Origin of the sequence: Natrinema salinisoli, assembly GCF_020405205.1 — an archaeon.
In the GTDB taxonomy this organism is placed as follows: Archaea; Halobacteriota; Halobacteria; order Halobacteriales; family Natrialbaceae; genus Natrinema; species Natrinema salinisoli.
This window is the reverse complement of record NZ_CP084469.1, coordinates 2,649,524-2,875,432: the sequence shown is the minus strand read 5'-3', so window position 1 is coordinate 2,875,432 and position 225,909 is coordinate 2,649,524. Positions and strand designations below refer to the sequence as shown.

Annotated in this window: 215 protein-coding genes, 3 tRNA genes, 3 rRNA genes and 1 pseudogene (2 of these 222 only partly in view); 97 read left to right on the top strand and 125 right to left on the bottom strand. The window is 64.4% G+C overall.

Annotation, left to right across the window (positions count from 1 at the left end; genetic code table 11):
* The 7 genes from rio1 to LDB05_RS14215 all read left to right on the top strand — a co-directional run.
* Nucleotides 1–707, top strand: partial view of a serine/threonine-protein kinase Rio1 gene (gene rio1 / locus LDB05_RS14245; protein ID WP_226004653.1) — the 3' portion only. 169 nt of this gene lie to the left of the window's left edge; the window shows 707 of its 876 coding nt (coding positions 170–876); the start codon falls outside the window, past its left edge; the stop codon is at nt 705–707.
* 229 nt (nt 708–936) lie between these two features.
* Nucleotides 937–2,154 carry a tryptophan--tRNA ligase gene (locus LDB05_RS14240; protein WP_226004652.1) on the top strand — a complete coding sequence of 406 codons (1,218 nt, stop codon included), beginning with the start codon at nt 937–939 and terminating at the stop codon, nt 2,152–2,154.
* Between the two features lie 70 nt (nt 2,155–2,224).
* On the top strand, nt 2,225–2,725 hold the full coding sequence (locus LDB05_RS14235; RefSeq protein WP_226004651.1) for a metallophosphoesterase: 501 nt from the start codon (nt 2,225–2,227) through the stop codon (nt 2,723–2,725).
* 103 nt (nt 2,726–2,828) lie between these two features.
* On the top strand, nt 2,829–3,377 hold the full coding sequence (locus tag LDB05_RS14230; protein ID WP_226004650.1) for a KH domain-containing protein: 549 nt from the start codon (nt 2,829–2,831) through the stop codon (nt 3,375–3,377).
* Between the two features lie 268 nt (nt 3,378–3,645).
* Nucleotides 3,646–5,307 carry a thermosome subunit alpha gene (gene thsA / locus LDB05_RS14225; RefSeq protein WP_226007915.1) on the top strand — a complete coding sequence of 554 codons (1,662 nt, stop codon included), beginning with the start codon at nt 3,646–3,648 and terminating at the stop codon, nt 5,305–5,307.
* Nucleotides 5,308–5,726: 419 nt separating this feature from the next.
* Nucleotides 5,727–6,500, top strand: coding sequence for a class I SAM-dependent methyltransferase (locus LDB05_RS14220; RefSeq protein WP_226004649.1), 774 nt, complete (start codon nt 5,727–5,729; stop codon nt 6,498–6,500).
* A 68-nt stretch (nt 6,501–6,568) separates the two neighbouring features.
* Complete coding sequence (locus LDB05_RS14215) at nt 6,569–7,561, top strand: ornithine cyclodeaminase family protein (RefSeq protein ID WP_226004648.1); 993 nt, start codon at nt 6,569–6,571, stop codon at nt 7,559–7,561.
* A 59-nt stretch (nt 7,562–7,620) separates the two neighbouring features.
* Here LDB05_RS14215 and LDB05_RS14210 read toward each other — a convergent pair whose 3' ends face one another.
* From LDB05_RS14210 to leuS, 4 genes are all read right to left on the bottom strand, one after another.
* Nucleotides 7,621–8,388, bottom strand: coding sequence for a YqjF family protein (locus LDB05_RS14210; protein ID WP_226004647.1), 768 nt, complete (start codon nt 8,386–8,388; stop codon nt 7,621–7,623).
* Between the two features lie 142 nt (nt 8,389–8,530).
* Nucleotides 8,531–9,292, bottom strand: a complete 762-nt coding sequence (locus tag LDB05_RS14205; RefSeq protein WP_226004646.1) for a bacteriorhodopsin — start codon at nt 9,290–9,292, stop codon at nt 8,531–8,533.
* Nucleotides 9,289–11,595 (bottom strand): methyl-accepting chemotaxis protein, encoded by a 2,307-nt coding sequence (locus LDB05_RS14200; RefSeq protein WP_226004645.1) that lies wholly within the window; start codon nt 11,593–11,595, stop codon nt 9,289–9,291. Before LDB05_RS14200 ends, LDB05_RS14205 begins: the two co-directional genes overlap by 4 nt.
* Nucleotides 11,596–11,849: 254 nt before the next feature.
* The gene (leuS, locus tag LDB05_RS14195; RefSeq protein ID WP_226004644.1) at nt 11,850–14,498 is read right to left on the bottom strand and encodes a leucine--tRNA ligase; all 2,649 of its coding nucleotides are present in this window, start codon (nt 14,496–14,498) and stop codon (nt 11,850–11,852) included.
* 285 nt (nt 14,499–14,783) lie between these two features.
* Here leuS and LDB05_RS14190 point away from each other — a divergent pair, with 285 nt between their 5' ends.
* On the top strand, nt 14,784–15,554 hold the full coding sequence (locus LDB05_RS14190) for an SDR family NAD(P)-dependent oxidoreductase (protein WP_226004643.1): 771 nt from the start codon (nt 14,784–14,786) through the stop codon (nt 15,552–15,554).
* A gap of 124 nt (nt 15,555–15,678) precedes the next feature.
* On the opposite strand, the gene LDB05_RS14185 is transcribed toward LDB05_RS14190, so the two are convergent.
* From LDB05_RS14185 to LDB05_RS14160, 6 genes are all read right to left on the bottom strand, one after another.
* Nucleotides 15,679–16,131 carry a hypothetical protein gene (locus tag LDB05_RS14185; protein WP_226004642.1) on the bottom strand — a complete coding sequence of 151 codons (453 nt, stop codon included), beginning with the start codon at nt 16,129–16,131 and terminating at the stop codon, nt 15,679–15,681.
* A 69-nt stretch (nt 16,132–16,200) separates the two neighbouring features.
* A complete protein-coding gene (locus LDB05_RS14180; RefSeq protein WP_226004641.1) occupies nt 16,201–16,650 on the bottom strand; it encodes a hypothetical protein in 450 nt (149 codons plus the stop codon).
* 124 nt (nt 16,651–16,774) lie between these two features.
* Nucleotides 16,775–17,803, bottom strand: coding sequence for a hypothetical protein (locus LDB05_RS14175; RefSeq protein ID WP_226004640.1), 1,029 nt, complete (start codon nt 17,801–17,803; stop codon nt 16,775–16,777).
* Nucleotides 17,804–18,110: 307 nt separating this feature from the next.
* Nucleotides 18,111–18,911, bottom strand: coding sequence for a hypothetical protein (locus tag LDB05_RS14170; protein WP_226004639.1), 801 nt, complete (start codon nt 18,909–18,911; stop codon nt 18,111–18,113).
* A gap of 222 nt (nt 18,912–19,133) precedes the next feature.
* Entirely contained in the window at nt 19,134–19,553 is a 420-nt protein-coding gene (locus LDB05_RS14165; protein ID WP_226004638.1) for an Hsp20/alpha crystallin family protein, read from the bottom strand.
* Between the two features lie 63 nt (nt 19,554–19,616).
* On the bottom strand, nt 19,617–20,075 hold the full coding sequence (locus LDB05_RS14160) for a peroxiredoxin (protein ID WP_226004637.1): 459 nt from the start codon (nt 20,073–20,075) through the stop codon (nt 19,617–19,619).
* A 365-nt stretch (nt 20,076–20,440) separates the two neighbouring features.
* Here LDB05_RS14160 and LDB05_RS14155 point away from each other — a divergent pair, with 365 nt between their 5' ends.
* On the top strand, nt 20,441–20,599 hold the full coding sequence (locus tag LDB05_RS14155; protein ID WP_226004636.1) for a hypothetical protein: 159 nt from the start codon (nt 20,441–20,443) through the stop codon (nt 20,597–20,599).
* A gap of 93 nt (nt 20,600–20,692) precedes the next feature.
* Here the strand turns inward: LDB05_RS14155 and pheA are convergent, their stop codons facing one another.
* From pheA to LDB05_RS14140, 3 genes are all read right to left on the bottom strand, one after another.
* On the bottom strand, nt 20,693–21,505 hold the full coding sequence (gene pheA / locus LDB05_RS14150) for a prephenate dehydratase (RefSeq protein ID WP_226004635.1): 813 nt from the start codon (nt 21,503–21,505) through the stop codon (nt 20,693–20,695).
* A 108-nt stretch (nt 21,506–21,613) separates the two neighbouring features.
* The gene (locus tag LDB05_RS14145; protein ID WP_425498606.1) at nt 21,614–22,918 is read right to left on the bottom strand and encodes an MFS transporter; all 1,305 of its coding nucleotides are present in this window, start codon (nt 22,916–22,918) and stop codon (nt 21,614–21,616) included.
* Nucleotides 22,919–23,418: 500 nt separating this feature from the next.
* Entirely contained in the window at nt 23,419–23,727 is a 309-nt protein-coding gene (locus LDB05_RS14140; RefSeq protein WP_226004633.1) for a non-histone chromosomal MC1 family protein, read from the bottom strand.
* Nucleotides 23,728–23,965: 238 nt separating this feature from the next.
* Here LDB05_RS14140 and LDB05_RS14135 point away from each other — a divergent pair, with 238 nt between their 5' ends.
* Both LDB05_RS14135 and LDB05_RS14130 read left to right on the top strand, forming a co-directional pair.
* Nucleotides 23,966–24,163: a SymE family type I addiction module toxin gene (locus tag LDB05_RS14135; protein WP_006431836.1), complete on the top strand. Its 198-nt coding sequence runs from the start codon at nt 23,966–23,968 to the stop codon at nt 24,161–24,163.
* Between the two features lie 415 nt (nt 24,164–24,578).
* Nucleotides 24,579–27,467 carry a M14 family metallopeptidase gene (locus tag LDB05_RS14130; RefSeq protein ID WP_226004632.1) on the top strand — a complete coding sequence of 963 codons (2,889 nt, stop codon included), beginning with the start codon at nt 24,579–24,581 and terminating at the stop codon, nt 27,465–27,467.
* Between the two features lie 234 nt (nt 27,468–27,701).
* On the opposite strand, the gene pheT is transcribed toward LDB05_RS14130, so the two are convergent.
* The gene (pheT, locus tag LDB05_RS14125; protein WP_226004631.1) at nt 27,702–29,414 is read right to left on the bottom strand and encodes a phenylalanine--tRNA ligase subunit beta; all 1,713 of its coding nucleotides are present in this window, start codon (nt 29,412–29,414) and stop codon (nt 27,702–27,704) included.
* Nucleotides 29,414–30,940 (bottom strand): phenylalanine--tRNA ligase subunit alpha, encoded by a 1,527-nt coding sequence (gene pheS / locus LDB05_RS14120; RefSeq protein ID WP_226004630.1) that lies wholly within the window; start codon nt 30,938–30,940, stop codon nt 29,414–29,416. Before pheS ends, pheT begins: the two co-directional genes overlap by 1 nt.
* 519 nt (nt 30,941–31,459) lie before the next feature.
* Between pheS and LDB05_RS14115 the strand changes: the two genes are divergently transcribed.
* Both LDB05_RS14115 and LDB05_RS14110 read left to right on the top strand, forming a co-directional pair.
* Nucleotides 31,460–32,401: a UbiA family prenyltransferase gene (locus LDB05_RS14115; protein ID WP_226004629.1), complete on the top strand. Its 942-nt coding sequence runs from the start codon at nt 31,460–31,462 to the stop codon at nt 32,399–32,401.
* An 84-nt stretch (nt 32,402–32,485) separates the two neighbouring features.
* The gene (locus LDB05_RS14110; RefSeq protein WP_226004628.1) at nt 32,486–34,201 is read left to right on the top strand and encodes a sensor histidine kinase; all 1,716 of its coding nucleotides are present in this window, start codon (nt 32,486–32,488) and stop codon (nt 34,199–34,201) included.
* 2 nt (nt 34,202–34,203) lie between these two features.
* Here the strand turns inward: LDB05_RS14110 and LDB05_RS14105 are convergent, their stop codons facing one another.
* The 3 genes from LDB05_RS14105 to LDB05_RS14095 form a co-directional block, all read right to left on the bottom strand.
* On the bottom strand, nt 34,204–35,451 hold the full coding sequence (locus LDB05_RS14105) for a hypothetical protein (protein WP_226004627.1): 1,248 nt from the start codon (nt 35,449–35,451) through the stop codon (nt 34,204–34,206).
* 132 nt (nt 35,452–35,583) lie between these two features.
* Nucleotides 35,584–37,179 carry a tryptophan--tRNA ligase gene (locus tag LDB05_RS14100; RefSeq protein ID WP_226004626.1) on the bottom strand — a complete coding sequence of 532 codons (1,596 nt, stop codon included), beginning with the start codon at nt 37,177–37,179 and terminating at the stop codon, nt 35,584–35,586.
* A 79-nt stretch (nt 37,180–37,258) separates the two neighbouring features.
* Complete coding sequence (locus tag LDB05_RS14095) at nt 37,259–37,696, bottom strand: helix-turn-helix domain-containing protein (RefSeq protein ID WP_226004625.1); 438 nt, start codon at nt 37,694–37,696, stop codon at nt 37,259–37,261.
* A 127-nt stretch (nt 37,697–37,823) separates the two neighbouring features.
* Between LDB05_RS14095 and LDB05_RS14090 the strand changes: the two genes are divergently transcribed.
* Both LDB05_RS14090 and LDB05_RS14085 read left to right on the top strand, forming a co-directional pair.
* Nucleotides 37,824–38,429 (top strand): DUF8170 family protein, encoded by a 606-nt coding sequence (locus tag LDB05_RS14090; RefSeq protein WP_226004624.1) that lies wholly within the window; start codon nt 37,824–37,826, stop codon nt 38,427–38,429.
* Between the two features lie 66 nt (nt 38,430–38,495).
* On the top strand, nt 38,496–39,428 hold the full coding sequence (locus LDB05_RS14085) for an ornithine cyclodeaminase family protein (protein WP_226004623.1): 933 nt from the start codon (nt 38,496–38,498) through the stop codon (nt 39,426–39,428).
* 12 nt (nt 39,429–39,440) lie between these two features.
* On the opposite strand, the gene LDB05_RS14080 is transcribed toward LDB05_RS14085, so the two are convergent.
* From LDB05_RS14080 to LDB05_RS14015, 14 genes are all read right to left on the bottom strand, one after another.
* The gene (locus LDB05_RS14080) at nt 39,441–40,601 is read right to left on the bottom strand and encodes an FtsZ/tubulin family protein (protein ID WP_226004622.1); all 1,161 of its coding nucleotides are present in this window, start codon (nt 40,599–40,601) and stop codon (nt 39,441–39,443) included.
* Between the two features lie 91 nt (nt 40,602–40,692).
* Nucleotides 40,693–41,769: a tRNA-intron lyase gene (gene endA, locus LDB05_RS14075; protein ID WP_226004621.1), complete on the bottom strand. Its 1,077-nt coding sequence runs from the start codon at nt 41,767–41,769 to the stop codon at nt 40,693–40,695.
* Between the two features lie 334 nt (nt 41,770–42,103).
* Entirely contained in the window at nt 42,104–42,880 is a 777-nt protein-coding gene (locus LDB05_RS14070; RefSeq protein WP_226004620.1) for a DUF91 domain-containing protein, read from the bottom strand.
* A gap of 165 nt (nt 42,881–43,045) precedes the next feature.
* Nucleotides 43,046–43,243 carry a hypothetical protein gene (locus LDB05_RS14065; RefSeq protein WP_226004619.1) on the bottom strand — a complete coding sequence of 66 codons (198 nt, stop codon included), beginning with the start codon at nt 43,241–43,243 and terminating at the stop codon, nt 43,046–43,048.
* Entirely contained in the window at nt 43,233–43,925 is a 693-nt protein-coding gene (locus LDB05_RS14060; protein ID WP_226004618.1) for a DUF4382 domain-containing protein, read from the bottom strand. The genes LDB05_RS14065 and LDB05_RS14060 overlap by 11 nt, the downstream gene beginning before the upstream one ends.
* Before the next feature lie 63 nt (nt 43,926–43,988).
* Nucleotides 43,989–44,396, bottom strand: a complete 408-nt coding sequence (locus LDB05_RS14055; protein WP_226004617.1) for a hypothetical protein — start codon at nt 44,394–44,396, stop codon at nt 43,989–43,991.
* A 499-nt stretch (nt 44,397–44,895) separates the two neighbouring features.
* Nucleotides 44,896–45,126 carry an Lrp/AsnC family transcriptional regulator gene (locus tag LDB05_RS14050; RefSeq protein WP_226004616.1) on the bottom strand — a complete coding sequence of 77 codons (231 nt, stop codon included), beginning with the start codon at nt 45,124–45,126 and terminating at the stop codon, nt 44,896–44,898.
* Nucleotides 45,127–45,249: 123 nt separating this feature from the next.
* A complete protein-coding gene (locus LDB05_RS14045; protein ID WP_226004615.1) occupies nt 45,250–45,915 on the bottom strand; it encodes a hypothetical protein in 666 nt (221 codons plus the stop codon).
* 167 nt (nt 45,916–46,082) lie between these two features.
* Nucleotides 46,083–47,207 (bottom strand): DUF7345 domain-containing protein, encoded by a 1,125-nt coding sequence (locus LDB05_RS14040; RefSeq protein WP_226004614.1) that lies wholly within the window; start codon nt 47,205–47,207, stop codon nt 46,083–46,085.
* A gap of 111 nt (nt 47,208–47,318) precedes the next feature.
* A complete protein-coding gene (locus tag LDB05_RS14035; RefSeq protein ID WP_226004613.1) occupies nt 47,319–47,567 on the bottom strand; it encodes a hypothetical protein in 249 nt (82 codons plus the stop codon).
* Nucleotides 47,568–47,672: 105 nt separating this feature from the next.
* Entirely contained in the window at nt 47,673–48,023 is a 351-nt protein-coding gene (locus tag LDB05_RS14030) for a hypothetical protein (protein WP_226004612.1), read from the bottom strand.
* Nucleotides 48,024–48,117: 94 nt separating this feature from the next.
* Nucleotides 48,118–48,864, bottom strand: coding sequence for a DUF4382 domain-containing protein (locus LDB05_RS14025; RefSeq protein ID WP_226004611.1), 747 nt, complete (start codon nt 48,862–48,864; stop codon nt 48,118–48,120).
* A gap of 319 nt (nt 48,865–49,183) precedes the next feature.
* Nucleotides 49,184–49,558 carry a hypothetical protein gene (locus tag LDB05_RS14020; protein ID WP_226004610.1) on the bottom strand — a complete coding sequence of 125 codons (375 nt, stop codon included), beginning with the start codon at nt 49,556–49,558 and terminating at the stop codon, nt 49,184–49,186.
* Between the two features lie 9 nt (nt 49,559–49,567).
* Nucleotides 49,568–50,128 (bottom strand): hypothetical protein, encoded by a 561-nt coding sequence (locus LDB05_RS14015; protein WP_226004609.1) that lies wholly within the window; start codon nt 50,126–50,128, stop codon nt 49,568–49,570.
* Between the two features lie 285 nt (nt 50,129–50,413).
* Between LDB05_RS14015 and LDB05_RS14010 the strand changes: the two genes are divergently transcribed.
* Together LDB05_RS14010 and LDB05_RS14005 are read left to right on the top strand one after the other, a co-directional pair.
* On the top strand, nt 50,414–51,010 hold the full coding sequence (locus LDB05_RS14010; protein WP_226004608.1) for a DJ-1/PfpI family protein: 597 nt from the start codon (nt 50,414–50,416) through the stop codon (nt 51,008–51,010).
* 62 nt (nt 51,011–51,072) lie between these two features.
* Nucleotides 51,073–51,735, top strand: a complete 663-nt coding sequence (locus LDB05_RS14005; protein ID WP_226004607.1) for an HAD family hydrolase — start codon at nt 51,073–51,075, stop codon at nt 51,733–51,735.
* Between the two features lie 90 nt (nt 51,736–51,825).
* On the opposite strand, the gene LDB05_RS14000 is transcribed toward LDB05_RS14005, so the two are convergent.
* The 3 genes from LDB05_RS14000 to LDB05_RS13990 all read right to left on the bottom strand — a co-directional run bounded on the left by LDB05_RS14000 (nt 51,826) and on the right by LDB05_RS13990 (nt 55,508).
* On the bottom strand, nt 51,826–54,207 hold the full coding sequence (locus tag LDB05_RS14000; protein WP_226004606.1) for a DEAD/DEAH box helicase: 2,382 nt from the start codon (nt 54,205–54,207) through the stop codon (nt 51,826–51,828).
* A gap of 53 nt (nt 54,208–54,260) precedes the next feature.
* Nucleotides 54,261–54,863, bottom strand: a complete 603-nt coding sequence (locus LDB05_RS13995; protein ID WP_226004605.1) for a DUF7978 family protein — start codon at nt 54,861–54,863, stop codon at nt 54,261–54,263.
* A gap of 129 nt (nt 54,864–54,992) precedes the next feature.
* Nucleotides 54,993–55,508, bottom strand: a complete 516-nt coding sequence (locus tag LDB05_RS13990; protein WP_226004604.1) for a PH domain-containing protein — start codon at nt 55,506–55,508, stop codon at nt 54,993–54,995.
* Nucleotides 55,509–55,674: 166 nt separating this feature from the next.
* Here LDB05_RS13990 and lipA point away from each other — a divergent pair, with 166 nt between their 5' ends.
* Entirely contained in the window at nt 55,675–56,640 is a 966-nt protein-coding gene (lipA, locus tag LDB05_RS13985; protein WP_226004603.1) for a lipoyl synthase, read from the top strand.
* Nucleotides 56,641–57,501: 861 nt separating this feature from the next.
* Here lipA and LDB05_RS13980 read toward each other — a convergent pair.
* Nucleotides 57,502–58,251 (bottom strand): hypothetical protein, encoded by a 750-nt coding sequence (locus LDB05_RS13980; protein WP_226004602.1) that lies wholly within the window; start codon nt 58,249–58,251, stop codon nt 57,502–57,504.
* 357 nt (nt 58,252–58,608) lie between these two features.
* On the opposite strand from LDB05_RS13980, the gene LDB05_RS13975 reads away from it, so the two are divergent.
* The gene (locus LDB05_RS13975) at nt 58,609–58,989 is read left to right on the top strand and encodes a hypothetical protein (RefSeq protein ID WP_226004601.1); all 381 of its coding nucleotides are present in this window, start codon (nt 58,609–58,611) and stop codon (nt 58,987–58,989) included.
* Between the two features lie 227 nt (nt 58,990–59,216).
* On the opposite strand, the gene LDB05_RS13970 is transcribed toward LDB05_RS13975, so the two are convergent.
* A complete protein-coding gene (locus tag LDB05_RS13970) occupies nt 59,217–59,714 on the bottom strand; it encodes a hypothetical protein (protein ID WP_226004600.1) in 498 nt (165 codons plus the stop codon).
* Between the two features lie 406 nt (nt 59,715–60,120).
* Here LDB05_RS13970 and LDB05_RS13965 point away from each other — a divergent pair, with 406 nt between their 5' ends.
* The 5 genes from LDB05_RS13965 to lpdA all read left to right on the top strand — a co-directional run bounded on the left by LDB05_RS13965 (nt 60,121) and on the right by lpdA (nt 66,113).
* Nucleotides 60,121–60,444: a hypothetical protein gene (locus LDB05_RS13965; RefSeq protein WP_226004599.1), complete on the top strand. Its 324-nt coding sequence runs from the start codon at nt 60,121–60,123 to the stop codon at nt 60,442–60,444.
* Nucleotides 60,445–60,820: 376 nt separating this feature from the next.
* A complete protein-coding gene (gene pdhA, locus LDB05_RS13960) occupies nt 60,821–61,930 on the top strand; it encodes a pyruvate dehydrogenase (acetyl-transferring) E1 component subunit alpha (protein WP_226004598.1) in 1,110 nt (369 codons plus the stop codon).
* Nucleotide 61,931: 1 nt separating this feature from the next.
* A complete protein-coding gene (locus tag LDB05_RS13955; RefSeq protein WP_226004597.1) occupies nt 61,932–62,924 on the top strand; it encodes an alpha-ketoacid dehydrogenase subunit beta in 993 nt (330 codons plus the stop codon).
* Nucleotide 62,925: 1 nt separating this feature from the next.
* On the top strand, nt 62,926–64,584 hold the full coding sequence (locus LDB05_RS13950) for a 2-oxo acid dehydrogenase subunit E2 (protein WP_226004596.1): 1,659 nt from the start codon (nt 62,926–62,928) through the stop codon (nt 64,582–64,584).
* Between the two features lie 62 nt (nt 64,585–64,646).
* Nucleotides 64,647–66,113, top strand: coding sequence for a dihydrolipoyl dehydrogenase (gene lpdA, locus LDB05_RS13945; RefSeq protein WP_226004595.1), 1,467 nt, complete (start codon nt 64,647–64,649; stop codon nt 66,111–66,113).
* Nucleotides 66,114–66,127: 14 nt separating this feature from the next.
* On the opposite strand, the gene LDB05_RS13940 is transcribed toward lpdA, so the two are convergent.
* Nucleotides 66,128–66,424, bottom strand: coding sequence for a DUF7521 family protein (locus tag LDB05_RS13940; RefSeq protein WP_226004594.1), 297 nt, complete (start codon nt 66,422–66,424; stop codon nt 66,128–66,130).
* Entirely contained in the window at nt 66,421–66,798 is a 378-nt protein-coding gene (locus LDB05_RS13935) for an ArsR/SmtB family transcription factor (RefSeq protein WP_226004593.1), read from the bottom strand. Before LDB05_RS13935 ends, LDB05_RS13940 begins: the two co-directional genes overlap by 4 nt.
* Before the next feature lie 899 nt (nt 66,799–67,697).
* Here LDB05_RS13935 and LDB05_RS13930 point away from each other — a divergent pair.
* From LDB05_RS13930 to LDB05_RS13910, 5 genes are all read left to right on the top strand, one after another.
* Nucleotides 67,698–69,171: ribosomal RNA gene (locus LDB05_RS13930) — 16S ribosomal RNA — on the top strand.
* A gap of 156 nt (nt 69,172–69,327) precedes the next feature.
* Nucleotides 69,328–69,399 (top strand) — tRNA-Ala (locus LDB05_RS13925).
* Nucleotides 69,400–69,625: 226 nt separating this feature from the next.
* Nucleotides 69,626–72,546 (top strand): 23S ribosomal RNA (locus LDB05_RS13920).
* 129 nt (nt 72,547–72,675) lie between these two features.
* Nucleotides 72,676–72,797 (top strand): 5S ribosomal RNA (rrf, locus tag LDB05_RS13915).
* The 16S, 23S and 5S rRNA genes sit together here with 2 tRNA genes alongside, the layout of an rRNA operon.
* Before the next feature lie 140 nt (nt 72,798–72,937).
* Nucleotides 72,938–73,013 (top strand) — tRNA-Cys (locus LDB05_RS13910).
* A gap of 343 nt (nt 73,014–73,356) precedes the next feature.
* Here the strand turns inward: LDB05_RS13910 and LDB05_RS13905 are convergent.
* The 3 genes from LDB05_RS13905 to LDB05_RS13895 all read right to left on the bottom strand — a co-directional run bounded on the left by LDB05_RS13905 (nt 73,357) and on the right by LDB05_RS13895 (nt 74,407).
* A tRNA-Lys gene (locus LDB05_RS13905) sits at nt 73,357–73,430 on the bottom strand.
* Nucleotides 73,431–73,513: 83 nt separating this feature from the next.
* Complete coding sequence (locus tag LDB05_RS13900; protein ID WP_226004592.1) at nt 73,514–74,209, bottom strand: DUF7119 family protein; 696 nt, start codon at nt 74,207–74,209, stop codon at nt 73,514–73,516.
* 57 nt (nt 74,210–74,266) lie between these two features.
* The gene (locus LDB05_RS13895; protein ID WP_226004591.1) at nt 74,267–74,407 is read right to left on the bottom strand and encodes a hypothetical protein; all 141 of its coding nucleotides are present in this window, start codon (nt 74,405–74,407) and stop codon (nt 74,267–74,269) included.
* An 840-nt stretch (nt 74,408–75,247) separates the two neighbouring features.
* On the opposite strand from LDB05_RS13895, the gene LDB05_RS13890 reads away from it, so the two are divergent.
* From LDB05_RS13890 to LDB05_RS13860, 7 genes are all read left to right on the top strand, one after another.
* Nucleotides 75,248–75,544: a DUF6360 family protein gene (locus tag LDB05_RS13890; protein WP_226004590.1), complete on the top strand. Its 297-nt coding sequence runs from the start codon at nt 75,248–75,250 to the stop codon at nt 75,542–75,544.
* Between the two features lie 130 nt (nt 75,545–75,674).
* Nucleotides 75,675–77,138, top strand: coding sequence for a sodium-dependent transporter (locus tag LDB05_RS13885; RefSeq protein WP_226004589.1), 1,464 nt, complete (start codon nt 75,675–75,677; stop codon nt 77,136–77,138).
* On the top strand, nt 77,138–77,458 hold the full coding sequence (locus LDB05_RS13880) for a DUF8026 family protein (protein WP_226004588.1): 321 nt from the start codon (nt 77,138–77,140) through the stop codon (nt 77,456–77,458). Before LDB05_RS13885 ends, LDB05_RS13880 begins: the two co-directional genes overlap by 1 nt.
* A gap of 94 nt (nt 77,459–77,552) precedes the next feature.
* On the top strand, nt 77,553–78,026 hold the full coding sequence (rimI, locus tag LDB05_RS13875) for a ribosomal protein S18-alanine N-acetyltransferase (RefSeq protein ID WP_226004587.1): 474 nt from the start codon (nt 77,553–77,555) through the stop codon (nt 78,024–78,026).
* A 45-nt stretch (nt 78,027–78,071) separates the two neighbouring features.
* Nucleotides 78,072–78,521, top strand: coding sequence for a DUF5810 domain-containing protein (locus tag LDB05_RS13870; RefSeq protein WP_226004586.1), 450 nt, complete (start codon nt 78,072–78,074; stop codon nt 78,519–78,521).
* Nucleotides 78,522–78,546: 25 nt separating this feature from the next.
* The gene (locus LDB05_RS13865; RefSeq protein ID WP_226004585.1) at nt 78,547–78,957 is read left to right on the top strand and encodes a DUF5809 family protein; all 411 of its coding nucleotides are present in this window, start codon (nt 78,547–78,549) and stop codon (nt 78,955–78,957) included.
* Nucleotides 78,958–79,044: 87 nt separating this feature from the next.
* Nucleotides 79,045–79,638, top strand: a complete 594-nt coding sequence (locus LDB05_RS13860; RefSeq protein WP_226004584.1) for an NUDIX hydrolase — start codon at nt 79,045–79,047, stop codon at nt 79,636–79,638.
* Between the two features lie 12 nt (nt 79,639–79,650).
* Here the strand turns inward: LDB05_RS13860 and LDB05_RS13855 are convergent, their stop codons facing one another.
* The gene (locus LDB05_RS13855; RefSeq protein WP_226004583.1) at nt 79,651–79,896 is read right to left on the bottom strand and encodes a PLDc N-terminal domain-containing protein; all 246 of its coding nucleotides are present in this window, start codon (nt 79,894–79,896) and stop codon (nt 79,651–79,653) included.
* A gap of 146 nt (nt 79,897–80,042) precedes the next feature.
* Between LDB05_RS13855 and LDB05_RS13850 the strand changes: the two genes are divergently transcribed.
* The gene (locus LDB05_RS13850) at nt 80,043–80,405 is read left to right on the top strand and encodes a rhodanese-like domain-containing protein (RefSeq protein ID WP_226004582.1); all 363 of its coding nucleotides are present in this window, start codon (nt 80,043–80,045) and stop codon (nt 80,403–80,405) included.
* Nucleotides 80,406–80,572: 167 nt separating this feature from the next.
* On the opposite strand, the gene yciH is transcribed toward LDB05_RS13850, so the two are convergent.
* The 6 genes from yciH to LDB05_RS13820 all read right to left on the bottom strand — a co-directional run bounded on the left by yciH (nt 80,573) and on the right by LDB05_RS13820 (nt 86,235).
* On the bottom strand, nt 80,573–80,866 hold the full coding sequence (gene yciH, locus LDB05_RS13845; protein WP_006183677.1) for a stress response translation initiation inhibitor YciH: 294 nt from the start codon (nt 80,864–80,866) through the stop codon (nt 80,573–80,575).
* 161 nt (nt 80,867–81,027) lie between these two features.
* Nucleotides 81,028–83,322 (bottom strand): transglutaminase TgpA family protein, encoded by a 2,295-nt coding sequence (locus LDB05_RS13840; protein WP_226004581.1) that lies wholly within the window; start codon nt 83,320–83,322, stop codon nt 81,028–81,030.
* A complete protein-coding gene (locus LDB05_RS13835) occupies nt 83,319–84,395 on the bottom strand; it encodes a DUF58 domain-containing protein (RefSeq protein WP_226004580.1) in 1,077 nt (358 codons plus the stop codon). The genes LDB05_RS13840 and LDB05_RS13835 overlap by 4 nt, the downstream gene beginning before the upstream one ends.
* Nucleotides 84,392–85,369: an AAA family ATPase gene (locus LDB05_RS13830; RefSeq protein ID WP_226004579.1), complete on the bottom strand. Its 978-nt coding sequence runs from the start codon at nt 85,367–85,369 to the stop codon at nt 84,392–84,394. Before LDB05_RS13830 ends, LDB05_RS13835 begins: the two co-directional genes overlap by 4 nt.
* 252 nt (nt 85,370–85,621) lie before the next feature.
* Entirely contained in the window at nt 85,622–85,816 is a 195-nt protein-coding gene (locus LDB05_RS13825) for a cold-shock protein (RefSeq protein WP_226004578.1), read from the bottom strand.
* 98 nt (nt 85,817–85,914) lie between these two features.
* The gene (locus LDB05_RS13820) at nt 85,915–86,235 is read right to left on the bottom strand and encodes a DUF7573 domain-containing protein (RefSeq protein WP_226004577.1); all 321 of its coding nucleotides are present in this window, start codon (nt 86,233–86,235) and stop codon (nt 85,915–85,917) included.
* A gap of 84 nt (nt 86,236–86,319) precedes the next feature.
* Between LDB05_RS13820 and LDB05_RS13815 the strand changes: the two genes are divergently transcribed.
* Nucleotides 86,320–86,514, top strand: a complete 195-nt coding sequence (locus LDB05_RS13815) for a DUF8024 family protein (protein ID WP_226004576.1) — start codon at nt 86,320–86,322, stop codon at nt 86,512–86,514.
* Between the two features lie 18 nt (nt 86,515–86,532).
* On the opposite strand, the gene LDB05_RS13810 is transcribed toward LDB05_RS13815, so the two are convergent.
* The 5 genes from LDB05_RS13810 to LDB05_RS13790 form a co-directional block, all read right to left on the bottom strand.
* Nucleotides 86,533–87,555, bottom strand: coding sequence for a 5,10-methylenetetrahydromethanopterin reductase (locus LDB05_RS13810; protein WP_226004575.1), 1,023 nt, complete (start codon nt 87,553–87,555; stop codon nt 86,533–86,535).
* Complete coding sequence (locus LDB05_RS13805) at nt 87,552–88,322, bottom strand: coenzyme F420-0:L-glutamate ligase (RefSeq protein ID WP_226004574.1); 771 nt, start codon at nt 88,320–88,322, stop codon at nt 87,552–87,554. The genes LDB05_RS13810 and LDB05_RS13805 overlap by 4 nt, the downstream gene beginning before the upstream one ends.
* Nucleotides 88,323–88,457: 135 nt before the next feature.
* On the bottom strand, nt 88,458–90,116 hold the full coding sequence (locus LDB05_RS13800) for a hydantoinase B/oxoprolinase family protein (protein ID WP_226004573.1): 1,659 nt from the start codon (nt 90,114–90,116) through the stop codon (nt 88,458–88,460).
* Nucleotides 90,113–92,155: a hydantoinase/oxoprolinase family protein gene (locus LDB05_RS13795; RefSeq protein WP_226004572.1), complete on the bottom strand. Its 2,043-nt coding sequence runs from the start codon at nt 92,153–92,155 to the stop codon at nt 90,113–90,115. Before LDB05_RS13795 ends, LDB05_RS13800 begins: the two co-directional genes overlap by 4 nt.
* A gap of 86 nt (nt 92,156–92,241) precedes the next feature.
* Entirely contained in the window at nt 92,242–92,796 is a 555-nt protein-coding gene (locus LDB05_RS13790; RefSeq protein WP_226004571.1) for a metallophosphoesterase family protein, read from the bottom strand.
* 173 nt (nt 92,797–92,969) lie between these two features.
* Here LDB05_RS13790 and LDB05_RS13785 point away from each other — a divergent pair, with 173 nt between their 5' ends.
* Both LDB05_RS13785 and ddh read left to right on the top strand, forming a co-directional pair.
* Nucleotides 92,970–94,349, top strand: a complete 1,380-nt coding sequence (locus LDB05_RS13785; RefSeq protein ID WP_226004570.1) for an eIF2B alpha/beta/delta subunit family protein — start codon at nt 92,970–92,972, stop codon at nt 94,347–94,349.
* A 316-nt stretch (nt 94,350–94,665) separates the two neighbouring features.
* A complete protein-coding gene (gene ddh, locus LDB05_RS13780; RefSeq protein WP_226004569.1) occupies nt 94,666–95,595 on the top strand; it encodes a D-2-hydroxyacid dehydrogenase in 930 nt (309 codons plus the stop codon).
* Between the two features lie 331 nt (nt 95,596–95,926).
* Here the strand turns inward: ddh and engB are convergent, their stop codons facing one another.
* From engB to LDB05_RS13765, 3 genes are all read right to left on the bottom strand, one after another.
* Nucleotides 95,927–96,550 carry a GTP-binding protein EngB gene (engB, locus tag LDB05_RS13775; protein ID WP_226004568.1) on the bottom strand — a complete coding sequence of 208 codons (624 nt, stop codon included), beginning with the start codon at nt 96,548–96,550 and terminating at the stop codon, nt 95,927–95,929.
* Nucleotides 96,551–96,656: 106 nt separating this feature from the next.
* Nucleotides 96,657–97,130 carry a DUF7994 family protein gene (locus LDB05_RS13770; protein ID WP_226004567.1) on the bottom strand — a complete coding sequence of 158 codons (474 nt, stop codon included), beginning with the start codon at nt 97,128–97,130 and terminating at the stop codon, nt 96,657–96,659.
* A gap of 66 nt (nt 97,131–97,196) precedes the next feature.
* Complete coding sequence (locus LDB05_RS13765; protein WP_226004566.1) at nt 97,197–97,685, bottom strand: DUF7994 family protein; 489 nt, start codon at nt 97,683–97,685, stop codon at nt 97,197–97,199.
* A 127-nt stretch (nt 97,686–97,812) separates the two neighbouring features.
* Between LDB05_RS13765 and LDB05_RS13760 the strand changes: the two genes are divergently transcribed.
* Together LDB05_RS13760 and arlG are read left to right on the top strand one after the other, a co-directional pair.
* Nucleotides 97,813–99,105 carry a TIGR00341 family protein gene (locus LDB05_RS13760; RefSeq protein WP_226004565.1) on the top strand — a complete coding sequence of 431 codons (1,293 nt, stop codon included), beginning with the start codon at nt 97,813–97,815 and terminating at the stop codon, nt 99,103–99,105.
* Between the two features lie 91 nt (nt 99,106–99,196).
* Nucleotides 99,197–100,720, top strand: coding sequence for an archaellum stator protein ArlG (gene arlG / locus LDB05_RS13755; RefSeq protein WP_226004564.1), 1,524 nt, complete (start codon nt 99,197–99,199; stop codon nt 100,718–100,720).
* 49 nt (nt 100,721–100,769) lie between these two features.
* Here the strand turns inward: arlG and LDB05_RS13750 are convergent, their stop codons facing one another.
* Nucleotides 100,770–101,129, bottom strand: a complete 360-nt coding sequence (locus tag LDB05_RS13750) for a hypothetical protein (protein ID WP_226004563.1) — start codon at nt 101,127–101,129, stop codon at nt 100,770–100,772.
* 40 nt (nt 101,130–101,169) lie between these two features.
* The gene (locus LDB05_RS13745; protein ID WP_226004562.1) at nt 101,170–102,159 is read right to left on the bottom strand and encodes an NOG1 family protein; all 990 of its coding nucleotides are present in this window, start codon (nt 102,157–102,159) and stop codon (nt 101,170–101,172) included.
* A 168-nt stretch (nt 102,160–102,327) separates the two neighbouring features.
* Here LDB05_RS13745 and LDB05_RS13740 point away from each other — a divergent pair, with 168 nt between their 5' ends.
* From LDB05_RS13740 to LDB05_RS13730, 3 genes are all read left to right on the top strand, one after another.
* The gene (locus LDB05_RS13740) at nt 102,328–102,699 is read left to right on the top strand and encodes a DUF5518 domain-containing protein (RefSeq protein ID WP_226004561.1); all 372 of its coding nucleotides are present in this window, start codon (nt 102,328–102,330) and stop codon (nt 102,697–102,699) included.
* 57 nt (nt 102,700–102,756) lie between these two features.
* A complete protein-coding gene (locus LDB05_RS13735; protein WP_226004560.1) occupies nt 102,757–104,208 on the top strand; it encodes a citrate/2-methylcitrate synthase in 1,452 nt (483 codons plus the stop codon).
* 202 nt (nt 104,209–104,410) lie between these two features.
* Nucleotides 104,411–105,544 carry a citrate synthase/methylcitrate synthase gene (locus LDB05_RS13730; RefSeq protein WP_226004559.1) on the top strand — a complete coding sequence of 378 codons (1,134 nt, stop codon included), beginning with the start codon at nt 104,411–104,413 and terminating at the stop codon, nt 105,542–105,544.
* A 63-nt stretch (nt 105,545–105,607) separates the two neighbouring features.
* Here the strand turns inward: LDB05_RS13730 and LDB05_RS13725 are convergent, their stop codons facing one another.
* The 6 genes from LDB05_RS13725 to LDB05_RS13700 form a co-directional block, all read right to left on the bottom strand.
* Nucleotides 105,608–105,955 carry a four-helix bundle copper-binding protein gene (locus LDB05_RS13725; RefSeq protein ID WP_226004558.1) on the bottom strand — a complete coding sequence of 116 codons (348 nt, stop codon included), beginning with the start codon at nt 105,953–105,955 and terminating at the stop codon, nt 105,608–105,610.
* Between the two features lie 102 nt (nt 105,956–106,057).
* Nucleotides 106,058–107,308 (bottom strand): AAA family ATPase, encoded by a 1,251-nt coding sequence (locus LDB05_RS13720; protein WP_226004557.1) that lies wholly within the window; start codon nt 107,306–107,308, stop codon nt 106,058–106,060.
* 78 nt (nt 107,309–107,386) lie between these two features.
* The gene (locus LDB05_RS13715; RefSeq protein ID WP_226004556.1) at nt 107,387–108,835 is read right to left on the bottom strand and encodes a DUF7519 family protein; all 1,449 of its coding nucleotides are present in this window, start codon (nt 108,833–108,835) and stop codon (nt 107,387–107,389) included.
* Nucleotides 108,836–110,389, bottom strand: a complete 1,554-nt coding sequence (locus tag LDB05_RS13710; RefSeq protein WP_226004555.1) for a DUF58 domain-containing protein — start codon at nt 110,387–110,389, stop codon at nt 108,836–108,838. It abuts the gene before it with no gap.
* Nucleotides 110,386–111,249: a DUF7269 family protein gene (locus LDB05_RS13705; protein ID WP_226004554.1), complete on the bottom strand. Its 864-nt coding sequence runs from the start codon at nt 111,247–111,249 to the stop codon at nt 110,386–110,388. The genes LDB05_RS13710 and LDB05_RS13705 overlap by 4 nt, the downstream gene beginning before the upstream one ends.
* On the bottom strand, nt 111,246–113,471 hold the full coding sequence (locus tag LDB05_RS13700; protein WP_226004553.1) for a DUF4129 domain-containing protein: 2,226 nt from the start codon (nt 113,469–113,471) through the stop codon (nt 111,246–111,248). The genes LDB05_RS13705 and LDB05_RS13700 overlap by 4 nt, the downstream gene beginning before the upstream one ends.
* Before the next feature lie 232 nt (nt 113,472–113,703).
* On the opposite strand from LDB05_RS13700, the gene LDB05_RS13695 reads away from it, so the two are divergent.
* Nucleotides 113,704–114,789, top strand: coding sequence for a molybdopterin-dependent oxidoreductase (locus LDB05_RS13695; RefSeq protein ID WP_425498605.1), 1,086 nt, complete (start codon nt 113,704–113,706; stop codon nt 114,787–114,789).
* A gap of 18 nt (nt 114,790–114,807) precedes the next feature.
* Here LDB05_RS13695 and hisE read toward each other — a convergent pair whose 3' ends face one another.
* Together hisE and LDB05_RS13685 are read right to left on the bottom strand one after the other, a co-directional pair.
* Nucleotides 114,808–115,092 (bottom strand): phosphoribosyl-ATP diphosphatase, encoded by a 285-nt coding sequence (gene hisE / locus LDB05_RS13690; RefSeq protein WP_226004551.1) that lies wholly within the window; start codon nt 115,090–115,092, stop codon nt 114,808–114,810.
* Nucleotides 115,093–115,560, bottom strand: coding sequence for a bifunctional nuclease family protein (locus LDB05_RS13685; protein WP_226004550.1), 468 nt, complete (start codon nt 115,558–115,560; stop codon nt 115,093–115,095).
* Nucleotides 115,561–115,942: 382 nt separating this feature from the next.
* Between LDB05_RS13685 and LDB05_RS13680 the strand changes: the two genes are divergently transcribed.
* Nucleotides 115,943–116,110 carry a hypothetical protein gene (locus LDB05_RS13680; RefSeq protein ID WP_226004549.1) on the top strand — a complete coding sequence of 56 codons (168 nt, stop codon included), beginning with the start codon at nt 115,943–115,945 and terminating at the stop codon, nt 116,108–116,110.
* Between the two features lie 138 nt (nt 116,111–116,248).
* Here the strand turns inward: LDB05_RS13680 and LDB05_RS13675 are convergent, their stop codons facing one another.
* The 5 genes from LDB05_RS13675 to LDB05_RS13655 all read right to left on the bottom strand — a co-directional run bounded on the left by LDB05_RS13675 (nt 116,249) and on the right by LDB05_RS13655 (nt 121,974).
* Nucleotides 116,249–116,578, bottom strand: a complete 330-nt coding sequence (locus LDB05_RS13675; protein ID WP_226004548.1) for a HalOD1 output domain-containing protein — start codon at nt 116,576–116,578, stop codon at nt 116,249–116,251.
* Nucleotides 116,579–116,621: 43 nt separating this feature from the next.
* The gene (locus tag LDB05_RS13670) at nt 116,622–117,767 is read right to left on the bottom strand and encodes a bacterio-opsin activator domain-containing protein (protein WP_226004547.1); all 1,146 of its coding nucleotides are present in this window, start codon (nt 117,765–117,767) and stop codon (nt 116,622–116,624) included.
* Between the two features lie 148 nt (nt 117,768–117,915).
* Nucleotides 117,916–118,905: an acetamidase/formamidase family protein gene (locus LDB05_RS13665; RefSeq protein WP_226004546.1), complete on the bottom strand. Its 990-nt coding sequence runs from the start codon at nt 118,903–118,905 to the stop codon at nt 117,916–117,918.
* A gap of 96 nt (nt 118,906–119,001) precedes the next feature.
* On the bottom strand, nt 119,002–119,625 hold the full coding sequence (pdxT, locus tag LDB05_RS13660) for a pyridoxal 5'-phosphate synthase glutaminase subunit PdxT (RefSeq protein WP_226004545.1): 624 nt from the start codon (nt 119,623–119,625) through the stop codon (nt 119,002–119,004).
* A 45-nt stretch (nt 119,626–119,670) separates the two neighbouring features.
* Entirely contained in the window at nt 119,671–121,974 is a 2,304-nt protein-coding gene (locus LDB05_RS13655) for a PAS domain S-box protein (protein ID WP_226004544.1), read from the bottom strand.
* A gap of 287 nt (nt 121,975–122,261) precedes the next feature.
* Here LDB05_RS13655 and LDB05_RS13650 point away from each other — a divergent pair, with 287 nt between their 5' ends.
* Nucleotides 122,262–122,648: a pyridoxamine 5'-phosphate oxidase family protein gene (locus LDB05_RS13650; RefSeq protein ID WP_226007914.1), complete on the top strand. Its 387-nt coding sequence runs from the start codon at nt 122,262–122,264 to the stop codon at nt 122,646–122,648.
* A gap of 31 nt (nt 122,649–122,679) precedes the next feature.
* On the opposite strand, the gene LDB05_RS13645 is transcribed toward LDB05_RS13650, so the two are convergent.
* Nucleotides 122,680–123,276, bottom strand: a complete 597-nt coding sequence (locus LDB05_RS13645; RefSeq protein WP_226004543.1) for an HAD family hydrolase — start codon at nt 123,274–123,276, stop codon at nt 122,680–122,682.
* A 528-nt stretch (nt 123,277–123,804) separates the two neighbouring features.
* Complete coding sequence (locus LDB05_RS13640) at nt 123,805–124,035, bottom strand: hypothetical protein (RefSeq protein WP_226004542.1); 231 nt, start codon at nt 124,033–124,035, stop codon at nt 123,805–123,807.
* An 833-nt stretch (nt 124,036–124,868) separates the two neighbouring features.
* Between LDB05_RS13640 and LDB05_RS13635 the strand changes: the two genes are divergently transcribed.
* A complete protein-coding gene (locus LDB05_RS13635; protein ID WP_226004541.1) occupies nt 124,869–126,053 on the top strand; it encodes a trans-sulfuration enzyme family protein in 1,185 nt (394 codons plus the stop codon).
* Nucleotides 126,054–126,088: 35 nt separating this feature from the next.
* On the opposite strand, the gene LDB05_RS13630 is transcribed toward LDB05_RS13635, so the two are convergent.
* The 5 genes from LDB05_RS13630 to LDB05_RS13610 form a co-directional block, all read right to left on the bottom strand.
* A complete protein-coding gene (locus tag LDB05_RS13630; RefSeq protein WP_226004540.1) occupies nt 126,089–126,580 on the bottom strand; it encodes an MOSC domain-containing protein in 492 nt (163 codons plus the stop codon).
* A 245-nt stretch (nt 126,581–126,825) separates the two neighbouring features.
* Nucleotides 126,826–127,887, bottom strand: coding sequence for a deoxyhypusine synthase (locus LDB05_RS13625; RefSeq protein WP_226004539.1), 1,062 nt, complete (start codon nt 127,885–127,887; stop codon nt 126,826–126,828).
* A gap of 80 nt (nt 127,888–127,967) precedes the next feature.
* Nucleotides 127,968–128,735 carry a Nif3-like dinuclear metal center hexameric protein gene (locus LDB05_RS13620; protein WP_226004538.1) on the bottom strand — a complete coding sequence of 256 codons (768 nt, stop codon included), beginning with the start codon at nt 128,733–128,735 and terminating at the stop codon, nt 127,968–127,970.
* A gap of 109 nt (nt 128,736–128,844) precedes the next feature.
* The gene (locus LDB05_RS13615) at nt 128,845–131,310 is read right to left on the bottom strand and encodes a cbb3-type cytochrome c oxidase subunit I (protein WP_226004537.1); all 2,466 of its coding nucleotides are present in this window, start codon (nt 131,308–131,310) and stop codon (nt 128,845–128,847) included.
* Between the two features lie 354 nt (nt 131,311–131,664).
* Nucleotides 131,665–132,477 (bottom strand): glycerophosphodiester phosphodiesterase, encoded by an 813-nt coding sequence (locus LDB05_RS13610; protein ID WP_226004536.1) that lies wholly within the window; start codon nt 132,475–132,477, stop codon nt 131,665–131,667.
* Between the two features lie 108 nt (nt 132,478–132,585).
* Here LDB05_RS13610 and LDB05_RS13605 point away from each other — a divergent pair, with 108 nt between their 5' ends.
* Nucleotides 132,586–132,843: a hypothetical protein gene (locus LDB05_RS13605; RefSeq protein ID WP_226004535.1), complete on the top strand. Its 258-nt coding sequence runs from the start codon at nt 132,586–132,588 to the stop codon at nt 132,841–132,843.
* 147 nt (nt 132,844–132,990) lie between these two features.
* Nucleotides 132,991–133,659 (top strand): NADPH-dependent F420 reductase, encoded by a 669-nt coding sequence (gene npdG, locus LDB05_RS13600; protein ID WP_226004534.1) that lies wholly within the window; start codon nt 132,991–132,993, stop codon nt 133,657–133,659.
* A 141-nt stretch (nt 133,660–133,800) separates the two neighbouring features.
* On the opposite strand, the gene LDB05_RS13595 is transcribed toward npdG, so the two are convergent.
* On the bottom strand, nt 133,801–134,070 hold the full coding sequence (locus tag LDB05_RS13595; protein WP_007110841.1) for a thioredoxin family protein: 270 nt from the start codon (nt 134,068–134,070) through the stop codon (nt 133,801–133,803).
* Between the two features lie 118 nt (nt 134,071–134,188).
* Here LDB05_RS13595 and LDB05_RS13590 point away from each other — a divergent pair, with 118 nt between their 5' ends.
* Entirely contained in the window at nt 134,189–134,350 is a 162-nt protein-coding gene (locus LDB05_RS13590) for a preprotein translocase subunit Sec61beta (RefSeq protein ID WP_226004533.1), read from the top strand.
* A 71-nt stretch (nt 134,351–134,421) separates the two neighbouring features.
* Here the strand turns inward: LDB05_RS13590 and LDB05_RS13585 are convergent, their stop codons facing one another.
* Entirely contained in the window at nt 134,422–135,111 is a 690-nt protein-coding gene (locus LDB05_RS13585; protein WP_226004532.1) for a glycosyltransferase, read from the bottom strand.
* A gap of 360 nt (nt 135,112–135,471) precedes the next feature.
* Between LDB05_RS13585 and LDB05_RS13580 the strand changes: the two genes are divergently transcribed.
* Both LDB05_RS13580 and LDB05_RS13575 read left to right on the top strand, forming a co-directional pair.
* Nucleotides 135,472–135,696 (top strand): hypothetical protein, encoded by a 225-nt coding sequence (locus LDB05_RS13580; RefSeq protein ID WP_226004531.1) that lies wholly within the window; start codon nt 135,472–135,474, stop codon nt 135,694–135,696.
* A 267-nt stretch (nt 135,697–135,963) separates the two neighbouring features.
* A pseudogene (locus LDB05_RS13575) lies at nt 135,964–136,214 on the top strand (hypothetical protein).
* A gap of 46 nt (nt 136,215–136,260) precedes the next feature.
* On the opposite strand, the gene LDB05_RS13570 reads toward LDB05_RS13575, so the two are convergent.
* On the bottom strand, nt 136,261–136,431 hold the full coding sequence (locus tag LDB05_RS13570; RefSeq protein ID WP_226004529.1) for a hypothetical protein: 171 nt from the start codon (nt 136,429–136,431) through the stop codon (nt 136,261–136,263).
* 245 nt (nt 136,432–136,676) lie between these two features.
* On the opposite strand from LDB05_RS13570, the gene LDB05_RS13565 reads away from it, so the two are divergent.
* Nucleotides 136,677–138,113 carry a DUF389 domain-containing protein gene (locus LDB05_RS13565; RefSeq protein ID WP_226004528.1) on the top strand — a complete coding sequence of 479 codons (1,437 nt, stop codon included), beginning with the start codon at nt 136,677–136,679 and terminating at the stop codon, nt 138,111–138,113.
* On the opposite strand, the gene LDB05_RS13560 is transcribed toward LDB05_RS13565, so the two are convergent.
* The gene (locus LDB05_RS13560; RefSeq protein ID WP_226004527.1) at nt 138,039–138,434 is read right to left on the bottom strand and encodes a hypothetical protein; all 396 of its coding nucleotides are present in this window, start codon (nt 138,432–138,434) and stop codon (nt 138,039–138,041) included. The two genes, LDB05_RS13565 and LDB05_RS13560, sit on opposite strands and share 75 nt — an antisense overlap.
* A gap of 169 nt (nt 138,435–138,603) precedes the next feature.
* Between LDB05_RS13560 and LDB05_RS13555 the strand changes: the two genes are divergently transcribed.
* A complete protein-coding gene (locus tag LDB05_RS13555; RefSeq protein WP_226004526.1) occupies nt 138,604–140,157 on the top strand; it encodes an RICIN domain-containing protein in 1,554 nt (517 codons plus the stop codon).
* A 191-nt stretch (nt 140,158–140,348) separates the two neighbouring features.
* The gene (locus LDB05_RS13550) at nt 140,349–140,957 is read left to right on the top strand and encodes a hypothetical protein (RefSeq protein WP_226004525.1); all 609 of its coding nucleotides are present in this window, start codon (nt 140,349–140,351) and stop codon (nt 140,955–140,957) included.
* 143 nt (nt 140,958–141,100) lie between these two features.
* Here LDB05_RS13550 and LDB05_RS13545 read toward each other — a convergent pair whose 3' ends face one another.
* Nucleotides 141,101–141,736 carry a class I SAM-dependent methyltransferase gene (locus tag LDB05_RS13545; protein WP_226004524.1) on the bottom strand — a complete coding sequence of 212 codons (636 nt, stop codon included), beginning with the start codon at nt 141,734–141,736 and terminating at the stop codon, nt 141,101–141,103.
* 391 nt (nt 141,737–142,127) lie between these two features.
* Between LDB05_RS13545 and LDB05_RS13540 the strand changes: the two genes are divergently transcribed.
* The 4 genes from LDB05_RS13540 (at nt 142,128) to LDB05_RS13525 (ending at nt 147,060) form a co-directional block, all read left to right on the top strand.
* Nucleotides 142,128–144,161, top strand: a complete 2,034-nt coding sequence (locus LDB05_RS13540) for a PA domain-containing protein (RefSeq protein WP_226004523.1) — start codon at nt 142,128–142,130, stop codon at nt 144,159–144,161.
* 51 nt (nt 144,162–144,212) lie between these two features.
* Nucleotides 144,213–144,356 (top strand): hypothetical protein, encoded by a 144-nt coding sequence (locus tag LDB05_RS13535; protein WP_226004522.1) that lies wholly within the window; start codon nt 144,213–144,215, stop codon nt 144,354–144,356.
* A 67-nt stretch (nt 144,357–144,423) separates the two neighbouring features.
* Complete coding sequence (locus LDB05_RS13530; RefSeq protein WP_226004521.1) at nt 144,424–145,260, top strand: ion transporter; 837 nt, start codon at nt 144,424–144,426, stop codon at nt 145,258–145,260.
* Between the two features lie 417 nt (nt 145,261–145,677).
* Nucleotides 145,678–147,060: an FAD-dependent oxidoreductase gene (locus tag LDB05_RS13525; RefSeq protein WP_226004520.1), complete on the top strand. Its 1,383-nt coding sequence runs from the start codon at nt 145,678–145,680 to the stop codon at nt 147,058–147,060.
* Nucleotides 147,061–147,091: 31 nt separating this feature from the next.
* Here LDB05_RS13525 and LDB05_RS13520 read toward each other — a convergent pair whose 3' ends face one another.
* Together LDB05_RS13520 and LDB05_RS13515 are read right to left on the bottom strand one after the other, a co-directional pair.
* Entirely contained in the window at nt 147,092–147,553 is a 462-nt protein-coding gene (locus tag LDB05_RS13520; protein ID WP_226004519.1) for a pyridoxamine 5'-phosphate oxidase family protein, read from the bottom strand.
* Nucleotides 147,550–148,638: an LEA/WHy family protein gene (locus LDB05_RS13515; RefSeq protein WP_226004518.1), complete on the bottom strand. Its 1,089-nt coding sequence runs from the start codon at nt 148,636–148,638 to the stop codon at nt 147,550–147,552. The genes LDB05_RS13520 and LDB05_RS13515 overlap by 4 nt, the downstream gene beginning before the upstream one ends.
* A 180-nt stretch (nt 148,639–148,818) precedes the next feature.
* On the opposite strand from LDB05_RS13515, the gene LDB05_RS13510 reads away from it, so the two are divergent.
* Together LDB05_RS13510 and LDB05_RS13505 are read left to right on the top strand one after the other, a co-directional pair.
* Nucleotides 148,819–149,418, top strand: a complete 600-nt coding sequence (locus LDB05_RS13510; protein ID WP_226004517.1) for a LemA family protein — start codon at nt 148,819–148,821, stop codon at nt 149,416–149,418.
* Nucleotides 149,415–150,200, top strand: a complete 786-nt coding sequence (locus LDB05_RS13505) for a hypothetical protein (RefSeq protein WP_226004516.1) — start codon at nt 149,415–149,417, stop codon at nt 150,198–150,200. Before LDB05_RS13510 ends, LDB05_RS13505 begins: the two co-directional genes overlap by 4 nt.
* Before the next feature lies 1 nt (nt 150,201).
* Here LDB05_RS13505 and LDB05_RS13500 read toward each other — a convergent pair whose 3' ends face one another.
* Complete coding sequence (locus tag LDB05_RS13500) at nt 150,202–151,227, bottom strand: zinc metalloprotease (protein ID WP_226004515.1); 1,026 nt, start codon at nt 151,225–151,227, stop codon at nt 150,202–150,204.
* Between the two features lie 235 nt (nt 151,228–151,462).
* Here LDB05_RS13500 and LDB05_RS13495 point away from each other — a divergent pair, with 235 nt between their 5' ends.
* From LDB05_RS13495 to LDB05_RS13475, 5 genes are all read left to right on the top strand, one after another.
* Nucleotides 151,463–153,058, top strand: coding sequence for a GMC family oxidoreductase (locus LDB05_RS13495; RefSeq protein WP_226004514.1), 1,596 nt, complete (start codon nt 151,463–151,465; stop codon nt 153,056–153,058).
* 96 nt (nt 153,059–153,154) lie between these two features.
* The gene (locus LDB05_RS13490; protein ID WP_226004513.1) at nt 153,155–153,820 is read left to right on the top strand and encodes an AIM24 family protein; all 666 of its coding nucleotides are present in this window, start codon (nt 153,155–153,157) and stop codon (nt 153,818–153,820) included.
* Nucleotides 153,821–153,877: 57 nt separating this feature from the next.
* Nucleotides 153,878–155,263, top strand: coding sequence for a sodium:calcium antiporter (locus LDB05_RS13485; RefSeq protein ID WP_226004512.1), 1,386 nt, complete (start codon nt 153,878–153,880; stop codon nt 155,261–155,263).
* A gap of 51 nt (nt 155,264–155,314) precedes the next feature.
* Nucleotides 155,315–156,055 (top strand): hypothetical protein, encoded by a 741-nt coding sequence (locus LDB05_RS13480; protein ID WP_226004511.1) that lies wholly within the window; start codon nt 155,315–155,317, stop codon nt 156,053–156,055.
* 50 nt (nt 156,056–156,105) lie between these two features.
* Nucleotides 156,106–156,612: a DUF2391 family protein gene (locus tag LDB05_RS13475; RefSeq protein WP_226004510.1), complete on the top strand. Its 507-nt coding sequence runs from the start codon at nt 156,106–156,108 to the stop codon at nt 156,610–156,612.
* 69 nt (nt 156,613–156,681) lie between these two features.
* Here the strand turns inward: LDB05_RS13475 and LDB05_RS13470 are convergent, their stop codons facing one another.
* The 4 genes from LDB05_RS13470 to LDB05_RS13455 form a co-directional block, all read right to left on the bottom strand.
* Nucleotides 156,682–157,518 (bottom strand): GNAT family N-acetyltransferase, encoded by an 837-nt coding sequence (locus LDB05_RS13470; RefSeq protein ID WP_226004509.1) that lies wholly within the window; start codon nt 157,516–157,518, stop codon nt 156,682–156,684.
* A 126-nt stretch (nt 157,519–157,644) separates the two neighbouring features.
* Nucleotides 157,645–158,067, bottom strand: a complete 423-nt coding sequence (locus tag LDB05_RS13465) for a universal stress protein (RefSeq protein WP_226004508.1) — start codon at nt 158,065–158,067, stop codon at nt 157,645–157,647.
* 89 nt (nt 158,068–158,156) lie between these two features.
* A complete protein-coding gene (locus LDB05_RS13460) occupies nt 158,157–159,866 on the bottom strand; it encodes an acetate--CoA ligase (RefSeq protein ID WP_226004507.1) in 1,710 nt (569 codons plus the stop codon).
* Nucleotides 159,867–159,956: 90 nt separating this feature from the next.
* Entirely contained in the window at nt 159,957–160,181 is a 225-nt protein-coding gene (locus LDB05_RS13455) for a hypothetical protein (RefSeq protein WP_226004506.1), read from the bottom strand.
* Nucleotides 160,182–160,307: 126 nt separating this feature from the next.
* Between LDB05_RS13455 and LDB05_RS13450 the strand changes: the two genes are divergently transcribed.
* Together LDB05_RS13450 and LDB05_RS13445 are read left to right on the top strand one after the other, a co-directional pair.
* Nucleotides 160,308–160,871 carry a Rieske (2Fe-2S) protein gene (locus LDB05_RS13450; RefSeq protein ID WP_226004505.1) on the top strand — a complete coding sequence of 188 codons (564 nt, stop codon included), beginning with the start codon at nt 160,308–160,310 and terminating at the stop codon, nt 160,869–160,871.
* Nucleotides 160,872–161,018: 147 nt separating this feature from the next.
* Nucleotides 161,019–161,468, top strand: coding sequence for a response regulator (locus tag LDB05_RS13445; RefSeq protein ID WP_226004504.1), 450 nt, complete (start codon nt 161,019–161,021; stop codon nt 161,466–161,468).
* Between the two features lie 33 nt (nt 161,469–161,501).
* Here LDB05_RS13445 and LDB05_RS13440 read toward each other — a convergent pair whose 3' ends face one another.
* The 3 genes from LDB05_RS13440 to LDB05_RS13430 all read right to left on the bottom strand — a co-directional run bounded on the left by LDB05_RS13440 (nt 161,502) and on the right by LDB05_RS13430 (nt 163,575).
* Nucleotides 161,502–162,383: a TIGR01548 family HAD-type hydrolase gene (locus tag LDB05_RS13440; protein ID WP_226004503.1), complete on the bottom strand. Its 882-nt coding sequence runs from the start codon at nt 162,381–162,383 to the stop codon at nt 161,502–161,504.
* 104 nt (nt 162,384–162,487) lie between these two features.
* Complete coding sequence (locus LDB05_RS13435) at nt 162,488–163,117, bottom strand: metalloprotease family protein (RefSeq protein ID WP_226004502.1); 630 nt, start codon at nt 163,115–163,117, stop codon at nt 162,488–162,490.
* Nucleotides 163,118–163,170: 53 nt separating this feature from the next.
* Nucleotides 163,171–163,575, bottom strand: coding sequence for a UPF0146 family protein (locus LDB05_RS13430; protein WP_250160926.1), 405 nt, complete (start codon nt 163,573–163,575; stop codon nt 163,171–163,173).
* A 39-nt stretch (nt 163,576–163,614) separates the two neighbouring features.
* Here LDB05_RS13430 and LDB05_RS13425 point away from each other — a divergent pair, with 39 nt between their 5' ends.
* On the top strand, nt 163,615–164,136 hold the full coding sequence (locus tag LDB05_RS13425; protein ID WP_226004501.1) for an archaemetzincin family Zn-dependent metalloprotease: 522 nt from the start codon (nt 163,615–163,617) through the stop codon (nt 164,134–164,136).
* 54 nt (nt 164,137–164,190) lie between these two features.
* Here the strand turns inward: LDB05_RS13425 and LDB05_RS13420 are convergent, their stop codons facing one another.
* The 7 genes from LDB05_RS13420 to LDB05_RS13390 form a co-directional block, all read right to left on the bottom strand.
* A complete protein-coding gene (locus tag LDB05_RS13420) occupies nt 164,191–166,005 on the bottom strand; it encodes a ribosome biogenesis/translation initiation ATPase RLI (protein WP_226004500.1) in 1,815 nt (604 codons plus the stop codon).
* Between the two features lie 2 nt (nt 166,006–166,007).
* Nucleotides 166,008–166,325, bottom strand: a complete 318-nt coding sequence (locus LDB05_RS13415; RefSeq protein ID WP_226004499.1) for an EMC6-like membrane protein — start codon at nt 166,323–166,325, stop codon at nt 166,008–166,010.
* Between the two features lie 226 nt (nt 166,326–166,551).
* Entirely contained in the window at nt 166,552–167,886 is a 1,335-nt protein-coding gene (locus LDB05_RS13410; protein ID WP_226004498.1) for a bactofilin family protein, read from the bottom strand.
* A 2-nt stretch (nt 167,887–167,888) separates the two neighbouring features.
* Nucleotides 167,889–168,461, bottom strand: a complete 573-nt coding sequence (locus LDB05_RS13405; RefSeq protein ID WP_226004497.1) for a DUF7344 domain-containing protein — start codon at nt 168,459–168,461, stop codon at nt 167,889–167,891.
* A 212-nt stretch (nt 168,462–168,673) separates the two neighbouring features.
* The gene (locus LDB05_RS13400; protein ID WP_226004496.1) at nt 168,674–172,675 is read right to left on the bottom strand and encodes a type IV pilin N-terminal domain-containing protein; all 4,002 of its coding nucleotides are present in this window, start codon (nt 172,673–172,675) and stop codon (nt 168,674–168,676) included.
* A gap of 261 nt (nt 172,676–172,936) precedes the next feature.
* Nucleotides 172,937–173,446, bottom strand: a complete 510-nt coding sequence (locus LDB05_RS13395) for a hypothetical protein (protein WP_226004495.1) — start codon at nt 173,444–173,446, stop codon at nt 172,937–172,939.
* Between the two features lie 105 nt (nt 173,447–173,551).
* Nucleotides 173,552–176,590 carry a DUF7289 family protein gene (locus tag LDB05_RS13390; RefSeq protein WP_226004494.1) on the bottom strand — a complete coding sequence of 1,013 codons (3,039 nt, stop codon included), beginning with the start codon at nt 176,588–176,590 and terminating at the stop codon, nt 173,552–173,554.
* 487 nt (nt 176,591–177,077) lie between these two features.
* On the opposite strand from LDB05_RS13390, the gene tafA reads away from it, so the two are divergent.
* The 9 genes from tafA (at nt 177,078) to LDB05_RS13345 (ending at nt 186,229) form a co-directional block, all read left to right on the top strand.
* On the top strand, nt 177,078–177,674 hold the full coding sequence (tafA, locus tag LDB05_RS13385; protein WP_226004493.1) for a fimbrial protein TafA: 597 nt from the start codon (nt 177,078–177,080) through the stop codon (nt 177,672–177,674).
* 82 nt (nt 177,675–177,756) lie between these two features.
* Nucleotides 177,757–178,626, top strand: coding sequence for a hypothetical protein (locus LDB05_RS13380; RefSeq protein ID WP_226004492.1), 870 nt, complete (start codon nt 177,757–177,759; stop codon nt 178,624–178,626).
* Nucleotides 178,627–179,011: 385 nt separating this feature from the next.
* Nucleotides 179,012–179,494 carry a hypothetical protein gene (locus LDB05_RS13375; RefSeq protein WP_226004491.1) on the top strand — a complete coding sequence of 161 codons (483 nt, stop codon included), beginning with the start codon at nt 179,012–179,014 and terminating at the stop codon, nt 179,492–179,494.
* Between the two features lie 61 nt (nt 179,495–179,555).
* Nucleotides 179,556–180,782 carry a CARDB domain-containing protein gene (locus LDB05_RS13370; protein ID WP_226004490.1) on the top strand — a complete coding sequence of 409 codons (1,227 nt, stop codon included), beginning with the start codon at nt 179,556–179,558 and terminating at the stop codon, nt 180,780–180,782.
* A gap of 133 nt (nt 180,783–180,915) precedes the next feature.
* On the top strand, nt 180,916–182,097 hold the full coding sequence (locus LDB05_RS13365) for a signal peptidase I (protein ID WP_226004489.1): 1,182 nt from the start codon (nt 180,916–180,918) through the stop codon (nt 182,095–182,097).
* A 134-nt stretch (nt 182,098–182,231) separates the two neighbouring features.
* On the top strand, nt 182,232–183,416 hold the full coding sequence (locus tag LDB05_RS13360) for a DUF5305 domain-containing protein (RefSeq protein ID WP_226004488.1): 1,185 nt from the start codon (nt 182,232–182,234) through the stop codon (nt 183,414–183,416).
* A 214-nt stretch (nt 183,417–183,630) separates the two neighbouring features.
* A complete protein-coding gene (locus LDB05_RS13355; RefSeq protein WP_226004487.1) occupies nt 183,631–185,241 on the top strand; it encodes a long-chain-fatty-acid--CoA ligase in 1,611 nt (536 codons plus the stop codon).
* A gap of 238 nt (nt 185,242–185,479) precedes the next feature.
* A complete protein-coding gene (locus LDB05_RS13350; protein WP_006180348.1) occupies nt 185,480–185,773 on the top strand; it encodes a MarR family transcriptional regulator in 294 nt (97 codons plus the stop codon).
* A 45-nt stretch (nt 185,774–185,818) separates the two neighbouring features.
* Nucleotides 185,819–186,229: a hypothetical protein gene (locus LDB05_RS13345; protein ID WP_226004486.1), complete on the top strand. Its 411-nt coding sequence runs from the start codon at nt 185,819–185,821 to the stop codon at nt 186,227–186,229.
* Between the two features lie 103 nt (nt 186,230–186,332).
* Here the strand turns inward: LDB05_RS13345 and LDB05_RS13340 are convergent, their stop codons facing one another.
* Nucleotides 186,333–187,250: an NAD+ synthase gene (locus LDB05_RS13340; RefSeq protein ID WP_226004485.1), complete on the bottom strand. Its 918-nt coding sequence runs from the start codon at nt 187,248–187,250 to the stop codon at nt 186,333–186,335.
* Nucleotides 187,251–187,748: 498 nt separating this feature from the next.
* Complete coding sequence (locus LDB05_RS13335; RefSeq protein ID WP_226004484.1) at nt 187,749–189,626, bottom strand: PINc/VapC family ATPase; 1,878 nt, start codon at nt 189,624–189,626, stop codon at nt 187,749–187,751.
* A 147-nt stretch (nt 189,627–189,773) separates the two neighbouring features.
* On the opposite strand from LDB05_RS13335, the gene LDB05_RS13330 reads away from it, so the two are divergent.
* Nucleotides 189,774–190,871: a M20 family metallopeptidase gene (locus LDB05_RS13330; protein WP_226004483.1), complete on the top strand. Its 1,098-nt coding sequence runs from the start codon at nt 189,774–189,776 to the stop codon at nt 190,869–190,871.
* Nucleotides 190,872–190,908: 37 nt separating this feature from the next.
* Here LDB05_RS13330 and LDB05_RS13325 read toward each other — a convergent pair whose 3' ends face one another.
* Nucleotides 190,909–191,277: a hypothetical protein gene (locus LDB05_RS13325; protein WP_226004482.1), complete on the bottom strand. Its 369-nt coding sequence runs from the start codon at nt 191,275–191,277 to the stop codon at nt 190,909–190,911.
* Nucleotides 191,278–191,516: 239 nt separating this feature from the next.
* Between LDB05_RS13325 and LDB05_RS13320 the strand changes: the two genes are divergently transcribed.
* A complete protein-coding gene (locus LDB05_RS13320) occupies nt 191,517–193,049 on the top strand; it encodes a carboxypeptidase M32 (RefSeq protein WP_226004481.1) in 1,533 nt (510 codons plus the stop codon).
* A gap of 77 nt (nt 193,050–193,126) precedes the next feature.
* On the opposite strand, the gene LDB05_RS13315 is transcribed toward LDB05_RS13320, so the two are convergent.
* The gene (locus LDB05_RS13315; RefSeq protein WP_226004480.1) at nt 193,127–193,741 is read right to left on the bottom strand and encodes a hypothetical protein; all 615 of its coding nucleotides are present in this window, start codon (nt 193,739–193,741) and stop codon (nt 193,127–193,129) included.
* Nucleotides 193,742–193,999: 258 nt separating this feature from the next.
* Between LDB05_RS13315 and LDB05_RS13310 the strand changes: the two genes are divergently transcribed.
* From LDB05_RS13310 to LDB05_RS13285, 6 genes are all read left to right on the top strand, one after another.
* Complete coding sequence (locus LDB05_RS13310; protein ID WP_226004479.1) at nt 194,000–194,743, top strand: SDR family oxidoreductase; 744 nt, start codon at nt 194,000–194,002, stop codon at nt 194,741–194,743.
* 86 nt (nt 194,744–194,829) lie between these two features.
* A complete protein-coding gene (locus LDB05_RS13305; protein ID WP_226004478.1) occupies nt 194,830–195,354 on the top strand; it encodes a hypothetical protein in 525 nt (174 codons plus the stop codon).
* A 325-nt stretch (nt 195,355–195,679) separates the two neighbouring features.
* On the top strand, nt 195,680–197,371 hold the full coding sequence (locus LDB05_RS13300; RefSeq protein ID WP_226007912.1) for a Na+/H+ antiporter NhaC family protein: 1,692 nt from the start codon (nt 195,680–195,682) through the stop codon (nt 197,369–197,371).
* Between the two features lie 3 nt (nt 197,372–197,374).
* Entirely contained in the window at nt 197,375–197,869 is a 495-nt protein-coding gene (locus LDB05_RS13295) for an asparaginase domain-containing protein (protein WP_226004477.1), read from the top strand.
* Between the two features lie 494 nt (nt 197,870–198,363).
* Nucleotides 198,364–198,504, top strand: a complete 141-nt coding sequence (locus LDB05_RS13290; protein WP_226004476.1) for a hypothetical protein — start codon at nt 198,364–198,366, stop codon at nt 198,502–198,504.
* A 69-nt stretch (nt 198,505–198,573) separates the two neighbouring features.
* Nucleotides 198,574–198,927: a DUF7344 domain-containing protein gene (locus LDB05_RS13285; protein WP_425498569.1), complete on the top strand. Its 354-nt coding sequence runs from the start codon at nt 198,574–198,576 to the stop codon at nt 198,925–198,927.
* A 285-nt stretch (nt 198,928–199,212) separates the two neighbouring features.
* Here the strand turns inward: LDB05_RS13285 and LDB05_RS23605 are convergent, their stop codons facing one another.
* The 3 genes from LDB05_RS23605 to LDB05_RS13275 all read right to left on the bottom strand — a co-directional run bounded on the left by LDB05_RS23605 (nt 199,213) and on the right by LDB05_RS13275 (nt 200,670).
* On the bottom strand, nt 199,213–199,434 hold the full coding sequence (locus LDB05_RS23605; protein WP_425498568.1) for a hypothetical protein: 222 nt from the start codon (nt 199,432–199,434) through the stop codon (nt 199,213–199,215).
* A 205-nt stretch (nt 199,435–199,639) separates the two neighbouring features.
* Nucleotides 199,640–200,296, bottom strand: coding sequence for a trimeric intracellular cation channel family protein (locus LDB05_RS13280; RefSeq protein ID WP_226004474.1), 657 nt, complete (start codon nt 200,294–200,296; stop codon nt 199,640–199,642).
* 53 nt (nt 200,297–200,349) lie between these two features.
* On the bottom strand, nt 200,350–200,670 hold the full coding sequence (locus LDB05_RS13275) for a hypothetical protein (RefSeq protein WP_226004473.1): 321 nt from the start codon (nt 200,668–200,670) through the stop codon (nt 200,350–200,352).
* A gap of 179 nt (nt 200,671–200,849) precedes the next feature.
* Here LDB05_RS13275 and truA point away from each other — a divergent pair, with 179 nt between their 5' ends.
* Nucleotides 200,850–201,686: a tRNA pseudouridine(38-40) synthase TruA gene (gene truA / locus LDB05_RS13270; protein ID WP_226004472.1), complete on the top strand. Its 837-nt coding sequence runs from the start codon at nt 200,850–200,852 to the stop codon at nt 201,684–201,686.
* A gap of 55 nt (nt 201,687–201,741) precedes the next feature.
* A complete protein-coding gene (locus LDB05_RS13265) occupies nt 201,742–201,987 on the top strand; it encodes a hypothetical protein (protein WP_226004471.1) in 246 nt (81 codons plus the stop codon).
* Nucleotides 201,988–202,056: 69 nt separating this feature from the next.
* Here LDB05_RS13265 and LDB05_RS13260 read toward each other — a convergent pair whose 3' ends face one another.
* Together LDB05_RS13260 and LDB05_RS13255 are read right to left on the bottom strand one after the other, a co-directional pair.
* The gene (locus LDB05_RS13260; RefSeq protein ID WP_226004470.1) at nt 202,057–203,418 is read right to left on the bottom strand and encodes a M28 family peptidase; all 1,362 of its coding nucleotides are present in this window, start codon (nt 203,416–203,418) and stop codon (nt 202,057–202,059) included.
* Between the two features lie 73 nt (nt 203,419–203,491).
* The gene (locus LDB05_RS13255; RefSeq protein WP_226004469.1) at nt 203,492–204,601 is read right to left on the bottom strand and encodes an NADH:flavin oxidoreductase; all 1,110 of its coding nucleotides are present in this window, start codon (nt 204,599–204,601) and stop codon (nt 203,492–203,494) included.
* Nucleotides 204,602–204,772: 171 nt separating this feature from the next.
* Here LDB05_RS13255 and pepF point away from each other — a divergent pair, with 171 nt between their 5' ends.
* The 4 genes from pepF to LDB05_RS13235 all read left to right on the top strand — a co-directional run bounded on the left by pepF (nt 204,773) and on the right by LDB05_RS13235 (nt 209,181).
* On the top strand, nt 204,773–206,566 hold the full coding sequence (gene pepF / locus LDB05_RS13250) for an oligoendopeptidase F (protein WP_226004468.1): 1,794 nt from the start codon (nt 204,773–204,775) through the stop codon (nt 206,564–206,566).
* A gap of 163 nt (nt 206,567–206,729) precedes the next feature.
* A complete protein-coding gene (gene pan2 / locus LDB05_RS13245; RefSeq protein ID WP_226004467.1) occupies nt 206,730–207,962 on the top strand; it encodes a proteasome-activating nucleotidase Pan2 in 1,233 nt (410 codons plus the stop codon).
* Between the two features lie 280 nt (nt 207,963–208,242).
* On the top strand, nt 208,243–208,728 hold the full coding sequence (locus tag LDB05_RS13240) for a pyruvoyl-dependent arginine decarboxylase (protein ID WP_226004466.1): 486 nt from the start codon (nt 208,243–208,245) through the stop codon (nt 208,726–208,728).
* A 54-nt stretch (nt 208,729–208,782) separates the two neighbouring features.
* Nucleotides 208,783–209,181 carry a DUF5811 family protein gene (locus tag LDB05_RS13235; RefSeq protein ID WP_226004465.1) on the top strand — a complete coding sequence of 133 codons (399 nt, stop codon included), beginning with the start codon at nt 208,783–208,785 and terminating at the stop codon, nt 209,179–209,181.
* A 129-nt stretch (nt 209,182–209,310) separates the two neighbouring features.
* Here LDB05_RS13235 and LDB05_RS13230 read toward each other — a convergent pair whose 3' ends face one another.
* The 3 genes from LDB05_RS13230 to LDB05_RS13220 form a co-directional block, all read right to left on the bottom strand.
* Complete coding sequence (locus LDB05_RS13230; protein WP_226004464.1) at nt 209,311–209,706, bottom strand: DUF6276 family protein; 396 nt, start codon at nt 209,704–209,706, stop codon at nt 209,311–209,313.
* Between the two features lie 59 nt (nt 209,707–209,765).
* Nucleotides 209,766–210,512 carry a V-type ATP synthase subunit D gene (locus tag LDB05_RS13225; RefSeq protein WP_226004463.1) on the bottom strand — a complete coding sequence of 249 codons (747 nt, stop codon included), beginning with the start codon at nt 210,510–210,512 and terminating at the stop codon, nt 209,766–209,768.
* Nucleotides 210,513–210,616: 104 nt separating this feature from the next.
* Nucleotides 210,617–210,820: a zinc ribbon domain-containing protein gene (locus LDB05_RS13220; protein ID WP_226004462.1), complete on the bottom strand. Its 204-nt coding sequence runs from the start codon at nt 210,818–210,820 to the stop codon at nt 210,617–210,619.
* 64 nt (nt 210,821–210,884) lie between these two features.
* On the opposite strand from LDB05_RS13220, the gene LDB05_RS13215 reads away from it, so the two are divergent.
* Complete coding sequence (locus LDB05_RS13215) at nt 210,885–211,193, top strand: DUF8143 family protein (RefSeq protein ID WP_226004461.1); 309 nt, start codon at nt 210,885–210,887, stop codon at nt 211,191–211,193.
* A gap of 27 nt (nt 211,194–211,220) precedes the next feature.
* Here LDB05_RS13215 and LDB05_RS13210 read toward each other — a convergent pair whose 3' ends face one another.
* The 9 genes from LDB05_RS13210 to ahaH all read right to left on the bottom strand — a co-directional run bounded on the left by LDB05_RS13210 (nt 211,221) and on the right by ahaH (nt 221,008).
* On the bottom strand, nt 211,221–212,834 hold the full coding sequence (locus LDB05_RS13210; protein WP_226004460.1) for a long-chain-fatty-acid--CoA ligase: 1,614 nt from the start codon (nt 212,832–212,834) through the stop codon (nt 211,221–211,223).
* A 172-nt stretch (nt 212,835–213,006) separates the two neighbouring features.
* Nucleotides 213,007–214,422, bottom strand: coding sequence for an ATP synthase subunit B (locus LDB05_RS13205; protein ID WP_226004459.1), 1,416 nt, complete (start codon nt 214,420–214,422; stop codon nt 213,007–213,009).
* Between the two features lie 2 nt (nt 214,423–214,424).
* Complete coding sequence (locus tag LDB05_RS13200; protein WP_226004458.1) at nt 214,425–216,188, bottom strand: ATP synthase subunit A; 1,764 nt, start codon at nt 216,186–216,188, stop codon at nt 214,425–214,427.
* Between the two features lie 3 nt (nt 216,189–216,191).
* Entirely contained in the window at nt 216,192–216,524 is a 333-nt protein-coding gene (locus tag LDB05_RS13195) for a V-type ATP synthase subunit F (RefSeq protein ID WP_226004457.1), read from the bottom strand.
* The gene (locus tag LDB05_RS13190; protein WP_226004456.1) at nt 216,521–217,573 is read right to left on the bottom strand and encodes a V-type ATP synthase subunit C; all 1,053 of its coding nucleotides are present in this window, start codon (nt 217,571–217,573) and stop codon (nt 216,521–216,523) included. Before LDB05_RS13190 ends, LDB05_RS13195 begins: the two co-directional genes overlap by 4 nt.
* Nucleotides 217,570–218,151 carry a V-type ATP synthase subunit E gene (locus LDB05_RS13185; RefSeq protein WP_226004455.1) on the bottom strand — a complete coding sequence of 194 codons (582 nt, stop codon included), beginning with the start codon at nt 218,149–218,151 and terminating at the stop codon, nt 217,570–217,572. The genes LDB05_RS13190 and LDB05_RS13185 overlap by 4 nt, the downstream gene beginning before the upstream one ends.
* A gap of 22 nt (nt 218,152–218,173) precedes the next feature.
* Nucleotides 218,174–218,431, bottom strand: a complete 258-nt coding sequence (locus tag LDB05_RS13180) for a hypothetical protein (protein WP_226004454.1) — start codon at nt 218,429–218,431, stop codon at nt 218,174–218,176.
* Between the two features lie 2 nt (nt 218,432–218,433).
* Nucleotides 218,434–220,689: a V-type ATP synthase subunit I gene (locus LDB05_RS13175; RefSeq protein WP_226004453.1), complete on the bottom strand. Its 2,256-nt coding sequence runs from the start codon at nt 220,687–220,689 to the stop codon at nt 218,434–218,436.
* Complete coding sequence (gene ahaH / locus LDB05_RS13170) at nt 220,676–221,008, bottom strand: ATP synthase archaeal subunit H (RefSeq protein WP_226004452.1); 333 nt, start codon at nt 221,006–221,008, stop codon at nt 220,676–220,678. Before ahaH ends, LDB05_RS13175 begins: the two co-directional genes overlap by 14 nt.
* A 165-nt stretch (nt 221,009–221,173) precedes the next feature.
* On the opposite strand from ahaH, the gene LDB05_RS13165 reads away from it, so the two are divergent.
* Nucleotides 221,174–221,797 carry a methyltransferase domain-containing protein gene (locus LDB05_RS13165; RefSeq protein ID WP_226004451.1) on the top strand — a complete coding sequence of 208 codons (624 nt, stop codon included), beginning with the start codon at nt 221,174–221,176 and terminating at the stop codon, nt 221,795–221,797.
* Nucleotides 221,798–221,801: 4 nt separating this feature from the next.
* Here the strand turns inward: LDB05_RS13165 and LDB05_RS13160 are convergent, their stop codons facing one another.
* On the bottom strand, nt 221,802–222,269 hold the full coding sequence (locus LDB05_RS13160; protein WP_226004450.1) for a type IV pilin N-terminal domain-containing protein: 468 nt from the start codon (nt 222,267–222,269) through the stop codon (nt 221,802–221,804).
* Between the two features lie 152 nt (nt 222,270–222,421).
* Nucleotides 222,422–223,642 (bottom strand): DUF7096 domain-containing protein, encoded by a 1,221-nt coding sequence (locus LDB05_RS13155; RefSeq protein WP_226004449.1) that lies wholly within the window; start codon nt 223,640–223,642, stop codon nt 222,422–222,424.
* Nucleotides 223,643–223,811: 169 nt separating this feature from the next.
* Between LDB05_RS13155 and LDB05_RS13150 the strand changes: the two genes are divergently transcribed.
* On the top strand, nt 223,812–225,116 hold the full coding sequence (locus LDB05_RS13150) for a helix-turn-helix transcriptional regulator (protein WP_226004448.1): 1,305 nt from the start codon (nt 223,812–223,814) through the stop codon (nt 225,114–225,116).
* Nucleotides 225,117–225,532: 416 nt separating this feature from the next.
* On the opposite strand, the gene LDB05_RS13145 is transcribed toward LDB05_RS13150, so the two are convergent.
* On the bottom strand, nt 225,533–225,909 hold the 3' portion of the coding sequence (locus tag LDB05_RS13145) for a radical SAM protein (RefSeq protein ID WP_226004447.1). Its footprint extends 619 nt past the window's final position; 377 of the gene's 996 nt are visible here — the last part of the coding sequence; the start codon falls outside the window, past its right edge — the gene reads right to left on this strand; it ends in the stop codon at nt 225,533–225,535.

Sequence of the window (225,909 nt, the reverse complement as noted above, 5' to 3'; positions counted from 1 at the left end):
AGGTCGAGCAGTCGGTGTTCGACGACGCAACCTTTGCGGCGCTGTACAAGCTCGTCCAGGACGGGTACGTCGAGGCCTTCGGCGGGCCGCTCTCGACGGGCAAGGAGGCCAACGTCTACCACGCGCTGGGCGACGACCGCGAGGTCGCTGTCAAGATCTACCGGATCAACGCCTCGAACTTCAATCAGATGCGCGACTACCTCGAGGGCGACCCCCGATTCGAGGGCCTGGGCGGCAAGAAGAAAGACGTCGTCCTCGCGTGGACGAAAAAGGAGCTGGCGAACCTCCGGCGGGCGAAAGCCGCCGGCGTGCGAGTTCCGGAACCGATCGCGACCGAGCGCAACGTGCTGGTCATGGAGTATATCGGGAACGAGGACGGCCGCGCGAAGCGCCTCGGCGAGGTCCAGATCGAGAACCCGGAGACGGCCTACGAGGTCATGCGCGAGTACATGCGCCGGCTCTACTCGGCGGGGCTCATTCACGGCGACCTGAGCGAGTACAACGTGGTCTTCGACGAGAACGAGGGCCAGCTCGTGCTCATCGACCTCGGCCAGGCCGTGACGGTCCACCACCCGAACAGCCGCGACTTCCTCGAGCGGGACTGTCGGAACGTCGCGGGGTTCTTTTCGCGGCAGGGGCTCGAAGTGACGGCGGACGACCTCCTCGAGTTCGTCACGAGTCCGGAGCCGGATCCGTCGCGGGACTGATTCGGACACTCTCCGATTCTCCGAAATACTCTTTACTGTCGCCTGAAAAGAACGTGATAGTGACGTCCGCTCTCGATTGGCAGTGGCGCTGGTACGCCCTTTCGAGAGCGGACAGTGTCGTCGCGGCGGGCGACGCGGCCTAACCCGGCGGCTGCGGCGGCGATCGCTCCCTCCGCTCGTTTTTCAGCCGAATCGTCTTCCAGTTGCTACAGCCGACTCCACGACACGAATGACAGAACCGACCGACACCGCTGATAGCACCGCACGTACCGATTCAAATCCGACTGCCGACCGGTTCACCGTCACTCCGTACGCCGTCGAGGGCGAGATCGACTACGAGAAACTCCTCGAGCGATTCGGGGCCGATCAGCTCACCGACGAGCAGCTCGGTCGCTTCCCCGACCACCCGCTGCTCCGTCGCCGGACGTTCTACGCGGGACGAGACGTCGACAGTTACCTCGAAGCCGTCGAAGCGGGCGATATTCACGCGATCGTTACCGGACGGGGACCGTCGGGACCGATGCACCTCGGCCACGTCTTGCCGCTCTATCTCGCGAAACGCTTTCAGGAAGTGACCGGAGCGACGGTCTATATCCCGCTCTCGGACGACGAGAAGTTCCTCGCGAAATCGCAATCGTTCGACGCTATCGGCGAGCATACCCGCGACAATGTACGCGATATCCTCGCCGTCGGCTTCGACCCCGACAAAACCCGGATCGTCGTCGACACTGCCGATGCAGACGTGATCTACCCGATCGCCGTTCGACTCGCGACCCACCTCACGCCGGCGACGGTCGAGGCCGTCTACGGCGAGCAGGATACCGTCGGCCTCGAGTTCTACCCCGCCGTACAGGCGACCCACCTCCTGCTTCCGCAACTCGTCAGCGGCCGGCAGCCGACTCTCGTTCCCATCGCCGTCGATCAGGACCCCCACGTTCGGGTCTGTCGCGATATCGCCGCGAAAGAAGCGCTTCCAGTGGCGAAGCCTGGTGCCCTGCTCGGGCGCTTCCTCCCGAGTCTCGAGGGACCGGGGAAGATGAGCTCTTCCGACGATGCGCCGTCGATCGAGCTCACTGCCGATCCGGACACGGTCGCCGAGGCGATCCGGACGCACGCGTATACCGGCGGTCGGGCGACCCTCGAGGAACACCGCGAACACGGCGGCGATCCGACCGTCGACGTTCCATTCCAGTACCTGCGATTCTTCTTCGAATCCGACGACGCAGAACTCGAGCGAATCGCGGCCGAGTACCGATCTGGCGACCTGCTTAGCGGCGAGTTGAAGGAGATCGCGATCGATCGAATTACCGAATTCCTCGATGCACACCAGCGTCGACGTGCTGCTCTCGGTGACGTCGCGACGGAAATCCGGCCCTATCGGCTCACAGACGAGGAACGGCAGCAGGCACTCGAGCGAGCGGGCGTGCCGTCGTCTCTCGAACGGTAATCGTTCGCCCGCATCGACTACGCTCGTCGTTCCCCGAACGCCTTAGTGGATCGCCATCGCGGGAACGCGTATGAACATCGGCATTATTTCCGACACGCACGACAACGTCGCGGCGATCGAGCGCGCGACCGAGATCTTCGCCGAGGAAGGCGTCGAGCTCGTCGTCCACTGCGGCGACTTCGTCGCCCCGCTGATGATCGACTACTTCGACGAGTTCGAACTCCACGGCGTCCTCGGGAACAACGACGGCGACGTCGCGAATCTCCAGGCCGCGTTCGACTCGCTCGGCGGTGAGGGCGAACTCCACGGCCGGTTCGCCAGCCTCGAGTTCGACGGCCTCTCGTTCGCGGTGCTCCACGGCGAGCATCTCGAGGAGGTCGAGGCGATCGCGGCCGGCGAGACCTACGATTTCGTCTGTTATGGCCACCACCACGAGCGCGAATTGTCGGAGGAGGGCCGAACGACGGTTCTCAACCCCGGTGCGCACGTGCTGGCGGCCGACGAGGACCGCACGATCGCCGTCGTCGACACGCGCTCGGAGTCGGTGCGGTTCCGATCGGTGCTCGAGTAGCGACGGCGTCGACCGGCGGAGAACGACCGCGTGCGTGGGTGCCACGACCCACCCGGTACTCGCGGACCAAGCGCTTAACCTCGCCCAGCCAGTACCTGACTGTATGCAGCACGTGAAGATTCCGCAGGACCGCATCGGCGTTCTCATCGGCGAAGGAGGCGAGACGATGCGCGAGATCGAGGCGGAAGCCGAGGTACGACTCGACATCGACTCGGAGAACGGCTCCGTTGCCGTCGAAACCGTCGGCGATCCCGTACTCGGGCTCAAAGGCCCCGAGATCGTTCGCGCCATCGGCCGCGGGTTCGCGCCCGAGGACGCCCTGCGGCTGCTCGAGGACGACATGATGTTGTTCGACGTCGTCGACATCGACGCCGCCGCGCGGAACAAAACCGACATGAAACGCAAGAAGGGGCGGCTCATCGGCGAAGGTGGCCGGACCCGCGAACTGATGGAGGAACTGACCGGTGCCGACGTCGTCATCTACGGCTCGACGCTCGGCATCATCGGTGCGCCACAGGAGGTCGACGCCGTCCGCAGCGCCGCCGAAATGCTCCTCGACGGCGCGCCCCACGGCGCGGTCTACTCCTTCCTCGAGGAGAAACACAACGAGATGAAGCACAAGGGGATGGAGTACCACCGGTTCTCCGGCTGATCGCAACTCCCCCGACATCGGTTGCTGTCCACGACGTTTACGAACGGTTACCTATTCTCGATCGGCGTTCCGATTTACACTTCGCCCGTGAGATCGCGAAGTCCACTGTTGGAGTGGCTCTACGGCCGACGGCGGTTACAGCAGGGCCTGATTCGCGGCCGACGGTATGTGAAAAACCCCCGTACGGAGCGGGGATCGAGTGGACAATAAGCGAAACGCTTATATAGAATAACAATCAATCGTTCTCTTGACTATGGCTCAACAGCAGATGGGCAACCAGCCCCTTATCGTACTCTCGGAGGACAGCCAGCGCACCTCCGGGGAGGACGCGCAGTCGATGAACGTACAGGCCGGGAAGGCCGTCGCCGAGTCGGTTCGGACGACGCTCGGCCCGAAGGGGATGGACAAGATGCTCGTCGACTCGTCGGGCAACGTCATCGTCACGAACGACGGTGTCACCCTGCTCTCGGAGATGGAGATCGATCATCCCGCGGCCGACATGATCGTCGAAGTCGCCGAGACACAGGAAGAGGAAGTCGGTGACGGCACCACGAGCGCCGTCGTCGTCGCCGGCGAGCTCCTCAGCCAGGCCGAGGACCTCCTCGACCAGGACATCCACGCGACCACCCTCGCACAGGGGTACCGAGAGGCCGCCGAAGAAGCCACCGAGGCCCTCGAGGAGATCGCCATCGACGTCGACGAGGACGACACGGAGATCCTCGAGCAGATCGCCGCGACGGCGATGACCGGCAAGGGCGCGGAGAACGCCAAGGACCTGCTCTCCGAGCTCATCGTCGAGGCCGTTCGCGCGGTCGCCGACGACGACGGCGTCGACACGGACAACATCAAAGTCGAGAAGGTCGTCGGCGGCTCCGTCGAGAACTCCGAGCTCGTCGAAGGCGTCATCGTCGACAAGGAGCGCGTCTCCGAGAACATGCCGTACTTCGCCGAGGACGCCAACGTCGCGATCGTCAACGGCGACCTCGAGATCAAGGAAACCGAGATCGACGCCGAAGTCAACGTCACCGACCCCGACCAGCTCGAGCAGTTCCTCGAGCAGGAAGAGGCCCAGCTCCGCGAGATGGCCGAGCAAGTCGCGGACGTCGGCGCTGACGTCGTCTTCGTCGACGGCGGCATCGACGACATGGCCCAGCACTACCTCGCACAGGAGGACATCATCGCCGTCCGTCGCGTCAAGTCCAGCGACCAGGCCCAGCTCGCTCGCGCGACCGGTGCGACGCCCGTCTCGAGCGTCGACGACCTGACCGAGGACGACCTCGGTGCCGCAGGCAGCGTCGCGCAGAAGGAGATCGCCGGCGACCAGCGCATCTTCGTCGAGGACGTCGACGACGCGCGCGCCGTCACCCTGATCCTCCGCGGTGGCACCGAGCACGTCATCGACGAGATCGACCGCGCCGTCGAGGACTCGCTGGGCGTCGTCCGCACGACCATCGAGGACGGCAAGGTGCTCGCCGGCGGCGGCGCACCCGAAGTCGAACTCTCGCTCGCCCTGCGCGACTACGCCGACTCCGTCGGAGGCCGCGAACAGCTGGCCGTCGAGGCCTTCGCCGACGCGCTCGAGGTTATCCCGCGCACTCTGGCCGAAAACGCGGGACTCGATCCCATCGACTCGCTGGTCGAACTCCGCAGCGCCCACGACGGCGGCAACACGGCCGCCGGACTGGACGCCTACACCGGCGACACTATCGACATGGCCGAGGAGGGCGTCTACGAGCCGCTCCGCGTGAAGACCCAGGCCATCGAGTCCGCCACCGAGGCGGCCGTCATGCTGCTTCGCATCGACGACGTCATCGCCGCGGGCGACCTCGCCGTCTCCCACGACGACGACGACGAAGAGATGCCGCCGGGCGGCGGTGGCATGGGCGGCGGCATGGGCGGTATGGGCGGCGGCATGGGCGGCATGATGTGAGACTAAATTTTGCTCTGTCGTTCGAGAGAGCGAAGCTCTCTCGTGATGACGAAAGGCGCGAAGCGCCTTTCGAACCACGGGCGCGGCTTCGCCGCGCCCTCGGCAAAATTTAGTCTAAAAGCACTCCTCCCTCCGTTCCGAGCGCTTCGCGCTCTCGGCTCACGGCGTTGCCGTTCGCCTATTCGCGGCGCTACGCGCCGCGCTCTCCACATCGGTCGTCGGCCCGCTCGGGCCTTGCGGCCCTCGCGGTGCTAAACGGAGGAGACTACCGCTCGAGCCACCCAATCAAGTCGGCCCATCGTATCTGCTGTTTCGTCGTTATTTTCGTATCCTTGTAATCCGTCTTCGACACGCCTAGTCGGTTGCTCGTGATCTGTACTCACGCAACGCTCATGTCCGTTTAATCACAATAGGGTGTCGTGACGGACGACGCCAATACAAAGCGAGACGTCGCGACCGCCTTCGGGGGTGCTGCGGACGGCTATCTCGAGGGGAACGTACTCAAGCAAGGCACGGACCTCGAGCAGCTCGTCGACTGGTGTCGGGACGCGACGTGTGCGCTCGACGTGGCGACCGGCGCGGGACACGTCGCCGGTGCGCTCGCCGAGACGGGCGTTTCGAGGGTCGTCGCGGCGGATCTCTCCCCGGAGATGGTCGCGACGGCGACGACGGCGTACGGCGGGCTCGAAGGGGTCGTGTTCGACGCCGAACGGCTCCCATTCGCGACGGACCGCTTCGACGCGGTCACCTGTCGGTTCGCGGCCCACCACTTTCCGGACCCCGAGGCGTTCCTCGCGGAGGTCGAGCGCGTGCTCGCACCGGGTGGCGTCCTCGCGTTCGAAGATCTCTGCGTGCCGGACGATCCCGAGTTGGGAGTGTACGTGAACCGGATCGAACGACTTCGGGATTCGAGTCACGTCGAGAGCTACTCCCGACGGCAGTGGCTCGACTGGCTCGGGGAGACGGGGCTGACCGTCGAGGACGTCCGCGAGACGAGCCGGCAACTCGAGGTCGACGCCTGGCTCGATCGGATGGACGTACCGGACGACGACCGCCAGCGGATCAGAGCGTTGCTGGCGGACGCACCGGCGGAACTCGAGGCGGCGTTCGAGTTCCAGTACGAATCCGGGAGAGAGGGGCCGCGACTGGCGTCCTACCGGACGGGCGTCGTACTGGTTCGGGCGACCGCCTGATGACAGGTGCTCTCACTGGCGGCATCGAATGCTGACGAATTAAGTAGGTTCCCGCAATATTCGCGGCTATGAACACGCTTCTATTGGACAGCGACGACGTCGACGAGCACGCCGCCCTCGCCGACGTCATCGATGCCGTCGAGCAGGCCTTCGCGGCCTTCGAGCGCGGAACCACGCAGATGCCCGCCAAATCGTACATCGACCTTCCCCAGTACAACGGTGACTTCCGGTCGATGCCCGCGTATCTCGACACGGGCGAGTGGGACGCGGCCGGCCTGAAGTGGGTCAACGTCCACCCGGACAACCCCGCGGACCACGACCTGCCGACGGTGCTGGGGACGATGATCTACTCCGACCCCGAGACCGCGTTCCCGCTGGCGATCATGGACGGGACGACGCTCACCATGAAGCGGACGGGGGCCGCCGCGGCCGTCGCGACGGACTACCTCGCCATCGACGACGCCACCTCGCTCGGCATCGTCGGCGCCGGCGTCCAGTCGTACACCCAGCTCGAGGCGATCAGCGAGGTTCGTCCGATCGAGGAGGTCGTCGTCTCGGATCCCGACGAGGAGCGCGTCCAGCGGTTCGTCGACACCTACGCGGATCGGTTCGACGTCCGCGCCGGGTCTCTTTCGGAGGCCGGTCACTGCGACGTCCTGTCGACGGTAACGCCGATCGAAGACCCGATCGTGGGGCTCGAGGACGTCGGCGAGCATACGCACATCAACGCGATCGGGGCCGACGCCGAGGGGAAACACGAACTGCGCGACGAATTGCTCGCGGCGGCGACGATCGTCATCGACGACCACGAGCAGTGTACCCACTCGGGAGAGATCAACGTCCCCTACGGCGAGGGCGTTCTGACCGACGCGGACATTCACGGGGAGATCGGCGAACTCGTCGTGGGTTCGAAGAAAAGCCGGACCGACGAGACCGGTATCACGGTCTTCGATTCGACCGGACTCGCGATCCAAGACGTCGCGGCCGCTCGAGTCGTCTACGAGCGGGCGTCGGAGACGGGCGACGGGCTCGGGTTCGATATGGTCGGCGTCGGGAAGTAGACCTGGTCGGCGTTTCCGCTCGACCGTAGCGCAGACGGCCTCGAGCGACGGGCGAGCGTTCAGCCTCTGTGCAACCGCCGCGGAATCGACCCCGTCATGGAGAGGTCGTCTGCGTAGTGAACGATCGGATCGTCGGTCGGCGTCGGCAGCCCGTTCGCGTCGAACATCGTGTTCTCGTAGATCGTCACCTCGGCCGGCTGGAGCGGCCACGGCTCGTGTCTGATCTCGCCGGTCAGGATACCGCCAGCTTCGGGCGCGTAGAAGCGGCGACGCGCCGTCAGCCAATACTCGAGGGTACCGGGCTCGGCAGTCCGCACCTCGCCGACCGGCCGATAGGTCGCGCCGAATCGAGCAGGGGTATCGGCCGCTGGCACGGGCTTTCGGCGCTGGCTCTCGAAGGCGACGTGGGTGTCTTCCGTGGCCCCGACCCGCATCCTCGCGGGGTAGACGGGCAATCGAGTGGTCCGGCCGACGGTCGCGGTGACGAGGGCATTATCGACGTCGATACTGAAGAAAAACAGGCCCGGATCGCCCCGATACCGGACGTAGGTCCGGACGGTGAGTTGGGGGAAAGCCAATCGCGCGATCGACGGCGTCCCGCGGAGTCCGACGTTCGTCAGCACGAACGGGAGCACGCTCAGCCAGGCCTGGCCGTCTCGAGTCTCGAGGGTCAACTGGTCGGGAACGTGCGGGCGGACGCCGTCGGGGTCGACTGGCCAGTGGGCCAACAGTCCGTCACGCCAGGTCATCGAGGCGACGTGCGGTGCGGTCAGCGACGGTTCGTCCGCGAACGGCCATCGGAGCAGATCCGTATATTGGGTGTTCATCCTCGAAGGTAACGAGCGCTGTAGCGACTCGTAGGACGAACCAGCGTATAAAAACATGAGTCAGCTGTCAGGTCCAGTGGTGTTCGGCGATTCGTCACTGCAATCGCTGCGAGAGACTCTCGAAAAGAGACGACGGCCGCCGTCAGTCGGCCGGGTCGACCGCGGACTCGTCCGACTTCTCGAGGGTAACGCCGTCCGACCCGTCGTCTGCACCGCTCGATTCGATGCCCTCGATGATCTGGTCGGTGGCGTCGGTCGCCCGGAGAACCAGCGTACAGAACCCGATCCGCGTGAGGGCGTCGAGATAACTCCCGACGAAGATCCCGCTGAAGGCGTCGAGCAGCCCGAACCCCTGTCGCGACAGGAGGCCCACGACCAGGTAGGCGCTGAAGAGTATCAACAGCAAGTTCCGCAGTTTGCCGTAGAGCAGGACGCGCTCCCCGCCCTGCTCGCCGGAGCTGCGCGTGATCGGCCAGACAAGTACGTAGGCGAGGACCCCGAACAGACCGAAATTGGCGATCACGGCCAGGAGTGTAAACGGTGGCTGGAGGAAGTAGGTGGCGAGCGTGGCACTGGTCCAGCCGACCATGACGACGTTGAGTCCGACCAGCTGTCGGCGCGATGCACCGGCGACGATGCCCGCGATGGTCACCATCATCGGTCCCGAAATGAAGTAGTCGAGGTATCGACTCGTCTGAACTGGTTGCCCCGTCGGGGTCATCAACTGGTAGTCCCCTGTCGACATGCCGAAGTAGGCCAGCGCCAGGATTCCACAGATGATCGGTAGCGGCAGATAGTACCGTCGCTTCCCCTTTGGAAACCGGGCGACCCACGCAAGGAAGCCCACCGTCGCCGCCGCCATCACGTAAAACGTGATCCGATACATCTGCAGTTCGGGTATCATCGGGACCCACCTCCGTTACCCGCGGCGGTGGCAGTCGGGTCGTCCGCCCTCGAGACGGTGAACTCGTTGACCGCGTCCGCGAGTTCCGCCGCCCGCTCGTCGAGTCGCGTCGCCTCGGCGGAGACGTCCGTAATCGTCGCGGTCGTCTCCTCGGCGGCCGCCGCGGCCTGCTGGGCCTGCGACGTCGTCTCGTTGGCGACGCTCGCGACGTCCTGAACGATCGTCGCCAGCTCCTCGGCGGAACTGGCCTGTTCGTCGGTCGCCTGATCGATCTCCTGGACGCCCGCGGTCACCTGTTCGATCTCCGCCGCGATCCGATCGAGTCTGTCCGAGAGGGAGTCGACCCGCCCGGTCGCCGAGCCGATCGTCGATTCGGCGTTCTCGATCTGGGTTGCACTCTCGTTCGCGCGCTCTTGTATCGATTCGATCATGATTTCGACGTCTTCGACTGCCTCCTGGGTCTGTTCCGCGAGCTCCTTGACCTCGTCTGCGACGGCCTGGAAGCCGCCGCTCTCGCTCGAGGCGCTTTCGGATCGAGCGGATTCGATGGCCGCGTTCAACGCGAGCATGTTGGTCTGGCCGGCGATCTCGTCGATCAGCTCGACGATCTCCTGAATCTGTTCGGCCTCCTCGTCCAGCGATCGGATCGTTTCCGCGACGGCTTCCGTCTGGTCGGTGGCGTCGTGCATCTCCGCCGTCGTCTCCTCGGCCGCCCGCTGGCCCTCCGCCGCCAGCGCGTCGACCTGACTGGTCTGCTCGGCGATGTTACTCGTCGCGGCGGCCACTTCTTCGACGGTCGCGGACATCTCCTTGACTTCCGTCGTCGCGACCGACAGGTCCTCGGCCTGCTTGGAGGATCCGTCCGAAATCTCCTGGACCGACGTGCTGACCTCTTCGCTCGCGCGTCGAATCTCGCTGGAACTGGTCTGCACTTCGGTACTCGTCCGGGCAACGTCCGCCGCGATGGTCTTGACCTGTGTGACCGCGTCTTCCAGATCGTCGATCATCTCGTTGAACGCCTCGGCGATCGACACCATCGCCTCGTGGTCCGTCTCGGGCTCGAGGCGCTGTTCGAGGTCGCCGTCGGCACACGCCGACATCACGTCGCTGTACCGTTTGGCTTCGGCCTCGAGTTCCTGATTGCGCTCTTCGGTCCGCTGCTGGGCCTCGCGGGCGCGTTCGCGTTGGTCCTCGAGGTCGGCCAGCGTCTCCCGGAGGGAATCCCGCATCGACGCGAACGAGTTGTAGAGGATGCCGACCTCGTCGACCCGATTGGTCTCGAGATCGACGTCGAGATCGCCCTCACCCATCCGCTCGGCTTTGCTTCCGAGTCGACGGAGGTACAGTGAGGTGTTCCCGCCGAGGACGACACCGACGAGTCCGATGTGGAGGACGACGACGAACAGGAACGCGACCAGTGACGAGGTCGCGGCCCGCTGTGGTCCGTAGACGGTCGCTGCGGTATCGTAGGTCGTGACCGTCAGGGCGTCGTCGCCGACGTCGATCGTCGCCGCCGTGGCGGCGAACTCGGTGTCGGTGCCGTCGGGGGTGCCGGTGACGACGTCGTCTTCAGTCGGCGAAACCGCGGCGAGAACGGCGTCGTCGCCGACCGTTACGTCCTCGCTGACCTCGCCCACTGTGGCGACCGTCTCGCCCTCAGCGTTCGTGACGACGGTTCGCCCGTCCGTCTCGAGCGTGGCTGCGAACGCATCGGTGGGGGCAGAGACGGCGACGTATCGCTCGTTTTCGCCCTCTACGGCCGTAACGAACGACAGTACCGAGTCGTCGCTCGTTACTGCCTCGTGACTGGCGCTGGGTCCGTCAGTAGCGCCGTCGACGCCGGCCTCGTCGAAGAAGTTCTGACCGACCGCGCCGTCCGCACTGCTTGCCAGTACCTCGCCGTCCCCGTCGAGGTAGTGAATTTCGGTAACTCGATCGCCGCGGGCGGACTGTGTCGTCGCGAGTCGCTGGCTGATCTCGTCGTCCGTTCCCGACTGGACGGTCGCGTCCGCGGCGAGACCGTTCGCCGTTTCGACGTTGGTCTCGAGCCAACTCGCCGCGACGTCGCTACGGTCGTCCGTCCGGTCGCTGAAGTGGTCTTCCACCGCCGGACCGACTGCCCCCGATGCGTATCCGAAAAAGAGCGCGGAGACGATGACTGTCACGGCGACGACCAATACGAAAATCAGCCCGATCTTTACACTGTACGTTTCTCTGAACCGATCAGGAAGTATATCCTCGAGTGCCATATTGTCACACGATCGCTCGAGCAGCGCGACGCTACCCGACGTCTTCTCTGTCACTGCTCACCCTTCCCCATTGAATGTATCGGTTGAAATGACTGTCTCGGCGGGGGGTCAGTTACTCTCTCGTGCAGACACTATCTATCGGCGACGGGAGTGGTATTTCTCCTCCTGTCAACATATACTACATAAGTGTAACTCGACGTCAATTTCGATACTACCGGGACAACCGCTGGATCCCCCCCTCCGGCTCGAAGCGGTCGATCGGTGGACCGTGGCGTCGGCTCTTCGTGCAACTCCCTCTCGCGTGCCGATCAGTCGTCGATTTCGATCGCCGGCCGTCCGGGCTCGGCGTTTCCGAGCACGTCGTCGTCGGCCTCGTCGGCACGGACGACGCGAACCGGCGCGTCGAACTCGCGTTCGATCAGCCAGGCGGCCGACTCCAGCGCCGCGTGCTCGTCGTTCGGACCGAGCGTCATCGAGAGCGCCTCTCGCTCCGCCTGCAGGTCCTGCCCGTAATCGGCGGCGGCGTCGCCCTGCTCGCGGATGTGCGACTCCTGCATGAGCTCGCCGATCAGGTTGTCGGCGTCGCTTTCGATCGCGATCTCGAGGGCGTCGTACTTCCACTCGGGCGCGACGACGACGTCGATCCCGGTCGGATCCTCGATGCCGGCGACCTCGACGATGTCGCGGATGTCCTCGCGGGTGTTCTCGACCAGTCGGCGTCGCTTCGCGACGTAATCGCGGTCCACGTCGGCGCTCGGCCACTCGGCGTTCGCAGCGAAGCCCTCCCCACTCAGGTCGTCGTGCAACTCCTCCGCGATGTGAGGTGCGACGGGCGCGAGCAGTCGGACGACGGCAGAGAGTCCGCGCTCGTACGTTTCGGCGTGGGGGTCAGTGTAGTCGGCGTATTGCCGGAGCGTCCGAACCAGATCCTGCGTCTCGCGCAGCGCCTTGTTGAACGTCAGGTCGTCGTACTCCTCGCTGGCGATCGCGACCGTCGCGTCGATCTCCGCGTCGACGTAGCTCGCGATCGCGTCGTCCTCGCCATCGGGTTCGTCGGCGACGTACTCCTCGACCATCCCCTGCAGGCGCTCGAGGAAGGCGTAGGTCGACTGTACCCCCTCCTCGCTCCAGTCGAAGTCGCGCTCGGGCTGGGCGGCCTGCATCATGAACAGGCGCGCGGTGTCGGCCCCGTACTCCTCGACGATCCGCTGGGGCGAGACGACGTTGCCCTTCGATTTAGACATCTTCTCGCCCTCGAGCTGGACCATCCCCTGGGCGAGCAGGTTCGTGAAGGGCTCGCGGTGCTCGAGGCCCTCGTGGTCGGCCAGCACCTTCGTGAAGAATCGCGAGTACAGCAGGTGCATCACGGCGTGTTCGATGCCCCCCACGTACTGATCGACGGGCATCCAGTCGTTCGCCTGCTCGCGGTCGAAGGGCGCGTCCTCGAGGCCGGGCGAGACGTACCGCAGGAAGTACCACGAGGAGTCGACGAAGGTGTCCATCGTGTCCGTCTCGCGAGTCGCGTCGGCCCCACAGTCCGGACAGCTCGTCTGCTTCCACTCCTCGGCGGCGTCCAGCGGGTTTCCGGTCGTGTTGATGAACTCCGGGAGCTCGACCGGCAGGTCGTCGTCGGGAACCATCACGGGGCCGCAGTCGTCGCAGTGGACGACGGGGATCGGCGTGCCCCAGTAGCGCTGGCGGGAGATCCCCCAGTCGCGGAGCTGGTACTGTTCGGTCCACTCGGCTCCCTCGATATCCTCGGTGAGCCGCTCGCGGGCCGTCTCGCTGTCGAGCCCGTCGTACTCCCCGGAGTTGATCAGGACGCCGTCCTCGGTGTAGGCCTCCTCCTCGACGTCGGGTGCCGTCGGCTCCTCGTCCCTCTCCGGTTCGGGAGCGATGACCGGCCGAATCTCGATCCCCATCTTCTCGGCGAAGGCGTGGTCGCGCTCGTCGTGGGCCGGCACGGCCATCAGCGCGCCAGTCCCGACGTCCGAGAGGACGAAGTCGGCGACGTAGACCGGGATCTCCTCACCCGTCACGGGATTGGTCGCGGTCAGGTCCGTCTCGACCCCGTTCGGTTCGTCGCCCTCCGGATCCGCCTCGTGGTGGACGAACTCGTGAATCTCGTCGTCCTCCTCGGCTAACTCCTCGCTGATCGGGTGATCCGGTGCGAGCGCGAAGAACGTCGCGCCGTGAATCGTGTCGACGCGGGTCGTAAAGGCCTCGACCGGCCCGTACCCCTCGATATCGAAATCCAGTTCGGTCCCGTACTGGCGGCCGATCCAGTTGCGCTGCATCTGCCGGACCGAGTTGGGCCACCCCTCGAGGTCGTCGATCGCCTCGAGCAACTCGTCGGCGTACTCGGTGATCCGCAGGAACCACTGCTCGAGCTCGCGCTGTTCGACCGGCGTGTCACACCGCCAGCAGAGTTCGGCCTCGCCCTCGACCTGTTCGTCGGCGAGGACGGTCTCGCAGTGGGGACACCAGTTGACTTCGGCGTCGCGGCGTTCGACCAGTCCTTCCTCGTGGAACCGGGAGAAGAGCCACTGGTTCCACTGGTAGTAATCGGGCGTGCAGGTGGTGATCTCCCGATCCCAGTCGTAGCCAAAGCCCATCGCCTCCATCTGGCCGGTCATCGTCTCGATGCAGTCGAACGTCCAGTCGCGCGGGTTCGTGTCGCGCTCTTTGGCCGCGTTCTCCGCGGGGAGGCCGAAGGCGTCCCACCCCATCGGGTGGAGGACGTCGTCGCCGCGCATCCGACGGTAGCGAGCGTACGCGTCCGTGATCGTGTAGTTGCGAACGTGCCCCATGTGGAGCTTGCCCGAGGGGTACGGATACATTCCCAGGACGTACGTCGGATCCTCGACGTCGTCGGGCGTCCGGTAGACGTCCGCGTCGTCCCACGCCTCTTGCCAGCGCCGTTCGACCGTCGCGTGGTCGTATCCCGCGTCGCTCATTTGCTTATATACGTATAGAACGGGACGCCGCCCTATACCTTTCCATACACTAGCCCGCCCGATCGATGACCGGTCCCACCGATCACCGCTCGAGCGCAACGGGTCCGACGACCGAACCGCTCGAGTTCGCGGGGAGAATCGCACGCGAAACGCAAACCCCGAGCGTCTCCGCAATGTGCTCGCCGGTCGTCCGCCAGCCTCGAGTGGCAGTCGAGAGGCGACGGCTCCGGTCCGACGGTGCCGCGAAGCGAGGAGTTTTATTCTCGGCTCGTCCCATCTGGTGTCATGGTAGCAGATACCACTGTTTTTGTCACGGGAGCGAGCCAGGGCCTCGGCCGCGAAATCGCGATCGCGTTCGCGGACGCGGGTGCGAACGTCGCGCTCGCGGCCCGGGGCGACGGGATCTACGAGACTGAAGAACTGATCGACGCACCCGACCGAACGCTGGCGGTCGAGACCGACGTGACCGATTCGGACTCGGTGGCCGACGCGATCGACGAAACGGTCGCGACCTTCGGCGGCCTGGACTGTCTCGTGAACAACGCCGGCATCGCCGGCCCCACCGCGCCGATCGAGGACACCGAGGACGGCGAGTGGCTCGAGACCCTGGACGTCAACGTCGTCGGCATCGCTCGAGCCACGAGGGAAGCGGCCCCACACCTTCGCGACGGGGACGACGGGAGCGTCATCAACATCTCGTCGATCGGCGGCAAGCGACCCTACGCCAACCGGACGCCGTACGCGGCCTCGAAGATGGGTGTAATCGGGCTCACTCGCGCGCTGGCGGCCGAGTTCGGCGACGACGGCGTGACGGTCAACGCGATCTGTCCCGGCCCGGTCGAGGGCGATCGAATCCGGGGTGTCTTCGAGCGACAGGCCGAGGAGGCCGGCGTCCCGGCCGAGGCGGTCGAAGAGGAGGTTCTCGAGACGCTCATGATCGACGAGCTGGTCCCGCCCGAAGAGGTGGCCGAGCTGGCCGTCCACCTCGCGAGCGGCGACTCGCGTCACGTCACCGGTCAGGACATCAACGTTTCGTCGGGCGGGGCGTGGTACTGAGCGGTCAATTCGAACCCTCTTCGGAAGGCGACTGACGACCGCGTCTGGACGACGGAATTCCGCTGGATTTCAAGAAAGCAGCCGGATGCCCTGATTCGTGTCCGTTAGATCGCTGACGGGCACACTACTCGTTACTGCAGTCGACGCTCATGGTGCCTTGCTCGATGGTTTTGCCGTCTCGGATGACAGATATCGTGTACTCACCAGTGTCTCCCCGCGACAGTTCCGCTAGCTCGAGGTACACCTCGTTCTGATCCTCGACCACGGTGCTGGCGACGACCTCGTCGTCGCCGTTCTTGGCCACGACGCGGTCGATGCGGTCAGGCTGGATCCCTTCGAGCGAAACCTCGACACACACCGTCGCGGTCGCTCGCCGACAGCTTCCGTTTTCTCGCTGGTTATTGCTCGTGAGGCCGAACTGCCACGCGTCGATTGCGCCGGTCTTGTTTTCCGGTGGATTGGGGTCGAATGGACACTGGGGTCCGTTATCGACGTAGCCGAGGCATCCCGGTCCTATCACTCCGACCGTCGAACCGAGCAGCGCACGCCGAGACGGGGCCGTCGAGTTTCCTCTCATGAATTAGTTTTCATTTCCGAACGTTTCGTTTAATATGGTCGTGTCCAGTCAGGATCGCCAGTGTGCACGCTACTCGTTACTGCAGTCGATTTTCACGGTGCCTTGCTCGACGATTTCACCGTCTCGCATAACGGACACGGTATACTTACCAGTGTCACCTCGCGATAGCTCCGCTAGCTCGAGGTACACCTCGTTCTGATCTTCGACCGCGGTGCTGGCGACGACTTCCCCGTCGGCGTTCTTAGCTACAATGCGGTCGATGCGGTCGGGTTGAATGATCTCGAGCTCGGCCTCGACACACACCGTCGCGGTCGATCGCCGGCAGCTCCCGTCTTGTCGTTGGTTGTTGCCCGTGTGGCCGAGATTCCAGTTGCCGATAGCGTCGGAGTCGTTCGACGGCCATTCGTACTCCATTGGACACTGAGGTCCGTTGTCGACGTAGCCGAGACATCCCGACCCTATCACTCCGACCGTCGTCCCGAGGATGGTTCTCCGGGACGGCAACGACGGATCACTCATACGCCGGAATCACCGTATATCGATCATAACTGTGTTCGATCCGTTCGGATTCGATACCGTTCCCCCATCCGCACGCTGTCGTCCGGAAACCGGTGGACGAACGATACGAGAGCGCAGTACCCGATCACGAGTAGACGACGCCGGCGTCGTGGCCGAGCAGGTACGTCGTCACCGCCCACGAGTACACGACGGTACTAGGACCGATGACCGTTCCGACGCCCTTGGTGATCATGTTGACGATCTCGTTCATATCCAGGTCGATGTCTCGGGGAACGGCGCCGTTCAGTGCTCCGGTCGTCGTCGACCAATCAATGATGCGATCGGTCGACTCCTTGTCCACCTCGAGGTGCTGTACGGAGAAGGCGGTGTCGGGGATCGCCGGGAAATTCGGACACGTGTAGAACGTCGCTGCCTCGTACGAGGCGTCGTTGTCTTCGACATCGTCGGATCTGACGTACCAGTTCGTGTTGAACGCGTCGGGGACCTTGCAGGTCAGGCCCGGTATCGGATCGAGGACGTCGCAGAACGCCGAGAACTTCTCGTCCCACTCTTCACCGTCGCAGGCGTCGCCGCTCACCATTTCGCGATAGGAGAAGCAATGGGGGCTCCCTCTCCAGCCGTGGACGTTCGTCCGCGCGAGCGGCCCACACTCCTGGGATTTGGTGTTGACGTACGCCACCCAGTCGGCGAACGGATCGGGCTCGTCCGGGATCCCGCTGTCCATCGTTCGGACACCCTCCGAACTGACTGTCGTCTCCTGCTTATTCAGTTCCGCGGTTAGAGGTGCTTCTTCCGGTTTGTTTGCCTCGATCGAAGTCGAACTCGCCTGGACGGTACTCGGTGAGAGGTTCAGCGAGTAGTTTGCAGCCTTTGGATTACTCCGGTCGTAAGTACCGGGGCCGTTCTGCTCTTTCGGCTGACGGATCCGCATCCGCTTGGTCACGGTCGCGTCCTCGTTGATCCGAATCAGTGCCTCCTCTACGTTCGGCATATCGCTGGTGTCGGGACGGAACTCCTGGGGTTCGACGGCAGGATCGGACTCCGACCGGTTCGCGGCCGCAGGCTGGGCGAGTCCACCGAGGACGACACCTGAACTGACGCCCGCGTACTTGAGCAGCGATCGCCTATCGACGTTCATCTGATCTTCTGACATTCAATTTATCGCTACAGAAATAAATAAATAAATCTTATTGTCAATAAAATTTGAACAGGGGTTCTTCTATAGTGATTGCCTCTGCGGTGGGAAAAACTAGCGTTCATATCTGGCAATCGCGAGCGTAACTCGATAACGAGGTGTTTCAGACGTTGATGCTCCTGCAGGGAGACGGCTCTCGATCGATGGAACGATGGGGGGGAATTTCGACGCTCGCGTTCGCTGCCAGTCACGCCTCGGGACACGATATCACCGTCTCGTCGGGCGTTGGCTACTATCGCGCCGCCGACGGGGCCGAGTCGCGAACTCAGAGGACGGCGATGACCGCGACCAACAGGCCGAGACCCACGAGCATCCCGCCGGCCGCCTGTCGGAGCCGGACCTCCGAGCGGACCTGTTCCCGCTGTTCCTCGAGAGACCCCGTTGCGACGACGAGCGGCGTCTCTTCGGTCCCTCGCAGGACGTATCCGTCGCCCGTCTCTGTCAGTTCGCCCCGGACGACCAGTTCGTCGCCGTCCCGGACGACGGTGGCCTGATACTTGTCCGGCATGGTGGTCTTCCCGCCGACGCTCACGGTGAACTCCAGGTCGCTGACGACGCCGTCCTCGCTCGCCAACCCCGTCTGCTCGAGGAAGCGATTGACCGGACCGAGGTCGCCGAGATAGGACTCGATGTCGGGGTCGCCGAGAAACAACCCCGACGAGTCGAAGGGATCGTCGTCCGCGTCGGTCGCCAGCGTCGTCGCGTCCACGCGGACGCGGTCCCAACTGTGATCGACGGCGAACTCGCCGACCGCGAGTTCGGACTCGGCGGTTCGCCATCGGCTGCCGTTCCCCGTACTCTCCTTCTGACGGACTCGCCACGCCCAGAGGGCCGCCGAATCTCCCCCGTTCGGATCGGGGCCGGTCCGCGTCGGCGACGCCGGCTCGAGGACGTGTACCGGGCCGCTGATCGTCGCCTCGCCGCCCGATTCGATCCGTTCGTCGCCCGCCGAGGCGAGTTCATCGATCGTCTCGCGTCGACCGCCGAGATCGCTCGCTCGAGACAGAACCATCCCTCCGAATACGAAAAAGGCCCCTGCAAAGACGAGGGCGACCACTTGGACCATGGCCGAGTAGTTATCATCGAAATATAATAAATGTCCGGAACAGTCCAGTCACGGTGACGGTTCGGAAGGTAACTGAGTGGACGCTGCCGGCGCTTTCGCGACACCGCTTCGCTCGGCGGTGCTGATCCCGCCCGTCCGGTTCGATGGCTATCGTTGGAACCGAAAACGCAACCTGAAACTACCACCGCTCGGGATTATTCCGCGTTCACGCGGAGGAGAATGTCAATCGATATCGATCTGCTTCGAGTCCTCGCCTTCGGATTCCTTCGGCAGCCGTACCGTCAACACGCCGTTCTCGAAGCCGGCTGCGACGGACTCCTCATCGACCGGCTCCGGGAGGCGGATTCGCCGGCTCGCCGACGTCTTGGTCCGCTCGCGCCGGAGATATCGGCCCTCGGCGTAGCCGCCCTCGTCGGTCCGGTTGGCCTCGAGGCGCAGCGTCCCGTCCGAGAGCGTCAGCTCGATGTCGTCGGTTTCGTAGCCGGGCAGGTCGGCGGTGACGACGTACTCCTCGTCGGTGTCGGCCACGTCGACCGGCACCGAGCCGGGGACCTGCAGCCCGCCGGCGGTCATTCCCTCTTCTACCTGGCGGCTTACGCGGTCGAGCATCTCCTCGATATTGTCGATCGGATTGCGTCGCATACCCCCTCGTAGGTCCCCAATGGGGATAAATTCTGCCCGCAAAACGACGACAGAAGACGCCGCCTATTCGGGAAGCGTCACGAGTCCGTCCTCGAGCGCGTCCATGAGGACGTCTCGCGCGTGCCCGTCGGGATCGACGCCCTCGTAGACGGCCTGAATCTCGCCGTCCGCAAGCAGGAACGTCGTCCGCGTCGTCACGCCGCTGTCCCGCAGTTCGACCGCGAACGCGTCGGCGATCTCCCCGTCCGGATCCGCGAGCAGGTCGAACTCGAGGCCCTCCGACTTGCAGAACGATCGGTGGGAGTCGACGTCGTCGATCGAGACGCCGTAGACGTCGACGCCGGCGTCTCGATAGGTTTCGAGTTCGCGCTGGAACTGATTGGCCTCGATCGTACAACCGGGGGTGTCGTCTTTCGGATAAAAATAGACGACCGTCGGCTCCTCGAACGTGAGGTTCACGTCGTCGCCGTCCTGGTTCGGCGCGGTCACGGCCGGCGCGTCGTCGCCTGGTGCGAGTGGCATATTCGTGGTACCGCGAGACATGGACAAACAGTTTGTGATCCGGTGAGGTGGGGTCTGGGGTAGACCCGGCGGGTCCCTGTCGAGCCGTCTCGACCCACAAGTATTCTCCCCTGATTTACAGCTAGTGCGGAGTCTCAGCACGTACTATAGGATCGCAGTGATGGTATCGAGCACGGTGTACTCGTGTCCGGGTTGGGGTAGTGGTCATCCTTCAGCCTGTGTCGGCTGAGACGCGCAGTTCGATTCTCGCACCCGGACCTTTCGAGGACGACTGGCGGTCCGATCGTCGAAACGACGGTTCGATCGTCCCGGTCAGTTCTGCCAACAGCAATCGTATTATCCCCGCTCTGCGAATACGAGCGCGTATGGAAAACATCGCACTTCACACTGGTACAACGCATCCGGACCTCCTGTGGATCCTCGTCCCGGCGTTTCTCTCGTTCGTCGCGGGACTCGGCGTCGCCGCCTACGCCGACCGTCTCCGGGCGTGGTTCCGGCCAGCAAACGCGACGACGAGCGACTGACCGGCCGTTTCGGTTCGCAAACCAGAATCACCTCTCCGTAGCCTCTGCTTTCGCCCTCCGAGCAGTTCCCCGCTCACCGAGCTACCGGGTCCGCTACTCGACGACGTGTTCGGTATCGTACGAGCCGAGCCGCCGAACCCAGCCGTTCTCCGCTATCTCCTCGAGGTCCCCGATCGCTTCGCTCGTTCGCGACTCGTAGAGCCCCGCTTCGAAGTCGATGTGGAACACGTAGTCCCCCAACCGCTGACCGCTCGGCCGCGACTCGACGCGAGTCAGGTTGATATCGCGATCCGCGAAGGGCTCGAGCAGCTCGAGCAACAGGCCGGGGTAGTTCGCGTTCGGATAGACCACGACCGAGGTCTTGCCGCCGCCCTTCGAGCGCTCCTCGGCGGGCGCGAGCGCGAAGAAGCGCGTCGCGTTCGAGTCCTGATCCTGAATGTCTTCGGCCAGGACCTCGATACCGTTACCCGCGTTCGCCGGATGGCCAATTCCTGCGACCGAGGGGTCGTCTCGTGCGAGCTCGACGCCCTTGGCGGTGCTCGCGACGGCCTCGAGGGTGGCGTCGGGGTACTCGCGGTCGAGGTAGGAGCGACACTGGGCCAGCGCCTGCGAGTGACTGGCGATGGTGTCGAACTCCGATCCCTGGGCGAGCAAGGCGTGTCTGATCGGCGTGACGATTTCCCGGACGACGGCGACGTCGTAGTCGGCGACCGCGTCGAGACTCTCGGTGACGCTGCCCTCGATACTGTTCTCGATCGGGATGACGCCCCGGTCGTACTCGCCGCCGGCGACGGCGTCGACGATCGCCGTGACCGACTGTCGGAAGTCGATCTCGTCGTCGCCGGCGACCGCACTCGCCGCTCTGTGAGAGTAGGTCCCTTCGGGTCCGAGCGTAACTGCAGCCATTACCCCTCGGTAACAGGGAACGGGTCAAAAGACCGTCGGGTCCCGCGAGGAGTGAGTCAAGTCGCAGTCGGCGCCGGGTCGGTTAGCCGTCGACCGGCACCGGGGCGATCAGTCGTCGGCCGGCGCTCCGGCCGCGTCCTCGCTCGAGACGACGAAGCCGTCGTCGGTCGCTCGAGCCGCGACGTGGGGCTGGAAGACCCACGCACACAGCAAGACGATCGGGATCATCGTCGCAGCGACCACGGAGTAGCCGGTGTGGAGGCTCGGCATCACCGGCACGGCGTAGACGAGCGGGTAGACGATTCCGCCGACCGTGCCGACGCCGCCGACGACGCCGGCGACGCTTCCCGAACTGTCGGGAAACATGGCCGGGACCTGCGCGAAGATGGCGCCCTCGGCGAACGCACAGCCCATCCCGACGACGAAGCCGGCCGCGACGGCTAGCAGAACTTCGCCGGTCAGTCCCGCCAGGCTCATCCCGATCATCGCGAGTACGATGAAACACAGCGTCACGAAGGTCCACTGCTCGCGGTACCGACCTGTGAAGACCGGCAGGATGTTCTTTTCTTTGCGGGCCAGCAGGTCACTGACGTAGCCGCCAATCGGCCGCAGGAGACCGGCCGCAACCGAGAACGTCGCCGCGAACGTGCTCGCGAGGACGAGGTTGTTCGTGTTGAATCCCTCGCGGTAGTAGGTGGCGAGCCAGCCGTTCATCGAGAGCTCGAGGCCGAAGCTCATCACGTACGCCAGCGCGAGTACGACCGTCCCGTATCGCGTGGCGGTGTGGAGCCACTGTTTGAGCGTCGCGCTCTCGGCGGTCGCTCGTCGGCGCTCCTCGGACTTCGCAGCCTCGCCGATCGTGTAGTAGACGATCGCCAACAGGATCGAGACGATTCCGGTGTAGAAGAAGGCGGCTCGCCAGCTCGTCTCGAAGATCGGGCCGCTCCAGTTCTCGGTGAACACGCGCGGCAGGACGAGCGCGCCGCCGGCGGCACCGGCGTTGCCGACGCCGGCGTAGATGCCTTCGGCCGTACCCAGTTGTTCCTCGTCGAACCACTCCGAGACGTGCTGAATGCCGATGACGAAGGTAATCCCCGCCGTCGCGACGATCAGCCGCGTGACGAAGAAGACGGTGTACGACTGAGCGAAGGCGCTCGCGATGGAGAACACGCCCACGTACGCCAGGACGATGGCGAACACCGCCGGCGCGCCCCAGCGATCGGAGAGCCAGCCGGTCAGGATCCGACCGAACGGTGCGAGCCAGATCGCCGCGCTCGCGAGGATCCCGATCTCCGCCAGCGAGAGCCCGAACTCCTCGGCCATCGGCCCCGTGAACGGGGCGAAGGAGAACCAGATCAGGAACGAGAAGTTGAACCCGATCGTCGCCAGCACCAGCGTCCGCCACTTGGTCATTTTTATCACGACTGTTCACCTCCGACCGCGCCACAACTAATTTCTTTTACCTTTAAAACCTCGAGCGAAAAGATCGAGTTGAACGTTCTCTTTTCTCGAGAAACACAGCTGTTCTTGACCAGTATTATGGGACTTGCTTCGACGTTCTTCCACATGTCTCACACGGATGGTCCGGCGACTACTGTATAACTCTACTTCTTAGCATCTTCTAACTCTGTGGGAGAATACTCCCAAATACATCCAGTACTATCGCATATTATGTTTGTATATGTGGGCAGATATCGCATAAAAATATTGCTTATTGAAAATAGGGTCCGTGTCTGCAAACGATCGATCGGATAGACTCCGTCTCACCTGTTCGATACCATCTCTCTGCTCGAGGTCGCGTTCTCTGACTGCTACCGACTCGAGGCCCTCCAGCCGTACCAACGCCTCGAGGGCGATAGAACGACATCGCTCGCGATCGAACCTGCTCCGGAGAAAGCTACCGATCGGACGACTTACTCTTCGAGGTGGTCGATTCCTTTTTTCGAGACGTTCGCCTCCGTGATCTCGTTTGGCATCCAGTCGGGCTTGTCGTCGGGAGCCGTCTCCTCCCACGCCCAGCCGTCGTAGATGTGCACCTTATCCGTCCCCTTCTCTCGGAGCTTCAGTTCGACTCGTTCGGCTTCCTCTTCGCTCGAGCCCGGCTCGAGCCGGCGGGCGGCCTTGAGTGCGGCCTGCCGGGGCGTGTTGCCCGAGAAGACACTCGACTCGTCACCGCCCGATTCGCGCAGTGCAAAGTTCCGTTTACCGTCTTCGCGTACCATGATTGTCGCCTCCGTGTCAGCCCAGCACACGATCCGACATAAAGATATCCCCGGAAATCGACCGACTGCGCCGGTATCTTTAAGTAACGGGCGAACACCATATCACCGCAATATCTGCAGTTACCGCTCGTCGCCGTCGCGTGATTGTCGGGCCGGTGTGTGCGTACCGAAGTCACCATTTGGGGCGTCGAAAACACTTAAGTATATCCTACGGCGAAGTTCGCAATAGAATCCCGCGATGGTACGGAAAAAGAAGCTGAGTCCAAGCGGTGCGAAAGACGACGACGGTAACTACCACAACGTCCACCTCAACCTCCACGAGGACGAACTCGAGGTCGCGGGTATGGATATCGGCGACGAAGTCTTCGTCCGAGTCCGGGACGGCAAAATAATCATCCAGAAAGCCGACGACGACGACGTGGAACACGAGTTCTAACGAAATTTTGCTCTGCGGGCCGCCTTCGGCGACCCTCGGCAAAATTTCGATCAAAAGCACTCCTCCTTCCTCTCCGCTCACTTCGTTCGCTCCGAGTCAGTCGTCGGCCCGCTCGCTCGTTTCACTCGCTCGCGGTAGCACACGCTGAACCACAGCCGCGGACCAGTACCCCTCAAGAAACCCCACGGAGTCGGTTGAGTTCGGGAACCGCGGTGACGGGACCGTCCCACTTGGTCGAGACTGATTCCGTAGACAGTGGTCACGTTACGGTTCGGATCTCCGACCTCGAGCGATATCTCGCGCAAATTCAGTTCGCTCGAGTACCGATACCCGTTCCAGATACATCATCTTCTTTCCCATCTTATTTATACGAAAACATGATTGTCCACTGGCGTGGGTAGTGCCACGATAACTAATGCCTATTGAAAATAACCATTCAGGACAGTCTCGGTCTGATGATCGTCGCAGCGGAACTGTAGATCCTACCGAGGACCCTTCGGACGATAGGTTCGCAGACTGCGCCGTCGATCGACGGACGTTCCTGACCCTCTCGGCGGCGACGGGAGCCGCGCTCGCTCTCCCCGGGTCCGCCACCGCGGACGTCAGCGGCGAGGCGATGACCGACGAACTCGCGTTCGTCGTCAACCACACGCCTGAGGAGTACGAGGCGGCGACCGTCGTCGAGTTCGCGACCCAGGGCGCGCTCGAGTCCTTCGCGGACGCGTACCCGACGGACCCCGACCCCGATCTTCGCCGGCCGCCGAAGGCGGTCGTCCGCGAGTCGCCCGCGCCCGCGGCGCACGCTCATCTCACTGCGGACGAGGTGGCCGACGTCCTCGAGCGAGACGGGATCGAGCGGCTGGACTTCTCCCCCGGGGCGAACCCGTGGTGGAAACTCGAGTCGCCCTACGACGACGGCGTCTTCCCGCCGGTCGAGGAGGCGCGGAACTACGTCTCGCACGGGGAACTCGGTCGGGGGCTCGAGCACCTCGAAACGGAACATCCCGACCGCGTCCGCGTCCGGGAGATCGGCGAGTCGCCGGGCTGGTCCAATCGATTCACCGGCGAGGATCCGGATCCGCAACCAATCCATCTCGCAGAAGTGACCGCGAACGTCCGTGACGAGGAATCGTTCGCGTCGAAGGAGAAAGTCGTTTACTCCCTCTCGATTCACGGGGACGAACGCGCCGGGGCCGAGAGCGGGTGCCGACTGCTCGAGGACGTCGCAGCGGGTCGAGCGGACGACTTCGAGCCGCTGCTCGAGGATCTCGTCCTCGTGTTTCTGTTCACCAACCCCGACGGCTGGGTTTCGCGGAAGCCCCAGACCGAAATTCCGTGGGTCGAGGCCCACGATACCAACTTCCAGCGCGGCAACGCGAGCGTTTTCGAGGAACAGCCGATCGATACCAACCGTCAGTATCCGACGATCGGCTGGACGAATCCGAATTTCCGGCCGGCCGAACCCGACGGTGCACCCGACGACTACTCCGATCTCGTACCGGACGCGCTCGCCATCGTCGACCACCTGCGCGATTACGACGACGTAGCGTTCTTCTGTGACTACCACGGGATGTACACCGCGGATCACGCGGTCTTCAACCTCGAGACGAACGCGCCGCTCGATCACGGGGGGACACACCACCTCGACGGGATCAACGTCGGAATCGGCGAGGCGATGCAGGCCCAGTGGGGCGGCATCGACGCGATCGAAGACGACGTCGCGACCGCCATCGAAGAGATGTACGAGTGGGTAGAGGACGGCAGCGAGGCCGTCCCGGACGGCGATAGCTACGACGGTCTCTTCGACTGGGGAACGACGTACGATTCGATCAACTACCAGGTGACCGGCGGCTTCGCGGACTGGGCGGGCCAACCCGAAGCGTTCGGCGGGCTCGGGGCGACCGCGGTATCGCCCGAGGTAATTCTCTCGAACCACCTGGTCGCCGCCCAGAAGGAGTGGAAACCGTACTCCTCGCGCCACTACGTCACGGCCTACCGGATCTCGATGCGAACCTGCGCGGAACTGACCGCACGCGAGACGAGCGCGACCGTCGCGACCGGCGGGCAAGACACCGCGTACGTCGCCAGCGACGAACTCACGCGCTCGTCGGCTGATCTTCCCCACACCGACGACGAGTCCGGACAGGGGGGCTACGGGCAGGAACGCGCGACCGAAGTGCGACGGAGTCACGCAGTGATGGGCACCGGTCCGTCAGCTCAGTCGAGTGCAACGGTGGAGGCGTTCGACTCTTCGCACTCTCTCTTTGTCCAGTTCGACGGCGTCCGGCACGCCACCGAGGGCTCCATACGTCTCAGGAATCCAAACGAAACCGTCGTTCGGGAGATCGATCTCACCGCGAAGGCGGATCCGACGGATTCGGCGGCACGAACTCACGACTACGAGGAAGCCTTCGTCCGCCGCCCGCAATCCGGCCGGTGGCAGATCGAGGTCGAATCGGACGCCGAGATTCGTGTCGCCACGACGATGATCGACGCCGACGGCGACGTTCCCGACCCCGAGGAAGTGCTCGGATACGAACAGCGCGAGTACAGCGTCGACCCGATGCGGTTCTTCGACGACCTCGAGCCGTTCCTCGAGGACGGCGAGATCGAGGCGATGACCGTCCTGGACGTCGCCATCGGTCGCCTGTTCTGGGACGACTTCTCGAAGTGTCGGTACGACACACTCGTCGTCTCCCACGACGACGGCATCGAACACCCGCTGTACATGCGCGCGATCGAGACCTTCGTCGAACTCGGTGGCGACCTCGTGCTCACGGACGCCGGTGTGAACCTGCTCGGCGAACTCGAGGTAGGCGACGCCGCCTCGATCGCGCCCGAGGACGTCAGTGACGGCGACATGCAGTTCGCGACCCTCGAGGACCGGGATTTCGACCATCCCCTGCTCGCGGGAATCAGACCCCGGCAGCGAGAGATCTGGAAGGGGTCACAGCTCGGCTACACGACGGCAATCGACCAGCCGGCGACGACCGTCGATCCCGACGCGTTCCGGGAGGCCGGCGGCTCCGTCGCCGGCACCCACCCGCGATGGGAGGTCGACGACGGCGAGCCCGTTCCGGCCGACTACGGCGTCGGTGCCGGCACGCTCTCGGCGGGCGACGCGGAGATCACCGTCCTCGGATCGGTGCTGCCGCCCGCCCGACAGACCGAACTCCACCCCTTCGGAATGGCGGACTACGCCGTCTCGTTCATGGGTCATACGCTGCTGTGTAACGCGCTCGGATTCCAGCAGCGCCGCTACGAGGATGGCGAGCTCGTGAAGACTATCGGCGAGATTCGGTAGAAGCAAACGACGCGTTCGCTGTCCGATCGGGAGCTATCGGGCCCTACCGAAGCGCCTCGAGGTCGAACTCGAACGCCGCGCACCCACCTTTTTCCGTTCGGGTGGCTCGCGATGCTCGCCACCACTCTCTGCTCACGGACGCTTCGCGTCCGTTCGCACGGCTCGCGGGACCGAAGGTCCCGCGCTGACGCAAAAATCTGGACCAAAAAAGACCCGCTCGCTACGCTCGCGGTACTACTGCAGCGCCGCGAGGTCGAACTCGAACGCCGACACCGGCACCTCGAGGTCGTGTTCGACGAGCACCTTCGGGTGAACCTCGCCGATGACGCCGACTTCCTCGCCGTCGATGACGACCGCCGCGGTTCGACCCGAAATGAAGGTCGGGTGGTCGGTGGGAGGCGTCTCGAGGTCGACGTCGAAGTTGCGGGCCAGCGCCTGCAGCCGGGCCTTGGCGTCCTCGTAGCCGGCCTCGTGGTGTGCGAGGACGGCCCCGACGCGGCGGCTCTCGGCGACGCCGGTGTTTTCGCTCTCGTCGACCTCGGCGGCGAAGCCGATCTCGGCGAGGTTCTGCGGGTACGAGCGGTGCGTGTTCCGCTCGAGGACCATCAACAGCGAGGGCATGACCCACGTCCGAAGCATGGTGAAGTCCTCGCTGTAGGGCTCTTTGATCGTCGCGGCCTCGCCGGCGCCGTAGACGTCACCGCCGGGCGAAACGTCGAGGCGGTCGTAGTTCTCCTCCTCGCTGATCATGTGGAAGTTCAGCATGTCCTCGAACCCGTGCCCGACGAGTTGTTCGCGAACCGAGCGCTCGAGCCGGGAGCGCTCGTGGCGGCCGCCGACGGTCCCCACGTCGGGGTAGCGGGGCTGGAGTTCGTTGAAGCCGTAGGCCCGCCCGAGGTCGTCGATGACGTCCAGCGGGTGGAGCACGTCGACGCGGTAGGGCGGGATCGTCACTTCGTAGACGAGATTTCCGTCCTCGCTCTCTTCTTTTTCAGCCTCGAGCCCAGATCGCTCGGCGAGGTCGATCACTTCGTCGGGATCGAGCCCGATGCCGAGGATGGTCTCGATGCGGTCGTGGGCGACCGTCTTCGTCTTCATCGAGAGGTCGGGGCGGACGAGCTCGTGATCGGGGTACTCGACTTTGACTTCCTCGAGCGTGGCCCCTCGAGCCGACAGTGCGTAGCAGACGATGTTCAGCATCTTGTCGATCGTCCACTGGTCGGTGCCCGTCATCTCGACGAACAGGTCTCTCGAGTCCGTCGACACCTCGGTGCGCCGGCCGTTGATCACCGGCGGGAACGAGAACAGCCCGATGCTGTCGTATATCGCCGGATACCGCTCGTACTCGCTGACGAGATCGGCGTAGGTCTGGCCCGTCTGGTGGTCCTCGAGCACGTCGGCCGGCGTCATCTCCTGATCGGAGTCGAGGGGGACGAACCGGTCCTCGTCGGGTTCGACGCCGACGTACTGAATTGTCGGGTTGCCTTCGGTGGCGGCGGTCCCCTTCAGCATCGTCAGGTCGTGAATCCCGATCGCGCCCTTCGCGCGCTTGCGCCCCATCGTCGCGTGGAGCTTCTCCTGCAGCTGGATCAGGGACTCGAGGGCCTCCTCGTCCAGATTGACGTCGCGGACGACCGCGCCGGTGACGTACGGACGCTCGTCGGGGACCGACTCCGCGACTTCGATCGTCCACTCCGGCGAGTTCGGCGAGGGGACGTGAACCCCGCGCGCGTCGCCGTACTGGTAGCGCATCGAGCGGGCGACGCCCTCGACGGAGAGCCGATCGAGCCGGTCGGGCGCGAACTCGAGTTCGAACTCGCCCTCCTCCGTTCGACCCTCGAACTCGAGGCCGAGCCCGAACAGGTCGTCGATCAGTTCGTCGTCGCTCTTCTCGTCGTGACCGGTCAGGTCACGCAGTTCGTCGGGGTCGATATCGACCGTGGGCATCAGTAGGTCACCTCCGTGTCGCGCAGCAGTTCCAGGTCACACAGCGTCCCGTGGATGTCCCGGATGTCCTCGAAGCCGTACATCAGCATGAGCAGTCGCTCGAGGGCCAGTCCCCAGGCCATCACGTCACACTCGACGCCGAGGGGCTCGAGCATCTCCTCGCGGAAGATGCCGGAGTTGCCGATTTCGACGAGTTCGCCGGTCGTCGGGTGAGTGCCGAACAGCTCGAAGCTCGGCTCGGTGTAGGGGTTGTAGTGGGGCTTGAACTGGATGTCCGTGATCCCGAACTGGGAGTAGAACTCCTCGAAAGTTCCCATGAGGTCGCGAACGGAGAGGTCTTCGGCCATCACCCAGCCCTCGATCTGGAAGAACTCGAGCAGGTGCGTCGGATCGAGCGTGTCGTTTCGATAGACCTTCTCGACGCTGAAGTACCGCTGTGGCGGCTCGAGGTCGCCGATCTCCTCGCCCGAGAGGTACCGGGTCGACAGCGAGGTGGTGTGTCCCCGAAGCGCGAGCGCGCGGGCGAAGTCCTCGTCCCACGGCGAGTGGTAGCCCTCGCCGTCCTCGCCGACGCCCTCCCTGTGGGCGCGCTCGACGCGCTCGACGAGGTCAGCGGGGAGCTCGTCGATGTGGGTCGGCTGCTCGAGGGCGAACCGGTCCCAATGCGTGCGCGCGGGATGATCCTGCGGCATGAACAGGCAGTCGTTGATCCAGAAGTCCGCGTCCACGTGGGGGCCGTCCATCTCCTGGAACCCCATCCCGACGAGGGTGTCTTTGACCCGCTCGGCGGTCTGTCGCAGGATGTGGACCTTGCCGCCGTCGAACCGCTCGGCGTCGGCCTCGACGTTGTACTCGGCGAACTCGACGTCCTCCCACTCTCCGCTGGTAAGCAGTTCGGGGGTCACCTGTCCGACCGTCTCGGCCGTCTCGATCCCCGCCATCAGCTCCGTAACCGCGCGCTCGGTCAAGGTAACCTCCCGAACTGTCGACTCGTGTCGATCGAGCAGCCCGCGCCGCTCGAGCGACTCGAGCGTCTCCGAATCCGCGTTGACGCTGTCGATGGGTGCGTCGTCGACGTCTGCGAGCGCCTCGAGCGCGTTCGCCTCCGCATCGGCGTCCGGATCCGCGTCGGAATCGGCGGTGATCTCGCCGCTGTCGATGGAACCGTACCCCTTGCGCGCGTAGTTCGAGAGCGCGATGTCGACCGCGCCGCCCTCGAGTCCCGACGCGCCGATGACCTGCCCCATCGAGACGGGGTCGTCGTCGGCGCCGGCCTCGAGCGCGGCCTCGTAGAGCCGAACTTCGGGGAGCCCGTCGGTGACGTACTCGCGCCCTTCGTCGGTCAGTGCGACCGTTTCGTCGGTCCGCTCGCTGACGGCGACCAGTCCCTCGTCCTCGAGTTCGAAGACAGCCCCGGTGACGGTTTCCGGGGGGAGATCGGTCGCCGCGGCGAGGGCGTCGACGGACAGTGCCTCGTCCGCGTTCGCGGCCTCGAGGACCGCGACCTGTTGTGCTGGAAGTTGCATTCGCTTGTTCGTATGCCTGCGTGTCGGTCAGTTAGCGGTTCCGATACTGCGCGGGACCGAGTCCCGCCGTGACCTCGAACGGTCGGTTTCGCCGCGAGCGCCCGGTGTGAGCGCTCGCGGATCCACCGGCCCGGGTTACCGGGCGAAGAAGAAGCCGAATCCCGACCGCGTTCGCTGTCTTTGGATGTCGACACCGACTCCGTGGGATCCGGGTGTCATACGTCTCGCGTCTCGACGATAGCGCAAAAACCTTATGTTCGAGACGGCTCCCGTGCGCGAACCGTCGGTATCGGTTGCGACCCGTTACTGCGCTCTCTCAGCCCGATTGCGTCGTGCGACGTGCTCGAACTGGGGTCTCTCGACATCGACGAGTCCGTTCCGAATCGTTCCCGACCGGTGGTCCGAACGCTCACGACTGGTTATGTAGCGACGCTGTAGCCCGCACTTACATCGGTCAGTACTGCAGAACATTCGGCGCGGAGTGGCCGGTAGACGGTCACTTCAAAATATTAATGAAAAATGAGTAGAAAAAATTACACGCTCGCAGACGAGGGTAGCACGACGGCCGCGCTCCTCGGCGCGGTACTCGCTCGGCTTCCCTCGAGTTCGAAACGCGCGTGGAACGCGCTGGTGTACAGTTCGGCGTATCTGTCGCTGATCGCGATGGCCGAGGTGGTCGTCGTTTCGGTACTCCTCTCGCTGCCGCCGAGTCCCGCGGCGCTCGTCGTCGGACTGATCGTCTTCGCCGTCTATACCAACGACAGGCTCGCGGACGCCGATACCGACGCGGTGTCGAATCCGGAACAGGCAGCGTTCGTCGACAGTCATCGGGACGTGCTCTACGTGTCGGCGTCGGTCGCGTACGGACTCGCCGTCGCGCTCTCCGTGCTCGGTGGGCCCGTCGCACTCGCGATAACCCTGTTTCCGGCCGCACTCTGGGTGTGCTATGCCACGGACTGGATTCCCGGAACCGGTGCGCGCGTCCGGCGGTTGAAAGACGTCTTTCTCGTCAACACGATCGTCGTCGCGCTCGCGTGGGCGGTGACGCTGACCTTCCTTCCCCTCGCGTTCGCCGACGGCGTCGTGACGACTCGGACGCTGATCGTCTTCGCGTACTTCTTCCTCCGGGTGTTCACGAACACGGAAATCCCGAACGTCCGCGACGTCGAGGGCGACCGGGCGATCGGCGTACTGACGATTCCGGTCGTCGTCGGTGTGGATCGAACGCGGTGGATCCTCTTCGGGATCGATTGCAGTACGGCCGTACTCGTGATGCTCGCAGTCCATTTCGGACACGTTCCCGCCCAACTAGGGATCGCACTGCTCGCCGGAATCGCCTACTCGATCGGCGTCACGTCGCTGCTCGACCGGTCGGAAAACGCGCGACTACTGGCGAAGGCAGCCGAGTGCGAGTATCTCGTCGTCTTCGTGGTCGTTACGGTCGTCGTACTGTCCCCCTGACATATATCGGATATCGAACATATTTCGAGGTGAAGCGGCTTCCCCGTACGCTTAATATCTATCAGCGATATCTACCGTATATCGGTGGCATTCGTTCCTATTCTGTCTGGTGTCTTACTTGTAACAATTGCGATCGGAACGGCAGCGGCACTCATCGCCTGGCGGGAACGACCCGAACCGGGGGCAGTGCCGCTCGTCGTACTGCTCGCCGGTCAATGCTGGTGGTCGGCCTTCCTGATCTTCGACCTCGAGGCGTCGACGCTCGGCGCGAAAGTCTTCTGGGCGAACCTCCGGTGGATCGGCGTCGTGACCATTCCGGTCGGCTGGGTGCTTTTTTCCCTGGAGTACACCGGTCGCGATCGGTACGTCCGGCCGCGCTACGTGGCGCTCCTCTCGCTCGTGCCGCTGCTCACCGTCGTCTTCGCACTCACCGATAATCCACTGCTCTATACCGACTCGAGGCTGGTCACCGAGGGCGGGCTGTCGTTGCTCGATCGGAGCCCCGGTCCCTGGTTCTGGGTCATCACCGCCTACACGTACCTGCTCGGACTGCTCGGGTCCGTTCCGCTCCTCGGGTTGATCTGGAACGATTCCCTGCCGTTCCGGGGCCAGAGCGCGGCGCTCCTCGTCGGCATCCTGGCACCGTGGGTGAGCAACGTCCTCTTTCTGATGGACGCCGTTCCGCTTCCGGGGCTCGATCCCACGCCGGTCGCGTTCTCGATCTCCGGCGTCGCCTATCTCGGGGCTCTCACTCGGTTCCGACTCTTCGGAATGAGTCCGTCGCCGAACCCGCGGGCGCGCCGACTGCTCTTCGAGCGGATGCCCGACGGTGCCATCGTCACGGACGGACACGATCATATCGTCGATAGCAACGAAACCGGTGCAGCGCTTCTCGGAACGGAGCCCCGGTGCGCGCTCGGTCGGCCGCTTCGGGAGGTCGTCCCGGATGAGTCGCTCGTCCCGACGGACGGATCGGTTTCGGAACAACGCCTCTTCCGGAGTCCGCACGACGACCGGCTGTACGACGTGACGGCGACTCGTATTACCGACGTTCACGATCGAACGATCGGTCACGTCATCACGTTTCACGACGTCAGCGAACACGTCCGACAGCAACAGCGCCACGAAGTCCTGAACCGCGTCTTCAGGCACAACATCCGGACCGAAACGAACGTCATCAGCAGCTACGCCGAACTCCTCGCGGACGAGGAGAGTCGGGGCGTGGCCGACGAAATCACGGCCAGTGCGAGTCGGATCGACGAACTGGCGACGAAAGCCCGCGAAACCATCGAACTCTTCGAACGCGGACGGGAACCGGCCGATCCCGTCCCGCTCGCATCGCTTCTCGACGATGGCATCGCGACCGTCCGCGAGCAGTATCCGGCTGCCCGCATCGACCGGGAGCGGGATCTGGACGAGATTTACGTTACTACCGTCCTCGAGCCCGTCTTCGAGAATCTCATCGAAAACGGCGTCGAACACAACTCCGGCTCGGCACCCTCCGTTCGGATCGAGGCCGAGCGGGACGGCGACTGGGTCCGAGTCCGGATCGCGGACGACGGCCCCGGTATCGACGACTACGAACGGTCGCCGCTCGAACGCGGGACCGAGACGCCGCTGGAACACGGGAGCGGGCTCGGCCTCTGGCTGGCCAAGTGGGGTGCCGAACTCGCCGGCGGTTCCGTGACGTTCGCAGCGAACGAACCGAGCGGTTCGGTCGTCACTGTCGAGGTACCGGTGTTGACCCCGTCCGACGCGTCAGGAAGCCGATCGACCGAGACTCCCCCGGACGGCCAGTAACACTACCCGTTCGAGACCCGCGTCCGCTCGACCGACCCGGTGTCGACCCACTCGAACCCGGACTCCTCGGCGGTTGCGGCCGCCTCGGAAACGGCCTCGGGATCGAACTCGTCTTCGAACTCGATGCGGGTCTCCTCGGGCTCGACGGCGGGCAATTCGGGGAGGAACTCGTCGTCCTCGAGCAGCCCGCGCACGGAGACCCTGCCGCCCGCGCCGAGCGCTGCGCCGAGCGCCTGATAGCGGTCGTCTTCGGACTGCCAGTCGACGTCGGTCCCGAACGAGTCGTTCGTGACGCGGGCGGTCGTACTGGTCCCCGAGAGGGATCCGAACTCGTCCGCGGTCGATGTTCGGTCGTCAGTCTCCGTCCTGACGTCGCTCTCGTCCTCGCCCTCGTCGTCGCTCCGCGACACCGAGGGAGAACCTCGAAGTTCGAAGCCGTCGTGGGCGCTCGAGCCGTCGCTCGTCGACCCTATACTTCGCACTGTCGGCGCTCGTCTTCCCGATTCGTCGCTGACTGATTCATCGTTCCCGGTCGCGTCCGCCGATCGAGGAGCGTCCCGCTCGAGCGCCCACGACGGCCACGGATCGCCGTCATCGCCTCCGTTTTCGGGACTCTCGCCGGCGGTCCCGGTCGCGTCGTCGGCTATCTCCGTCGAAACGTATGCCGCCAGTCCGCCCTCGGGACACAGCGGCCGATCGAACGCCGCGATCCGCGGGCCGTAGTGATCGCGGAGTCGCTCGAGTTCGCTCTCTTCGATCAGCCCGGCACGCCAGCGCTTCCGACCCGGTGAGAGGAGGGCGAATCGGGCACCCGTCCCCGCGAGAATCGTCTCGTTGATCGTCCACAGGACGGCGGGGAGGTTGTGATCTCCCAGCGGCGTGTCGGGGTAGGTGACCGTCGCCTCGCGGGTCCGACCGCGCGGATCGGTCCCGGTGAGTTCCAGTCCCTCCGCCGCCGGATCGACCGTGAACGACCAGCCAATCGCGTCGAAGACGGCCTCGAGTTCGCCGGCGAGGTCGGCTCGCGAGTACCGCGGCGGACAGGCGAAGCCGCGGTCGCCCCAGGTGATCGTCCGGCGGAGCACCGACGTCCGGTCGACCTCGTCCGCGAGCACCTCGGCCAGCACTGCCTCGAGGCGCTCGTCGCTGACCTCTTCCCGCCTGATGTCCGCCGCCGTGACGCCGAACGCGCCGAGCACGTCGGCACAGACCAATCGCTCGTCGTCCGGGTCACGGGGGTGCCGGGCCATCGTGACCCACCGTTTCGTGAGAGGGCGTAAATATCTTCTCCAGCCGCTAAACCTAACTCCAATAGGTGCCGAAAGAATTCGGATCGGTCACCGGTCGTCGGCACTCGTCGGTACCGTGGTCCCGCCGTCGGGTCAGCGACGCCGCGGCGACTCGAGTTCGATGTCCGCGTTCTCGAGCAGGTCTTCGACTTCCTCGCGTTTCTCCTGGTGTTCCGCGAGGAAGTCCTTCATCAACTGCGCGGCCTGTTCCTTGCAGTCACCACAGAGGCGTTCGCCGCCGACGCACTCGTCGTAGACGCGCTTGGCGAACTCGTCGTCGTCGCCGGCCAGCAGGTAGGCGTAGAGTTCGTAGACGGGACACTCGTCGGCCTTCCCGCCTTTCTCGCGTTGTTCCTCGGCGGTTTCCCGGCCGCCGGTCGTCGCCGCCTTCACCTTGTCGTAGCCGTCCTCCGGGTCGTCCAGCAGCGAGATGTGACTCGCGGGGATCGAGGAGGACATCTTGCCCCCGGTCAGCCCGGTCATGAATCGGTGGTAGATCGAAGAGGGGGGCTGGAACCCGTAGCCACCGTTGTCGACCTCGACCTGGCGAGCGAGTTCCTCGGCCTCGGCGCGGTCGATTTCGAACGCGTCGACGTGGCTCTCGTAGACCCGCTTTTCGCCCTCGATGGTGTCGATGAGGGCGTCGAACGCGTCGTCGGTCGCTCGCCGGTCGAAAAAGCGGGTTCGCGGTCGGATCGGCTCCATACCGGCCTCGTTCAGCTTCGTCAGCACCGAACTCAGCGTGTCGGCGCTGGCCTCGAGTTCCGATAGCGGCGTCTCCTCGAGCGCCTCCGCGACGTGGACGCAGCGCAGGTCGTCGTCGTCGAACTCGGCCGGGTCGAGCCGCTCGTAGAACTCGGCCACGAGGGCGCGCTCGTCGTCCTCGAGCTCGAAGCTCGCGTAGGCCTCCGAGACCTTGAAAAAGCGCATCCGCTCGGCGAGGTCCCGGGCGAGTCGGACGTGGGGATCCTGATCCGGGCCGACGGGGATCACGGTCGGCTTCGGTTCCTCGAGTTGCGGGTAGAGGATGTCGGCCATCTGGGTGACGACCGACTGCATGTGGGAGACGTCGGTCTCGCCGTCGAAGCCGTAGATCGCCTGGAACTCCGAGAAGTTGGCTTCCGCGCCGAGATCGAAGGCCAGATCCTGGACCTCGCGGTTTGTCGACTGGCGGTAGAGTTCGCCCTCCTCCGGATCGAAGCCGAGAGCGAGCAGGGAGAGCAGGTAATTTCGCGCGTGCTCGTCGATCTCGACCCAGCTCAGCCCGCGGGCGGAGTTGGCCTCGAGGTCGGCGATCAGCCCGTAGGCGTCGGCCCCCTGCTCTTGATGCCAGATGATCTCGTCGAAGACCAGCTTGTGGCCGATGTGAGGATCGCCGGTGGGCATGAACCCCGAGAGGACGGCCGCCGGGTCGTCGTTCTGTAGCGCCCGGGCGACCGGTCGGTAGTCGCGGTGGCCGAAGATGACGCCCCGGCGCATCAGGTAGTGTGGGTTCGGCACTTGCTCGAGGACCTCGTCGAACTCCTCGATGCCGAACTCCTCGAACAGCTTCCGGTAGTCGGAGACGCTCGAGGATCCCCAGGGGTCCAGCGCGACATCGTCGGCACCTGCAGCCCCGCCGTCTGTCAGCGGTTCACCAGTCGTCGGTTCCCCTGACTCGGGTTCCTCGAGTGGGTCGTCTCCGGTCATTATTCCGTTTTGGCTCGGCAGCGCGCAAAAGCCTTCGGCTTCGTCGCTCTGGAGCGGCACTGTCGACGAACCGAGTCGTTCAGGCGTCGGGACGAGGCATCTCTTCGAGTTCGCGAATCCGCGCCGTCTTCTCGACGGCCTGATACTGACGTTGCCACGCGTCTACCGGAAACAGACCGTTCCGATCGAACAGGTCGCGGGCCGCGTCGGTGAGTTCGTAGAACTTGTAAGGATAGTCTCGAAGCCGCTCGCCCGGTTCGAACTCGAGTTCTCGAACGACACCGACCGATTTCAGCGCGGTGAGATGCCGGCGGATCGCGTCGTCACTGAGCGGCGGATTCATGTAATCCAGTTCCTCGACGCTCGGGGCTCCCTCGGGATGCCCGACGATATCCGCGAGGATATCGGCCCGTTTTTTGTCGGTGGCCTTCTGGAGCGCCCGCCACGTATCGAACCCCTCGTCGGTGGCTTGTTGCGTTCCCTGGGACGGGTCGGCTACCGTTGTCTCAGGCCTCATACGTGTTCCTTCGAGCGCCATCGGCATAAACACTCGCATTCAGATGAGGTTAGTACCACAAATAGATGCGTGATTAAACGAACGGTAATCGGATAATTGATATTGTTTGCAACACGATGTCTCGATAATGGATTCCGGTGACGGCGGATTCGACACTGGTGAGGCTGATGCAGGCGATATTCCGGGCGAAGACGAACTGATGGCCGAAATCGAGGGAGTGAGCCTCACCCCGAGCGAGCACCAGCGGATCAAAGATCTGCTGAACGGCGCGCAGATGGATCGCATCAGGGGCTACGACCGTCGCTATCTGGTCGTGGGAGCGGGCGGTGAAACGGGCGCCGCAACGCGACGCGAGATCGTGTACGACCGCCTCGATTCCCGGAGTGATCCACCGGCGGTCGCCATGCAACTCGAGGAGTTCGGGCTGACGCCCGAAGAAATAGAGCTGTGGACTCGCGTGTTCGATATACTCTGCGGACGGGCGACACACATCGTCGCCGTTATCGAGGACTTCGATGGCGGTTACGTCTGGGAGCTCGGATTGTTGTTTTCTCCCTCCTACCGCGACAAAGCGTGGGTGTTGAAACGACGGTATTCGGACGAGGAGACCGAGCGCGAGCGCTACGCCAACGGGATGGCAGCCTCGTACGTCGAACTCCTCCTGACCGGTGACCGCGCCTACGAATGGGTCGATACCGATGAGCTACGAAGTGCCGTGGACGAAATTCCCTGATTCGACGGTTCCGGCGATCGCTTCGAAGTCGCGTACTGTTATGGCCGCTCCGACAGATATCCGCCTATGATCGATTTTCCGATTCTGACGGACGGCGACGTCTACTCGCAGTTCGACTACGGAATGGTCGTCGACGCCATGCGCGACGCCTTCGCGGAACGGGCCGCGGGAACGCTTGAGGCCCCGCCGCGCTGGCGCGTCGGCGCCGGCGAGGGGGACCTGGTCTTCACTGCGGGGGCGGCCACCGGGCCGACCAGCGCGGCGGGGTTTCGGGTCTACGAAACGCACCCCGATGACGGCGACGGCCACACGGAACTGGTCGCGGTCTTCGACGCGGGCACCGGGACGTTCGAGGGGTTATTCGCCGGTTACGCGATCGGCGGCCTCCGGACCGGTGGGATCGGCGGCGTCGCGATCGACTGCCTCGCACGCGCGGACAGCGAGACGCTCGGCATTCTCGGGTCGGGGTTCCAGGCTCGAGCGCAGGTCGGCGCGGCGTGTGCCGCTCGGGACTTCGCGGAGGTGCTGGTGTATAGTCCGACCGCCGAGAGCCGCGCGTCCTTCGCAGAAACGGTCGATGCCGACGTCGACTCCGCCGTCCGCGCGGTCGACGACCCCGAACCGGTCGTCCGAGAGGCCGACGCGCTCGTTTGTGCGACGAACAGCGAGGACCCGGTGTTCGATCCCGACTGGCTCGAGCCGGGGACCCACGTCACGACGATCGGGCCGCGGTTCGAAGACGGCCACGAACTCCCGCTCGCGGTCGTCGACCGCGCCGACGTCGTCGCGACCGACTCGCTGCCGCAGGTCGACGCCTACGACCGGCCGTACGTCGCGTCGGGCGAGGACCGCGAGCGGATGGTCGAACTCGCCGACGTGCTCGAGAATCCGGACCAGGGCCGCACGGACGAGAACGATCTCACGCTGTTCTGTTCGGTCGGGCTCGCCGGAACGGAGGTCGTGTTAGGAAAGCGGTTCCTTGAGGAGTTCGACGCGTAGTACGAGCCCGCACTACCGCGCCGCGTCTGCTGCCGCCCGCAGTTCCGCGACTCGATCGGACTCGACGTCGGCCAGTACCACCGCCGCGAAGACCGACTCACCGTCGGGTCGCGGCGCATCGCCGCCGAGGACGCCGTTCTCACCCACGGTCGACTCGAGCGTCCCGCGCCCCTCCGCGATCGCCCGGCGGTTGAGCCACGCCGGGGGGCCGCCGACGATCAACAGCCCGCGCTCGGCCGTCTCGGGGTCGCACTGGAGGGTGAGCTTGCCGCGAATCCCCTTCTGGACGACGGTTTCGATGGCGCTGACTGCCTCACCCGTGTCGACGTCCGGCTCCGAGGAGACGAGGCCGAGGCCGAACCGCGAGCCGCCCGTGTCGGCGTCCTGGTCTCCGTACCCGAGTGTGACGATGGCTGATTCGTTGCCGAGGATCCGGTTGATATCGGCCGCGTCGACGACGTTCTGGGCGGTCGTCTCGCCCGATCCGGCTCCCCCGCCGGCGAAGATGGCTCCCACTCGCGCCGCCAGCTCCCGATTACAGCGGTTGCGGGCGTCGGCGACCGTCTCGCCGGGCTGAAGCCACGCCTCGTTGTCGAAGAGGATGATCGCGTTCGCGAGCCCGTCGAGTCGGTCGAGCGCGATGATCGCGTTCGTCGCGGCGTTCGGTCGCGGGACCCCGCTGCCGTCGTTCCTCGCGGTCGTCCCCGCGTGCGGTCCGGTTCCGGCCGTGTCGGCGTCGGGATCGAACTCCCGGTCGGCCGGGAGCGTCGCGAGGACGTACACCGGGACGTCGTACTGTCGCTGTAGTGCGGTGACGAGCGCCGGTGCCGTTCCGCCGCCCGTTGCACCGCCGAGACCGACGGCGACGAGAAACGCGTCGGCAGCGGACGGCGTCCCGCGATCCAGTACTGCCAGGAGCTCGTCGGACGCCGCCCGACCGATCTCGAATCCCTGTTCGAAGTTCCCCTCGAGATCGTCCCCATCTTCGAGTCCGGTTCCCCCACCGTACCGGTGGCGATGCGATTCGGGAACGACGACGCGCTCCAGATCCGATTCGTCGGTATCGAACGCGAACACGTCGGTGAGAAACGAGTGTTCCGCCGGCTCCGCGGCTCTGATCGCATCGGCGATTCGACAACCCGCCCCCCCGACGCCGATCACCTCGAGTTGCATACGCTCACACTCTCCGGTCGGAACTTTTACGTTTCCGTTGTGGATAAATAAATTTCAGTCGGACTACCAGTTCGCGTGTAACACTGGTTCGCTACGGCGTCAGGCGCTCGAGCGACCACCACTCGATTCCTTCGCTCCGGTCCGACCCGTCACCGACGAGCGCGAACACCATCGTCTTCCGGACGCCGTGGGCGAGCCGGACGTCAAGCGCCAGATCCCGCGGTTCGAAGACGTACTCCGCCGGATGCACGCGAACGAGCAGCTCGGAGTGGCCGAGGTTCTCGACGGACTCCACGTCGGCGTAGGTCCGGAAGTCCGCGCCGAACTTGTAGCCCGTTTTGGGGACGACGCCGCGTTCTCGGAGTTCCGTGTAGACGGTCAGCCGCCGATCGAAGCGCTCGCCCTCGACCTCGCGACCGCGCGCACAAACCGTCGACGATTCGAGGTCGATCGCGCCCCGCTCGGCGAGGTACGTCGCTTCGAGCAGCGAACACTGCAGCGTCGGCTCGTCGTACTCCCGTCCCTCGAGCGGTTGCCCGTAGAACGTCCGCTCGTAGAGGTCGAGGGGCGGTTCCCAGACGACGACGCGATCGGCGAGGAGGTCGGCCTCGCAGCCCTCGGGCAGTGCGGTGTCAGCACCTGACGTGCCGGTCGGATCCCGGCGATCGACCTCGAAGTAGGTGATCTCGCTCTCTTCGTCGACGACGGCCAGCACGCCCTCGGCGAGCTCGGCGGCGGGAATGTCGGTCCGCTCGCCGATGACCCGCAACGCGTAGGCGATTTCGCCGTCGCGCGGTCCCTTCCCCCGCGGAAAGACCGCGAAGTCGGCCTCGCCGCCGGGCGGGTTCGGTACCCACGGCTCCGCGGCCGGCGAGAGGTAAAAGCCCCGCGAGCGCAGGTCTGCGTAGACGAGGAACCGGACGCCGAAATCGTCGCCGGGTTCGCGTGCGATGAACTCGCGGAACCCCAGTCGGTCGCCGCTCGCCGCGTCGGTAACCACCTCGAGATCACCGCGATAGAGCAGGTGCGCCGCCTCGACTGGCGCGAGGGCGATCTCGTTCCCCTCGAGCGGATAGCCGTAGCCCCGCGAGTCGTGATACCGCTGGCGAGCGTCGCTGCCCACGCGGACGAGACCCTCGTCCGCGTCGAACCGCCCCTCGAGTGACATACCCGTGGCTTTGCCGGCCGGCACTAAGTGGCTGCGGATCGATTCTTATTCGGGAGTGCCGTACGTTATCATTGAACTATCGCTTCGGTGATATCCGATCCGAGAACCGTGATCGGATTCTGAATTGTCTCCGATTCGAACACCTTGAAAGCCCCTGACTCGCTCCGGTCGCAGGACTCGCTGTGGTCCTCACCTCACTTCGTTCGGTTGCGGTCCTTGCGTCGTCCGGCGTCCCGGACCGAGTCAGCCCCTTTCAGTCCCACCCACCGCAACGCCGGCTGGTCGGGATGCTCTCGCGGGGTGGCAGTCACCACGTTTAGACACGGCGGTTCGTTCAGTCGTCGGCCGTCGATTCGGCCTCGAGCGCCCCCTCGAGTGCCCGATCGCAGGTCGCGTCGAGACAGCGGATACCACTCCGTGTTTCGAAGGTCGGGAGCCCGCAGTCGCACTCGCCGTCGACGACGCCGGCGGGGACGGCGAAGCCGGTGTCGCAGTCGGGGTAGTGCTCGCAGCCGGCGATGAGGCCGCCGCGGCGGAGGATCCGAAGGTCGCCGTCGCAGTTCGGTTCCGGGCACGCCCACTCGCGGTCGAACACCTGTTTGACCGCCGCGTCGAGGGACTCACAGCCCCTATCGAGGCAGACGTTGAACGCGAGGCCGCGCTCGACGCGCATCTTCGGGAGCCCGCAGTCGCAATCGCAGTGTTCGTCCCGGACCGTCGCGTCCGCCGGCACGCCGTAGCGGTCGCCACAGCCGACGCAGTGAACGCCGCTCGAGCGGACGAGCGCGCCCCCGCAGTCGGGACACGTACCGACGGGCGTTCCGGCCGCCGAGGAGGGATAGTGTGCGAACCCGTCCCGTTCATGGGCGGCGATCCGCAGCGTCTGGGTGTCTTTCTTCGCGACGAGCGTGAAGCCGTCCTGTCGGTCGCTCGAGACGCTATCGGCCCGCGTCAGCCACGCGACGGGCTGGTAGCCATCGATGTCGTGGACGAGGACGGTGTTGTCTGGTTTGACGATCGTGGTCACTCGGCCGCGGTACTCCTCGCGGTCGGTATCTTCGGCAATAACGGTGCAGTCGCCCGCAAGAACGCGGATCGAGTCGTCGATCATGGGGTCGTTGGCCGCGGTTTCGTACTTAAACCCGCGGACGAGTAACCGGTGGCTCGGTATCGATCGCTCGAATCCGGTCGCAAAAACAGCTGGCCGATCACGCGGTACTGGAACTCGTTTGGCTTACTGTCGTCGACCGGAACGCGTTTTCAGAATCGCTGCGGCTCAAAACGGGCCGATCCCGAGCGCAGCGAGTATCCAGAGGGCGAGGACGATGGCGAGGGCGTTGAGAACGACCCGCCACGTCAGCGCCAACAGGCCCCGGCCGAACACCAGGACGAGGACCACCAGGATCGCCGCCACGACGAGCATCAACGGCGAGCTGATCGGGCCGGCGAACAGCACCGCTGCGCTACCCGTCATCCTGCGTCGTGTCCTCGTACTCGACCTGCGTTCCGTTCGCGACGGGCTGGAGGAGGTACTGTTCGGTCTGGCCTCGGTGAACGGGCGTGAAGTCTCCTACGAAGGTCGTCGTCTGGTCCTCGCGGATCTCGAACCGGTGCTTGAACTGGAGCGGTGCGTTCCCGGGCGTCCCGACCTCGGCCTGCCCGCCGTCCTCGAGCACGCCCTCGACGCCCGTCACGTCGAGCTGGAGGAACTCGTAGGCCCCGGCCTCGAGTTCGCGTTCGTCGACCAGCTGGGTGTTCCCGTTCTGCAGTTGCACGAGGTCCGCTTCCTGGGGCTCGTCGAACTCGTGGTACTCGCGCCCGTCGCTTTCGTCGACGTCGCTTTCGTCCTGCTCGTCGACCGTCTCGTTCCCGTCCTGCTGATCGTCGGTTTCGTTCCCGTCTTGCTGGTCGTCCGTTTCGTTGTCCGTTGCCTCCGCGTCTTCGCCATCGCTGCCGTCGCCGCTCGGTTTGACCCAGATTCCCTGGATCGTGACGATGCACGACTCGAAGTCAGCGATGTCTCCCGGCTGGTCCGTGACCTGCGTCGCGAGCGTCCCGGTCGCTGCGTTCGCGCCGGTACAGCCAGCCAGTCCGATCGTTCCTACCGTTGCGATGCCTGCCGATTTGAGATACGTCCGTCGATTGAGTTCTGTCATGGATTTGAATCCGTGTGATCTGGATTCGATCTTCGTCCGGTACGAGATGTCCGTTTCCGTGTGTTAGCTGCTATGGGCTGCAGCGTCGCCGTCTCCGCCGTTTTCATCGTCACTGGTCTCTTCGCCGCTATCGTCGGATCGGAGGTCGCTCACCGACTCGCCGAGGGAATCGATCGATCCGTCGAGGAACGACTCGATCGTGTCGTGAATCTCGCTCACGTGATCGGGCATCCGTTCGGGCAGCCCGTCAGCCGGTCCGACGGTACCAGCCCGATCGTCAGCGGTGTCCGCGTTCTCGCTCGCGTTGGTTGTCTCGGCCGTGTCGTCGTCCGCCTCGCTCGCGTTCGTCGCCTCCGCTTCGCCGCTGTTCGCGTTCGATACGTCCGCGGGCGTCGCCGCGCCGACGGCGGTCAGGCCGCCGACCAACACCAGCGCCGCCATCGCCGCCGTGAGTAGTTTCGTTCCGTTCATCGCATCTGGTCCTCCTCGGACAATCACTTAATCCGGATAGTTGATAGCGACGAGTTTCGCCGATTTGACCGCATTTACCCGGGTATAACGGTTCTATGGGTCCCAATTGGTGTCTCAAAATTCGTGCTGATACGGGCTCGCTAGAAGTGAACCTCGATCGGTCACCACACCGTCGAGGAGCTGCCGGTACGCGACGGTGGGTCGGAGCTCGATCCGTCGATTACCCACCCACCCGACCCGGTCGGCGTCCGATTTGATTCGATCGCCGTCATATCGTCCCTCGAGACGTCACCCGCTGTCGGTGTACGGACGGCTCTCCTTTCGAAGCGAGCGATTCGAACCCGTCCATCGCGTCCCGTAGCCGGCTCCGATCGGCGGGATATCGATCCGGTATCCATGACTCCCGTGATGTCCCACGATCTCTCACCCGATTGCGTTCGTCCGAACGGACCCGTCGGTAACTGCTCCCCCTTCCTGACGATCCGATCGACCTCCGGTGTCAGTCGATACAGAGGTACGTTCGGGTCGCCCCGACGCCCTCGAGCGGTCGAACGGATTCGGTAACCGTCTGGAGTATGTCGCGGGGCTCCTCGCCGGTCAACTCGACCATGATGTCGAAATCGCCCGTGATGACGTGTGCCTCTGTGACGCCCGCATCGTCGCGAAGGGACTGACACACCTCTTCGGCGGTTCCCGCTGCGGTGTCGATCATCGCGTACGCGTGGACCATCTCACCCAGCTACGATCCCGTCCCGTAAAAAACGAAAGTGCGCCGCGATCGCCTCGCACTGCGAACGACTCGTCGTCAGGTTCGGTGCAGCCGGCCGGTCCGTTAGCCGCTCGTCCCGGGTCGTTAGTCGCTCGTTCCGTTCCCGTCCGTCCGGGATTCGTTGCCACCGCCACCCGGTCCGTGGGCGGCGCGGTCGTCGCCCATCGACTGTCCGACATCGTTACCGGCGATCGAACGGGCGATCGCCGCCGTGTCCGGCCCGCCGAGGTCACCGGCGCGGTCTCGCAGCGCTCGGATGGAGTCGACGTCGACGCCGCGGTCGGCGAGCACGTCGTCGGGCAATCCGGCCGCGGTCGTCTCGGCCGTCGCGGCCTGTCGCTCGATCGTTCGCATCTCGGCGGTGGTCTTCGCGACTTCCGCGCGATAGCGGCCCTCGCTGATCTCACCGGCCTCGCGCGACTCGTTTAACGCCTCGAGTCTGTCCTCGAGCTCCGCGAGACGCGCTTCGCTTTCCTCGTACTGCTCGGCGACGACGGCGGCTTTCGTCTCGTTCGTTTCGGCGTTCGCGATCCTGACGCCGAAGGCCCGTTCCGAGACGTCGCCCTCGACCTCGGCGTTCTGGACGCCGACGGCGGCGGCGAACTGTTCGCCGGGTTTGATCGACTCGTTTCCTGACTCGGTATCGTCCTGTGCGCTTCCGTTCGAGGCGACGCTCGCCGCGGCGAGCGGAACCGCGACCATCGCGACGACGAGCATTACTGCCAGCGTTATCGACGTGGTTCGATTCATGGATGTCAATTGCTTCGTTGGGTAATATATACTCGAGACGATGACTTGGGTTCACCGACGGTTAACGCCATTCAACGCCGTTTTCGATCCGTCGCCGTCCGTCGGTTTCGGCGGTTTCGATCGATCCGCCCATCCGCCCCGGCGAATGCGGTATCCGTCACCTCGAGTCACGCCGGTCCGTCACCGTCGACCTCGTTCGCCCCCTCGTCCTCGTCCGGCAGCGAGAGGACGTTCTCGCGACCCAGACGGAACGACTCGAGTTTACCGTCCTCGCGGAGGCCGCTGACGACCTTGCTGGTCTTGGCGTCGGTCCAGCCGAGCTCCTCGACGACCGCCTGTTGCTTCATCCGGCCGCCCTGATCCTCGAGGAGCTGGAGGACCTGCTCCTCGTTGCTGAGGAGCTCGGTATCGGCCGCTCCCGCCGCGCTCACGGCCGCCGAACCGTCTGTCGCCGGGGCCGCCGTCGCGGTGCCCGATCCGTCCGTCGGCTCGGATTCGGTACTGGGCGCGGGTGTGTCCTCCCCGCTGGCCGTCTGACCAGCCGTCGACTCGCGGTTGCGGTACCACCACGCGCCGGCGGCGGCGAGTCCCACGACGACGACCGCGGTTCCCGCGAGGGTCGCCGTCCCGAGTCCGCCGGCGGTAACGACGACGCGGGGCTCGCCGGAGACGAAATCGGTCTCGCCGCCCCGCCAGATCACCGCGCGATCCCGTTCGTCGTCCGGCTCGGGCGTGACTGACGTCCGTTCGTATTCCTCCGGCCACTCGATCAACAACCGCGTGCCGTCGTCGAGGTAGATCCCCTCGATGGCGTCGCCGGCTCGGAGTTCGTCGCCGTCGACCGCTGCGAACCCGTCCCAGCGGAACGTGTACCTGACGACGCCGTACTCGCGCGCGAGCGACTGGCGCTCGGTCGTCACCGTAAATCCGTCGGCGGACATCTCTCGGCCCGTCGCGTCGCTCGCCGCGCTGACCGTCTCGTCCATCCGGTCGGCGAAGTTCTGCGTGTAATTGTCGGGATCGTCTCGGACGTCCGACTGCAGCGATTCGAACGCCGTCTCGCTCTCGTCGTCGTCCAGGTGAACCCAGAACTCGAGGGTCCACTCGGCGGTTCCGTTCGGCTGGACCGCGACGTCCATTCGGACCTCGTCCGCGTCGATCTGGTCCTGCTGGACTGCAAACGGGTTCGACTGTGATTGAGCAGTGGTCGCGGCCCCGGTGGCGGCTCCCACCGGTCCCGTTCCGAGGAGGAGTACCGCGACGACGGCCGTCAAGCGGACGCGACCGTTCATACGAATTCGTACTTTCCACCTCGCTTAAAACATGCGGAAGTCGTATATGGTGCTGTGTGGGCACTATAGCGTCATATTCGACGAGTCCTCTCAGAAATAGTCAAACAGTCGTCACTGCCCGGATCCGTTCGATCCGGCTGCGTCACTACCGGGGGTGAATCCTCGAACGACGTCACCCAGCGAGTCGACGGTGCCGCCGACGAAGTCGCTTATCGCCCCGAGAATATCGGAGACGAACTCCGGCACCGGCTCCGGCAGGTCGTCCGGGGGTCCCTGTGCTGGCTGTGCCGTCGCAGCGCCCGTCGCGCTGACGAGGAGCGTAACCGCGATCGCGATGGTCAGTATCGTTTGTCTCTGCATCACGATCGATCAGTGACGGCCTGCCCCCATTAACTGGGTAGTCGGTCGACTGGGTTTTCCTCGATTTGCGCCGAATATCGTTCGGCTGCCCTTGACTGGAGCCCGCTATGCGCCGGGGACGCCGAACGCGCCGACACCGAGCCCGAGGACGCTGTTGAGAACGAAGAGGATGCCGAGCGCGGCGAGCCAGGCGACGAGTCCGATGACTGCGGCTGTCCCCCAATCGCCCGGGTAGCGCCACTTGATGACCCAGACCCAGGCGATCAGTGCGACGATCGGACCGAGCAGCGGTATCCAGGAGGTCAGCGCCCACGCGACGGCCCCGAGGAGACCCGTAATGACTGCGTGTGAATAGTCGTCGACGCCGACGACTAGCTTCGCGCTAATGAAAATTGCCAGACCGCCGACAAGTAGCGCGACGAGGAAGGCGACGAGTGATCCGGTGAACGGAGCCATTTCCTCCGTCTCTCTTTCCCGGACAGATATAGATTGTGTCATACTTCCTCGAGACGATTTCCCCGTTCCTACCGGCCGGAGAACTGAACGGCGATCACATTCCGTCTTCCGAATCGTTGGTATCGGTCTCGGAGTCGTTGGTGTCAGCATCGGAGTCGTTGGTAGCGTCCTCGCTATCCTCGTAGATGACTCGTGTTCCTTTGGCGACCGGTTGCAAGAGGTACCGATCTCGCTGTCCCTGGCGAACGGGCGTGAAGTCGCCGACGAACGTCGTCCGCTGATCCTCTCGAATCTCGAAGCGCTCCTTGAACTGTAGCGGCGCGTTTCCGGGCGTGGACACTTCGGCCTCGCTGCCATCCTTCAGCTCTCCGGTGACGTCGGTGACGTCCAGCTGCAGGTACTCGTACTCCTGTGCCGTCAGCTCCCGCTCGTCGATGAGCTGCGTGTTCTCTCCCTGTAGGTCGACGAGGTCAGCCTCCTGTGATTCGTCGAACTCGTAGTACTCCCTGCCATCGCCCTCGTCGACGTCCGATTCGCTCTGATCGTCGGTCTCACTGTCGTTCTCGGTCGCGTTCTCGTCGTCTGTAGACCCGTCGTCCTCGTCGTCGCTGTCCTCCTCGGTACGCGGTTTGATCCAGATCCCCTGGATCGTGACGACGCACGACTCGAAGTCGGCGATGTCGCCGGGCTGGTCGGTGATCTGCGTCCCGAGCGTTCCGGTACCGGCGTCGCTACCTTCGTTCCCGCCGAGACAGCCACTGAGTCCAACGGTACTGCCGGCAACAGCACCACTAGCTAGCTTGAGATAATCGCGTCGATCGACGTCGTCGATTGAATCCATTACGATTACCCACAATCATCACCGGCTGATATACCCCGCCGATGATCCGTCCGATTTTCCATCGTTGATTTCGTTTCTGTCAGTTCAATACCCGCCACTGTCCGCGTATTTCGGCAAAAACAGTCTCAAAACAGAAACGCCTAGAACGATAGCATTCATTCCGTCGATCGCTACCGGTCCGTCGCAGAACGAGTGATCCTGCGGAGGGGAACGTCAGCGGGGACGGTGGCACCGGGAGGATCGTCGATCGAGGACGGGTGCGTCAGCGAGGAACGCGTCAGCGGGGGATCGAGGAGGGGTGCGTCAACGGGGAGGTGATTCAGGCACCCGGCACGCCGAGTGCCGAGACCGAACCGATCCCGACCAACTCGAGGGCCGCGAGGACGACCACGGCGGCCGCCCATGCGGCGATCCCGACTGCACCGGAGCGAATCCAGCCGAGCCGGTAGCGCCACTTGACGACGGCGACCCACGCGATGGCAGCCAGCACGCCGCCGAGCAACGGAACCCACTCGAGGACGGCCCAGGCCAGCGCGCCGAGCAGCGCGGTCAACACCGCGTGGGCGTAGTCGCGGGTGTCCGCGACGACGTGGGTGGCGGCGTGGAGGGCCACGCCGCCGACCAGCAGGCTGACGGCGAACGCCAGCAGCCGGTCCTCGAGACCGATCGCCATCGACGGAGCGGGTGTTGGCATGGGAGTCAGTTATGCGTCGGTCTGTTCGTCGTCGGTGTCGTCTTCGTCGGTATCGTCAGCGTCTTCGGTAGTCTGCTCGTCGTCGGTGTCGTCTCCGTCGGTATCGTCAGCGTCTTCCTCAGTCTGCTCGTCCTCAGCGTCGCCTTCGTCAGTATCGTCAGCCTCGTCGCTTTCGTCGTCGTCAGGCGTCACGTCACTGACCGCATCGCCGAGCGAGCCGTCGAGGTCGTCGTTCAGGAACGACGAGATTCGGTCGTGAATTTGCGAGACGTGGTCGGGGACTTGCTCAGGGAGGTCGACGTTCGGCCCCTGTCCGTTGCGTTCGTCAGCAGCGTTAGCGGCAGCGGCTCCGTTCTCGCTCCGATTCTGATCGTCGTCGGCCTGCTGATCGTCGGCTGCGTGTTCGTTCGCGTGCTGTTCGTCGGGACTGTGTTCGTTCGCGTGCTGTTCGTCGGGACTGTCCGCGTTCGCGTCCACGGACACGGGAGCGTTTCCGGGTGCGGCGGCGGCGAAGCCGGTCGCCGCGATCAGTGCAGCGAGCGCGACTGCGATGAGCGTTGTTCGGTTCATAGCTTGCATCCGACTCTCGGTGGCCGGATGGTCTTGAAGGGGGGATGCCGTGAACCCGGTTTTCGCACGTTTGAATCTATTTGACGGTCGTTTTCGTCGGTTTGTGTCCCGTTCAACGGGGATCGAACGGGTCCCCTGGCTGTCGGTTAGTGAAACGGGCCGGGCGACGTCTCCGACCGAACCAACGCGGCGCGCGCGTCGTCACAGGGTACCGCGAGGCCGACGGCCCGTTTCACGATCCGGCGCGAGCACAACGGATTTCTCCACCGGCGAGAGTCGTCCAGTATGGACACGACGACCGCCGAAATCGTGCTGTTCGACGGCTTCGACGAACTCGACGCGATCGGCCCCTACGAGGTCCTCGAGAACGGCGCCCGAGCCGGTGCGTCGCTCGAGACGCGGCTGGTCACGCTCGAGCCGACCGATCTGGTGACGGCGAGTCACGGCCTCCGGGTCGAACCGGACGGACCCCTCGGCGAGCCGGACATCCTGATCGTTCCCGGAGGCGGCTGGACGACCGAGGACGGCGGCGTCCGGGCCGTAGTAAACGACGGCGCCCTCGCGGACGCCGTCGCCGAACGGTTCGCGAACAGCGCGACGATCGCTTCAGTCTGTACCGGTGCGATGGTCCTCGCCGACGCGGGCGTGCTCGAGGGACGGCCCGCGACCACCCACGCCGTCGCGATGGACGATCTCGAGGCCTTCGCGACGACTCGGTCCGATGCGCGCGTGGTGGACGACGGCGACGTACTCACCGCGGGCGGCGTTACCGCGGGGATCGATCTGGCGCTGTGGCTGCTCGAGCGCGAGTTCGGTGCGGAGATCGCAGCGTCGGTCGAGACGGAGATGGAACACGAACGGCGCGGCGAGGTCGTCAGCTGAGGGGCGACCGACCCGGGCGCCTGCCAAACGGCTATACGGCGCCGTCGAATACGCCGCCGTACATGACCGCTGTACTATTCGACATGGACGGCGTCCTGGTCGACAGCGAGGACTACTGGGTGGAATTCCAGCGCGAGGAGATCCTTCCCGCGACCGTCCCCGACGAAGACGTCGCCGTCGCCGAGACGAGCGGGATGAACTTCCGCGAAATCTACGACTACCTCGAGGAGACGTACGGAGCCGCGATCACCCGCGAGGAGTTCGTCCGGCGATTCAACGAGGCTGCGGAGGAGATCTACACCGAACGTGCGGACTTGCTCGACGGACTCCACGAACTTCTCGCCGAACTGGACGATCGCGGCGTCCCGACGGCGCTCGTCTCTTCCTCGCCCCACGACTGGATCGGCATGGTCCTCGAGCGCTTCGATCTCGAGGGAACGTTCGATCGCGTCATCAGCGCCGACGACATCGACGCGGCGAGCAAGCCGGCCCCCGACGTCTTCGAGTACGCGGCCGACGAGCTCGGCGTTCCGGCGGCGGAGTGCATCGTCGTCGAAGATTCGGAAAACGGGATCGAGGCGGCTGCTCGAGCGGGGACGATCGTCGTCGCCTATCGGATCGACGCCCACGGCGATATCGACCGGTCGTCCGCGGACGAGATCGTCGATTCGGCCGCGGAACTCCGCGACCGCGTCCTTTCGGTGGCAAAGAATCAGCGCGCGTAGCGACGTCGCCCCCGCGAAATCTCCCTCACCGTTCCTCGGGCCACGTTCGACGAACTGAGTCGTTGTGCTGACGGCGATCGACGGGTACTGCTACCGAACCCGAACCGTCCGACCCGCTTCGATCGGAATCAGCGGCTCCTCGGGGAACGCCACGCTGATCGTATACTCGAGTGCCTCGGCATCCGCGCCGAAGACGCCGACCGGAACGGTCTCCGTGTCGCGCAAATAGCTATTCGTGGTCGTCATCTCCACGCCGTTGACCGTCACCCGGATGCCGGCGCGAGCCGGTTCGCCGACGTTACGTACCGTGACTTCACGGACCTCGTTCTCGCCCGTCGCGACGGTCTCGGGGAACTGGCCCCACTCGATTTCGATCGCGGGAAGCGACTGTGCGCCCTCGTAGACGCGTTCGGCGACCCCTTCCGAGAGTCCAGCGTCGACGAGCCCCGCGACGCCGGCGTCGACGACGTCGCCGGGGGTCGACAGCCCTTCCTTCGCGAGTTTGCTCGCTCGGCCGGCCCCGACGCCGTCGATGGCGGTCAGTCCGACCGCGTCCTCCGCGACGCCGTTCTCGATGCGGGCCTCGACCCGACGTGCGAGGTTCGCGGCGTGGGGGCCGACGAACCGGTCGAGGAAAGCGCCGAGCGCCGACAGGAGTCGCGTCGCGTTCTGCCGGATGACCCACGCGTCGCTCCGGAGTTCCGACGGCGTCGTCCCGCTGGCCGCACTCCGGAGGATCGCGAGCACCTTCCGCTCGCCCGCCTCGAGGTCGTCCGTCTCGTCGCCGACGAGGACCGCGTCGATCGCGTCGCGTTCGTCCTGCCGAGCCGACACCGAGTCGAACTCCGCCGCGGTCGCGACTACTCGCAGCACGTCGTCGGTCGTCAGTTCGTCCCGTCCGGCGTCGCCGTCGTCGCCCTCGCTCTCGACGCGGTCGCACAGGGCCGCGAACCGGGCTGCGGTATCGAGCCTGAGATAGTACTTCGAGGTCAACACGCCCCGCGGCGTCGCCTCGATCGAGAGGTCCTCGCCCGTTTCGACGAAGCCCCGTTCGACCAGCCCCTCGAGACAGTCACGGACCCGCTGTCGGAGATTCGGGAAATCGTACTCGTCGGGTTTGGACTGGCCGCGAACGTAGTAGAAGGTCGTCTCGAGCCAGTCCATCACGTCCTCGAGATCGGTGATCGTCCCCATCGCGATCTCGGCGTTGAGGTGGGTCTCGAGACTCTCGGCCAGCCGGGACTCGATCTCTTTCCCGTCGCGGAGCAGTCGCCGGTACTTGTCCGCCTCGGCGTTGTCGCAGACGACCCAGCCGTAGCCAACGTCGTCGTAGCCCGGCCGGCCGGCCCGGCCGAGCATCTGGAGCACGTCGAGGGGGCTCATGTCGACTTCGCCCTCGAGCGGGTCGTGGTGCTTCGTGTCCCGGATCACGACGCAGCGAGCGGGGAGGTTGACGCCCCAGGCCAGCGTCGAGGTCGAGAACAGCAGTTCGATGTGGCCCTCTTTGAACCACTCCTCGACGAGGTCGCGGTCGTTCTTCGAGAGCCCCGCGTGGTGGAAGGCGACGCCGTCGAGCACCGACTTGCGGAGCGTGGCATGGTCGATCTCGTCTTTCGATTCGGTGTGGAAATCGTAGTCGCCGCGAGCGCCCATCGGGATGTCGCGCTCGGCGATCTCGTCGCGGGCCTTCTTGGCCGCCTGGACGGTGTCCTGTCGGGAGGAGACGAAGACGAGCGACTGGCCGTCCTCCCGGAGGTGCGGTTCCGCGAGGTCCAGCGCCCGGTAGAGGCGGCGGTACTTGTCGGCGAAGGAGTTGTCGCCGTGGGTGTAGGTCCTGACGCCGGCGTTGAGTTCGACCGGCCGATACTCCTCGCCGAACTCGAAGGTCGTCTCCTCGGGGGCGTCCAGCCACGCCGCGACGTCGTCGATATTGGGCATCGTCGCCGAGAGCGCGACGATCCGGGGGTCACAGAGCCGTCGCAGGCGGGAGATCGTCACCTCGAGCACCGATCCGCGCCGATCCGCGTCCAGCAGGTGAACCTCGTCGATGACGCAGACGTCGATATCGGTGACGAAGTCGTACCGTCGCGAATCGTGTTTGCGGGTCGCCGAGTCGAGCTTCTCGGGGGTCATCACGAGGATGTCCGCCCGGCGCGCGCGGCGCGGGTTCAGGTCGCGCTCGCCGGTGACGACGTAGACCGAATAGTCCAGGTCCTCGAAGCGGTCCCAGTCGTCTTCCTTCTCGTTCGTGAGCGCTCGCATCGGGGCGATAAAGAGCGCGGTGCCCCCCTCGGCGAGCGACTTACAGATCGCCAGTTCCGCGAGCGCCGTCTTCCCCGAGGCGGTCGGCGCGCTCGCGACCACGTTGTCCTCGGACTCGAGTAATGCGGGCAGTGCCTCGCGTTGCATCCGGTTGAACTCCTCGAAGGCGAAGGCGTCGGCGAATTCGGGGAGAACCTCGGCGACCTCCATCACACGGAAAGGGGAAGTGCCGAGTCAAAGGCGTTTCCTTCGAGTCGTAGTAGCTATCGTCGGTTGACAACGACGGCGGTAATCACAGCTCCAACGGTGGCGAACACCAGCGGATAGAGGATTCCGGCGAGCCCGATCGCGGTCTGGAGCGTCGGCCCGGCCGAAGTACTCGCATCGATCCCGAACGCGGACCCCTGGGTGTTCGCTTCGGTGACGACCGCACCGAGGCCGATAACCACGGCGTACCCAATCGTTACCGGCGCACCGGCCATGACAGCGTCGCCGAGATCAGTAACGTCCCATCGCACGGCCAGGAACACACCGACTGCGATCAACACCAGCGGCGGAAGCACGTACAACACGTCGGCGCTTGCGCTGCTCGACTCGGCGATGAGGTTGAGGAGACGCGTTCCACCGAACGAGCCGACCTGACTGGTGACCTCGATATCGACCAGGTGGGCTTCGTAAAAGTACCACGCGACGCCCTTCCAATCGGCGACGTCGCCGTCGGAGTTCCGACGAACCTCGGCACCGATCAGTAGATACGTAAGTAGGTACCCGATCATGGCTGCGAAGACGCCGAGCCCCGCACTCGCCGCGACTCTCGAGGCACCCGGTACCGCGCTCTCTTCGGACGTTGCCAGCTGTGAAGACATTGTAGAGACTCTAGAAGTGTGTTGATATAATGGGTCTTGTGGTTTAACCCTGCGCAACCCGTTTGAGAACCGATTCGCCCTCGAGTGGTTCGTTCGGCGGGGTGAGGAGCCGATTTCGGAACTGATAGATCAGACGGCAGTTTCGTCGGTCGCGACGCTCTCGAGCTGGTCGCTGAGTCGGCTGCTGGCTCGATCGGGCTTGGGAACGCGCTGGAAGACCAGTTCGGGATCGCCCGACCCGGCGGTGTAGACGGTCAGATCGCCGTACCCCAGCAGGCGGCCGATCCCGGACTGGGACAGGCTGATGTTCTGGACGCGCTCGAGGCGAAACTGGGTGACGTCCCTCGAAACGATCCCCCGTTTCTTGTAGAGCTCCGAGGTGGTGATGACGTAGCGAGTGTTCGTCCAGACGAGATAGCGGGCGAACGCGACGATTCCGCCGGCGACCGTCACGAGGACGCCGAAGATCGTCAGCGGGCCGACGCCGTCCGTCCCGCTCCAGCCGGCGACGACGAAGCCGGCGAGCGCGAGTCCGATCCCGATCGGTAAGCCACTCCCCATCGTAACCGGGTGGGGACGGCTCTCCCAGACGACGTCCTCGTCGTCGCTGATGTGAAACCAATCGGGGGTCGAGCCGAGGGCCATCGGCCCAGCCTATTCCGTTCCCGTCCGTAAAGCTATCGGGAGAATGGGCCGGTTATCCGCGATGAGGGTGTTTTTCGGCCGTTCCAATGGCTCGTCCCGCTGTCGCTACTGCGAGGCGAGCCGGGGACCACCACGGTTTTTCACTGCGCGGCCCGACGAGACGCGTATGAGCCGCGCGCGCAAGCCCGACTGGCTGAAGATGCGGCCGCCGTCGGGCCAGGAGTTCACCGACATTCGAGAGACGCTGCGCGACCGGAACCTACACACCGTCTGCGAAGAGGCCAACTGCCCGAATCTGGGCGAATGCTGGTCCGGTGGTGCCGGCACGGGTGATGGCGACGGCGGCACGGCCACGTTCATGCTGATGGGCGATCGGTGCTCTCGAGCGTGTAACTTCTGTGACGTCCGGACCGGCGGCATGGAGGCGCTCGACCCCGACGAGCCGGCGAACGTCGCCGACGCAGTCGCCGAGATCGGGCTCGATTACGTCGTCCTGACGAGCGTCGACCGGGACGACCTGCCCGACCAGGGTGCGGGCCACTTCGCGGAAACGATCCGCGAAATCAAGGACAGACACCCGGGCATTCTCGTCGAGGTCCTCATTCCCGACTTTCAGGGCGAAGAACGACTCGTCCGGAAAATCATCGACGCCGATCCGGACGTGATCGCCCACAACGTCGAGACCGTCGAACGGCTTCAATTCCCCGTCCGGGACCGCCGTGCCGGCTACGACCAGAGCCTCTCGGTGCTCGAGCAGGTCGATCGGGAAAGCGACATTTACACCAAGACCTCGGTTATGCTCGGCCACGGCGAGTACGACCACGAGGTCTACCAGACGCTGGCCGACTGCCGCGAGCGCGGCGTCGACATCGTCACGCTGGGGCAGTACCTGCGGCCGTCGCGGGACCACCTCAAGGTCCAGCGCTACGACCCGCCGGACAAGTACGAGACGTGGCGACGGGTCGCCGAAGAGGAGTTAGGGTTCCTCTACTGTGCCAGCGGGCCGATGGTGCGATCGTCGTACAAGGCCGGCGAGCTGTTCGTCGATGCGGTCCTGCGCGAGGGCAAGAGCGTTACGGAGGCCAGACGGGAAGCACGTACCGGTCCGGACGAGGCGAGCGCGTCGGACTGACCAGTGTTACGTCTCACAGACGAACGGGGAAACGAAACGGCAGAAACAGCAACTCACTGAAGCTGATGATGTGTCATATTCTATGACATAAAAACTATTAATGAAACATTCAATCACTCACTCAATGCCGAAATCTAAATCCCGGCGCAAAGTTGTCTTCCCGCAGACAATTAAAGGAGCAAGTTCGCTGTTCAGGGGTGGCTCGACACTCTTGCACATGGCAGTACTATTCGCTGCCGGTGGAGCCTGGCTAGTCGGATACATCTCGTTCGGCGGTGGCGGGACACTGCTTGCTCTCGCTGCTGGCGGTACCCTCTGTGGGCTCGTTCTCGGTATCGCCTTTACTCGGGCACTTGGCGGACCCGGATTAAATCTCATGATGAGTCTCGTCTGGCCGTCCCTTTTTTTGGGTGCCATCATCATTGTCGAAAACGCTCAGATCGAGCGTTTAGACGCATTTAGTATGGGAGTCGCGCTTCTCTGGCCTGCGCTCTTTTCGACCGTCGGCTGTATGCTCGTGTGGTTCACTATCCTCGGTTCTAGTCGTGCTGACGACTGGGCTCGACAGACACACCCGCCAGCCTTCCTCGAGGAAACTGAGAACACGCCAGATGCCGAATAGAAACTGTCAGCTTTCGATTCGGTGATTGGCTGGGGTCCTCGTTAGCCAGTACAGCTTCCAGCGCTCCGATCAGTCGGACGAATCCGAGACGTGGCGTTCCGTTATCAAAGAGTGTCTAGGATTTTACTGTGCGAGCGGGTCATGGTGCATTCCTCGCGCCGACTTCGACTACCTGTCAGCCGTTATTTGTGAGATATTCCCTCGAGATCGCTGGGTCGTTCAAAGGGGCCAGTGTTGCTTCAACCCGTTCGGTGAGCCTCGGTATCCTGTCGATCGATCTGGTGGGTGTTGTGAAGCAGATAGCAGAGCGCGACCGTCATCGCCACGTTGAATGCGACGTCATCGTACGTCGCTACTCCGTACGCACCGAGCGCGACCGCGGGCGCAGCGAGGACCATCCCGAACAGGCCGCCTTTGAGATCGAAGCTGACGTCGTACCACGCTGTAATGCGAGGATTGAGGACCGGTCGGACAGTTTTGTACTCGCGGTCGTACGCCGGTTGTTCGGCGAGCCACTCGTCGTCGACGACACGGACGCTGTGGGGCATGACGGTTCGCTCCCACGCGAGGATGTCGTCCATCTTCGCGTATCCGTTCTGGATCGTCCTGTGTACGACGGCTAACCCTACGATCATCCCACCGGCGACAGTAATATGTGTTCCAAACCAGCTCTCGGGCATCGTCGTCCCCGGGAACGGGTGAGTGAGAAACAGCCCTGGGATCAGTAGCGGTACAGCCGTCGGGAACAATATGTTCCCCCACGGACTCCCGACAGCCCGACTGTAGAGCAGCCCCATGTAGATCCCAGTCGGGACGGCCGCAACTGCGGTAGTGACTGCAACGGAGATGAGACCGACCGAAGGAACAACGAACCCGGCGACTAGATAGCAACAGATCCAGACGCCGAACCCGGAGAGGTATCCCGCCCAGTGAACGACCCGGTGGTACCGACGGAACGGACAAAACCCCTGATAGACGTTCGAAACCATCGACAGTGCTGTTATTGCTAGAGTACACGATCTTTTCGGTCGTCGAATCCGAAAGCTACAGAAACGACTTGCTAGACTACGTGCCCGCATCGAGAAGAAAGCTAGTCAGCCTGACTATCGTGGAAAAGGAAGAGCCGGTACTGGAGGGCGTAAATGGCAAAAACAGACTCATTGCGGCCGATGGTGCACTATTGGCCAGTGACACAAAAGCTATCAGTGAAAATATTCAACCTCTCGCCCGATGCCGAAATTTAAGCCCGAGTATGAAATAACCGTGCCACAGACGGTTTCAGGGATACTCTCCCTGTTCGAGGGGGGATCCACACTCTCGCACTTTGCAGCGATGTTTATGCAGGTGTGGCCTGGATAGTTGGATACGTCTCGCTCGGTGGCGGTGGCACAGTGACAGCGATTTCTGCTGGCGGCGCACTCTGTGGACTCGTTCTCGGCATCGCATTCACTCGCGCACTCGGCGGCCCCGTCTTGAATCTCATACTGAGTGCGGGCTGGCCATTTCTCTTCGGAGGTGGAATGGTTCTCGCCGGAGACATCCAAATCGATCGTCTCTACACGGCTAGCGTGGTCCTTGCGCTCACCTGCCCCGCGTTCTTTTCCGCCTTTGGCTGTCTGCTCGTGTGGTTCGGCATACTCGGCCCCGGGCGGATCGACGACTGGAATCGAGAGCATTTTCCGCCAGCCTTCTTCGAGGAGACTCGAAACGAGCAAGAGACCGAATAGGAACGTCGATTCTCAATTCGGTAATCGGCTGGAATCCAGCCATTCAGTGCAGCAAACGGTTCCCGCTGCGATCAGGTAGACGAGTACGAGACGGGACGTTTCATCGCCGACACGAATCTCGGATTCCTGTACTGTGAAACCGTGTCACAACCCATTCCTCACACCCACTGTGATCTGCGGGGGATCACCTCGAGAGTGCTGCGTCTGCCACCAGCGCCAAGAGGGGGTCACTGCTGGGTCGTGACGCCTGTCGAACGCTCGGTATCTCGCTGGTCCACCTGCAGTGAGTTGTGGAACAGATAGAGGAACGCAAACATCATTGCCACTTCGAATGCGAGGTCATCGTACGTCGCTGATCCGTATAAACTCGCGGCGACCGCGGGTGCAGCGACGACCATTCCGAACAGACTCTTTTTGAAGTCGAAATGGAGGTCGTACAACTCTGTACTGCGTGGATCGAGGAGCGGTCGATCAGTTTTGTACTCGCGGTCGTACGACGGCTGTTTCGCGACCCAATCGTCGTCGACGACACGGACGCTGTAGGGCATGACTGTTTGTTCCCACGCGAACACGTCGTCCATCGTCGCGTACTTGTTCTGGATCGTTCGGAGTGCAACGAGTGTTCCCCCGATCATCCCGCCGCCGATAATCACGAGGGTACCGTAATCGCTTTCGGGCATCGCTGTCCCCGGAAACGGACGAGTCAACAGCAACTCTGGGGTCATTACCGGAACACCTATCGGGAGTAACATGTTTCCCCATGGACTCCCGACGGCCCGACTGTAGAGTAGTCCCATGTAGATTCCAGTTGGTACGGATGCGACTACGGTCGTGACTGCCACGGAGACGACACCGACTGATGGAATGATGAACCCGGCGATCAGATAGCAACAGATCCAGACGCCGAACCCGGAGAGATATCCCACCCAGTGAACGACACGGTGGTACCGACGGAACGGACAAAACCCCTGATAGACGTTCGAAACCATCGACAGTGCTGTTATTGTCATAATTAACTATTCTTTCGGTTACCTATCTTTCCTGTCCCGGATCTTATCGAACCAAGGCCAATCCTACTATCTCTTCTATTCTCGGAAAATGTTATAGATATCCGGTAATGGAATAGTCCCCATGCGCGAACCGAAGTATCCCATCTACGATCAGGACGACGAGGAAAAACTCCGGAACGAGTTGCTCATCTCCTTTTTTATCCCGGCGTCGGTGACGATTATCGGACTCGCGCTCTTGTTCCGGTTCGTACTCGGCGATGCACTCGTCGCACTTCATCCCGCTTTCGCCGAACAAATCAACTGGGGTGCTGGAAAATACAGTTCGGTCTGGGCAACAGCACGCACGCAGCTTTTGCTTCTCGTTGGCAGTATCGTTCTACTCGTGTACTACTGGGCGTATCTCATGCGCTTCCGTGCCTGGTTCCGCGAGCGAGGCTGGGTCTGACTGGAGTCGAGTACTCGACCGCTCCTCTCCTCGAGCGGGACGCCATAGCGTGATCCGCTATCGCTGTCGTGACCGAAATGTGTCCCGAAGCTGGTCCCTATGGCAACAACGGCGGCGTGTCCTCTCGATCTTCCGTGTCCGCCGTCGACTGAATGTCATCGAACTTCACTTTTGTCCAGTCTCCGCGTCGATTTAGCGCCCGGAATTAGACAAACAAATAGAAACAGTCAGTTTCACTCATTCCTGTCCAGGTCCGTACGCTATCGTACAGTGGGTTCCCGACTGCTTGGCAAGAATCTCATTGATAGTAAACTATTTGGGAAACTCCTTTACCTTGAGCGATAGTTACCCCGAGTATGTACAGGTGGGTCTTCCCGTGAGTACGCTACAGCGCGATCCCCGTGAACGAGTACAGGTACTCGACGAGGCGGGTCGGGTTCGAGAGGGTGCCGACGTGCCGGACCTCTCCGAAGACCGGCTCGTCGAGATGTACGAACAGATGCGGCTCGTGCGCCGGTTCGACGAGCGGGCCGTCAGCCTCCAGCGCCAGGGGCGGATGGGCACCTATCCGCCGCTGTCGGGACAGGAGGGCGCACAGGTCGGCAGCGCCCACGCGCTCGACGCGGAGGACTGGGTCTTCCCCAGTTACCGCGAACACGGCGTCGGGCTGGTTCGCGGACTCTCCCTCGAGCGAACCCTGCTGTACTGGATGGGCCACGAGCAGGGCAACTACGTGCCCGAGGACGTCAACATCTTCTCGGTCGCCGTCCCCATCGCGACGCAGATCCCCCACGCGACCGGTGCGGCCTGGGCCTCGAAACTCCGCGACGAGGACAGGGCCTTCATCTGTTACTTCGGCGACGGGGCGACTTCCGAGGGTGACTTCCACGAGGGCCTGAACTTCGCGGGCGTCTTCGACACCCCGAACGTCTTCTTCTGTAACAACAACCAGTGGGCCATCTCGGTGCCCCGCGAGCGCCAGACGGCCAGTGCGACCCTCGCACAGAAGGCCACCGCCTACGGATTCGAGGGCGTGCAGGTCGACGGAATGGACCCGCTGGCGGTGTACAAAGTCACCAGGGAGGCCGTCGAAAAGGCGAAAGACCCCGACGAGGACGAACTGCGGCCGACGCTGATCGAAGCGGTCCAGTACCGGTTCGGTGCTCACACCACCGCCGACGACCCGTCAGTCTACCGGGACGACGACGAGGTCGAACGCTGGAAACAGAAGGATCCCATCCCGCGCCTCGAGACGTATCTGCGGTCGAACGGGATCCTCTACGAGGAACGGGTCGACGCGATCGAATCCCGGATCGAGGAGACGGTCGCCGACGCCGTCGACTCGGCCGAATCCGTCGAACGACCCGAGCCGGAGGAAATCTTCGCACACGTGTACGAAGGGATGCCCAAACGGTTACAGCAACAGCTCGAGTACTTCGAATCGATCCGGGAGGATTACGGTGACGACGCGTTACTAGAGGGATAACATGGCTGCAGAATCAGGATCAGAGAACCTCACGCTGGTACAGGCGGTACGGGACGGATTGCACACGGAGATGGAACGCGACGACGACGTCGTCGTCATGGGCGAGGACGTCGGCAAGAACGGCGGCGTCTTCCGCGCGACCGAAGGGCTCTACGACGAGTTCGGCGAAAATCGCGTCATCGACACGCCGCTCGCGGAGTCCGGCATCGTCGGAACGGCGATCGGGATGGCCGCCTACGGCATGCGGCCGGTGCCCGAGATGCAGTTCCTGGGCTTTATCTACCCCGCGTTCGATCAGATCGTCTCGCACGCGGCGCGCCTGCGGACGCGCTCCCGTGGCCGATATACGTGTCCGATGGTCATCCGGGCCCCCTACGGCGGCGGCATCCGCGCGCCGGAACACCACTCCGAGTCGACGGAGGCGATGTTCGTCCACCAGCCCGGACTCAAGGTCGTCATCCCCTCGACGCCATACGACACCAAGGGGCTGTTGGCTAGCGCCATTCGGAGTCCGGACCCGGTTATTTTCCTTGAGCCAAAGCTCATCTACCGGGCCTTCCGGGAAGAAGTGCCGGACGAATCCTACGAGGTACCGATCGGCGAGGCCGCCGTCCGCCGCGAAGGGAGCGACATTTCGGTCTTCACCTGGGGCGCGATGACCCGGCCGACGCTCGAGGCCGCGGAGAACCTCGAAGACGAGATCGACGTCGAGGTGGTCGACCTGCGAACGGTGTCGCCGCTCGATGAGGAGACGATCGTCGAATCGTTCAAGAAGACCGGCCGGGCGGCGGTCGTCCACGAGGCACCCAAGACGGGCGGTCTCGGTGCCGAAATCGCCGCCACCATCCAGGAGGAAGCGCTCCTGTACCAGGAAGCGCCGGTCGAGCGCATCACCGGCTTCGACACGCCGTTCCCGCTGTACGCGCTCGAGGACTACTACCTGCCCGAGCCGGCGCGCATCGAGGACGGGATTCGAGACGCCGTGGGGTTCTAACATGGTCAGAGAGTTCGAACTGCCGGACGTCGGCGAGGGCGTCGCGGAGGGCGAACTGGTTTCGTGGCTGGTCGAGGAAGGCGAGACGGTTTCCGAGGACCAGCCGGTCGCGGAGGTCGAGACAGACAAGGCGCTCGTGGAGGTCCCTGCACCGGTCGACGGGACGGTCCGCGAACTGCACGTCGAAGCGGGCGAGATGGTCCCGGTCGGGACGGTGATCATCTCGTTCAACGTGGAGGGCGAAGCGGACGAGGAACCGACGCCCGACGAAACGGGGGAGCGGGCGAGCGAGGCCGAAGGCGCCGATGCGTCCGACGGGACGACCGGGACCGAAGCAGGGGATGGCGAGCCCGCCGGCAGTCCCGGTGCGACCGGCGCCGAGACCGAGGAGATCGAGACGCCCGAGGGTCGGATCTTCGCGCCCCCGCGCGTGCGACGAATGGCGCGCGAGGAGGGGATCGACCTCTCGAGTATCGAGGGCAGCGGTCCCGGCGGTCGGATCACCGCGGCCGACGTGCAGGCTGCCGCGAGCGGCGGAGCGGCCGGCGGCGCGCAGGCCCAGCCGTCCGCGGAGACGGAAACAGCGGCCGAATCCGTGGCGTCGGGAGGCGACGACTCGAGCGAGACGGCCGCCGCCGGGGCCGAACCGCCAGCCCAAGTCGAGAGCTCGAGTCCGAGCGAATCGACGACCGAGCCACCGGCACAGGTCGATTCCGCAGACCGCGACAGGACGCTCGCCGCGCCAGCCACCCGGCGACTCGCCGAGGAGGAAGGCGTCGATATCGACGCAGTCCCGGCCACCGAGGAGCGCGACGGCGAGGCGTTCGTCACGCCCGAAGCGGTCCAGGAGTACGCCGAGATGCAGCGACGGGCACAGGAAGCGGACAGGGAGGCGGTCGAAGCCGGCGAACAGGTCGGAACGAAGGGAGCGGAGTTCGCCGAGGGCGAACGCGAACGCCGAGAACCGTTCCGGGGCGTCCGCAAGCGCATCGCCGAGGCGATGGTCGAATCGAAGTACAGCGCGCCACACGTCACCCACCACGACGAGGTCGACGTGACGGCACTCGTCGACGCCCGCGACGACCTCAAACCGCGCGCCGAGGAGCGCGGGATCCGGCTGACCTACATGCCGTTCATCATGAAAGCCGTCGTCGCGGCGCTGAAAGAGTATCCCGAGATGAACGCGGTCATCGACGAGGAGAACGACGAAATCGTCTACCGCGATTACTACAACATCGGGGTCGCGACCGCGACGGACGTCGGACTGATGGTGCCGGTGGTCGAGGACGCCGATCGAAAGGGGCTGTTACAGCTGTCCTCGGAAATGAACGAGGTCGTCCAGAAGGCCCGGGATCGAACGATCAGTCCCGGCGAACTGCAGGGATCGACGTTCACGATCACCAACGTCGGCGGCATCGGCGGTGAGTACGCCACGCCGATCATCAACTACCCCGAAGCGGGGATCCTCGCGATCGGCGAGATAAAGCGCAAACCGCGCGTCGTACCCGACGAAGACGGGACCGAGTCGATCGAACCGCGATCCGTGATGACGCTCTCCCTGTCGTTCGACCACCGGCTGATCGACGGCGCCGTCGGTGCGCAGTTTACGAACACCGTCATGGAGTACCTCGAGAACCCGAGCCTCCTATTGCTCGAGTGATCGAAGAAGAAGCTACTGAACATGAGCGCAACACTATTACACACGATGGAGGTGGATGACTGATGGTCGTCGGAGACGTCACCACCGGCACGGACGTACTGGTCATCGGTGCAGGCCCCGCCGGCTACGTGGCCGCGATCCGCGCGGGCCAGCTCGATCTCGACGTCACGCTCGTCGAGAGAGACGCCTACGGCGGGACCTGCCTGAACTACGGTTGTATCCCTTCGAAAGCATTGATCTCCGCCACCGACGTCGCACACGAGGCGGCTACCGCCGAGGAGATGGGCATCCACGCCGATCCGGCGATCGACCTCGCCGGAATGATGGACTGGAAGGACGGCGTCGTCGACCAGCTCACCAGCGGCGTCGAGAAACTCTGCAAGGCGAATCAGGTCAATCTGCTCGAGGGCACGGCCCGCTTCGCGGACGACCACACCGCCCGCGTCTCCCACAGCGGTGACGGACAGGGGTCGGAGACCCTCGAGTTCGAACACGCGATCATCGCGACCGGCTCGCGCCCGATTCAAATTCCGAACTTCGAGTACGGCGACGAGCCTGTACTCGACTCGAAAGGGGCGCTCGCGCTCGAGTCCGTTCCCGACTCGCTCGTCATCGTCGGGGCGGGGTACATCGGGATGGAGCTCGCCGGCGTCTACGCCAAACTCGGGACCGACGTGACCGTCGTCGAAATGCTCGATTCGATCCTCCCCGGATACGACGACGACCTCAAACGACCCGTGAAGCAACGCGCGAACGATCTGGGGATCGACTTCGAGTTCGGCTACACGGCATCGGACTGGCACGAGCGCGACGACGGCGGGATCCGCGTCGTCGCCGAACCCGCGGATCGGGCCGCCGCCGACGGCGGAAGCGCGGAACCCGTCGAAGACGAACGCCTCGAACTCGACGCCGAGAAGGTACTGGTAGCCGTCGGCCGTCAGCCCGTCTCGGACACGCTCGACCTCGCGGAAGCCGGCATCGAGACGGACGACCGCGGATTCATCACCACTGACTCGCGTGCGCGCACGAACGTCGACCACATCTTCGCCGTGGGCGACGTCGCGGGCGAACCGATGCTCGCCCACAAGGGCAGTATGGAGGGCCAGGTCGCGGCCGAGGTGATCGCCGGCGAACCCGCGGCGATCGACTACCAGGCCATGCCCGCAGCCGTCTTCACGGACCCCGAAATCGGCACCGTCGGCATGACCGAATCCGACGCCGAGGAGGCCGGATTCGAGACCGTCGTCGGACAGTTCCCGTTCCGGGCCAGCGGCCGCGCGCTCACGACGGGCGAGTCCGACGGCTTCGTCAAAATCGTCGCCGACGAGGCGGACGGCTACGTCCTCGGCGCCTCCATCGTCGGCCCCGAAGCCTCCGAGCTGATCGCCGAACTGACCCTCGCGATCGAACTCGGAGCGACGCTCGAGGACGTCGCTGCGACGGTCCACACCCACCCGACGCTCTCGGAATCCGTCATGGAAGCCGCCGAAAACGCACTCGGACATGCGATTCACACGCTGAACCGGTAACCCGTCGTCTCGTTTTATTGCACGTACAGTGAGTACGCGATCACGAGGAAGCCAGCCAGGACGAGCAGGCTCTCGAGCAAAATCCCGGTCACGAGGTGTAACTGAAACACTTCGGTGAGCATCCCGGCGAGCACCAACCCGAGTGTGACGAGCCCGAACCCGAGCGCGAGATAGCCAAGCGCTGGCTGCCTCGTCCGACGGTACGCTTTGAACGCGAAATACGTAATGACGCCCCCGACGACGAGAACGAGCGTTTTGACGACTGCGAGGGCGAGTGCCATCTCTGTCGGGCCTGCTGGAAGCGGATTCATGTTTCCTTTCGTACCTCCGACCACAGTTCCGCGAGCCGTTCGTCCGCAGTTCGGGCCGGCCGCTCGATCTCGACCGCGAGCTCTCGATTCTCGTCCAACCCGAGCGTGATCTCGTCGAACGCGATCGAATACTTGCTCGCGTGATGCCCGTCCTGTCGAATCTCGGTCGATTCCTCGAGCAACGTCGACTCTGTCAACACCTCGAGTTTCCGGTACAGCGTCGACTGCGGGATCTCACACCGCTTCGATAACTCCGAGGCCGTCAGTGGTTCCTCGAGAGTCCGAATTATCTCACGACAGTCGGGATCGTCCAGCGCAGAGCAGATCTCCTCTGCAGACGGCGTCGACTCCGAAGCGAACGGGTCCCGGACCATTCGTCTCCCTCTTACGACGCACGTGGTTTATCGCCATCGATGCGTCCTCCGCCTTACCGACCCGCAATACGAAGGCTTCTTGCGCGTACACGCTCGAGTGCGAGCACGCGGGTATCATTCGGTCCGACTCCCTACAAGGGTGGGATGACCGGCCGACCTCCGCCCGCGTGACATTCTCGGACCGATGTCTCGACGAGCTCGAGTAGCTGTTGGTTTATTACTGTCACCAACGCTACGTTCTCGTGAAAAACCGTGCCATGGTACCGGGTTTCGATATGGATCTCGTCCGACGGCCTTATATGTGAACCGGGCATTCGATTGTAATGCGAACGACGTGGCGCACACCGCCACGTTCCCTCCGGCCGCGACCCGGCACGGAGGTAGGCATCATATCCACCCTCGAAGGTTCCGTCGGTTCGTTCCGACGGTCTTATCCGTATACGAGAGCTCCACTATGGATGTGTTCGTGGTCGGTGATCCCGGCTACGACGATCCGGAGCCCTTATACGTGACTGGGCGTTCAGTTGTGGTCGTGAACACCCTCGCCGGATGCGATTTCCGGCGCGGTTGTGATCCGATGCCCTTATATGTACGAGGGCAGTTGGATATGAACGCGAAAGAAGACGTGATCGACGGGACGTTCAACTCGTCCCGTCATCTCGGATGGCTCGAGTCCGAAGGGGTTATGTACCCCAGACAGACTACGAATACATCCGCAAGAGATGAGGATTCCACCCCTGCGGTCCGCCGTACAGATGGGATCTGATGTTAGCCTTGGTAGTTCGGTGACGCCCGATCGGTCGACGATCAACGTGTCATCGAACGTGGACCATTATGTGTGAGTGTGTATCAACATTCACCGCCAACAGACCCTCCCCTCACGGGGAGTAACATATAGCATTCCGGTTGATCCTGCCGGAGGTCATTGCTATTGGAGTCCGATTTAGCCATGCTAGTTGCACGAGTTCAGACTCGTAGCAGATAGCTCAGTAACACGTGGCCAAACTGCCCTATGGATCCGGATAACCTCGGGAAACTGAGGCTAATCCGGAATACCGTTCAACACCTAGAGTGGTGTGAACGCGAAACGTTACGGCGCCATAGGATGTGGCTGCGGCCGATTAGGTAGACGGTGGGGTAACGGCCCACCGTGCCCATAATCGGTACGGGTTGTGAGAGCAAGAGCCCGGAGACGGTATCTGAGACAAGATACCGGGCCCTACGGGGCGCAGCAGGCGCGAAACCTTTACACTGCACGATAGTGCGATAAGGGGACTCCGAGTGCGAGGGCATATAGCCCTCGCTTTTCACGACCGTAAGGTGGTCGTAGAATAAGTGCTGGGCAAGACCGGTGCCAGCCGCCGCGGTAATACCGGCAGCACGAGTGATGACCGCTATTATTGGGCCTAAAGCGTCCGTAGCTGGCCACGCAAGTTTATCGGGAAATCCGCGCGCTCAACGCGCGGGCGTCCGGTGAAAACTGTGTGGCTTGGGACCGGAAGACCAGAGGGGTACGTCCGGGGTAGGAGTGAAATCCCGTAATCCTGGACGGACCACCGGTGGCGAAAGCGCCTCTGGAAGACGGATCCGACGGTGAGGGACGAAAGCTCGGGTCACGAACCGGATTAGATACCCGGGTAGTCCGAGCTGTAAACGATGTCTGCTAGGTGTGGCACAGGCTACGAGCCTGTGCTGTGCCGTAGGGAAGCCGTGAAGCAGACCGCCTGGGAAGTACGTCCGCAAGGATGAAACTTAAAGGAATTGGCGGGGGAGCACTACAACCGGAGGAGCCTGCGGTTTAATTGGACTCAACGCCGGACATCTCACCAGCATCGACAATGTGCAGTGAAGGTCAGATTGATGATCTTACTGGAGCCATTGAGAGGAGGTGCATGGCCGCCGTCAGCTCGTACCGTGAGGCGTCCTGTTAAGTCAGGCAACGAGCGAGACCCGCACTCCTAATTGCCAGCAACACCCTTGTGGTGGTTGGGTACATTAGGAGGACTGCCAGTGCCAAACTGGAGGAAGGAACGGGCAACGGTAGGTCAGTATGCCCCGAATGTGCTGGGCGACACGCGGGCTACAATGGCCGAGACAGTGGGATGCAACCCCGAAAGGGGGCGCTAATCTCCGAAACTCGGTCGTAGTTCGGATTGAGGGCTGAAACTCGCCCTCATGAAGCTGGATTCGGTAGTAATCGCGCCTCAGAAGGGCGCGGTGAATACGTCCCTGCTCCTTGCACACACCGCCCGTCAAAGCACCCGAGTGGGGTCCGGATGAGGCCAGTGCAACGCTGGTCGAATCTGGGCTCCGCAAGGGGGCTTAAGTCGTAACAAGGTAGCCGTAGGGGAATCTGCGGCTGGATCACCTCCACAGACCGGGATCAGGCCGTCGTGCCTGACCCACCTTGACTCGTGGCGCTTTGCGCCACGCAGTCCACGTTCGATCGACCAGCGTTCGGCCGATCGGGCACCTTTGAACTACCGAGGCTAACACAATACGCTCTGTCCGCCCATCGTGGGCGGACGTGGGCCCATAGCTCAGTGGTAGAGTGCCTCCTTTGCAAGGAGGATGCCCAGGGTTCGAATCCCTGTGGGTCCATGTCTCGGAGGAAATCTCGGATCGTGCCCCTTAAGTGGGAGACGGCCCGACGATTGAATCCGAACGAACCGATGCACCACCCCGTGTAAACGCGGGTGGGAAGGGTTAATGCATGCCGCGTCTACGGCGTGCAGATGAGACCGTGTGTACGTGTAGTCCAGGCGTCCACTGGACCCGTTCCCGGGTCACTACGTGGTCGTAACATCCGTTACGACTGCCGATCCGATGAACGTGGCTACTGTGCCAGCTGGTGGATCGCTCGGCTTGAGAGCTGACGAAGGACGTGCCAAGCTGCGATAAGCCTGAGGGAGCCGCACGGAGGCGAAGAACTCAGGATCTCCGAATGGGAATCCCCACCGCAATTGCTTCGCGCAATGGGGAACGTCGAGAATTGAAACATCTTAGTATCGACAGGAAAAGAAAGCAAACGCGATGTCGTTAGTAATGGCGAATAAACGCGACACAGTCCAAACCGAAGCCTTCACGGGCAATGTGGTGTTCGGACTGACAATCACTCTCCGGAAGCCGACAGGAAGTCTCTTGGAATAGAGCACGAAACAGGGTGACAGTCCCGTATTGTCGACGAGTAAGAGACGAGTCAGTTCCAGAGTAGCGGGGGTTGGATATCCCTCGTGAATATCGCGGGCATCGACCGCGAAGACTAAACACTCCTCAAGACCGATAGCGAACAAGTAGCGTGAGCGAACGCTGAAAAGCACCCCACGAAGGGAGGTGCAATAGGGCGTGAAATCAGTTGGCGATGGAGCGACAGGGCACACAAGGTCCCGGACAAAATGAATCAGGTGCGAACCTGTAGTAAGAAGTTTGGGAAGCCGGTGTTCTGTCGTACGTTTTGAAAAACGAACCAGGGAGTGTGCCTGTTTGACGAGTCTAACCAGATCATCTGGGAAGGCGTAGGGAAACCGATATGGTCGCAGTGCTTTGCACCAGGACCACCGTGTTCAAGCGCGGGGAGTCAAACGGGTACGACCCGAAACCGGACGATCTAGGCGTGGGCAAGATGAAGCGTGCCGAAAGGCACGTGGAAGTCTGTTAGAGTTGGTGTCCTACAATACCCTCTCGTGACCTACGTCTAGGGGTGAAAGGCCCATCGAGTCCGGAAACAGCTGGTTCCAACCGAAACATGTCGAAGCATGACCTCTGCCGAGATAGTTTGTGGGGTAGAGCAACGGATTGGGGGACCGCACTCCGAGAGGAGTGCGCCCCCCTGTCCAACTCCGAACCTACAAACGTCGTTTGACGCAGGGAGTCCGGTGCACGGGGTAAGCCTGTGTACCGTGAGGGAGACAACCCAGAGCTGGGTTAAGGTCCCCAAGTGTAGACTAAGTGCGATCGAAGGTGGTCTCAAGCCCTAGACAGCCGGGAGGTGAGCTTAGAAGCAGCTACCCTCTAAGAAAAGCGTAACAGCTTACCGGCCGAGGTTTGAGGCGCCCAAAATGATCGGGGCTCAAGTCTACCACCGAGACCTAGCAGTGCGGTTCACACCGCAATCTTGTAGGTTGGCGTTCTGTTCGGGTGGAAGCACGGAAGAGATTTCGTGTGGACCGTTCAGTAACGAAAATCCTGGTCATAGTAGCAGCGTTAGTCGGGTTAGAACCCCGACGGCCGAACGAGTAAGGGTTCCTCAGCAATGCTGATCAGCTGAGGGTTAGCCGGTCCTAAGTCTGCCCGTAAGTCGACGCAGACAACAGGGAAATAGGTTAATATTCCTATGCCAGTGTGCACTCAAAGCTGACGCTTTGGGGCCGCCTGAGCCGGGCTTTCGCCCGGTCGAACTGTCGAAGAGCGTGGAAGCCGTAATGGCACGAAGCGTTCGAATGGCAGGATCGCGCAAGTCAGGTCTACCCAGAGCCCGTGAAAAAGCGAGCACACTGTCCGTACCGAGATCCGACACAGGTACTCATGGCGGCGAAAGCCAAGGTCTGTCGGGATCAACCGACGTTAGGGAATTCGGCAAGTTAGTCCCGTACGTTCGCAATAAGGGATGCCTGCCTCGCGAAGAGGCAGGTCGCAGTGACTCGGGCGCTCCGACTGTCTAGTAACAACATAGGTGACCGCAAATCCGCAAGGACTCGTACGGTCACTGAATCCTGCCCAGTGCAGGTATCTGAACACCCCGTACAAGGGGACGAAGGACCTGTTAACGGCGGGGGTAACTATGACCCTCTTAAGGTAGCGTAGTACCTTGCCGCTTCAGTAGCGGCTTGCATGAATGGATCAACGAGAGCGCCACTGTCCCAACGTTGGGCCCGGTGAACTGTACGTTCCAGTGCGGAGTCTGGAGACCCCCAAGGGGAAGCGAAGACCCTATAGAGCTTTACTGCAGGCTGTCACTGAGACGTGGTCGCCATTGTGCAGCATAGGTAGGAGGCGTTACACAGGTACCCGCGCTAGCGGGCCACCGAGCCAACATTGAAATACTACCCGATGGTGACTGCGACTCTCACTCCTGGCGGAGGACACTGGTAGCCGGGCAGTTTGACTGGGGCGGTACGCGCCTGAAAAGATATCGGGCGCGCCCCAAGATTTCCTCACTCGGGTCGGAGACCCGAGGAAGAGCGCAAGAGCAAAAGGAAGTCTGACAGTGTCCGGCACAACGACGGACGCTGACGCGAAAGCGTGGTCTAGCGAACCAATTAGGCTGCTTGATGCGGCCAATTGCTGACAGAAAAGCTACCTTAGGGATAACAGAGTCGTCACTCGCAAGAGCACATATCGACCGAGTGGCTTGCTACCTCGATGTCGGTTCCCTCCATCCTGCCCGTGCAGAAGCGGGCAAGGGTGAGGTTGTTCGCCTATTAAAGGAGGTCGTGAGCTGGGTTTAGACCGTCGTGAGACAGGTCGGCTGCTATCTATTGGGGGTGTTACGGTATCTGACGGGAACGTTCGTATAGTACGAGAGGAACTACGAATGGGTGCCACTCGTGTACCAGCTGTCCGGAAGGGCACGCGCTGGGCAGCGACGCACCACGGGGTAAGAGCTGAACGCATCTAAGCTCGAAACCCACCTGAAAAAGAGATACCACTGAGATCACTCGTAGAAGACGAGTTCGATAGACTCGGGGTGTACGCACCAAGGCAACGAGGTGTTGAGCCCGCGAGCACTAATCGATCGAGCCACACATTCATACTACATCGCATTGGATCCGTGACGCGAGAACGGGTCCGGACGCAAACTGGACTACACGTATATTACGGTCTTGGACACACCGACCGATATTGGTATCACAACGGTTCGATCCCGTTGATCGGCATTACGGCGGCCACAGCGGCGAGGTTCCTCCCGTACCCATCCCGAACACGGAAGATAAGCTCGCCTGCGTTACGATCAGTACTGGAGTGGGCGACCCTCTGGGAAATTCGTTTCGCCGCCACCATTCATACTCACAACCCTACAGAGCCACTGCATTGCAGTGGCCCTGTGGGGTTTTCTGCGTATATACCGAGTATAGTGACAATGACGGCGATTGTGCCGTACCGCTATGCTTAAACGAACGCAGTAACAACGGTAAGATGCGCCAAGGTGGCAGAGTCCGGCCGAACGCAGCGGCCTGCAGAGCCGCCCACCGCCGGTTCAAATCCGGCCCTTGGCTTCTATAGTTTTCAATCAGGGGAAGTGACAACAATTTTCACTCTACCTAGGAGCTCGTCTCTGTGATCCCGACGCCCAATCCTCGATATTTCGCTAGAACGCTACTTTCGATCGACACTGAGTAGACATGTTATCGTGAGCCTCTCGCTCTTGACGTTCAAATCTCGATAACTGTTTTGCCGCTCGTGAATCTGCTCACCGAAAATGCGGGTCGAGCGCGATTTGAACCATCCCAAGATGGTCCTGCTCGTTCGCTTCGTTCACTGCATGAGCTGGGACTCGTCTCCTTCAAATCGCTTCGGATCCGTTACTGCCGACTCACGAGTTCGTTCGCCGTCAGGAAGCGGGCCGGGCGCGATTTGAACACGCGACCGTCTGGTTAAAAGCCAGACGCTCTGCCAAACTGAGCTACCGGCCCTGTGTTTTCCTATTCCGGTGAGTGGCGGTTAAACGTTTCTTTCTCCGCCGCCGATAGGGAGCTGCCGGCGAGCGGTGTCCGTTTTATTCCAGATGGTTATCGAGTGCGTCGGTAACGAGCTGGCCGGGGTCGACACCTTCGATGGAGGCGCGTCGACGGAGATCGCGGTAGGTGGTCGGTGAGAGCGTGACTTCGAGTTGGCCGACGGTGACGCCGTGGTCCGCGAGGGCCTCCTCGATCGGAGTACCGTCGTTGATGGCGCTGGCGACGCTACGGACGTCGCGGACGGTGAGGTCGCCGTCGAGGGTGGCCCATGCGAGGAGGAGACGCGCTTCGCCGCCAACTCGGGCGATGTGTTTGGCGGCGGTCGGCGCGATCTGACCGAGTGCGACCTGTTTGCGGACCGACCGCGGGAGATCGTGGACACGGGCCCACTTCCGGATGAAGGAGACGGTAGCGTCACCCCCGGCGCGTTCGGCGGCGGCTTTGTAGGAGCCTTCACCGCGAACGAGGGCGGCACAGGCGGCTGCGCCACGGAGCATATAGAGGTGGTCGTCGTTGGTGTTGCCAGCGGCGAACTGACGGACGGTTTCGGCGGCGTCCGAGAGGCTCTCGGGGTCGGTGGGATCGAACTGAACGGCTTCGCGAGCGCGCGTCCCGGCGACCGATTCGTCGCCCCGGATAACTGGTGTCCCAACGGGCGACTCGCGGTCCGTCGGGATCGATCGCCCGTTCTCGCCGCGGCGCTGTGTCCGATCACCGGGCCGATTATCAGTCATGAACCTCGGTACGAGTCTCGCCGCCAAAAAGGTCGTTGCCGTGGCGAAATTCTCGCGTTACTCGTCGCGTTGTTCGGCGAGATGCTCCCAGATCTCCGTACAACCGGCCCCTTCTTCGATATCGTCGAGGTGGGCGTCGTCGCGCTCCTCCGCGTCCTGCTCGACCGGCTCTGGTTTGCATTCGGCTGCGTCAGTCATGCCTGCCCCTTGGAACCCTACCGTCATAAGTATCGCTTCGGCCGCAAGCGATACCCGTGCTCTGTCTTACGGGAGTATTATGCCGGTATCTCTGACGGACAACGCTCTCGATACGTACTTTTTCCAAACGGATACCGTCGAAACGTATCATACGAAAAAGGTGGCAGCACTGTAGCAGAATGGGGGACTATCGGATACGGACTGTCACGGTAACAGAGTAATGGTCACCGATCGAGGCACAGCTACCAAAGGGCTGCCAAGATGGTCGAAGCCGCAGGATCGACAGCTGTCGGGTTCTCTGGCGTGTCGCTTTCTCTCTCGTTCGAGCTGTCCCGTCGATTTGATTCCTGTATGAGAGTTGGAAAGACAAAATACAGTGATGGAGACGGGTCGTGCGGGTCCGTAATAGATCGCTATCGTCGATCGATGGCTGTGTAGCAACGAATTGTCCGCTGGTAAATAATTATTTCCGCCATCGGCTCGAGTCAGCAAGGGTTTCACTGCGATCAAGTTGTGGCAAAATCGGCCGCTAGGTGTGGCGCTCGTTTCGGCGTACTATCGGCCGTTCGTCACGATCGCTGGAACTCGTGTGCGTGGCCGGGCCGTTCGGATCCGTCTTGGAGTCTCGGATTTCGGATGCTCGTCGTCGGTACGGACTCGAATTCACCGAAGTACTGCTCGCGGCTGTGATCGATCACGAGGGGTTTGATCCCCGTTGTGGTGCTGGATAGCTGTGTCTACGGGTGGACCGTACGGATACCCTACAATCCGGAACCGGGAGCGGTATCTGGCTCGTGACAGCCACCAGTATAAGTGAGCGGGGCGTGAGGATCGAACTGAATGTCCGATCGACTGATGACGGTTAACGCGTACACGACGCTGGATTACGTCGAGGGGAAAGCAGTGGGCGAGACGTTCGAATGGGAGTCAGTTGCCGTCGTGAACGCGACCGCCGACCGTGAGGATCCCGACAGCGTTCGCCTCCAACTCGAGTTCGACAATCTATCCGAGGAACACCTTCCTAAACACATGGAAGATCTCGAGTTAACACCGGAGCAGGCGCGTGCGCTGGCCGCCGACCTCGAGAAACACGCGGACCGAGTCGAGGATGCTACGGAGACGGACGCTACTGAGTAATCGGTTGGACCGATCGCTGCCGATGCGGCGGTTCTTCGGGGGCATAAATTAGTTGTTACACGACTCATTCTTGCTAACATATGACATGGTTATACGATGCCACGAGTGGTGACGGTCGTGATGATCGACGATGGGTGACGTTCCGACGAAAACGGCTCGAGCGGAGTGGGGAAGTCGATTCGGGTTCTTGATGGCGATGATCGGCGCTATGGTGGGGGCCGGGAACATCTGGCGGTTCCCGTACGTGATGGGGAACAACGGCGGTGGCGCGTTCGTCCTCGCGTTTCTCACGTTACTGGTCGTCCTCGCGGTGCCGGGGTTGATGGCGGAGGTCGCGCTGGGCCGGTACGCGAACAAGGGGGTGATCGGCGCGTTTCGGGAGGTGGTCGGGCGGGGCGGACTGGTCGGCCTCGGCGTCGTCGTGTTGTTGGTGAACATCGCGTTGATGTCGTACTACTCGCCGGTGGTCGGTTGGACGCTGTACTACGCCGTTCACTCGCTGCTATTCACCTTTACGTCGAGTGGCTTCCAGGCCGAGCCGTTCATGAACGAGTTCTTTGCGAGTTCGCTGCTCGTGATCGCCCTCCACACGATCGTGATGGGGTCGATCGCGGCGATTCTCGTGCTCGGCATTCGCCGGGGCGTCGAGCGGATCGTCGTCTACGCGGTGCCCGCCCTCTTTCTCTCGCTCGTCGTCATGGCGATCAGGGGACTCACTCTGCCCGGAGCGAGCGAGGGGCTCGCCTTCGCCTTCGGGATTCAGTGGGAGTACCTGGCCGAGAGCGACACCTGGATTACCGCGCTCGGGCAGGCGCTGTTCTCGACCGGCCTCGGCTGGGGGATCGCGCTGACAGTCGGCAGCTACCTCCGGGAGTACGACGACGTCCCGCTGGGCGGTGGCCTCTTCACTGCGATCGGGGAGTCGAGCGTCGGCATCCTCGCGGCGCTCGCGATCTTCCCCATCGTCTTCGCGGTCGAAGGGGTCGAACCGGACGCCGGCGCGGGGCTCGCCTTCGTCTCGCTCGTACAGGTGTTCCCCGAGATTCCGCTCGGGGGAATCGTCGCGATCCTCTTTTTCCTCGGGTTCTTCCTCGCGACGTTCACGTCGGGACTGCTCATCACCGAGGTGAGCGTCACGACGCTCAGCGAGGAGACCCGGTTCGATCGGACCCAGACGACGCTCGGCGTCTGCGGTGCGATCTGGCTGCTTGGGCTGCCCAGCGCCTACTCCGTGGCTATCCTCGACTATCTCGACTTCGTCTTCGGCAACTGGGGACTGCCCCTCGCGACGATCGCCATCATCGGCGTCATCGGCTGGGTGATGGGACCACAGCGCCTGCGGCTACTCTCGGTCAACCGAAACGCAGGGATCTACGTCGGTCGCTGGTGGGATCCCGTTATCAAGTACGTCATCCCGTCGGTGATGATATTCATCGTGGCCTACTTCGCCTACGATAATTTCGGAACCCCCGAGATGATCGGCGGTATGTTCGTCCTCGTGGTCTTCCCCCTCGTCGGCTACGTCTTCATGTCCGTCCTCGAGGGACGGGGTAGGCAACCGGAGGGTGGCGAAGTACCCGGAGGTGACGACTGATGGCGGCGCTCACGCCCGAGGTGCTCGGGATGCTCGCGTTCACCCTGCTCGCCTTCTACGGTGTTGCCGGATGGGCACTCGTTCGAACCCTGCGTCAGGAGAGCCGAAAGGTCGAAATCCTCAACTACCAGGATCGGATGGAAACCTACTCGCCGGAGGCGCTCGCGGAACTGCGCGACTGGATCGAAACCAACCCGGACGATCCGCTGGTCGACCAGGCTCGCCGCCAGCACAACGAGTGTGTAACCGTCCTCCGGCAGACTGATAACCACTTCTACGACTGGTCGGATGCGGAAATCGACCGCCTCGAGACGGTGTAACCGCTACATCACTCGATCCGATGACCGGCCCCGAACGCGAGTATATCTGCCGAGACGCGTACGGCTTTTAGTATCCGGGGTCTTAGTCGGACGTGTGACAACGCCCGCGCCGGAGGACGGCGAGGAAGTGCGGATCCGATCGGCGGAGCGCGCGGATCTGCTCGCGGTCGTTCGCATCGAGAACGCCTCGTTTTCCCAGCCCTGGCCCTACGACGCGTTCGAGCGGTTCCTCGGCGAACCCGGGTTTCTGGTCGCCGAAACGAACGGGCAGATCGCCGGCTACGTCGTCGCCGACGTGACCCAGCAGATCGGCCGCGCGCTGGGGCACGTCAAGGACATCGCCGTCCACCCCGAGCATCGCGGGGACGGTGTCGGTTCGACGCTCCTGTCGCGATCGCTCGGCGTGCTCGCGGCCCGCGGTGCGGAGACGGTCAAACTCGAGGTTCGACGGTCGAACGACGACGCAAAACGCCTCTATCGTGAGTTCGGATTCGATCCGCTTCGGCGAGTCCCCGAGTACTACGGCAACGGCGAGGACGCGATCGTGATGATCCGGAAACTCGAGTAGCGGGTTTGCGAGACGTTTTACCGTTCGCAACCGGTATCGTCACGCATGGGATACGCCTGTCCGGTCTGTGACGTCGAGGAGGCCGACGCGGTTCATCTCGCGAACCACCTCGCGATCACCGCGTCGCTCGGTCGCGAGGAACACCGCGAGTGGCTCGCGGAGCACGCGCCCGACTGGAGCGACCGGAGCCCCGAGGAACTCGGCGAGATCGTCGCGCCACACGCCGAGGAGATCGACACCCCCGACTTCGAGGACTCCGGCCACGGTCACGAGCGCGGCCGCCCGGGATCGCTCGAGGAGGGGATCGCCCGCCAGAGCCGCCAGCCCGGTCGCGGAGCGATGACCGCCGAAGCGAAGGACGTGCTTCGGGAGGCCGCGGAGCTGACTCGCGAGATGCAGTCCTCGAGCGAGAGCGACGGCGATGGAGACGGTGATGAACCGGTCTCGAGTCCCGACGACGCGGACAGCGACGTCGACGGGAACGGAAACGCGTAACTGCCAGTCGGCCGAGGATCCGGATATGCACACGGTGGGAACGTTTTCCTTCGAGTCGGCCGAAGACGCACGCACACAGTACGAGTCGGTCGGTCCCGCGGCGCAGACGGTCGTCCGGGAAGTCGCGAAGGCCATGGCGTTCGATCGCGAGGAGTACGACGAACGCGTCACCGGCGACGTCGTCGAGACCGCTCGCGATGCGCTATTTGCGAGTCTGCTCGCGGTTCGCGTCGGGAGCCGCGAGGAGTTCGAGGACTGGCGCGAGTCCTACGACGGCGAGGTGACGGAAACCGGCCACGAGGACGTCGACCACGTCGTCTGGCACGCGGGGCCGGACGCCGAGGCCGTCGCGGCGACTTTCCAGAACGAGGAGGACGCGGCGGTGGCGACGCTCCGCCGGCAGGCGTTCGGCCGGTTGTATCGGGACCTCGTGTAGCCGAACTCGACTATCCGATCTGCTCGACGAGTAACCGGTTCGTAGCGACCACCACCTATTATCCGCTCGAGCGCCCACTTGCTCACGATGACGACACCCGACGAGTGGGACCTGCTCGAGGAGCGAACCGAGTACGAGACGGGCTGGTACGACGGCGGATACGATCTGCTCGAACAGCCCGACGGGACGCAGAAGCGATACTACTGGGCGGATCTGCCGCCCGCGGTCGTCGTGGTCGCGCGGATCGACGGCGGCGTCCTCGCGGATATGGACGGTGTTGCCGGTGAGGGTGCGAGCGGCAGCGACGATCGCATTCTGTTCGTCGAACAGTACCGCCCCACCATCCGCGAGACCCACCTCGAGCTCCCCGCGGGAATCGTCGAGGACGGCGAGTCCTACACGGGGGCGGCGACGCGCGAACTCGAGGAGGAAACCGGCTTCCGACCCTCGAGTACGGCCCTGTTGCAGGAGTATGCGGTCGCAACCGGCGTCCTCCGACACGACCGCGCGATCGTCTACGCCGAGGGACTCGAACCCGGCGAGCGGGAACTCGACAGCAACGAGTTCCTCGAGGTGACGACGGTGCCGGTCGACGAGGCGCTCGAGCGGGCTCGCGAGCAGCCGACGAACGACGCGACGCTGGGGGGGCTGTTGCTGGCGAAAGAGGACGGGTTGTTGTAATGCTATAGTGACCTACACCCGGAGCTGCCGATTGGAACGCGCGGCCGGTTCCCCTCTACCGATTCGGAAATAGAGTACGAGGCCAACGATTCCACCGAAGAACACGATGAACGCCCAGACCGTCGGACTGTGGGGGCTGTTCGTCTGACAATCACTGTATACCCAGATCACTGCGGCGATCCAGGCGACGAACAACACCGGCAAGCCGATGACGAATGCCGTTCCAGCGGCTCCCATCGGAACTATCGCAGTAGCCATTACTGGGACCAGCAAATAGCTATATTATATGTCTTTTGTTCCTATCTTTTAGTCTCAGAAAAAGTGTCCCAGACAGGATCGCGAGCGGGTTCGGTGACCGTTCCAAACCCCTGATCTTATTCGAGTCGACATCCAATCCGACGATAATGGACGGCGAAATCTCTACTGACGAAGTCAAAGAGCTCCTCGAGGACGATGCGGACGTTCGTATCGTCGACATTCGCGACGAGCGGAGTTTCGAACACAGCCACATCCCGGACAGCGAGAACATTCCCTTCAACCAGCTCATGGACCGCATCGACGAACTCGATGGTGAGGATCACATCGTCACGGTCTGTCCCCACGGAAAGGCGAGCGTACAGGCTGCACAGCTCATCGGGTCCTACGAGGGGACTGCCGACGCGCGCGTCGAGAGCATGGAGGGTGGACTCGACAAGTACGGGATGAAGCACGGGCTCGTCCGCGAGGACGACGAAGCGGAAACGACCGAACAGGAATCCCCGTTCTGATCGTTGCGGGAGCCGTTTTCGAAACGAACTCGAGTCGACGAGCGGTGGCTCGATGCCGACGAGTGAGAGCCGGTAGTGACGCCACTGGTCGATGACTGTCGCAAAAAACCGATCGTAGCGTCGTGCGCGATCGTGGGTTCGGAAGTCGTCTCAGAGCATCGCGGGCATTAGGCGACGTTGAAGCCGCGGTCCCGAAGGAACTCTTCGATGCGGCCGGTGTGGTTCCCCTGGAGCTCGATCTGGTCGTCCTCGACGGTCCCACCACAGGCGAATTTGGACTTGAGATCCGACGAGAGACTGTCCAGATCGACGTCCTTCGGGTCGAATCCTTCGACGATCGTTACCTCTTTCCCGTATCTGCGCTCGTCAATGCGGATGTTGAGCTGTTGTTGGCCCTTCGCCACGTCTTCGCAGACGCAGAGTTCCTGGGGCAGCCCGCACGTCGAGCAGACTTCCGACATTACGTTCGTAGGTATGAAACGGGCATATTAAACACTATCGGGACCCGCATGCCCTCGCGTGGTTCTTTTTTAATGTGTCCGGCGAGAGTACCGCTCGCTAACCGCTCTCGAACGAACTCACGTCTCGGTTGACCGAATTACCCGCCGGTTCGGCTCAGGCATCAACGAAGGCGACCGACTACCGGGAGCCGACTTCGGGCGAGATCGTCGACGATCTCGATCGCGTCGTCGGCTTCCGCCCGGCCGACTCCGTCGCCGTAGGTCGCGCGTTCGTAGTACTCGAGGACCCGCTCGACCCCCGGATCGAGCGACTCCTCCGCGGCGGTCGTCGTCGATACCGCCTGCAGATAGGCTCGCGGCGACTCCGAGGGACGGCGGGGTCGGTACTGCCGGGCGAACAGTCGCTCGAGGCGGTGGAACGCGCGTCGGGCGTCCCGGTCGGGCTCGCCCCGGAACCCGTGCCAGTAGATGCCGATTGCACGACCGAGACGCGTCGTCGCGTCGGTCCGGCGGGCACCTGCAGCGAGGCCGACGAGGAGGACGAGCCCGAGCGCACCCGTCTCGTACCCGATCGCGACGAGGCGATCGGTGAGCGAGTCGTCGTCCCCGGCCGCTTCCCCGCCCGTGCCCTCATCCGACGTGCTCGGATCGGTTTCGTTATCGGGATCGTCAGGATCGGTTCCGTCGTCCGGATCCGTCTCGTCGGTGGGGTCGTCGGACGGCGACTCGTTCGAGTCGTCGGGATCGGACGCGGGCGGCTCGCCGGGATCGCTTTCGTCGCCGATCGGCACGTCCTCGCTGTCCTCGGTGTCTACGTCCTCGGTACCGTTCTCGCGTGCCTCCTGCAGCCGGTCGGTGTGGACGTCGGCGCGGCTGCCGCCCGGCGTCGGATCGAACTGGACCCAGCCGTGACCCGGGAAGTAGACCTCGACCCAGGAGTGGGCGTCGAGTCCGCGGACGACGTACTCGCCGTTATCGACCTGTTGACCGGTCGTGTAGCCGGTGACGTATCGGGCCGGGACTCCCTCTTCGCGGAGCATCTGCGTCATCGTCGTCGCGAAGTAGACGCAGTAGCCCTCGTCCATCTCGAGCAGAAACCCTTCGGCGACGTTTCCGGCGGGCTGGGAGACGTCGAGCGAGTACCCCTTCGAGGACCGGAGGTGGTCCCGAATCGCGACCGCCTTCCCGTGCGGCGTGTCGCTACCGGCCGTAATTTCGTCGGTCCGCTCCCGGAACTCGCTCGAGGTGTCTTCGGGCGTCTGGAGGTAGTGGTCGGTCACCTCGTCGGGGTAACTCGTTCCGGCTATTCGGAGCGCGTCCGGCTCGGGATCGACGACCGCGCTCTCGACGGCGTAGCTGTCCCCCTCTTGTAGTGGCGTCTCGGGTCGCGGTTGGTCGTGTCTGGAGACGGTCGTCGCTCGCGTCACGTCGCCATCGAGCGCCAGCGGCTGGGGCGCGACGGGCATGATTCCGAGCTCCGTCTCGGCGGTGACGGTCTGTCGGACGGTCCCACTGCTGCTGGGTGGGTCCGCGAGCCGGCCGTCGTACCGGCGATCCTGCCCCGTCCGGACCCACTCGTCACCGGTGAACCGGTCGTAGACGCCGGTCCGCCAGTACGATGGCCGATCGGACTCGACCGTAAACCGAACCTCCGGCGAGAGATCCACCTGCCCGGAGATCCCCGATCGCTGGGGAGCGGAGTCGATCGTCGCCTCGAGCGTGCCGGATTCGCCCTGGACGAGGTGCGTCGGCCCCGTCGGCTCGCCGGGAACGATCGTCACCGACAGCGAGAGGACGACGATCACCGCGAACAGGACCGCGAGCAGATCCGCCTGTGCGATCGAGCCGCCGCGGCGCTCGAGTTCGCCGCCGGCGACGGCCCCGACGGCGGCGAGGGTCCCGGTCAGGGTGACGAGCGTCCCCGCGTCGCCGGTCAACACGAGAAAGCCCAGCGCGAGGCCGCCGGGGACGACGCTGAGCCCGTACCGGCCGCGAACGGCGAGATACCACGAGAGGAAGACGGGAGCGGGCGCGAATCCGAGCGTCCAGATCCCTGCCTGAACCATTCGGAGCACCGGGAGACCGGTCGCGAGCGCGACGGTGTCGGAAACGATCGCGTTCGTTCCGGTGAGGACGACGCCCAGCTCGACGCCGGCCGAAGTGAGGTAGTAGGCGAACCCGAGTCCGGCCGCCGTCAGCGCGAGCGTTCCCGCGGTTCGGGGGCGGATCAGCCGCGCGAGTACCGTCGCCGCGAGCAGCATGAGCCCGACGAGTGCGAACAGCGATCCGCTGCCGCCGACGACCTTCGTGATCCCGTAGAGGACGCTCACGTACGACGCCGTCAGGACCAACACGCACCCGAGGGCGAGCAGACGGACGACATCGGTACTGACGGTCCCCTCCGCGTTCAACGATACCGTTCGATCACCGGCGTGACTGGACGATTTCGTGCTCATGCGGTCATCCCTGGCCGTCTGTTGGTGTCGTGGTCACCGTGGCCGTCGTTCCCGGTCCGGTTTCGGCCCTCCGGTTTCTCCCGTTCCGCTTGCTCGGGCCCGCAGAGTCGATCGAAGGCCAACTCGCGATCGTCGACGACGACTGTCGTCCCGGCTTCGTCGGTTCGGACCAGCACGTCCGCGTTCTGACGGGTTCGATCCGCGAGTTCCCCGGGGCCAGCGACCGCTAACAATTGGAGCAGCTCGCGGTGGTGGGCCCGGCCCGATCCCGGTGGCTGTGTTCCCTCGGGCGTCGCGAGTCCGACCGTTGCACCACGCTCGAGGAGGTAGGTCGCGACGCTGGCAGCGGCCGAGGCCATCTCGTCGCTGCGGTCGACGAGGCAGTCGGCGGCGACCGTGACTGCGCCGGTTTCGTCGTCGTCGGTGTACTCCGTGACGACCAGGTCGTCCTCGGGTCGCTTGGCCGCGGTCTTCCAGTGGACGTCGCGCAACGGATCTCCGCGCCGGTACTCCCGGAGGTGGTCGAACTCCTCGTTCACGAGGCGGTCGGCGACGCTGGCGAGCGCCTCCACGTCGGCTGCGGGCCCGCGGCTCAGGTCCCGAACCCGCGGATAGACGAGAACGGGGGTCGTTTCCTCGTACGCGAATCGCCGCTCGACGAGTCCGAGGATGTCCGTGACGGTGATCGATAGCGGGCCGACCCGGCGCTCGCCCCGCGCCTCGAGTTGCACGTCGTACGCGAACGTCTCCTCGCCGTGGAGCGTGGTGTCTACGTGCGGATCGGTCGTCGCCGAGAGGCCGTCAGCGACGGTATCGCGGACGGTTGCGGCAGCAGCTCCGTCGGTTTCGATCGCGACCTCGACGGATCTCTCCTCGCGAATGAACCCTTCGGTGACCGGCTGGCGAACGACGCGCGGCCGGTCCGCTCGAGCGACCGTGAGCAGGCCGGCCAGCAGGACGACGATCAGGGGAACGACGACGGCGTTCAGCGCCCGGGGGCCGGACTGCCAGCTCAGCGCGACGGCCCCGGAGGCGACGGCGACGACGGTCCAGCCGCGGCGCGTGAGTCTCATTCGACGGCGACGTGCTGGAGTGCGTTTTCGACCACCGTGGCGCCGTCCCGGTCGTGGCCGGTCGTCTTGATTCGGTGGCTCATCACCACGGGCGCTTCGACCTGGAGATCGTCCGGAATGACGTAGTCTCGCCCGTTCGTGACGGCGCGTGCCTGTGCCGCCCGGAGGAGCGAGATCGTACCGCGGGGGCTCACGCCGATGTGTGCGTTCTCGCGCGTATACGCCGCGAGTCGCGTCGCGTACGTTCGAACCGGTTCCGCGACCTGCACCCTCGAAACCGTCTCGCGGGCGGCGACGAGCGTTTCGCGATCGGTGACGGACTCGAGCGATTCGATCGGGTGGTCGCCGACCGTCCGGCCGAGCAGTTCGGCCTCCTCGTCGGGATCGGGGTAGCCCAGATGCAGTTTCTTCATGAAGCGATCGAGCTCGGCGAAGGGCAGGTCGTAGGTCCGGTTCGGCTCGACGGCGTTCTGGGTCGCGATCACGGTAAAGGGCGTCGGGAGGTCGCGGGTCGTGCCGTCGGTCGTGACCTGTCCTTCCTCCATGGCCTCGAGCAGCGCCGCCTGCGTCTTCGGGGGCGCGCGGTTGATCTCGTCGCCCAGCACGATGTTGCCGAAGATGGGACCGGACTGGAAGTCGAACTCGCGGGTCTTCTGGTTGAAGACGTTCACGCCGGTGACGTCGCTCGGGAGCAGATCCGGCGTGAACTGAACGCGGCTGAACGTACAGTCGACCGACCTGGCGATCGCGCGCGCGAGCATCGTCTTCCCGACGCCGGGGACGTCGTCGAGCAGGACGTGCCCGCGTCCGAGGACGGCGGTAATGACGTGTTCGATCACCTCGTCGTGACCGACGATCACGCGCGAGACGTTCGCCTCGATGTCGGCACACAACCGCTCGACGGTCGAGACCTGGAGAGTGTCCTCACCCGTCGAATCGCTACTCCGCTTCGGTGTCGAACTCGCGTCAGTCATGATCTCGAGACGCTCTCCGTGCACCCGGGGACCTGTTCATTAGTACGTCATCGGGGTCTCTCGGACATATGTTTTGTGTCAAATAAATACCCTGCAAACCGAGGGCGCGACAGAACCGGTAGAACTGGTCGGGTGCAGTCGCTCGCGGCGTATCGCTCGCCCGTCTCTCGGCCACTGACCGAGAGCCCGGGTTTGAGAATGCGGTCGCTACCGGACTAACAATCAGAAAACGATACCTCCGTTCGAAACTGCCTAGAGCCGTTCGACGTTAGTCGCGCGCGGCCCCTTTTCGGCCTCCTCGATGTCGAACTCGAGTTCCTGTCCCTCTTCGAGATCAGGACCCCCGATGTCCTCCATGTGGAAGAACACGTCCTCGTCCGCGTCCTCAGTCTCGATGAATCCGTAGCCGCCAGTGTCGTTGAAGAAGTCGACCGTACCTTTCGCCATTGCATCTCAATAGAACCACGACAACAGTATAAAGCTTCGGGAGGACGCTCGCAGGCAGCCCCCCCGAGACACACGCTGTTACCGTCGGCAGTAACTGATTACCACGTTTTGCAGTCGATACAGACCAATTCGCCGTCGGAACGCCAGACGCGGGTACTCGCACCCTCGCACTGACTGCAGGTGTACGTTCCCCACGCGTACGTCGAAAATCCCGTATCGCCTGCCGTCTCCCCGGACCCGTCCTCGGACTCGTCGGCGTCGGGACTCGCGCCCTCGACGGCCGTCGGGGAGTCGACCGGTGGGTCCGAACGGTCGCTGTCTCCGTCGGCCGTGTCTCCGCCCTCTCGTGACGTCTCCGTCGCGCCGTCCTCGTCGGTATCCGTAGCGGCGAAGTCGGAAAGCGTCGCGTCGTCGGTCACGTGATCGGGTACGATCGGTGGCGACTTAGTCTCCCCTCATTCGGGACCGGCACGGCCAAGTAGTACCGGTAACAACCCCCGCGCATGGACACCGTCACGCCGCTGAACGTCATCGTGGACAACCTCGTCGAAATGACCCAACTCTTCAGTGACGTCGCGATGGGCGCGGGGCTCGCGCCACTGCTGGTCCTGATGGGCACGCTCCTCGTCGTCTTCTCGCTGGGCGTCTTCGGCGTTCTCACGCTCGGTGCCGTGGGCAACCTCTTTACCGCAGAATAACCGACTGCGTTTTTCGGCTCAGTTGTCGTCGATCGCACGTCCGAGCGCCTCGCTCGCTCGCTCCACCGCATCGTCGAGGTCCGGTCCCAGCGGGGAGCCGACGACGATTCCGTCGACGTGCTCGAGCGCCGCCTCGAATTGATCCGCGACGGTTTCGGTCGTCCCCGCGATACAGAACGCGTCGATCATCGCGGGCGTGACGCGGCCGAACGCGGTCGGAAGGTCGCCGTCTTCGAGCGCCTCGCTGACCGCGCTCGCCGCCGCCCGGTCGATATCGTGGCGCGCGAGGACCGGCTCGGCCGCTCCGCCGACGATGAACGCGACGGGCGGCCGCGCCGCCTCGCGCGCCTCGGCTTCGTCGCCGGCGACGCTGACGCTCGCGAACGCCAGTGACTCGAACGCCCCGGACTCTGCTGGTCGCTCGGCCAATCCCTGCTCGATCTGGCCGGCCGCCCACTCGAGATCGCGCGGATGCGCGGCGTTGACCAGCACCCCGTCGGCGTGTTTCGCGCTCATCCGGAGCATGTGTGGCCCCTGTGCGCCGACGTAGACGGGAATGCGATCGGACGGCGGCTCGAGGTTGAGCGCCGCGTCTCGAGCGGTGAAGGTACCCTCGTGCGTAATCGTCTCGCCGTCCCAGAGATCGCGGGCGAGGTCGAACGTCTCGAGGACGCGCCGGAGCGGGCTGTCGCGCTCGATGCCGAGGTTCGAGAGCGAAGAGCGGTCGCCCGCGCCGATGCCGAAGACTCCCCGTCCGTCGCTTATCTCGTCGATGGTCGCCGTCTGCGCCGCGAGTTTGACGGGATGGGTTTCGTAGGGGTTGACGACGCCCGGTCCGAGCCGGATCTCGTCGGTGGCGTCGGCCATTCGCGAGAGGACGACGAACGGATCGCGGTTGAAGTAGTGGCTACTCGCGAACGCGACGTCGAACCCCTCGTCCTCCGCGAGCGCGGCCAGCTCGGCGATGCGGTCCGGCGGGTGCTCGGGAGTGAGTTCGATACCCCACGTCGGCTCTCGCTCCGCTCGATTCTCGCCCGTCATCGGTCGAACCTCCACTCTCGCAGTGCCTGCCGGACGAGGTCGTCCTCCACGGATCGGAAGAGTTCGTCGCTGCCCTCGTGGGTACCGAACTCCCAGTCCCGGACGACCACGGCGGGGGTCCCGCCGGCACCCTCGCCGGTCACGAGGTTCGCGGCGGCGGCGAGTTCGTCGACCACGGACTGGACGGTAACGCCGAGTTCGTGACCGTCCCGATCGAGTTCGCCCCGCCAATCCCTGCTCGCGGGCATTCCCGCCCAGCCGATCGCGACGCCGGTCTGTCCGTGACGGAACGGCCGCCCGCAGGTATCGGTCACGACCACTGCGACGTCTTCGATTCCTCTCTCCTCGAGTCCCGTGCGAATCCGCTCGGCGCTCTCCGTCGGTCGCTTCGGCAGCAACAGGAGGTCGTGACCGGGCACGTTCGAGCGGTCGATCCCCGCGTTCGGGCAGATGTGACCGAAGCGAGTCTCCGCCAGCAGGAACGGACAGTCGATCAGCAGTTCCGAACTCTCCTCGATGACTGCCTGCGCGAACCGGGGATCTTTCTCCTCGTCCGCGATCTCCTCGATCCGGTCGGCGATCTCCTGGGCTCGCCCGCTGACGGGGTAGTCCTCGAGATCCGCTGTACGCCCCTCGGATTTCGAGACGATCGTGCTCGCGACCGTGAGCACGTCGCCGGGCTCGAGGGCTGCCCGATCCGCGACGAGGGCGGCGATGTCGTCGCCGGGGCGGATTTCGGGCAGCTCCGCCACGCCGTTGAGTTCCATACTGGTGGGTGGGCCAGCGGCGCTAAAAACGCACCGTCACCGGAGAATGGAGTCAGCGATCCGTGACGTTGGCAAAATTAGTACCGGACGTGACGGTCCGTGTTTCGAGTCAGCTCGAAGTCGATTCGTCTCTCATCAGTCGTCTTCCGACGATTTCTCGGCGATACGGTCGGCCTCGAGCGCCGCTTCTTCCCGCTCCTTCGGATCGCCGTGCCCCCCGCCGCCGGGCGTTTTGACTGTAACTGTCGTCCCGGCCGCCACGTCGACCGTCGTCTTCGCCGGGACCGGCTCGCCGTCGATCAGGTTCTCGCCGGTCGCGCCGTCCTCGCCGCCGGCGATGCCTTTCGGCGCGTGTCGGCGGCGCTCGGTCAGCAGCGACACCGTCGCGTCGGTTTCGACCGTGACCGAGCGCTCGAGTCCCAGCCCGCCCCGAAACCGTCCGCGTCCGCCGCTGCCCTCTCGGAGCGCGTACCGTTCGACGCGCAGCGGGTACTCGGTCTCGAGCGATTCTACGGGCGTGTTGAGCGTGTTCGTCATGCCGACCTGCACGCCGTCCATCCCGTCACGGTCGGCGCGTGCGCCGAAGCCGCCGCCGATCGTCTCGTAGTACGCGAAGGAGCCGTCCCGCGCGCCGATGGTCAGGTTGTTCATCGTCCCCTGGCCTTGCGCCGGGACACGATCAGGGGCGGCCCCCGCGAGCGCGGTGAAGACCACGTCGGTGACCCGCTGGCTGGTCTCGACGTTGCCGCCGACGACGGCGGCGGGCGGATTCGGATTCAACAGCGACCCATCAGGTGCGCTGACCGTCACCGGTTCGTAGCAGCCGTGGTTCGGCGGGATCTCGGGGTCGGTGATACAGCGAACGACGAAGTAGACGGCGCTCGTCGCGACCGCCAGCGGCGCGTTGAGGTTCCCCGCGACCTGCCCCGCCGTCCCCGAGAAGTCGACGTCGATCGTCTCACCGTCGACCGTCACTGTCACGGCGATCTCGATGTCCTCGTCGGTCACGCCGTCGCCCTCGAGGACGCCGGCTGCCTCGTAGGTCCCGTCGGGAAGCGCCGCGATCTCCGCCGCGATCCGCTCGCGGGAGTAGTCGATGACGGCGTCGAACCCCTCGAGCACCGTTTCGCGGCCGTGTTCGTCGAACAGCGATGCGAGCCGTGCTTCGGCGCGTTCGTTCGCCGCCTGTTGTGCGCGGAGGTCGGCTTGGCGCTCGCGCGGATTGCGGACGTTGGCGAGCACGAGTGAGCGGACGTCGTCCCGAAGCTCACCGCCCTCGACGAGCCGAATCGGGGGGAGCCGGAGCCCCTCCTGATAAATCTCCTCCGCGCCGGCCGGCATGCTTCCGGGGGTCATCCCGCCGACGTCGGCGTGGTGAGCTCGAGAGACGGCGTAGCCAACGATCTCGCCCTTGTCACCGGCTCCGGTGCTGCCGTCGCGTCCGGGGGCGATCGGCGACACCATCGTCACGTCCGGCAGGTGCGTGCCGCCGGAAAAGGGGTCGTTGAGCACGAACACGTCGCCCGGCCGCGGATCGTGCTCGCGGACGGCGTCGACGGCGGCCGGCATCGCGCCGAGGTGAACTGGAATGTGCTCGGCCTGTGCGATCATCCGCCCCTCGGCGTCGAACAGCGCCGTCGAGCAATCCCTGCGTTCCTTGATGTTCGGCGAGTACGCCCCCCGGATCAGGGTCTGGCCCATCTCCTCGGCGACGCTCTCGAGCTGGTTGCGCAGGACTTCGAGGGTAACCGGGTCGATGCCGTCGTCCGTGTCGTCGGCTGAATCCGGCGTCATCGCCCATCCCCCTCCGTTCGCGTCACGACCAGCGTTCCGTCGGCGAGCGTCTCGCCGGCCCACCCGGGCGGGACGACCGTCGTACTCTCGGCCTGCTCGAGGACCGCCGGTCCCTCGATCGACGACCCCGTCGCGAGCCGATCCCGGTCGTAGACGGTCGCTTCCCGCGCGCCGGTGCCAGGGAAGGTCGCCTCTCGAGTCCCGATGCGGGCGTCGCCGGCCCCCTCGTGGCGAATCGTCGGCTCCGAACCCGGTATCGTCGCGGTCGTTCGGAGATTGACGACCTCGATCGACTCGTCCATCGCGTAGCCGTAGGTCCGTTCGTGGGCGGCGTGGAAGCGATCGGCGACCGCCGCCGCGCCGAACTCGTCGTCGACGGGGACGGTCAGCTCGAAACTCTGGCCCGCGTATCGGCAGTCGGCCGCGCGCTCGACCCGCGCCGCGTCCGGCTCCGAGGCGTCCGCGAGCACGTCCTCGACGAGGTCGTCGTAGACGGAGTCGAGTTCGGCGGGTTCGGACCCCTCGAGATCCACGCCGACCGTCCGAACGGCGTCGTAGCTCTCGTCGGCCGCGAGCAGCCCGAACGCGGAGAGGACGCCGCTCGGTCGAGGGACGACGACGCGGCTGACCGAAAGCGAATCGGCCAGCGCCGCGGCGTGCATCGGCCCCGCGCCGCCGAAGGCCACGAGCGCGAACTCGCGGGGGTCGTGGCCCCGCTCCACCGTGACGGACCGGATCGTCCGCGTCATCGTGGCGTTCGCGACGCGATAGACGCCGCGGGCCGCCTCGAGAGCCCCCGCCAGTCCGGCCTCGTCGGCCAGTCGCTCGAGGGCCTCGCGGGCAGCGTCGACGTCGAGGGTCATTTCCCCGCCCAGTGCGGTGTCGGGGCCGATGTACCCCAGCACGACGTTGGCGTCCGTGACCGTCGGTTCCGTGCCGCCGCGACCGTAGCACGCGGGACCGGGATCAGCGCCCGAGGACTCCGGGCCGACCCGGAGCGCGCCGCCGGAATCGACCCAGGCGATCGACCCGCCACCGGCGCCGACCGTGTTCACGTCGACCATCGGCGTCCGGATCGGGAGTCCGTCGATTTCCGCGTCGGTCGTCCGTTCGGCTCGTCCGTCCCGGACGAGGCTCACGTCGCTCGAGGTGCCGCCCATGTCGAACGTGACGAGCCCCTCGACCTCGTCGTCGTCGACGGTCGCCGCAGCGCCGACGACGCCCGCTGCCGGGCCCGACAGCGTCGTCGTCACGGCGTGTTCGCGAACCGTCTCGGGGTCGGCGATGCCGCCGTTCGTCTGCATGATCCGCGGTGCCGGAATCCCGGCGTCGTCGGCCTCGTCGACCAGCCGGCCGACGTAGCGGTCGATCGCCGGACGGACGTAGGCGTCGACCGCCGTCGTGGACGTGCGTTCGAACTCGCGAAACTCCGCGAGCACCTCGTGGGAGGCCGAGACGGGGACGTCCAGTTCGTCCCGCAGCGTCTCCGCGACGACCCGCTCGTTTTCGGGATCCGCGTAGGCGTGCAGCAGGGAGACCGCGACGGCCTCGACGTCGCACTCCCGAAGCGTCGTGGCGAGATCGCGGACCTCCGCCGCGTCGATCTGCCGCTCGACGCCCTCAGCCGTCGTCCGCTCGTCGACTTCGAACCGGCGGTCTCGAGGCACCAGCGGCTCGGGCTTCTCCGCCTCCAGGTCGTACAGCGCCGGCCGATCCTGCCGGCCGATCTCGAGGACGTCCCGGAACCCCTCGGTCGTCACGAGCGCGGTCGTCGCGCCATCACGCTCGAGTAAGGCGTTGACCGAGACGGTCATCGCGTGGGCGAACCCGTCGATCTCCGCGGGCTCGATGTCGGCGCGATCGCAGGCCTTGCGGATCCCCTCGAGGACGCCGACGTGCTGGTCGTCGGTCGTCGGCACTTTGGCGGTGACCAGCCGGTCGTCGACGGAGAGGGCCACGTCGGTGAAGGTGCCGCCGACGTCGACGCCGATACGGGTGTCGCCGTCCGACTCGATAGACGTTCGTTCGGGAGTTCCCATCGATACGTGTCGGATTGCGGTTCCGGTGGTTTATAGTCCGTCGTGATCGCGGTCCGCGAGCGACCGGACGATAGTCGACGGTCGACCTACCCAGTCCGGTGTTCGACCTCGAGCGTTCCGTTGCCGACGGTGGCGACGAACATCGTCTCGTAGGTCGTGGGAGCGGCACCGGTGGCGCTGCCCGGATTGAGTACGCGGACGCGATCGACACTCCGTCCCCGGTCGCCGGCCGATCGATGATCGTCGATATCGACTGTCGTGTCGACCACCTCGTGGGTGTGGCCGGCGACGGCGACCAGCGTCGTTTCCGCGTTCGCCGCCGTTTCCTCGCGGGCCGTCTCGACGACTCGCTCCCGCCAGTCGCCCGACGATCCGTGGCCGTGAGTGACGACGAACGTCACGCCGTCGACCTCGAGCGTGGCGGTCAGCGGGGCGTCGAGCGTCGCCGGATCCACGTTTCCCCGGACGGCCGTCAGGTCGCCGTCGGCGAGGTCGACGATCCGCTCGTAACTTCCGAACGACTCGAAGTCGCCGGCGTGGATCGTGTGGTCGGCCGCTTCGATCTCGGCGACGACCCACGCCGGGAGCGCGGACTCTCGAGTGGGGACGTGCGTATCGGCAATGATCGCGATACGGGACATAGGCGAGCGTACCATCTCGAGGACGAAAACCGTAGCGCAGTAGCGATATCCGGCGGCCGCGTACTCGAGTTCCCGTCGCCGGACCGAGACGACCGGTGCTGTTCGTTTCCGGTGCCGTCCCGCCGACGAACGGGTCCGAAAACGACACCTCTGGCGTTCCCGTCGACTCTCGTATGGGCGCCAATACCGATGTCACCACCGACGCCGACGATTCGAACCACGTCGTCACCGCTTTTCTCCGTCATCGCGGCGACGTTCTGCTGCTGCGACGGAGCGATGCCGTCGGCACCTACGCGGGCCAGTGGGGCGGCGTCTCCGGGTTCGCGGAGGGGCAGCCCGACGAACAGGTCCGCGTCGAGATTCGCGAGGAAACCGGCCTCGAGTCCGATGCCGTCTCGCCGGTCCGCTCCGGGCGGCCGGTCGAGTTCGTCGACCCGGAGCTCGGACGCGACTGGGTCGTCCACCCCTACCTCTTCGACTGCGAGACTCGCGGGATCGAGCTGAGCGAGGAACACGACGCGTACGAGTGGGTTCCGGCGACCGACCTGCTCGAGGCCGTGGGAGACGATCGCGAGACGGTGCCGGAACTGTGGACCGCCTACGAGCGCGTGGCACCCACCGTCCGGTCGATCGCCGCCGACGGCGAACACGGGGCCGCGTTCCTGTCCGTGCGGGCGCTCGAGGTGCTTCGCGATCGAGCGGGCGTGCTCGTGGCCGAACGAACTGAATTCGGCTCCGATCCGGACGGCGAGTGGGACGAGCTCGCCGAACTCGCGGGTCGACTGCTCGAGGCGCGGCCGTCGATGGCCGTCCTTCGGAACCGGGTCAATCGCGTCATGGCCGGTGCGGACGGCGACGACGGGGATGCGCCGGCCGTCCTCGAGTCGGCGCTGCGAACTATCGACCGCGCGATCGGAGCCGACGAGGACGCCGCAACGACCGCGAGCGAGGTTCTGGGGGACAGCGTCGCGACCCTCTCTCGGTCGGGAACCGTCCTCGAGGCGCTCGAGACCGGCGAGCCGTCGCGTGTGTTCGTCGCCGAATCCCGGCCCGCCCGGGAGGGGATCGACGTCGCGGAGCGGCTGTCCGAGACGACCGACAGCACCGTGTCGGTCCACACCGACGCGGCGCTCGCGCACGTGCTCGCACGCGAGGATATCGATCGCGTGGTGATCGGCGCGGATACCGTCCTCCCCGATGGCTCCGTCGTGAACAAGACGGGCACGCGAACGCTGGCGATCGCCGCCGACCGCGAGGGGATCCCGGTTTCCGTCGTCGCGGCGACGGACAAAATCTCGACGCGCGAGGACGTGAACCTCGAGTCCGGCGACCGAACCGCAGTGTACGATGGTGACGCGTCGATCGACGTGCTGAACCCAACGTTCGACGTGACGCCCGCGGATTGCGTGACCGAAGTGGTTACCGAGCGCGGAGCGCTCGAGCCGGCCGACATCGAGGCCGTAGTGGAGGAATTGCGCGAACTCGAGGGGTGGCGTGACGTCGGGGAACCACCGGATCCGGAAACGACAGACCGAAACCCCTCGAGGGAGTAGCCAGCGATGGCGGCAGTGACGACGTGTTACCCCCTCTGAGCCCCTTGTGACGAGGATTTTTCCCGAGCCGCCACTTCTACGGACGATCGGTATCGATCCGTCGACGTCGATCAGTTCTCCGTCCGGATCGTCGACGCGCTCCGACAGCTCTCGCTCTGCCTCGTTCCGATACTCCGTGACTTTCTCGCGGAGTCCGGTCTCTTCCCGGGAACCGGACCCCGTCGTTTCGTCTGTTTTCAATCCGGTGAGACGCTGGCTACCGTCGTGACAAGTAGTCTGCCAAACCTTCAACTCCGGTTCGTTCGTACTGACGTCTATGACATTCGAACTCGAGCGACTCGGCGTCCACGACTCGGTATCGATGGTGTTTCCGCCGGCGGAACTCGCAGAGTATCTCGCCGACCTGCCGGTCGAGGTCGCCGTAATCGGCGACGACGGGATCTCGACCTGCGACGCGGTCGTCACGATGGAGCACCGCGATGCCTTCCTCGAGGTGGACTGGGTCCACTCGATCCAGGCGGGCGTCGACCGGTTCCCGTTCGACGAGTTCGAGGCGAACGACGTGATCCTCACGAACAGTACGGGGATCCACGACCGAACCGTCGGAGAGACGGTCGCGGGCTACCTCCTCATGTTCGCCCGGCGGCTGCACGATCACGTCGCGAACCAGCAGGAGCGCCGGTGGGAGCGCCCCGAGTGGGACGCGGCGTTTACGCTCGCCGGGTCGACCGCCTGCGTCGTCGGCACCGGCACGCTCGGAACGGGCGCCGCGGAGACCCTCGGCGGACTGGGGCTCCGCGTGACGGGCGTCCGTCGCTCCGGCGATCACGTCCCCGGCTTCGACGAGGTCTATTCGAACGACCGGCTGCTCGAGGCCATCTCAGGTGCTGACTTCGTGATCGTCACCGTGCCGCTGACCGAGGAGACCCGTCACCTCTTCGACGCCGAGGCGTTCGACGCCATGCGCGACGACGCCTACTTGGTGAACGTCTCCCGCGGTTCGGTCGTCGACGAACCGGCGCTGATCGACGCGCTCGAGGGCGGTTCTCTGGCGGGGGCGGCGCTGGACGTCTTCGAGGAGGAACCCCTGCCCGACGAGTCGCCGCTGTGGGGGATGGACGAGGTCATCATCTCGCCCCACTGCGCCGCCTTCACGCGGGACTACTTCCGAGACACCGGCGACATCGTCCGCGAGAACGTCGACCGACTCGCGGACGGCGCGGAATTCCGCAACCGCGTGGTCTGACGCTGAGTGGCTCGAGGCGGCGTGACCCTCAAATGAGTACAGATATCGGACAGCACGTGCGGTGGCCGGGCGCGCGACTCGAGTACCACGAGAGTCGCGCAACCCGGGGAAGGGCAGGCTATTGACCGATATTTGCCGCGAGCGAACGAAGTGAGCGAGCGGGCCGACGACCGACCCGGAGAGCGCGGCGCTCCGCGCCGCGTCGAGGCGAGCGGCAACGCCGCGAGCCAGGGGAGGGAGGAGTGCTTTTGATCGACCTTTTGCGGAGGGACATCGCGCTGTGCGGCAGCGTAGCTGCCGTCAGCGCGATAGACCGCAGAGCAAAAGGTCGTTAGAAGAACTTGAACAGATCGTCGCGTTGTTGCTCGTGCAGATGGGTGCGTATCGCCTCGTTCAGGGGCTCGAGTTGCCCCTTTTTGGCGCAGATCGGGGCGATCGTCTCTTGCCACTGCTTCCAGGGCGGGTAGAGGCCGAGGCGGTCACAGAGCGCGTCGAGCCGCTCGTCTTCGTCGTCGACCTTGTCCATCTTGTTGACGGCGACGACCGTCGGGACGTCCAGTTCCCGCAGGAAGTGGAACATCTCGACGTCGTAGGGGATCTCGTCGGGGCCCGAGTGGCGGTCGATGATGTCGATGACGCTCTTGCCGTCGACCACGAGGACGGCGACGAGGATGTTATCGGCGTACTCCTCGAGGTAGTGGACGATCTCGGTCTTGATCTCCTCGCGGAGGTCCTCGTCGACGCCGCTCATGAAGCCGAAGCCGGGGAGATCGGTGATGACGAAGTCCTCGGGGGCCCAGTCGTAGTGATTGGGCGAGCGGGTGACGCCGGGTTTGCCTCCGGTGTCGAAACTGTGGCCGGTCAGCTCGCGCATGAGCGTGGATTTCCCCACGTTCGAGCGGCCGACGAGCGCCACTTCGGCGTCTCGGTTCGGGCGCGTATCGAAGTCGATCATACGCCATGTAGGGCCGACCGACCTTTATACGCGTTGTAACGGTGATCGGCCGTGTGGTGGGTATTCACTCGAGTTAGTGTCGGACCGGTCGGGGGACCACTGGCCGCTAGACGCGGATCGCGACGTATAGCCCGATCCCGAACGAGACTGCCACGAGCAGGGTGATGGCGACGAGCCGACGGCTCGAGGGGGTCGCCTCGAGGTCGACGTGGCGGCTGTCGCGGGCGGTCTGGACGCCGAACCAGGCCAGTGACGTCCCTCCGACAGCCATCGCCGCGGCGAACAGCCACGACCCCCCGTCGCCGGCGACGAGCGCGGATCGCACTGCCGAGAGGGTGACGACGGCCGCCAGAACGACGTCAGCGATCCCGACGAGGGCGTTCCAGGGGACGCATCGACCGCCGAGCGTGACCGAATCGACGAGGCCCCCGACGACCATCAGGATCGCCGAGAGGACGAATCCGCCGAGGGCCACGACGGCGAGTGGTTCGGTAAGCACCGTCGGGCCGAAGACGGCGAGATAGGCACCGGCGAGTCCCAGCATGACGACGCCCAACAGCGAGGCGAGTCGTCGCTTCATACCGTTATTCATCGCCCTTGACACAAAACTGTGTGGAGCGAGACGACCGGCGGGTCGGCCGCTCGATCACGGGGGTAGAGCAGCGATGATCGCGATGAGCAGCCCGAGTCCCATCCAGCATACGAGGATGGCGATGAGGACGACGACGGGACCGGAGGGTGTCGTCTGGAGGCCCTTGAGGTCGACGCGGTGGGTATCGCGGGCGACCTGGAGGCCGTGCCAGGCCATGAACGTGCCGCCGGCGAGCAGTCCGAGGGTATCAATCCACGAATCTGCGTTGCCAGAGACCATGTCGGGGATCACTGCGGGAATCACAACGATCCCCAGAATGATGTCTCCGAGGCCGACGAGGACGTTCCACGGGACGGATCGGCCGCCGAGCGTGACCGAATCGCGGGATCCACCGACGAATTTCAGGATCCCCGCAAGGACGAGGCCGGGGGGAATCAAGATAACGGACGGGCTGGGGAGACCCGTTCGAGCAGACACGGCGAGAAGGAGGCCGCCGACTCCCAACATGACGATGCCAAACAGCGAGGAAAACCATCGGGTCATACCATCAGTCATAGCTTCCGTCACGAAACGATAGTAAGAGCTCCGATTTCCGACTCGAGTTCTCCCTGCCGCTCCTACGGTGTCGAATGCCCCGGAATTATGACCCCGCCGTGTCTCAGTCCGACACGTGCGGCTCGTACAGTTGACGGTTCCGACAGGGAAGCGGGAGACCATCCTCAAAACCCTCGACGAGCGGAAGATCGACTACGTCGTCTCGGACGAAACCAGCAGTCGAGAGTACACGGCGGTCGTCTACTTCCCGCTGCCGGATGCGGCGGTCGAACCGGTGCTCGACGAGATACAGGACGCCGGGATCAACGAAGACGCCTACACGGTCGTCCTCGACGCGGAGACGGTCGTTTCCCGGCGGTTTCAGGAGTTGCGCGAGGAATACGAGGAAGGCGACGTCGAGTCGGACCGAATTTCACGCCAGGAGCTGCAGGCGGAGGCCGACGATCTGACGCCGAGCTTTCCCGTCTACGTGGTGATGACGGTCATCAGCGCCGTCGTCGCGACCGCGGGCCTACTCCTCGACTCGCCGGCCGTCGTCGTCGGCTCGATGGTGATCGCGCCGCTAATCGGGCCGGCGCTGGGGGCGAGCGTCGGGACGGTGATCGACGACGAGGAACTGTTCGTCGAGAGCGTCACCTACCAGATCATCGGCGTCGTCGTCGCGATCGCGGCAGCCGCGATCTTCGCGGTGCTGGTTCGATCACTGAACATCGTCCCGCCGGATCTCGTTCTCTCGAGCGTCGGCGAGATATCGGAGCGCCTCGCGCCGGACTTGCTATCGCTCGCGATCGCGCTGGGCGCGGGCATCGCGGGGGTCGTGAGCATCGCGACGGGGACGTCGGTCGCCCTCGTCGGGGTGATGATCGCCGCGGCGTTGATCCCGCCCGCCGGCGTCGCGGGAATCGCCCTCGCGTGGGGAGAACCGACGTCCGCGATCGGTGCGACGGTGCTGGTCCTCGTCAACCTGCTTTCGGTGAACCTCGCCGGGCTGTTGACGCTGTGGTACGCCGGTTACCGCCCGGAGAACCTGTTCCAGCTCGGAGAAACGGAGCAACGCGTCCGCAAGCGGATCGTCGGCCTCGCCGTTATCGTGCTCGTCTTCGCGGTGTTTCTCGGCGGAATCACCTACGCCTCCTACGAGACGGGGAACTTCGAACAGGACGCCCGCGAAGAAGTGGAAACCGTCCTCGCACAGGACCAGTACGAGGACTACCAACTGCTCGAGTTTCAGGTCGTGATGGACGACAACTACCCGTTCCGGAACCCCGAGCGAGTGATCGTCACGATCGGCGGCCCGCCGGGCGAGTCAGCACCCGAACTGGCCGACATCCTCAGCGAGCGGATCAACGACCACGCCGATCAATCCGTTACCATCGAGGTCAGGTACGTCGAAGTCGTCGAGCGGTGATCGGGTCGCGGCGTCGATCCCGGATCGGTCGGTCCCGTCGGCCGGCAGCGTTATTTCGGTTCGGAACCCTGCCTCGAGACGTTCCCTATCGATGGTTCGCGCCTCGGTCGCTCAGCTGATACTGTTCATCGCGGCGATCAGCGTGTCGACGCTGTTCGTCGGTGTCATCGTCACCGAAACCGGACTGTACGTTCAAGCCGTCGAGGACGAAGGTGACAGGGAGACTGCAGCGATCGACGCCGAAATCGAGATTATCAACGATCCCGAGGCCAAGGCGGTCTACAACGAGACCGACGAGACAGTGACGGTATACGTCAAAAACGTCGGTGGTGGGACCCTGAACCCCGACGATCTCGAGGTAGTAGTAAACGGGGAGCTCGCGACCGTCACCGAAACGGACGTGATCGGCGGCGAGCCCTGGCGGCGGAACCGGGTACTCGCCGTGACGCTCGATCACGCGATCGAAGGAGGCACGAACCGCGCGCTCGTGCGGATCGACGGGAGCCGCGACCTCCTCTCGTTTCAGTACGCTGGTAGCCTGGACTGGTCGACGGACGGGGATTGGTCCGCGGGAACGCACGAACGGACGGTCAGCGACGGGATCGGCGACCGGGACGCCGACACGGTCAGGCTCGGCTACGATGCCGGCGACAGCGGACTGGTCGCCTACTGGCCGTTCGATGAGGACAGCGGGGACACGGCGTTCGACGCGACGGGGACCAACGACGGCAGACACGTGAACCACCCGACCCCGGGTCAGACGGGACTGGTCGGGACCACCGCGTACGACTTCGATCACACGCAGAACCAGCACGTCAACGTCTCGCACAGCGACGCGATCGAGATGAGTACCGACGACCGGGTCACGGTCTCCACGTGGATCAAACTCGACGAGGGATGGGGCGACACCGTCGACGACGCGATGGCGATCGTCCAGAAGTCGGACGCGTCGTACAACCTGCAGCTCATCCCGTCGTCGACGAGTCCGGAGGTACAGTTCGTCATCCATGACGGGACCGAGTACCACTTCGCGACCGTCACGCTCCCTGACGATCACGAAGGGCGGTGGGTCCACGTCAGCGGTCGATTCGAGGCCGATACGGAGTTTAGCGTCTCTGCCGACGGGCAGACTGCCACTGCCGACCCGCCGTCGAACATGCGCGCGACCGACGACCATCCGCTGGGGATCGGTGACAACATCGACGACAGCGCCTCGAATCGATCCTTCGCCGGAGATATCGACGAGGTCCGCCTGTTCGACCGCGCGCTGACGGACGACGAACTCTCCGACGAGTACCTTACGGCGACCAACGGAAGCCACACCACTGACTGGCGGACGACGACGGGCGACATGCGGGCCGACTCCCTGCAACTCGAGAACGTCTCGGCGACGCTCGACGGCGAGACCGTGACCGTGTACGTCGAGTCCGACACAACGGGCGACGGAACGGCCGACGAGGTGAGCGACCCGATTACGTTGACCGAAAGCGGCGAGGTCTACGCTGTCGAGGGGATCACCGCGGACAACGATCGGTTCCGGCTCCGCCTCGAGTTCGAAACCGGTTCGGTGACGCGGACGCCCGTCGTTTCGCGGATCGAACTCACGCAGGAGTGACGATCTCGTCGGACGAACAGCGGTCGGTCGCCGTGCTCACCGCGTCTCCTTATCGATCGCGAAGTCGACCGAGCAGCGGAACGGACGTCGACTCCTCGTCGGTTCCGCGTTCGACGTCAGTTGTCCCGTCGGACTCGTCGGCGGCGCTATCGCCATCGCTCCCGGCCGCGATGTCGTCTTCATCTTCGTCGCTGCGACCGATTCGCCGTCGAATCCACGTTCGCGGGCCGCCGATGTGGTTGACGAGATACGTCGGAAAGTAGAGCACGACTCCGCCGAAGAGCAGAAACCCGAGCCCCCATGCGTAGTTCCCCGAAAGCAGGCGGTTAGCGCCGAGGATGAACATCGGGCCGGCCATCGACATCCCGGCGACGGTCTGGAGCATCCAGAGGATACCGGGGCCCTTCATCGTGATCGAACCGCCGGTGTCGGTCGTGTTGCGAGCACCGTCACCCCTCGAAGGGCAACTCCGGCTCGTACCCGATGGCCTCGACGGCGGCGTCGAGTACCGTCTCCACGTTCGCGCCGGTTTCGACGCTCATGGTGTAGTCGGCAGCGACGGCATCGTCGAGGTCTCCGTCCTCGAACCGGTCGGACTTGTTCGCGATCGTGTACACCGGGATGTCCTCGAACTGGGCCGAAATCGAGTCTCGGAGCTCGAGTTGCGAGCCGATCGGGTACCCGCACTCGCCGGTGGGGTCGACCACGACGAGCATGCAGTCGGCGAGGTGCTCGATGGCGCTGACCGCCTGCGATTCGATCTCGTTGCGGTCCTGCGGCGGGCGGTCGAGCAGGCCCGGCGTATCGACGATCTGGTAGCGGATATGATCGCGCTCGAAGTGGCCGACGCCGATCCCCTTCGTAGTGAACGGATAGGACGCGGTCTCGCCGCGCGCGTTCGTGACGTCGTTGACGAACGAGGACTTGCCGACGTTCGGGTAGCCGGCGACGACGATCGTCGGCTCGTCGGGGTTGATCTCCGGCAGGTCGCGCAGGTCGTTGCGCGACTTGTTGATGTACAGCAGGTGGTCGTCGACCTGCTCGACGATGTCCGCGAGCCGGGCGAAGGCCTGTTTGCGGTGCTTGCGCGCCGTGTCCACGTCGGTCTTTCGCAGTCGCGGCTGGTACTCCTCGTGAATCTCGCGGGCCTTCCGGCTGGCCCACATGACCTCCGACAGCGCCTGTCGGAGCTTGTCCACGTCGACGATCGCGTCCGCTAACTCGTAGTAGAACGGGTGGACGTCGTCCTCGTACTCGAAATCCGGCCACGCCGTGACCACGTTTTCGAGATTGTCCGAAATGATGTTGGCCGCCGTCTGGAGCATCGACTGCTGGGCCTCGAGGCCGCCTTTGGCCTTGCCGGACCGCGCCGCCCGCGAAAACGCCTTGTCGATCAGCTCTTCCGACGTGGGCGTTGTCGGAAGGTCTTCGAAAATCATGTCCACAACTAGAGCGCCGGATCATAAAGGGCGTTCGTTATGGGCCGGATCCCAGTACGCGGCCTCGTCGGGACGCGGGCTCGTCGGTGCCCTCGACTCGAGTCTCGGACGCTTCGGACAGCAGGAGTCCGCCGCGACCTTATCCCCATCGCCGGCCTACGATCACCCATGACAGACTGGCGTGCCGTCTTCGTCGGGTTCGTCGTCGCGACCGTGCTCGGAATCATCGGGCTCGCCGTGCCCGGGATCGGCCAGATCGCGGCGGGGCTGGCCGGCGGCTTCGTCGCGGGCTACATGGCCGGCGGTGGCCTCGGGAGCGGGTTCTGGCACGGGCTGCTCGCGGGCGCGCTCGGGGGCATCATCGGCGGGCTCCTCATCGGCGTCGCCGTCGGTATCGCCGGCCTCGCGATCGGTCCCATCGGGGGCGCGGTCACCGGTGCTGCGGGAGTCGGCATCTTCGCGCTCGCCGTCGCGATCTCGCTCGTGATGGCGCTCGAGAGCGCAGTCGCCGGCATCGTCGGCGCGGCGGTCAGCAGCTGAGATTGGTTCTGTTAGTACGGAACCATTACAACGGACGGCGACCACCGATCAGTTGACGTGACACCCTCGGTATTCGATCCGCGACTCGAGTACACGACAGTCGCGGAGACGACGCTCAGCGATCTCGACGGCGAGAACGGCGACCTCGTCGTCGGCGGCTATCCCATCGAGGAGCTCGCGGCCAACGCGACCTACGAGGAGTGTCTTTTTCTCCTGTTCGAGGGACGGCTGCCGACAGGCGAGGAGCTCACCGACTTCCGCGCCGATCTGGCGAGTCGACGCGGGATCTGTGCGGAAACCCGCGACGTCCTCCGTCGGGCCGTCGACGAGGGGAGCTCCGCGATGGCGGCGCTCCGAATGGGTATCGCGACTGCGTCGCTCGGTACCGACGAATCGGAGCCTCACGCGGACGCGAAGCGATCCGTGGCCGTCCTGCCGACGATCGCCGCGACCTACTGGCGATATCAGCGGGGCGACGATCCGATCCCGCCGAACGACGCGTTGAGCCACGCCGCGAACTACCTGTTCATGCTCACCGGCGAGGAGCCGACCGACGCCGAAGTTCGCGGCCTCGAGACGTTTCTCACCACCATCGCCGAGCACGGGATGACGGCCTCGACGTTTACCGCCCGAACCGTGGTATCGACCGAGTCCGACGTCGTCTCCGCGACGACCGCTGCCCTCGGGACGCTCAAGGGGCCGAGACACGCCGGCGATCTCGGGGACATATTTGAACTGCTTCAGGAGGTTCACGAGTCCGGCGACGCCGAGGCGGTCGTCAGCGAGCGACTAGCCGCCGGCGAGGGGCTGAAGGGCTTTGGCCATCCGGTATACAGCGTTCGGGATCCGCGCGCAGCGGTCCTCTCGGCCGCGGCCGAACGGTTCTACGAACAATCGAACAACGAGGGCTTCCTCGAGAGCGTCCGGGAGTTCGAGGCGGTCGCGACGGAACGATTAGCGGAGCAGGACCCGAGCCGCGACGCTCGAGCGACCGTCGAGTTCTACGCCGCCGCCCTGCTCGACGGACTCGGGATTCCGAAGGCACTGTTTCCGGCGACATTCGCGATCGCGCGCGTCGGCGGCTGGGCCGCCCACTGTCTCGAGCAACTCGAGAACAACCGGCTCGTTCGGCCGACCGCTCGGTACGTCGGGACGACGGGGAAGACGTGGATGCCCGTCGAGAATCGGCACGTCGCCGGCGACTCGCTGGTCGGACGTCCCGTCCAGTCGGCGTCGCTCGAGCCCGTCTCGGAGACGCTGGCCGTTCTCTCGGAACCCAACCGTCTCGAGGTCCTCCTGCTCCTGTACGACGCCGACGAACCGCTGGCGTATTCGGACCTCCGGAGAGCGGCGTCGATCGAGGACAAGGGCCGATTCAACTATCACCTGCGCCAGTTGCGGGAGTACTTCGTCGCCGACCGCGGGGACGGCTACGAACTAACCGAGGTCGGTCGAACGTTCGTCCGGACCGTGCTGACCGAAGACCAGTTGCTCGACGACCTGCTGTAGCCCGCGTCGAGGAGAAGACAGTTACTCCATTCACCACCGGTGGTACCGACCGCGTCGAGCAGCGGTTCGACTCGAAGGCCGCCGTTTCGCCGATTTCCTCGGGATCGAATCGACACAGGCGGTCGACGGATCTCACCTATCACTCGACAAGGGGAACTCGAGTTCTCCGAGCGCTTACATGATATCGGCGCGTCGCTCGCGTATGGACAGTTCGGAGCTGAATCAGGGACTCGAGGGGGTTTCCGTCGCGGAAACGAGCCTAAGTCGTATCGACGGGGAGGCCGGTGAACTACTGATCGGTGGGCTTCCCGTCGCGGAGCTCGCGACCAACGCGGCCTACGAAGAAAGCGTCTTCCTCCTGTTCGAGGGCCGGCTACCGACGGCGGCGGAACTCGACGATTTCCGTGCGGATCTGGCTCGCCGACGCGAGATCTGCGATTCGGTCCGGGCCGTACTCCGCCGTGCTGCCGACGAGGAGAAACCCGCGATGGACGCGCTTCGGATGGGTGCCGCTACGGCGAACCTCGGGACGGGGACGGACTCATCGCGAGAGACCGCGCGGCGAGTCGTCGCCGTGTTCCCCACGATCGTCGCGACCTACTGGCGATACCGGCAGGGAGACGATCCCGTCGAATCCCGCGAGGATCTCGGGCACGCCGCGAACTACCTGTACATGCTCACCGGCGAGGAGCCGAGCGAGGCCGCCGTCCGTGGGCTCGAGACGTACCTCAATACCGTCATCGACCACGGCGTCAACGCCTCGACGTTCACCGCTCGGACCGTCGTCTCGACGGAGTCGGACCTCGTCTCGGCGGCGACCGCCGCGGTCGGTTCGCTCAAGGGGCCGCTCCACGGCGGCGCGCCCGGTCCCGTCCTCGATATGCTTCGAGACGTCCACGAACGCGGCGATCCCGAGGGATACGTCCGCGCAAAACTCGACGCCGGCGAGCGATTGATGGGCTTCGGTCACCGCGTCTATCGCGTCCGCGACCCGCGAGCTCCGGTGCTCTCATCGGCGGCGGAACGGCTGTACGCGGAGTCCGCGGATGAGGACTTCTTCGAGACCGTCCGCGCGTTCGAATCGGTCGCCGTCGACGCGCTCGCGGAGCACAAATCCGATCGCCGACTCGAGACGAACGTCGAGTACTACACCGCAGCCTTACTCGACGGCGTCGGGGTTCCCCAGGAACTGTTCACGGCGACGTTCGGCGTCTCGCGGGTCGCCGGCTGGACGGCTCATTGCCTCGAGCAATCCGAGGACAACCGACTGGTGCGACCGGTCTCGCGGTACGTCGGCGAGACTGATCGAACGTGGACGCCCGTGACTGACCGGTAGAACTGACGGATCGTCGGCCCGTTGCAGACGGAAAGAATCGAAGAGATCGGGCGGCAACCGCGTTCAGGCCGACGCCATCTCCCGGCAGCTCTCGGCGCACTTCGGCAGGATCTCGGCGCAGGCCTGACAGTGCTCGGTGTCGTGTTGCTCGCACTCCTCGGCGCACTCGTCACAGAGGTCCGCACAGAGTTCGCCCAGTTCCCCGTGATAGCCCGAGTTGCGAGCCATGAACCGTGCGTGTAGCGACGCGATGTCCGCCACGTCCCGACAGAGCCGGAGACAGCGGGCCATTCCCTCGCCCTCGCCGGCGCACTCGTCCGCACACCACTCGCAGACCTGCGCGGCCTCGAGACAGTTGTCGATACACTCCTGCATGTGGTCGTCGGCGTGCTCGAGCTGTTGTAGTGCCATGCAACTGGGTGCAACAGCAGCGAACGGTATGAAGCTGCTACGGGCTGTTGCAAGCACTGGGGGGCGGCCACGGTCGCAGTAGAGCGGACGCAGTGAGACGGTTCAGCGGGCCCAGTCGAACTCGTCGTCACTCTGCCGTTCCTCGTGTCGGTCTCGCGTCGATCTCGAGTCCTCGTCCTCGTCGCCCCCATCCATGATACCTTCCTCGCGCCCGGGCGCGGGTGTCGTTTCGGAGCCGGTGTCGGGTTCCGGATCGGGCTCGGTCGCGGATTCGGGGTCAGGGTCGGGTTCCGCGTCTCGTTCGGACGGTGGTTCGGAGTCCGTGGTGGCCTCTTCGGAGCCGGTGTCGAGGTCCGGTTCGGACGCCGGAGCGGGTTCGTCCGTGCCCGGTGCGACCGCCGGCACGTCGACCGCGTTCACGGCGTGGCGGACGACGGCACTCCCCTCGACGCCCTCGACGGTCGCTTCCGTCGTGAGCACGATCCGGTGGGCCATCGTCGGCTGGGCGAGATGTTTGACGTCGTCCGGCGTCACGTACGACCGGCCGTCGATCAGCGCCGCGGCGCGGGCCGCCTCGAACACGCGCTGGACGCCCCGCGGCGAGACACCGATCTCGGCCCGCTGATCCGCCCGCGTCTGCCGCGCGAGTTCGACGATGTAGCGGCGGACCTTCTCGTCGACGGTGACGTCTTCCGTCATGTCCTGGAGGAGACGGACCGCGTCCGGGCGCACGACCGGGTCGACGGTCGGGGACAGCGACCGCCGGTTCGCCCGGCGCTCGAGCAGTCCCATTTCGCCCTCGAGATCGGGATAGCCGAGCGAAGTTTTGACGCTAAACCGGTCGCGCTGGGCCTCGGGTAGGCGGAAGGTCCCCTCCTGTTCGATCGGGTTCTGGGTCGCGACGACCAGGAACGGCTCCGGCAGGTCGTAGGTCGTCCCGTCGACGCTCACCTGGCCTTCCTCCATGGCCTCGAGCAGGGCGGCCTGGGTCTTCGGCGGCGCGCGGTTGATCTCGTCGGCCAGGACGACGTTGGTGAAGATCGGACCCCTGGCGAATTCGAACTCGCCGGTCCCGTCGTCGTAGACCGTCGACCCGGTCACGTCCGAGGGCAGCAGATCGGGCGTAAACTGAATCCGCTTGAACTCGAGTCCCATCGCCTCCGCGATCACTCGCGCCGTGACCGTCTTCCCCGTCCCCGGTACGTCCTCGAGCAGGACGTGGCCACGAGCCAACACTGCCGAGAGCATGGCGTGGAGGACCTCGCGGTCGACGACGGCGGCTTCCTCGATGCGTTCGACGACGCGTCTGACGGCGCGCGCGGCGTCGTCGGGCGTCGCGTTCGTCTCGTCCATACACGACAGTGAATCTATATGCCCAAGAAGCCTCCCCTCGAGTCCGCCCGCCGGACCGGTTCGGAGCCGATGCCGCCCCTAGCCGCGCAACGGAATCAACAGGAGCAGTGCGCCCACCACGACGATGACGACGCCGCCGGCCGCGCCGCCGCTCGGGACGAGGCCGGCGCGAAGCAGTTCGAGGACGGTGACGACGACGACAGCGGCGACGGCGAGACCGACTGTGACAGCGCCGTGAAACAGCTCGAGCCGACGGGTTTCGGGCAGGTGGCCGAGCTCCGCCGTCAGCCCCAGTCCGTACGTCGCGCTGTCCCAGACGACGATCGCGCCGGCGATGCAGACGAAGACGACGAGGGGGTTGCCCCGTCCCACTCCGATCGCGGCGACGACGAGCCCCAGCGCGGCGATCGCCGGCCCCATCGCCCGTCTCGGTAGCAACCCGAGGGCGACACCGACGACGGCGCTCCCGAGCACGAACGCGACCGCGAGCGGGCCCAGCAGGAGGGTGACGAGCAGTGCCGCTCCGACCAGAAAGGTCCCGCTGGCGGCCCCGATGCCCGCGACGAAGAGGATCAGTCCGAGCAGGAACGGTACCGAGAGCACGACGCCGACGACGATCGCGGCGCTCCGGCGCGTCGTCCGGGCGGTGACCTCGTGGCTCATCCGGCGGAGCAGGACCGCACCGATGCCGGCGACGAGCGCGATCCCGCCGACGGCCACGATCGGCCAGACGACGACCGGCGACGAGAGCGCGCCGAGCGCGCTCGCGAGCACCGGGACGTTCGCTATCAGGCCGGCGGGAGTCGCGATCACGAGGATGGCGGTGCCGACGAGCCCGCCGATCGATCCGACGACGGCATACAGCAGCCGCCGTCGGAGGGTGGCGAGTCGCCGCTCGATTCCCGGCCGCCGGTCCCGCGGCGTCAACTGTCGAACCGGGAGCCACCGGAGCGCCAGTCGGACGACGCCGCCGGTGCTCGCCACGATCAGGAAGAAGCCCATGACGGACGCGACCGGCGTCGAAACCCCCGTTATTGTCGTCAGAACCGACCAGCCGAAGAGGACGATGCCGATCAGGACCGTCACGAGTATCGCCGAGCACAGCATCGTAACGTAGCCGATCATCGTCCCGGCCGCGGCGGGTTTCAGCTCGTCTCCGCCGACGTCGGCCCAGGCCGCACCGATTCCGGCGAGTGCGAGCGCGCACCCGCTCGCCGCGATCCCGGCTCGAGCCACGAACGGCGCTGCGAGCACGACCAGCGCGAACGCCGTCCCGAACGTCATGAGGAATCCGTGAGCGACGACCTGGCTGACGAACCCGTCGCGCTCGAGCAGGCCCACGCCGGCGACGCTCAGCCCGACGACGAGGCCCAGCGTCGGCAACAGCGACGACTCGCCGATTTCGAGGCCGACGACGCCGACGATGGCGACGACGACGAGGCTGGCGATCCAGAGGCTCGCCGCCCGCGGTCGCCCCTCGTCGCCGATCGCGGACGGTCGATCGAGGCGGGGGCCCGCGAGGGACATCTACTCGTCACCTCCCCGTCGCTGCGGATCGGTTGCCGAAGCCGACCCGGGGTCGTCGCCCGATCCGCGGTCCGTCCCGATTTCCGTCGTTCCGTCCACGCGTGTCGGCCCGCTCGTACTTTCGGCGGGTTCGCTTTCGGTCGAATCGCTGCCGTCCGTCTCGCTGCTCGAGTCGCCGCCATCGATTCCGCTGCTCGAGTGATTCCCACCGCCGGCCCCGCTCAGTCGCGAACTCGAGAGGCGCACGTCGGCGGCGAATGCGCGTTCGATGATCAGCGGGAGCGGCGTTCCGCGTCGCCAGTCGACGGTGCGCGCGCCGGCGGCCTGACAGCGGGCCAGTCGGGTTCGGCGGCGCGTCTGTTCGTATTGGCCGCTGACGGTGTTTTCGGGGATCACATCGGGTGAGAGGAGGACGACCGGCAGGCCCGCGCCGCGCCACGTCTCGACCGCATCCACGGGCTGGTCGTCGAGAACCGGCGAGAACAGCGCGAGCTGTGCGTTCGCTGGGACGAACTCGAGCACCTTGCGCACTTGGTGGGTCGTTCGATTCCGTCGGCGGAGTGCGGACCGGTACGCGTCCGAACTGCGGTCGGCCGTCGATCCATCGTCCTCGGTCACTGTCCGGAGCAGATCGAGCGCGCGCGTTCGCTGTTCGGCCCCGCTCGCGGGCTCGAGCCAGTAGCAGCCGGCCGGCCCGGGGCCGTCCATCCCGATGACGGCGACCCCGACGTCGTGGCCGCGTTTGAGAAGGTCGGTCAGCGCCCTGGTCGCGGCGTAGGCGCCGTATTCGATGGCGGTGGGCTGTCCGGGGCCGGCGACGACCCGGCTCGGCGCTCGCGCATCGAGGACCAGCACGACCGTCGCCGAGACCTGTCGTTCGTAGTTGACCGTCGCGAGGGTCCCGCGTTTCGCGTAGTGACGCCAGTCGATCCGTTCCGCGGGGTCGTCGGGGCGGTACTCGCGAGTCGAGTGAAAGGTGAGGCCCTCGCCGGGGTCGTCGGTCGTGAGTTGCCCGACGCGGCCCGAGCCGTCCTCCTCGATCGGCGGCGCGTCGGCGTCGAGTCGACAGACGACCGCCCGATCGCCCGACACCGACAGTCCCACCGTCGCCATCGCGCTCGCCCCCAGCCCGCGGACTCTGCACTGGGGCGGCTCGAAGTCGTACTCGCCGTGGCGGGCGACGACGACGTATTCGACGGTGAGTTCCTCACCCGGCTCGAGCGTCGCGCCGGCCCGCGGCGATCCCTCGAGGACGGCGATCTCGGCGGGGACGCCGTCGGCGACCCGGAGATCGGTGATCGTTCGATCGGAGTCGTTGACGATCTCGAGGGAGATCGTGACGGGTCGGCCGGGCGGTGCGGGCGTCGGCGTCACGGTCCTGGTCGCGGCGAGTTCGTCGGGGGACCGAACGCGGGACAGCGAGCCGTAGGCGACGAACGTCAGCGGAATGACGGCGCCGAGCAGGAGGATCTGGTTCCCGTCGATCACCCCGGCGACCGCGAGCGCGATCGTCGCCGCGACGGCCCCGCGCCAGCGCATCTGTCGGTCGATCATCGGTCGGTCACCGCCCCGTCGCCGTCTCGGGTGGCATCATTTTGGGCCTCACTCTCGCTGTCGTCGTCGCCTCGATCCCCGTCCGCTCGCTCGGCGTCTCCCCCCATTCGAGGCCGAACCGGTTGCGGTCCGCGGGCGGTCGCCCGGGGTTCGACGGCCCGCTGGAGTCGGCCGTCCGATCCGCGACGGAGGTCCTCGAGACGCGGTCGGAGAACGGGCACGTTTCGCGGGGCTGTCTGGCCGGGCACCGTCGGCAGTGCGTCGTTGGCGACGTCCGCGACGGCACTCGTCGCCCGGCGCGCTCGCTGGCGGACGACTCGTTCGGGGTACAGCCACGCGCGAAGGCGCTCGCGGAACGGACGGATCGGCGGTTCGATCTCCGCCGCGAGGACGCTCGCGGCGACCCGATCGTCGGTCCAGCTCCCGTCCGCGAGCGCCGCCTCGGCCGCCGACCGGGACCGGCCACTCTGCTCGAGGGCGTCCAGGAGCGCCTCCCGGAGCGGCGGTCGAACGACCGCGAGGCCGTCCTCGATCGTCCCCGAACTGCGGGCCTCCTCGCCGGCCGTCTGGATCACGCCGGCGAACCCGTCGCTCGAGAGCGCGGGGTCGCGATTGGTCCGCTCGGGTGCCGGGTTCGCGAACGGCTCGTCGGCCGCCCAGGGAACTGCCGGCGCGTCCGCGGTCGTATCGAGCGAGCCCCGGACCTTCCAGAGTCCGAGGGCGAGTGCGACGAGTGCGACCAGGACACCGGCCGCGTCAGCGCCGCCCGCCCCCGGGGAGCCGGCGACTCCCACGACCGCCCCGATCGCGACGAGCGCCAGTCCGAACAGGGCGACCAGCAGTTGGTAGCGCGCTCTCACGATCGACCCTCCGTGGTGGATTCCGTGGCGGACGGAGACTCCGGTTCATCTTCGTCCTCTGGCTCGGCGTCGCCCCGGTTTCGAGCCCGCTCGACGGCCTCGTACGCGTCGGCCGCGCGTTCCCGACGCGCGCTCGAGCGCGGGCGTCCGCCGTACTCGACCTCGCGGAAGAGCGTCGTCAGCTCCCGAACCGGTTCGCGCGGATAGCCCTTCGAGAGCGCGCGCCGCTCGATCTCGCCGGGGGTGCGCGTCCGCCAGCGTCGCGGCGCGACTCGCCGCGCGAAGGCTCGCCAGAGCTCGCGGAACGAACGTCGTTCGTCCGTCGAACCGTTCGCTTCGGCGTCGAACTCCGCGGATTCGTCCGTAGTCAGATCGTCGTCGGACGCCGTCGGCTCGGTCGCTTCCTCGTCGGATCGGAACAGCACGACACCGGCGACGGCGAGCGCCACCGTGACGAGGATCGCCCCCCGGACGCCGTCGACGACGTAGCCGCCCGCGATCAGCGGGACGGCCCCCACTCCGGCCGCAATCGCTCGAATCGGGAGCCCGCCCAGCGCCTCGAGTCCGGATCGGAGACGGCTCGGGAGCGTCTTCACCCAGTCCGCGAACCGCTCCCAGAGCCCTCGTCCCGACCGCGGCAGCGACCGGAGCCACTCGCGGACGGCGGCGGCCAGCGAGTACCCCCACGCGAGCAGCGCCTCGACTCGGTCCACGACTCGCAACGCGAGGGCGACGAGCCGCGACTCGAGCCGGTCAAGCCGGTCGCGGATCGACGGGAGGTCGTCGATCGCGGGTCTGCGCAGTTCCGTGTCCGACCGAGTCAGACCAACAGCGAGTCCCAGCAGCGCCACGACGCCGAGCGCGGCGAGGCCGCCCGTTCGTCCGTAGAACGCCTCGACGACGAGCACCGTGACGAGTACCGATGCGATTCCGACGACGGCTACGAGTCCGAGAAGACCGTGCCTGCGGTAGGTGAGCGCCGCTAGCCCGGCGACGACGAGCGCAAAGAGGAGAACGGCCCCGCCGTACGCACCGACGAGCGAGACGCTCGCGGTCTGCCGCTCCGTGCTGACCGTCACCGTCGTCGTCGGATCGAGCGGCAGTCCGGTAGCCAGTCGGCCGTCGGCGTCCGTCGTTCCGTAGGACTCTCCGTCGACGGTCACCGCCGCCCCCTCGACCGGCTCGCCGTCGATCGTCGCTTCGACTGCACCGGGGCTGCCGGGAACCGGCGCGAGCCCGTCGGGGGAGAACCCCGCCTCGAGCAACAGCACGTCGACGGTCGTCGTTCCCGCGAAGTCGCCGCGGGCGACCTCGAGTTCGAACGCGTCGGTGCCGTCGTCCGGAACCGTCACCGTGGCCCTCCCGTTCCCGTCCGTCTCGCCGACCGCCGTCCCGTCGACGGAGACCGTCGCCTCGGTCATCGGCTCGCCCTCGATCGCTGCGGTGACGGTGACCGTTTCACCGGGATAGGGGTCCCCGTCGACCCGCAGTTCGACGTCCCCGTCGACCGCGTAGGTGGCCGTCCCGTTCTCCGAACCGCCGTCCTGCGTACTCGCCGCGAGCGGAGCCGGCATCGCCACCGCCGTCGCGGCCGCTGTTCGAGCGGCGACCGTTCCCGACGGGTCCGTCGGGGCCGCCACTGCTCCCGGGGCGCCCGCGCTCGAGGACCGTGCCGTGGGCGTTCCGCCGCGACACGTCGCATCGGTCGCAGCGCCGACCCGGACGACCAATTCCTCGACGTACGGCACTTCGCCGGTCACCCGGCCGGTACGGTCCGTCTTTCCGACCCGCTGGTCGCCAAACCACACCGGCGTGTCGACGAGCGGCTCGCCCTCGTACCGGACCGTCGCCGTCACGTCGCGGCCGGGGACCGGCTTTCGATCCAGGGTGATCACGCACTGGGGTTCTTCGACCTCGGTCGGGCGATCGCCGCCGTCGTCGGGCCGGAAGTCGAACCACTCGAGCAGTTTCCGCCAGTCGAACCCCTCACCCGGCTCGTCGACGCCGTCGTCGGTGGGTTCGGTGGGTTCGGTCTCGACCTCCGACGGGTCGCCATCCAGGTCGAACTCGAATCCCGGACCCGAGCCGCCGTCGCTCCCGCCGGCCATGCCGGGTGCGAACACGGCCGCCAGCACGAGCGCGAGGCCCGCGAGCACGACGAACGAGACCTGCCGGTAGTCGGCCCCGCCCGCGGCGTCGTCGGTGGTGGAATCGTCGGACACGTGGCGTCACTCCGTTCGCGGTCGGCGCGGTCGCCGACCTGTCGCTAGCTCAATGAGTGAGTATGGGACCTACCCAACAATGAAAGTACACGTTCGCGTTTGGTTGATTGTCAAGGCGACTCGATGGCGAACGCTCGGAATCGCCAGTCGAGTTCGCCGACCGCGATCGCGGAGTGCGCGGACTCCGACAGCGTCCACGGGAGGGTTCTTTGTCGGCGCGACCGTACGTCGGCTGATGAGCGAGGAGCGACTCCGCACGGTGCTCGCCCGCGTCCAGCCGGCACCGCGGCTCGTCGACTGGTCGCTGTTCGTCCTCGTCTTCCTCGAGGTCGCGAGCGGGCTGCTCTCCTTTACGGTCGGCCGACCGCCGGGGTGGCCGGTCTTCGAGTTCCACCGCATCGCGGGGGTGGCCATCGTCGCGCTGCTCGCGTTCAAGCTGTACCGCGTTCGGCACCGGGTGCTCGATCGCGACCGCTGGGTGCCGTCGACCGTCCTGTCCGCGCTCACCGCTGCCGCCGCCGTCGGGGCACTGTTGACGGGATTCCTCTGGGTTGCCGGACTCGACGTCCGGATCGCGTACTGGACGCTCCTCTCGGTCCACGTCGGCTTCGGTCTCGCACTCGTTCCGCTGCTGATCGCACACCTGTCGACTCGGTTCCGGCCCCCGAGGCGGGTCGACCTCGAGGGACGACGGACCGCCATCCGCTTTACCGGATTGGTCGTCGGCGGTGCCGTCCTTGTCCGTCTCCAGGACCTCGCGAACGCGGTCCTCGAGACCGGCGGTCGCGACCGCCGGTTCACCGGTTCGCAACCCCGAGAGGGGGCGGGGAACGCCGCGTTCCCGGTCACCTCGTGGGTGGCCGACGATCCCGATCCGATCGATCGCGACTCCTGGGCCCTGTCCGTCGACGGCATGGTCGCGTCGCCGATCGAACTCGAGTTCAGTGCGATCGAGCCCGATGCCGAACGCGAGGCGCTGCTGGACTGTACGAGCGGCTGGTATACGGTCCAGCGGTGGGGCGGGATTCGGGTCGGCGACTTGCTCGACCGAGTCGACGCCGACGCGGACGCCACGCACGTCCGGTTCGTCTCCGTGACCGGCTACCGGTGGACGCTGCCGATCGACGAAGCCCGCGACGCGCTGCTGGCGACCCGCGTCGGCGGCGAGCGGTTGAGCCACGGCCACGGCGCGCCGCTCCGCCTCGTCGCACCCGGCCGCAGGGGATTCCAGTGGGTGAAGTGGGTCGACCGCGTCGAGGTGCGCGACCGGCCGGACCCGGCCCAGTGGCTGGTGACGTTGATCAGCGGCTTCGAGTGAGAGTCTCCTCGCTTCGGCTCAGCGCCGCGACTCGAGTTCCGCCTCGAGGTCCGAGAGCTCCATGTCCTTCATCGCGAGCAGGACGAGCAGGTGGTAGACGATGTCGGCGCTCTCGTGAGCGATCTCCTCGCGGTCGTCGTCTTTCGCGGCGAGCACGAGTTCGGTCGTCTCCTCGCCGAGCTTCTCCAGCACTTCGTTCTCGCCTTTCTCGTGGGTGAACAGCGAGGCGGTGTAGGAGTCCTCGGGCAGCGTTTCCTTCCGGTCTTCGATGACGGCGAACAGGTCCTCGAGCACGTCGTCCATCTAGATGTCACCCGACACGTTGCGGATGTCTTCGAGTTCGTCGAACTTTTCCCTGTCGTCTCGGCTGTCCGCGAAGACCTCCTCGGCCACTTCGATCGGCGCGTTCGTCCGGGCCGCCAGCGCGAGCGAGTCGCTCGGGCGGGCGTCGACGACCGTCTCGCCGCGGGGCGTCTCGAGGTGGATGTCGGCGATGTAGGTCCCACCCTGTCCGTCGCCCCGTTCCTTGATTTCGTTGACGACGACGCGGTCGATTCGACTCCCGAGTTCCTCCATGACGTCCAGGAGGAGATCGTGGGTCAGCGGTCGTCCGATATCTTCGGCCTCGAGGCCGCGGGCGATGCTGGTCGCCTCGCTGAAGCCGATGAAGATCGGCACGACGTCGTCCTCGCCCTCGATGGCGAGGACGACTACCGGGACCGGTCCCTGGGGCGTCCCCGCGACGCGAACCGCGTCGATGGATGCCTGCATACTCAGACCGTCGGGAAGCAGGGAGAAAACATGTCCGGTCGCGAATGCATGCAGGGAGGCGCCCGTCGAGACGGCCGCAGCGATCTGCTGGCAGTTTCCAAGCCGATCGGGACTATTCCATACTATTTAGCATTAGTCATAAGTACTATCACGTCAACGATTAGAATGGAAGCGACGCTCCAATCCGCCGCAGGGGGCATGCGTCGAAATGCCCCGGGTGTTAGAGCACCCGAGACGTGGCTTCCAAACCAGCGCGGTCTCGAAGCCATGATTTCGTACATCTTACTGGGATATAAACGTCCCGAACGACCGTCGTATCGCCTCTTACGCGGAGCAAGAGCGCTGAAACTCGCACTCTCGAGTCCGACCCGTCGGAGACCACATGCCTGCTGACGACGCCGATTCGTCCGCACCGGACTCACTTCCCGCCTGTCCCGGCTGCGGGAATCCGGTGACGATGACGGCCACCAGCGGGCCGATTACGGCCGTCGTCGCGCCGTGTGGCTGCCAGGTCGCACCTGGCGCGCTCGAGTCGTCCGACTCCGAATAACCGGGGTCGGTCGGCTCGAGTCACGGAAACGGGAGAGTGGGAGCTCTCCGGGGAGTCGATTTTTCGCACGCGTATTCGATCCGTCCGAGTTCGTCTCTCGGTTCCGACACGGGCTTCGAATCTGCGACTTGCGGACGCTCAGTTCTCCGCCGGGTCGACGACGACGTGCCCGTCGCTCGAGACGGTCACCCGACAGCCCTCGTACGAAAAGGAAACCTCGATGGGTCGGTCTCGAGCGGAGGTCACGAGGTCGGTGAGCGACTCCGGATCGACGGTATCGTAGAGGGGGGACATCGCGGTGAGGTCGCGATCCGTCGCGGCGGCCACGGTTTCGACGATCGCGAGGATTACCTCGGACCCGTCGTCGAATCGACCGTGAAACGGGTCCCCGATGGAATCGTATGCCGAACTGTCAGTACCGAGCGATCGAGCGGAAGAGGAATCGGAGTGGGCCGTGTCATTGCTCATTGAGAGCCAGTATCCCAGCCGACGTTCTAAGCGGTGGCGCTGACTAGTCAGCGTCCGCGCCGGACTTCTCGAAGAGATGCTGGAAGACGGTCTGCTCCGCCTTGCGGAGGTGCTGATTGAAGGTCTGGCGGGTGACGCCGAACCGGTCGGCCAACTCGTCACCGGTGCTCGACCGCGGCGTGTCGAAGTACCCGCTGAAGTACGCGGCATCGAGCGTGGTCAACTGCCGGTCGGTGAGCGCATCGGCGACGATATCGTACAGGAGCGAGGGCGAGTAGACGAGTTCCTCGGACACCAGTTCGACCGTGTCGTGGAACCGCCGAATCCCGTCCGCGGCCTTCCGGTGGTCCACATCGCCGGGGAGCTCGCCGCGGAACCTGACCTCGTCGGGCGCGACGACGATCTCGCGGGGGCGACCGCCGAGCGAGGAGAACATGTGGGCGACCGTCTCCGATTCCGAGTGCGCTTCGACTCGATTGTGACCGCCGACCGAACTGAGCAATCGCACGTCGAGGTAGTGGGGGACCTCTTCGACGGCGGTGACGAAGTCGCTCGCGGCGAGATCCGACGTTCCCATGTACTGGACGGTGGTTCCGTCCGGCAGCGAGACGACGGAGTCGATTTCGACCCGCGTTTCGCCGTCCTCGACCCGGATCGAGGGCGGGACCGCCGACTCGTCCGTGCGGAACTCGAGCAGTCTGACGTGGTCGCTGGTCAGGCGCTTCTCGCGTCGCTTCAACGACGTCACGTCCTCGAACGCGACGACGACGTACTCGACGCCGCCGTTTTTGTCGAACAGAGGTGCGGCGTTGCTCGAGAACCACCGCTGGGTTCCGTCCGGGCGTTCGATCCAGTGTTCGAAGCCGAACTGGGGTGTTCCCGTCTCGAAGACGCGCGTGACGGGGTGGTCGTCCACGGAGACCGGCGTTCCGTCGTCGTAGGAGACGGTCCACTCGGAGGGATCGAACGGTCGGCCGACGATCTCCTCGCGCGGGAGTCCGAGCGCCTCCGAGGCGCGTTCGTTCGCGAAGGCGACGCTGCCGGCCGAATCGATCACGACGGTCCCGACCGGACACGCGTCGAAGAGTCGTTGCGCGAGGCCCTCGGGAAGCGCCTCCGGCGACTCGTCGTCGTTCCGCTCCCGTTCGGACGATCCGTCGTCGCGAACGCCGCTCGCTGGGTCGGTCATCGCGTTCGCGTCCGCTCGCGGTCAGCGAGATTCTCCTCGAGTCGATCGGCCGATGACTCCGTAGCTCGATTCCAGTACATGTCTCCGGTACGGTGCCGACGAATAAATGCCTACCACCGGTCGGACCCAACGGGTCGGTCCCGTCCTATCACGTCGATCGACGCTGGTCTGCCGGAAAGAGGCCTTCCGGAAGGTACGCGGAGACGACCCAGTTCGGGGCGTTGACGACCTCATTGATCTTCAGGTCGACGGCCACCGAACACAGGACGTAGGCCTCGCTCCGCTCGAGTCCGCGCTCGTCGACGAGATGGTCGATCATGTTCCGGACGGCCGCTCTGGTCGCGGCCATCAGGTCGTCCGCGATCCCCGTCGTGCCGTACATCGGCTCGTCCCGTCCGGTCGGGGTGAACGGCCCCGTGGTCTCGAACTGGGGCTGGTCGATCGACAGGTCCGTTCGGCGGTCGAATCGACAGGTGACGGTCATCGGTGCCTCGATGCCGGTTCCACAGACTTCGCCGTCGCCCTGGGCGGCGTGACCGTCGCCGACGCTGAACAGCGCCCCGTCGACCGCGACGGGCAGATACACCGTCGAGCCCGCCGTGAGCTGTTTGATGTCCATATTCCCGCCGACCGACCGCGGCGGGAACGTCTCGTGCGTGCCGTCCTCGGCGGGCGCGACGCCCATGATGCCGGGGAACGGATCGAGCGGCACCTCGATGCCGTTCGCGAACCGACCGACGTCGCCGTCGTCGCCGCCCTCGAACTCCCAGACGTACAGCTCCGGCTCCGGAAATTCGTCGGCCAGGAGACCGAGTTCGGCTTCGCCCGGGAGGACCAGCGTATACCCCCACCCCTGGTGGTCGACCGCGAGCAGTTCGACCTCGAGGACGTCGCCCGGTCGAACGCCCTCGATCGCGACGGGGCCGGTCAGCGTGTGGACCTGATCGATGTCGAGGCTGGCGACGTCGGCAAGCGTCGAATCGGGACCGAGCTGTCCGCCCGTCGAGTCCTCGCACGTGAAGCGGACGATGTCTCCGGGCTCGACGGTCCGCACCGGTTCGAGGCCGTTGTCCCACGCGCTGTGGGTCGTTTCGTCGCTGGCGGCTACCTCGTGGTCTGCGTCGTGGTCGTTCGACATACGCCCGAAGTCGACATCACGGAGCGAAATAAAACAGTCGCCGGGTTCGCTCCGGCCTCGAGCGGTAATCGGCCCCTTCTCACCGCGCGGGACAGATTACTGTGCCCGCTCGCCCGCGGGGACGTCGGCGTCGTCGTTCTCGAAGAAGGCCAGCCCGTGGATGCGGCTATCGGGGGTCAGTTCCGGGTGGAAGGCGGTGCCGACGACCGGCCCCTGTTTCACGGCGACCGGGCGACCGTCCCAGGAGGCCAACACCTCGGCGTCGCCGCTGGCGACGTCGTCGATGGCGGGTGCGCGAATGAACACCGCCGGATACGGCTCCTCGAGGCCCGCGACGTCGAGCGGCGCTTCGAAGCTGTCCTTCTGGCGGCCGAAGGCGTTTCGCTCGACGCTCACGTCGACAAGTCCGAGTTCCTCGACTCGATCGTCGCCGGCGTCGCTCGAGGCGACGATCAGGCCGGCACAGGTGGCGAGCAGGGGCTTGTCGGCGGCCACGTGATCTCGGATCTCGGGGGCAATGCCCTCGCTGTGGAGCAGTCGGGAGATGGTCGTCGACTCGCCGCCGGGCATCGCCAGCAGGTCGCAGTCGGGGACGATTCCCGAATCGCGGATCTCGCGGACCGTGACCTCGCGGTCGCGGGCCGCCGCGGCGCGTTCGATGGCGGCGGCGTGTTCCTCGACGTCGCCCTGAACCGCGACGACGCCCGCAGTCAGTGACATGGGCGCGGGTATGGACGGTGCAGTAAAAAGCTTCGCGCCACGGGATCAGCGAGCGTCGCGCGGTCGATCGACGCCGGTCAGCTCGAAGCGAGCGCCGCCCGACTCGCTTTCGGTCACCGCGAGGTCCCAGCCGTGGGCGTCGGCGACCCGCGTGACGATGCCGAGTCCGAACCCGGTCCCGTCTTCGGCCGTGGTATAGCCGACGTCGAAGACGTCCTCGCGCTCCTCCGCGGGTATTCCCCGCCCGGAGTCGGCGACGTAGAACCCGTCTGCACACTCACCGACCGTAACGGTCAGCTCGGCGCTGGAACGACCGTCGGGAACCCCGTGATCGAGGGCGTTTCGGAACAGGTTCTCGAGTAGCTGCCGGAGCCGGTCGGGATCGGCCTCGATCCAGGGCTCTCCCTCGACGTCGAGGGCGGCGTCGTCGGTGTCGACCATCGACCAGGAAGCGGTCGCGAGCTCGCGGATCGAGACCGGCTCGCGGTCGGCCGTCGTCGCCCCCTGTTCGGCCAGCGTGAGCAGGTCCTCGATCAGCGTCTCCATCCTGTCGAGGGCCTCCTCGCAGGCCTCGAGCTGGGACCGGTCGCCCTCTCGAGCGAGTTCCAGCGATCCCTGGGCGACGTTCAGCGGATTCCGCAAGTCGTGACTGATGACGCTCGTGAACTCCTGGAGTCGATCGTTCTGCCGCTCGAGGGTCTCGCGGGACTGCGTGCGTTCGGTCTCGTAGCTGACCCACTTGGCCATCAGCTTGACCAGCGTCCGTTCGGCCTCGGAGAAGCCGTCGCCCTCGCGGGGATCGCTCGAGGCGAAGCAGAGGGTGCCCCAGATGGTGCCGTCGACGGTCACCTTCGCGCCGACGTAGCTGCCGAGTTCGAACAGTTCGTAGGCGGGATCGCCGGTCCACCCCTCGTCGGGAGCGTTCGCCACGGTGACGAGCTCGTGGGTCTTGATCGTCTTCCGACAGTAGGCTTCGGAGAGCGGACAGGATTCCCCCTGCTGGAGGAGCGGGTGATCGCTCCGGGATTCGACGACGGTCTGGGTCCGCTCGTCGAGGTTGATCCGGGTCATGAATCCGTAGGGGAGATCCAGGTACTCGCAGCCGAGCTCGAGCAGCTCCGGGAGCTTCTCTTCGAGCGACGCGTCGGGTTTCGTCGAGATATCGTACAGCGCTTGCAGCGCCGTGACGCTCGCCTCGAGTTTCTCCTCGGCCCGAATCCGGTCGGAGACATCGGTAAAGAAGATCGAAAGACCGTCCTCGGACGGGTACGCCCGAATCTCCAACCACTTCTCGAGGGGCCCGGCGTACTCGGTGAAGCTGACGGCGGTCTGATCGGCGAAGGCTCGCTCGAGTTGGCGCTCGATCTCACTGTCGACGACGGCGGGAAACACCGACCGCATCTTCGCCCCGATGAGCTCCTCGCGAGGCCGGTCGAGGAGTTCGACCGCCTGCTCGTTGACGTAGGTGTACTCCCAGTCGGCGTCGACCGAGACGAAGGCGTCGGCGATCCGCTCGAGGGTGGCCTCGCGTTCGCGCTCGAGGCGCTTGCGATCCGTAATGTCCCTGATAACCGCGGTAAAGAGGTGGTCGCCGTCGACGACGGCTTCGCCGAACGAGACGCCGATCGGGACCTCGCGGCCCTCGGCGTGGCGGGCGGACAGTTCGACCCAGTCCCAATCGATTCCTCGCTCGCCGGTCTCCAGATAGCGTGCGATCGCCTCGCGGTGTCGGTTCTGGTACCGGTCCGGGATCAACGTGGTGAGGCGCTCCCCGACGACTTCGGCCGGCTCGTACCCGAGGACCGTCTCGACGGCGTCGTTCGCGTACTGGACCACGCCGTCGTCGTCAGCCGTGAGGACGACGAACGAGGCGTTCTCGGTGAACGCACGAAACCGGATTGCCGACGCCTCGAGGTCTCGTCGCTCCATTCGCCGTTCGACCGCCCGCTCGATTCGCGTCGCGAGCCGGGTCCCGTCGAGCGCGACCGATTCGGAGACGCAACCCGTTGCGCCGGCCTCGAGCAAGTCGCTCGCAGTCGCTTCGTCCCGGCCGTCGGTGACGAAGAAGAGCGGTAGCTGTGAGTCTTCCGTCCGGACCAGTTCGAGAAGCGAACAGTGATCGGGGTCCGCCGCCGACGGTCGGCTCACGAGACAGTCCGCGCGTCCCGTCCGAACGCGCTCGCGCACTTCGGCCTCGTCAGTGACGCTCTCGACCGTCAGGCGGTCGTTCGCCCGCTCGAGCGCGCTCGGAATCGCGTCGTCGGCCGCCCCGTCCTCGCCGACGAAGATCACCGTGACGGCTCGTCCGCTGGGAGTGGCTTCAGCCGGTGTCGCGGTCGGGCCAGTCATAGAACCTCCTGAATACGTAGCGCAAACGGAAGACCGCGTAATAAGCAGTGTGGCTACTCGAGAGCGAAATCCGTCAGCGGTGATCGTCTCGAGGGACGTCGGTGACCGGCGGATCCCACCGAGTGCTCGTTCGTGACCGCCCGCGACGAGACGAGCGGGACCGCGACGCCGGCGATCGTACGGGTCCCACACCCGATCCGACCGACGTCGTTCGACCGGGTCCACGTCGACCGGCGACGGCTGTCAGTGCATGGCCATCGTTTTTTGCGACTGCCGTCCGGAACGGTATCGTGACGGTCCCATCCCGCGCGGCACGACTGCTCGAGAGCGAGCCGCTGATGGCGCATCTGGCGACCAGCGTGGACGGACGGCCCCACGTCGCGCCGGTCTGGTACCGGTACGCCGACGAAACCGTGGAGATCGTGACGACCGGCCGGAAGCTGGCGAATATCCGGCAGAATCCGCAGGTCGCCCTCTCGGTACAGAAAGACGAGGCCGGGCGGACCGAGTGGATGGTGACGCTGCTGGGAACGGCGACGGTGGTCGACGACGCGGACGAGACTGCGGCTGCCCGTCGCCGGATCAACGAGAAGTACGACGCGGACGCCGAGGCGTACGCCGACAACACGCTCGTTCGGATCGATATCGGCTCGGCATCGTATCAGACGTACTGACGCACCCGGAACAGCGAGATCCCGTCAGGGGTCAACTCCGAAAGAGATTCTCCGGAAGGTCTCCGAATCCGCCGCCATCGTACCGGTAGACAGACCAGCCAGCGTTGTTCGCCCCGTCGACGTCGGACCCGCTATCTCCGACCATTCCGTGTCGATCCGCCGGGAGTCGCTCCTCGAGCGCCCGATACGGTGCCGCGTCCGGCTTGTGCGCACCGACTTCGTAGGAAGCGACGATCGCGTCGAAATTGTCCTCGAGGTCGTGTGCTCGAAGCTTCGCCAGCTGCCAGTCGCGAACGCCGTTCGTGAGCACTCCGAGCTCGAACGATTCGGCCAGCCGCTCGAGGTCGTCGTGAGCGTTCTGGGGCGGGGACAGCGACTCGATTTCCGTCTCGTGGAGTGCTCTCGCGTACGCTTCCGGATCTGAACAGCCGTCGATTCGACCGAACGCCCGCCGTACCGGGTCGGGTTTGAACGCCGAAAAGAGGTCGAAGAAAGCCTCGTCGTAGGCCTCGAGCCACTCCTCGGGGGCCTCTCCGCGAACGTCCGCGATCGCGTTCGCCAGCAGGTTCCGATACTCTCGGTCGGTGCGGAGCAGCGTCCCGTCCAGATCAAAGACGATTGCAGTCATGGACGGACGTTTTTGCCAATAGATGAAAAGTAGGATGATTGAAACGAGAGGCAGCCTCGTCGCACGATTTCTAGCATTCGCTATCGGTTGGCCGACCGGATGGACACGGAACGCCGTCTCTCCGTTGACTGATTACCACCGTGCGGTGGCGCACGCTGAGCCGCGGTGAACGACGAGTGAACCGCGGCTCGATGCCGTGCGAGGGATGAGCGAAGGAGCGAGGCGACTGAGCGAATCGGCTGGGGAGGGCGTGGCGATTCCGTGGTGCCAGTATGGGCAGAACGCTTACCGTCTCTCTCGGTCGTCTCGAGTACCCGTTTCAATTCGTCCGGATCGGACGGCGCTACCGCGCTCGTCCCCCAATTCGGTTCAGTCCCGATTCCGGGCCGACTATCCGACAGCAGCGGTCGTCGCGAGCGATCGCGGCGGTCGAACGGTGGTGCCCCCCTACTCCCGACCGACCACTGTCAGACGGTCGGCTGTCCGTCGGGACTCGAGCCCGCCCTCGAGCCACGACTCCCCCTCGAGTCAGTACCCGCGGTCGGTCTCGAGGAGGCCGGGCGTGACCGTACAGCCACAGGGGGAGGCGCTGGCCTCGAGGGGGCCGATGACCGAGACGGCCCAGATGGGGGTGCCACAGAGGGGGCAGTCGGGGAGCGCGGGGTCGAAGCGCTCCTTCGCCCGCTCGATTGAGTACGGCGTGTCGGCGGTGGGAGCGGATGAGTCGCTGCTCGTGGGGTCCGCGCTGTCGTCGCTCATCGCGGCCTCCGGCGGCGATACGGCCGGTCCCCGTGATCGGGTGCTGTCGCTGGTTGCTGGGGTTGATTCCACTGTCGTGCGGGACGTTTATATCCCGGTAGGATGTATGCGGTCATGCTTTCGAATCCCTCGCGGGATTGGAAGCGAGTCTCGGGTGTTGCAGCACCCGGGGCGTTTCGATGCAGCCCCCTCCGTTCACACGTTTGGAGACCCGCTCCGATTGAACGTTCTCGTGAACTAACTTATAACTAATGCAAATTCGATGGATAAATGCGGTGGATCTCTACTCTATTTGGGTCGATAGCACTTCCGTAGTGGCTCGAGCAGTCCAGAACGTATCGAACTCCCTGTAACTGGGACACGGATGAAGCGAGCGTTCTGCTATCGTGGAACCACGGAATCGCCACGCCCTCCCCAACCGATTCGCTCGGTCGCGGTGCTCCCTCGCTCATCCCTCGCGCAGTGGTATCGACCGCCCTCACTGTGCTCACGGTTCCCTACGGTCACCGTCTGCTCACGGCGCTTTGCGCCGTTCGCATGGTACGCGGGACCATCGGTCCCGCGCTATTCGCTTTCCGAGGCGCTCACTCCGTTCGCGCCTCGCGCCGTTCGGTCGGTCGACAGCGCGCGCCACCGCATGTTGACTGGTCAGTCTAGCATGACAATCCGGCCACCCTACGGTTTGTTAGCAGTAATTGGCGACACAGTTTTTTACTCGGAGTTGAACGTGAAAATCGCGGCAAGTACAGACGAAGACGTTACCGAAACGACTACCCTACCTCTCTGGTAGTGATCAAATGCCCTGTTGAATACAATCCCGCGGTGATTTAACTATGACACGACACGACGACCGTTCCCGTGAGAACCGATTCAAGACGCTTGCTGTCGGGGCAGTTGAGAACGCGACGCGCCACGAGAATGGAAGAACGAGTGATGTCGTCCCCCCGTTACACCTTTCGACCACCTTCGAGTGGGCCAGCGGGGAGGATGGTAACGAACACGACTATTCGCGCGAGAGTAATCCAACGCGAGCGGCCCTTGAGAAGCAATTAGCCCTCCTCGAAGGCGGTGAACACGGGCTGGCGTTCGCCTCGGGGTTGGCAGCCATCTCGACGACGATGCTGTCGCTCGTTCCTCCGGGGGGTCACCTCGTCTCGTCGGACTCCATCTATAGCGGAACCGAAAAACTGCTAACGGAACTCGTCGCCGGACACTTCGGCGTTGATGTCGAGTTCGTCGATGCCCGCAACCCCGAAAACGTCGCCGCGGCAGTCGATTCAGATACCGACTTGATCTGGGCAGAGTCGCCAACGAACCCGCTGATGCAGCTGTGCGACATCCGAGCGATAGCCGACATCGCCCAAGACTACGACATCCCGTTCGGGGTGGACAGCACCTTCGCGAGCCCATACTTCCAAGCGCCGCTCGAACTGGGTGCCGACATCGTCGTCCACAGCACTACCAAATACCTTAACGGGCATTCTGACTCAATTGGCGGTGCGGTGATCACCGACGACGATGGGATTTCCGAGCAGTTGGCGTTTGCCCAACGGATCGGGCTCGGGAATATGCTCTCGCCGTTCGACTGCTACCTCGTCGCGCGAGGGATTAAGACGCTGCCAGCACGGATGGAACACCACGAGGAGAACGCGATGGCGGTCGCTCGCCTCCTCGAAGGCCACGACCGAGTCGCTCGCGTCCATTATCCGGGCCTCGAGAGTCACCCGCAACACGACCTCGCGGTCGAACAGATGTCGGGGTACAGCGGAATGCTTTCCTTCGAGTTCGACGGCTCTCTCACCGAAATTGAGGCGTTTGTCGAAGGGCTCAAGATATTCACTCCGGGGGCCAGCCTCGGTGGTGTCGAGAGTCTTGTCGAGGTACCATCGCTGATGATCCCCGACGAGGTCAGCCACGGATCGACTACCGCAGACATTCCCGAGAACTTGGTCCGACTATCGGTCGGTATCGAAGATGTCGACGACCTCTGCGGGGACCTCCGGTCGGCGCTGCCGTAGGCCTGTGTTCCCCTTTCTAAACGAGATAGTGCAGATTATTCGAGCGGTTCGATTTCGTCGCCGGGACGAATCGTTCCACTTTCGAGGATGTCCACTCGGAGCCCTCCTCGATGAGTGAGCGCCTGCAATACGCCGTCCTGAGTGAGGCGCTGAAGATGATCACACGGTTCACACAGTCGATCCCCTCGGCAGATGGCCTCCCCGACCCGGAACTGTTGTCCAACGAGATGATTGAGTGCGACATCGCGGGTTTCAATGTTCCGTCGATGTTCACCCGGTGCGAGTTCGATTCCTGCTTCACGCTCGATTGCTGTAACAGCCTCCTGTTCGATTAATGTGAGATCGTACCCATCGTGGCGTTCCTCATCTGACTCCCAGCCGACGAAGGTTCCCGTTTCAATCTCGCTAAAATAGCGATCTCCTCGAAGCCCGTTACCGGCGACCGCTTCAACACTGGACTGTTCTTCCATCTCCGCTTTGGCTTCAGGTGCGATGAAAATCTGTTCGACAGTTCCACTCCCGGTCATGCGTGCTATGCTGTTTGATAGGAGTATAAATTCCCCGATGGAGGAATTGTCGGCAGATAACTCAGCGGTATGTTCGCATCTGTAGTTACCGAATCAACCGATTCAGTTCCAGATAGAGCTATAATAAAGAAACTGTGGAACCATCTACTGTTAGCGAACGGATCTTATGGATTTGCGACCGGTCGAGCGCATCCTGTGTTCGGAAGATACGGGTCGACTGGGTGCTAGCGGTTCTGCAGTCGAGATCAGGATTGATTTTCGAGCCGTTCTCGAGCCGCGGCGACGACGAGCGGCAGCGTGATCGTCGCGTCGGCGTAGACGGAGACGTTGTCGGCGTCTGTCTCGAGTTTGCCCCACGAGCGGGCTTCGTCCAGCGTCGCGCCGGAGAGGCCGCCGGTCTGTTTGGGGTCCATGGTCAGCTGGACGGCGTAGTCGTACGCGCCGGGGGTGACGAGCATCGTCTGGAGGGTGAAGTTCTTGGGGACGCCGCCGCCGACGACGAACGCGCCGGCCTTCTCGGTGTCGTAGGCGATGTCGGTCAGGCCGGTCATGTCCGCCAGCGCGTCCAGCGAGAAGTCCGAGGTCTGGGAGTACATCCAGGCCTGCAGGCCGAGCACGGAGTCCTGGATCGCGGGACAGTAGATCGGCACGTCGTTCTCGTAAGCCGCGGCGGCGATGCCGGCGTCCTCGTCGACGTCCTCGCGCTCGTTGATCTCGGCGTTGGCCCGGCCGAGTTCCTCGGTGAGTCGCTGGATCGGGACGACGCCCTCCTCCTCGAGCACCGGAAAGACCTCCTCGCGCAGGTGCGATTCGAAGGTCGCGAAGAACTCCTGTGGGAGGTAGACGTTGTAGATTCGGTCGACGCCCTCGTCCCGGAGCGTCTCGTCGTGTTCGCGTTCGGTCTTCCCCTCGGCGTGGGCCGCGCCGTGATGGTGTTTCCCGCCGATGGCCTCGATGGCGTCGTGGGTGAGGTTCGCGCCGGTCGTGACCAGGACGTCGATGTAGCCGTCCCGAATCAGGTCGGCGACGATCGCTCGCATTCCTGTGGGAACCATCGCGCCCGCGAGGCCGAAGAAGACGGTCACGTCGTCGTCGAACATCGCCTCGGTCACGTCGACGGCCTCGTGGAGGTCCGCCGCGCCGACGCCCGCGTTGCCGTACTCGTCTGCGAGCTCGGCGACGGTCATCCCGGCTCTGACTTCCGCGTGACCGACCGGATCGTGCGAGAACGTATCTCGTTCCGGATCGTGGTGCCCGTTCCCATCGCCGTCACCGCCGTCGCTCTCGTGGTCGTGTTCGTCAGTCATACCCCTGAATCCGCGAGCCAGCGGTTTGAACCGTGCGGTCTCGAGTGCGATCGCCACTGCTCCCGCCGAGCGACTGACGCTTACAGCCCCGTCGGCACGTCGAGGAATGTCGTCTCGAGCCCCCGCTCCTCGAGGCGGTCCTGCAGCGCCCGGACGCCGAACGTCTCCGTCGCGTAGTGGCCCGCGAGGAACACGTGAATACCGGCCTCCTGAGCCTCGTGGTAGGCTTTCCCCTTCCCCTCGCCGGTCACCAGCGCGTCCGCATCGGCGGCGACGGCCTCGTCGAGCCAGTCGGTACCGCTGCCGGTGACGATCGCGACGTCCTCGATCTCGTCGGGGCCGAACGCGAGGTGCTGGACGGTCTGGTCGCCGGTCTCGAGATTCGTCTCGAGGCGCTCGCGCAGTCCCTCGGGGTCGTAGGGCTCGGCGGCCGTGCCGCGCTGCCCAATGTACTCTGGGCCGAGTTCGCCGAAGGGGATTCGGTCCTCGAGGCCGAGCAGGTCGGCGACGCCGGCGGCGTTGCCCAGGTCCTGGTGGCCGTCCAGCGGGAGGTGGGAGACGTACAGCGCGAGGTCGTGCTCGATCAGTGGGGCGATCCGGTCGTAGGTCCGACCGGTCACGCGGTCGAAGCCGCCCCACGAGAGCCCGTGGTGGACGACGAGCAGGTCCGCGTCGGCCTCGATCGCGGCCTCGAACGTTTCGCGAACACCGTCGACGGCGAACGCGACGCGTTCGATCTCGGCTTCTTCGGGACCGACCTGAAGCCCGTTCGCGCTGGCGTCGAGATCGGCGTAGTCAGCGGTTCGCAACTCCTCGTCGAGTCTATCGACGATGCTCGAGAGTTCCATACGCCTCGTTCGGTGGGGATCTCCTTGTATTCGGTTGATCTCCTCCGATCGGAGGACGGCCTCGAGGCTCCCTCGCTCGTCGCGTATAAAAAAAACAGTCCCGACCGCGCTACATGAGGTAGAACAGCGGGAACAGGATCACCCACACGATGTCGACGAAGTGCCAGTAGAGCCCGAAGAACTCGACGGGCCGACTGTCCCGGAGGTAGGCGTCGACGGTCACGATGCGGTAGATCATGAACCCGGCGATGAGCAGCCCGAGGATGACGTGAAGGGCGTGGAGACCGGTCGTCACGAAGTACATCGAGTACTCGAGGTCGGTGAACCAGTAGATGTCGTGGGCGAACTCCTGACTCCACTCGTAGCCCTTGACCCCGAGGAACGTGAACCCGAGTAACAGCGTGACGACCATCGACGCCAGCAGCCCGCCCTTGTGCTCCCGTTCGGCCATCACCAGCGCGAGGATGACCGTGAAACTCGAGGTCAGCAGGACGTACGTGTTGATGAGGCCGACAATCTCCGACGGCGGCACGGGTTCGATCTCTCCCCAGCCGGTGTGCAGCCGCAAGAAGACGTACGCGCCGATCACGGCTCCGAAGACGACGACGTCCGAGGCCAGGAAGATCCAGACGCCGGTTTTGGTCGTGCCGACGCCCTCGAACGGCCAGCGCTCGGCGATCGCCATCTGGGGCGCGTTGAACCGCTCGCGGCCGTATTCGAAGAGCGTGAACCCGAGGATTCCGACGCCGACGAGCGAGAGCACCGGATAGAGGACGTTGGTCGAGCCGATGCCCGACACCTCCGCGCCGCGCGCGGTGGCGAACTCGGCGACGTAGGGAGTCATCCCCGACAGTCCGAGGAACGTAACGAACATGCCGAATCCGATACCGAGGGGCCAGATGCTCGCGTGATCCTCGTGGTCTCCCTCGAGCGACTCGGCTTCGCCGACCCGCTCGTGTGCGGCCGCACCGCCGTCGGTGGCGGTCGAATCGTCGACGAACTCGAGTTTGCCGCTGGCGTAGCTGGGGCGGCTCGGCCAGTTCTCGAGCGGGGGCGGTGACGTGGTCGCCCACTCGGCGGTTCGCGAGTACGCCCACGGGTTGTCGGGCGCGTCGGGGCCCGTGGCGTAACTCTTCGCGAGGGTGACGAAGACGAGCAGGATCGAGAGGGCGAGCACGTACGCCCCGACGGTCGCCGCCTGATGGTAGAGCTGTGCGCCCTCCCCGTAGTGGAAGACGCGGCGCGGCGTCTCCCAGACGATGAACATCGGGAAGTACAGCAGGTTGAAGCCGACGAAGTAGACGGCGAAGCTGAGCTTGCCGAGTCGTTCGGAGTACATCTTTCCGGTGATCTTGGGCCACCAATAGTAGAGCCCGCCGATCAGTGCGGTGACGCCCGCGACCATCACGTAGTGGAAGTGGGCGACGACCCAGTAGGTGCCCCGGAACGAGTAGTCCAGCACGACGGCACCGAGGAAGACCCCCGTAATGCCGCCGATGATGAACAGGACGAGCGCGCCGAGGTTGAACAGGAAGGGGGTGGTAAAGCGCACCCGGCCCTTGAGCATCGTGTAGATCAGCGCGAAGACCATCAGGTCGAAGGGCAGCGAGATCCCGATCGTCGTCGCCATAAAGAGCGTCTTGATGGGGAGGTTGATCGTCGTCAGGAACATGTGGTGCATCCAGACGAGGAACGACTGCACCGCGACGAGGACCATCGCGATGATGACCCACTTCCGGCCGACGAGCCGTCGACCGCAGAAGGTCTGGAACGTCTCGAACATGATCCCCAGCGACGGGAAGAAGACGATGTAGACCTCCGGATGCCCGAAGAACCAGAACAGGTGTCCCCACAGGAGGCTCGAGCCCTCTGCCGTCGAGGAGTAGTACTGGGTCAGCAGGATGCGGTCGGTCAACAGGAGGATGAGCGCCGCCAGCAGCGCCGCGAAGGCGAACAGCATCATCCAGACGGTCAGCAGGATGCTCCACGTGAACAGCGGCATGTTCCAGAGGCCCATGCCTTCCGCGCGGCAGCGGTGGATCGTCGTGAGGAAGTTCACCGAACCGAGCGTGACCGACATGACGAACAGGGTCAACGCGAGGATGGTCGTGTTCCCACCCATCGTCAGCGTGTAACCCGGGTTGTAGATCGGCACGTTCAGCGGCGCGTACATGTACCAGCCGTTGGCCCACGAGGTCCCCTGGAAGAACGAGAGCAAGACGAGAACGCCCGAGAAGAGGTAAAACCAGTAACTCAACGCGTTCAGCCGCGGGAACGCCAGATCCTTCGCCCCGATCTGTAAGGGGACGAAGTAGTTCGCGAAGCCGAACCCGAACGGGGAGAGGAACCAGAACACCATCAGGAGGCCGTGGATCGAGACCGACTGATTGTACTCGGTGTTGCCGAGCAGCCCGGTGCCGCCGGCCTCCCACAGATGGGCGCGAAACAGCAGTGCGAGGACGCCGCCGGCGACGAGGAAGAACAGCGCCGTCCCCAGATAGAGGACGCCGACGTCCTTGTGGTTGGTCGTCACCAGCCACCGCTTGATCGTCGTCCGTGGTGGAAAATCACTCATACTCGGAGAACACCTCTTCCCTGAGTCGACGCCACGGCTCGGTGTCGTCGTCTCCCCGAACGCGATCAGTAACGGTCGTGAAACGCCGGCAGTGACGACTCGGAGACGCGACGAAATCCATATTCAACACATCCTCAATACGATTCGCCGTATCAAGATGTCCGGTGAGAATGCAGGCGGTACTTACGTACCCCGAACGGCGAGCCCTCGAACCAGCGATTTTGGGCCGCTACCGCTCTCTCGTCCGACGCTGTACGGTCGGACGCTCCCCGCGTATCCCGAAAACCCGAGTGACGTACATCGAACCGCCGGCAAGGGGTTACCAGCGCTGGTTCCATCGCCGGTCTCGAGTTTTCACGCCCGACTCAATCCCGGATAGTCAGCGATGATTCCGTCAACGCCCGCCGCGGCGAGTTCGTCGAACTGCACCCAGTTCGTCGCCGTCCAGACGTTGACCGTTCGACCCTCGTCGTGGGCCGCCTCGAGGACGTCGCGGTTCTCATCCGACCCTCCGTTCCCGGAAGCCTCAACGGCATCCGTCCCGGCGATCGCGCTTCGGGGCGGGTGAATCGCCTCGCAGTCGTAGCGGCGGGCGATCTCGAGGCCGGCCGCCACGTCGTCCGAGAGCAGCGGCGCGGCGGCGTAGTCGCCGACCGAACGGAGGGCTGCGATGGCTCCCTCGCAGAACGACGAAAAGAGCAGTTCGCCGCCGAAGGCGTCGCAGTCGGCAACGACCCGTTCGACGAACGGCTGCCAGACCTCGCGGCGCTCGGCGCGCACCTCGGGCGGGAGCGCGTCGCCGACTCGCAAGTCCGCTCGCCCCGGATTCTTCAGCTCGACGTTGATGCCGACCGTCTCGGGGATGGCGGCGAGCAACTCGGCGAGCGTCGGCACCGTCGCCTCGGTACCGAGCACTCGCGTTTCCCGCAGCTCCTCGAGCGGCGCCTCCCAGACGACCCCGGTCGCGTCGGTGAGTGGCCGCCCGTCGCGGGTCCCCTCGAGGCGCTCGTCGTGGACCACTACCGGGGTCCCGCAGGCAGCCGGCTGGACGTCGATCTCGATCATCGCGGTTTCCTCCCGCTGGGCCGCCCGCGTCGCTGCAGCGACGGTGTTCTCGGGTGCGATGCCGGCGTAGCCGCGGTGGGCGATGACGGCAGGGCGGGCCATATCGGAGCGACGGCCGGCCGGGTAATGGAAGCTGTGGCGACGGACTCGAGGCGGCGACGTGGCGCTTCCCGGCCGGTCGTTGATCCGTGTTCCCGCGGAAGGTCCGCTATGACCGAGACCACGCTTGCAGACGTCGAGCGCGCGCTCGATCGCGCGGCCGACCTCGAGACCGAGGAAGCCGTCGCCGTGTTGCGGACCGCCCGCCAGGACGTCCGGGATCTGGCGAACAACCCTGACGTCGACGAGGACCGGCGGCAGGAACTGGAGACGCGGCTCGAGCAGCGGATCCGCGAAGTCGAAGAGCGCGACGCGTACGACGGCGGACTGGGGTCGGCGATGAACCCGACCGAGGACGACGCGCCGTAACGAGGAGTCCGGAACCTGAGACGCACTCGTGGCGTCGGGACCCCCGGTCGCCGAGACCCTGGCGTCTCTCTTCGACTCCGTCCGAGAACCCGGCGATATCGGCCGATCTCCGGCCCTTTTATTCGGGTGCCGTCCGGAGAGGTGGGTATGCGAATTGCACTACTCGGCGGCACCGGCGATATCGGCGAGGGACTCGCGCTACGGTTCGCACGCGATACGAGCCACGAGATCCTCATCGGGTCGCGAGATCCCGAAAAGGCCCGCGAGGCCGTCGCGGACTACGAGGCGGAACTCGCGGACCGCACCGACGAGGTCGACATCAAGGGCTTCGGCAACGAGATGGCGGCCGACCGGGCCGATATCGTCGTTCTCAGCGTCCCGCCGTACTACGTCGGCGACACCGTCGAAGCGGTCGCCGACAGCCTCGACGCGGACTCGATCCTCGTCACGCCCGCCGTCGGAATGCAGGGCGACGAGGACGGCCTCCACTACCACCCGCCCGAGGCCGGCAGCGTCACCCAGCTCGTCGCCGGGCGAGCCCCGGACGACGTGCCGGTCGTCGGTGCCTTCCACAACCTCGCTGCCGACGCCCTGTCGAACCTCGAGAACGATCTCGACCTCGACACGCTCGTCGTCGCGGACGACGACGACGCCAAAGATACCGTTCTGACGGTCGCAAACGAGATCGACGGGCTGCGCGCGCTCGAGGCCGGCCCGCTGGCCAACGCGGCGGAAGTCGAGAGCGTCACGCCGCTGGTCATCAACATCGCGAAGTACAACGAGGATATGCACGACGTCGGCGTGAAGTGGATCTAGGCGACGGCGACTCGAGGTGAGCGACCGGTCCTGTTTCGAACGGTCCCGTTTTCGCCGGCACTGGTGCTCGATGACCAATTCGGGTCGGCATTGCTACCGCTCTTGCCGGTGGGTCGTAAATCGGGAGAAGATGCGTCGGTGTTACGCGCCTGCGGACTCGAGGGCGTCCTCGATGTCGTCGCGCTGGGTGACGCCGACGAAGCGCTCGACGATACCGTCGTCGTTCTCGATGATGAGAGTCGGCAGGGATCGAACCTGATACTCGTTGGCGATGTCTTGCTGTTCGTCGACGTTTACTTTCTCGACTTCGAATCGGCCCTCCCAGTCGTCCTCGAGCTCCTCGAGGATCGGGTCCTGGGTCTTGCAGGGGCCACACCAGTCCGCGTAGAAGTCCTTGAGTGTGACAGTCATACGGTTCAGCGCTACTTACCGCGCGCTGCGCATAAGGGTTTCCCACTCCCATTACGTTGCCGTGATCGACGACGCTGCCGGTCGAAAGGTTTAGTTCCGGGGGGACGTAGATACGGGTATGGATAAAGGACAGAACACTGGCGGGCTGATGTCCAGTGCCGGACTCGTCCGGTACTTCGACTCCGAGGACTCGAACGCCATCCGTATCGATCCCAAGACGGTCATCGCGTTCGGACTCCTGATGGGCGTGCTGGTCCAGCTGCTGACGTTCGTCTCGTAACGCGGCATCGGCCGCCTTCTTTCACCGTCGCCTCGAGTAGCGACAGCATCGGCCCTCCCACCGCGCAGTTCTCAGTACTCCGCACGGAGGCGCTCGGCGTCCAGGCGGAGGTAGTGCCACAGTGTTCCGGTCAATCCGTGCTCGGCGATCCGCCGTCCCGAACTTTCGACCAGAACCGTCGGATAGTAGGCCGTCGGCAGGCGATCGGCGAGCACTCGACTGAACGCCGTGTCTTCGTTGGACACCTCGGGAAAGCCGCCGATCTCCTCGAACGCCCGTCGGTGGACGAAACAGTTGAACCCCGGTAGAATCGGCCGCTCGAGGCGGGAAAACACGTGATTGATCGTGAGTTCCATCACCGCCGCTCGGTGGGGACCGGTGATCCGGCAGTACGAACTCGCGGCCGCGAGTCCGTTCGCCTCGACGAAGCCGAGCAGTTCGGTGAGGTAATTCGCCCGTACCCGCGTGTCCGCATCGACGAAGGCGAGCCACTCGCCTGTCGCGTGATCGGCTCCGAGATTACGGGCGGCCGCGATGCTCGAGCCGCCTTCCTGAAGGACGGTCGCACCGTACTCGCGGGCGATCGCCGTCGTGTCGTCGCTCGAGTCGCCGTCGACGACGATCACCTCGGCGGCGTAGTCGGTGTCCAGCGCGGCGAGGCTCCCGAGGGTTCCCCGGAGGTAGTCGCCCTCGTTTCGCGCCGGAACCACGAAGCTCACGTCCGGCTCGTCGCCGTCCCCGTCTCGCTCGTCGCTCGGCATCGTGTTACGCGTGAGGACTCGACCGCGGGTTCTCAAGGTATCGGATCGGGGCAGCTCGTGAGGGACCACGAGCGGACTGCCGAGCACTCATCGGTGAGCAACGGGCGCAAACTGGCTGCGTACCGGCTCGAGCCGATGTAATTCGACGGGTTCGCTACCGCCAGCAATTCCCTGTCCCGTGTTATCTCCCACCATGGTATTTGCTTTCAGACACCAGCTCGCAGAGACGATATCTATCATGAACTTTTATAACGAAGGAGCCGGAAGGGGTGAGTATAGATGTCGGTCGTACACGTAGCAATCTGAGTTCGTTTCCGACGACGAGTACCGATTTTCGACGATATCCACTACCCGACCGACATGAGCACACAACGCCTGCAGTCAACGACCGACGCCGAATCGACAACCAACCGAACCTCGACCCGCACGCAGACGCCCCCCTCGACTCCCGTCACCGAGGACCCGCGGACGGCCACCGACCGCGCCCCGCGGACGTTCTCCCACCGGAACGGCGCGCGACTCGAGAACCTGATCGACGAGTGGAACGCAGCCTTTGCGAACGAAACGACGAAGCACGGATCGTAACTCGAGGACTCGGGGCAGATTTCTGGCGAATCCAAACCGTCTTTTGAGCGACCGCCGTAGCGTCGCGTGGCCGATGACGATGCACCCGCTCCGAGCCGGACTCGGCATCCGGTGGTGACGAGCCCTATGAGTGCCGAGGCCGCTATCTCTGATGGTAGAGCGAGTCTATGGGGATCTAGTAGTGGTCACAGTAAACATAGACCACGGTCAGATTCTCGCCGATCAGGCGGACACGGATTTAAGAACGTTGCCGAGCAATCATACCGTATGGCCGCCGAAATTTCCGATCGAGTTCGAGAAATCGCTGAAGCCCGCGGCCTTCCGGAGTCCGAAGTATTCGAGCGGGCACTCGAACGCGGTCTCGAAGGCCTGTGGGAAGATCTCGTTCTCACGCGGTACTTCGACGGCGAACTCGACCGCGAGGAAGCAATCGAACGTGTCGGTCGGACGAAGTCGAGCGAGCGGAGCGAGAGTGTGAGTTCGTTGAGGAAGACGTCGATTGGGGTTTGAACGCGTGACGCTCGCGGCTGTCTCGGACGCAGGACCGCCCACACTGTCACACTCTCAGTTGGCGATATACCGGGCGATCAGGACGATCGGAACAACCGGGATCGCTGCCCCCGTAACGATGAGGACGACGGCGATGATCGCCTTCTCCAGTTGACTCGAGTCGTCCCAGACCGATCGGGACAGGCTGTCGATTCCCTCCGCGGTTCGCTGTAGGAGTCCGGCCATAGCAACTAGCTAACGCACCAGATGGGTGTAAAGCCTCTTCGTTCGAACCACACAGTCATCGACATCGAACTGGCTGCCGGACGAATGCGTCCCCTTCGATCGCTCCCGTTCCCGATACCTGTCCGGTCGTCGCGCGATCGTTCCTGCCACTGGCAGAACACGAATCGTCTCGGCATCCCTCATATGCTCACTGTTATCGGCCGTAGTAGGCTGTTAGTGAAAGGTGTGTGCGCCGATCGATCGGTATGCGGCTCGTTCAGGTCTTCGTTCCCAGCGAGGACCACGACGCGATACGGGAGACGCTGTCGGAGATGGACGTGCAGTTCGTCTTCATCGACGCGGACGGCCGTCGCGACGGACGTCTGGCGAACGTCCCGGTCCCGTCGGGGGCCGTCGATACGGTACTCGAGCGGTTGTACGACGCCGGACTCGACGAAGACACCTACACCGTCATCACGGACGTCGACCGGGCGAACGTCCCAAACGTCGAGGAGATGACGGACCGCTACGTCGAGGGCCCGAAAGGCGACCGCGGCGCCTCGCACGCCGAGATCCGAGAGCGGGCGAAGGACCTGACGCCGGACACGGCGACGTACCTCGCGTTCGCGATCGCGAGCGCGATCGTCGCGGTCGGCGGCCTCCTGCTGGACTCGGCCATCGTCATCGTGGGTGCGATGGTGATCGCGCCGTTTGCGGGGTCGACGCTCTCCGCGAGCGTGGGTGCCGTCATCAGCGACCGCGAGATGGTCGTCGACAGCGCCACGTCGCAAGTGACGGGGCTCGTCATCGCGTACGTCGGTGCGATCGCGATGAGCGTGTTCTTGCAACGGAGCGGGTTCGTCCCACCGACGCTGGATATCGCTCGCATCGGACAGGTCGGCGCGTTCGTCACGCCGAATCTCCTGACGCTCGTTATCGCCATCTTCGCCGGATTCGCCGGCGCGCTCGCGCTCGCGACCGATCTCCCCGTCTCTCTCGCCGGCGTCGCCGTCGCCGCGGCTATCGTCCCGGCCGCCGCCGTGGCCGGCATTGGGACGGCCTGGGGCGAACCGATCGTCGTCGCGGGCGCAGTCGTCTTGCTCCTGATGAACATCGTGTTCATCAACCTCACCGCGTATCTCACGCTCATCGCGCTCGGCTACCGCTCGTCGGTCATCCGCAACGTCCGCGAGAACGCCGCCGTCTCGCTCCGCACGGGCGCGTACGCCGTCATCGTCCTGCTGTTCCTCGTCGTCGTCGCGGTGACCGCCGTCGGGACGTACCAGCACCTCGTATTCGAACAGCAGGTGAACGACGAAGTCCAGGCGGTGCTCGACGACCCCGAGTACAGTTCGCTGGAACTCGCCGGCGTCGCGACCGAGTACAACGACGCGAGCGTGTTCAGCGACGACGTCTCGGTGACGGTGACCGTGGGGCGCTCGAGCGACCTGGATCACGACGGACTGGCGGACGAACTCCAGACCGAGATGAGTGCGGAGACGGACCGGTCCGTCAGCGTCGACGTTCGGTTCGTCGACTATCAGCGCGCGGTGGCAGTCGGTGATGCCGACGACGGGCGGAGCGCGTGGTGGCAGGTCGACGAGTGGCTGCCGCTCTCGTCGCGGCCCTCACTCGCGCAGTCGATGCCACAGGCTGTGACATTTCCGACGGACCTTATTGAGGAACGACCCGACCCGGCGTGACCCGGTGAGGAGACGTAGTGCGCGGATCGACCGGCCGATACGGAGCAGCCGAAACGGTCGGAACCACGGGACCACGGTGAGGATGAGGAACCAGTTCGAGCGGACGAATCTTCTGGGGCCGTGATTCGACCACCGGTAGAGGAGCACGACGTCGAGGAGGAAGACGACGAGGAGCCACTGGAGGACGCCCCGAATCGTCGCTGCGAACGATTCGGAGACGACGAGCAAGTCGAAGCCGACCGCGACGTCGACGACGAACAGCACGATCCACACGAGCGCCACGACCTCGACGAACGGTGGCCACCAGCGTTCGGCGTCCATCTACCGTGTCCTACGATGTCACGACGCAAAACGTTGCATCCGCTCGAGTATGGGACCCGGTCAGCGGACCGTCTCTCCGCTTCCGACCCACCCGTACGGAAAAGTAACCGTTTATTTCCGGCCAAACGACTACACATTATTTCGACGAATAAAGTATCGGTTTCTAATAATGGCAAACGATACCAATACTGGGGATGCGGCGTTCGTCGGAAGTCGACGAGACCTGTTGCGCAGTGGGGCTGGGGCCACGACTGCAAGCCTACTGGGGCTGACTCTCGGCTCGTCGGCCGCCGGCGCGACGCCGACCGGAGAGCCCGACCACCGGCTCCTCGCGTGGAACGCGTGGCTGCTCGAGGTATCGATCCTCGGCGTCACCGTCGAAAGCGCGCCCGAGCCCGACGAGCGCGCGTTCGAAATCGGCGAGGCGCTGGCGGCGAACGGCTACGACATCGCGGCTCTCTGCGAGGTCTTCGGCGACGGGTTCCGGAACGGCGTGCGGGACGGTCTCGATGCGGGCGGTGCCACTCACCGCGACCGCGTCGGTCCGACGGCGGAGTGGAACGACGTCGGGCCCGGGAGCGGCCTCCAGACGTTCCTGACGGGCGACAGGGCCGACCGGCTGATCGTCTCCGCGAACGAGATGGAGTTCGACGAGAAAGGCGCGGAGTGGTGCGATTCCGACTACTACGCGCGGAAAGGGGTGTTACACACCGAGATCAACGTCGGCCCCGGCAACGTCGATCTGTACTCGACTCATCTGTTCGCAGGCGGCGGCTTGCCCTTCTGTGATGACACGCCGACGGACAGGTACGAGGCGCGAGGGAACCAGGTCGAGGAACTGATCGCGTTCGTCGAATCGACGACGCGGCCCGAGAACGTCACGATGGTGATGGGCGACTTCAACATCGCTCGAAACCGAACCGAGTACGACCACCTCGTGGGACTGATGGACGACCTCGGGATGTACGACGCGTGGGAGGCCCACGGCGGGAATCCGGAACCGGGGGCTGCCGGAACGAACGACGACGCGTTCGGTGAAGGGTGTCTCGTCGATCCCGACGACGAATCGCCGTACTACTGTGACGAAGCCGACAGCAGCGACGCGGGGAACCGGATCGATTATATCCTGGTCGAGGAGCCCAAGCCCGACCACACGTTCGAACTCGACGTCAGCGGAATGAAGCGGGCCTCCTTCTGGCGTGGGAGCGGCGATCCCCTCGAGTTCTACGACGAGGACGGCAGTCCAAACTACCGCTCCGACCACATGGGACTCGAGCTCGGTTTCGATACCGTCGCCAGACACGACACGTACACGCTGGTCAACGCTCACAGCGGGAAGGTACTCGACGTCGACGGCGTCTCCCCTGAGAACGGCGCAAACGTCCAGCAGTGGGACGATCTCGGGCAGGCGAACCAGCGCTGGCGGCTCGAGGAACTCGCCGACGGACGCTACGAGATCGTCGCCGTCCACAGTCACAAGGCCCTCGACGTCGACGACGCCTCGACCACCGCCGGTGCGAACGTTCACCAGTGGGAGGGACACGGCGGCGACAACCAGCGCTGGGAGCTCGCGGAACGCGAGGACGGCACCCACACCGTCACGAACGTCAATAGCGGGCTCGTGCTGGCGGTCGAGGGGTCGTCGACCGAGAACGGAGCGAACGTCCACCAGTCCGAGTGGACCGGCGGCGATACCCAGCGGTGGTCGATCGTACAGGCGTGATATCGACGGTCGACGGGCGGAGGATTCGATCGGGGAGTCGTCCGTCGGAACTGTGCCGGGACGGCTGTTCGGACTCGGCAGTACGGTCTTCGACTCCGGCGTCGAGTAGACGAGTTTTTTCGGCTGGAGCACTTTCATTCGGTAATGCACGTACAATTCGGTTGTGCCGAATTTTTCGAACGGTGTCTACAATGAACCCGACACGCGTCGATTTCCTCGTCGACCTCGCGTACGGTGTGATGATCTTCGCTGCGGTCGCGCTCATCGTTGCGGTCGGGACCGGTGTCGGAGTGGCGTTCGGACTCGGCGTACTGGCCTCCTACGTCATTCACGTCGTGTGGAAGATGGCCCGGTTCGACCCCGACTGGATGACGACCGAGGTCGCCGAGCGGGTCGAACAGACGGTCAGTGACACGGTAAGTAAAGAAGTCGAAGAGACAGTCAGCAAGGGTGTCGAGGAGACGGTGAGCAAGGAAGTCGAAGAGACGGTGAGCGACACGGTGAGCAAAGAAGTCGAAGAGACGGTGAGCGACACGGTCAGCAAGGAAGTCGAAGAAACGGTGAGCGATACGGTGAGCAAGGAAGTCGACACCGTGGCCGAAAAAGTCGGGGAGACCGTTAGCGAGGACGTGACCAAGACGGTCGAGGAGACGGTGAGCAAGGAAGTCGAAAAGACGGTCGGCGGCGCGGCCAACGACGAATCACCTGACGGCGAATCGGGCGAATCGAGCGAAACGGACGACGACGATTCGGAGCAGGGTGGGCAAGAGGAACCGGTGCCCGCGAACTCGGACGGATGATAACCGGTGTGCTGGCAGGATTCGATAATACTCGTCCGTCGAACCCGTTCGAGCATCGCGGCCCGTTTTTGCGGATCGCGGACGACCCGGTAGGGCGACAGAGTGGTCGGTGAGTCGATCGCCGAATCGACCGCTCGAGACGATCAGCGGGCAGAGTCATCGTCCGGAGGGCGGAACGTACGGACGGTATCACGAGCGCCGGATTCGACGTCGATCTCGGTGAACCCCAACCCGGTAAACACCCGCTTCCAGTCGCGGTGGTAGAGGGGGAAGTCGTCGTTGACGTAGCTCACGTCGGGCTCTCCGGACTGCTGGCGGTCGTCGTCCCCTTCGTTCTCGATCGTGACGAGGAGGTCGTCGGTGATCCGAGCGATTTCCTCGAGCACCCACTCGCTGTCCGGGTGCAGGTGCTGGAGCGTCTCGACCGAGTAGACGACGTCGAAGCGGTCGTCGCCGAATTCCGCGACGACGTCTTCGATCGTCCCGTGGTAGAACGTGCCGCCGGCGGCGAGGTCGGGGTAGCTCTCGGCCATCACGTCGAACGCGTCGTCGTTGACGTCGATCCCGGCCAGGTCGCCGAAGCCGTGTTCGGAGAGGTACGCGAGGTGCCGGCCCGAACTACAGCCGAGCTCGAGGACGGACGCGTCTCGGTCGACGAACCGCTCGAGACGGCTGCGGATCGATTCGCTGCGGTGGTCCGAGCCGTACGAGGCGTAGTACTCCGGCGAGAACTCTCCGGACCGTTCTGCCCACTGGCGGCGGACCTCCTTGGAATTCACGTGTGCTACTGGCGGCGCGTACCTAAAGGCTAGTCGCCTCCGTCCGGTCCGCGTCGGTCGCTGGACGACGGATGGTTCCGGTCACACGACCCGCTGCTGAACCGGTCACAGTACACGTGCTGACTGGTATCGTGTGCGATCGTGGAATGGACTGACACGACCGGCGATAGCAGACGAGTCGGAGTGGTGAGCCCCTCGACGACCGGTCGGCGAACTCGGGACCGTGGAACTGGCCCGATTTTCGAGAAATATACTATCTCACTTATATTATTATATCTGTCCTAGAACACATAATAACCTATGAAAACATCCATTGGTGGTAAAATATATCTGTGATGTTGAAATATCCGAATGACAATCACTGTGCAACCGGCGCAGTGAGACGATCACTATGTCACCACCAGAATCAACGGAGACCGACCAGGAGTCGATCGATTTCCGCTCGAGCACGCCCGTATCGCGGCGCTCGATGCTCGCGATGCTCGGCGTCGGCAGTTTCGGCGCGATACCACGATCGAGCAGCGCCCACCCGTCGACGGGAGTGTCGGACGGCCACGACGACCTGTCCGAGCGGATCCGTCACGACGATTCGGTCCGGGACCCCAGTCGACGACTCATAGAACGAGACGCCGCCACGAGCGATGTCGTCAGCGACGGCCCGTTCGCCGACGTCACGAAGAACCTCGACGTTGCTGGGCGCGGCGAGCGCTTGCTACCGAACGGGACGACGGACGTGTGGGCACTCGACGGCTACGCGTATCTGGGAACGTTCGAGGAACCCTGCGGTACCGGCGAGGGGTTCGGCGAGGACCGACTCGTCGACGACCTGCGCGGTCCGGGAATTCCCGTCTTCGACGTTCACAATCCCAATCGTCCGACCTACGTCGGCAGCCTCCCGTCGGTGGAGGGCAGTCGAATCAACGACGTCAAGGTCGCGGACATGAACTCCGGGGCGATTCTGGTCCACTCCAACGAGCCCTGCGATGGCGGTCCCGGCGGCTTCGAGGTGTACAACGTCGACGACCCGACCGATCCGACGCATCTGGCGTCGGTTCAGGTGGACGACGCCAACGAAGTAGTGCGAGACGTTCTCGGCATCGTCGACGTCGGGGTGCACAACCTGTTCCTCTTCACCCAGGGAAAGCGCGACTACGTCGCCCTCCAGTCCGAGGGCTACTTCGGCGGCTTCCAGATCTTCGAGCTGACCGATCCGACCGACCCGGAGTTCGTCAGCGCCTGGGGCGCCGAGTACCTGTGCGAGGGCGAGTTCTGCAGCGGCGATCCCCACGAAGAGGACGACGTCGACGTGATCCTGGACGTGATCAACAACTGGCTGCTCGACGGCGTCGGGCAGTCGCAGAACCGGCTGCTGCACGACGTCACGATAAGCGAGGACGGTACCCGCGCCTATCTCGCCCACTGGGACGCCGGGCTGATCCTGCTCGACATCAGCGATCCCGCGAACCCCCAGTTCGTCTCGCAGGCGATCGATCCCACGGCGGGCGACGGCGAGGTCAACAGCCACCAGGCGTGGCCGTCCGAGGACGGCAGCGTCGTCGTCGAAACCGAGGAGGACTTCGACCAGTTCGCGCTCTCGTTCAGCATCGCCGACGGGCCGAACGCCGGCGAGTACGACGCGGCGGAGGGGGGCTTCACTACCCCGATCGCAGAGCTGTCCGAGCAGACGCTGGCTGGCCCCACGACGTACCTGGGGCTGGCGTGCGATCCCGAGGGCGTTCCCGAAGCCAGCGGCGACGGTGAAATCGCGGTCGTTCAGCGCGGTCAGTGTCGCTTCGACCGCAAGGCCCAGATCGCCATCGATGCCGGGTACGACGGGATGGTGGTGTTCAACGAACCGGGCGACGAGTCGTTGACCTCCATGGGCGGCGATTCGCGCGACATCCCCGGACTGTTCGTCGGTCACGCCACCGGTCTGGCGATCTTCGACGCCGACAGCGCCGACGACCTCGCCGTCGGCGATACCGGCGCGAGTATCGAGGCCACGGCCGAACCCGAGCGCTGGGGTAACGTGCGCATCTGGGACTACTCCGACGAGGAGAACCCGGTGCTGGCAAGCGAGTTCGACACGCGCTGCAGCGCCGACCCGGCTCACGAGAGCTGTGATCCCCGTGGAACGTACTCGGTGCATAACACTATCGTCGAGCGCGACAAGGCGTACTTCTCCTGGTACTCCGACGGCGTGCTCGTCCTCGACATCAGCGATCCCTATGATCCGGTCGAAACGGCCCGCTACAGCCGTAGCGGGGAGGAGTTCGAGGACCAAAACGGCGGTATCCAGGACGTCTGGGGGATCTACAAGGAGCCTCGCGAGCCCTGGATCTACGCCTCCGATCGTAACGGCGGCCTCTACGTCCTCAAGGAGTACGGGTCCGGATCGAAGGGCCGCGATCGTAACGGACACTGACGCGGTGTAACGGCATCGCGTCCGTGCTGCGGGCGAGCGCGGTTTCGACCGATGGACCCCCACCGCGATATCAGCCTCGAACTCTCGAGCGCGGGAACGACGGAGAGTAACGCGTACGGGCTCGGATCTCACGCGCCGACCCGCGAATCGGTTCGGAACGCGAGCGGTCGCTTCTACGGGGTCCGTCCCGATTGAGGCGAGACCGGTCCCCGAACGGTGATCCGAGGGCCTACATGTCTCGCTCCCGGAGTACGGCTGTCGAATGACGACCGAAACGGAGCCCGGGGATCGCGATCTTCGAGAAACCGTGCGGTTCTATCTGCTCGATCACCGAACGCCGCTCGGGAAGGCGGTCGATATCGCGCTGCTGGCGTTGAACCTCGCCTTCGTCGCCGTGTTCGTCGCGGAAACCTATCCCCTCTCCGACGCGCTCCGCGCTCGACTCTGGCAGCTCGAGGTCGCCATCGCGGTCATCTTTCTGATGGAGTACGTCCTGCGACTGTACGGCGCTGGGAATCGGTTCGCGGAGTTCTCGAACGCGTACAGCGTGATCGACCTGATCGCGATTCTCCCGACGTTTCTCGTGGTGCTCTTGCCGGGAGCGACGATCGCCAACGTGGGCTTTCTTCGGGTGGTCCGAGTCGTTCGTGTCCTCCGCTTCTATCGGTTCACGGACGACGCGGAGTTCTTTTTCGGACGGGTTTCGGACAACGCCCTGCGAGCACTGAAGTTGCTGTTGACGGTGTTAGTGCTCCTGTTCGTCTCCGCCGGCCTGTTCTACAGCGCGGAACACGCCGCCAATCCCGAGGTCGCGAATTTCGGCGATGCCTTCTACTACGTCGTCGTAACGCTGTCGACCACCGGGTTCGGCGACATCATTCCCGTCACGACCGCGGGACGGTGGGTCACGGTGGCGTCGATTCTGGCGGGCATCATCGTCATTCCGTGGCAGGCCAGCAAGATCGTCCGCGAGTGGAGCCGCAAGGAGACGGTCGACGTCACGTGTCCGAACTGCGGGCTGTCGTCTCACGATCGGGACGCGTCACACTGCAAGGCGTGCGGCCACGTCATCTACCAGGAATTCGATTCGCGCCGATAGCTGCCCGTCGCTGCCGGCGACGAGCCAGTGACCGATCTTTTCGAGTCCGAAACCGACGCACTGATCGAAACTCGTGGAGGGACGACCGAACTACGGGCGGAACCGGCCGCAGTAGCACCTCGAGCGACCCCTCACCGATACGTCGAATGTCGATACCAGTCGGCCGAACAACGAGGTGCTTTCGAGACGAGTGCCGGGAGCGACGACGCGACCGCGGAAAGTCAACGAATCGTGAATGATCGATAGCCGACGGGAGAGTCCAATTTACCGGTCGATCGCCTGCTTCGAAGCCGAAATCTCACACCCGGCTTACAGTCGTCGATAGGGGTTTCGACAGTCGTCGATATCTCGATCAGAAAAATATGAGTTATAGGGCTGGAGTCGAGCGATTGATATACCGACCCATACAATCCAATAATGTCTGGTAAATACGACTTAGTAATCGTCGGCGGCGGTATCAGTGGCGCGTCACTCCTGTACACGACCGCGAAGTTCACCGACATCGACTCGATCGCGCTGATCGAGAAGGAGTCGGAGATCGCGGCGATCAACTCCCACCACACGAACAACTCCCAGACCCTCCACTTCGGGGACATCGAGACCAACTACACGCTCGAGAAGGCCGAAGAGGTCAAAGAGGGGGCGGAGCTCCTCGCGGGATATCTCGAGAACCACGATCCCGACCGGGAGATGCACGCCAAGCGCAGCAAGATGGTCCTCGGCGTCGGCGACGAGGAAGTCGCGGAGCTCGAGGAGCGCTACGAGGACGAAGGGTTCGGCGATCTCTTCCCGAAGCTTCGGCCGATCGACCGCGAGGAGATCGGCGAGATCGAACCCAAGGTCGTCGAGGGTCGCGATCCCTCGAAGGACATGCTCGCCCTGCAGACGCCGGACGGCTACGTCGTCGACTACGGCGAGACGACGAAGTCGTTCGTCGCGGAGGCGGAGGACGAGGCGTCGGTCGACGTCTTCACCGGCACGGAAGTGACGGACATCACGCCGACGCTCGAGGGGTACACGATCGAAACCGACGCCGGTCGCTTCGACTGTGACGCCACCGTCGTCGCCGCCGGCTCGCACAGCCTGCAGATGGCGAAGGAACTCGGCTACGGCCAGGACAAGGTCCTGCTCCCCATCGCGGGGAGCTTCTTCCTCGCGGACGACCTCCTGAACGGCAAGGTCTACACGCTCCAGATGAAGAAGCTGCCCTTCGCCGCCGTCCACGGGGACGCGGACGTCCACGACTCGTCTATCACGCGGTTCGGACCGACCGCGAAACTCGTGCCGACCCTCGAGCGCGGCCGCATCTCGACCGTGAAGGACTTCCTCGACGTCTTCGGGCTGAACGTGGCGGCGTTCCTGAGCTACGCCAACATCCTCTCGGATCGGATCCTGCTGCCGTACGTGCTCAAGAACCTCGTCTACGACCTCCCGAACGTCGGCCGGAAGCAGTTCCTGCCCCACGTCCAGAAGGTCGTTCCGAGCGTCGAACTCGAGGACATCGAGCGCGCCGAGGGCTACGGCGGCGTTCGCCCGCAGATCGTCGACACGAAGAACAAGTCCCTGGACATGGGCGAGGCCAAGATCGTCGGCGACGACGTCATCTTCAACATCACCCCCTCGCCGGGAGCCTCGACGTGTCTCAAGAACGCCATGCGCGACACGCACACGCTGCTCGAGTTCCTCGACGGCGAGTACGAGTTCGACGAGGAGGCGTTCCGCGACGAAACGATCGACAATTTCCCGCGCGGGGACGAATCCGACGGCAAAAAGGCCGTCAAGCCCAGCGCCGACGACTGACCCCTCACTCCGTTACCGACTGGGTTGGTTGCTATTCGGATTTCTCGCTCGAGCCAGCGCCCATCCGCTCGCTGTAGTCCCAGCTGTAGATCTCTCGGGGCTCGATCCGGAGAGCGACTTCTTCGCGATCCTCGTCGAGCAACCACTCGGCGAGCGAGGAGTCCGTGTCGTCGAGGTAGCGCTCGACGAGATCCCGCAAGACGGGCCTGCCGTCGTCGTCGATTTCGACGGTCCCGTTGCCCCTAATTCCGCGGTAGGGGATCCGATTCGTCGAGATGTCGAAGGCGATCTCCGGGTCGGTGCGGAGGAAGCGAACCACGTCCGCGTTCGCCTGCGTCGCACACTCGAGGACGCCGTCGCGATAGCGATACCACAGCGTCACGAGCCACAGGGAGCCGTCGGGTCTGTGCGTCGCGATCCGGATCGGAACCGTCGTTTCCTGCAGGAACGCGTCGGTTTCCTCTTCGGTCCAGGCCCCGCGAAACTCGGTCATACGCGAGACGTTCGGAGCGGAGTTTCAAAAAGCTCGACCGTAACTAGCGGGGTGGGCTCCGAATCCGGCGGACTCGACCGCGACGTGCCGTCGATAGCCCCACCTCCATTTCGGGCAGTAACCGACTCCTGACTCCCCGACGAATCGACCGCCCCGGCACCCGTCGATCCGAGCATATCGGTCCGGAACGTTCGGTTGTACGAGAGGAAATCCAGCGGAAGCTCCCGCTCGAGGCCGGCGTACTCGAGGGTCGCGGTGAAATCGACGGTCAGGGTCGAGGTCTCGTCGTTCCGGAGGTGGGTGACCCACCACTCGTCCAACCGGTCGTTGTCGATCGTTGCGTTGGCCGCGAGCGTCCGCGTGCTGTTCGCCGGGAGAACGGTCCGTTCGCTGGCGACGCCCTCTCCGACGCGGATGCCGTTCAGCCGGACCGCGTATCTGACCTCCGTGATCGGGATCGGGAGCGACGTCGGGTTCGTGACCGTCGCCGACGCGTCGATCGGGGTTCGCTCGGCCGTCGCGTTCCCCCACCGTGCGTCCGTCTCGTTGACGACGAACACCGGCTGGCCGCCAGCCTGGAACTCCCGTGGCTCCGTGGTTTGCAGGGGCTCGAGCAGGTCCGTCCGAACGGTGTGGGTTCGGGTCCACTCTTCCGCCGGAAGTCGGAGGCCAGCGTATTCGATGACGACGTCCGGTTCGACTCGCACCGTCGTCGTCTCGTTTCGCCTGATGTGGGAAGCCCACCAGGCCGGAATGTCATCGTTGTCGAGCCAGGTCGAGACGGTGACGGTCGCCTCGTCGCCTGCGGCGTCGACCTGCCGTTTGCGCTCCGAAGCGACCTCGAGGTCGTTCATCGAGACCGTATACGAGACGTCCGCCGCCGCGTCGCCGACGCGGAGCAGTCGCGGATTATCGACGCCGATTCGGGTTTCGACTTCGGTCCGCTCGCTCGTGACGGTTCCCCACTCGCTGTCGACCGAGTCGACCCGCGGTCGTTCTACCGCGAGCAGTCCGTACGTCCCGGCTGCGACGAGTACCACGAGAACGACGAGAAGTACCGTCCACGTCCTGCGGCCGAATCTCATCGATCCAATTCCCGTGCGGACGTAGTTCGACCCGTGCGTTACACGTTCAGGTCGTTCAAGTCGGGGTCGACGTGTTCCGTCTGCCGGCCGATCGCCCACGAGTCGGTAGCGATCGGCGGCGACGCGTCCAGAGCCCTAACAAAACCTATAACTCACTGTATCCGAACTATCGGCAACGACATGAGTATCTTCGGAACGGTGGTCGTGGGGTTTGGGGGCCTCGTCGTCGGATACAGCGTCGTTCGGTATCTCTCGCACGCACAGGCGCGGCTCGTGGAGGCCCACGAGCGCTGCGAGAAGACCTGGGCCGACATCGAAGTCCTGCTGGAACGGCGACGATCGGAACTCGAGCAACTGATCGATCTGACGAACGAGCACGTCTCCCACGAACGGGATCTGCTCGAGGGTCTCGTCGACGCTCGCGAGGGAGCGATCGACGCGCAGTCACCCGAAAACGCCGCCGCGGTCGCGGTTTCGCTTCGGGAAACGGCACAGGAGGTGTACGCGCTGTCGGACGAGTACCCGGAGCTGGCGTCGAACGACCGCTTCGAGGAGCTTTCGGACTCGATCCAGCGCCTCGAGCAGCGGCTAGAGGATCGCCGCGAACAGTACAACGAGGCCGTCGCCGCGTACAACGCGTTGCTAAATACGTTTCCGGAGTCCGTGTTCGCCAGCCGTCACCGGTTTACCCGGCGACAGCCCTTCGTCGCGTCCCGGGGCGCCCACGAGGGCGTCGACGTCGGTGAGCGTCTGGCTGTCGGGTCGTCAACCGAGACGTGATCCTCGCGATCGCTCTCTACGCGGCACTGGTTCTGGGCTCGGGCGCGCTCGTCGTGGTCGGGATCGAGACCGTCCACTCCGGATTCGAGCGGTACGAGGAGCGGGCCGCGATCGTTGACCGGCCGCGATCGTCACTCGAGTCGGTTGCTCTCGGTAAAACCGCACTCGTGGGGACCGCCCGACCCGACGGACGGCTGGAGCGAGTCCCGTTCGGCGGGCGGGAGCGAGCCGTCTGTTACGAAGTGACGGTCGAGGATACCAACAAACTCGAGACGGCCCACGTCGACGAACGGATCGCGCCGCCGTTCCTCCTCGAGCAGGCGGTCGATGCCGACGAGACTGACGTGGCCCGCGTCCGCGTCGACGCGACGGACCTGCGACTGGACCTCTCCGCGGATCGGCAGTGGTCGCGGGAGATCGCCAGTCACGAGTCCCTCGATGATGATCTCGCCTCGTTCGCTGCGGCGAACGACCTGCCCGAACAGGGGCTCGAGCGCGACCGAAAATACGCCTACGAATATCTCGCACCCGGCGACGAGGTGTTCGTCTACGGCCGGGCGGTGCCGGACGACGATGCCGCTGCGATCGACGGGAAGGCGGTACTCGTGACGGCTCACGAAGATGGTGGGGGACTCATCTCCGATAAGCCGCCAGAAACGCTGCTCGCGGAGCGACGACGAGTGCTGTTCAAAAGCGTCTCGCTGGGCGTGCTCGAAGGTGTCGTCGGTCTCGCGGTGTTCCTCTGGCTGACCGGGATCGCGCAGTTCCTGCTCGGAGCCTGAACTACGACCATTCCTCGGCGGCCACGACCCGGAGGCCGTCGTAGATGCCACCGACGATCGCTTTGACGAACCAGGCCGTGTACACGCCGAGGACGACGCTCAGTAGCAGGAGCCCGATAGCGACGCCGTCGGAGAGATCCGGGCCGAAAATCCGGTCGTGGACGGAGACCGTGACGAGCAACCAACAGAATGCGGACCCGAGATAGAGTGCGACGTTCGACCAGAATTTGGTGATCCGATAGATCGTGTGCACCGATTCCGGGAGGTCTCGAGCGGACCCGGTACCGGGACGCGGAAGCCGATCGACGACGGGACCCAACAGTGCGACGAACTCGATCACCGCGAGGACGGCGAACCCGATCGGTGCCAGGAGATAGTCCACCCACGCTCGGCGATTGCCGTCCGCGTCGGTACCGGTCGCGTCGGACTCCGCATTCGTTCGGACGACCCAGTCGTCGGGGACTGGCGGTTTCGGATACGTCGCGTCGTCCGTGAGCGCGTTCCAGCAGTCCTCGCAGTAGGTCGTCGGTGCCGCATCCAGCTGGCGGCGGGTCTCTCCGGGTGCGACGACACACGGCTGATCCTCGCCACGCATATGCAGGTACGTCCGCAGTCCGAGCATAGTGCCGACCACGGAGCGGCCCTCTTTGGCCAGCCGCTCGCACTCGAGATCGGTCGGTTCGCGGCCCTCGAGCAGACGAGCCGTCGAGACGACGCCGACCGTATCGAACTCGCCTGCGACGCCGAACAGGGCGGTCTGGTCGCGACTCATTCTGATCCTCTCGTCGGTGACGCCGACGGCGAGATCCGCGTCCGACGTTTCGTCCCTGAGGTACTCGAGGAACCGCCTCCCGACGTGGGCGTTCGAATCGGTTCGGGGAGGCGCTTCGATCGGGTCTCGAATCGGAACCGGCAGTTCGAACGTCTCGCGGAGCGCTTCGGCGACTTCCTCACACGCCGCCGGCGACGGATCGCCGACCGGTATCACCACGGTACGAGGAGTGTTGCCGTGGGGAAAGACGGTCATTATATTCGCAACTGAGAGGTACCGAGAAATACATTTCGGTGTCCGTCGGCTACAGTCAGGAATGAACGTACTCGCTGCGTTCGTGCGGTTTCCGTCCGGACTCCTCCTTGATTGGTTGGAAAACCGAGGTGTGGGGTCGCCCTCTTCTCGAGACCGTGGTGACGTCGGCTCACGACAGCCGCCGCGACATTCGTTGAAACGTTTATGATAGTTCCCTCGAACGGTATGATATATCATGACAGGGGACGGGCGGTCGTACGACTACGTTATCGTCGGCGCGGGACCGGCGGGCTGTGTACTCGCGAACCGACTCTCGGCCGATGCGGACACCGAGGTACTGTTGCTCGAGGCCGGAGAGCCCGACGAGAAGCGCGAAATCGGGATTCCGGCGGCGTTCTCGGAACTGTTCCAGTCCGACGTCGACTGGAACTATCACACCGAACCGCAGTCGGAACTCCGCGACCGGGAGCTCTACTGGCCCCGCGGGAAGACGCTCGGCGGCTCGAGTTCGATGAACGCGATGATCTACATCCGGGGGCAGGCCGAGGACTACGACCACTGGGCGGAGCTGGGCAACGAGGGATGGGGGCACGAGGACGTGTTGCCGTACTTCAAGCGAGCCGAACACAACGAACGCGGAGCCTCGGAGTACCACGGAACCGGCGGGCCGCGGAACGTGGCCGATCCCCAGTCGCCGAACGAGCTCAGCGAGGCGTTCGTCGAGGCCGGGCAGGCGGTGGGGCTGCCAGACAACGGTGATTTCAACGCCGGCGAGCAGGCGGGCGTCGGACTCTATCAGGTGACACAGGAGGGTGGCCGTCGACACAGCGCGGCCGACGCGTATCTGAAGCCGGTCCTCGACCGCCCGAATCTGACTGCGGTGACGGGGGCACGAGTGACGCAGGTCCGATTCGACGAGCAGGAGGCCGTCGGTGTCGAGTACGCTCGCGACGATGCCGACGGCAGTCCCGCGACGGTCGACGCGACCGAGGAAGTCGTCCTCTCGGCCGGTGCGATCAACTCACCCCAGTTGCTCCTCCTCTCCGGCGTCGGCCCGGCGGACCACCTCGCCGAACACGACATCGACGTCGTCGAGGACCTCCCCGGCGTCGGCCGAAACCTGCAGGACCACCTGCAGGCCGGCGTCGGCTACGAGTGCGAGAAATCGATCACCCTCGCCGACGCGGAATCGATCTGGAACCTCCTCAAGTACCTGGTGTTGAAAACGGGACCGCTGACGTCGAACGTCGGCGAGGCCGGCGGGTTCGCGACCGTCTCCGAGGACGCCGACACCCCTGACGTTCAGTTCCACTTCGCCCCGTCACACTTCGTCGAACACGGACTCGAGAACCCCGACGGGCACGGGTTCGCGCTCAACGCGCTCCGACTGCGACCCGAGAGCCGCGGCCGGATCACGCTCGCCTCCGCCGACCCCTTCGACGACCCGGCCACCGATCCCCAGTACCTGACTCAGGGCGAGGACCTCGAGGTGCTGCTCGAGGGCGTCAAACTGGTCCGCGAGATCCTGCAGTCCGAGCCGTTCGACGAGTATCGCGGCGAGGAGATACTACCGGGGTCGGGCGTTCAGAGCGACGACGAACTGATCGAGTACATTCGCGAGAACGCCGAGACGCTGTACCATCCCGTCGGCACCTGCAAGATGGGCGACGACGACATGGCCGTCGTCGACGACCGGCTTCGGGTCCGCGGACTCGAGGGACTCCGCGTGGTCGACGCCTCGGTGATGCCGACGATCACGAGCGGCAACACGGACGCGCCGACGACGATGATCGCGGAGAAGGCGGCCGATTTCATTCGCGGGGAGGCCTGATCGGTACATCGGCCTGCCCCGAAGCTGATACACGAGTAACTATTTGACCGATCGCGACAAACGGGATCGGTGAGCCGAATTTCGGCTCGATATACCATGAAAATCGACGAATTCGTCAGCACCAACGAACCCGAGGCGGGCGGTGACACGTTTCAACTCGAGAACGGCAAACTACTGGACGTCGCCCTCGACGGGTCCGTGATCGCGAAGGCCGGATCGATGATCGCCTACGACGGAGACATCTCGTTCGAGGGGAAGTCCTCCGCCGAAGGCGGGATCACGGGGTTCCTCAAGGAGAAGGCGACGGGGGAAGGGACGCCCGTGATGGAGGCGACCGGGAGCGGCCACCTCTATCTCGCTGATCAGGAGAAGAAGATCCAGATCCTCGATCTCGACGCTGGCCAGTCGATTTCGGTCAACGGCACCGACGTGCTCGCCTTCGAGTCGTCAGTCGACTACGAGATCCGAACCGTCGAGAGCATCGCGGGCTTCTCGGCCGGGGGCATGACGAACGTCTTCCTCGAGGGGCCCGGCAGCGTCGCGATCACGACCCACGGCGAGCCGCTGGTCTTGCGGCCGCCGGTCAGGACCGATCCCGGCGCGACTGTCGCCTGGAGCGGGACGACGCCCGGAAGCCACGTGGATAGCGCCTTCTCGAACATGATCGGTCAGTCCTCCGAGGAGACCTACCAGCTCGAATTCACGGGCTCGGAGGGATTCGTCGTCGTTCAGCCCTACGAAGAGCGCGCTCCACAGCAGTAGCAGGCAGCATCGTATCACGTATCGGAGGTCGATGGGTATGCGTTCCTAGACGATTCCATGAGACGACGAGCGCTCGGCGCGATATCGGCTGCAATTGCACTGACACTCCCCTGGGTCGCGGTCGTGGGGGCTACCGGCCTCCTCCCCTGGGTCGCGGCAGTCGGTGGGCTCGAGTATCAGGCACCGCGCCTCTTCCGTACGCTGTCCACGTTCTGGACCGTAATTCTGACCGGACTCGCCGTTCTCGGGGCGGCGTTCCTGCTCGCGTGGGCGGCCGAGACAGCCGAGAAGGACGTGCCCCAGGCGTTCGCGATCGCGGTCCTCGCAGTGCTGGCAGTCGCGCCCGAGTACGCCGTCGATGCCCTCTACGCCTGGAACGCGGGCGTGTTCGCCGGGACCGAACGCGGGATCGAGGCCGGCAATTTGGCCGTCGCCAACATGACCGGCGCGAACCGCATCCTCATCGGCATCGGGTGGGCCGGCGTCGCCCTCTTTACGATCTTCCGTCGGGGCTCGTCGGCCGATCCCGCCGTCGAGAGACGAGACGGCTTCCTCTCCGACGTCGTGATCCTCGATCGGCAGATCGGACTCGAGATCGTCTTCCTCCTGCTCGCGACGCTCTGGGCGTTTCTCGTCCCGCTCAGGGGCGGGATCGACATCTTGGACATGCTGTTTCTCGTCGGCCTGTACGTCTGTTACATCGCGGTCATCCTCCGGGGCGAGGTCGAACGGGACACGGCCCACGTCGGCGTCCCGGCGTACCTGCAGCAATTCTCGAAAGCGAGCCGGGTGGCAACCGTCCTCGTCCTGTTCGCCTACTCGGGGACGATGATCTTCACGGCCGTCGAACCCTTCGCTCACGGGCTCGAGTCCCTCGGCGAGAGCGTCGGCATTCCCTCCTTCTTCATGATCCAGTGGATCGCGCCGCTGGCCTCCGAAGCGCCGGAACTCATCGTCGTCGTCTACCTCGTGAACAAGGCGCGCTCGACGGCGGGCTTCAACGCGCTCATCTCCTCGAAACTCAACCAGTGGACGCTGCTCATCGGGACGCTCGTCGTCGTCCACTCGCTGGCGTTGGGCCGGTACGGCGTGCTCGCCTTCGACTTCAAGCAGTCGGCCGAGATCTGGCTGACCGCCGCCCAGTCGTTCTTCGCGATCGCCCTGCTGCTCAAATTCCAGATCTCCGTCCGGGAAGCGCTCACGCTGCTCGTCCTGTTCCTCTCGCAGGTCTTCCTCGAGTTCGCCCTCATCCGCGAGTTCGTGGCGTTGCCGGTCTCGAGTACCGACCTCCTGCTCATCTACAGCGCGATCTACATCGTGCTCGGGGTGGCGCTGTTCGTCAGCCGCCGTCGGGTGTTCGGTCGGCTCGTCCGGCGGACCGCGGGGACGATCGGCGACGCGATGTCGACCGGTGGCGAGCAACCCCACAGCGCCGACGACTGAACGGACCGGTCACGAACCTACATTTCCGTTGCCGGTATACGTCATAGGGCGATGGTCCCTCTCGGCTCGTTCGCTCTCGAAGTCTTACTCACTCCCGCGCTCGCGATCGCCCTCGCGCTCGTTCATCTCTTCGCCGGCCGCCTCGGATTCGGCGGCCGGATTCCCCGTAGCGGGTGGCTGTCCGCCGCCGGCGGCGTCTCGGTCGCGTACGTGTTCGTCCACCTCCTCCCCGAGGTCGGGGAGGCCGCGGCGACGCTCGAGCGCTACGGGACAGCGACGATCGCCGCCGAACACCACGGCTATCTGATCGCGCTCCTCGGATTCGTCGTCTACTACGGCCTCGAGCAACTCGCTCGCCGGACCAACGGTCAGTCGGAGCGGAACGACGACGTAGCCGGCAGCGGCGTCTTCTGGATCCACGTCGGATCGTTCGCGGCCTACAACGCGATAATCGGCTACCTCCTGTGGGACCGCGAACTCGGTAGCGTGCTCCTCTTTTTCGTCGCGATGGCGTTGCACGTTCTCGTTACGGACGACAGTCTCCGGGAGCACCACGGCTCGGCGTATCACCGCCGCGTCCGGTGGCTGCTGTCCGCGGCGGTGATCGTCGGATTCGCCGGCGGATACGTCCTCGAGGACGCGGAACTCCTCCTCGCCGTGTTCGTCCCGTTCCTGGCCGGCGGGATCGTTCTGAACGTGATCAAAGAGGAACTGCCCGCGGACCGCGAGAGTCGGTTCTGGGCGTTCGCCGCCGGAGCGGCCGGCTACGCTCTCCTCTTGGTGTTCCTCTAACGGGATTCGTCGAACGGGAGCGTTTTACCGTTTCACCGTAATCCTCCGGTATGAAACTTCGACGCCCGCGCCGTCCGCGCGACTTTCGGCTCGCGGACTCGGCCCAGCAGACCGTCGGCGGGTTCCTGCTCGCGGGTCCGTTCGTCGTTACGGAGGAAGTCTGGGTGCTCGCGGGGAACATGCACATCGTGCAGTCACTCGTGATCGTCTCGATCGTCTTCTCGATCGGTTACGCGGCGCTGTACAAGGCGGACACGACCCGCGACCTCGACGACGAACAGGAGGTAGCTGGCGTTCCGCTCCGTTTCATTTCACTGATGGTCGTCACGTTCGGCTCGGTGTCCGTGCTCGCCCTCCTCTTCGGTGCCCCCGGGACGTTCCTCCCGGACGCCGTAGCCGATTGTGGCCCCGGAGCTCTGTTCGGGTCCTCCGGGCCCTTCTTCGAGCGCGTCGCGACTTCCTGTGAGCGCGCAGTGACCTCGTTCAAAGCCGTGACCGTGGGGTCGGTCTTCAGCGTCGTCGGTGCGGCGACGGCAGACAGTATCTTCGCGAAATAACGCGGGAGCGGCTTCGGTCTCGAGGGGCCGACTCGAGGCTACGGCGCGATTCGGCGGCCGTCACGGCGACTACAGGTGCGAGTCGTCGTACGACTCCTCGGATCGCTCCGCGTGCTCGTTTCCGCAATCACTGCACTCGAGACGGTCCATCTCCGCCATCGAGACGTCGAGGGAGCCACAGTTCGCGCAGTAGAAGCCGTACTGCTCCGCGTGGTCCTCGTCCTCGTAGGTGACGAAAAACGGCGCTGCGGTGCCGGATTCGTCCTCGTCGCGGGCGACGTACACCGTTTCTCCGTCGTCGGTCGTCGTCGTCAGCTGACCGTCCGTCGTTTCCGTGTCGGGAAGCTCGTCGGTTTTCGCGTCCTCGTCGTCCGCCGACTCCGCGCCCGACTCCGTGGGGAGGTCCACGTCGACGTCCGAATCCGTGTAGACGTATTTCACGAGCGACTCGCCGGCGACCTCGATGCGCCGGTCGCCGTCGTGCTCGAGGCCGAACTGTTCGACGTACTGGTGACCCTCGATGTTGGCCTCGAGGACGGTGACGTAGACGTGCTCGGCACCGCGTTCGCGGAGCGTCTCCGTCGCGGTTTCGTACAGCTCCGTCCCGATCCCCTGTCCCCGATGTTCCGGGTCGACGAACAGCCAGTTCACCTCGCCCCAGCCGTCCTCGAGCCGCCCTTCGACGAACCCGGCGATCGTCGTCCCCTCGATATCCTCGCCGCTTTCGACGACGTGAAGCAGGGTGTCCTCGTCGTCTATCTTCTCGGTAACGGAGTCGTCCCCGAACTGGTCGTCGGTGATCCCGTCGATCTGTCCCGGACTGAGCCTGAACGAGGTCGTCATCGAGCTGTCGACGACCTCTCGAATCCGCGCCGCCTCGTCCGCTTTCGGCTCCCGAATCTCCATACCGGACACTCGGTACCGATCCGGATAAGATGGCTGCCGGCGGGAACATGGACGCTACCAGCAGTCGTGACTGCAGTCCTCGAATCGGCGATCCGAAAACCGAACGCTCGTCCGGCGGCAGTCGACCTATCTCTCGCCACTTCCGGTGACGACCACCGGTCGGTCGGAGCTGAGAATAATTCCCTGAGCGACACTTCCGAAGATCGCTTTGCCCACGGGCGAGCGCTTCCGGCCGCCGAGAACGATCGAGTCGACGTCGTAGGCGTCCGCCTCCGAGAGAATGTCGTCTTCGGTGTCGCCGCTGTCCTCGAGGATCGTCACCTCGACGCCGGCTTCCTCGAGGGCCTCCTGTGCGCGGCGGACGGAGCCGATCCGCGAGGCCGATTTGAACTTCTCGAACTCCTGGGGCAGGTCGTCGCTGTCATCGGTGAAGACGAACAGGATGTAGGCTTCGACCGCTTCGTCGGCGTTCGGAAGCGACGTGACGTAGTCGACCTGTGCCAGCGCACGGTCTTCGTTGGTATCGACGGGTATCAACACGCGGTGCATAGCCACCCATTTAGATGGGGAGACAATAAAACCGACTCCGAATCCCGACGGCTGGGGGCGTGTCGGCGGTCGACTGCGGCGTCTCTCGGTTACTCGTCGATTCCCTCGCGCTCTCGCAAGGAGCGACGGCGGATCTTGCCGGTCGTCGTCGTCGGCACCGTCTCGACGAACTCGAGTTGGTGGGGGTACTCGTACTCTGCCAGTCGGTCCCGAACCAGATCGCGAATCTCCGTGCGAAGCGTGTCGGGGTCGTAGTCGTCGACGGCGGGTTTGACGAATGCCTTGATAGCCTCACCGCGGGTGTCGTCCGGAACGCCGACGACGCCGACCTGCTCGACGGCTTCGTGAACGAGGATCGCGTCCTCGACTTCCATCGGGCCGACGCGGTAGCCGCTGGTGAGGATGACGTCGTCGGCTCGAGAGACGAACCAGACGTAGCCGTCGTCGTCGCGCTCGACGAGGTCGTCGGTCAGGAACCACTTTCCGGAAGAGCGCTGCTCTTCCGACTCCCCGCTCGCTCCACTCGCGGGGACCTCCGCTGTCTGCTTGTTCGCCGTTTTCTCCGGCAGGCCGTGGTACTCGTCGAAGAAGACCCGTCGATCGCCCGGCCGAACCGCGAGTTCGCCGACCTCGCCGCGCTCGAGTCGCTCGTGCGTGTCGGGATCGAGGACGGCGATCTCGTAGCCGGGGAAGGGCTTGCCCATGCTGCCCGGCTGCGTGTCGAACCACCTCGACGAGTTTCCGACGACGAGGTTGAGTTCCGTTTGCCCGTAGAACTCGTTGATCGCGACGTCGTCGAACGTCGACCCGACCCAGTCGACGACCTCCGAGGTGAGCGGTTCGCCGGCCGAGGCGAACGTTTCCAGCGAGAGGTCGAACCGATCTTCGGGATCGTCGAGATCCATCAGCATCCGGAGCGCGGTCGGGGGCATGAAGGCCCCGGTCACGTCGTGGCGCTCGAGCAGCTCGTAGACCGCCTCGGGGTCGAACCCGTCGCGAGGCCAGCCGACGACGGTACAGCCGTGGTGCCACGCGGCGAAGAGGGTCCCGCCGAGCGCCGCGCCCCACGCCCAGTCCGCCGGCGTCCACAGGGTGGCCTCGCCCGCCGCGAGCCCTCCATCGAAGTAGTTGTACGCCGCGGCCGCCCGTCCGAGCCAGAGCGCGTGGCTGTGTCGGACCCCCTTCGGCGGTCCCGTCGACCCGCTCGTGTACATGATCGCCGTCGGCGTCGCCGGCGTGGCATCGTAGACCTCGATCCCCGGCTCGTGGGCCGCAAGGAGGTCGTCGAAGGCGTGTGCATCGCCCGCGACTGAATCGCCGTCGCCGAGTTCGATCACGTGCTCGAGCGCCGGACAGTCGTCGCGGATCTCGTCGACGGTTTCGCGAACGCTCGGGTCGACGACGACCGCCTTCGCCTCGCTGTCCGCGAGGCGATACTGGAGGGCGTCGCGACCGAAGAGGACGGTAAGCGGTACCGAAACCGCGCCGAGTTTCCAGTTCGCGAGGTGCGCGAGCGGGTTCTGTGGTTTCTGCGGGACCACGACGCCGACGCGGTCTCCCGCCTCGATTCCGAGGTCCGCGAGCGCGGCGGCGAGGCGGTCAGACCGTTCGTCGAGGTCCTCGAACGAGTAGGCCTCGTGACCCGAGTCGGGATCCTCGTACCGAAGCGCGGTCCGACTCGTGTCGTCGTGTTTCCGGAGGAAATCGACGGCGGGATTGTACTCGTCCGGGAGATCCCACGCGAATTCCGTACGGGCCGTCTCGTAGTCGTCGTATGTCGGCATCACCGTCCAGGCCATAGAGAGGCGTAGCGGAGCCAGCACATAGCGCTTTTCGACTCCGCCAAAATAGTGAGCGCGTTCGATTCGTGTCTCGAGAGTCGTGCCAACTCAGTCTTCTTCGGTCTCCTCGTCCTCCTCGCTGCCGCCCCCGTCCGTACTATTCTCGCTCTTACCCTCGCCCTCGACCTCGATCTCCGCTTCGACTTCGATGGTCAGGCCGCCGGCTTCGAGTTCGCCCTCGAACTCGCGTTCGTCCCCGACCTCGATCTCGAGCTCGTTCGAGTCCACTTCGACTTCGACCTCCACGTCGACGGTGACGTCGTGATCGTCCATACTCGTCCTTCAGCCGGCTCCCCTAAAGGGATAACGCGCGCTCCCGGGGGCCGAATTCGACTCCCCCATCGTCTCCGAGGAAACGCGCTCCGGAACGTACTTTAGGCCGACCGAAAATACGTGGATATGACCGACCCCGTCCGAGTGACGCTCGAAGGAGACGACGAATCGGCGGCCGTTCGCGTCTACGACGACGAGGGGGACGTCTCGACCGACGACGCGACGTTCCGATTCAGCATCGATGGCGGACGGGAGGGGGACTCGAGCGGCGACGAGACCGACGGAAGCGCCGACGATCGAGACGCGCCCACGGACGAGGAAGCCCGCCGCATCGCTCCGCTCGCGGACGTTCCGACGAACGGAACCCTCCGGTGTGAAGCCCGCCGCGATCGCCGCGGGACGGAACTGATCCTCCGACGGGAGGGAACGGACGTGTTCGCGTGGCGGAACTCGTGTCCCCACAAGCCGGAGGTCCGACTCGATCCCGGCCCCGGTGCGATCGTCCGCGACGACCAACTGGTGTGTCACGAACACGGCGCGCGCTTCGAGTGCGGTGACGGCGTCTGTACGGCGGGACCGTGCCGCGGGGACGCGCTCGAGTCGATCGCCGTCGCCGTTCGCGACGGAACCGTCTACCTCACCGACGAGCGGTTCGACTCGTGCCGGCGGTTGGACGACCCGGCCGCGTGATGCGCAACCACCGAACGGAGTAGCCGGTTCCGGGAGTCGGCAATCCGTCGGAGCACGCCAGCATCACTACCGGCCGACAGTGTTCAAATAAACACTTTCTCGACCGATAACCGTACGTCTCTTTTGGGAACGGATCTAAACAGTAGTATGTCTCCACCGATCGAGGACGCCATCACGATCTTGCTGATCGAACCCAATCCCGGTGACGTGCGCCTGTTCTCCGAATCGTTCGACGACGCGAACATCGCCTGTGAAATCCACACCGTCACCGACGGCGCGGACGCGCTCGATTTCGCCCACCAGCGCGACGACTACGCGGATAGCCCGCGTCCGGACATGATCCTGCTCGACTTCCGGCTGCCCGATATCGACGGTCCCGATGTCCTCTCCGAACTCAAGTCGGCGGACGCGCTGCGGCCTATCCCAGTGATCGTGATGACGAGTTCGGCGTCGGAGGAGGACATCGCTCGGTCGTACGACCTCCACGCGAACGCGTACGTCCAGAAACCGGTCGAACCGGACGAGTTCATCGAGCTCGGCCGCTCGTTCGAGGACTTCTGGCTGACGTTCGTCCGCTTTCCCGGCGAGCAGTCCTGACGAACGATCGCTGGGGCCCGTTCCGACGAGCCGTTACGACTCGAGCCAGTCCGGAAGCGCGTTGATCGACTCGAGGACCGCCCGTGCCCCCTCGCGCTCGTATTTCTCACGCCCGTCCTCGCCCGTCAATCCGCCGGTCAGCACGCCGATTCCGTGGTACTCCCGACCGGAATCGGTCTCGTTCGCATTGACCGCCGTCCGAACGTCGTCCAACGTGTCGCCGACGAAGACGACCGACGCGGCGTCGAACCGCTCCGCGAGCGTCGTCAGCGCCCGCGGGTGGGGCTTCCCTTCCTCCCAGTCGTCCATCGTGAAGCGGTGCTCGACCGGAACCGCGTCGTCGAGTCCCACCCGCTCGAGGGCGATCTCGGCTTCGGCTTCCGGCCGCCCGGTCAGGACGCCCACGTCGTACTCCGCGAGCAGCCGCTCCCGAGCCGTCGACTCGAGTAACACGGGCTCGTCGTGGATGAACCCCCTCGTTTCGCGCTCGAGGTCGGGATCGCCGCCCTCGAGCCCGCGATAGAGTTCGTCGCCGAGGTACAGTTGCTGGAAGACGTCGCGCAAGCGCTCGCGATCCCAGCGGCCGGTCACGCGCTGGGTCGCCCGCGCGCCGATCGCCTCGCGGACGACGGTTTCGGCCGCCTCGAGGCCGCCGCCCGCGGCGGCGATCGCGTCGGTGTAGGCCTCGAGCGACTCGCCGTACCCCTCCTCGGTCGCCAGCACGTAGAGCGCGGCGGCGTACGTCAGCTCCCAGTCGTTGTTGAACCCGCCCGCGTCCTTGAACTCCTGAATATCGTCTTTGCGGATCGTCCGGTCGTAGACCGCCTCGACGGACTCGACGATCGCCCGCCGGTAGGAGTCGGCGACGTCGACGAGGACGCCGTCGATGTCCAGGACGACTGCATCTGCGTTCATACCCGTGGGGACGGGTCGATGCGGATAAAAACCACCCGTTTACGCCGCGCTCGCTTTCGACGCGTTCGATGGGCCACGCACAGTCTCGACTGCGCGGCGGACGATCACAACAGCGGTACCCCGACGACGGAGAACGCGATGACCCCCAACCCCACTGCGTAGAGGACGTCGGCCCAGAGCCACGAGAGGAGGTTCGCGACGTAGATCACGATCACGAACGGAACCCCGAGCAGCACCTGTGGTGACCGCCGCCACTCGGCCCGCGATCGCTGCCAGAGGGTGTTCGCATCTCCAGTGCTCGGAAACGCGTGCATCCCGATCGAGAGCGCGAACCAGCCGAGAACGATCATCGCGGCGATCCGCTCGCTCGAACCCCCTCGAATATCGCCACTCGTCGAGACGAGCGTTGCGAAACCGAGAAAGGCGACGAACGCGACGACGGTATTAACCAGAAACGGTGCGACGCTGACGACGAACGACGCTCGGTACCGCTCGGGCTGGGCGTGGCGGACGTACCCCGCCGGATCGCCGAATCGGAAGTACACGACGTCGAGGACGGGCACGCCGACGAGATCACAGGCCTGCTTGTGGGCGAACTCGTGGACGACGACGCCCGGAATCGACGCGATACGAATCAGGAGCCAGAAGAGCGTGCTGATGCCGACGACCAGCGCTATTAGCACTGCAACGGCGACGACGACGACACCAGCGTACGTGAGAGACTCGACGTTCACGGCTACCGGAACGTCTCGGGCTCAGATAATTCATTCGAGCCAGTTCGGAGCGCTCACTCCGGATGCGCTCGAGCGGCGTACAGCGTCCCCTCCTCGATCGTCGTCCGCTCGACCGGAACCGCCGGCTGGTCGCCGCCGAGGGTCGTAAACAGGAAGTCGGCGTCGGCTTCGCGAGCGACCGCGAGCGCCGGCCGGTGGAGTTCCGGCGGCAGGTGCCGCGCGTAGATCGCGTCAGCACCCGCGTAGATCGACGGTTCGGGGTCGACGACGTCGTCGCGGACGAACTCGACGCCCTCCGGAACGTCGCGATCGTGGACGTCAGTTGCTGTGACTGTAACTCCGACCTCGGCAAGCGCTCGAGCGAGCTCGGGTCGGCGGCCGATCCCGATCTCGACCACCCGTTCGTACTCGGCGAGGTGATCGAACATCGACTCGAGATTCCGGCGAGAGTGGGCCACGGCGGGACGTTTATGCCACCCGCGGCCATAGCCCTTGCCATGCTCGTCGATATCGTGCCGGTCGGCAACGTCTCCGCCGAGGTCAAGCGGGCGGCCTCCGCCGCGTTGCGATCGGTCTACGACTGCGACGTGTCGGTCAACGACTCGCAGTCGGTCCCCAACGGCGCTTACGACTCCGACCGGAACCAGTACTCCGCGGAAACCTTCATCCAGCTCGCCGAACGGGTTGGCCGCGGCGAGAAGAACATCGCGATCACCCCGCAGGACCTCTTCTACCGGCGACGAAACTACGTCTTCGGCCTGGCCTACCTCGACGGCAGCGGCAGCGTCGTCTCGACCTACCGCCTCCAGACCTCGAGCGACGGCGGCTTCTCGAATCAGAGCGCCGCCGACATCTTCGAAGACCGCGTCCGCAAGGAGATCGTCCACGAGATCGGCCACACCTACGGGCTCGAGCACTGCGACAACAACCGCTGCGTGATGAACTTCTCGCCGACGGTCCGCGAAGTCGACATCAAAGAAGAGAACCTCTGTGGGAGTTGTCAGCGGCTGATTAGCTGATTTCGGGTTCGCAGTACCGGTTCCGGAGAAACTACCGACCGCCGAGCCGACGACTTACGGCGCGTAATAGTACTCGCCCTCGCTTTTCTGCTGGCGATCCAGCTGTGACTCGGGCTTGTTGATCCGCGGTCGCGAGGTGCGCTCGTCTCGGCGGAACGTGACCTCGAGGTTCGCGAGGAACTCGTTCATGCCCTCGCGCATCTGCTGTGGCTGGCCGGCGCGGCCGTGGACGGCGGGTTCGCCGTCGAAGACCATCAGCCGGTCCGCGAGCAGGTCCATCATGTAGATGTCGTGGTCGATGACCATCACGGTGGCGTCCTGCTGTTCGGCGAAGCGCCGGATGGCCTTCGCGGCCTGGACCCGCTGTTCGACGTCGAGGTGGGCGGAGGGCTCGTCGAGCAGGTAGAGGTCCGCCGAGTCCGACAGGCAGGCCGCGATCGCGACCCGCTGGCGCTCCCCGCCGGAGAGGTCGGAGAGGTTCTGCTCCATGATCCGTTCCAACTGGAGGGGCTGGGCGATCTCGGTGTTCCAGTAGGAGGAGCCGAACTGGTCGGTGATCGAGGAGAGGAAGGCGTCGACCCGCATGTGCTGGTCGATGGTGACGTACTGGGGTTTGTAGGCGATGTCCAGATCGAGATCGGCGTCGCCCTCGTCCGGCCCGAGGTTCCCGGTTAGCAGCTTGGCGAAGGTCGACTTCCCGATCCCGTTGGGGCCGACAACGCCCAGGACTTCGTTCTCCCGGATCGTGCCGCCCTCGACCTCGAGGCTGAACTCGCCGTCGCCGTAGCTCTTCGTGAGGTCCGGGTACTCGACGAGCGTGTCGGCGCGGGTCACGCTCCGGGGCGCGTGCTCCTCGAACTCGATGGGGTTCGGCCGGATCCGCATGTTTTCGTTGTCGAGATAGCCCGAGAGGTACTCGTTGATCCCGTTGCGGACGGACTTGGGCGAGGTGATCACACCGTAGGCACCCGGCTCACCGTAGGCGACGTGGAGCGTGTCCGCGAGCAGGTCCAGAATCGCGAGGTCGTGTTCGACCACGAGCACGGACTTGTCTTCCTTCTCGGCGAGTTCGCGGATCAGCCGCGCTGCGGTCACGCGCTGGCCGATGTCCAGATACGGCGTCACCTCGTCGAGGAAGTAGAAGTCCGTATCCCGGGCGAGCGTGGCCGCGATGGCGACCCGCTGGAGCTCCCCGCCGGAGAGGTCGTCGATCGACTGCTCCATGACGGGCCCGATCGAGAGCCGTTCGACCAGTTCGTCGAGGGCACCGCGCTCGTCGGTTCGCTCGAGCAGTTGCCGGGTGTTCCCGTCGAAGCTGTTCGGGATCTGGTCGACGTACTGTGGTTTTCGCGCGATCGTGATGTCCCCGTCGCGGACGTCCGCGATGTAATCTTGCAGTTCGGTCCCGCGGTAGGCCTCGAGGACCTCGTCCCACCCCGGCTCTTCCTCGTGACGGCCGAGGTTGGGCTCGAGTTCGCCGGCGAGGATGCGGACGGCGGTCGTCTTCCCGATCCCGTTGGGACCGAGGATACCGGTGACTTGCCCCTCCTGCGGTGCGGGGAGGCCGTACAGGGAAAAGGCGTTCTCGCCGTAGCGGTGGACCGGTTCGTCCTGGAGTTCCTGGGGGAGGTTGATGATCTCGATGGCGTCGAAGGGACACTTCTCGACGCAGATCCCACAGGTCTCGCCCAGACAGATCTCTTCGGAGATGTGGATCTGTTCGGGCTGGCCCTCCGCTGCGTCCTCGCCGCGGAGTGTGATACACTCCTTCCCCGTGCGGTTCGGCGGGCAGTAGTTCTTGCATTCGTAGCTACACCGGTCGGGTTGACACCGGTCCAGGTCGACGACTGCGATGCTGTCGTCCGCCATGGTTAGCCCGTGTACTCCGACATGAGCAGGATGCCCCACGTCACGAACCACAGGGCGAAGGTCATGAACGCGATGAACAGGTAGTGTTTCGTCCCGAACTCGTCCTCGCCGTAGATCCCCGAGACGTTGATGAGGAGATACTGGACGAAGATCGCGCCGAAGACGAACGCGAGCGTCTGCGTGTTCTGGGCCGCTGCCTCGGATACCCCGACCCAGGCCGCGGAGGCCAGCGCCGCACCGACGCCCAGCAGCGCGGACAGCGCCGTCACGCTAACTGAGCGGATGTGCTCGCGCCGGTCACTGATCGATTCGGTCGACATGGGAAGGAATCCGGTGTCGGTGATAAAAAGGCGTTCGGGTTAGGCGCGTGCTCGCTCGGGGTCGAACCCCCTACCGATCCGTTCGATGATGGTTCCGTTGCGAACGCCGACTCGAAATCCGTTTCCGTACTACACCTGACGGCCGGAGGGCGTCCCGAGCGGGACGAGATCGGTACCGGAAAAGACCACACCGTCGTGCGACGGGGCTCACTCGCTCTCTTCTCGGTCACCCGCAGTTTTCACTGATCTCGCCTTTGACTTGCGCCCCGGCTTCGAGCGTGACGCAGCCGCCGGCGGTGACGTCGCCTTTGACGACCGCGTCCTCTCTGAGCACGACGTCACCGCCGGCGACGACGTCGCCGTCGACCTCTCCTTTCGCTCCGACGGTCACGTTTTCGCCGGCGTCGACGGTTCCCTTGATCGTGCTTTTCTCCCCCGTCGTGACGCTTCCGTCGCGAGACGTGACGTCGTTCTTGACGCTGCTTTCGAGACCGGTGGTTACGTCGCCGCCCGCGTCGATCGTGTCGACACCCTCGACGCTTCCGCCGAGGTCGACTTCACCGTCCACGTCGACCGCGCCGTCGATCTTGCTGCTATCCTTTGCGATCAGGTCGCCACCCGCATCGATGCTGCCGGACGTCTCCTCCGCCTCGAGGATCACGTCACCGTCAGTCGTGACGGCTTCGCCGCCGGTCGGGAACACCGGGACCGAGACGGTTACCTGGTCGAGGCGTCCCTTCGATCCGTACAGCGAGACCGTCACGTCCTCCCCTTCGACGGAAACCGGGTCGCCCGCACCGGTCTGGAAGCCGTAGATCCCGACCGCCACCGTCTCGCCGGCACCGACTTTCCCCTGCCCTCGTAGATCGTACTCTCCACCACCGATCAGGACGACGTTGGCCTTGGTTTCCGTGCCGCCGAATTCGACGGGTGGCGGGTTTCCGTTGCCGTCGTTTTCGACTTCTGTCGCGGCCGTCGTGGTGTCCTCGACGCCGATCCCCTGTACTTTCGCCTCGCTGTTGCCGACGTTCTCGAGGCCGAACTCGAGTTCGTCGGTATCGGCTCCGAGTTCCGGGTTCCGCACCTCGACGTTCGCGTTGCTGCCCTTCCCCGTACAGCTGTAGTCGACCGTGGTGGTGTAGCTGTCCGCTCGCACTTCCAGCGTCGATCCGACGGCGTTCGCGTTTACGGTCACCGTCGCCGTGCCGTCACCGCCGCCGTCACAGGTCACCTCCAGTCCAGTCGTCTCTCCCGACGAGAGCGCCGCCGCGAACCCGCTGCTGACCGCCAGTGCACCGTTCGGGTCGTCGATCGTCACGTCCGTCTCGAGCGGATCGTACGCCTGATTCGCGTTGTTCGTGATTTCGACGATGACGGCATCGTTCTTCTTGTCCGGCGTCTCGCCCGTCGCCTCGATTCCCACGAGGGCGTTCGCATCGCTCGCGGTTTCGGCGGACACGCCCCTGTCCGCCGCGATCGTGGTGAACCCGAAGACGGGCCCGACCATCGCGACGGCGCCGAGCGCGACGAACACGAACCCGAGTTTGACAACCGTGTTCATGATTACGGTGGCCGCTCCATCTCGCCGAGTCGCATCCGTCGATTCTGTACCACGTGGACGACCGCCGAGACGGCAAACAGAGCGAACACCAGCGTCGCCCAGCCGAGCTCCGGGACCGTCTCGGTCGGGATCACCTCGAGCCACAGCCCGGCCATCACGACCGATCCGACCGCAGCCAGCCCCAGATAGTAGGTCCCCCACGGAATCGAGTCCGCCGGCACGACGTCGAGGTAGACGTCCAACTCCGCGGCCTCGTCGGTGAGCTCGATCGTTCGATCGTCGAATTCGATCATGTCGGCCCGCTCGAGCGTCGGAAGATGGGTCTGCTGGAGCGACGTGTACACTCGCTTTCGCTCGGCCGAGGTGATCGCCGCCACTTCCTTGTCGAGTTCCCAGGCGGCGACGTGTTCGGCGAGCTCACCCAGCGTCACGGGGTCGTCCTCGCGCTTGCAGTAGTGGATCGCGTAGCGGCGACGCTGATTGCTCAGTAGGTCGAAAATTTCGCCTTCCCGTGACTGGTCGTCGCTACCTGGCGTCTCTACGGTAGTCGGCTCGCTCTCACTGGTTGTCGCCATCCCCCTGTCAGTACGAATGACTGGTCTACTGATGCATAACGCTTGTTGCCGAGCACTGGCAGGAGAGGACTGTCCGAGTGGTCGCAGGTACTCGCTGATATCCCGTTCGATCGCGGTACCGATGAAGCAACGGTTCGATGGGTTTCAGCGGCCGGAGTTCGATCCGGACGAGCCGCCGTCGGATACTGGTAACGCTGCGCGCCGGACGCGGATCAGTTGACCTCGACGACGTCCACGTCGATGTCGATCTCCGAATCGCTTCCCGCTAGGTCGTCCCCCGAACTACTCGCCTCGCCGGGACCGACGTCGGGTTCGCCGTCGTCGTCGATGCTCCCGTCTCCGGGGGCCGGACCGACGCCGGGCCCGTGCGAGGCTCCGGGCCCGTGTTCGGCCGGCTCGATGGTGATGGGTGCAGAATCTTCCGTATCCTCGCTCCGAACGCTGACCTCGGCGGTCCCGTTGTCTTCCGAACCCGTCTGCCAGACGAGTTCGATGGTTTCCTCGTCGGTCTCTCCGAGTTCGCTCGAGAGGGTCACCGTTTCCGTGTCCACCGTCCGCCCGTCGGGGTCTTCGAGGGCGATCGTCTGTTCGACGTCCGTTTCCTCCCTGTTCTCGTACAGGCTCGTGACCGTGACCTCGACCGTGGCGGCTTCGCCGGCGGTCACGTTCTCGACGTCGTCGATGGTGACTTGGAAGGCTCCCTCGGCGGCGAGCTCCCAGGCGAATCGTGGGTACTCATCGGGAATCGCGACCCAGGGACCGCCTTCGTCCTCGTAGTCGAGTTCGCCGAGGTTGCCGCTCTCCGTGACCTCGAGCCCTTGCATCTCGTCGGTGGTCCGTTCGTTGACGTGGATTTCGTCCCCGATGACGTGTTCGCCGAACGGGGAGGAGTGGTGGTACTCGTTGTAGTAGACGCTGTCGTCGAATTCGTCGTTGGTGTCGTCACCGCGACCGAAGATCGCTCCGCCCGTGTTCCGATCGGTGTGAGAGGGTCTGTCCATCTGACCCAGGTAGTATTCGATCTCCGGCTGAGTCATCGTCAACTCGATGTCTCCCTCGGCCCAGTACATCTGTTCGTTTTCGCTGGCGTAGTCGGAGGTCCAGCCGACGATGCCGCCGACGGCGAACGGCCCCTCGACGTCGGCCTGCGAGTACGCGGTCGATACTTTGGTATTATACCCGGTCGACCCGACGACACCACCGATACCCATGTTTCTGGCATCCCAGGGATGGCTCACTTCGTCGGTCGCTGCCGCCGGAATTCCGCCGCTGACCGTCGCTTCCGAGACCAGCCGGTTGTCCAGATCGGCGTTGTGTGAGGAACCGACGATTCCCCCGACTTCCTGATGTTCGGCCGTGACGTCGCCGCTCACACGGACGTTCTCGATCGTGCCGCCGGCCGCACCGACCAGCCCGCCGGTGACCTGTCGCCCGTGGACCGAAACGTTCTCGAGTCGCAGGTTGTGAATTTTCGATCCTTCGCCGATACCTCTCCACGTTTCGTGGAAATACGTGTTGATGGCAAACAGCCCGACGAAGTCCTCGTCCGGACGGTCGATGTGAAGCCCTTCGATCGCGTTCCCGTTGCCGTCGAAGTTACCCGAGAATTCCCGTTCCCCTCTCTCCTGATCGCCAATCGGTTCGAAGCCGGCACCGCCGTTCCAGTATTCGGTCCCCTGGGCGTCGATGTCGTCGACGAGCTCGTAATTCGCATCGAGGTCGGTATCGATGCACTGGAGCTGGTCGACGGTGCTGACCTCGTACGGATCGTCGCTGGTTCCGCTCCCCGCGTAGCGAACCGCACTACAGTCGGGCCCGTCCCGTTCGACCACGACGACTTCCTCCGTCTCGTCGTCGTCGGTCCGGACGGTGACGCGGTCCGTGATTGCGTTCCCGTCCGTCTCGTACTCGAGTTCGACGGTCTCGCTCTCACCGCCCGATACGGTGACCTCCTGTGAATCGACCCGGTCGCCGTTCGGGTCCTCCAGAACGACGTTCTGAGTGGCATCGCCCGCGACGCCCTCGACTTCGGCGTCGATCGCTACCGACTCCCCTTGCGCGACCGGATCGTCGACCGTGACGTCGTTCACCAGGAGGAGCGGTTCGACATCGATCTCTGCCGTGTCCTCGTCGCTGTTCGTCTGGACTGTGACGGTGGTGTTATCGACCGAATCGGGGACTCCGACGCTACCCCACTCGAGCGTGGCCGTCGTCGACGTCCCGCCGTCGAGTGCTACCTCTTGGACAGTGACGACGTTCCCGTCGAAGCCCTCGATCCAGACGAACTGCTCGCCGTCTTCACCCCGATTTCGAATATCGACCTCGACCGCCAGCGGCTCACCCGGCTTGACCGACTCGTCGACGACAGTGGTCTCGTCGATGAACAACTGGGCAGGCTCGTCGATGACGAGGAATGACCCCAGTTCGTCGAGGGAATCGCCCTCAGTACGAAGGTCGTACTCGTAGATCTCCCCAGCATCGACCGGTGGGGCCGTCAGTTCGACTCGCTCCGTGTCGCCGGCCCCGATCGTGACCTCCGTTTCGACGCTGTCGATCGCGTTCCCGTCCTCGTCCAGCACCTCGAGCGTGACGTTCTGGGTCTGTTCGGCGGCGTACGTACTGGTTATATTCGCGCCGATCGTGACGTCGTCCTCTTCCGTGATGACCTGTCCGTCGGACCCGTTGAGCTGTTTTTCCTCCGGGATTCCCAGATCCTCGCTGATCTCGAAGACGCCGCCGTTTTCGACCTCGAACGTCCCGCTGGTGTCGTCGTCGTCCGTCTCGACAGTGAACTCGTAGTCTCCTTTGGGCCACTTCGATTCGTCGAGCGACCACGAAACGTTCGCAGCTTCGGTGCTGTTGAGTTCGACCTCCACGGTCGACGTGGCGGTATCGTTTCCGTCTTCCGGCGTGATCTCGAGGGTGACGTTCTGTGCGCTTCCGTCCGTGTTTCCGAGGTTTTGTACGACCGCCGAGATGTTGACCAGTCCGCCCGACACGGTGGTCGTGCTGTTGACGACGCTGTAGTGTGGATCCTCGTTCAGGTAGTAGAACGATCCTCGCTCGTTCAGGGTGTTCCCACCGGGGTCAGTCTCGATATCGTACTCGTATCTATTCCCCGGATCGAGGTCAATCGATTTTGATCCGCCAGATTCAGTATCAAAGAATTCGTTGCCGTCGTTCCAATCTCCGTTCTCGTCGGTCCGTATTTCCTCACCGTTACCGATCGGATCTTCTGACTCGATTGTTCGTTCCTCGACGAGGTCAGATCCGTCCCAAACCGAGACGGTGGCGGTAACGGTACTCTCCGTTTCACCGGAGTTTGTCAGCGTCGCGTCGATCCAGAACTTATCGTCTTTTTCGACTAAATTATTGTCGATAGAATTACCGCTCTGATCAATCAGTCCGCGGTCGCTGTCTATCTCGATGGAACTACTATTCGATACGTTCCCTATCCCTCCGGCTGTCACGACGACGATATTCTCTCCCGTTCGGTTTACACTGACGTTCCACTTGGTAACGCCCTCGGCTTCCTGCTCGAAGTGTCGTTCCCACCCGTCGGCGTACTCGCTTTCGATCCTGATGGCAAAGTCGTCGGCAGCAGGGTCTTCCGTGATGTTAGCGAGGCGTTTGGTCAAGTTCGTACCGGCCTCGTGGTTCCGTTGAGCCTTCGGCGGCGCTCCGTCGTTGTCAGTGCCATTGAGTTGCATAAAATTCAGTTGCAGGGAACTGTTGGACCCGAAGCCGATATCCGGTGACTTATCGACTCTGACCCCGGAATCTGTGCGCTCCCAGACGCCGCCCCCCTGATGGGCGAGCGTTCCGTCCTCGAGTTCGAACTCGTAGGTTCCGAGATCCTCGGAGACGGCCCGGTCGTCGTCGGACCAATTCGGGTCGCCGTCCGAATTGTTATACCAGGTGACCGAGAGCGTTCCGTGGCCGTCGATCTGCGGTTGACAGACCTGATCGTCGAACCCCATCGGCTGTTCCTGGCCCGTCATCGCGACGGTGTTGAGTCTGTGATCCGACTCGTCCATACACATGTATACCTGTTCGCTATTGGCCTCCGACTGGACCCCGTCAAGTACTGACGACCCCACCGTCAACACTAGCGTGACACCTATCAGCACGATCGCCACCAGTAACACGACACCGACGACCGGGCTCACTCCTCGACCGGTCTTGCCGCCCCCTCTGAATTGGTCCGTCCACATCCTTCGCTATGAGACTATCCTGATACCATAAAAATGTATGCGATTATTGGCTGAGTATAAGATTTGATTTGAGTTCAAATATTATATCTATATGGGCGAAGAAGCCGCTACATCGTAATTCGATGGGGTAACGGCGATACCCGGCGACGGACGCCGGTCGGATGACAGTAGCCCGTTCGTTAAGACCTGTTCTTGATAAATGATAATATGTTGACTATATCTCCGACGGGTCAGAGCACGGACCGACCCCAGGTCCGATACCTACGCGCACTGAATCGCGATTCGACGATCGAGACTGATCGTGATTTCTCCGTCGCCCGTTTCGATATCGAACGTGAGTTCCGTATTGGCAGGTTGTTGGGCTCCGAACGGTGCATCACAGCGGATCTGTCCCGCTACGACGTACCCGCCGTCCACTGTCGTCACGTTCCACTCCTCGAGGGTGGGATTGTCACCGGATTCCACTTCCAGCGATACGTCCCCCTCTCCAACGACCAGAGGGGGAGGTGCCGTTCGATCCGTGATCGTGACGATCTCGACGTCGTACTGGCGATAGCCTCGATAACAAAAGAACCCCTCACAAACGAGGGTCCCGTCCGCTAATTCGATCCGCTCCGGAATGTCAAGTGAGAGGAGTGCCCGTTCGTCGTCCGTCGTTTCGATCCCCACCTCTCGATCGGCATCCAGCGAGTCGAACGCACCGCTCGAGGCGGCGAACAGAAGTCCGCCGACGACGAGGAGGGCGACGCCGAGGGTGGTGATCGATCGCATGAACTCGTTGGTCCGTGATGGGGTATCTGATCTTCGCGCTCTCGAGCACCGACGTCGACGAGTACCCGGTCGCGAATCGCGTTCGACTCGAGGGCGGTGGTCCCGTCAGCCGATCACGACGTGGTCGGTGTCGATCTCGATACCGGTGTTGCTGCTGGTTCCGCTCGTGCCGTCAGTGGTGGTGGAATCACCGGTTCCGAGGTCGGGAGCGCTGCCTTCGTCAGTGTCTCCCTCGAAGCGGGCGTCGATTTCGTCGACTCTGCCTGCGGTACGGCCGTCGCCGGCGTCGACGTCGGTCGAGCCGCCGCCGCCGGGTGTGATCGTGATGCTGGGAGTTCCGGGGTCGACGTTTGCGCGTTCGACGCTGACGTAGACGATCAGGTCGTTGAAGTTGGGATCACCCGAGCCGGTATTGTCGCGTGCGCTGTCCCACAGCGCGTCGATGTCGTCGTTGCTCTCTGCACAGCCGGAGTCGTACATTCCACACTGAGTCGTGGCCTCAAACAGGAAAATGAACTCGTTCTCGTCGAGAGTGAGTTCGCCGTCGTTCCAGAGACTATCGCGGTCGATGACCGGATCCGACACGTCGGCGAGAACTTCGTCGACGCTCTCCTGCTCTTCGTTCCCCGGCTGGAGACCCGGTACACTGTTGTCTTTAGCCGTTCGAACCCGGAGGTTCTGCTCCCGTGAGTCGGCCGTCGCGTTGATCTGATCGACGAGATAATCGTCCGATGACGTGTCGACTTCTTCACACCATCTGTGCTGGTCGACTGGACTGAAGTAGTTCGATTCCGCTTCCTCCTGAACGTTACACCCTGACGTACCGCTCGGGAGCCCATACGAACTCGATGCGAGGGTCAGCGTGGCTTCCTCCTTGATCTCGAGGGTGGTATTGTAGACCGGATCGCTCTTGTCTTGCCAGCTGGGGTACGTGTTTATGTTTTCCCCGCCGGAGGGGTTCTCGAATACGTGTTCGGTCGTCGTCGTTCCCTCCTGTTTGGTCAGCACCTCGAGAGTCATGGTTCCCAGTTCGTGATCGCTCGGGTAGCCGTTGATTCCGGAAACCTGTGAACTCAGCACCGAAATATCTACGGTGGCGTTATCGAGACCCTCGAGCCCCGCTCGCCCGGGATCGACACCAGCGGTAACGGTAAACGACGCGGTCGCCGACTCGTCTTCCGTCTGAATCGTCGCTCGGTACTCACCGTCGAGGAGCCTGCTCCTGTTCAGGTTCAGTTCGATCGTGTCCGATTCGCCGAACGACCGATTGATTTCTCCATCGAAGAGCGTCCCGTACGGAGCCTCGTCCTCGAGCTCGGCCGGCATCTCGTCGAGATATTCGAGGTCGACGGTCACGGTCTGTGAGCCGGAATCGACGCCGGTGTTTTTCAGATCGGCCGTGACGGTGACGTTATCGTCGGCCGTCGCGTTTCCGTTCGATAGTTCGAAATTGGTTCCGGGCTCCCCGATGTAGAACGATCCGGGAGTACTCAGGCCGGTACCGTCGGCACTGATGTCGTAGTCGTAGACCGTTCCCGGCTCGAGGTCGTACTTGTCGGGATCGATCCAGAACGAGATCGTGTTCTCTTCGCCGCCCTCGAGCGTTATCAGCTCGGATCGGTGGACGTCGGTGCCCGGAATGGACAGATTGACGCTTCGGGTCTCCTTGCCGCTGTAGGTGCTCACGACGCTGGCCTCGACGCTGAACGGCTTGTCATCCGCGACGACTTGATCGTCGCCGACCCCCTCGTCCTCGACGACGACGAAGGCGTCCTCACCGCCGGTCGCTTTCCCGGTGACGGTTCCATTTGCAGTATCGTCACCCGTGTCGATCGTGAACGCGTTCGAGCCGATCGGAAGGTCGCTCTCGTTGACCGTCCAGCTGACGGTCCCGTTCGCACCGTAGTCGAGAGTGAGTTCCTCACTGGCGGTGACGTTGTACTCCTCGAGCTCGAGGGTCACGTCTCGGGTCCCCTCCCCGACGCCGCGGTTCGTCACCTCGGCGCTGATCGTGACGTTTCCGTCGCCGGTCGACGTCGTCGTAACGTCGCTGTCGGTCACGTTGAAGTGCGTCCCAGGTTTGCCGAGATAGAACTCACCCGGACTGTCGAGCGAGTCTTCGACGTTGCCCGAATCGTCGAGCGACTCGATCATGTACTCGTAGGTCCGTCCAGGAACGAGTGTATTTTTGTACGTAGCCTTATTGACTACGGCCTTCTTCGGATTAGTTTCTCCACTTTGTAGGTTGCCATTCCCGTCTTCGACGATCGCTCCGCCGTCGATGGAGACTCGCATCGGAGGCTTAATTTTTTTGCTTCCAGTATTGTTCAGGGTCGCATTAAACTGGAGCGTCTTTCCGTATTCGATAGGCTGGTCGTTCCCGCTCGTTTTTCTGAGCCCATTATCTGACTCGATGAGAACGGTCGGGTTGCTGGTAGGACTCCGAACGTTTGCGATCTTCATTTCCACGGTCTGGTTGCCGGAATAGGCCTCGACGTTGCTGTCTCCGACCGCGTCCTCGAGATACCGATTCCACCCCTCGTAGTACGAGCTTTCGATCTCGACTTCGATGTCGGTGGCGTCGGGACAGTCGCTGGCAGCGTCGTTGATGTCTTCCGTGAGGCTCGTCGACTTGCTGTGGTTCGCCCTCGCGACCGTCTCGGGGCCCTCGAAGTCTCCCTCCTCGAGCTGGAGGATCTGGAGCCGTAGCGAGTCTCCGTCGTACTCGATCTGCGGTTCCGAGTCGACGGTGACGCCGTTGTCGGTTTTCACCCAGACGCCACCGCCCTGATGGGCGATCGTCCGATCGTTCAGTTCGAACTCGAGAGCGCGTAAGTCTCCCGTAACGGAGGGTGTACATGTCGTCCCGGTCGAGGCGTTGTACCACGTGACCTCGATCGAGCCGTCGTTCGTGATCGACCCCTCCATCTCGGGAAGTTCCTGTTGCGTCCCCGTCGCTGCGACCGTCGCGATCCTGTGGTCGGTTTCGCTCATGACCTGCTGGGCCCGTTCCGCGTTGGCATCCGATTCGAACGCATCGAGCATCGACGCGCCGGTGACGAACACCATCGCCGCACCGATCGCGACGATGGCGAACAACAGGATGACCCCCACCAATGGACTCACTGCCCGTTGTTCGTCCATTGAATTGCATCTCTGACCTCGATTACTTTTCCCCATTTCTGTGTTAATACCTGATTCATCTGGTAAAAATATGTATGATTATACGAGAGAGGGTAACCGTAGTCGGGTGCTCAAGTAACCCTTGATCGGACTCTAGATATCCTATCGAAGGGACGGCTGAACGTGACAACCGGTGAATCTGTGACGGAGGGCGTCTTGTGCCCGATTTACGTTTTAGGCCAAAACTCGAGACGAACTCATCGCGTTCGGCTTTAATCCGACTCGCGACATGTCACGTCGATCCAATCACTGCTGTTTCAGGAAACCCTTGGAACGATCGATGCTCGATACCGCCCCTTCAGCGACGCCTTGAACCGACGTATGGACGGTCTTTCGGCAGTTCTGCCTGCTCAATACAAAGTGGGTTACAGTCATGGAGTGGTGTAAGAACCGCGTACCGGCATCCCTCGCGGATCGGTGCTGGCGCGTGGTACGGAGACCATAATCAATGAAAATGAATCGACGCAACGTGGTTGTTGGACTGGGAACGATCGTCGCGGGTGGCGGAGCAGCGCTCGGCTCGGGTGCGTTCAGTACCGCGAGCGCGGACCGAACGCTCGACGTCAACGTCGTTACGAACACCGATATCGCGGCCGATTTCGTCGATATCGTCCTGCACGTGGGCGACCACAGTAGCATCGCACTCGGTACCGATGACGACGATCCAGTCAATCTCTTCCCGGATAGCGGTGATACCTACGAGTCTGACTTTTCACCGAGTGACACCGACGTCAGCCTCATGCAAAACGACGTGACAATCGTCGTTGGCCCTGACGGCAGCGAGCTTCCGCCGAACGCGACCGTGTCGTATACCGACCTCTTCACGGTCGTCAACGACGACGGATCCACCAGCCAGGCCTTCGATGTCAAATTCGAGGCGACGGGCGGCCCGAGCGTCGAATTCAACGGGGCTTCTAACGCACAGTCCGCGTCGTACACAGCAAATCTCGGAACGGGAGGCGATACCGAAGCGATCAGTACCGATATCAATACTGGTGGCAGTAACGACAGCGGCACGCTTGAAATCACGATCACGGAAGCCTGAGTTTGGCAGGCTGCTCATCGAACGAGATCGGTCTCGAGTATCGCATCGCCGGACGTAATATACTGAACCGTACAATGATAGTATGAAACGCCGGGCATTCATCGGGCTTGGAGTCACCTCGATCGGCGTCGGGACGGTGCACAACACCGGCGCGTTTAGCGCGACTACTGCCGCTCGAGGGGTCACCGTGAGCGCTGCCGACGATCCGAACGCCCAGCTCGGCCTCGTCGGCATCGAGGACGCCAGTACGACGCCGGAGTTCGTCAACCGATCGTCCCAGACGCTCGCCGTCGAACTCGACTCGTCGGACGCGAGCGTCGAGGTCGACGTCGGGAACACCGACTCCTTCGAGTCGGTTCCGGTCTCGTTCGAAATCGCAGTCGACGACGGCGTCGAAGCGCCGATCACTGCCGATAGCGAGGAAGCGCTGCTCGACATCGCCGCGGACTTGGTCGCCACCGACGGCTCCGTCGCCGGATCGATCACTGCCCAACGGAACGCGGCGATTCCGCAGGCCGAACAGATTCAGGTGACGGCCAGCGTGAAGTCCGCGGGGAACAGCGGGAAATACGAGTTCGAACTCGAGAACACCGGCTCGATCGACGTCACGATCGTCGGACTCGGTATTAACGAGACGACGAACGGCAACGCGGTTCGGGTCGACGGCGGTCCCGACGAAATCCTGGTCGATCTCGACCGTGGCGTGAGCCTCGTTTCCGAAGGTATCCCGATCGATAGTAGCGACCCCGAGAACGCGACGGTTATCGGGTTCAACGACGGCGACGAGGTGACGCTAGCCGTAACCGAAACGAACGGCTTCGAGTTCGTTCGGTTCCTGGACGGTCGAGGAAAGAACGCCAAAATGAAAGGCGAAGACGTCAGGGTGACGTTGGCGTTCAGCGACGGCAGCACGAGCGTCGAGACGCTCTGTTTGAACGGCTGTGACTTCTAACGGTCCCGGGTTTTCGCTCTCAGCGAGGCCGTTTTTCGCGACGCTCGCTGGGTCGGAGCCATCGTAACGGATTCGATCCACCGAGCTCGGGCGATGATCGAGTCGAAATCAGTCAGACGTCCCTGGACGCGAGTGCCGTGTGCCGTACTCCGTGCTGTCACACTGCGTTCCACCGTGACGCTGAGACCGTCGATTTCGGTCGCTCAGGCTCGGCTTGAAGATCGATCCGTTCCGTCCGTCGCGAGTATTGGTCTTCGTGTAATCGTTCTCGGTGATCAATACAAAGTAGGGAGACCGTTTAGGGAGGAGCAGAGTCGTACGGCACCTGTAACTGGTGCCGGGCGAACCGTACGGTGATCATACCATGAGAATGAACAGACGAAACGTGTTAGTCGGGCTCGGAACGATCGTCGCCGGTGGCGGCGCCGCACTGGGAACGGGCGCGTTCAGCAGCGTGGAAGCAGATCGAGAGATGACCATTCAGACGACCGGCGATGGGAGCGCGCTGTTGGCCCTATCTGCCACTACTACTGAATTTAGCGGAGTGAGTAACAACGGCACTGGTGATGTACTCGCTCTACAATTCTCGGACCTCAATGCTGATGCCGTTACTACTTTCAACGGTCTGCTGACGATTTCCAACAACGGAAGCAACGAAGTCGATCTCGACGTCTCGACCAATGAGGACGTCACGTTTCTCTACGATCCGGATGGAACCGGTGGGAGAGATACTGCACTGAGTGGAAATACGGCGACTATCGGTGCTGATGGGAGTATAACGTTCGATGTCGAAATCGACTTGCAGGGCCAGAATAGCGTGGACGCCACCCAGACGATTACGTTTACGGCAACGGACACGTCAGCGTAGTCACGATTAGCGACAGTCCCTTCGGAATCGGTCTCGGGTACCGTTTGGACGAGTCCTATATATGTCATCAGTAAAGACCCCACTCGTCGCCGCGATGCTCTGTTTTCTCCTCGCGCTCGTAGTTCCGACTGCGGCGATCACCGTGGGGGAGGATCCGACGGACGACGACGTCGTTCTCGAGTCCGTCGACGATCGGTACGCGACGATCGACGACGGCGAACTCAGGCTCGATCTCGGCGTGGTCGCCAACACGGAGACGCGGTTTGCCGACGTGTTCACGATCACGATCGGCGACGACGCCGACGACGTCGAAGCAGTGTGGATCGATCACGACGTCGAGGGCGTGACCTTCCACGCGGACGGGTCGGCGGTGACGAACGAGTCGCGACTCGAGCCGGACCCCGGCGACAGTATCAGGGTCGGAGTGACAGTCGACTCGTCCGTCGCGACGGCCGGAACGGAGACGTTCACGGTCGCGGTGGGGTACGCGGACGAAGACGACACGAGCGAGGACGGGACAGGTGGGGATGGGACGAACGGGGGTACCGGCGACAGCGCGGACGACGGGCCGAGCTCGTCGGCGACTATCCTGGGGTCGGGGCTGACTCTCTCGCCGACGACGCTCGAGACCGGCGAGACGCTGACGGCGAGCGCGACGTATCGAAACGCCGGTGATGCGAGGGGGACGGCTGTGGCGACGCTGACCGTCGACGGAACCGTCGTCGACCGACAGCGGATCGAACTCCGGCCCGGGGAAGAGACGACCGTGACGTTCGAGCGCCGCATGGACTGGCCCGGAACGTACGCCGTCGGTATCGACGGCGTCGGGAGCGAATCGGTTACCGTCGAGGGGCCGCCGGTCGCCATCGTCGATGCGGGCCTCGTGGACGACGCGGCTATCGACGATACCGATACGACCGCCGATATCACCGTTGGCGAGTCGACGGCGGTTCGGGCGACGGTACGGAACCCGACTAACGCGACCGTCGAGCGCACGCTCGAGCTTTCCGCCGACGGAATCGTCGTCGAGAGTCGGCTCGTTTCGATCCCGGCGAACGGCGAGCTGACGGTATCGTTCGACCGCAGGTTCGACCGCGCGGGTACGTACGAGATCAGCGTGAGCGGCGTCACTGCGGGAACGGTGACCGTCTCCGACCGGCCGGCTCCGGTTCCGATCCCGAACCGTGAACTCTCACCGGCAACGACCGCAGCGCTCGCGCCGCCGACGACGGCGGGGCTGTTATTCCTGGCGGTCGCCGCGAATCGGAAATGGGCGTTCGTCCGGTAGCCGCGAGGGTATCCCACAGCTGTACGCTCCGCTCGACCAGTCGGTCGGTTCTCTCGCGAGCTTTATACTCCTGGAAACGAAGTATAGTCCAGTTGTACCGTCAGCCACCCATGACTGCCCGTTCCACCGGCCAATGACTCCGGCTACGCTCGTCAAGCGAGGTGTCGGCCTCGTCGTCGTACTGGCTATAATCCTCCTGATAGTCGGACAACTCCTCGGACAGCCGATCCTGCTCGGGTACGTCGCGACCGGAAGCATGGAACCCACGATGGACGCAGGCGACGGCTTCGTCGCGATTCCGAGCATCGTCGCCGGTCCCGTCGAGGAGGGCGACGTCGTCGTCTACCAGGCCAGAGAGCTCCATGACGGCGGACTGACGACTCACCGCGTGGTCGGCGAGACGGAGGAGGGATACGTCACGAAAGGCGACGCGAACCCCTTTACGGATCAGGACGGCGGTGAGCCCCACGTCACGGACGGCCGGATCGTCGCCAAAACCCTGCAGGTCGGCGGCGAGGTCGTCACGATCCCGTATCTCGGCACCGCGATCATGGGGGCCCAGGGACTCGTCGAGCGAGCGTACGGGACGGTCGCCTCGGTTTTCGGGCTCACGACGACAGCGTCATCGAACGGACTGGGCTCCGTGCTCGTCGCACTCGGCGTCGCCATGCTCGGCTTCGGGGTATTGCTCGAGCAGGTGGGACCGACGCGACGCGAGGCGACCAGATCGCGCTCGCGCGAGAACGTGATCGCGTTCTGGACCGCGCTCGGACTCGTCCTGGTCGTGTTCGTCACGTTCGCGACCGCGGCGATGGTCGTCCCGTCGGGAACCACCGAGTACGGACTGGTCAGTTCCGAATCGCCCAGCGACGACCCACAGATCGTCGCCCCCGGGGGGACGACCGACTTCACTCGTACCGTCGACAACGCCGGGTACCTCCCCGTGGTGGTCGTCCACGAGGCGGAAAGCGGGGGGATCAGTGCCGATCCGACGTGGCAGACGGTCGGCATTCGGGGGAGCGGGGAGACGACGGTGACGCTGTCCGCTCCCAGCGAGACGGGCGAGCACGTCCGTCACCTCGGCGAGTATCGGTATCTCGCCGTGCTGCCGCCGTCCGTGCTCGTCTGGCTCCACGGAGTCCATCCGCTCGCCGCGATCGCGGCAGTAAACGGCGTTATCGTCGGGATCGCCGTCGTACTCGTGCTCGTCCTGTTCGGTAGCAGTGACATTCGGTTTCGATCCGCGGGGAGTCACGTCCCGCTGTCGACCCGGCTCGAGCGGCGGCTTCGGAAATGGTTCGAGGACCGAGAGTAACGACCCGGGGCCACTACCCTTATAGTGGTTCATTTCTTTCACTAACGCATGAATTGTCCCGATGACCGAACAGTTTGGAACCGAACCGTTCGGCCAGCGGGCGCGTCCGGGCAGGCGAGTGCTGGAGCCAACGAATGATCGACAATCCGCGCCTCGAGTTGTTGCTCGCCAAACAGGGACGGTCGATCGTGATCGCGTTGGTCGTTATCGGTGCCCTCGCGATCGGTGCGACCGGGTGGGCGGTCGCGAATCCGGAGACGACGACGTCGCCGACGTTCGAGGAGGAACGCGTCACGACTGACGCGCAGACGAGCGCTGTCGTCACCGAAAGCGGCACGCTCTGGACCGAAGGTGAGCGGCTCACGAACAGTTCGGTCTACTTTCTGAACACGTCACCGGAGTTGACGGTCGAGCCGGAAACGAGGCTGCGAAACGGCTCCGGCGGCGTCCCGGTCGAGGACGGAAACGTCACTCACGAACTCAGGCTCCGATTCGAGGCCACACGCGACGGGTCATCGTTCTGGAACGAAACCCACCAGGTGCTCCGGGAGTCGCCGTCGGTCGAGAACGGCGTCGCGACGTCGGAAGCCACGATCGACGTCGAATCGTACCGCCAGCGACAGCGCGAACTCCAGCGGGAGGTCAGCGGAATCGGAACGGTCCAGCTGACGCTGGAACTCCGCGTCGAGTACGATACGGGTCGCCAGCAGGGAACGCTCACGACGACGACGCCGGTACGGATCACGGGCGACGCCTACTGGCTCGAGGAATCGCTGTCCGACTCCGCGACGCACAGTTACCAGAGCGGCACGAACCGGACGACCGAATCCCGCAGTCCGGCACTCATCGGTGGCCTGTCGGTGCTCGGAACGCTCTCGCTCGCCGGTGCGGCGTTCGTCTCACGCCGGTCTCCGACCGACATCGAAGCTGCCCGCCGGGCCGTCCACGAACAGCGATACGCCGAGTGGATCTCGCGGGGATCGATTCCGATGTGGATCGGCGACTATCACGTCTCCCTGGACACGCTCGAGGACGTCGTCGACGTCGCGATCGATACGAACGAGCGCGTGGTCCACGACGAACAACGAGGGTTGTTCGCGGTGGTCAACGACGGCGTCGTCTACTACTACAGCGACCGCGGTCTCTGGGAGGAGACCGCCTGGCCGGAGATGGACTTGGAGGAGCAGCCAGCCGTCATCGACGGCGATGGAGACGTCTCGGCCGAGGATCTCTCGGAACTCGACCCGAGCGACGAATTCGCGTCTCCCGATGATCCGGACGGCTTCGAGGACGACGAAGCGGTCTGGGAACAGCTCTAGACTCAACCCGCTGACACCATGCCCGTGTGGAGCGTCTGCACGTCCCTCGAGCCAGCAGATCAGTCGAAATAATTACAAATGATTGGATTGTTCAGTATCCGCAGACAGAGAGCTATCGTCCGACTTCGTTCCGGAGATACCGGCACTGAAACACAGATACGTGTCGAGTAAAAAACAAAATATGTATACGGCGGATTCGCGACATTTGTACCGTATGGAAACGCCACTCATTGTCACGGATTTCCTCGAGCAGGCGCGGGACTATTACGGGGACCAGGAGGCCGTCGTGGGTGCAGCGGGTGATCGATTCACGTACGCCGAACTCGGCGAGCGGACCGATCGCTTCGCGGCGGCGCTCCAGGAGCGAGGGATCGAAAAAGGGGATCGGGTCGCCGTCCTCGACCCGAACACGCACTATCACCTCGAGGCGGCGTTCGGCGCGATGCAGCTCGGTGCGGTTCACACGCCGCTGAACTACCGCCTCGAGCCCGACGACTACGAGTACATCCTGTCGGACGCGGGCGTCGACGCGATCTACGCCGATTACGAGTACGCCGACAAGATCGAAGCGATCCGGGACGAGGTGCCGACGGAGACGTTCGTGACGAACGACGCGGACGCCGTCGACGGCGAGTGGGAGGACTTCGACGCCGTGATCTCGGACGCCGGGACCGAGTTCGATCAGCCGGAGATGGCCGAGGACGAGATCATCACGATCAACTACACCTCGGGGACGACGGGGGATCCGAAGGGGGTCTGTCGCACCCACCGGACCGAGACGATCCACGCCTACCTGATGTCGATCTACCACGAGATCACCGACGACGACACCTACCTGTGGACCTTGCCGATGTTCCACGTCAACGGCTGGGGCCACATCTACGCGGTGACCGGGATGGGCGCGACCCACGTCTGTACGCGCGGGGTCAACCCCGATCAGGTCGTCTCCTCGATCCGCGAAGAGGACGTGTCCTTCCTCTGTGCGGCGCCGGCGGTGCTCAACCAGTTGATCGACTATTACGAGAGCGAGGGCGAACCGAAGATGATGGGCGAGAAGCAGGTTCGCGTAACGACCGCGGGGAGCGCGCCGCCTGAGGCGACGATTCGGGCCGTCGAGGACCGGTTCGGCTGGTACCTCAAGCACCTCTACGGTGCGACCGAGACGGGGCCGCTGATCACCATCTCCGACGCGAAGCGACTCATGACCGACGACAACCGCTTCGAGATCAAGAAGCGCCAGGGGATGGGCGTCCTCGGCACCGACGTTCGCGTCGTCGACGAGGACGGCGAGGACGTCCCCCGCGACGACGGGACGCTCGGCGAGATCGTCGTCCGGGGCAACCAGATCATGGACCGCTACTGGAACAAACCCGAGGCGACCGAGGAGGCCTTCAACGACCGCGTCGAGGGCTACTACCACACCGGCGACCTCGCGACCGTCGACGAGAACGGACTCATCGCGATTCGCGACCGCAAGAAGGACATCATCATCTCCGGCGGCGAGAACATCTCGAGTATCGAACTCGAGGACACCTTGTTCGACCACGATGCGGTGGCGGATGCGGCGGTGATTCCGGCACCGAGCGACGAGTGGGGCGAGACGCCGAAGGCGTTCGTCGTTCCGTCGAACGACGATCCGGATAACCCGCCGGTCTCGGCGGACGAACTGACCGAATTCACCCGCGACCAGTTGGCGGGGTACAAGGTCGTCCGCCGGGTCGAGTACGTCGAGGAGCTGCCGAAGACTGCCACCGGGAAGACCCAGAAGTACGAACTGCGCCAGCAGGAGTGGGCGGACGAAGACCGGATGATCGGTGAGGGATAGTCGCTGCCGGTTTCGATCCGATCAGGGGTCGAATCGTTTCTGGGCCGTTAGAGAGAATACGTACGAATCGATGACTGTCCAGGGTCACGACGGGTTTCACGCTTCCAACCCTCATCTAAAAATATGGTCTCTCAATGCCTCAGAAAGCAGTTTGCCGGAAAAAATATATTGTAATATATTGGAGTCCCCTCTCGGTAAGGCTCAACTTTTATACTGCTGGCGCGTTTCGAATCGTAGTATGGCAGAGACCGACGGGGAAGAAATCGAAGACTTGCCACCGAGTGCGAAACTCGTTTTCAAGGTTCTCGAGTACGACGGGCCGCTGACGCAGAAACAGATCGTCGAAGAATCGATGCTCTCGGCCCGGACGGTGCGATACGCCCTCGAGCGCCTCGAAGAGATCGGGATCGTCGACGAAGATATCTACTTTGCGGACGCTCGACAGAGCCTCTATCGACTCGAAGAGCCGGTCGCGGCCGACGGAAACGGCGTCGAGGAGTCCCCGAAAAAAGACGCCTGCTGCGCGGAATAACGGCGAGAGCGCCAGGATTATTTCCCAGCGGTGAGCGGGTTCGGTATGGAGAAAGAACGACTCCCGCGATGGGGTTGGTTGCTGCTCGGCCTGTTTCTGGCATCGCTCGTTTCGTCGGTTCTCAATCTGTTGTTAGTGCCCGCTGTCTTTTCCGAAACGTATCAATCGATCACGGTCATCACGACCATGGCTCCGGTGTTGATCTACGTCGGCGTCTGGTACGACGAGGAGCGACGACACTACTGGCAGCATTCCCGAACCCGAATCGTCGGGGACGTTCTCTTCGTCGTGACGGGGGCGGCACTCGGGTCTGCTATCGTGCTCGTCGGGATCGCCGGGCTGGGGCTTCCGAGCTTCGTTCAGGACGTGATCGCGATGGGGGGTGGATTCCTTTTGGCCTGGGGGCTGTTCTGGTGGCGCAATCCCGAGGTCTACTCTATCGAAACGGACGGCTGAGCCCGGCACTGAACGAGCCGCTCGCCCGATCACTGGCGGTCCGTCGGGTACTTCGTCCCGGTCGGCGAGAGGTGCGGCGCAACGCGATCGGGAGGTTCCGTTCCTACTCGAGCGAGCGCGACTCGTCACCGCCCCGCTCGTCGGTTCGGCCCGCGATCCCCGGCGTCGGCGGTGTCGACCGCTTGTGAGCGGTCTCCTCGTGGATGGCTGCGATTTCTTCGGCCGTCTCGCGGTCGATCCGGAGATCGGTAACGGCCTCCTCGAGCGGGAGCTCCTCGTCGACGAGCCGATACAACAGCGGGTCGATCACGTCGTAGCGCGCACCGAGCTCGCCGGCGTCCGTCTGCGTGGCCCAGAACCCCGCCGTCGGTTCCTTGCCGATGATTCGGCGGGGAATCCCGACGTGTTTCGCCAGCGCCCGAACCTCTGTCTTGTAGCAATCGCCGATCGGATAGGCGTCGGCCGCGCCGTCCCCGTACTTGGTGAAGTAGCCGAGTAACTGCTCCGATCGGTTCGCGGTGCCGAGCACGAGCCGTGACCCCCTGTTCGCCGCGTAGTACGCGGTGACCATCCGCAACCGCGCGACGACGTTGCCGGTTTCGAGGGCACGTTCGTCGCCCCTCTCACTCGAGGCCCCTTCCGGCTTGAGTTCGCTCGCGACTGTCCCCTCGAACGCCTCGAAAAGCGGCCGCAACTGAATTTCCTCGAAGTCGATTCCCATCCCCTCGGCGATCGTCCGGGCGTCGCTGACGTGGGTGCCCTCGGCCTTGTGGCAGGGCAGTCCCAGCCCGAGGACGCGGTCGGTACCGAGGGCTTCGACCGCGAGCGCCGTCGTCAGGGTCGAGTCGATGCCGCCGCTCATCGCGACGACGACGCCCGCCGCTCCCGCGTTCCCGACTCTCGTCCGGATATCGGCGACGATTCGCTCGCGTATCGTCTCGAGTGAGCGGTAATCGGTGTAAAACGGTCCGTTCGTGCGTTCGACGTCGGAATAGACGAACGTCTTGCTATATGCGCTCATCTGTTGGAATCACTCTGGTTCACTCTATCTCAGTAGACGATCGTCCTATATATGAAGTTAATCCTTAAACTGCTAGTAGTTCTATTGGTGGTTCGGAGTCGCATGCTCGCGTCTGCTCCTTTTCACTGACCGTTCGTCGAAATCCTTCCCTCGAGAATCTCGATTTCTACACGGACGGGATCCCGCCCGGATCGGCGACGCTACGACGGGACGATCGTCACCGGATCCGTCACGATGGACCTTTTTCCGCTCGGGTCGCTGGAGGCGACCGCTCTCTGCTCACGGGCCGGAGGCCCGTTCGCACGGCTCGCGGGACCGAAGGTCCCGCGTTGGCGCAAAAAATTTCCCCTGCGAGAGCATCACTCTCGCCGGTCCTTCACACACTTCGTTCGTGAAGACACCAAAAAAGAGCCGCTCGCACCCTGACTCGCGGCCGTGGGCCGCTCGTCCTACCGCGGCGCGTAGCGCCGCGATTCCGTTCGCTCGCGGTTCGATCACTTACGACGGGACGATCGTCACCGGATCCTTCCGATCGATCGCCCGCTCGAGCTCCTCTGCAATCGCGCTCCCGCGCGACACTTGAATCTCGCCGCCGCGGCTCACCGTCGCGGTGAAGAGGTACTCGCCGCCGGCCTGGACTTCGACGGTTTCGCCGTGGTTGCCGTCGACGGGGATGACGATGTGTCGAGAGGTGATCTCGGGCTGGACCATCTGGCCCGCCTCGGAACCGCTGCTACCGCCGCCGTTGGCGCTTGCGCTCCCGGAGCCGCCGCCGGAACCGTAGTTGGGGTTCTCGTCGTGGGTTCGGACGTCGATGTCGATCCCCAGCCGGTTCTCGATGTCGGTGATTCGACCGCCGCCTTTGCCGATGACGCTCGAGATGTCGTCCTCTTCCACGTAGACGACGGCCTTGTCCTGGCTCCTGAGTTCGACGTCGACGTAGCCGTGTGCGATCGAGCGGATCTCCCGTTCGATCTCCTGTTTGGCGATGCGGTCGACGCCGGACTCGTTGGCCGGGCCGCCGTCCTCGTCTTTGAGCGGGACGGTGACGACCTGCCGGTTGAAGGTGTAGATCTCGTACTCGGGGTCGCCGGTCTGGAAGTTCGTGACCTGAATGACGGGGCGCGCGAGGTCCTCCTCAGTGAGTCCGGCGGGGACCTTGACTTCCGTCTTGACGTCGTAGACGGTCTCGACCTCGCCGGCTTCGATGTAAACGACGGTGTCGACGACCTGCGGGATCATCCCGAGTTCGACGCGGCCGACCAGCCGCTGGAGCGAGTCGATCGGGCGCGTCGCGTGGACGACGCCGATCATCCCGACGCCGGCCAGACGCATGTCGGCGAAGACCTCGAAGTCGTCGGTCTTCCGGACCTCGTCGTAAATCGTGTAGTCCGGCCGGACCATCAGCAGGGCGTCGGCCGTCTTCGCCATCTCGCCGCCCAGTTCCGTGTACTGGGTGATGTCGGGGCCGACCTGCAGGTCCCGCGGTTTCTCCATCGTTTTGACGGAGTAGTCGTGATCGGAGATATAGCGGGCGACCGCCTGCGCGAACGTCGACTTCCCGGCTCCGGGCGCACCAGAGATGAGAACGCCGCGCTGGCGCTCGAGCAGCCGCTCTTTCAGTTCGTCGGCGTGCTCGTAGTCCTCGATGTCGGTCTGCGCGATCGGGCGGACGGCGGTGATCTCGATGCCGTCGGAGAACGGCGGGCGGCCGATCGCGATCCGGTAGTCACGGAACTGGACGATCTTCATGCCCGGCTCGGAGAGTTCGATGAACCCGTCGGGGGCCTCTTTCGCGCCGTCGACGACCTCTCGGGCGTACTCGTCCATGGTCGCCTCGTCGAGCGGTTCGTCGGCGATGGGTTCGTAGGCCATCGCGCCGAGTTCGCCGCGTTTGGCCTTCGGGACGGCGTCGGTCTTGAGGTGGACGCTCATCGTCTGGTCGTCGAAGAACTCCTCGACTGCCAGCGTTCCGACCTCGCGGACCTCGGGAGAGACGTGTTCGACGTCGAGTCCCTTCGCCCGGGCGACTTCGGACTGGACGATGTCGCTGGTGACGAAGGTCGCGTCGAGATCCTCCGCGAGATCGCGGATCAGGGCGTCGATCTCGCCCTCGGAGGCGTGGCCCCGCTCGATCGCGCTGGGCCGCTCGCCGACGTACCGGAGTTCGATGACCCCGTCGTCGGCGAGATCGGCCAGCCGCTGGAGCTCCTCGAGGCCGTCCCAGCCGCTGTCGATCCCGTCGTTTGCCTGCGCCTCGAGCTCCGCGACGACCGCCTCGGGGACGCAGATCGTCGCTCCCTCGAACTGCCCGTCTTCGATAGTCGCCGAGACGCGGCCGTCGATGACCACGCTCGTATCCGGCACGACGTTCATAGGAAACCTAGGTGCCCCGACGCCTTTAAGGGTGTCTTCGTGAGGGCACGCGCTGCCGTCTTACCGTTCGATTCCTTGCGCAGTCTGCCGGCAGCGACCCCAGCGGTGACCGGTGGGATCAACACGCTGTCGCTCGAACCCGTAGCCATGTCCCTCGTCGAACTGACCCGCGACCTCGTCTCGATCCCCAGCCACGAGGACGAGACCGCCGCCGGTGACTTCATAGAGCGGTGGCTGCGCCGCGAGACCGACGCCGACGTGACTCGAGATTCGGTCGGCAACGTGATCGCTCGAAAAGGGGCTGGCGACGAGACGCTCGCGCTGGTCGGCCACCACGATGTCGTCGAGCCGGCCGAGTCACAGGTCGCGAGCGCGGACGGGAACGGAGCCAGCGAGTACACCGTCGACGAGCGAGACGGTCGCCTCTACGGCCGCGGGACGGCGGACATGAAAGGCGCAGTTGCAGCAGCCCTGCTCGCCTTCCGTGATGCTAACCCCGCGGGGGAACTCGTCGTCGCGAGTTTCGTCGGCGAGGAGATCGGCGGCGTCGGTGCACAGCATGCGATCGACGAGGGGTTCGCACCCGACTACGCCGTCGTCGGCGAGGGATCGACGAACTACTCGGGCCCGGCCGTCACCGACGTCGCCGTCGCCCACAAGGGCCGGCGCGGGAGCACGATCACCGCCCACGGCACCGCCGCACACGCCAGCGAGGCTGATGCCGGCGACAACGCCATCTACCGCGCCACCGCGGCCGTCGACCGCGTTCGGGACCTCGAGCTTCCGTCCGTCGACGTCGCGGGCGAGACGCTCGACGGGCGGCTCACCGTCACCGAGATAGAGGGCGGGTCGGCGATGAACGTCGTTCCCGCTCGCTGTGCGTTCACGATCGACGAGCGGACGGTTCCGGGTGAGCGGGCCCCTCTCGAGCGAGTCGCGGACCTCGAAGGAGTCGAGTGGACGGTCGATCAGGACTTGCCGCCGATGCGGTGTGAGGACGAAGCGTTTGCCCAGACGGTTCTCGAGGCCGCGACTAGCGCACAGGCCGCCGAGCCGGAACTCGTGACGAAACCCCACGCGACCGACGCGGGCTGGCTCTCGCAGGCCGGAACCGAGTGCGTGATCTACGGGCCGTCCGAACCCGGCGAAGCCCACACCGAGGACGAGAGCGTCTCGATCGACGTCCTCGAGCGGTGTCGCGAGACGTATCGGCGGGTTGCAGAACAGTGGCCGACGGCTCGGTGACGTCGCTCCGGCGAGCGCGGCCGTTCGGTGACCGACCTCAGACGCCCGGCACCCCGACCGCGTCGAAGGCGGTGATCCCGAGCGCGGCGAGGACGTAGAGGGCGATCAGGACGGTGACCCACGCGACGAGGCCGATCATCGCCGCGGCGGTCCAGTCGCCTGGGTACCGCCAGTTGATGACGGCGATGTACGCGATCAGGGCGATCAACGGTCCGACGAGCGGGACCCAGCCGACGAGGAAGCCGACGATCGCCCAGACGATCGCCCCGATCAACGCGGTGACAATGGCGTGATCGTAGTCGGCTCTGCCGACGATGACTCGAGCGCCCGCGTAGATGCCGAGCGCGCCGATCAGGAGGCTCACGACGAACACGATTGCCGACGCGACTGGTGAAGCGAGGGCCATAGTAGTTCGACGGACATCAGATCAGCGGAATAGTTCGGTGCTTGCAAGTTCCGCACGTCTCTCACCGGTCCAGGAAACGGTCCTGAAACCGTCGAACGATACTGTTACTACGAGATATTGATTGTCTCACCGATCGACACATCCGCACACCGTCTCCAGAAAACATTGCCCCTGCTCGATCGCAAGCGAGATGCCCGGAACCACGACGTTGATAGCACTTCCGAGCGAACGGTACGGCTATGGCGACCGATCAGGCTCAAAGCGATGCGAGCGAGACCGACACGTACGACCGGTTCGAAGAGCGAGTCCAGCGCATCTCGAACGTCGGGAACGCCGCCGGCATTCTCGGATGGGACCAGGAAGTCATGATGCCCGACGAGGGAACCCCTGCCCGAGCACAACAGCTCTCGACGCTGTCCTCGATCAGTCACGAACTCCTGACCGCCGACGAAACCGGCGACCTGCTGACCGAGCTCGAGGGAAGCGACCTCGAGAGCGACCAGGCCGCGGTCCTCCGCGAGATCCGTCGGCGGTACGACCGCGAGACGAGCGTCCCGCAGGAACTCGTCGAAGAAATATCGGCGACGTCGTCGAACGCCCACCCCAAGTGGAAGCAGGCCAAGGCGGACGACGACTTCGAGCACTTCGCGCCGACCCTCGAGAAACTGGTCGACCTCAAGCGAGAGTACGCCGAGCACATCGATCCCGACGCCGACCCATACGCCGTGCTCTTCGCGGACTACGAGCCCTACATCGACCTCGAGACCGCAGAGCAGATTCTCGAGCGGCTGCGGGAGAACCTCGTCCCGTTGATCGACGCCGTTCAGGACAGCGATGCTGATCTCACCACGGACGCCTTCGCCGGAGAGTTCGACGACGACGATCAGGAGGCGCTCGCGCGCGACGTCCTCGATTCGCTGGGATACGATTGGGGCCGCGGTCGACTGGACACGGCACCCCATCCCTTCTCCTCCGGGACGCAGTTCGACGCCCGCGTGACGACCCGGTTCGAGGAGGACGATCTACTCGGATCGATCACCTCGACGATCCACGAGTTCGGCCACGCCAACTACACGCAGGGCCTCCCCGACGACGGCTACGGCACGCCGCTGGGCGAGGCGCGCGACCTCTCGGTCCACGAGTCCCAGTCCCGCCTCTGGGAGAACCACGTCGGCCGCTCCCGTCCCTTCTGGGAGCACTTCCTGCCCATCGCCCGCGAGCGCTTCCCCGAACTCGAGGACGTCACGCCCGAGGACGCCTACGAGGCGGCCAACCAGGTCCACGACGACAACCTCATTCGCGTCGAGGCGGACGAACTCACGTACCACCTCCACATCGTGATCCGGTTCGAGATCGAGCGCGACCTCATCCGGGGCGACCTCGAGGTCTCGGAGGTTCCCGAGGTCTGGAACGACAAGTACGAGGAGTACCTCGGCTTGCGGCCCGAGACGGATTCGGAGGGCTGCCTGCAGGACATTCACTGGTCCCACGGCTCCTTTGGCTACTTCTCGACGTATTCGCTAGGATCGGTGCTCGCGGCGCAGTTGTACGCCGCGGCGGAAGACGACCGTGGCTCCTTCGACGATGACATCCGGCGGGGCGAGTTCGACGAACTCAACGGCTGGCTGCGCGAGAATATCCACCAGCACGGCAAGCGCTACGTCACGCCCGACCTGATCGAGCAGGCCACCGGCGAGGGCCTGACCGCGGACCACTTCCTCGAGTACGTCGAGTCGAAGTACGGCGAACTGTACGACCTCTCGGCGTACTGACGGCGCGAAGGCTCCGACGAGTCGACCGCAGTATTCTCACCCCCGTTGTTCGGGGATCCGTCTCGGTTTCGAACGAGTCACTGCGCGAGTCGTGCGACGAGCGCGACGTAGACCCTCCGCCGAGTCGCGAGGTAGCCACTGACTGCGACGGCGATTCCGAGGATCGCCGTGCTGGCGATCGGCAACTCCGTCCCTCCGGGGACGGCTGACACAGCGCCGGTTGCGGCTCCGAACGCTCCACTCGTTCCGAACAGGCCCAGCGACCACGCGAACAGGCCGGCGATTCCGATCAGAACGGTCGGGAGTGCGACGAGTGTGCGCGTCGATACGGCGCTGCCGTCTCCGTCTGTTCGCGGCGGCCGTTCGACGAAACGGACCGTCCCGGTTCCCCTCCCGGAGCGCCTGTGTTTAAACTCGCGCCACTCGTTCGGCGAGTCGGTGTGACACGCCGTAGAGTAGACCACGACCTCGCCGAACCGTTCGGTGAGAGACCCGATGTCCCGCCTGAGCGCCGGATTCAGTCCGTGTGCGAGCACGACCGCGACGCCGTCGACCAGTGCGTCCGCCGCCCCCGAATCGCGTCGCACGTCCCCATTCGGGAACGCCCTCGAGAGTCCGTCGACGAGCGCGTCCCCGTTGGACGGCTTCGCGCTGTAGGTCCAGTCCTCGAGCACCGCTTCGATCGCTGCCACGCTGGTAGTCCCACCGCTGTCTCTCCCCTGAATTACCCCCATCGTAGCTGTATATTAACAGTAAATACCATATATTTACCGAATGTGAGGTATGTATTACCGGGAGAATCGGTCGACGAGACCGACTGTCCGACCGGTTCGGCCACCGAAGAACGAATGACTCCGCCGCAGGCGCCGCCTCTCGCTCCGATCGCGGGTGACGGGCGATCGACACGTGGCCCCCGTTTTTAGGGTCGACGCCCGCTTACCTGTCGCACGATGTCAGAGTCACTCGAGCAGGGAACGGCGATCGTCACGGGCGCGAGTGCCGGAATCGGTGCCGCGACCTGTTACGAACTCGCGGGCGCGGGCGCGAACGTCGTCCTTGCGGCCCGCAGCGAGGACCGGCTAACGAATCTCGCGGACGACCTCGAGGCGGAGTACGGCGTCGAGACGCTGGTCGTGCCGACGAACGTCCGCGAGGAGGACGACGTGGACGCGCTGATCGAGGAGACCGTCGAGACGTTCGGCGGCATCGACGTGCTGGTGAACAACGCCGGACTGGCCCGCGGGAGCGAGGTCGAATCCCTGTCGACCGAGGGGTACGAGACGATGCAGGAGACCAACGTCGACGGCGTCTTTTACGCCTCGCGGGCTGCGATTCCCCACATCCGCGAGCGCGAGGGGCACCTCATCTTCGTCGCCAGTTTCGCCGGCCAGCACCCGCGGCCGGCCAATCCGGTCTACGCCGCGTCGAAGTGGTGGGTCCGGGGCTTCGCCAAGAGCCTCGCGGCCCAGATCGGCGACGACGGCGTCGGGATCACGATCGTCAACCCGGCCGAGGTCCGCTCCGAGTTCGAGACGCCCGACGGCGAGACCTTCGCCGAGCGATTCGACGAGGACGAGGCCAGCGACCCGCGGGAGGTCGCCGAAGCGATCCGCTTCGCGGCGAGCCGCGAGGGCTCGAGCATCAGCGAACTCGATATCACCCGGCGGGACAAGTTTACCGACACGTTCCACTGACGGCGCGGCGTTCGGATGACGGCCTATAAAATGGGGTTGGGCCTGCAGGGTCCGGACTCACCCCCGCCCAGCCCTCTCCCACGAGTATGCGAGTATCCATTCCGCGCGTTCCGGGCGTCTACTTCGACACCGACGCGGAGTCGACGGCGATCAACGTCGCGCTGACCGCCGCCGGTCGGCGCGCACCGAAACCGCAGGGCTACGCCATCCAGTTCCTGCCGTACCTCTGGTCGTTCGACGTCGACCTCCAGGAGGTCCCGACCGATCACCCGATCCAGTACCTCCACCCCGAGGGAGCACGGAGCCTCGGCGACCTCTCGCCACGACGCGGCGTCCGCGAGGCGGGCACCGAACTCGAGTCCGTCCTCCGGTTCGTCTGGTCGGTCAACGAGGAACTCGAGACGGCGACCACCCAGCTGCTCGGCGCGAGGGGCGAAACCGAGGACGAGGTCACGATCGAGATTCAGGACGGCCGGATCGGCGTCGACGGCTCGGAACTCGAGACCGACGAGTTCGACATCGACGAGGGTGCGGCCGAGGAACCGGGCTCCGACGAGTTCGGGTTCGACGACTCGGAGACGGAGGAGTTCGATACCGGCGACGAACTGTGAGGTAGTCTCGAGCGTCTCGTCGAATCACTCTCACCGTCGCAGTTCCGGCTGCGGTACGCTGACTCGTGCAGCGGACGTGCGAACTGAACGTCGGATTTTCTCTCGGAGCCGCGTCTCCCGTCCCAGTTCGTCCGCCCTGACTTCGGGGTCACGAGACCGAGAATCCGATATGGTCCGGCACGATTTCGTAACTGATGCTTACGGTTTGACACAGTTGGTGTAACAATAATTAGAATTTTTATAGAGTGGGTTGATGACACCACTCATGGTGGAGCATTTCGGCGTACTCGCACTGGCGCCGCCACTGCTGGCGATCGTCCTCGCGATGACAACCCGACAGGTGCTGGTGTCGCTGTTTGCCGGCGTCTGGATCGGAGCGCTGCTCGTCGCTGGCTGGAACCCGATCGCCGCCACGGCGCTGACGATGGACTGGCTCGTAGAGGTGGTCCGGTCGCCGTTCGACACGAAGTTCATCATCCTGATCCTATTCATGGGTGCCGGTGCGGCGTTCATCTACCGATCCGGCGGGATACTGGCGCTCGAGCACTGGATCGGCGACCGCGTAGACACGGCACGCGATTCGCAGATTCTCACCTGGCTGATCGGCGTGTTCATCTTTTTCGATTCGTACACCAGCACTGTCGTCACGGGCAACGCGACCCGGGAACTCTCCCAGGAGAATCGCTCCTCGAGGGAGATGCACGCGTACGCGCTCGACTCGACGACGTCGCCGGTGACGACGTTCGGACCGGTGTCGAACTGGATCGGGTTCCAGGTGTCGATGATCATCACCGGCTTCGAGGCGGCGCAGTTCACCGCCGACGAACTCGGCGTGACGGCGTTCGGACTGTTCCTTCGGTCGATCCCGTGGAACATCTACTGCTTCATGGCGTTCTTCATGGTCGGATTCATCGCGATCACGCAGCGGTTTTTCGGCCCGATGCTGGACGCCGAGTGGCGCTCACGGACGACCGGAAAGACGATTCGCGACGACGCAACGCCGCTGTCGGACGTCTCCGCGGACGTCGGCGAGCCAAGCGAGAAGAACCCCTCACTGGTGAACTTCTTCGCGCCGATCATCGTCCTGCTCGCGGTCGGCCTCTTCTCGATGTGGTACCTCGGCGGCGGACACCAACCCGGCGTCGATATCGCCACGGCGTTTCAGGAGACAGACGTCGCGCTCGGCCTGCTGCACGGCGCCTTCGCGTTCATGGTCACCGGGTTCGTCGGCTCGCTCGTGTACCGGACGATGGATCTTGAGGAGGCCAGCGAGACGATCATCGACGGCTTCGAGACGATGGTGATCGCGCTCGCGATCATCGTGCTCGCGTGGGCCATCGGCCACGCCGCCGAGCAGGTCGGGACCGCGGAGTTCATCGTCGACGTCATGGTCGGCAGCGGCGTCCCCGGCGGCTTCCTCCCGCTGATAATCTTCGTCGCCGCGATGTTCGTTGCGTTCACGACCGGGACGTCCTGGGGGACGATGGCGATCTTGACGCCGCTGGCGATCCCGCTGGGCTACCAGCTCGTCGGGCCCTCTGTGCTCCCCGTCCTGGTGGCGGTGCTGTTCGGCGGCGCCATCTGGGGGGACCACAGCTCACCGATCAGCGATACGACGGTGATGTCGTCGATCTTCGCCGGCTCCGACCACATCGACCACGTCAACACGCAGATTCCATTCGCCGCGACGGCCGCCGGCGTCACCATGATCGTCCTCGTGCTGTACGGCTTCGGGCTGCGGAGCCCGATCGTCGCCTTGCCGCTCGCGTTCGTGCTGACCGCCGCGGCGGTCCTCGCCCTCAACAAGCTCGACGCGCGGCGCAAGGGGCTCCCCGAGGTGATGCCGACCGCCGAAGCCATCGAGTCCGGCGCGGTCGACGTCGAGCGCATCGAACGCGGCGAGGTCGACGGAAGCAACGGCAGTTACGACCACCTGTCGCTGGTCCCGGTCACGGCGGTCGCCGTCGTCGTCGCGTACCTCGCGCTCGTGTTCGCGTTCGCGGCGCTCGGAGGCTGACCCATGGCGGACGAGTACATCCACTTCGTGACCACGGGCGGAACCATCGACAAGGACTACCTCACCCACAAGGGGACTCGCAACTTCACCATCGACGACCCCGCCGTCGAGCGGATCCTCGAGACGATCGCCCCGGAACCGAACTTCGACTACGCCGTCGAGTCGATCATGAAGAAAGACAGTCTCGACGCTGACGACGACGACAGGGAGAGAATACGCGAAGCGTGCAGGGAGGCACCGGGCGAGAACGTCGTCGTCACGCACGGGTCCGACACGATGATCGAAACGGCAAGACAACTGGACTGCGACAAGACCGTCGTTCTCACCGGGGCAGCGAGACCACAGCGGATGACCGACTCCGACGCGGCGTTCAACGTCGGGATGGCCGTGGGAGCAGTGCAATCGCTCGACACCGGCGTCTACGTGGCGATGAGCGGCAGCGTGTACGAACACGACGAGGTCGAGAAGCGCGAGGACGGACAGTTCGTCTCGCGGTGAGCCTCCCTGACAATAGACGAGGGGACGAATCGCTCTCGAGCTGACACGATATATTCGACTCACCAAGCAGTAGTTATAAGTAACAACGCGATGACGATTAAGCCGGAGGCCACGTCTCCGATAGGGGGCGTTCGCAAACGCCCCGGGTGCTAGGAACACCCGAGACCTGGCTTCCAGATCCCACCCAAGGGATTCGAAGCCATGATTCCGTACATTCTACCGGGATATAAACGTCCCGCACGACGGCCGAATCGTCCGATACGACCAGTCTCGACTGCAAACGGGCGCTCGAGGCGCGATCACCATGCCTGACGATCCCGACGGCAGCGAGGATCGCCCGTCGTCGCGCCCCGACTGTCCACATTGCGGCGAGCCCGTCAGCATCCTGACCTCGAGCAGGCTGTACAGGGGCACCGCCTACCCCTGTGGCTGCTCGGTCAATCCGTCTTGCTCACGTGCGACCCCGCCGACCGCGGACTGGGGACCGGCGAGTGATGACCGGGTTTCGAGCCGATGAACCGAAACGCTGCCCCGACTGTGAGGCGGTGCTCCCGCTCCGCGATCCGCTGATCGGGTGGTGGCTCTGTGACGACTGCGAGTGCGCGGTCGACGCCGAGGGGAAACGGATCGCGTAACTCACTCGTCGAGTCGGTCCGTCTCCCCTCGCCGTCACTCGCTTAATCAAAAAACAGACTCGAGTGAATATGTCGCATCTTTACTCTCTTTCGGTTCCACTTACCAATATGTCCAACGCGGGTCGTTTTTTCAAAGCAATCGGGAACGTTCAACGCCGTCGATTGCTGGTCCACATGTTGTCTCACAACCCGGAGGACGACTCGAAACTCTACATCGGGGATATGGAGACGACTGACGAGGAACTGGCGGCGCTCCTCACCGAGATGGAACACACGCATCTCCCCCTGTTGGAAGACTACGGCTTCATCGACTGGGACAGGGAGAATCACGTGGTGACGAAGGGACCGCGGTTCGACGAAATCAGCCCGCTCCTGGAGATGATGGTACGGCACCGGGACGAACTTCCCGAGGATTGGATCTAACTCGCCTGCGGTGCGGTGCTCTCCGGCCCCGATCCGGTCGGCGGCTGGTGGCTCCGTGGCGACTGCGAATTGGCGATCGCCGACGGCGACCGGATCACGCAGTTCGATCGAACGGCCGATTTGTCGGCCGAGGTTCGAGCGCGGCTGTTCCGCACTCCCTTTTGAGTGTGCTGTTCGGAAGTGGTCATCGCAGCAGTTGGTCGGTGGATCTCTTCAGTTAGAGCTATTCCTGTAGCTGAATGGCGGGTTCGATATGTACATTTGCGAATGTACCGAAACCGCCGATCAGCAACAGCCGTTTTCGCCGGGGTTCCACTCACATGCGTCGCCCGTGGTAAGGCTGTTCTCGTCAATGTACGCTGAGAGACAGGCGTAGTTACAGAAGTACAGAGGAGAGCCACAGTCGTCGTCACAATCGCGGACACAGATGGGATCGTGATCGAAAATACGGGACTCACAGTATACACAGGTCTCTTCCGCGTCGGGTGTTGCAACAGTCGTGGACATACCTGTCTCAAGGGAGTTGCCACAGAAAACGTTTCGTGAGGGACGGTGAGTTGCTTCCGTACTTACCGCTGACTCGAGTTCGACTATCAGACGTTACTCTGATTCTCGGACGTAGCACTCGCAGTAACTACGGATGCGAACCGAACGGAGATCCGTCCACTCTTCACAATCGAATCTGCTGAATTGTGGCGCTACATCCGCTTCCTCAGTCGCGTAGTAGTCCCAACTTCTGTACCGTCGGGAGATGCCAGTTATACGTGACAGCGGCTAACCGAGTCACAACGGTCACGACCGCACACGCGACAGCAGCCGTACTCTCGGTCGCCCCCACCGTTCCCGCGAGCCAGTACGCACTTCCACCGAGGACGGCGCAACTCGCATAGAAGTCCTCGAAGAGGATGAACGGGGCTCGATCGAGGAGGATATCCGCAACCGCACCCCCTCCGACGGCGTTGATCGTCGCGATCGCGACGACACCGAACGCTGACACACCCGCTTCAGTCGCGACGATAGCACCGGTCGTCGCGAAGGCAGCGAGTCCGATCGCGTCCGCGACGAGCGTAATCGGATGCGTATCTGGAGACGACAAAACGACGCTCAGAGCGATTGCCAGGACAACGCCGAGTAGTCCTAAACCGATCTCGAGCGGGGACTGGAGTGCTAACGGCACTCGTGTGACGAGGAGATCGCGCGTTGCGCCACCGGCAAACGCCATCGCCAGCCCGACGATGAGAATTCCGAAGACGTCGAACTCCTCGCGAATCGCCTTCGACGACCCGACGAGTGCGAACGCGACCAGGCCGATCGCGTTCATAACGGCAAACGGGTCGCCGAACAGTACTCCGATGACGTCCTGACTCACTACGCTCGCCTACGAGAGCGAGTCTCTTGAGTGCCACGTCTCGGTACGTCCTTCTATTCACGTTCACGGTAGTGTTGAGCGTACATCTCGGCGAAGATGCCGATCACGAGTACCAGATTGGCGACGGCACCGCCGAGTTCGCTCAGTGGGACGAATTGAAACAGTCCTCGAGTGATCCCCTCGAGTATCAGGAGACAGCCGGCGATCACCGTCAGCGGCCGGCGAAACCCGTACAAATGGAACCGCGAAACCCCCCAGAGAACGACGGTAATCGGGATCGACCACCTGACGACGTGGTAGAGTGGTGGATACAGCGTCATCGCTCCGTAGAGGCCGACGATCCCGATCAGAACGATCGCGATACGACCGAGCATATGCTCGGTACATCGTCGAGCGGACTCGACCACGTTCATCCTCGCATAATCCTCCATGAAAAGTAATAAATTCGACTGTTCTTGAGGAGTACACGAAGTGCTGGTGAACGGACGTGCTCCAGCCACCGGAACAGCGAACAGTATAACACGCTGGCCCCGCTGGATCGACTCGAGACCCGATGGCTCCTCGCGCGTTCCGGATCGCCTACGACGGCACGGACTATCACGGCTTCCAGCGCCAGCCAGACGTCCCCACCGTCGAGGACGCGATTTTCGACGCCCTCCGCGCACTCGACGTTTTGGAGTCTGATGCGGACAAACCCGACGGCTACGCCGCCGCCGGCCGTACGGATGCGGGCGTCTCCGCACTGGCACAGACGATCGCGCTCGAGGCACCCGACTGGCTCGCGCCGCGAGCGCTGAACGCCGAGCTGCCGGCCGATATCCGTGCGTGGGCGGCGGCCGACGCGCCGGAAGATTTCCACGCAACCCATCACGCGAGCCGTCGGGAATACACGTACCATCTGTACGCACCGGCCGTGGAAGACGGGGGAGTCGCGCACGCCGTCGACGACGACCGATTCCACGCGGCCTGCGAGCGGCTCTCCGGCAGCCACGATGTCCACAATCTCACGCCCGACGACCACAACACCGAGCGCTCGCTCGCCCTTGAGGCGAACCGGGACGGGGACTACCTCGTCGTCACGGTCAGTGCTGGCGGGTTCGCACGAGAACTCGTCCGTCGGCTCGTCTCGCTCGCTCGCGCGGTCGGTGCCGGCGAGTCGTCCCTCGCGAAGATAGACCGCGTTCTCGACCCCGAGCCGCTCCCGGGCCACGAGGGAGTCGCACCCGCACCGCCCGAACCGCTGGTCCTGACCGACGTCCACTACCCGGATCTCGCGTTCGAGATCGACGAGGCGGCGGCCGAGAGCGCTCGAGCGGTGTTCGATCGCCGCCGCATCGACCGGCGAACGGGGGCTCGAGTCACCGGGCAAGTGGCGGACGGGATGCGCTGACGGACGACCGACGCGCGTACGAGCGTTTTTCACGGCCGAGGACACACCTCGGCACATGGAACTGTCGCCCGAAGAGTACGGTGCGTACTGGCGTGCGTCGATTCGCGTCGCTGCAGGCGTCCTCGTCTTCTTTTTCGGACTCCGCCTCACGTTGCCGCTGCGGAACCACCCCGAAGTGGGTGCGTCCGCGCTCGGCGTCGTCCTGTTCGGCTTGCTCGTCCTCGTCGGAACGTTCGTCGCGACGCTGGGCGTCGCTCGCATCGTCCGGACTGCGGTCGACGCCGAAACTAGTAGACACTGAAACGATTCACACCTCATCGCATACCGCGTTGCGATGAGGTGGGCAATGACTTTCAGTGCCTACTATAGTTTACGACCATTCCGCGGGCCACATCTCCGCGGCGCGCATTCCGGACTCGTACTCCTGGTCGCGCAATCGTTCGCGAAGCTCGTCCACGTCGATCCGCGGCACATCTCGAGCCGTCAGCTCGTGAACGAGTAACGCCGTCAGCACCGCGTGTTCCCGGAGGTTCCGGGGATCGACCTTGTCGCGCGTGTCCGCCGTCGTGTGCCCCCAGCCCCGCCCTCGCTCCTCGCCAGCCGGCGGCTCGCTGTGGAGTTGCAGTGTCGGGACCCCCGCCCGCAGAAACGGCCAGTGGTCGCTGAACGGATGCGGATCCGGCTCGTGAACGACCGGGTGTCCGACCGCGTCGGTCACGTCGTCGGCGAGATCCGCGAGCGCCTCGGTGCCGTGGGAGAGCGCTCGCAGGTTCCGAAACCGCCCCGCACCGTCGACGTTGACGACCGCGCGGACCGACTCGAGGTCCAGCTCGTCGGCCAGCGCCTCCGCACCCAGCAGGCCGATCTCCTCGCAGCCGACGCCGGCGATCCGGACGGAACACTCGAGTTCGTCTTCGATCGCCGCGAGGACCGCGGTCGCGCCGACGACGGTCGCGATTCCACAGCCGTTGTCCAGCGCGCCTTCCCCGATGTCGTGGGCGTCGTAGTGAGCGAGGAGGAGCACCTCCGCGCCCGTTTCCGGACCCAGCGTTCCGTGGACGTTCTGGCTCGAGTCCTCCCGGGTCGTCGCGTCGACCCGAAGTCGAGCCCGCGCGCCGCGCTCGGCGTAGTCGACGAGCCAGTCGTGGGTTTCGGCGCTGACGCCGATGCCGGGAACGGCGGCCTCGGCGTCGAACTTCAACGCGCCCGTCGGCGGCAACTGGCCGGGGACGTGGTTGCCGAAGACGAACGCCTTCGCTCCCGCTGCCACGGCGTGGCCGAATTTCTCCATCCGGTGGACGAACCGCTGGCCGGACGGCGTCATCGTGCTCGCGACGGCGATCCCGCCTCGGAGATCCGCGTCTTCGATCTCCTCGGGCGTCCCGTAGCCGATATCCACGAGCGGTCCCTCGACGTCGCCCGCCGGCGCGTACGGCAGCGCGATCGCCTCGAACGAGCGGTCGATTCGATCGGCGTCGTCCGCCGCCCCCTCGAGTACCGCGAACTCGGTCGTCCCTCGCTCCCAGTGTTGCATCGGGAACTCGTCGATTCGCACGGTCTCGAGACCCGCGTCGCTGAGCGCTTCGCGGACGATCTCGGCGGCCCGGCGCTCGCTGCTGGAACCGCCCATCCGATGGGGAAGTTCGGTCAGTCGGGTGAGCAACTCCCAGGCTCGATCGTCGGTCCACCCACGGCCGATCGCGAGCTCGAGGGCCGGATCGCTGTCGTTCATACTCGTTCTTCTGCGGCGATCGAAAAAAGCGGTCTGGCGCGGTCCCCGGTTTCCGAACGGCGAGTCGCGCCCCTTAGTCGTCCGCCGGTGCCGGCACTTCCGATTCGTCGATGGCGGCGTCGGGCTGGAGGATACGTCCGAAGTCGAACGCCTCGAGCGGGCGGCCCTCCGCGACGCGGGTCGGCCAGTCGGGGTTTGCGAGCGCGCCCGTCCCGAGCGTGATCAGGTCTGCACCCCCTTCGACGGTCGCTCGCGCCGCGTCGGTATCCTCGAGTCCACCGTTGGCGATCACGGGTGCGTCACCGTACCGATCCGCGAGTTCCGAGAGCGTCGGCCCCTCGTCGAACGCCGGTGCCGTGACGTCCTCCTCTGTGACGTGGATGTAGTCGGCACCGGCGTCGGAGACCGCGTCGAAGATGACCGCAGCGTCGTCCTCGCCGCCGGGCCAGCGGTAGTCCGGGTCGTTGACCTTGCTCTGGGAGAGGCGGACACCGACGACGAAATCGTCGGGCGTGGCGTCCCGAACCGCCTCGAGTACCTCCGCGGTCAGGCGGATCCGATTCTCGACGTCCCCGCCGTACTCGTCGTCGCGCCGGTTCGTGTAGGTCGTGAGGAACTGGTCCAGCACGTAGCCGTTCGCGCCGTGGACCTCGACGCCGTCGAAGTTCGCCTTCACCGCGCGCTCCGCGGCGGCGACGAACCCCTCGATCACGTCGTCGATATCGTCGCTCGTTAGTTCCCGCGGTTCGGGGAACTCCCCGTCGCCGCCGTACATCTCGAGTTGTTCGCCTTTCGGCTGCACGGCCGAGGGACCGACCGTCTCGTCGGTGTAGCGGTTCCCCTGGGAGAGCGCGCCGGCGTGCATGAGCTGGGCGAAGATCGGTGCGCCCTCCTCGTGGACGGCGTCGGTCACTCGCCGCCACGCCGCGACGTGCTCGTCGGTGGCGAGGCCGGGCTGGTTGTCGTAGCCCTGACTGTGCGCGTCGTCTGGATGGGTGCCCTCGGTGATGAGGACGGAGAAGCCTCCGCGGGCGAACTTCGCGTAGTATCGGGCCATCTCGGCCGTCGCTCGCCCGTCCTCGGTGGCGCTGGTTCGCGTCATCGGCGCGAGACCGACCCGGTTCGCGAGCGTCTCGTCGCCGAGATCGACCGCGTCGAACAGGATATCGTCCGTGTCTGTCATCGGCTACGATACCGCTCTCGTCCGTATAAGCGCCAGTCCGCCGTGTGCAGCCCGCGAAATACCGATGATAGACCACACGGGTTCGGCGTTCGGAACCGCGTCACTGCCGTCCGGCGTGTTCGGTCGGTGACAAAGATAAACCTTACCTCCGGGGATCGACTCATACGGGGTATGAGTTCGGTATCCGAACGCTCGGAGATAGACGCCGAGTACAAGTGGGACCTCGAGAGCATCTACGCGACCGACGACGACTGGGAGGACGCCTACGAGGCCGTCGCCGAGCGCGTCGACGAACTCGAAGCCTACGAGGGCCGCGCGACCGAGAGCGCCGAGACCCTCCTCGAGACCCTCGAGTTGCGCGACGAGATCATGCGCGAGGTGTCGACGGTCGCGGCCTACGCTCGCATGCGCCGCGACGAGGACACGACGAACCAGGAGTACCAGGCGCTGACGGCCCGGTCCCAGTCGCTGGCGGCCGACGCCCGATCGGCAGCGTCGTTCATCGACCCCGAAATCCAGACGCTGACCCGCGAGGAGTTCGACGCGATGGTCGAGGAGGTCTCCGCGCTCGAAACCTACGACCACTACGTCGACGACGTGCTTCGGATGAAGCCCCACACGCGCTCGGCCGAAGTCGAGGAACTGCTGGCGGACCTGAGCGAAGTGACGGGCGCGACGGGCGAGGTGTACCAGATGCTCTCGAACGCCGACATGGCGTTCCCGACGGTCGAGGATCCGCAGGGAGAATCCGTCGAGATCACCCAGAGCAACTTCACGAACCTGCTCAAGCGACCCGATCGAGACTTCCGGCAGCGCGTCTACGAGGGCTACTTCGACGAGTGGGAGTCGGTCCGAAACACGGTCGCAGCGAGTTACAAGAACAGCGTCAAAGCCGACGTCAAGACCGCGCGTGCGCGAAACTACGACACCGCTCGCGAAGCCGCCCTCGACGGCCCGAACGTCCCCGCAGCGGTCTACGACACACTCGTCGACACCGTCCACGACAACATCGATAAGCTCCACCACCACGCCGAGCTCAAGCGACAGGCACTCGACGTCGACGAACTGCAGATGTGGGACCTCTACATGCCTCTGACGGGTGATGAGGGCCCCGACCTCGAGTACGATCGGGCGACCGAGCACGTCGTCGAGGCGCTCGCACCGCTGGGCGAGGAGTACCAGTCCCGCGTCGCCGAGGGCCTCGACTCGCAGTGGGTCGACGTCTACGAGAACGAGGGCAAACAGTCCGGCGCGTACTCCGGCGGGACCTACGACACCCAGCCGTTCATCCTGCTGAACTACCAGCAGGACATCTCCTCGATGTACACGCTGGCCCACGAGCTCGGACACTCCATGCACTCCGAACTCACCAAGGACGAACAGCCCTACATCTACTCGAACTACGAGATCTTCGTCGCCGAGGTCGCCAGCACGGTCAACGAGGCCCTGCTGACCAACCACCTGCTCGAGACCGTCGACGACCCCGAGTTCCGGAAACACGTCCTCAACGAGTTCCTCGAGCGCGTGCGCTCGACGCTCTACCGACAGACCCTCTTCGCCGAATTCGAGCACGAGGCTCACCGGCTCGAGGAAGACGGCGAGCCCCTCACCGCCGACCGACTGGACGATCTCTACCGCGGACTGAAAGAAGACTACTACGAGCCCGCCGCGATCGACGACCGCATCGCGCGCGAGTGGATGCGCATCCCCCACTTCTACCGCGCGTTCTACGTCTACCAGTACGCGACCGGCATCTCGGCCGCGCTCGCGATCGTCGACGACGTCCTCGAGAACGGACAGCCTGCCGCCGAGGACTACCTCGACTTCCTCCGCCGGGGTTCCCGGGAGTACCCGCTCGAGCTCCTCCGAATCGCCGGCGTCGATATGAGCTCCTCCGAGCCGATCGACCGCCCGCTCGAGACCTACGGCGATCGACTCTCGGAGTTCGAGGCGCTGCTGGACTGATCGAGCCCCTCCGACCGCCGCTTTTCGCATCGTTCGCTGGCAATCGCCGCTCCGTACCGTCCGTCGCCCGTACTGGCGCGGCGCGTCTCGATCTCGTATTCGAGAAATCCCTCCGGGACCCAAAGGCACATTTACTGTCCAAATCCTAACGGCCTATATCAGGATGTCTCGAAGCCCGTCTATTCCCGACCGACCTCACCGCGATATCGACTCAGACCTCCCCGACGACGAGCGGCTCGAGGCGCTCCGCGGGCACTACGAGGACCTGGTCGACGTCAACGACCAGCTGTCCGCCCAGCTCGAGGACGCCGAGGACCGCCGCGAGCGCCTCCGGGAGAAAGTCGATCGCGTCGAACGCGAAAACGAGACGCTGAAGAGTTCCTCGCTGTACATCGCGACCGTCGAGGACGTGCTCGATGACGACCAGGTCATCGTCAAACAGCACGGAAACAATCAGGAAGTGCTGACCGACGTCGCCTCGCGCATGGTCGACCGCGTCGAGCCCGGCGACCGGGTCGCGGTCAACGACTCCTTCGCGATCCAGACGGTGCTGGATACGGAGACCGACGCGCGCGCCCAGTCGATGGAGATCACCGAGAAACCGGAGGTCACCTACGCTGACATCGGCGGTATCGACGAGCAGGTTCGGGAAGTCCGCGAAGCCGTCGAACAACCCCTCACCGAGCCCGAAATATTCAACGAGGTCGGTATCGATCCGCCCAGCGGCGTCCTCCTCTACGGGCCGCCGGGGACGGGCAAGACGATGCTCGCCAAAGCCGTCGCCAACGAGACCGACGCCACCTTCATCAAGATGGCCGGCTCGGAACTCGTCCGCAAGTTCATCGGCGAGGGCTCCCGACTCGTCCGCGACCTCTTCGAGATGGCCCGCGAGCGCCAGCCCGCCATCATCTTCATCGACGAGATCGACGCCATCGCGACGCGGCGCACCGAATCAAAGACCTCCGGCGACGCCGAGGTCCAGCGGACCATGATGCAACTCCTCTCGGAAATGGACGGCTTCGAGGCCCGCGGCGAGATCCGCATCATCGCCGCCACCAACCGCTACGACATGCTCGACCGCGCCATCCTTCGCCCCGGCCGCTTCGACCGCCTCATCGAAGTCCCCGAGCCCGACCGCGACGGCCGCGAGCAGATCCTCGGGATCCACACCCGCAACATGAACATCGCCGGGGACGTCGACTTCGCCGACCTGGCCGACGACACCGACGGCTACTCCGGCGCCGACATCGAAAGCCTCGCCACCGAAGCCGGCATGTTCGCTATCCGCAACGAGCGCGACGAGGTCCGCCACCAGGACTTCGCCGAGGCCCTCGAGAAGATCGAAGACGACGACTCGAGCGACGTGGTCTCGTCGGCGGGCTACTTCTATCAATAACGAACTTTTGCTCTGCGGGCGCGGCTTCGCCGCGCCCTCGGCAAAACTTCGATGAAAAGCACTCCTCACTCCGTTCCGAGCGCTTCGCGCTCTCCACATCGATCGTCGGCCCGCTCGCTCGGCCTTCGGCCTCGCTCGCGGTCAGAACCGGACAACCGCCTGCCCTCCCCCGGCTCGCGGCGCCCTCAGTTCTTCGGGCTCCGCTCGCGGCCACTGGGCGAGACGCGTCTCATCGATCCCGGATCGCAAGTCCTTACGCCGCTCGTCCCCGAGTACAGACATGAGCACGATTCGAGTCGTCTGGGGGACCGCGTCGGCACCCACGGCGATGGCCTCCTACGACGCGGCCCTCGCGGAGGCCGGCATCGAGAACTACAACCTTGTCTCGGTTTCTTCCGTGGTTCCCGCTGAGACCTTCGTCGAGGCCGTCGGCACCGCTCCCGATCTCGGCCCCGCCGGCGAGCGCCTGACCGTCGTCGAGGCTCGAGCCACCACTGCCGGTCCCGGCCGCGTGAGCGCTGCGCTCGCGTGGGCCCAGTCGGTCGACGACGGACCGGGACTGTTCTACGAGACGGCGGGCGAGATGGACAGCGAGGCCGTCGAACGACGGGTTCGCGAGGGACTGGCTGCGGGTCAGGAACTGCGCGACTGGGAGTTTGGAGACCCACAGGTCGCCGTCGAGAGCCGACAGGCCGAATCGGGACTGTACACGACGGCGGTGGTGCTGGCCGTCTACGGCGACAGCGAGCCGATCCTCTCAAATTGACTGAAGGCGAACCCTTTTGAACCGCGGGCGCATTGCTACTGGTACACACTTCTCATGAACGGAAATACGCCGTACGCAGGGCTACCGGGCGAGACTGGTGCTGGGCAACGTGCAGCGGCGGACGTTCCTGACCTCTCGAGTGCGCAGAAACGACTGCTCCACCGCGACGTCTCGCGAATCGCCGCCCGTACCCGCGAGTTCCTCCCGAACGAATACGTCGTCGACGCCGACGTCTCGAACGGCATGACCGGCCCGGAGGTCACCGTCGCGGTCCGGCCGCCCGTCGGCCACGCCGTCAGCGCCGGTTTCACGCCGGACCTCGAGGAGGCGGCGGCCGCCGAGGAGGTCATCACCGCCGACGAACGCGACGAGGTCGCTCGCGGGCTGGCCGCGAGTGCGGCCCTGCAAGTGAAACAGGCGATCAGCAACAACGTGCGGCCGACCGGAAAGTAGCCGAGTACCGCTCTCGGACTCCCCTGTTCGATCGTCTCGTCCCAACCGCTGGGATCGATACAGCTCCGTTTTGACGAACAGACGATGCCCGTCCCGGAGTGGTGACATTGAGGACCGAAGACGGTATCGTCAGTAGAGCAGCTGCTCGAGCTGGTGTCGCCGCCGCTCGAGGTCGAGCGCCGGCTCGACCGACGGATCTGAACCGAGCCGATCGAGCACCAGCAGGGGATCGGCACCGGCCCGTTCGACCGCCTCGAGCAGTGACTCGATCGCGGAGCGGTTCGTCGCGAGCGACGAACACAGCCCGATCGCGAGCGCGAGCGGGATCGCACGCTCGGGGTTGGTGGGAAAGGCGTCGCTAACTCGTGAGAAATCGGGATCAGTTGCGTCCTCGGATGACGCCGGCTCGAGGGTCAGACAGTGCGAACAGAACGAGACGACGGCGGCCTCGGACGGTGCGTGTGTGCGATATTTCTCCGGGACGGAAACCGAAATCGTCGCCGAGTTACATTCGGAACAGACCATCGGAATCGAGAACGTGAGTGGATATCCGGCCGATCGAGGGCGCGACGTGGTCAGTGTCCCTACTGGTTCGCCGTGGGTGACTGAGCCGCCGTGTCCGGCTGTACCTCGTCGAGTTCCTCCTCTTTCGCTTCCGCTTCTTCGGCCTCGGCTTCCGCTTCGGCCTCCCGCTCGGCCTTCTCTTCGGCTTCCTTCTTGTCCTTGATCTTCTTCAGACGGAACGTCTCCTCGCGTTCCTGCTCCTCGAGTTTCTGCTCGATGTACTCCTGGTTGTCGTACAGTTCCGGCAGGAGCTTGAACTCGAGGGCGTTGACGCGTCGCTTGGTCGTCTCGATCTCACGGAGCATCTTCTTCATCGCCGTTTCGACCTCGGCGGCGAGGATGATGCTCTCGAGGAGGTCCTCGTAGGCCTCGGCGGCCTCGTCGATGCGGGCGGAGGTGCCCATGATGCCGTAGCCGCGCTGATCGAGGCTCTTGGAGACCCGCGAGGACTCGATCTGGGGAACGACGACGCCCATGATGTTCTTGGACTCGGTGGTGATCTCGGGGTGTTCCTGCAGCGCCGCTGCGGCACCGCGAACCGCGACGTCGCCTTCCATCGCACGGGCCATGTTGATCTTCTTCTGGGCGTCCTCGTAGTCCTGTGCGAGGTCGCCGCGGACGTCCTGGGCCTTGTCCAGGATGTCCATGAATTCCATGATCAGCCCGTCGCGTTTCTTCTCGAGCGTGCCGTGCCCCCGCTCGGAGAGCTCGATGCGATCCTCGATCGCCATCAAGTTCTTGCGCGTGGGCTTGACGTCGTTGGCCATCTTGTGGGGGGCTAGCGCCCCCAGTCGGATAACTGTTTACAGTTTCTCCGCACCGCCGCGCCCGTTCCGAGGCGAATTGCCGCCTCCGGTCGAGGCGTCCCATCCTAGCCGAGGAACAGATCGATCATGTCGCCCGACGACTGGCCTTTGTAGAGCTCCGAGTAGCCGCAGTTCGTACAACTCACAACCATGAAGCTCCGATTCTGAATATCGAACATCTTCGAGAGGCCGCCACCGGTCGTCGAAATCTCGTCGATCTCCGTCTCCGTATGGTCGCACTTCGGACAGCCGCGATCGTCGCCGTTCATATTCCAGCGTTTTTGTTAGGTGACAAAAACTTTTGTGTCCTGCGACTCGAGTGATCGACGAGTCATGGCAGTCGCCGTTCTCGCCGTACTGATCTCGCTCGGGATTCCGCTGATCCTCTGGCTGGCGATCAGTCAGGAAACGTCGAACCCGACCGTAGTCGACCGCGCGGAGGCGGAACGGATCGCGAAAGAACGCGGCGGTCGCGATACGTCGCGCTCGCCGACTGATGCGGACCGGAGTTCCACCGGTGACGACCGCACGACGGACGGCCGTCGCGATCACCGCGCGGAGACTGATCGAGAGGAGGGCGACTGGGAGACGGGCTTCGATCGCGACGAGCGCGACGACGGATGGGGAAATCGACGCGCCTGACGCTCGATCGGACTGGAGCCCGCTAACTCACCCCTCCCCGACCATTCGATCCTCCTCGCCCCACTCCTCCTGGCGGAGTTCGTACTTCTGGACCTTCCCCGTCGCCGTCGTCGGCAGTTCCTCGACGAACTCGACCCGGTGGACGGTCTTGTACCCCGCGAGGTTCTCGCGGGTGAATGCCTCGAGGTCACCTTCCGTCACGCCGGGATCGTCGGGATCGCCGCTCGCGGGGACGACGAACGCCTTCGGCGTCTCGCCCCACTCGTCGCTCGGGGACGGGATCACCGCCACGTCAGAGACTTCGGGGTGGTCGAAGAGGGTGTCCTCGAGTTCGATGCTCGAGATGTTCTCGCCGCCGGAGATGATGATGTCCTTCTTGCGGTCCTGAATGGCGATCATTCCGTTCTCGTCGACCGTCGCGAGGTCGCCGGTGTGGTAGTAGCCTTCGATTCGGTCGTTGAAGGCCTCTTCCGTCGCCTCGGGTTTCTCCCAGTACTTCTCCATGATCTGGTTGCCCCGGACGACCACCTCGCCGAGCGTCTCGTCGTCCCGGGGGACGTCCTCGCCGTCCTCGTCGACGACGCGGATTTCGGTCCCCAGATAGGCCAGCCCCTGGCGTTTCTTGATCCGGAACCGGTCGTCGCTGCTGTCCTCGAAGTGTCGGCGGGCGTCGGAGGTCGTGATCAGCGGCCCGGTCTCGGTCGCGCCGTAGACGTGTTTCAGGTACCAGCCGAACTCGTCCTCGACGGTCCGGATCGTCGCCTCCGGCGGCGCGCTGCCCGCGGTCGCGAGTCGAACGTCGGCCTCGCCGGTCGTTTCCGGCTCGTTTTCGTCATAATACTCGGTGAGCATGTTCAACACCGTCGGCGCGCCGCACATGTAGGAGACGTCCTCCGACCGCACGGCCTCGAAGATGTCCGCGGCGTCGACCCCGCGCGTACAGACGTGTTTCGCGCCGATCCCCGTCACCGCGAAGATGTGGCCCCAGCCGTTCGCGTGGAACATCGGCAAGGTCCACAGGTAGACGTCGTCGTCGGTGATCTCCTGATGACCGACCAACAAGTAGGCGTGAATCGTCTCGCAGCGGTGAGTGCGACAGACCCCCTTCGGATCGCCCGTCGTTCCCGACGTGTAGTTGATCGTGATGATCTCGTCCTCGGCCATCTCGGGGCGGTCGTACTCGGTGCCCGCGTCCTCGAGCACCGCGTCGAAACTCTCCCAGTCACCGTCCACTTCGGTGGGATCGTTCGTGATGAACGTCTCCGTCGGCACCTCGTCGCGGATTTCCTCGATCCTGTCGGCGAAGTCGTAGTCGGCGTAGATCGCGTCGACGCCTGCGTCCGACAGGATGTACTCGAAGTCGTCGGGCGTGAGCCGGTAGTTCAGCGGCGTGTGGACCGCACCCAGTTGCATGATTCCGTAGGCCGCCTCGAGGTGATAGTGCGTGTTCGGGTCGAGGACGGCGACCCGATCCCCTTTTTCGACCCCCCGTTCCTGCAACGCCGCGGAAAACCGGTCGGCCCGCTCGCCGAGTTCGTCGTACGTGAATCGTTCCCCCGTCGTGGCGACGACCGCCTCGTCGTCGCCGTAGTGCGTTCGCGCCCGGTCCAAGAACTCCGGCACGAGAAGTGGTTTGTGCATGCATACCATGGTTCATTGGCGATCCATACGGTAGTTTCGATTGGTCGCACTCACTGACAGTTCTCGGCGTGATTCGCTAGTCGGAGACGGCACGCCGACGTGACACGAGAGGCGGGGCACTGGCCGTTACTCCATCGGAGAAAGGCGCGGCAGCCGAAACTGATCGCTCGGATCAGTCGTCGGCCGTGACTTCGGCGGCTTCGGACTCGTCCTCGCGGTAGTGCTCTGCGATGAGCTCCTCGTCGATGCGGTTGAGCGCCTCCTTCGGCAGGTCCGACAGCAGGTCCCAGCCGATCTCGAGCGTCTCGTCGATCGAGCGGTTGGTATCGTACCCCTGCTGGACGAACTCTTCCTCGAAGCGGTCGGCGAAGTCGAGGAACTTGTTGTCCCGCTCGGAGAGCGCTTCGCGACCGACGATGTTCACGAGGTCGCGCAGGTCCTCACCCTCCGCGTAGGCGGCGTACATCTGGTCGGAGACGTCGCCGTGGTCTTCGCGGGTCAGGCCCTCGCCGATCCCGTCGTCCATCAGCCGGGAGAGGCTGGGGAGGACGTTGACCGGCGGCTCGATCCCCTGACTGTTGAGGTCCCGATCCATCATGATCTGACCCTCGGTAATGTACCCGGTCAGGTCCGGAATCGGGTGCGTGTCGTCGTCGCCGGGCATGGTCAGGATCGGAATCTGCGTGACCGATCCCTCCTTGCCCTCGATACGACCGGCACGCTCGTAGAGCTGTGCCAGGTCGGTGTACATGTAGCCGGGGTAGCCACGGCGGCCCGGGACCTCCTCGCGTGCGGCACCGATCTCGCGCAGCGCCTCACAGTAGTTGGTCATGTCCGTCAGGATGACCAGCACGTGGTAGTCCTTCTCGAAGGCCAGGTACTCGGCCGTGGTGAGCGCGAGTCGTGGGGTGACCTGCCGCTCGACTGCGGGGTCGTCCGCGAGGTTCATGAAGACGACCGAGCGCTCGAGCGCGCCCGTGCGTTCGAAGTCGTCCATGAACTCGTTCGCCTCTTCGGCCGTGATTCCCATCGCGCCGAAGATGACTGCGAACTCCGACCCCTCGCCCTCCTCGTCTTCCTCCGGCACCGTCGCCTGACGGGCGATCTGGAGCGCGAGTTCGTTGTGGGGGAGCCCCGACCCGGAGAAGATCGGGAGCTTCTGGCCCCGAACCAGCGTGTTCATGCCGTCGATGGCGGAGACGCCGGTCTGGATGAACTCCTCGGGGTACTCACGCGAGTAGGGGTTGATCGCTTTGCCGACGATATCCTGTCGATCGTCCGGAACGATCTCCGGGCCGCCGTCGATCGGGTTCCCGGAGCCGTCGAGCACCCGCCCGAGCAGATCCTCGGTGACGGGCATCTTCATCGTCTCGCCCAGGAAGCGAACGGAGGCGTTGCGGTCGATCCCGCCCGTACCCTCGAACACCTGGATCGAGACGATACCCTCGCTCGATTCCAGCACCTGGCCGCGCAGCGTTCGCCCGTCCTCGGTCTCGATCTCGACGATCTCGTCGTAGCCGACCGGCTCGTCGACCTCGGCGAACACCAGCGGACCGCTGATTTCCGTGATAGTCTGGTACTCTTTCATTGTTAGTACAGTGCGCGCAGTTGTTCTTTGAGGTCGTTCTCGATCTCGTCGATGAACTCCTCCCACTCCTCGGCCGTGCCCATCCGGTTGAGCTGTGGCGCGGCGTCGACGTCCTGGATCTCCTCGACCGGGACGCCGGCGTCGAGCGCTTCGAAGGCCTCGTCGTTGAACGTCTTGATCGCGCCGAGCATCCGGTAGGTCTTCTCGGGTTCGCAGTAGGTGTCGACGTCGTGGAGCGCGTTCTGCTGGAGCCAGGCCTCACGGATGTAGCGTGCGATCTCCATCGTGAGCTGCTGGTCCTCCGGCAGCGCGTCCTTCCCGACGAGCTGGACGATCTCCTGCAGTTCGTCCTCCTCGTCGAGTATGTCGACCGCCCACTGGCGGGTGTCCGCCCAGTCGCCAGCGACGTTGCTCTCCCACCACGGGTCGAGCTGGTCCTTGTACAGCGAGTAGGACTCGTTCCAGTTGATCGAGGGGAAGTGCCGACGCTCCGCGAGGTCGGCGTCCAGCGCCCAGAACGTCTTGACGATGCGCAGCGTGTTCTGGGTGACCGGCTCGGAGAAGTCACCGCCCGGCGGCGAGACTGCGCCGACGACGGAAATCGACCCTTCGCCGCCGTTGATCAGCTGGAACTTGCCGGCGCGCTCGTAGAACTCCGAGAGCGCGGCCGCCAGGTACGCGGGGTAGCCCTCTTCGCCGGGCATCTCCTCGAGTCGGCTCGAGATCTCCCGCATGGCCTCTGCCCACCGCGAGGTAGAGTCTGCCATCAGCGCGACGTCGTAGCCCATGTCGCGGTAGTACTCCGCGATCGTGATTCCCGTGTAGATACAGGACTCGCGGGCCGCGACGGGCATGTTCGACGTGTTGGCGATGAGACACGTCCGGGCCATCAGCGGGTTCCCGGTCTGCGGGTCGGGCAGTTCCGGGAAGTCCTCGATGACCTCGGTCATCTCGTTGCCGCGCTCGCCACAGCCGATGTAGACGACGATGTCCGCGTCGGACCACTTGGCGAGTTGCTGCTGGGTGACGGTCTTCCCGGAGCCAAAGGGACCGGGAATCGCCGCCGTCCCGCCCTTCGCGAGCGGGAAGAGGCCGTCCTGCACGCGCTGGCCCGTCACCAGCGGCTCAGTCGGCGTCTCCTTGTCACCGGCGGGCCGGGCTTCGCGGACCGGCCACTCCTGGTGCATCTGGATCTCTTCGCCGTTGTCGAGTTCGACGACGGTCTCCTCGACGGTGAACTCGCCGTCCCCGACGGTGGTGACTTCGCCACCCTCGTAGTCCGGCGGCACCATGACCTTGTGGTCGATGGTGACGGTCTCCTCGACGACCCCGACGACGTCGCCGGGTTCGACGGTATCACCCGTTTCGACCTCGGGGGTGAACTCCCACTTCTTCTCGAGGTCGATCCCCGGGGCGTCGACCCCGCGGTCGAGGAACGCGGTCCCCATCTTCTCCTCGAGGACGTCGAGCGGGCGCTGGACGCCGTCGTAGATGGAGTCCAGCATGCCGGGTCCGAGGTCGACGCTCAGGGGCTCGCCCGTGTTCTGGACGGGTTCGCCCGGGCCGACGCCGGAGGTTTCCTCGTACACCTGAATCGTGGTCAGGTTCCCTTCGATTTCGATGACCTCGCCCATCAGCCCTTCGTCGCCGACGTAGACGACGTCGTTCATCCGGGCGTCGAGGTCCGTGGCGGTCACGACGGGACCGCTCACGCTTTCGATTACACCGTCTTCGTCGACGGATTCGATGTCTTCTGCCTGGCTCATAGTTTAGCTGTCTTCGTCCTCGTCCATCAGGTCGATCCCGATCGCGCGTTTGATCTGGTCGCGCAGCCCGCCGCCACCGGTTCCGCTGCCGATCGTGACGACGACCGGCTCGACGCTCGTCTCGACTTCCTGGCGAACGTTTCGCGACAGGTGCTCGAGGTCCTCGTCGTGCATGACGACGATCCCGACGCCCTCGTCCTCGAGGGCCGCCGTTGCAGCGTCGTCCAGTCGGTCGTCTTTCTCGTCGTCCGGGACGTTCTCGAACCGACGGACGCCAGCGAGGCGAAAGCCGGTGGTAAACTCCGGACTGCCGACGACTGCGATTTCCTGGCTCATAGGATCACCAGCTCCTCTTCGATCTCGTTCTCTGCGAGTCCGACCTCGCGACCGCGCGCGATGGCACGGATGTTCTCGACCTCGCGCTCTTTCGCGAGGATGTACGAAAGGACGGCCGAGACCGAGGCCGGATAGATGCTCGAGAGCGTGTCGGCGTACTCGAGCAACGCAGCGTCTAGTGCGTGCTCGAACTGGATAAGGCTGTCAGCATCGCGCAGCCGACCGAGCGCAGTCGAGAGTCGGTCGCCGTACCGCCTGCTATCGGCGATGTGATCGACGAGCGCGTCGTAGTCACCGACGAGCCGGTTGAGATCGGACGCGTCGAACAGGACGCCGCCGTCGATGTAGTAGGTCGCCGGATCGAGGTCGGCACCGCTGCGTGCGAGTCGCAACGCGTTCCGGGCGTTCCGGAAGTCGATCTCCGCCTCGAGGAACTCGACGTACTTCGCTTCGGGCCCTTCCTGAGGCCGGCCGAGGTCCGCGAGCAGGTTCTCGTAGAACTCCCGATCGAGGGCGTTCTCGAGGGGAACGAGCGCGCCGGTCTCCTCGAACTCCTCGTAGGCGACCGTCAGCGACTCGTAGTAGCTCGTGTTGTACAGCATCTCGACGACGTCCTCGATCGTGTCGGCCTCGAGCAGCCGGTCGATCGTCCGCTCCTCGAGTTCGCCGGCACGGATGAGGTCGGTCTGGATATCCTCGGGGTCGGTGTCGGTGTAGATCCCGCGGATGATCGTCTTCAGGTTCCAGACGTCGAACTTCCGCAGGTAGCGAGCGATCAGGTCGTAGAGTCGTCCCTGCGACCACTCCAGCAGGTCGTCGAAGTGCTTCGCGAGGTTGCGGTTCAGGGCGTATTCGATCAGGTCGACGCCTGAAAACCGCGTACCGAGCTCGTTGATCTCGCGTTCGTACTCCGTCTCCTCCATGAACCGCGCGATCTCGCTCGGCCCCATCCGGATCAGCTTGCGGTAGTCTTCGTCCGAGAACAGCGAGGCTCGGCGCGACCGTACGCGAGCGTTCACGTATTCCGGATTCGAGGCACCTGCGCTCATTGCTCGAAGAGTCGGTTGCTGATCGCCTGAAGGTTGTCTTCCCATACGTCCTCGAGCACCGAGTCGAACGTGTTGTTGACTCGAACGCGAGACTGCTCGCTCTCGACGACGACGCCGCCGAGGCAGTCGAACTCGCCCGCGTACTCGTAGCCGTCGTAGTCCTCGAGGATCGACTCGAGCAGCTCCTGGTCGTCGCTCCGACCGTAGACGGAGACGTCGTCGCCCTCGTCGAACTCGTCGCTCGCGGCTTCGAGCAGGTCTCGCGTGAGTTCCTCGCGGGTGTCCCCCTCGAGGGCGGCGAGCTCGTCCTCGACGGCCTCCCGGACCTCCCCGAGCACGTCGCGGCGGGCCTCCAGGCGCTGTTGTTTCGCCTCCAGCTTCGCACTGGAGAGGCGCTGTTCGCGGAGCTGGTCGATTTCGCGCTCGACCTCGGCCTCCGCGTCGGCGAGGATCTCTTCGGCGTCGTCCTCCGCTGCCGATTCGATCTCCTCGGCGCGCGTCTCGCCCTCTGAGCGGATGTCCTCCGCACGCGCGTGGGCTTCTTCTCGAATGTCTTCTACGACTGTGTCCAAACTCATTGGTGAGAGAAAGGGGGTGCGTTTATACGATGAAGACGACGACCAGAGCGAGGATCACGAGCGTCTCTGGGAGGACGGTCATGATCAGGCCCGGAACGAACATGTCGTCGTCTTCGGCGATCGCGCCGACTGCCGCTGCGCCGATACCGCGCTCGGCATAGCCTGCTGCGAGCGCCGCGAGGCCGACAGCGATCGCCGCTGCGCCCGCGTTCTCGAGGGTCGGACCGGCCGCCTGTTCTGTTTGCAGTGCAACATCCGCCGCAAGTTCAAGTCCACTCATTGTTAGTAGTCCTCAGTGTGCTTTCGATCGGTTCCGAACGGTTCGTAGTTCTCCCCACCGCCTTCATAAAACTTGTTAAAGAACTCGACGTACTCGAGGCGCACAGCCTGTAAGCCGGCGCTTGTCACGCCAAGCGCTAACACGACAATGTGTCCGAGTACGAGAATGACAAGTCCGCCGACCAGGGCTGCAGTGCCGGAGTGCATCAGACCGCTGAAGACGACCTCTGCACCCTCGCCGTAGTGTTCGGCGACGTAGCTCGGCTCGTGCGTTCGAAGGAAGTGGAACTCGCCGTCGGGGTCCTCGTACGCGCCGAAGAACAGCAGGTTGACGACGAAGGCCATGCCGGCCTTCGCAAGCAACACTGCGCCCATCCGGGTGTACGAGAAGACGTTGACGACGACGTCGAGCGATTCGACGAGTTCGACGGGTTCGCTGACTCCGAGCATAACGAGCCCGATCAGGAAGACGAGCAGCGGGGCCGTCAACGGGAACCCGCCGAGTAGCGGAATCCATTCAGGGAATGCGAATAGCTCCCACATCGGGAACCCGGTGAACCCGATCGGGAACGGCCCGTCGCTGGCGAAGGTCGTGAACAGGAAGTCCGGCTTCGAGCCCTCTGCCTGGGCCGAGAAGATCCAGATCCAGATCCCGTTGATCATCAGGATCCACGACCCGCTGTGGAAGAGGGCGTCCTTGACGCCGTGGCTGAGATTCTCGTAGAAGTCCAGGATGTATCCGATGTTGAGGTGGACGATCCCGGCCAGCACGCTAATCACCATCCAGCCAAGTGCGAAGTCGGCAGCTGCCGGCTCGAGTCCCTTGTTCAGCGGGAGCAACTCGACGTCCAGCATGTCATGCCAGACGATCTCTCCGAGGACGTGCAGGCCGAATATTTCACCGTACACGAACCCGAAGATGGTCGTAAACAGGCCAGCCCAGATGGCCACACCGCCGAGACTGGCGATCGCCTCGCTGTCGACCTGGGTCGCCATGTAGGCCCCGATGGCCATGTAGATGATGCCGTATCCGACGTCACCGATCATGAACCCGAAGAACAGCGGGAACGTCAGGAACAGGAAGATCGTCGGATCCAGTTCGCTGTACTTCGGTCGGCTGACAGCCTGCACCAGCAACTCGAACGGCTTGCTGATCGACGGGTTGTCCTGGATCACCGGCGGCTCGTCGTCCATCGTCACCGTCGAGCCACCGTCCGTGACGGCCTTCTGTTTCTGCTCGTCCGCATCCGCGGCCGCATCGTCGTCTTCGTCGGCCGCCGCGGGCGTCCCTTTCTGCACGTCTTCCGTGTGGGAGTGTGCCCCGTGACGGTCGTAGTCCGCCCGCTCGAGTTCTTCGACCTCGACGCTGTCACCGACGGCGTCGCGCAGCGTGGCGACGAGCCGGTCGTACTCGGCGGTCGGGATCCAGCCCTCCGCGACGAACGCGTGTTCGGTCGTCGCGAACTGCAGCGGCGCTTCCGCCTGCTGGACGTCGATCGTCAGCTCCTCTTCGACGCGCAGGAGGAAGCTCGCTTCCGTCTGCTTGATTTCCGCGAGCTCCGCGTCGATCTCGTCGATCTCGGACTCGAGTTCCTGCTGCCGGCTCTGGAGTTCGTCGACGTACGCCTCCGGGCTCTGTTCGGTGTCGGGCACCTCGTAGCGGGTGAACTCGACGCCGACCAGGGCGTCGTCGATCGGATCGTCGTCGGCGTCCTCGGCGGGTGCGGCCACGATGGCCACGACGTCGCCACCGGTGAACGTCTCGAAGGCCCGAACGTCGTCGGATGCTTCGACGGCCGCCTCGACCTCGTCGAGGGGGCCCTCGCCGACGAGCACGTCGACCGTCTCGTACCCCGACAGCAGATCGAGGTCGATGCCGAGCTCCGCGAACGGAGCCACGCGGTCGATCTTCTCGTTGACCTGCCGCAGTTCGTCGTTGATCTCCCCGCGGCGGTCGTCGAGGTCGTTGACACGGGTTCGGATCTCCTCGAGCCGGTCTTCCCAGTCGTCATCGAGCGTTCCCGGCTCGGCCTCGTCGGCCGACAGCTCGAGGGTGCTCTCGAGGGCGCGAACGGTCACCAGCTTCTCGGAGGCGCGATCGGCACCCTCCATCGGGTTGCCGTTGTCGAACCCCTCCCAGGAGCCGTCGTAGTCCGAGAGATGCACCAGACTGAGCTCGTGAACCGTCTCGATGACCGTGGGCATGACGCCCCTGGAACCGGTCACCGAGACCTTGCTCATTCGTTCAGGTCTGAGCATGGACGTCCTCCTGGAACAGTTCGACGACGTGGTCGGTCACGTCGCCGACCCGTTTCCGGGCGCGCTCGGCGAGTTCCTCACGCTCCTGTTCGCCTGCTTCGAGGACCTGCTCGCATTCCGCGTCGATCTCCTCGCGAGCTTCCTCCAGACGGCGCTCTTTCAGCTCCTGCGCCTCCTGTTCCGCTTCCGTGCGAATCTCCTCGGCACGTTCCCGGGCCTCGGCTATTCGCTCGTCGCGGTCGTTCTCTGCCAATGCGACGATCTCGTCGGCCTCGTCCTCCGCCGACTTAATTCGTTCGAGAACCTCTGGCCTCGGCATACTCTACATACTCTAAGCAATCGGACGTTTGCCAGAGCGCGTATATGGTAGTTGCGAAAGTGGCTCAGCGCGATTCGCTTTCCGAGACCGGTAATTATCTGTTACTCTCCCTTTCTTCCGCCGGGAACAGCAGACATATGCCGATCGGACCGAAACTCCTCACTAATGGGACTTCTCGAGAACAAGGCCCGTGCCCGACTGTTCTACAAGTACCTCTCACGGGTCTACGATCAGGTGAACCCCTTCATCTGGACCGAGGACATGCGAACCGAGGCGCTCTCCCTGCTCGATATCGAGGACGACATGACGGTCCTCGACGTCGGCTGTGGCACCGGCTTCGCCACGGAGGGGCTCCTCGAGCACGCCGACGAGGTCTACGCGCTCGACCAGAGCGAACACCAGCTCGACCAGGCCTACGAGAAGTTCGGTAAACGCGCGCCGCCGGTCAACTTCCATCGCGGCGACGCCGAACGACTCCCGTTCGCGACGGACACGTTCGACGTTGTCTGGTCGTCGGGATCGATCGAATACTGGCCGAATCCGATCCTCGCACTCCGGGAGTTTCGCCGCGTCCTCAAACCCGGCGGGCAGGTACTCGTCGTCGGACCGAACTATCCCGACAACGTCGTCAGTCAGCTGCTGGCGGACTCGATCATGCTCTTCTACGACGAGTACGAGGCCGATCAGATGTTCAAAACCGCCGGTTTCGAGGATGTGAAACACGCGTTCATGGGCCCATCGTACGACCCCGACGTCGCGATCACGACGATCGGGCGCGCACCGGAATAATTCCTCACCTTGCCGTCGTCTCGAGTTCGGCTATCCGTCGGCCGTCGACGACGAGCGTCACAGCAACCGAATCGCCAGCCTCGAGCGTCGGCGTATTCGTGTCTGCGACCGAAACGCCGGCTTCCTCTCCGGGAGTCCATTCCGATCCGCTTCTCGCGTTGAACGGCCCGTCCGGTGTGCCACGAAATCCGTTCGCCCCGACGAACGGAATCGGCGGTTGAGCGGATAGTTCCGTCCCGTTTACTGCGACCGTTACGGACAGCGCCTCGACGTCGATCGGATCGCCCGCGACGTGCTCGAGCACGATCGACGACCCGTCGGCGTCGGCCGACAGCTCGAAGGTCGCGTTCGGACCGGGCGACTCTGGCGACCATCCGCCGATCGCGACGGCGACGACGGTCGCGAGACAGACGGTGAGCGCCAGCAACAAGACGACGCCGAGTATCGGACTGACGCCGCGTCGATCGCCCACCACCGATGCTCGCCGGCACCGGCAGTTCCGCTTTCGGTACACGCTACACGGTGGCTTCCCCTTTTCGTATAAATCACAGCTCGAGGTTACGCAGAACTCGCCGTTCGACTCGAACTGCTACCCGTACGGACTGATCCGGTATCCGACGGTCACTAGTCACCCGTTATCGTCGCGTTCACGCTCTCCGCTTCGGTCGACACTGTAAGGTCGTACGTCCCGACCGGTTGCGCGATCCACATGGATCCGTCTTCGCCGGTCTCGCCGACTTCGACGCCGTCGACCGTAACCGTCGATCGGACGGGATCTCCGGTCTCCGGATCAGTCACTGTGACCTTGGCCGGCCCGTTCGCCGGCGTCTCGGTGACCGTCAGGTTGAGTTCGTCACGGGGCCACGAGGTGGCCTCCATCGCGGGAAGGGACGATGCGGACAGTTGCTGCATTTCGCGGTAGACGTCTCCCGTCCCACTGTCGAAGTAGAACTCGAGTCGACCGTGATCGTGTCCCATTTCCGCCCAGTAGTAGTCGGGGCTGTTGTCCTGGAAGTGGGGGCCGTATTCGCTCGCCCACGGGTAGAGCTCGGCCGTGTGATCGTACGCTTCGCCGTTTTCGAACCGGTCAGGTGCGGTTTCGTCGCGGTTATCGAACCGACTCGTTTCGACGACGTACTGACTCCCGTCTATGACCGCAACGCTGTATCCGGTCTCAGAGGTCGAGACGACGATATCGCGATGGGTACTCGTCGGTCGTTCGGACAGTCGCTCGAGGGTCGTCCGAAGGGAGGTCTGGTGGTAGTCCAGGGACTTGTGGTCGGCACGCACCTCGCTCGCTGACAGCGAGTATCCCGGGACACTGGCTGCCCGATCCTCCAGTGTCTCGAGGTCGCGGGACAGCATCGCCGCCTCGTTGTGATTTCGCACCAGCGTCTGGAGGAGCTCGGTCGACGAGCGCTCGCCGGCCGCGTGTGCTCTGACGGCCTCGCGTTCGCGTTGATCGAGTTCGTCCGCTCGCTCCGTGAGCCGCTCGTAGGCCGTCTGGATCATCGCCGCTCGTTCCTCGGCGGTTGCGCCGTCGAACTCGCTGTCGACGATGGTGTACTGATCGTGGTCGACTCGAAGGTGATCGTCGGCGCTTGCGAGTGCCGTTCCGAGATTCGGTCCGTACTCGGTGTACTCGCTTCTGACGTCTCCGGTAAGCTGGAGCCTGTTGGTCGTATTGTCGACCGCCGTCGGCTCCGTTCCCGAGGTGGTGTCTTGGAGGAGGGCCGCCTCGGGGCCGTCGATACTCCCGTCGTCGGGACCTGCCCCGACGAGCGGTATCGCGGGCAGGGACAGAACGAGAAGTACCGCGAAGAGAGCGGGGGTCGCGTTAGTCATCGGGGTTCCGTATGGGCTCTTGATACAAAAACCGGTCGTCTGTCGGTGATGAGAAGAAACCGATCGTAGCGAACCTCTCACGGCGAATTAGAGCTTTCAACGCCGCCAGTAACGTTTTATTTTCCGATGGAAAGTGTTTTTTCCCCCGGGAAACCACCCGTTGATACGCATGCGGATGTCCACTGCCGCCACACTTGCCCTCGCGGTCCTCCTCGCGACAACCACGATGGGGGCAGTGGCCGCCACGCCGTCGGCATCGACCCCGGCGACTATCGAGCGGCCAGCCCCAGACCCCTCATCGCTCTCCACAGCTCCCGAGCAGTCTCAGTCCGTTTCGGCCTCGTCCACCGCACCACCGCCGCTCGAACGACCCGATACCTGGCAGGTGATCAGGATTCGGATCACCGATACCGGGGACGCGAAATGGACGGTCGAGAGTCGGTTCCGCGTGACGGACGACGACGATGCCGAAACGTTCGACGAGTATGCCGATGCGGTCGTCTCGGGCCAACGAGACGCCGGGTACGATCCCCAACTGTTCGAACGGTACGCGAATCTCGCGTCTAAGTCGACCGGCCGCAATATGTCGATCGAGAACGCAGCGTGGGACGACCCCCGAATCGAAACCGTCGACCTCGACGCGGACCGATCGGTTGACGAAGAGCCGTATCGAGTCGGGATCATCTCCTACTCGTTTACGTGGACGAACTTCGCCACCGTCGACGGCGAACGGATTCACGTCGGTGACGCCCTCCAAACGTCCGACGGGACGTTGTTCCGGACGTTGAGTAGCGGGCAGCGCCTGGTTATCGAACCCCCATCGAACTACGGATTCGTCGATGCGCCGACGAGTACGGAGGACGGCGCACTCGTCTGGGACGGCCCCCACGAATTCGGCGAGAACGGAGTCCAGATCACGATTCTCGAGGGTGCCGGCGGCCCCTTCTTCCTTCCCGGAGCCGGATGGCTGATCGCGTCAGTTCTCGCCCTCGTGATCCTCGTCGGTGGGATTGCATACCTGCTCACGCGTCGTGATATAGACGTCGGCGTTCCGATTCCGTCCGATCGGTTGTCGGTCCTCGAGAACGCGGAGTTGCCCGGCCGTTCGAACAGTCCCGCGGACGGGCACAAGACCGCAACGGCCGATGGAAACGGCGGCTCCGACGTAGTCTCGACGGCCGATTCGTCAGCGTCCGGTGATCCCGAGTCGGGGACGAGCCTCGAGTTCGAGGAATCCGTCGACGACGAGATCGACCCAGAACTGTTGAGCGACGAGGAGCGCGTCCACCGCCTGCTCAAGCAAAACGGCGGGCGGATGAAACAGGCCTCGATCGTCTCGGAGACCGGCTGGTCGAACGCCAAGGTCTCACAGCTCCTCTCGAAGATGGACGACGACGACGAGATCGAAAAGCTTCGGATCGGGCGCGAGAACCTCATCACGCTGCCGGGCGTCGATCCGACCGAAGTGGAGTGAACGACGGCCGGTGTTCACCGGAGCCTCGACGAGCGTCAGTGACACCGGCCGCGAGTCGGACGGACAACCGTGGATAAAAAGCCGCTCACTCACTCGTACACGGATCACTTCGTTCCCCGTCTGCTCGCGGGCCGACGGCCGGCTCGCATGGTCCGAGGGACGCTCTGCGTCCCTCGCTATTCGCATTCGCGGTTCTCACTCGCTTCGCTCGTTCCGAACCGCGCAGCGCTCGCGGTCCTACGCTAGTGGCGTCCGCTCGACGACCTGCCACGTGCACCTTTTTCCTCCTCGGGTGCGCACAGCGCACCGCTCGGAGCAAAAATCTGCACCAAAAAAGACCCGATCACTCACTCGCGGCCGCGGGCCGCTCGTCTTCCCGCGGCGCGTAGCGCCGCGCTTCCGTTCGTTCGCGGTTCTTACGCTAGCGGCGTCCGCTCGACCACTTGCCCGTCGTAGGTCGGGTACTGCTCGACGATTTCGCCGTCCTCGAGGTCGCCGTCCTCGATCATTTCCTCGAGGAGCCACCAGGCGACTTCGACGTGGTCGGTCTTGACGGTGTAGAACTCTTCGGGGACGCCGAGGGCGTCGAACTCCTCGGGGTCGGCGTGGGTCTTGCCGTAGACGAGGGTTCCGTCGTCGGTGACGTCGTCGAACTCGCGGCGGATGTTCCGGGCCATCCGTTTCAGGCGGCGGCGGTGCTGGGCCGCGTCCTTGAACACGGACGTACAGAAGTAGACCTTCTCGTGGTCGCCCATGACGTCGAGGATGTCCTCGCGAGAGCCCTCGACGGCGC

Excerpts from the sequence above, each read along its gene's own strand:
- LDB05_RS14240 (WP_226004652.1), top strand. The coding sequence starts at position 937 with ATGACAGAACCGACCGACACCGCTGATAGCACCGCACGTACCGATTCA.
- LDB05_RS14235 (WP_226004651.1), top strand. The coding sequence starts at position 2,225 with ATGAACATCGGCATTATTTCCGACACGCACGACAACGTCGCGGCGATC.
- LDB05_RS14230 (WP_226004650.1), top strand. The coding sequence starts at position 2,829 with ATGCAGCACGTGAAGATTCCGCAGGACCGCATCGGCGTTCTCATCGGC.
- thsA (WP_226007915.1), top strand. The coding sequence starts at position 3,646 with ATGGGCAACCAGCCCCTTATCGTACTCTCGGAGGACAGCCAGCGCACC.
- LDB05_RS14215 (WP_226004648.1), top strand. The coding sequence starts at position 6,569 with ATGAACACGCTTCTATTGGACAGCGACGACGTCGACGAGCACGCCGCC.
- LDB05_RS14210 (WP_226004647.1), bottom strand. The coding sequence starts at position 8,388 with ATGAACACCCAATATACGGATCTGCTCCGATGGCCGTTCGCGGACGAA.
- LDB05_RS14205 (WP_226004646.1), bottom strand. The coding sequence starts at position 9,292 with ATGATACCCGAACTGCAGATGTATCGGATCACGTTTTACGTGATGGCG.
- leuS (WP_226004644.1), bottom strand. The coding sequence starts at position 14,498 with ATGAGCGACGCGGGATACGACCACGCGACGGTCGAACGGCGCTGGCAA.
- LDB05_RS14190 (WP_226004643.1), top strand. The coding sequence starts at position 14,784 with ATGGTAGCAGATACCACTGTTTTTGTCACGGGAGCGAGCCAGGGCCTC.
- LDB05_RS14185 (WP_226004642.1), bottom strand. The coding sequence starts at position 16,131 with ATGAGAGGAAACTCGACGGCCCCGTCTCGGCGTGCGCTGCTCGGTTCG.
- LDB05_RS14180 (WP_226004641.1), bottom strand. The coding sequence starts at position 16,650 with ATGAGTGATCCGTCGTTGCCGTCCCGGAGAACCATCCTCGGGACGACG.
- LDB05_RS14175 (WP_226004640.1), bottom strand. The coding sequence starts at position 17,803 with ATGTCAGAAGATCAGATGAACGTCGATAGGCGATCGCTGCTCAAGTAC.
- LDB05_RS14170 (WP_226004639.1), bottom strand. The coding sequence starts at position 18,911 with ATGGTCCAAGTGGTCGCCCTCGTCTTTGCAGGGGCCTTTTTCGTATTC.
- LDB05_RS14165 (WP_226004638.1), bottom strand. The coding sequence starts at position 19,553 with ATGCGACGCAATCCGATCGACAATATCGAGGAGATGCTCGACCGCGTA.
- LDB05_RS14160 (WP_226004637.1), bottom strand. The coding sequence starts at position 20,075 with ATGCCACTCGCACCAGGCGACGACGCGCCGGCCGTGACCGCGCCGAAC.
- LDB05_RS14155 (WP_226004636.1), top strand. The coding sequence starts at position 20,441 with ATGGAAAACATCGCACTTCACACTGGTACAACGCATCCGGACCTCCTG.
- pheA (WP_226004635.1), bottom strand. The coding sequence starts at position 21,505 with ATGGCTGCAGTTACGCTCGGACCCGAAGGGACCTACTCTCACAGAGCG.
- LDB05_RS14145 (WP_425498606.1), bottom strand. The coding sequence starts at position 22,918 with ATGACCAAGTGGCGGACGCTGGTGCTGGCGACGATCGGGTTCAACTTC.
- LDB05_RS14140 (WP_226004633.1), bottom strand. The coding sequence starts at position 23,727 with ATGGTACGCGAAGACGGTAAACGGAACTTTGCACTGCGCGAATCGGGC.
- LDB05_RS14135 (WP_006431836.1), top strand. The coding sequence starts at position 23,966 with ATGGTACGGAAAAAGAAGCTGAGTCCAAGCGGTGCGAAAGACGACGAC.
- LDB05_RS14130 (WP_226004632.1), top strand. The coding sequence starts at position 24,579 with ATGCCTATTGAAAATAACCATTCAGGACAGTCTCGGTCTGATGATCGT.
- pheT (WP_226004631.1), bottom strand. The coding sequence starts at position 29,414 with ATGCCCACGGTCGATATCGACCCCGACGAACTGCGTGACCTGACCGGT.
- pheS (WP_226004630.1), bottom strand. The coding sequence starts at position 30,940 with ATGCAACTTCCAGCACAACAGGTCGCGGTCCTCGAGGCCGCGAACGCG.
- LDB05_RS14115 (WP_226004629.1), top strand. The coding sequence starts at position 31,460 with ATGAGTAGAAAAAATTACACGCTCGCAGACGAGGGTAGCACGACGGCC.
- LDB05_RS14105 (WP_226004627.1), bottom strand. The coding sequence starts at position 35,451 with ATGGCCCGGCACCCCCGTGACCCGGACGACGAGCGATTGGTCTGTGCC.
- LDB05_RS14100 (WP_226004626.1), bottom strand. The coding sequence starts at position 37,179 with ATGACCGGAGACGACCCACTCGAGGAACCCGAGTCAGGGGAACCGACG.
- LDB05_RS14095 (WP_226004625.1), bottom strand. The coding sequence starts at position 37,696 with ATGAGGCCTGAGACAACGGTAGCCGACCCGTCCCAGGGAACGCAACAA.
- LDB05_RS14090 (WP_226004624.1), top strand. The coding sequence starts at position 37,824 with ATGGATTCCGGTGACGGCGGATTCGACACTGGTGAGGCTGATGCAGGC.
- LDB05_RS14085 (WP_226004623.1), top strand. The coding sequence starts at position 38,496 with ATGATCGATTTTCCGATTCTGACGGACGGCGACGTCTACTCGCAGTTC.
- LDB05_RS14080 (WP_226004622.1), bottom strand. The coding sequence starts at position 40,601 with ATGCAACTCGAGGTGATCGGCGTCGGGGGGGCGGGTTGTCGAATCGCC.
- endA (WP_226004621.1), bottom strand. The coding sequence starts at position 41,769 with ATGTCACTCGAGGGGCGGTTCGACGCGGACGAGGGTCTCGTCCGCGTG.
- LDB05_RS14070 (WP_226004620.1), bottom strand. The coding sequence starts at position 42,880 with ATGATCGACGACTCGATCCGCGTTCTTGCGGGCGACTGCACCGTTATT.
- LDB05_RS14065 (WP_226004619.1), bottom strand. The coding sequence starts at position 43,243 with ATGACGGGTAGCGCAGCGGTGCTGTTCGCCGGCCCGATCAGCTCGCCG.
- LDB05_RS14060 (WP_226004618.1), bottom strand. The coding sequence starts at position 43,925 with ATGACAGAACTCAATCGACGGACGTATCTCAAATCGGCAGGCATCGCA.
- LDB05_RS14055 (WP_226004617.1), bottom strand. The coding sequence starts at position 44,396 with ATGAACGGAACGAAACTACTCACGGCGGCGATGGCGGCGCTGGTGTTG.
- LDB05_RS14050 (WP_226004616.1), bottom strand. The coding sequence starts at position 45,126 with ATGGTCCACGCGTACGCGATGATCGACACCGCAGCGGGAACCGCCGAA.
- LDB05_RS14045 (WP_226004615.1), bottom strand. The coding sequence starts at position 45,915 with ATGAATCGAACCACGTCGATAACGCTGGCAGTAATGCTCGTCGTCGCG.
- LDB05_RS14040 (WP_226004614.1), bottom strand. The coding sequence starts at position 47,207 with ATGAACGGTCGCGTCCGCTTGACGGCCGTCGTCGCGGTACTCCTCCTC.
- LDB05_RS14035 (WP_226004613.1), bottom strand. The coding sequence starts at position 47,567 with ATGCAGAGACAAACGATACTGACCATCGCGATCGCGGTTACGCTCCTC.
- LDB05_RS14030 (WP_226004612.1), bottom strand. The coding sequence starts at position 48,023 with ATGGCTCCGTTCACCGGATCACTCGTCGCCTTCCTCGTCGCGCTACTT.
- LDB05_RS14025 (WP_226004611.1), bottom strand. The coding sequence starts at position 48,864 with ATGGATTCAATCGACGACGTCGATCGACGCGATTATCTCAAGCTAGCT.
- LDB05_RS14020 (WP_226004610.1), bottom strand. The coding sequence starts at position 49,558 with ATGCCAACACCCGCTCCGTCGATGGCGATCGGTCTCGAGGACCGGCTG.
- LDB05_RS14015 (WP_226004609.1), bottom strand. The coding sequence starts at position 50,128 with ATGAACCGAACAACGCTCATCGCAGTCGCGCTCGCTGCACTGATCGCG.
- LDB05_RS14010 (WP_226004608.1), top strand. The coding sequence starts at position 50,414 with ATGGACACGACGACCGCCGAAATCGTGCTGTTCGACGGCTTCGACGAA.
- LDB05_RS14005 (WP_226004607.1), top strand. The coding sequence starts at position 51,073 with ATGACCGCTGTACTATTCGACATGGACGGCGTCCTGGTCGACAGCGAG.
- LDB05_RS14000 (WP_226004606.1), bottom strand. The coding sequence starts at position 54,207 with ATGGAGGTCGCCGAGGTTCTCCCCGAATTCGCCGACGCCTTCGCCTTC.
- LDB05_RS13995 (WP_226004605.1), bottom strand. The coding sequence starts at position 54,863 with ATGTCTTCACAGCTGGCAACGTCCGAAGAGAGCGCGGTACCGGGTGCC.
- LDB05_RS13990 (WP_226004604.1), bottom strand. The coding sequence starts at position 55,508 with ATGGCCCTCGGCTCGACCCCCGATTGGTTTCACATCAGCGACGACGAG.
- lipA (WP_226004603.1), top strand. The coding sequence starts at position 55,675 with ATGAGCCGCGCGCGCAAGCCCGACTGGCTGAAGATGCGGCCGCCGTCG.
- LDB05_RS13980 (WP_226004602.1), bottom strand. The coding sequence starts at position 58,251 with ATGGTTTCGAACGTCTATCAGGGGTTTTGTCCGTTCCGTCGGTACCAC.
- LDB05_RS13970 (WP_226004600.1), bottom strand. The coding sequence starts at position 59,714 with ATGACCCCAGAGTTGCTGTTGACTCGTCCGTTTCCGGGGACAGCGATG.
- LDB05_RS13965 (WP_226004599.1), top strand. The coding sequence starts at position 60,121 with ATGCGCGAACCGAAGTATCCCATCTACGATCAGGACGACGAGGAAAAA.
- LDB05_RS13955 (WP_226004597.1), top strand. The coding sequence starts at position 61,932 with ATGGCTGCAGAATCAGGATCAGAGAACCTCACGCTGGTACAGGCGGTA.
- LDB05_RS13950 (WP_226004596.1), top strand. The coding sequence starts at position 62,926 with ATGGTCAGAGAGTTCGAACTGCCGGACGTCGGCGAGGGCGTCGCGGAG.
- lpdA (WP_226004595.1), top strand. The coding sequence starts at position 64,647 with ATGGTCGTCGGAGACGTCACCACCGGCACGGACGTACTGGTCATCGGT.
- LDB05_RS13940 (WP_226004594.1), bottom strand. The coding sequence starts at position 66,424 with ATGAATCCGCTTCCAGCAGGCCCGACAGAGATGGCACTCGCCCTCGCA.
- LDB05_RS13935 (WP_226004593.1), bottom strand. The coding sequence starts at position 66,798 with ATGGTCCGGGACCCGTTCGCTTCGGAGTCGACGCCGTCTGCAGAGGAG.
- LDB05_RS13900 (WP_226004592.1), bottom strand. The coding sequence starts at position 74,209 with ATGACTGATAATCGGCCCGGTGATCGGACACAGCGCCGCGGCGAGAAC.
- LDB05_RS13895 (WP_226004591.1), bottom strand. The coding sequence starts at position 74,407 with ATGACTGACGCAGCCGAATGCAAACCAGAGCCGGTCGAGCAGGACGCG.
- LDB05_RS13890 (WP_226004590.1), top strand. The coding sequence starts at position 75,248 with ATGTCCGATCGACTGATGACGGTTAACGCGTACACGACGCTGGATTAC.
- LDB05_RS13885 (WP_226004589.1), top strand. The coding sequence starts at position 75,675 with ATGGGTGACGTTCCGACGAAAACGGCTCGAGCGGAGTGGGGAAGTCGA.
- LDB05_RS13880 (WP_226004588.1), top strand. The coding sequence starts at position 77,138 with ATGGCGGCGCTCACGCCCGAGGTGCTCGGGATGCTCGCGTTCACCCTG.
- LDB05_RS13870 (WP_226004586.1), top strand. The coding sequence starts at position 78,072 with ATGGGATACGCCTGTCCGGTCTGTGACGTCGAGGAGGCCGACGCGGTT.
- LDB05_RS13865 (WP_226004585.1), top strand. The coding sequence starts at position 78,547 with ATGCACACGGTGGGAACGTTTTCCTTCGAGTCGGCCGAAGACGCACGC.
- LDB05_RS13860 (WP_226004584.1), top strand. The coding sequence starts at position 79,045 with ATGACGACACCCGACGAGTGGGACCTGCTCGAGGAGCGAACCGAGTAC.
- LDB05_RS13855 (WP_226004583.1), bottom strand. The coding sequence starts at position 79,896 with ATGGCTACTGCGATAGTTCCGATGGGAGCCGCTGGAACGGCATTCGTC.
- LDB05_RS13850 (WP_226004582.1), top strand. The coding sequence starts at position 80,043 with ATGGACGGCGAAATCTCTACTGACGAAGTCAAAGAGCTCCTCGAGGAC.
- yciH (WP_006183677.1), bottom strand. The coding sequence starts at position 80,866 with ATGTCGGAAGTCTGCTCGACGTGCGGGCTGCCCCAGGAACTCTGCGTC.
- LDB05_RS13840 (WP_226004581.1), bottom strand. The coding sequence starts at position 83,322 with ATGAGCACGAAATCGTCCAGTCACGCCGGTGATCGAACGGTATCGTTG.
- LDB05_RS13835 (WP_226004580.1), bottom strand. The coding sequence starts at position 84,395 with ATGAGACTCACGCGCCGCGGCTGGACCGTCGTCGCCGTCGCCTCCGGG.
- LDB05_RS13830 (WP_226004579.1), bottom strand. The coding sequence starts at position 85,369 with ATGACTGACGCGAGTTCGACACCGAAGCGGAGTAGCGATTCGACGGGT.
- LDB05_RS13825 (WP_226004578.1), bottom strand. The coding sequence starts at position 85,816 with ATGGCGAAAGGTACGGTCGACTTCTTCAACGACACTGGCGGCTACGGA.
- LDB05_RS13815 (WP_226004576.1), top strand. The coding sequence starts at position 86,320 with ATGGACACCGTCACGCCGCTGAACGTCATCGTGGACAACCTCGTCGAA.
- LDB05_RS13810 (WP_226004575.1), bottom strand. The coding sequence starts at position 87,555 with ATGACGGGCGAGAATCGAGCGGAGCGAGAGCCGACGTGGGGTATCGAA.
- LDB05_RS13805 (WP_226004574.1), bottom strand. The coding sequence starts at position 88,322 with ATGGAACTCAACGGCGTGGCGGAGCTGCCCGAAATCCGCCCCGGCGAC.
- LDB05_RS13800 (WP_226004573.1), bottom strand. The coding sequence starts at position 90,116 with ATGACGCCGGATTCAGCCGACGACACGGACGACGGCATCGACCCGGTT.
- LDB05_RS13795 (WP_226004572.1), bottom strand. The coding sequence starts at position 92,155 with ATGGGAACTCCCGAACGAACGTCTATCGAGTCGGACGGCGACACCCGT.
- LDB05_RS13790 (WP_226004571.1), bottom strand. The coding sequence starts at position 92,796 with ATGTCCCGTATCGCGATCATTGCCGATACGCACGTCCCCACTCGAGAG.
- LDB05_RS13785 (WP_226004570.1), top strand. The coding sequence starts at position 92,970 with ATGGGCGCCAATACCGATGTCACCACCGACGCCGACGATTCGAACCAC.
- ddh (WP_226004569.1), top strand. The coding sequence starts at position 94,666 with ATGACATTCGAACTCGAGCGACTCGGCGTCCACGACTCGGTATCGATG.
- engB (WP_226004568.1), bottom strand. The coding sequence starts at position 96,550 with ATGATCGACTTCGATACGCGCCCGAACCGAGACGCCGAAGTGGCGCTC.
- LDB05_RS13770 (WP_226004567.1), bottom strand. The coding sequence starts at position 97,130 with ATGAAGCGACGACTCGCCTCGCTGTTGGGCGTCGTCATGCTGGGACTC.
- LDB05_RS13765 (WP_226004566.1), bottom strand. The coding sequence starts at position 97,685 with ATGACCCGATGGTTTTCCTCGCTGTTTGGCATCGTCATGTTGGGAGTC.
- arlG (WP_226004564.1), top strand. The coding sequence starts at position 99,197 with ATGGTTCGCGCCTCGGTCGCTCAGCTGATACTGTTCATCGCGGCGATC.
- LDB05_RS13750 (WP_226004563.1), bottom strand. The coding sequence starts at position 101,129 with ATGAAGGGCCCCGGTATCCTCTGGATGCTCCAGACCGTCGCCGGGATG.
- LDB05_RS13745 (WP_226004562.1), bottom strand. The coding sequence starts at position 102,159 with ATGATTTTCGAAGACCTTCCGACAACGCCCACGTCGGAAGAGCTGATC.
- LDB05_RS13740 (WP_226004561.1), top strand. The coding sequence starts at position 102,328 with ATGACAGACTGGCGTGCCGTCTTCGTCGGGTTCGTCGTCGCGACCGTG.
- LDB05_RS13730 (WP_226004559.1), top strand. The coding sequence starts at position 104,411 with ATGGACAGTTCGGAGCTGAATCAGGGACTCGAGGGGGTTTCCGTCGCG.
- LDB05_RS13725 (WP_226004558.1), bottom strand. The coding sequence starts at position 105,955 with ATGGCACTACAACAGCTCGAGCACGCCGACGACCACATGCAGGAGTGT.
- LDB05_RS13720 (WP_226004557.1), bottom strand. The coding sequence starts at position 107,308 with ATGGACGAGACGAACGCGACGCCCGACGACGCCGCGCGCGCCGTCAGA.
- LDB05_RS13715 (WP_226004556.1), bottom strand. The coding sequence starts at position 108,835 with ATGTCCCTCGCGGGCCCCCGCCTCGATCGACCGTCCGCGATCGGCGAC.
- LDB05_RS13710 (WP_226004555.1), bottom strand. The coding sequence starts at position 110,389 with ATGATCGACCGACAGATGCGCTGGCGCGGGGCCGTCGCGGCGACGATC.
- hisE (WP_226004551.1), bottom strand. The coding sequence starts at position 115,092 with ATGGACGACGTGCTCGAGGACCTGTTCGCCGTCATCGAAGACCGGAAG.
- LDB05_RS13685 (WP_226004550.1), bottom strand. The coding sequence starts at position 115,560 with ATGCAGGCATCCATCGACGCGGTTCGCGTCGCGGGGACGCCCCAGGGA.
- LDB05_RS13680 (WP_226004549.1), top strand. The coding sequence starts at position 115,943 with ATGCCTGCTGACGACGCCGATTCGTCCGCACCGGACTCACTTCCCGCC.
- LDB05_RS13675 (WP_226004548.1), bottom strand. The coding sequence starts at position 116,578 with ATGAGCAATGACACGGCCCACTCCGATTCCTCTTCCGCTCGATCGCTC.
- LDB05_RS13670 (WP_226004547.1), bottom strand. The coding sequence starts at position 117,767 with ATGACCGACCCAGCGAGCGGCGTTCGCGACGACGGATCGTCCGAACGG.
- LDB05_RS13665 (WP_226004546.1), bottom strand. The coding sequence starts at position 118,905 with ATGTCGAACGACCACGACGCAGACCACGAGGTAGCCGCCAGCGACGAA.
- pdxT (WP_226004545.1), bottom strand. The coding sequence starts at position 119,625 with ATGTCACTGACTGCGGGCGTCGTCGCGGTTCAGGGCGACGTCGAGGAA.
- LDB05_RS13655 (WP_226004544.1), bottom strand. The coding sequence starts at position 121,974 with ATGACTGGCCCGACCGCGACACCGGCTGAAGCCACTCCCAGCGGACGA.
- LDB05_RS13645 (WP_226004543.1), bottom strand. The coding sequence starts at position 123,276 with ATGACTGCAATCGTCTTTGATCTGGACGGGACGCTGCTCCGCACCGAC.
- LDB05_RS13640 (WP_226004542.1), bottom strand. The coding sequence starts at position 124,035 with ATGAGCGACGACAGCGCGGACCCCACGAGCAGCGACTCATCCGCTCCC.
- LDB05_RS13635 (WP_226004541.1), top strand. The coding sequence starts at position 124,869 with ATGACACGACACGACGACCGTTCCCGTGAGAACCGATTCAAGACGCTT.
- LDB05_RS13630 (WP_226004540.1), bottom strand. The coding sequence starts at position 126,580 with ATGACCGGGAGTGGAACTGTCGAACAGATTTTCATCGCACCTGAAGCC.
- LDB05_RS13625 (WP_226004539.1), bottom strand. The coding sequence starts at position 127,887 with ATGACTGACGAACACGACCACGAGAGCGACGGCGGTGACGGCGATGGG.
- LDB05_RS13620 (WP_226004538.1), bottom strand. The coding sequence starts at position 128,735 with ATGGAACTCTCGAGCATCGTCGATAGACTCGACGAGGAGTTGCGAACC.
- LDB05_RS13615 (WP_226004537.1), bottom strand. The coding sequence starts at position 131,310 with ATGAGTGATTTTCCACCACGGACGACGATCAAGCGGTGGCTGGTGACG.
- LDB05_RS13610 (WP_226004536.1), bottom strand. The coding sequence starts at position 132,477 with ATGGCCCGCCCTGCCGTCATCGCCCACCGCGGCTACGCCGGCATCGCA.
- LDB05_RS13605 (WP_226004535.1), top strand. The coding sequence starts at position 132,586 with ATGACCGAGACCACGCTTGCAGACGTCGAGCGCGCGCTCGATCGCGCG.
- npdG (WP_226004534.1), top strand. The coding sequence starts at position 132,991 with ATGCGAATTGCACTACTCGGCGGCACCGGCGATATCGGCGAGGGACTC.
- LDB05_RS13595 (WP_007110841.1), bottom strand. The coding sequence starts at position 134,070 with ATGACTGTCACACTCAAGGACTTCTACGCGGACTGGTGTGGCCCCTGC.
- LDB05_RS13590 (WP_226004533.1), top strand. The coding sequence starts at position 134,189 with ATGGATAAAGGACAGAACACTGGCGGGCTGATGTCCAGTGCCGGACTC.
- LDB05_RS13585 (WP_226004532.1), bottom strand. The coding sequence starts at position 135,111 with ATGCCGAGCGACGAGCGAGACGGGGACGGCGACGAGCCGGACGTGAGC.
- LDB05_RS13580 (WP_226004531.1), top strand. The coding sequence starts at position 135,472 with ATGAGCACACAACGCCTGCAGTCAACGACCGACGCCGAATCGACAACC.
- LDB05_RS13570 (WP_226004529.1), bottom strand. The coding sequence starts at position 136,431 with ATGGCCGGACTCCTACAGCGAACCGCGGAGGGAATCGACAGCCTGTCC.
- LDB05_RS13565 (WP_226004528.1), top strand. The coding sequence starts at position 136,677 with ATGCGGCTCGTTCAGGTCTTCGTTCCCAGCGAGGACCACGACGCGATA.
- LDB05_RS13560 (WP_226004527.1), bottom strand. The coding sequence starts at position 138,434 with ATGGACGCCGAACGCTGGTGGCCACCGTTCGTCGAGGTCGTGGCGCTC.
- LDB05_RS13555 (WP_226004526.1), top strand. The coding sequence starts at position 138,604 with ATGGCAAACGATACCAATACTGGGGATGCGGCGTTCGTCGGAAGTCGA.
- LDB05_RS13550 (WP_226004525.1), top strand. The coding sequence starts at position 140,349 with ATGAACCCGACACGCGTCGATTTCCTCGTCGACCTCGCGTACGGTGTG.
- LDB05_RS13540 (WP_226004523.1), top strand. The coding sequence starts at position 142,128 with ATGTCACCACCAGAATCAACGGAGACCGACCAGGAGTCGATCGATTTC.
- LDB05_RS13535 (WP_226004522.1), top strand. The coding sequence starts at position 144,213 with ATGGACCCCCACCGCGATATCAGCCTCGAACTCTCGAGCGCGGGAACG.
- LDB05_RS13530 (WP_226004521.1), top strand. The coding sequence starts at position 144,424 with ATGACGACCGAAACGGAGCCCGGGGATCGCGATCTTCGAGAAACCGTG.
- LDB05_RS13525 (WP_226004520.1), top strand. The coding sequence starts at position 145,678 with ATGTCTGGTAAATACGACTTAGTAATCGTCGGCGGCGGTATCAGTGGC.
- LDB05_RS13520 (WP_226004519.1), bottom strand. The coding sequence starts at position 147,553 with ATGACCGAGTTTCGCGGGGCCTGGACCGAAGAGGAAACCGACGCGTTC.
- LDB05_RS13515 (WP_226004518.1), bottom strand. The coding sequence starts at position 148,638 with ATGAGATTCGGCCGCAGGACGTGGACGGTACTTCTCGTCGTTCTCGTG.
- LDB05_RS13510 (WP_226004517.1), top strand. The coding sequence starts at position 148,819 with ATGAGTATCTTCGGAACGGTGGTCGTGGGGTTTGGGGGCCTCGTCGTC.
- LDB05_RS13500 (WP_226004515.1), bottom strand. The coding sequence starts at position 151,227 with ATGACCGTCTTTCCCCACGGCAACACTCCTCGTACCGTGGTGATACCG.
- LDB05_RS13495 (WP_226004514.1), top strand. The coding sequence starts at position 151,463 with ATGACAGGGGACGGGCGGTCGTACGACTACGTTATCGTCGGCGCGGGA.
- LDB05_RS13490 (WP_226004513.1), top strand. The coding sequence starts at position 153,155 with ATGAAAATCGACGAATTCGTCAGCACCAACGAACCCGAGGCGGGCGGT.
- LDB05_RS13485 (WP_226004512.1), top strand. The coding sequence starts at position 153,878 with ATGAGACGACGAGCGCTCGGCGCGATATCGGCTGCAATTGCACTGACA.
- LDB05_RS13480 (WP_226004511.1), top strand. The coding sequence starts at position 155,315 with ATGGTCCCTCTCGGCTCGTTCGCTCTCGAAGTCTTACTCACTCCCGCG.
- LDB05_RS13475 (WP_226004510.1), top strand. The coding sequence starts at position 156,106 with ATGAAACTTCGACGCCCGCGCCGTCCGCGCGACTTTCGGCTCGCGGAC.
- LDB05_RS13470 (WP_226004509.1), bottom strand. The coding sequence starts at position 157,518 with ATGGAGATTCGGGAGCCGAAAGCGGACGAGGCGGCGCGGATTCGAGAG.
- LDB05_RS13465 (WP_226004508.1), bottom strand. The coding sequence starts at position 158,067 with ATGCACCGCGTGTTGATACCCGTCGATACCAACGAAGACCGTGCGCTG.
- LDB05_RS13460 (WP_226004507.1), bottom strand. The coding sequence starts at position 159,866 with ATGGCCTGGACGGTGATGCCGACATACGACGACTACGAGACGGCCCGT.
- LDB05_RS13455 (WP_226004506.1), bottom strand. The coding sequence starts at position 160,181 with ATGGACGATCACGACGTCACCGTCGACGTGGAGGTCGAAGTCGAAGTG.
- LDB05_RS13450 (WP_226004505.1), top strand. The coding sequence starts at position 160,308 with ATGACCGACCCCGTCCGAGTGACGCTCGAAGGAGACGACGAATCGGCG.
- LDB05_RS13445 (WP_226004504.1), top strand. The coding sequence starts at position 161,019 with ATGTCTCCACCGATCGAGGACGCCATCACGATCTTGCTGATCGAACCC.
- LDB05_RS13440 (WP_226004503.1), bottom strand. The coding sequence starts at position 162,383 with ATGAACGCAGATGCAGTCGTCCTGGACATCGACGGCGTCCTCGTCGAC.
- LDB05_RS13425 (WP_226004501.1), top strand. The coding sequence starts at position 163,615 with ATGCTCGTCGATATCGTGCCGGTCGGCAACGTCTCCGCCGAGGTCAAG.
- LDB05_RS13420 (WP_226004500.1), bottom strand. The coding sequence starts at position 166,005 with ATGGCGGACGACAGCATCGCAGTCGTCGACCTGGACCGGTGTCAACCC.
- LDB05_RS13415 (WP_226004499.1), bottom strand. The coding sequence starts at position 166,325 with ATGTCGACCGAATCGATCAGTGACCGGCGCGAGCACATCCGCTCAGTT.
- LDB05_RS13410 (WP_226004498.1), bottom strand. The coding sequence starts at position 167,886 with ATGAACACGGTTGTCAAACTCGGGTTCGTGTTCGTCGCGCTCGGCGCC.
- LDB05_RS13405 (WP_226004497.1), bottom strand. The coding sequence starts at position 168,461 with ATGGCGACAACCAGTGAGAGCGAGCCGACTACCGTAGAGACGCCAGGT.
- LDB05_RS13400 (WP_226004496.1), bottom strand. The coding sequence starts at position 172,675 with ATGTGGACGGACCAATTCAGAGGGGGCGGCAAGACCGGTCGAGGAGTG.
- LDB05_RS13395 (WP_226004495.1), bottom strand. The coding sequence starts at position 173,446 with ATGCGATCGATCACCACCCTCGGCGTCGCCCTCCTCGTCGTCGGCGGA.
- LDB05_RS13390 (WP_226004494.1), bottom strand. The coding sequence starts at position 176,590 with ATGGACGAACAACGGGCAGTGAGTCCATTGGTGGGGGTCATCCTGTTG.
- tafA (WP_226004493.1), top strand. The coding sequence starts at position 177,078 with ATGAAAATGAATCGACGCAACGTGGTTGTTGGACTGGGAACGATCGTC.
- LDB05_RS13380 (WP_226004492.1), top strand. The coding sequence starts at position 177,757 with ATGAAACGCCGGGCATTCATCGGGCTTGGAGTCACCTCGATCGGCGTC.
- LDB05_RS13370 (WP_226004490.1), top strand. The coding sequence starts at position 179,556 with ATGTCATCAGTAAAGACCCCACTCGTCGCCGCGATGCTCTGTTTTCTC.
- LDB05_RS13365 (WP_226004489.1), top strand. The coding sequence starts at position 180,916 with ATGACTCCGGCTACGCTCGTCAAGCGAGGTGTCGGCCTCGTCGTCGTA.
- LDB05_RS13360 (WP_226004488.1), top strand. The coding sequence starts at position 182,232 with ATGATCGACAATCCGCGCCTCGAGTTGTTGCTCGCCAAACAGGGACGG.
- LDB05_RS13355 (WP_226004487.1), top strand. The coding sequence starts at position 183,631 with ATGGAAACGCCACTCATTGTCACGGATTTCCTCGAGCAGGCGCGGGAC.
- LDB05_RS13350 (WP_006180348.1), top strand. The coding sequence starts at position 185,480 with ATGGCAGAGACCGACGGGGAAGAAATCGAAGACTTGCCACCGAGTGCG.
- LDB05_RS13345 (WP_226004486.1), top strand. The coding sequence starts at position 185,819 with ATGGAGAAAGAACGACTCCCGCGATGGGGTTGGTTGCTGCTCGGCCTG.
- LDB05_RS13340 (WP_226004485.1), bottom strand. The coding sequence starts at position 187,250 with ATGAGCGCATATAGCAAGACGTTCGTCTATTCCGACGTCGAACGCACG.
- LDB05_RS13335 (WP_226004484.1), bottom strand. The coding sequence starts at position 189,626 with ATGAACGTCGTGCCGGATACGAGCGTGGTCATCGACGGCCGCGTCTCG.
- LDB05_RS13330 (WP_226004483.1), top strand. The coding sequence starts at position 189,774 with ATGTCCCTCGTCGAACTGACCCGCGACCTCGTCTCGATCCCCAGCCAC.
- LDB05_RS13325 (WP_226004482.1), bottom strand. The coding sequence starts at position 191,277 with ATGGCCCTCGCTTCACCAGTCGCGTCGGCAATCGTGTTCGTCGTGAGC.
- LDB05_RS13320 (WP_226004481.1), top strand. The coding sequence starts at position 191,517 with ATGGCGACCGATCAGGCTCAAAGCGATGCGAGCGAGACCGACACGTAC.
- LDB05_RS13310 (WP_226004479.1), top strand. The coding sequence starts at position 194,000 with ATGTCAGAGTCACTCGAGCAGGGAACGGCGATCGTCACGGGCGCGAGT.
- LDB05_RS13305 (WP_226004478.1), top strand. The coding sequence starts at position 194,830 with ATGCGAGTATCCATTCCGCGCGTTCCGGGCGTCTACTTCGACACCGAC.
- LDB05_RS13300 (WP_226007912.1), top strand. The coding sequence starts at position 195,680 with ATGACAACCCGACAGGTGCTGGTGTCGCTGTTTGCCGGCGTCTGGATC.
- LDB05_RS13295 (WP_226004477.1), top strand. The coding sequence starts at position 197,375 with ATGGCGGACGAGTACATCCACTTCGTGACCACGGGCGGAACCATCGAC.
- LDB05_RS13290 (WP_226004476.1), top strand. The coding sequence starts at position 198,364 with ATGACCGGGTTTCGAGCCGATGAACCGAAACGCTGCCCCGACTGTGAG.
- LDB05_RS13285 (WP_425498569.1), top strand. The coding sequence starts at position 198,574 with ATGTCGCATCTTTACTCTCTTTCGGTTCCACTTACCAATATGTCCAAC.
- LDB05_RS23605 (WP_425498568.1), bottom strand. The coding sequence starts at position 199,434 with ATGTCCACGACTGTTGCAACACCCGACGCGGAAGAGACCTGTGTATAC.
- LDB05_RS13275 (WP_226004473.1), bottom strand. The coding sequence starts at position 200,670 with ATGCTCGGTCGTATCGCGATCGTTCTGATCGGGATCGTCGGCCTCTAC.
- truA (WP_226004472.1), top strand. The coding sequence starts at position 200,850 with ATGGCTCCTCGCGCGTTCCGGATCGCCTACGACGGCACGGACTATCAC.
- LDB05_RS13265 (WP_226004471.1), top strand. The coding sequence starts at position 201,742 with ATGGAACTGTCGCCCGAAGAGTACGGTGCGTACTGGCGTGCGTCGATT.
- LDB05_RS13260 (WP_226004470.1), bottom strand. The coding sequence starts at position 203,418 with ATGAACGACAGCGATCCGGCCCTCGAGCTCGCGATCGGCCGTGGGTGG.
- LDB05_RS13255 (WP_226004469.1), bottom strand. The coding sequence starts at position 204,601 with ATGACAGACACGGACGATATCCTGTTCGACGCGGTCGATCTCGGCGAC.
- pepF (WP_226004468.1), top strand. The coding sequence starts at position 204,773 with ATGAGTTCGGTATCCGAACGCTCGGAGATAGACGCCGAGTACAAGTGG.
- pan2 (WP_226004467.1), top strand. The coding sequence starts at position 206,730 with ATGTCTCGAAGCCCGTCTATTCCCGACCGACCTCACCGCGATATCGAC.
- LDB05_RS13240 (WP_226004466.1), top strand. The coding sequence starts at position 208,243 with ATGAGCACGATTCGAGTCGTCTGGGGGACCGCGTCGGCACCCACGGCG.
- LDB05_RS13235 (WP_226004465.1), top strand. The coding sequence starts at position 208,783 with ATGAACGGAAATACGCCGTACGCAGGGCTACCGGGCGAGACTGGTGCT.
- LDB05_RS13230 (WP_226004464.1), bottom strand. The coding sequence starts at position 209,706 with ATGGTCTGTTCCGAATGTAACTCGGCGACGATTTCGGTTTCCGTCCCG.
- LDB05_RS13225 (WP_226004463.1), bottom strand. The coding sequence starts at position 210,512 with ATGGCCAACGACGTCAAGCCCACGCGCAAGAACTTGATGGCGATCGAG.
- LDB05_RS13220 (WP_226004462.1), bottom strand. The coding sequence starts at position 210,820 with ATGAACGGCGACGATCGCGGCTGTCCGAAGTGCGACCATACGGAGACG.
- LDB05_RS13215 (WP_226004461.1), top strand. The coding sequence starts at position 210,885 with ATGGCAGTCGCCGTTCTCGCCGTACTGATCTCGCTCGGGATTCCGCTG.
- LDB05_RS13210 (WP_226004460.1), bottom strand. The coding sequence starts at position 212,834 with ATGCACAAACCACTTCTCGTGCCGGAGTTCTTGGACCGGGCGCGAACG.
- LDB05_RS13205 (WP_226004459.1), bottom strand. The coding sequence starts at position 214,422 with ATGAAAGAGTACCAGACTATCACGGAAATCAGCGGTCCGCTGGTGTTC.
- LDB05_RS13200 (WP_226004458.1), bottom strand. The coding sequence starts at position 216,188 with ATGAGCCAGGCAGAAGACATCGAATCCGTCGACGAAGACGGTGTAATC.
- LDB05_RS13195 (WP_226004457.1), bottom strand. The coding sequence starts at position 216,524 with ATGAGCCAGGAAATCGCAGTCGTCGGCAGTCCGGAGTTTACCACCGGC.
- LDB05_RS13190 (WP_226004456.1), bottom strand. The coding sequence starts at position 217,573 with ATGAGCGCAGGTGCCTCGAATCCGGAATACGTGAACGCTCGCGTACGG.
- LDB05_RS13185 (WP_226004455.1), bottom strand. The coding sequence starts at position 218,151 with ATGAGTTTGGACACAGTCGTAGAAGACATTCGAGAAGAAGCCCACGCG.
- LDB05_RS13180 (WP_226004454.1), bottom strand. The coding sequence starts at position 218,431 with ATGAGTGGACTTGAACTTGCGGCGGATGTTGCACTGCAAACAGAACAG.
- LDB05_RS13175 (WP_226004453.1), bottom strand. The coding sequence starts at position 220,689 with ATGCTCAGACCTGAACGAATGAGCAAGGTCTCGGTGACCGGTTCCAGG.
- ahaH (WP_226004452.1), bottom strand. The coding sequence starts at position 221,008 with ATGCCGAGGCCAGAGGTTCTCGAACGAATTAAGTCGGCGGAGGACGAG.
- LDB05_RS13165 (WP_226004451.1), top strand. The coding sequence starts at position 221,174 with ATGGGACTTCTCGAGAACAAGGCCCGTGCCCGACTGTTCTACAAGTAC.
- LDB05_RS13155 (WP_226004449.1), bottom strand. The coding sequence starts at position 223,642 with ATGACTAACGCGACCCCCGCTCTCTTCGCGGTACTTCTCGTTCTGTCC.
- LDB05_RS13150 (WP_226004448.1), top strand. The coding sequence starts at position 223,812 with ATGCGGATGTCCACTGCCGCCACACTTGCCCTCGCGGTCCTCCTCGCG.